This window comes from Ralstonia sp. RRA (assembly GCF_037023145.1).
Classification (GTDB): Bacteria; Pseudomonadota; Gammaproteobacteria; order Burkholderiales; family Burkholderiaceae; genus Ralstonia.
The window spans coordinates 57,672-287,854 of record NZ_CP146093.1; the positions used below are offsets into that span (position 1 = coordinate 57,672).

General features: G+C 61.0%; 219 protein-coding genes, 1 tRNA gene and 11 pseudogenes (2 of these 231 cut by a window edge). 120 read left to right on the plus strand and 111 right to left on the minus strand.

The window, feature by feature from the left end:
* Positions 1-2,730, plus strand: partial view of an efflux RND transporter permease subunit gene (locus V6657_RS27200; RefSeq protein ID WP_004635226.1) — the 3' portion only. It extends 438 nt beyond the left edge of the window; only the last 2,730 of its 3,168 coding nucleotides appear in the window; its start codon lies beyond the left edge, outside the window; it ends in the stop codon at positions 2,728-2,730.
* A complete protein-coding gene (locus tag V6657_RS27205) occupies positions 2,727-3,065 on the plus strand; it encodes a copper-binding protein (RefSeq protein ID WP_004635229.1) in 339 nt (112 codons plus the stop codon). The genes V6657_RS27200 and V6657_RS27205 overlap by 4 nt, the downstream gene beginning before the upstream one ends.
* A 111-nt stretch (positions 3,066-3,176) precedes the next feature.
* Here the strand turns inward: V6657_RS27205 and V6657_RS27210 are convergent.
* A pseudogene (locus V6657_RS27210) lies at positions 3,177-3,722 on the minus strand (phosphatase PAP2 family protein); the annotation flags it as partial.
* Entirely contained in the window at positions 3,719-6,121 is a 2,403-nt protein-coding gene (locus V6657_RS27215) for a heavy metal translocating P-type ATPase (protein ID WP_012435722.1), read from the minus strand. The gene V6657_RS27215 and the pseudogene V6657_RS27210, both read right to left, overlap by 4 nt.
* A gap of 87 nt (positions 6,122-6,208) precedes the next feature.
* Between V6657_RS27215 and cadR (V6657_RS27220) the strand changes: the two genes are divergently transcribed.
* The 3 genes from cadR (V6657_RS27220) (at position 6,209) to V6657_RS27230 (ending at position 9,700) form a co-directional block, all read left to right on the plus strand.
* Entirely contained in the window at positions 6,209-6,640 is a 432-nt protein-coding gene (gene cadR / locus V6657_RS27220; RefSeq protein ID WP_009277754.1) for a Cd(II)/Pb(II)-responsive transcriptional regulator, read from the plus strand.
* A gap of 144 nt (positions 6,641-6,784) precedes the next feature.
* Positions 6,785-8,713 (plus strand): FTR1 family protein, encoded by a 1,929-nt coding sequence (locus tag V6657_RS27225; protein ID WP_012435721.1) that lies wholly within the window; start codon positions 6,785-6,787, stop codon positions 8,711-8,713.
* 24 nt (positions 8,714-8,737) lie between these two features.
* Entirely contained in the window at positions 8,738-9,700 is a 963-nt protein-coding gene (locus tag V6657_RS27230; protein ID WP_012435720.1) for a site-specific integrase, read from the plus strand.
* 99 nt (positions 9,701-9,799) lie between these two features.
* On the opposite strand, the gene V6657_RS27235 is transcribed toward V6657_RS27230, so the two are convergent.
* From V6657_RS27235 to V6657_RS27265, 7 genes are all read right to left on the minus strand, one after another.
* Positions 9,800-12,733, minus strand: coding sequence for a Tn3 family transposase (locus V6657_RS27235; protein ID WP_012435719.1), 2,934 nt, complete (start codon positions 12,731-12,733; stop codon positions 9,800-9,802).
* A gap of 157 nt (positions 12,734-12,890) precedes the next feature.
* The gene (locus V6657_RS27240; protein WP_068768265.1) at positions 12,891-13,103 is read right to left on the minus strand and encodes a hypothetical protein; all 213 of its coding nucleotides are present in this window, start codon (positions 13,101-13,103) and stop codon (positions 12,891-12,893) included.
* A gap of 125 nt (positions 13,104-13,228) precedes the next feature.
* Complete coding sequence (locus V6657_RS27245; RefSeq protein WP_012755750.1) at positions 13,229-15,553, minus strand: AAA family ATPase; 2,325 nt, start codon at positions 15,551-15,553, stop codon at positions 13,229-13,231.
* Positions 15,535-16,047, minus strand: a complete 513-nt coding sequence (locus V6657_RS27250; RefSeq protein ID WP_012435716.1) for a hypothetical protein — start codon at positions 16,045-16,047, stop codon at positions 15,535-15,537. The genes V6657_RS27245 and V6657_RS27250 overlap by 19 nt, the downstream gene beginning before the upstream one ends.
* Positions 16,048-16,191: 144 nt before the next feature.
* The gene (locus V6657_RS27255) at positions 16,192-17,604 is read right to left on the minus strand and encodes a DNA repair exonuclease (protein WP_012435715.1); all 1,413 of its coding nucleotides are present in this window, start codon (positions 17,602-17,604) and stop codon (positions 16,192-16,194) included.
* A 121-nt stretch (positions 17,605-17,725) separates the two neighbouring features.
* Positions 17,726-19,003 (minus strand): hypothetical protein, encoded by a 1,278-nt coding sequence (locus V6657_RS27260; RefSeq protein ID WP_012435714.1) that lies wholly within the window; start codon positions 19,001-19,003, stop codon positions 17,726-17,728.
* A complete protein-coding gene (locus V6657_RS27265; protein ID WP_012435713.1) occupies positions 18,955-19,272 on the minus strand; it encodes a hypothetical protein in 318 nt (105 codons plus the stop codon). The genes V6657_RS27260 and V6657_RS27265 overlap by 49 nt, the downstream gene beginning before the upstream one ends.
* A gap of 640 nt (positions 19,273-19,912) precedes the next feature.
* On the opposite strand from V6657_RS27265, the gene V6657_RS27270 reads away from it, so the two are divergent.
* The 6 genes from V6657_RS27270 (at position 19,913) to V6657_RS27295 (ending at position 23,767) form a co-directional block, all read left to right on the plus strand.
* A complete protein-coding gene (locus tag V6657_RS27270; RefSeq protein WP_012435712.1) occupies positions 19,913-20,500 on the plus strand; it encodes a hypothetical protein in 588 nt (195 codons plus the stop codon).
* Positions 20,501-20,693: 193 nt separating this feature from the next.
* Complete coding sequence (locus V6657_RS27275) at positions 20,694-21,374, plus strand: hypothetical protein (RefSeq protein ID WP_012435711.1); 681 nt, start codon at positions 20,694-20,696, stop codon at positions 21,372-21,374.
* A 10-nt stretch (positions 21,375-21,384) separates the two neighbouring features.
* Complete coding sequence (locus V6657_RS27280; protein WP_012435710.1) at positions 21,385-21,768, plus strand: polymer-forming cytoskeletal protein; 384 nt, start codon at positions 21,385-21,387, stop codon at positions 21,766-21,768.
* 159 nt (positions 21,769-21,927) lie between these two features.
* Positions 21,928-22,659 (plus strand): hypothetical protein, encoded by a 732-nt coding sequence (locus tag V6657_RS27285; RefSeq protein ID WP_012435708.1) that lies wholly within the window; start codon positions 21,928-21,930, stop codon positions 22,657-22,659.
* 10 nt (positions 22,660-22,669) lie between these two features.
* Positions 22,670-23,359 carry a hypothetical protein gene (locus V6657_RS27290; protein WP_012435707.1) on the plus strand — a complete coding sequence of 230 codons (690 nt, stop codon included), beginning with the start codon at positions 22,670-22,672 and terminating at the stop codon, positions 23,357-23,359.
* 120 nt (positions 23,360-23,479) lie between these two features.
* Positions 23,480-23,767: a hypothetical protein gene (locus V6657_RS27295; protein WP_012435706.1), complete on the plus strand. Its 288-nt coding sequence runs from the start codon at positions 23,480-23,482 to the stop codon at positions 23,765-23,767.
* A gap of 174 nt (positions 23,768-23,941) precedes the next feature.
* Here V6657_RS27295 and V6657_RS27300 read toward each other — a convergent pair whose 3' ends face one another.
* The 29 genes from V6657_RS27300 to V6657_RS27440 all read right to left on the minus strand — a co-directional run bounded on the left by V6657_RS27300 (position 23,942) and on the right by V6657_RS27440 (position 47,162).
* Positions 23,942-24,346 carry a hypothetical protein gene (locus tag V6657_RS27300; protein WP_021197377.1) on the minus strand — a complete coding sequence of 135 codons (405 nt, stop codon included), beginning with the start codon at positions 24,344-24,346 and terminating at the stop codon, positions 23,942-23,944.
* Between the two features lie 143 nt (positions 24,347-24,489).
* Positions 24,490-25,707, minus strand: coding sequence for a VWA-like domain-containing protein (locus tag V6657_RS27305; protein WP_012435703.1), 1,218 nt, complete (start codon positions 25,705-25,707; stop codon positions 24,490-24,492).
* Positions 25,708-25,716: 9 nt separating this feature from the next.
* On the minus strand, positions 25,717-26,610 hold the full coding sequence (locus V6657_RS27310) for a hypothetical protein (protein WP_235180685.1): 894 nt from the start codon (positions 26,608-26,610) through the stop codon (positions 25,717-25,719).
* A 106-nt stretch (positions 26,611-26,716) separates the two neighbouring features.
* Positions 26,717-27,781 carry an ATP-binding protein gene (locus tag V6657_RS27315; protein ID WP_012435701.1) on the minus strand — a complete coding sequence of 355 codons (1,065 nt, stop codon included), beginning with the start codon at positions 27,779-27,781 and terminating at the stop codon, positions 26,717-26,719.
* A 280-nt stretch (positions 27,782-28,061) separates the two neighbouring features.
* Positions 28,062-29,600, minus strand: coding sequence for a hypothetical protein (locus V6657_RS27320; RefSeq protein WP_012435700.1), 1,539 nt, complete (start codon positions 29,598-29,600; stop codon positions 28,062-28,064).
* 85 nt (positions 29,601-29,685) lie between these two features.
* Positions 29,686-30,066: a hypothetical protein gene (locus V6657_RS27325; RefSeq protein ID WP_012435699.1), complete on the minus strand. Its 381-nt coding sequence runs from the start codon at positions 30,064-30,066 to the stop codon at positions 29,686-29,688.
* Positions 30,067-30,188: 122 nt separating this feature from the next.
* Positions 30,189-30,620: a hypothetical protein gene (locus V6657_RS27330; RefSeq protein WP_021197375.1), complete on the minus strand. Its 432-nt coding sequence runs from the start codon at positions 30,618-30,620 to the stop codon at positions 30,189-30,191.
* Positions 30,621-30,915: 295 nt separating this feature from the next.
* The gene (locus V6657_RS27335; protein WP_012435696.1) at positions 30,916-31,386 is read right to left on the minus strand and encodes a hypothetical protein; all 471 of its coding nucleotides are present in this window, start codon (positions 31,384-31,386) and stop codon (positions 30,916-30,918) included.
* 12 nt (positions 31,387-31,398) lie between these two features.
* Complete coding sequence (locus V6657_RS27340) at positions 31,399-31,779, minus strand: hypothetical protein (RefSeq protein WP_012435695.1); 381 nt, start codon at positions 31,777-31,779, stop codon at positions 31,399-31,401.
* A 181-nt stretch (positions 31,780-31,960) separates the two neighbouring features.
* Complete coding sequence (locus V6657_RS27345; protein WP_012435694.1) at positions 31,961-32,194, minus strand: hypothetical protein; 234 nt, start codon at positions 32,192-32,194, stop codon at positions 31,961-31,963.
* A gap of 10 nt (positions 32,195-32,204) precedes the next feature.
* Complete coding sequence (locus V6657_RS27350) at positions 32,205-32,441, minus strand: hypothetical protein (RefSeq protein ID WP_012435693.1); 237 nt, start codon at positions 32,439-32,441, stop codon at positions 32,205-32,207.
* A 70-nt stretch (positions 32,442-32,511) separates the two neighbouring features.
* The gene (locus tag V6657_RS27355) at positions 32,512-32,895 is read right to left on the minus strand and encodes a glycine zipper 2TM domain-containing protein (RefSeq protein WP_012435692.1); all 384 of its coding nucleotides are present in this window, start codon (positions 32,893-32,895) and stop codon (positions 32,512-32,514) included.
* Positions 32,896-33,272: 377 nt separating this feature from the next.
* Positions 33,273-33,569 carry a hypothetical protein gene (locus V6657_RS27360; protein WP_012435691.1) on the minus strand — a complete coding sequence of 99 codons (297 nt, stop codon included), beginning with the start codon at positions 33,567-33,569 and terminating at the stop codon, positions 33,273-33,275.
* A gap of 15 nt (positions 33,570-33,584) precedes the next feature.
* Positions 33,585-33,749 (minus strand): hypothetical protein, encoded by a 165-nt coding sequence (locus V6657_RS27365; RefSeq protein ID WP_012435690.1) that lies wholly within the window; start codon positions 33,747-33,749, stop codon positions 33,585-33,587.
* A 252-nt stretch (positions 33,750-34,001) separates the two neighbouring features.
* Positions 34,002-34,427 carry a hypothetical protein gene (locus V6657_RS27370; protein ID WP_012435688.1) on the minus strand — a complete coding sequence of 142 codons (426 nt, stop codon included), beginning with the start codon at positions 34,425-34,427 and terminating at the stop codon, positions 34,002-34,004.
* Between the two features lie 319 nt (positions 34,428-34,746).
* Positions 34,747-35,058, minus strand: a complete 312-nt coding sequence (locus tag V6657_RS27375; protein WP_338755922.1) for a hypothetical protein — start codon at positions 35,056-35,058, stop codon at positions 34,747-34,749.
* A 210-nt stretch (positions 35,059-35,268) separates the two neighbouring features.
* The gene (locus V6657_RS27380; protein WP_225694722.1) at positions 35,269-35,544 is read right to left on the minus strand and encodes a hypothetical protein; all 276 of its coding nucleotides are present in this window, start codon (positions 35,542-35,544) and stop codon (positions 35,269-35,271) included.
* A 120-nt stretch (positions 35,545-35,664) separates the two neighbouring features.
* Entirely contained in the window at positions 35,665-37,740 is a 2,076-nt protein-coding gene (locus V6657_RS27385; protein ID WP_012435685.1) for an SPFH domain-containing protein, read from the minus strand.
* A gap of 372 nt (positions 37,741-38,112) precedes the next feature.
* Complete coding sequence (locus V6657_RS27390) at positions 38,113-38,643, minus strand: hypothetical protein (protein ID WP_021197371.1); 531 nt, start codon at positions 38,641-38,643, stop codon at positions 38,113-38,115.
* 279 nt (positions 38,644-38,922) lie between these two features.
* Positions 38,923-39,714, minus strand: a complete 792-nt coding sequence (locus tag V6657_RS27395; RefSeq protein ID WP_029674028.1) for a PRTRC system ThiF family protein — start codon at positions 39,712-39,714, stop codon at positions 38,923-38,925.
* A gap of 5 nt (positions 39,715-39,719) precedes the next feature.
* Positions 39,720-40,361: a PRTRC system protein A gene (locus V6657_RS27400; RefSeq protein ID WP_012435682.1), complete on the minus strand. Its 642-nt coding sequence runs from the start codon at positions 40,359-40,361 to the stop codon at positions 39,720-39,722.
* 1 nt (position 40,362) lies between these two features.
* Positions 40,363-41,085, minus strand: a complete 723-nt coding sequence (locus V6657_RS27405; protein ID WP_012435681.1) for a PRTRC system protein B — start codon at positions 41,083-41,085, stop codon at positions 40,363-40,365.
* A gap of 8 nt (positions 41,086-41,093) precedes the next feature.
* Positions 41,094-42,230, minus strand: a complete 1,137-nt coding sequence (locus tag V6657_RS27410) for a PRTRC system protein F (RefSeq protein ID WP_012755746.1) — start codon at positions 42,228-42,230, stop codon at positions 41,094-41,096.
* 99 nt (positions 42,231-42,329) lie between these two features.
* Positions 42,330-42,548, minus strand: coding sequence for a PRTRC system protein C (locus V6657_RS27415; protein WP_012435678.1), 219 nt, complete (start codon positions 42,546-42,548; stop codon positions 42,330-42,332).
* Positions 42,549-42,557: 9 nt separating this feature from the next.
* The gene (locus V6657_RS27420; protein ID WP_012435677.1) at positions 42,558-43,043 is read right to left on the minus strand and encodes a PRTRC system protein E; all 486 of its coding nucleotides are present in this window, start codon (positions 43,041-43,043) and stop codon (positions 42,558-42,560) included.
* A 44-nt stretch (positions 43,044-43,087) separates the two neighbouring features.
* A complete protein-coding gene (locus V6657_RS27425; RefSeq protein WP_012435676.1) occupies positions 43,088-44,752 on the minus strand; it encodes a PRTRC system ParB family protein in 1,665 nt (554 codons plus the stop codon).
* Between the two features lie 266 nt (positions 44,753-45,018).
* Positions 45,019-45,951 carry an N-6 DNA methylase gene (locus tag V6657_RS27430; RefSeq protein WP_012435675.1) on the minus strand — a complete coding sequence of 311 codons (933 nt, stop codon included), beginning with the start codon at positions 45,949-45,951 and terminating at the stop codon, positions 45,019-45,021.
* Positions 45,948-46,322: a hypothetical protein gene (locus V6657_RS27435; RefSeq protein ID WP_012435674.1), complete on the minus strand. Its 375-nt coding sequence runs from the start codon at positions 46,320-46,322 to the stop codon at positions 45,948-45,950. The genes V6657_RS27430 and V6657_RS27435 overlap by 4 nt, the downstream gene beginning before the upstream one ends.
* Positions 46,323-46,673: 351 nt before the next feature.
* Entirely contained in the window at positions 46,674-47,162 is a 489-nt protein-coding gene (locus V6657_RS27440; RefSeq protein ID WP_012435671.1) for a hypothetical protein, read from the minus strand.
* A gap of 172 nt (positions 47,163-47,334) precedes the next feature.
* Between V6657_RS27440 and V6657_RS27445 the strand changes: the two genes are divergently transcribed.
* The 14 genes from V6657_RS27445 to gmtX all read left to right on the plus strand — a co-directional run bounded on the left by V6657_RS27445 (position 47,335) and on the right by gmtX (position 63,062).
* On the plus strand, positions 47,335-47,769 hold the full coding sequence (locus V6657_RS27445) for a hypothetical protein (RefSeq protein WP_012435670.1): 435 nt from the start codon (positions 47,335-47,337) through the stop codon (positions 47,767-47,769).
* Between the two features lies 1 nt (position 47,770).
* The gene (locus V6657_RS27450) at positions 47,771-49,231 is read left to right on the plus strand and encodes a 3'-5' exonuclease (RefSeq protein ID WP_012435669.1); all 1,461 of its coding nucleotides are present in this window, start codon (positions 47,771-47,773) and stop codon (positions 49,229-49,231) included.
* Positions 49,232-49,242: 11 nt separating this feature from the next.
* Positions 49,243-50,463 carry a DUF1173 family protein gene (locus V6657_RS27455; RefSeq protein ID WP_012435668.1) on the plus strand — a complete coding sequence of 407 codons (1,221 nt, stop codon included), beginning with the start codon at positions 49,243-49,245 and terminating at the stop codon, positions 50,461-50,463.
* The gene (locus V6657_RS27460; RefSeq protein WP_012755744.1) at positions 50,463-51,830 is read left to right on the plus strand and encodes a hypothetical protein; all 1,368 of its coding nucleotides are present in this window, start codon (positions 50,463-50,465) and stop codon (positions 51,828-51,830) included. Before V6657_RS27455 ends, V6657_RS27460 begins: the two co-directional genes overlap by 1 nt.
* Before the next feature lie 39 nt (positions 51,831-51,869).
* Complete coding sequence (locus V6657_RS27465) at positions 51,870-52,640, plus strand: hypothetical protein (RefSeq protein ID WP_012435666.1); 771 nt, start codon at positions 51,870-51,872, stop codon at positions 52,638-52,640.
* A 179-nt stretch (positions 52,641-52,819) separates the two neighbouring features.
* Positions 52,820-54,649 carry a hypothetical protein gene (locus V6657_RS27470; protein ID WP_021197368.1) on the plus strand — a complete coding sequence of 610 codons (1,830 nt, stop codon included), beginning with the start codon at positions 52,820-52,822 and terminating at the stop codon, positions 54,647-54,649.
* Between the two features lie 38 nt (positions 54,650-54,687).
* Positions 54,688-54,981: a hypothetical protein gene (locus V6657_RS27475; RefSeq protein ID WP_225694719.1), complete on the plus strand. Its 294-nt coding sequence runs from the start codon at positions 54,688-54,690 to the stop codon at positions 54,979-54,981.
* Between the two features lie 34 nt (positions 54,982-55,015).
* A complete protein-coding gene (locus tag V6657_RS27480) occupies positions 55,016-55,828 on the plus strand; it encodes a hypothetical protein (RefSeq protein ID WP_021197367.1) in 813 nt (270 codons plus the stop codon).
* A gap of 310 nt (positions 55,829-56,138) precedes the next feature.
* The gene (locus tag V6657_RS27485) at positions 56,139-56,381 is read left to right on the plus strand and encodes a hypothetical protein (protein WP_012435662.1); all 243 of its coding nucleotides are present in this window, start codon (positions 56,139-56,141) and stop codon (positions 56,379-56,381) included.
* An 80-nt stretch (positions 56,382-56,461) separates the two neighbouring features.
* A complete protein-coding gene (locus tag V6657_RS27490) occupies positions 56,462-57,034 on the plus strand; it encodes a Lar family restriction alleviation protein (protein WP_021197366.1) in 573 nt (190 codons plus the stop codon).
* Positions 57,035-57,275: 241 nt separating this feature from the next.
* Positions 57,276-57,662: a DNA/RNA non-specific endonuclease gene (locus V6657_RS27495; RefSeq protein WP_310735782.1), complete on the plus strand. Its 387-nt coding sequence runs from the start codon at positions 57,276-57,278 to the stop codon at positions 57,660-57,662.
* A 278-nt stretch (positions 57,663-57,940) separates the two neighbouring features.
* On the plus strand, positions 57,941-59,299 hold the full coding sequence (gene gmtY, locus V6657_RS27500; RefSeq protein ID WP_338755925.1) for a gamma-mobile-trio recombinase GmtY: 1,359 nt from the start codon (positions 57,941-57,943) through the stop codon (positions 59,297-59,299).
* Positions 59,296-62,352: an integrase family protein gene (locus tag V6657_RS27505; protein WP_182557854.1), complete on the plus strand. Its 3,057-nt coding sequence runs from the start codon at positions 59,296-59,298 to the stop codon at positions 62,350-62,352. The genes gmtY and V6657_RS27505 overlap by 4 nt, the downstream gene beginning before the upstream one ends.
* Entirely contained in the window at positions 62,349-63,062 is a 714-nt protein-coding gene (gene gmtX / locus V6657_RS27510; protein WP_182557855.1) for a gamma-mobile-trio protein GmtX, read from the plus strand. Before V6657_RS27505 ends, gmtX begins: the two co-directional genes overlap by 4 nt.
* A gap of 402 nt (positions 63,063-63,464) precedes the next feature.
* Here the strand turns inward: gmtX and V6657_RS27515 are convergent.
* Positions 63,465-63,734: pseudogene (locus tag V6657_RS27515) on the minus strand (transposase); the annotation flags it as partial.
* A 690-nt stretch (positions 63,735-64,424) separates the two neighbouring features.
* On the opposite strand from V6657_RS27515, the gene V6657_RS27520 reads away from it, so the two are divergent.
* Entirely contained in the window at positions 64,425-64,895 is a 471-nt protein-coding gene (locus tag V6657_RS27520; RefSeq protein WP_259394428.1) for a MarR family transcriptional regulator, read from the plus strand.
* 6 nt (positions 64,896-64,901) lie between these two features.
* Positions 64,902-66,272, plus strand: coding sequence for an MFS transporter (locus tag V6657_RS27525; protein ID WP_182557857.1), 1,371 nt, complete (start codon positions 64,902-64,904; stop codon positions 66,270-66,272).
* Positions 66,273-66,343: 71 nt separating this feature from the next.
* Here the strand turns inward: V6657_RS27525 and V6657_RS27530 are convergent.
* A pseudogene (locus V6657_RS27530) lies at positions 66,344-66,577 on the minus strand (transposase); the annotation flags it as partial.
* Positions 66,578-66,760: 183 nt separating this feature from the next.
* Entirely contained in the window at positions 66,761-67,258 is a 498-nt protein-coding gene (locus V6657_RS27535; protein ID WP_310735781.1) for an iron-sulfur cluster-binding domain-containing protein, read from the minus strand.
* Between the two features lie 154 nt (positions 67,259-67,412).
* On the opposite strand from V6657_RS27535, the gene V6657_RS27540 reads away from it, so the two are divergent.
* From V6657_RS27540 to V6657_RS27555, 4 genes are all read left to right on the plus strand, one after another.
* Positions 67,413-67,700: a hypothetical protein gene (locus V6657_RS27540; protein WP_012435592.1), complete on the plus strand. Its 288-nt coding sequence runs from the start codon at positions 67,413-67,415 to the stop codon at positions 67,698-67,700.
* A 41-nt stretch (positions 67,701-67,741) separates the two neighbouring features.
* A complete protein-coding gene (gene tnpB, locus V6657_RS27545) occupies positions 67,742-68,032 on the plus strand; it encodes an IS66 family insertion sequence element accessory protein TnpB (protein WP_004633551.1) in 291 nt (96 codons plus the stop codon).
* A 62-nt stretch (positions 68,033-68,094) separates the two neighbouring features.
* On the plus strand, positions 68,095-69,624 hold the full coding sequence (locus tag V6657_RS27550) for an IS66 family transposase (protein ID WP_009238807.1): 1,530 nt from the start codon (positions 68,095-68,097) through the stop codon (positions 69,622-69,624).
* A 1,022-nt stretch (positions 69,625-70,646) separates the two neighbouring features.
* Entirely contained in the window at positions 70,647-71,186 is a 540-nt protein-coding gene (locus V6657_RS27555) for a MarR family transcriptional regulator (RefSeq protein WP_259394439.1), read from the plus strand.
* Between the two features lie 358 nt (positions 71,187-71,544).
* Here the strand turns inward: V6657_RS27555 and prpF are convergent, their stop codons facing one another.
* From prpF to V6657_RS27575, 4 genes are all read right to left on the minus strand, one after another.
* Entirely contained in the window at positions 71,545-72,735 is a 1,191-nt protein-coding gene (gene prpF, locus V6657_RS27560; RefSeq protein ID WP_182557880.1) for a 2-methylaconitate cis-trans isomerase PrpF, read from the minus strand.
* A 150-nt stretch (positions 72,736-72,885) separates the two neighbouring features.
* On the minus strand, positions 72,886-73,878 hold the full coding sequence (locus V6657_RS27565; RefSeq protein ID WP_182557879.1) for an ABC transporter substrate-binding protein: 993 nt from the start codon (positions 73,876-73,878) through the stop codon (positions 72,886-72,888).
* 11 nt (positions 73,879-73,889) lie between these two features.
* Positions 73,890-74,837, minus strand: coding sequence for a PDR/VanB family oxidoreductase (locus tag V6657_RS27570; RefSeq protein ID WP_182557878.1), 948 nt, complete (start codon positions 74,835-74,837; stop codon positions 73,890-73,892).
* A 41-nt stretch (positions 74,838-74,878) separates the two neighbouring features.
* Entirely contained in the window at positions 74,879-76,045 is a 1,167-nt protein-coding gene (locus V6657_RS27575) for a Gfo/Idh/MocA family oxidoreductase (protein ID WP_182557877.1), read from the minus strand.
* A gap of 251 nt (positions 76,046-76,296) precedes the next feature.
* Here V6657_RS27575 and V6657_RS27580 point away from each other — a divergent pair, with 251 nt between their 5' ends.
* From V6657_RS27580 to V6657_RS27610, 7 genes and pseudogenes are all read left to right on the plus strand, one after another.
* The gene (locus tag V6657_RS27580) at positions 76,297-77,583 is read left to right on the plus strand and encodes an aromatic ring-hydroxylating dioxygenase subunit alpha (RefSeq protein WP_182557876.1); all 1,287 of its coding nucleotides are present in this window, start codon (positions 76,297-76,299) and stop codon (positions 77,581-77,583) included.
* Between the two features lie 38 nt (positions 77,584-77,621).
* Positions 77,622-77,770: pseudogene (locus tag V6657_RS27585) on the plus strand (transposase); the annotation flags it as partial.
* Between the two features lie 252 nt (positions 77,771-78,022).
* Entirely contained in the window at positions 78,023-78,733 is a 711-nt protein-coding gene (locus V6657_RS27590) for a class II aldolase/adducin family protein (RefSeq protein ID WP_259394437.1), read from the plus strand.
* 239 nt (positions 78,734-78,972) lie between these two features.
* Entirely contained in the window at positions 78,973-79,428 is a 456-nt protein-coding gene (locus tag V6657_RS27595) for a hemerythrin domain-containing protein (RefSeq protein WP_182557875.1), read from the plus strand.
* A 197-nt stretch (positions 79,429-79,625) separates the two neighbouring features.
* On the plus strand, positions 79,626-80,639 hold the full coding sequence (locus V6657_RS27600) for a porin (RefSeq protein WP_338755947.1): 1,014 nt from the start codon (positions 79,626-79,628) through the stop codon (positions 80,637-80,639).
* Positions 80,640-80,807: 168 nt separating this feature from the next.
* On the plus strand, positions 80,808-81,776 hold the full coding sequence (locus V6657_RS27605; RefSeq protein WP_182557873.1) for a tripartite tricarboxylate transporter substrate binding protein: 969 nt from the start codon (positions 80,808-80,810) through the stop codon (positions 81,774-81,776).
* A gap of 675 nt (positions 81,777-82,451) precedes the next feature.
* Positions 82,452-82,700, plus strand: a pseudogene (locus V6657_RS27610) (LysR family transcriptional regulator); the annotation flags it as partial.
* A 365-nt stretch (positions 82,701-83,065) separates the two neighbouring features.
* Here the strand turns inward: V6657_RS27610 and V6657_RS27615 are convergent.
* The 3 genes and pseudogenes from V6657_RS27615 to V6657_RS27625 all read right to left on the minus strand — a co-directional run.
* A pseudogene (locus V6657_RS27615) lies at positions 83,066-83,765 on the minus strand (transposase); the annotation flags it as partial.
* Positions 83,766-83,944: 179 nt separating this feature from the next.
* The gene (locus V6657_RS27620; RefSeq protein ID WP_182557872.1) at positions 83,945-84,442 is read right to left on the minus strand and encodes a hemerythrin domain-containing protein; all 498 of its coding nucleotides are present in this window, start codon (positions 84,440-84,442) and stop codon (positions 83,945-83,947) included.
* A 191-nt stretch (positions 84,443-84,633) separates the two neighbouring features.
* A complete protein-coding gene (locus V6657_RS27625) occupies positions 84,634-85,596 on the minus strand; it encodes a PDR/VanB family oxidoreductase (protein WP_182557871.1) in 963 nt (320 codons plus the stop codon).
* Between the two features lie 263 nt (positions 85,597-85,859).
* Here V6657_RS27625 and V6657_RS27630 point away from each other — a divergent pair, with 263 nt between their 5' ends.
* From V6657_RS27630 to nadC, 4 genes are all read left to right on the plus strand, one after another.
* Positions 85,860-87,206: an MFS transporter gene (locus V6657_RS27630; protein ID WP_182557870.1), complete on the plus strand. Its 1,347-nt coding sequence runs from the start codon at positions 85,860-85,862 to the stop codon at positions 87,204-87,206.
* Between the two features lie 45 nt (positions 87,207-87,251).
* A complete protein-coding gene (locus V6657_RS27635; protein ID WP_182557869.1) occupies positions 87,252-88,244 on the plus strand; it encodes an ABC transporter substrate-binding protein in 993 nt (330 codons plus the stop codon).
* 264 nt (positions 88,245-88,508) lie between these two features.
* Complete coding sequence (locus tag V6657_RS27640; protein WP_182557868.1) at positions 88,509-89,087, plus strand: MarR family transcriptional regulator; 579 nt, start codon at positions 88,509-88,511, stop codon at positions 89,085-89,087.
* Between the two features lie 142 nt (positions 89,088-89,229).
* Positions 89,230-90,075, plus strand: coding sequence for a carboxylating nicotinate-nucleotide diphosphorylase (gene nadC, locus V6657_RS27645; protein WP_182557867.1), 846 nt, complete (start codon positions 89,230-89,232; stop codon positions 90,073-90,075).
* A gap of 100 nt (positions 90,076-90,175) precedes the next feature.
* Here nadC and V6657_RS27650 read toward each other — a convergent pair whose 3' ends face one another.
* From V6657_RS27650 to V6657_RS27665, 4 genes are all read right to left on the minus strand, one after another.
* Positions 90,176-91,351 carry a Gfo/Idh/MocA family oxidoreductase gene (locus V6657_RS27650; protein WP_182557866.1) on the minus strand — a complete coding sequence of 392 codons (1,176 nt, stop codon included), beginning with the start codon at positions 91,349-91,351 and terminating at the stop codon, positions 90,176-90,178.
* Between the two features lie 15 nt (positions 91,352-91,366).
* On the minus strand, positions 91,367-92,698 hold the full coding sequence (locus V6657_RS27655; RefSeq protein WP_182557865.1) for a Rieske 2Fe-2S domain-containing protein: 1,332 nt from the start codon (positions 92,696-92,698) through the stop codon (positions 91,367-91,369).
* A gap of 573 nt (positions 92,699-93,271) precedes the next feature.
* On the minus strand, positions 93,272-94,273 hold the full coding sequence (locus V6657_RS27660) for a tripartite tricarboxylate transporter substrate binding protein (protein WP_182557864.1): 1,002 nt from the start codon (positions 94,271-94,273) through the stop codon (positions 93,272-93,274).
* Positions 94,274-94,397: 124 nt separating this feature from the next.
* A complete protein-coding gene (locus V6657_RS27665; RefSeq protein ID WP_182557863.1) occupies positions 94,398-94,598 on the minus strand; it encodes a hypothetical protein in 201 nt (66 codons plus the stop codon).
* An 80-nt stretch (positions 94,599-94,678) separates the two neighbouring features.
* Here V6657_RS27665 and V6657_RS27670 point away from each other — a divergent pair, with 80 nt between their 5' ends.
* Positions 94,679-94,966, plus strand: a complete 288-nt coding sequence (locus V6657_RS27670) for a hypothetical protein (RefSeq protein ID WP_182557862.1) — start codon at positions 94,679-94,681, stop codon at positions 94,964-94,966.
* A 55-nt stretch (positions 94,967-95,021) separates the two neighbouring features.
* On the opposite strand, the pseudogene V6657_RS27675 reads toward V6657_RS27670, so the two are convergent.
* The 3 genes and pseudogenes from V6657_RS27675 to V6657_RS27685 form a co-directional block, all read right to left on the minus strand.
* Positions 95,022-95,159: pseudogene (locus V6657_RS27675) on the minus strand (integrase); the annotation flags it as partial.
* A 240-nt stretch (positions 95,160-95,399) separates the two neighbouring features.
* On the minus strand, positions 95,400-95,936 hold the full coding sequence (locus V6657_RS27680; protein ID WP_182557861.1) for a CbrC family protein: 537 nt from the start codon (positions 95,934-95,936) through the stop codon (positions 95,400-95,402).
* A gap of 104 nt (positions 95,937-96,040) precedes the next feature.
* Entirely contained in the window at positions 96,041-96,358 is a 318-nt protein-coding gene (locus V6657_RS27685; RefSeq protein ID WP_182557860.1) for a hypothetical protein, read from the minus strand.
* A gap of 44 nt (positions 96,359-96,402) precedes the next feature.
* On the opposite strand from V6657_RS27685, the gene V6657_RS27690 reads away from it, so the two are divergent.
* Positions 96,403-97,098 carry a DNA/RNA non-specific endonuclease gene (locus V6657_RS27690; protein WP_310735783.1) on the plus strand — a complete coding sequence of 232 codons (696 nt, stop codon included), beginning with the start codon at positions 96,403-96,405 and terminating at the stop codon, positions 97,096-97,098.
* A gap of 25 nt (positions 97,099-97,123) precedes the next feature.
* The gene (locus V6657_RS27695) at positions 97,124-97,246 is read left to right on the plus strand and encodes a hypothetical protein (protein ID WP_012435659.1); all 123 of its coding nucleotides are present in this window, start codon (positions 97,124-97,126) and stop codon (positions 97,244-97,246) included.
* Positions 97,247-97,325: 79 nt separating this feature from the next.
* On the opposite strand, the gene V6657_RS27700 is transcribed toward V6657_RS27695, so the two are convergent.
* Positions 97,326-98,483, minus strand: a complete 1,158-nt coding sequence (locus V6657_RS27700) for a hypothetical protein (RefSeq protein WP_012435658.1) — start codon at positions 98,481-98,483, stop codon at positions 97,326-97,328.
* A 9-nt stretch (positions 98,484-98,492) separates the two neighbouring features.
* Positions 98,493-99,680 carry an integrase domain-containing protein gene (locus V6657_RS27705; protein WP_012435657.1) on the minus strand — a complete coding sequence of 396 codons (1,188 nt, stop codon included), beginning with the start codon at positions 99,678-99,680 and terminating at the stop codon, positions 98,493-98,495.
* Positions 99,681-100,859: 1,179 nt separating this feature from the next.
* Here V6657_RS27705 and V6657_RS27710 point away from each other — a divergent pair.
* The 3 genes from V6657_RS27710 (at position 100,860) to V6657_RS27720 (ending at position 102,519) form a co-directional block, all read left to right on the plus strand.
* Positions 100,860-101,858, plus strand: a complete 999-nt coding sequence (locus V6657_RS27710) for a PRTRC system protein D (protein WP_012435655.1) — start codon at positions 100,860-100,862, stop codon at positions 101,856-101,858.
* 19 nt (positions 101,859-101,877) lie between these two features.
* A complete protein-coding gene (locus tag V6657_RS27715; protein ID WP_012435654.1) occupies positions 101,878-102,264 on the plus strand; it encodes a hypothetical protein in 387 nt (128 codons plus the stop codon).
* Positions 102,265-102,381: 117 nt separating this feature from the next.
* On the plus strand, positions 102,382-102,519 hold the full coding sequence (locus V6657_RS27720) for a hypothetical protein (protein ID WP_012435653.1): 138 nt from the start codon (positions 102,382-102,384) through the stop codon (positions 102,517-102,519).
* 79 nt (positions 102,520-102,598) lie between these two features.
* On the opposite strand, the gene V6657_RS27725 is transcribed toward V6657_RS27720, so the two are convergent.
* The 6 genes from V6657_RS27725 to V6657_RS27750 all read right to left on the minus strand — a co-directional run bounded on the left by V6657_RS27725 (position 102,599) and on the right by V6657_RS27750 (position 106,388).
* Positions 102,599-102,805, minus strand: coding sequence for a hypothetical protein (locus V6657_RS27725; protein ID WP_225694718.1), 207 nt, complete (start codon positions 102,803-102,805; stop codon positions 102,599-102,601).
* A 101-nt stretch (positions 102,806-102,906) separates the two neighbouring features.
* Positions 102,907-103,983 (minus strand): primase-helicase zinc-binding domain-containing protein, encoded by a 1,077-nt coding sequence (locus V6657_RS27730; RefSeq protein WP_012435651.1) that lies wholly within the window; start codon positions 103,981-103,983, stop codon positions 102,907-102,909.
* 237 nt (positions 103,984-104,220) lie between these two features.
* Positions 104,221-104,754 (minus strand): single-stranded DNA-binding protein, encoded by a 534-nt coding sequence (locus tag V6657_RS27735; protein ID WP_012435650.1) that lies wholly within the window; start codon positions 104,752-104,754, stop codon positions 104,221-104,223.
* 17 nt (positions 104,755-104,771) lie between these two features.
* Positions 104,772-105,539 (minus strand): hypothetical protein, encoded by a 768-nt coding sequence (locus V6657_RS27740; protein ID WP_012435649.1) that lies wholly within the window; start codon positions 105,537-105,539, stop codon positions 104,772-104,774.
* 8 nt (positions 105,540-105,547) lie between these two features.
* Positions 105,548-105,976 carry a hypothetical protein gene (locus V6657_RS27745; RefSeq protein WP_012435648.1) on the minus strand — a complete coding sequence of 143 codons (429 nt, stop codon included), beginning with the start codon at positions 105,974-105,976 and terminating at the stop codon, positions 105,548-105,550.
* A 97-nt stretch (positions 105,977-106,073) separates the two neighbouring features.
* Positions 106,074-106,388 (minus strand): hypothetical protein, encoded by a 315-nt coding sequence (locus tag V6657_RS27750; protein ID WP_012435647.1) that lies wholly within the window; start codon positions 106,386-106,388, stop codon positions 106,074-106,076.
* A gap of 830 nt (positions 106,389-107,218) precedes the next feature.
* Here V6657_RS27750 and V6657_RS27755 point away from each other — a divergent pair.
* From V6657_RS27755 to V6657_RS27775, 5 genes are all read left to right on the plus strand, one after another.
* Complete coding sequence (locus V6657_RS27755; RefSeq protein WP_037021979.1) at positions 107,219-108,343, plus strand: hypothetical protein; 1,125 nt, start codon at positions 107,219-107,221, stop codon at positions 108,341-108,343.
* Positions 108,344-108,393: 50 nt separating this feature from the next.
* The gene (locus V6657_RS27760; RefSeq protein WP_012435645.1) at positions 108,394-109,575 is read left to right on the plus strand and encodes a FlhC family transcriptional regulator; all 1,182 of its coding nucleotides are present in this window, start codon (positions 108,394-108,396) and stop codon (positions 109,573-109,575) included.
* A gap of 146 nt (positions 109,576-109,721) precedes the next feature.
* Positions 109,722-110,081: a hypothetical protein gene (locus tag V6657_RS27765; RefSeq protein ID WP_012435644.1), complete on the plus strand. Its 360-nt coding sequence runs from the start codon at positions 109,722-109,724 to the stop codon at positions 110,079-110,081.
* Positions 110,082-110,191: 110 nt separating this feature from the next.
* A complete protein-coding gene (locus V6657_RS27770) occupies positions 110,192-110,635 on the plus strand; it encodes a hypothetical protein (RefSeq protein WP_012435643.1) in 444 nt (147 codons plus the stop codon).
* Between the two features lie 148 nt (positions 110,636-110,783).
* A complete protein-coding gene (locus tag V6657_RS27775; RefSeq protein WP_012435642.1) occupies positions 110,784-111,767 on the plus strand; it encodes a CAP domain-containing protein in 984 nt (327 codons plus the stop codon).
* A 761-nt stretch (positions 111,768-112,528) separates the two neighbouring features.
* Here V6657_RS27775 and pilV read toward each other — a convergent pair.
* The 15 genes from pilV to V6657_RS27850 all read right to left on the minus strand — a co-directional run bounded on the left by pilV (position 112,529) and on the right by V6657_RS27850 (position 127,068).
* On the minus strand, positions 112,529-113,827 hold the full coding sequence (gene pilV / locus V6657_RS27780) for a shufflon system plasmid conjugative transfer pilus tip adhesin PilV (protein ID WP_012435640.1): 1,299 nt from the start codon (positions 113,825-113,827) through the stop codon (positions 112,529-112,531).
* 12 nt (positions 113,828-113,839) lie between these two features.
* Positions 113,840-114,316, minus strand: a complete 477-nt coding sequence (locus tag V6657_RS27785) for a hypothetical protein (protein WP_012435639.1) — start codon at positions 114,314-114,316, stop codon at positions 113,840-113,842.
* 22 nt (positions 114,317-114,338) lie between these two features.
* The gene (locus tag V6657_RS27790) at positions 114,339-114,839 is read right to left on the minus strand and encodes a type 4 pilus major pilin (RefSeq protein ID WP_012755741.1); all 501 of its coding nucleotides are present in this window, start codon (positions 114,837-114,839) and stop codon (positions 114,339-114,341) included.
* A gap of 36 nt (positions 114,840-114,875) precedes the next feature.
* Positions 114,876-115,949: a type II secretion system F family protein gene (locus V6657_RS27795; RefSeq protein WP_012435637.1), complete on the minus strand. Its 1,074-nt coding sequence runs from the start codon at positions 115,947-115,949 to the stop codon at positions 114,876-114,878.
* Positions 115,946-117,532 carry an ATPase, T2SS/T4P/T4SS family gene (locus tag V6657_RS27800; protein ID WP_012435636.1) on the minus strand — a complete coding sequence of 529 codons (1,587 nt, stop codon included), beginning with the start codon at positions 117,530-117,532 and terminating at the stop codon, positions 115,946-115,948. The genes V6657_RS27795 and V6657_RS27800 overlap by 4 nt, the downstream gene beginning before the upstream one ends.
* A 1-nt stretch (position 117,533) precedes the next feature.
* Positions 117,534-118,787, minus strand: a complete 1,254-nt coding sequence (pilO2, locus tag V6657_RS27805) for a type 4b pilus protein PilO2 (protein WP_012435635.1) — start codon at positions 118,785-118,787, stop codon at positions 117,534-117,536.
* 1 nt (position 118,788) lies between these two features.
* On the minus strand, positions 118,789-119,406 hold the full coding sequence (gene pilP, locus V6657_RS27810) for a type IV pilus biogenesis protein PilP (RefSeq protein ID WP_225694717.1): 618 nt from the start codon (positions 119,404-119,406) through the stop codon (positions 118,789-118,791).
* Positions 119,407-119,511: 105 nt separating this feature from the next.
* A complete protein-coding gene (locus V6657_RS27815) occupies positions 119,512-121,098 on the minus strand; it encodes a pilus assembly protein PilN (RefSeq protein ID WP_235180683.1) in 1,587 nt (528 codons plus the stop codon).
* Positions 121,099-121,199: 101 nt separating this feature from the next.
* Positions 121,200-121,724, minus strand: a complete 525-nt coding sequence (locus tag V6657_RS27820) for a toxin co-regulated pilus biosynthesis Q family protein (protein WP_012435632.1) — start codon at positions 121,722-121,724, stop codon at positions 121,200-121,202.
* A 17-nt stretch (positions 121,725-121,741) separates the two neighbouring features.
* Positions 121,742-122,218: a lytic transglycosylase domain-containing protein gene (locus V6657_RS27825; RefSeq protein WP_012435631.1), complete on the minus strand. Its 477-nt coding sequence runs from the start codon at positions 122,216-122,218 to the stop codon at positions 121,742-121,744.
* The gene (locus V6657_RS27830) at positions 122,215-123,465 is read right to left on the minus strand and encodes a hypothetical protein (RefSeq protein ID WP_012435630.1); all 1,251 of its coding nucleotides are present in this window, start codon (positions 123,463-123,465) and stop codon (positions 122,215-122,217) included. The genes V6657_RS27825 and V6657_RS27830 overlap by 4 nt, the downstream gene beginning before the upstream one ends.
* Positions 123,462-124,235, minus strand: coding sequence for a lytic transglycosylase (locus V6657_RS27835; protein ID WP_012435629.1), 774 nt, complete (start codon positions 124,233-124,235; stop codon positions 123,462-123,464). The genes V6657_RS27830 and V6657_RS27835 overlap by 4 nt, the downstream gene beginning before the upstream one ends.
* 19 nt (positions 124,236-124,254) lie before the next feature.
* Entirely contained in the window at positions 124,255-125,466 is a 1,212-nt protein-coding gene (locus V6657_RS27840; RefSeq protein WP_012435628.1) for a TrbI/VirB10 family protein, read from the minus strand.
* Between the two features lie 10 nt (positions 125,467-125,476).
* Positions 125,477-126,358 carry a TrbG/VirB9 family P-type conjugative transfer protein gene (locus tag V6657_RS27845; RefSeq protein WP_012435627.1) on the minus strand — a complete coding sequence of 294 codons (882 nt, stop codon included), beginning with the start codon at positions 126,356-126,358 and terminating at the stop codon, positions 125,477-125,479.
* Complete coding sequence (locus V6657_RS27850) at positions 126,355-127,068, minus strand: type IV secretion system protein (RefSeq protein WP_012435626.1); 714 nt, start codon at positions 127,066-127,068, stop codon at positions 126,355-126,357. Before V6657_RS27850 ends, V6657_RS27845 begins: the two co-directional genes overlap by 4 nt.
* A gap of 421 nt (positions 127,069-127,489) precedes the next feature.
* On the opposite strand from V6657_RS27850, the gene V6657_RS27855 reads away from it, so the two are divergent.
* The 15 genes from V6657_RS27855 to V6657_RS27925 all read left to right on the plus strand — a co-directional run bounded on the left by V6657_RS27855 (position 127,490) and on the right by V6657_RS27925 (position 141,886).
* The gene (locus V6657_RS27855; RefSeq protein WP_012435625.1) at positions 127,490-128,539 is read left to right on the plus strand and encodes an ATPase, T2SS/T4P/T4SS family; all 1,050 of its coding nucleotides are present in this window, start codon (positions 127,490-127,492) and stop codon (positions 128,537-128,539) included.
* A 12-nt stretch (positions 128,540-128,551) separates the two neighbouring features.
* Positions 128,552-128,896 carry a hypothetical protein gene (locus tag V6657_RS27860; RefSeq protein WP_012435624.1) on the plus strand — a complete coding sequence of 115 codons (345 nt, stop codon included), beginning with the start codon at positions 128,552-128,554 and terminating at the stop codon, positions 128,894-128,896.
* Positions 128,897-128,898: 2 nt separating this feature from the next.
* Positions 128,899-129,228: a VirB3 family type IV secretion system protein gene (locus V6657_RS27865; protein WP_012435623.1), complete on the plus strand. Its 330-nt coding sequence runs from the start codon at positions 128,899-128,901 to the stop codon at positions 129,226-129,228.
* Positions 129,222-131,669, plus strand: coding sequence for a VirB4 family type IV secretion system protein (locus V6657_RS27870; RefSeq protein ID WP_012435622.1), 2,448 nt, complete (start codon positions 129,222-129,224; stop codon positions 131,667-131,669). Before V6657_RS27865 ends, V6657_RS27870 begins: the two co-directional genes overlap by 7 nt.
* Positions 131,670-131,725: 56 nt before the next feature.
* Entirely contained in the window at positions 131,726-132,517 is a 792-nt protein-coding gene (locus V6657_RS27875; RefSeq protein ID WP_012435621.1) for a conjugal transfer protein TrbJ, read from the plus strand.
* A gap of 11 nt (positions 132,518-132,528) precedes the next feature.
* Positions 132,529-133,599, plus strand: coding sequence for a type IV secretion system protein (locus tag V6657_RS27880; protein WP_012435620.1), 1,071 nt, complete (start codon positions 132,529-132,531; stop codon positions 133,597-133,599).
* A 4-nt stretch (positions 133,600-133,603) separates the two neighbouring features.
* Positions 133,604-134,866 (plus strand): TraI domain-containing protein, encoded by a 1,263-nt coding sequence (locus V6657_RS27885; RefSeq protein ID WP_012435619.1) that lies wholly within the window; start codon positions 133,604-133,606, stop codon positions 134,864-134,866.
* Positions 134,863-136,719, plus strand: coding sequence for a conjugative transfer system coupling protein TraD (gene traD / locus V6657_RS27890; protein WP_012435618.1), 1,857 nt, complete (start codon positions 134,863-134,865; stop codon positions 136,717-136,719). The genes V6657_RS27885 and traD overlap by 4 nt, the downstream gene beginning before the upstream one ends.
* A gap of 7 nt (positions 136,720-136,726) precedes the next feature.
* Positions 136,727-137,233, plus strand: coding sequence for a hypothetical protein (locus V6657_RS27895; protein WP_012435617.1), 507 nt, complete (start codon positions 136,727-136,729; stop codon positions 137,231-137,233).
* Positions 137,205-137,453, plus strand: a complete 249-nt coding sequence (locus V6657_RS27900) for a hypothetical protein (protein WP_012435616.1) — start codon at positions 137,205-137,207, stop codon at positions 137,451-137,453. Before V6657_RS27895 ends, V6657_RS27900 begins: the two co-directional genes overlap by 29 nt.
* A 56-nt stretch (positions 137,454-137,509) precedes the next feature.
* Positions 137,510-138,070, plus strand: a complete 561-nt coding sequence (locus V6657_RS27905; RefSeq protein WP_225694716.1) for a DUF4400 domain-containing protein — start codon at positions 137,510-137,512, stop codon at positions 138,068-138,070.
* Positions 138,071-138,129: 59 nt separating this feature from the next.
* Positions 138,130-138,996 carry a hypothetical protein gene (locus V6657_RS27910; RefSeq protein ID WP_012435614.1) on the plus strand — a complete coding sequence of 289 codons (867 nt, stop codon included), beginning with the start codon at positions 138,130-138,132 and terminating at the stop codon, positions 138,994-138,996.
* 148 nt (positions 138,997-139,144) lie between these two features.
* A complete protein-coding gene (locus tag V6657_RS27915) occupies positions 139,145-139,447 on the plus strand; it encodes a flagellar transcriptional regulator FlhD (protein ID WP_012755739.1) in 303 nt (100 codons plus the stop codon).
* A 136-nt stretch (positions 139,448-139,583) separates the two neighbouring features.
* A complete protein-coding gene (locus V6657_RS27920; RefSeq protein ID WP_012435612.1) occupies positions 139,584-140,057 on the plus strand; it encodes a hypothetical protein in 474 nt (157 codons plus the stop codon).
* Positions 140,058-140,164: 107 nt separating this feature from the next.
* A complete protein-coding gene (locus V6657_RS27925; RefSeq protein ID WP_012435611.1) occupies positions 140,165-141,886 on the plus strand; it encodes an ATP-dependent helicase in 1,722 nt (573 codons plus the stop codon).
* Positions 141,887-141,890: 4 nt separating this feature from the next.
* Here V6657_RS27925 and V6657_RS27930 read toward each other — a convergent pair whose 3' ends face one another.
* From V6657_RS27930 to V6657_RS27945, 4 genes are all read right to left on the minus strand, one after another.
* Positions 141,891-143,198, minus strand: a complete 1,308-nt coding sequence (locus V6657_RS27930) for a RepB family plasmid replication initiator protein (RefSeq protein ID WP_012435610.1) — start codon at positions 143,196-143,198, stop codon at positions 141,891-141,893.
* Between the two features lie 969 nt (positions 143,199-144,167).
* Positions 144,168-145,244, minus strand: a complete 1,077-nt coding sequence (locus V6657_RS27935; protein WP_012435609.1) for a ParB/RepB/Spo0J family partition protein — start codon at positions 145,242-145,244, stop codon at positions 144,168-144,170.
* Complete coding sequence (locus V6657_RS27940) at positions 145,237-145,935, minus strand: ParA family protein (RefSeq protein ID WP_012435608.1); 699 nt, start codon at positions 145,933-145,935, stop codon at positions 145,237-145,239. The genes V6657_RS27935 and V6657_RS27940 overlap by 8 nt, the downstream gene beginning before the upstream one ends.
* A gap of 718 nt (positions 145,936-146,653) precedes the next feature.
* Entirely contained in the window at positions 146,654-148,768 is a 2,115-nt protein-coding gene (locus V6657_RS27945) for a phage integrase family protein (protein ID WP_012435607.1), read from the minus strand.
* A 196-nt stretch (positions 148,769-148,964) separates the two neighbouring features.
* On the opposite strand from V6657_RS27945, the gene V6657_RS27950 reads away from it, so the two are divergent.
* From V6657_RS27950 to V6657_RS27970, 5 genes are all read left to right on the plus strand, one after another.
* Positions 148,965-149,573 carry a hypothetical protein gene (locus V6657_RS27950; protein WP_225694715.1) on the plus strand — a complete coding sequence of 203 codons (609 nt, stop codon included), beginning with the start codon at positions 148,965-148,967 and terminating at the stop codon, positions 149,571-149,573.
* Complete coding sequence (locus tag V6657_RS27955) at positions 149,570-149,755, plus strand: hypothetical protein (protein ID WP_004635264.1); 186 nt, start codon at positions 149,570-149,572, stop codon at positions 149,753-149,755. The genes V6657_RS27950 and V6657_RS27955 overlap by 4 nt, the downstream gene beginning before the upstream one ends.
* 54 nt (positions 149,756-149,809) lie before the next feature.
* On the plus strand, positions 149,810-150,664 hold the full coding sequence (locus V6657_RS27960) for a DUF5677 domain-containing protein (RefSeq protein ID WP_004635267.1): 855 nt from the start codon (positions 149,810-149,812) through the stop codon (positions 150,662-150,664).
* Between the two features lie 16 nt (positions 150,665-150,680).
* Positions 150,681-153,080, plus strand: a complete 2,400-nt coding sequence (locus V6657_RS27965; RefSeq protein ID WP_004635269.1) for a restriction endonuclease — start codon at positions 150,681-150,683, stop codon at positions 153,078-153,080.
* A gap of 389 nt (positions 153,081-153,469) precedes the next feature.
* Complete coding sequence (locus V6657_RS27970) at positions 153,470-154,195, plus strand: hypothetical protein (protein ID WP_004635270.1); 726 nt, start codon at positions 153,470-153,472, stop codon at positions 154,193-154,195.
* A gap of 144 nt (positions 154,196-154,339) precedes the next feature.
* Here V6657_RS27970 and V6657_RS27975 read toward each other — a convergent pair whose 3' ends face one another.
* The 5 genes from V6657_RS27975 to V6657_RS27995 all read right to left on the minus strand — a co-directional run bounded on the left by V6657_RS27975 (position 154,340) and on the right by V6657_RS27995 (position 158,465).
* Positions 154,340-155,101 carry a hypothetical protein gene (locus tag V6657_RS27975; RefSeq protein WP_004635272.1) on the minus strand — a complete coding sequence of 254 codons (762 nt, stop codon included), beginning with the start codon at positions 155,099-155,101 and terminating at the stop codon, positions 154,340-154,342.
* An 85-nt stretch (positions 155,102-155,186) separates the two neighbouring features.
* Entirely contained in the window at positions 155,187-155,579 is a 393-nt protein-coding gene (locus V6657_RS27980) for an HU family DNA-binding protein (protein ID WP_012435605.1), read from the minus strand.
* Positions 155,580-155,698: 119 nt separating this feature from the next.
* On the minus strand, positions 155,699-156,568 hold the full coding sequence (locus V6657_RS27985) for a hypothetical protein (protein ID WP_021197350.1): 870 nt from the start codon (positions 156,566-156,568) through the stop codon (positions 155,699-155,701).
* A complete protein-coding gene (locus tag V6657_RS27990; protein ID WP_012435603.1) occupies positions 156,565-157,515 on the minus strand; it encodes a TraB/GumN family protein in 951 nt (316 codons plus the stop codon). Before V6657_RS27990 ends, V6657_RS27985 begins: the two co-directional genes overlap by 4 nt.
* A 104-nt stretch (positions 157,516-157,619) precedes the next feature.
* On the minus strand, positions 157,620-158,465 hold the full coding sequence (locus V6657_RS27995; RefSeq protein WP_012435602.1) for a DNA-binding protein: 846 nt from the start codon (positions 158,463-158,465) through the stop codon (positions 157,620-157,622).
* A gap of 613 nt (positions 158,466-159,078) precedes the next feature.
* Between V6657_RS27995 and V6657_RS28000 the strand changes: the two genes are divergently transcribed.
* From V6657_RS28000 to V6657_RS28015, 4 genes are read left to right on the plus strand one after another with little or no spacing between them, the layout of a single operon-like run.
* Positions 159,079-159,507 (plus strand): hypothetical protein, encoded by a 429-nt coding sequence (locus tag V6657_RS28000; RefSeq protein WP_249262879.1) that lies wholly within the window; start codon positions 159,079-159,081, stop codon positions 159,505-159,507.
* A complete protein-coding gene (locus V6657_RS28005; RefSeq protein ID WP_024542519.1) occupies positions 159,504-161,480 on the plus strand; it encodes a DDE-type integrase/transposase/recombinase in 1,977 nt (658 codons plus the stop codon). Before V6657_RS28000 ends, V6657_RS28005 begins: the two co-directional genes overlap by 4 nt.
* 26 nt (positions 161,481-161,506) lie before the next feature.
* On the plus strand, positions 161,507-162,484 hold the full coding sequence (locus V6657_RS28010; protein ID WP_012435599.1) for an ATP-binding protein: 978 nt from the start codon (positions 161,507-161,509) through the stop codon (positions 162,482-162,484).
* Between the two features lie 43 nt (positions 162,485-162,527).
* A complete protein-coding gene (locus V6657_RS28015; RefSeq protein ID WP_225694714.1) occupies positions 162,528-163,100 on the plus strand; it encodes a TniQ family protein in 573 nt (190 codons plus the stop codon).
* Between the two features lie 120 nt (positions 163,101-163,220).
* On the opposite strand, the gene V6657_RS28020 is transcribed toward V6657_RS28015, so the two are convergent.
* Positions 163,221-164,036 carry a LysR substrate-binding domain-containing protein gene (locus V6657_RS28020; RefSeq protein WP_012435597.1) on the minus strand — a complete coding sequence of 272 codons (816 nt, stop codon included), beginning with the start codon at positions 164,034-164,036 and terminating at the stop codon, positions 163,221-163,223.
* Positions 164,037-165,037: 1,001 nt separating this feature from the next.
* Between V6657_RS28020 and V6657_RS28025 the strand changes: the two genes are divergently transcribed.
* The 7 genes from V6657_RS28025 to V6657_RS28055 all read left to right on the plus strand — a co-directional run bounded on the left by V6657_RS28025 (position 165,038) and on the right by V6657_RS28055 (position 169,613).
* Positions 165,038-165,793: a class I SAM-dependent methyltransferase gene (locus tag V6657_RS28025; RefSeq protein ID WP_248694779.1), complete on the plus strand. Its 756-nt coding sequence runs from the start codon at positions 165,038-165,040 to the stop codon at positions 165,791-165,793.
* A gap of 69 nt (positions 165,794-165,862) precedes the next feature.
* Entirely contained in the window at positions 165,863-166,312 is a 450-nt protein-coding gene (locus tag V6657_RS28030) for a GtrA family protein (RefSeq protein ID WP_012435594.1), read from the plus strand.
* Between the two features lie 78 nt (positions 166,313-166,390).
* Positions 166,391-166,798 carry a hypothetical protein gene (locus tag V6657_RS28035; RefSeq protein ID WP_012435593.1) on the plus strand — a complete coding sequence of 136 codons (408 nt, stop codon included), beginning with the start codon at positions 166,391-166,393 and terminating at the stop codon, positions 166,796-166,798.
* A 318-nt stretch (positions 166,799-167,116) separates the two neighbouring features.
* Positions 167,117-167,404, plus strand: a complete 288-nt coding sequence (locus V6657_RS28040; protein WP_012435592.1) for a hypothetical protein — start codon at positions 167,117-167,119, stop codon at positions 167,402-167,404.
* Between the two features lie 41 nt (positions 167,405-167,445).
* Positions 167,446-167,736, plus strand: a complete 291-nt coding sequence (gene tnpB, locus V6657_RS28045) for an IS66 family insertion sequence element accessory protein TnpB (protein ID WP_004633551.1) — start codon at positions 167,446-167,448, stop codon at positions 167,734-167,736.
* Positions 167,737-167,798: 62 nt separating this feature from the next.
* Complete coding sequence (locus V6657_RS28050; protein WP_009238807.1) at positions 167,799-169,328, plus strand: IS66 family transposase; 1,530 nt, start codon at positions 167,799-167,801, stop codon at positions 169,326-169,328.
* Between the two features lie 30 nt (positions 169,329-169,358).
* Positions 169,359-169,613 (plus strand): nicotinamide mononucleotide transporter, encoded by a 255-nt coding sequence (locus V6657_RS28055; protein ID WP_004635277.1) that lies wholly within the window; start codon positions 169,359-169,361, stop codon positions 169,611-169,613.
* Positions 169,614-169,640: 27 nt separating this feature from the next.
* On the opposite strand, the gene V6657_RS28060 is transcribed toward V6657_RS28055, so the two are convergent.
* The 3 genes from V6657_RS28060 to V6657_RS28070 form a co-directional block, all read right to left on the minus strand.
* Entirely contained in the window at positions 169,641-170,054 is a 414-nt protein-coding gene (locus V6657_RS28060) for a CzcE family metal-binding protein (protein WP_004635279.1), read from the minus strand.
* A 173-nt stretch (positions 170,055-170,227) separates the two neighbouring features.
* A complete protein-coding gene (locus V6657_RS28065) occupies positions 170,228-171,148 on the minus strand; it encodes a copper resistance protein B (RefSeq protein ID WP_024542531.1) in 921 nt (306 codons plus the stop codon).
* Between the two features lie 22 nt (positions 171,149-171,170).
* The gene (locus tag V6657_RS28070) at positions 171,171-173,150 is read right to left on the minus strand and encodes a copper resistance system multicopper oxidase (RefSeq protein ID WP_004635283.1); all 1,980 of its coding nucleotides are present in this window, start codon (positions 173,148-173,150) and stop codon (positions 171,171-171,173) included.
* Positions 173,151-173,326: 176 nt separating this feature from the next.
* Between V6657_RS28070 and V6657_RS28075 the strand changes: the two genes are divergently transcribed.
* The 5 genes from V6657_RS28075 to V6657_RS28095 all read left to right on the plus strand — a co-directional run bounded on the left by V6657_RS28075 (position 173,327) and on the right by V6657_RS28095 (position 178,489).
* On the plus strand, positions 173,327-175,615 hold the full coding sequence (locus tag V6657_RS28075; protein WP_012435844.1) for a copper-translocating P-type ATPase: 2,289 nt from the start codon (positions 173,327-173,329) through the stop codon (positions 175,613-175,615).
* A gap of 83 nt (positions 175,616-175,698) precedes the next feature.
* Entirely contained in the window at positions 175,699-176,607 is a 909-nt protein-coding gene (locus tag V6657_RS28080; RefSeq protein ID WP_004635287.1) for a DUF6662 family protein, read from the plus strand.
* Between the two features lie 27 nt (positions 176,608-176,634).
* Positions 176,635-177,156: an FMN-binding protein gene (locus V6657_RS28085; RefSeq protein ID WP_004635288.1), complete on the plus strand. Its 522-nt coding sequence runs from the start codon at positions 176,635-176,637 to the stop codon at positions 177,154-177,156.
* Between the two features lie 77 nt (positions 177,157-177,233).
* Entirely contained in the window at positions 177,234-178,001 is a 768-nt protein-coding gene (locus V6657_RS28090; RefSeq protein ID WP_238500925.1) for an FAD:protein FMN transferase, read from the plus strand.
* The gene (locus V6657_RS28095) at positions 177,998-178,489 is read left to right on the plus strand and encodes a hypothetical protein (RefSeq protein WP_004635293.1); all 492 of its coding nucleotides are present in this window, start codon (positions 177,998-178,000) and stop codon (positions 178,487-178,489) included. Before V6657_RS28090 ends, V6657_RS28095 begins: the two co-directional genes overlap by 4 nt.
* Positions 178,490-178,615: 126 nt before the next feature.
* Here V6657_RS28095 and V6657_RS28100 read toward each other — a convergent pair whose 3' ends face one another.
* From V6657_RS28100 to V6657_RS28115, 4 genes are all read right to left on the minus strand, one after another.
* Positions 178,616-178,849, minus strand: a complete 234-nt coding sequence (locus tag V6657_RS28100; protein ID WP_004635296.1) for a hypothetical protein — start codon at positions 178,847-178,849, stop codon at positions 178,616-178,618.
* Positions 178,850-178,980: 131 nt separating this feature from the next.
* Positions 178,981-179,307 (minus strand): four-helix bundle copper-binding protein, encoded by a 327-nt coding sequence (locus V6657_RS28105; RefSeq protein ID WP_004635299.1) that lies wholly within the window; start codon positions 179,305-179,307, stop codon positions 178,981-178,983.
* Between the two features lie 228 nt (positions 179,308-179,535).
* Entirely contained in the window at positions 179,536-180,906 is a 1,371-nt protein-coding gene (locus V6657_RS28110) for a heavy metal sensor histidine kinase (RefSeq protein ID WP_012435842.1), read from the minus strand.
* Complete coding sequence (locus tag V6657_RS28115; RefSeq protein ID WP_009241638.1) at positions 180,906-181,592, minus strand: heavy metal response regulator transcription factor; 687 nt, start codon at positions 181,590-181,592, stop codon at positions 180,906-180,908. The genes V6657_RS28110 and V6657_RS28115 overlap by 1 nt, the downstream gene beginning before the upstream one ends.
* Before the next feature lie 187 nt (positions 181,593-181,779).
* On the opposite strand from V6657_RS28115, the gene V6657_RS28120 reads away from it, so the two are divergent.
* The 5 genes from V6657_RS28120 to V6657_RS28140 all read left to right on the plus strand — a co-directional run bounded on the left by V6657_RS28120 (position 181,780) and on the right by V6657_RS28140 (position 186,779).
* Positions 181,780-183,594, plus strand: coding sequence for a copper resistance system multicopper oxidase (locus tag V6657_RS28120; RefSeq protein WP_012435841.1), 1,815 nt, complete (start codon positions 181,780-181,782; stop codon positions 183,592-183,594).
* 361 nt (positions 183,595-183,955) lie between these two features.
* Entirely contained in the window at positions 183,956-184,903 is a 948-nt protein-coding gene (locus V6657_RS28125; RefSeq protein ID WP_157042482.1) for a copper resistance protein B, read from the plus strand.
* A gap of 34 nt (positions 184,904-184,937) precedes the next feature.
* On the plus strand, positions 184,938-185,324 hold the full coding sequence (copC, locus tag V6657_RS28130; RefSeq protein WP_012435839.1) for a copper homeostasis periplasmic binding protein CopC: 387 nt from the start codon (positions 184,938-184,940) through the stop codon (positions 185,322-185,324).
* Positions 185,325-185,328: 4 nt separating this feature from the next.
* Positions 185,329-186,258 (plus strand): copper homeostasis membrane protein CopD, encoded by a 930-nt coding sequence (copD, locus tag V6657_RS28135; RefSeq protein ID WP_012435838.1) that lies wholly within the window; start codon positions 185,329-185,331, stop codon positions 186,256-186,258.
* Between the two features lie 32 nt (positions 186,259-186,290).
* Entirely contained in the window at positions 186,291-186,779 is a 489-nt protein-coding gene (locus V6657_RS28140; RefSeq protein WP_012435837.1) for a DUF411 domain-containing protein, read from the plus strand.
* 394 nt (positions 186,780-187,173) lie between these two features.
* Here the strand turns inward: V6657_RS28140 and V6657_RS28145 are convergent.
* Positions 187,174-188,438: pseudogene (locus tag V6657_RS28145) on the minus strand (type II restriction endonuclease).
* A 225-nt stretch (positions 188,439-188,663) separates the two neighbouring features.
* Here V6657_RS28145 and V6657_RS28150 point away from each other — a divergent pair.
* Complete coding sequence (locus V6657_RS28150) at positions 188,664-189,053, plus strand: CzcE family metal-binding protein (protein ID WP_012435835.1); 390 nt, start codon at positions 188,664-188,666, stop codon at positions 189,051-189,053.
* A 148-nt stretch (positions 189,054-189,201) separates the two neighbouring features.
* On the opposite strand, the gene V6657_RS28155 is transcribed toward V6657_RS28150, so the two are convergent.
* Positions 189,202-189,681, minus strand: a complete 480-nt coding sequence (locus V6657_RS28155) for a cupredoxin family protein (protein WP_012435834.1) — start codon at positions 189,679-189,681, stop codon at positions 189,202-189,204.
* Positions 189,682-190,074: 393 nt separating this feature from the next.
* On the opposite strand from V6657_RS28155, the gene V6657_RS28160 reads away from it, so the two are divergent.
* On the plus strand, positions 190,075-190,482 hold the full coding sequence (locus V6657_RS28160) for a hypothetical protein (RefSeq protein WP_012435833.1): 408 nt from the start codon (positions 190,075-190,077) through the stop codon (positions 190,480-190,482).
* 601 nt (positions 190,483-191,083) lie between these two features.
* Here the strand turns inward: V6657_RS28160 and V6657_RS28165 are convergent.
* Positions 191,084-191,425 (minus strand): hypothetical protein, encoded by a 342-nt coding sequence (locus tag V6657_RS28165; RefSeq protein ID WP_012435832.1) that lies wholly within the window; start codon positions 191,423-191,425, stop codon positions 191,084-191,086.
* A 530-nt stretch (positions 191,426-191,955) separates the two neighbouring features.
* Complete coding sequence (locus V6657_RS28170; protein WP_012435831.1) at positions 191,956-192,195, minus strand: hypothetical protein; 240 nt, start codon at positions 192,193-192,195, stop codon at positions 191,956-191,958.
* Between the two features lie 418 nt (positions 192,196-192,613).
* Between V6657_RS28170 and V6657_RS28175 the strand changes: the two genes are divergently transcribed.
* From V6657_RS28175 to arsN2, 9 genes and pseudogenes are all read left to right on the plus strand, one after another.
* Complete coding sequence (locus tag V6657_RS28175) at positions 192,614-193,531, plus strand: hypothetical protein (protein ID WP_012435829.1); 918 nt, start codon at positions 192,614-192,616, stop codon at positions 193,529-193,531.
* 61 nt (positions 193,532-193,592) lie between these two features.
* Positions 193,593-193,676: transfer RNA gene (locus V6657_RS28180), tRNA-Ile, on the plus strand.
* Between the two features lie 645 nt (positions 193,677-194,321).
* Positions 194,322-196,022: a phage integrase family protein gene (locus V6657_RS28185; RefSeq protein ID WP_012435828.1), complete on the plus strand. Its 1,701-nt coding sequence runs from the start codon at positions 194,322-194,324 to the stop codon at positions 196,020-196,022.
* A 601-nt stretch (positions 196,023-196,623) separates the two neighbouring features.
* Positions 196,624-196,713 (plus strand): annotated as a pseudogene (locus V6657_RS28190) (transcriptional regulator); the annotation flags it as partial.
* A 13-nt stretch (positions 196,714-196,726) separates the two neighbouring features.
* The gene (locus V6657_RS28195; protein WP_012435826.1) at positions 196,727-197,209 is read left to right on the plus strand and encodes an ArsI/CadI family heavy metal resistance metalloenzyme; all 483 of its coding nucleotides are present in this window, start codon (positions 196,727-196,729) and stop codon (positions 197,207-197,209) included.
* Positions 197,210-197,219: 10 nt separating this feature from the next.
* Entirely contained in the window at positions 197,220-197,714 is a 495-nt protein-coding gene (locus V6657_RS28200) for an arsenate reductase ArsC (protein WP_012435825.1), read from the plus strand.
* Between the two features lie 12 nt (positions 197,715-197,726).
* On the plus strand, positions 197,727-198,221 hold the full coding sequence (locus V6657_RS28205) for an arsenate reductase ArsC (RefSeq protein ID WP_012435824.1): 495 nt from the start codon (positions 197,727-197,729) through the stop codon (positions 198,219-198,221).
* A gap of 5 nt (positions 198,222-198,226) precedes the next feature.
* The gene (locus V6657_RS28210; RefSeq protein WP_012435823.1) at positions 198,227-198,931 is read left to right on the plus strand and encodes an MIP/aquaporin family protein; all 705 of its coding nucleotides are present in this window, start codon (positions 198,227-198,229) and stop codon (positions 198,929-198,931) included.
* A gap of 8 nt (positions 198,932-198,939) precedes the next feature.
* The gene (gene arsN2 / locus V6657_RS28215; protein WP_012435822.1) at positions 198,940-199,386 is read left to right on the plus strand and encodes an arsenic resistance N-acetyltransferase ArsN2; all 447 of its coding nucleotides are present in this window, start codon (positions 198,940-198,942) and stop codon (positions 199,384-199,386) included.
* A gap of 24 nt (positions 199,387-199,410) precedes the next feature.
* Here the strand turns inward: arsN2 and V6657_RS28220 are convergent, their stop codons facing one another.
* The gene (locus tag V6657_RS28220) at positions 199,411-201,333 is read right to left on the minus strand and encodes a cytochrome c/FTR1 family iron permease (protein WP_012435821.1); all 1,923 of its coding nucleotides are present in this window, start codon (positions 201,331-201,333) and stop codon (positions 199,411-199,413) included.
* Positions 201,334-201,493: 160 nt separating this feature from the next.
* Positions 201,494-201,928, minus strand: a complete 435-nt coding sequence (gene cadR, locus V6657_RS28225; RefSeq protein ID WP_012435820.1) for a Cd(II)/Pb(II)-responsive transcriptional regulator — start codon at positions 201,926-201,928, stop codon at positions 201,494-201,496.
* Positions 201,929-202,013: 85 nt separating this feature from the next.
* On the opposite strand from cadR (V6657_RS28225), the pseudogene V6657_RS28230 reads away from it, so the two are divergent.
* The 3 genes and pseudogenes from V6657_RS28230 to tnpC all read left to right on the plus strand — a co-directional run.
* Positions 202,014-202,628: pseudogene (locus tag V6657_RS28230) on the plus strand (cation transporter); the annotation flags it as partial.
* Between the two features lie 152 nt (positions 202,629-202,780).
* Positions 202,781-205,780, plus strand: a complete 3,000-nt coding sequence (locus tag V6657_RS28235; RefSeq protein ID WP_004637366.1) for a Tn3 family transposase — start codon at positions 202,781-202,783, stop codon at positions 205,778-205,780.
* A complete protein-coding gene (gene tnpC, locus V6657_RS28240; protein ID WP_012430353.1) occupies positions 205,773-206,108 on the plus strand; it encodes a Tn3 family transposase post-transcriptional regulator TnpC in 336 nt (111 codons plus the stop codon). The genes V6657_RS28235 and tnpC overlap by 8 nt, the downstream gene beginning before the upstream one ends.
* Before the next feature lie 165 nt (positions 206,109-206,273).
* Here the strand turns inward: tnpC and V6657_RS28245 are convergent, their stop codons facing one another.
* From V6657_RS28245 to V6657_RS28265, 5 genes are read right to left on the minus strand one after another with little or no spacing between them, the layout of a single operon-like run.
* Complete coding sequence (locus V6657_RS28245; RefSeq protein ID WP_004637351.1) at positions 206,274-207,467, minus strand: tyrosine-type recombinase/integrase; 1,194 nt, start codon at positions 207,465-207,467, stop codon at positions 206,274-206,276.
* A gap of 34 nt (positions 207,468-207,501) precedes the next feature.
* Positions 207,502-208,143 (minus strand): hypothetical protein, encoded by a 642-nt coding sequence (locus V6657_RS28250; RefSeq protein ID WP_004637349.1) that lies wholly within the window; start codon positions 208,141-208,143, stop codon positions 207,502-207,504.
* Between the two features lie 14 nt (positions 208,144-208,157).
* Complete coding sequence (locus tag V6657_RS28255; RefSeq protein ID WP_004637348.1) at positions 208,158-208,433, minus strand: type II toxin-antitoxin system RelE/ParE family toxin; 276 nt, start codon at positions 208,431-208,433, stop codon at positions 208,158-208,160.
* Entirely contained in the window at positions 208,433-208,696 is a 264-nt protein-coding gene (locus V6657_RS28260) for a ribbon-helix-helix domain-containing protein (protein WP_004637345.1), read from the minus strand. The genes V6657_RS28255 and V6657_RS28260 overlap by 1 nt, the downstream gene beginning before the upstream one ends.
* Before the next feature lie 51 nt (positions 208,697-208,747).
* The gene (locus V6657_RS28265; protein WP_338755751.1) at positions 208,748-209,020 is read right to left on the minus strand and encodes a DUF2807 domain-containing protein; all 273 of its coding nucleotides are present in this window, start codon (positions 209,018-209,020) and stop codon (positions 208,748-208,750) included.
* A gap of 6 nt (positions 209,021-209,026) precedes the next feature.
* Here V6657_RS28265 and V6657_RS28270 point away from each other — a divergent pair, with 6 nt between their 5' ends.
* From V6657_RS28270 to V6657_RS28310, 9 genes are all read left to right on the plus strand, one after another.
* Positions 209,027-209,266 carry a hypothetical protein gene (locus V6657_RS28270; RefSeq protein ID WP_338755753.1) on the plus strand — a complete coding sequence of 80 codons (240 nt, stop codon included), beginning with the start codon at positions 209,027-209,029 and terminating at the stop codon, positions 209,264-209,266.
* Positions 209,267-209,691: 425 nt separating this feature from the next.
* Positions 209,692-210,729 (plus strand): DNA-binding protein, encoded by a 1,038-nt coding sequence (locus tag V6657_RS28275; RefSeq protein ID WP_004637342.1) that lies wholly within the window; start codon positions 209,692-209,694, stop codon positions 210,727-210,729.
* A gap of 223 nt (positions 210,730-210,952) precedes the next feature.
* Positions 210,953-211,501 carry a DUF4148 domain-containing protein gene (locus tag V6657_RS28280; protein WP_039016765.1) on the plus strand — a complete coding sequence of 183 codons (549 nt, stop codon included), beginning with the start codon at positions 210,953-210,955 and terminating at the stop codon, positions 211,499-211,501.
* Positions 211,502-211,688: 187 nt separating this feature from the next.
* Positions 211,689-214,397, plus strand: coding sequence for a heavy metal translocating P-type ATPase (locus V6657_RS28285; protein WP_071556409.1), 2,709 nt, complete (start codon positions 211,689-211,691; stop codon positions 214,395-214,397).
* A 111-nt stretch (positions 214,398-214,508) separates the two neighbouring features.
* Positions 214,509-215,816, plus strand: a complete 1,308-nt coding sequence (locus V6657_RS28290; RefSeq protein ID WP_039016767.1) for an efflux RND transporter periplasmic adaptor subunit — start codon at positions 214,509-214,511, stop codon at positions 215,814-215,816.
* Positions 215,813-218,989 carry an efflux RND transporter permease subunit gene (locus tag V6657_RS28295; protein ID WP_012614062.1) on the plus strand — a complete coding sequence of 1,059 codons (3,177 nt, stop codon included), beginning with the start codon at positions 215,813-215,815 and terminating at the stop codon, positions 218,987-218,989. Before V6657_RS28290 ends, V6657_RS28295 begins: the two co-directional genes overlap by 4 nt.
* 20 nt (positions 218,990-219,009) lie before the next feature.
* The gene (locus V6657_RS28300) at positions 219,010-220,515 is read left to right on the plus strand and encodes an efflux transporter outer membrane subunit (protein ID WP_048936108.1); all 1,506 of its coding nucleotides are present in this window, start codon (positions 219,010-219,012) and stop codon (positions 220,513-220,515) included.
* A 49-nt stretch (positions 220,516-220,564) separates the two neighbouring features.
* Complete coding sequence (locus tag V6657_RS28305; RefSeq protein WP_023110694.1) at positions 220,565-220,951, plus strand: MerR family transcriptional regulator; 387 nt, start codon at positions 220,565-220,567, stop codon at positions 220,949-220,951.
* Positions 220,952-221,030: 79 nt separating this feature from the next.
* Positions 221,031-222,212, plus strand: a complete 1,182-nt coding sequence (locus tag V6657_RS28310; RefSeq protein ID WP_049285968.1) for an MFS transporter — start codon at positions 221,031-221,033, stop codon at positions 222,210-222,212.
* 155 nt (positions 222,213-222,367) lie between these two features.
* Here the strand turns inward: V6657_RS28310 and V6657_RS28315 are convergent, their stop codons facing one another.
* Positions 222,368-222,940: a TetR/AcrR family transcriptional regulator gene (locus V6657_RS28315; RefSeq protein WP_017638772.1), complete on the minus strand. Its 573-nt coding sequence runs from the start codon at positions 222,938-222,940 to the stop codon at positions 222,368-222,370.
* A gap of 122 nt (positions 222,941-223,062) precedes the next feature.
* Between V6657_RS28315 and merA the strand changes: the two genes are divergently transcribed.
* Both merA and V6657_RS28325 read left to right on the plus strand, forming a co-directional pair.
* Positions 223,063-224,517 (plus strand): mercury(II) reductase, encoded by a 1,455-nt coding sequence (gene merA / locus V6657_RS28320; protein ID WP_003821139.1) that lies wholly within the window; start codon positions 223,063-223,065, stop codon positions 224,515-224,517.
* A gap of 389 nt (positions 224,518-224,906) precedes the next feature.
* Positions 224,907-225,740, plus strand: a pseudogene (locus tag V6657_RS28325) (MFS transporter); the annotation flags it as partial.
* A 45-nt stretch (positions 225,741-225,785) separates the two neighbouring features.
* Here V6657_RS28325 and V6657_RS28330 read toward each other — a convergent pair.
* The 3 genes from V6657_RS28330 to V6657_RS28340 form a co-directional block, all read right to left on the minus strand.
* Positions 225,786-226,289 (minus strand): ClbS/DfsB family four-helix bundle protein, encoded by a 504-nt coding sequence (locus V6657_RS28330; RefSeq protein ID WP_017515674.1) that lies wholly within the window; start codon positions 226,287-226,289, stop codon positions 225,786-225,788.
* A gap of 245 nt (positions 226,290-226,534) precedes the next feature.
* On the minus strand, positions 226,535-227,077 hold the full coding sequence (locus V6657_RS28335; protein WP_038318172.1) for an ester cyclase: 543 nt from the start codon (positions 227,075-227,077) through the stop codon (positions 226,535-226,537).
* Positions 227,078-227,926: 849 nt separating this feature from the next.
* A complete protein-coding gene (locus V6657_RS28340) occupies positions 227,927-228,319 on the minus strand; it encodes a hypothetical protein (protein WP_126311850.1) in 393 nt (130 codons plus the stop codon).
* Positions 228,320-228,357: 38 nt separating this feature from the next.
* Here V6657_RS28340 and V6657_RS28345 point away from each other — a divergent pair, with 38 nt between their 5' ends.
* Entirely contained in the window at positions 228,358-229,056 is a 699-nt protein-coding gene (locus V6657_RS28345; RefSeq protein ID WP_017512738.1) for a FadR/GntR family transcriptional regulator, read from the plus strand.
* 262 nt (positions 229,057-229,318) lie between these two features.
* Here the strand turns inward: V6657_RS28345 and V6657_RS28350 are convergent, their stop codons facing one another.
* Positions 229,319-230,183 carry the 3' end of a TonB-dependent siderophore receptor gene (locus V6657_RS28350; protein WP_047219614.1) on the minus strand. The gene runs 1,343 nt beyond the window's last position, so the window shows 865 of its 2,208 coding nt (coding positions 1,344-2,208); its start codon lies off the right edge, out of view; the stop codon is at positions 229,319-229,321.

The following is a 230,183-nucleotide window of genomic DNA, read 5'->3' on the forward strand; positions in this document are numbered from 1 at the left end:
AAGACCGGCCGGCACGACTTGGCCCAACTGCGGGCGTTGCAGGACTGGTTCCTGCGCTTCGAGTTGAAGGCCCTGCCGAACGTCGCGGAGGTCGCTTCCGTCGGCGGCATGGTCAAGCAGTTCCAGGTGGTGTTGCAGCCGGACCGGCTGCGTGCGTTCAACCTGACACAGGCCAAGGTGCTGGCAGCGCTCAAGGGTGCCAACCAGGAGACCGGTGGCTCCGTGCTGGAACTGGGCGAAGCCGAGTACATGGTCCGCGCCAGCGGCTACCTGAAGACGCTCGACGACTTCCGGCAGATTCCCCTGATGACGAACGATGCGGGCATCGCCGTGCATTTGGGCGATGTCGCCACCGTCCAACTCGGGCCCGAGATGCGCCGTGGCATCGCGGAACTGAACGGTCAGGGCGAGGTGGCAGGTGGCGTCGTCATCCTGCGTTCAGGCAAGAATGCCCTGGAGACGATCGAAGCCGTCAAGGCCAAGCTCGCCACGCTGCGCACCAGTCTGCCCGAAGGCGTGGAGATCGTTCCTGTCTACGACCGGTCCGGTTTGATCAAGCGCGCGGTGGACAACCTGACGCACAAGCTGATCGAGGAATTCATCGTCGTCGCTGTCGTGTGCCTGGTGTTCCTGTTCCATCTGCGCTCGGCACTGGTGGCAATCGTCTCGCTGCCGCTGGGCGTCCTGGCGGCCTTCCTGGTGATGCGATACCAGGGCGTCAACGCCAACATCATGTCGCTGGGTGGCATCGCCATCGCCGTCGGCGCCATGGTCGACGCGGCCGTGGTGATGATCGAGAACGCGCACAAACATCTGGAGCATTGGCTCGAGGACAACCCCGGCCGCGAACTCACAGGCCACGAGCGCTGGAACGTGATCGGGGAATCGGCGGCAGAAGTGGGGCCGGCGCTGTTCTTCTCGCTGCTGATCATCACGCTGTCGTTCATCCCCGTGTTCACGCTGGAGGCGCAGGAGGGCCGCCTGTTCTCGCCGCTGGCGTTCACCAAGACGTATTCGATGGCGGCAGCGGCTGGGTTGTCGGTCACGCTGGTGCCTGTGCTGATGGGCTACCTGATCCGCGGGCGTATCCCGAGCGAGCAATCGAACCCGCTCAGCCGCTGGCTGATCCGCCTCTACCAGCCAATGCTGTCCAAGGTGCTGGCGTATCCCAAGGCGACGGTCGCTATCGCCATTGTGCTGCTGGGGGCAACGGCCTGGCCGATCCTGCGCACAGGCGGCGAATTCATGCCGCCGCTGGATGAGGGCGATCTGCTGTATATGCCGTCAGCATTGCCTGGGTTGTCGGCCGGCAAGGCGGCTCAGCTCCTGCAGCAGACCGACCGCCTCATCAAGACGGTTCCCGAAGTGGCCAGCGTGTACGGCAAGGCTGGGCGCGCGGACAGCGCAACGGACCCGGCGCCGATCGAGATGTTCGAGACCACCATCCAGTTCAAGCCGCACGACCAGTGGCGCCCCGGTATGACGACCGACAAACTGGTGGAAGAACTCGACCGCGTGGTCAAGGTGCCGGGGCTGTCCAACATCTGGGTGCCACCGATCCGCAACCGCATCGACATGCTCGCCACCGGCATCAAGAGCCCGGTCGGCATCAAGGTGGCGGGCACGGACTTGAAGGAGATCGATCGACTGACCACTCGGATCGAGGAGACCGTCAAAACCGTGCCGGGTGTCACCTCTGCGCTAGCGGAGCGGTTGTCCGGCGGACGATACATCGACGTGGACATCAACCGACAGGCCGCCGGCCGATACGGCCTGAACATCGACGACGTGCAAAGCATCGTGTCATCCGCCATCGGTGGCGATAATGTCGGTGAGGTGGTTGACGGCCTGGCCCGCTTCCCGATCAACCTCCGCTATCCGCGCGATTATCGGGATTCCGTGGAGCAGTTGCGGCGTTTGCCGATTGTCACTGACCGGGGCCAGCAGATTGTGTTGTCCGACGTCGCGGACATCCGCGTCGTGCAGGGCCCGCCGATGCTGCGCAGCGAGAATGCCCGGCTCTCGGGTTGGATCTATGTCGATATCCGGGGGCGCGACCTGCGCTCGGCGGTGAAGGACATGCAGGCAGCAGTGACCAAGGCGGTGCCGATGCCGGCGGGCTACGCGCTGAGCTGGTCAGGGCAGTTCGAGTACCTGGAGCGTGCGAGTGCCAAGCTGCAGGTGGTCGTACCATTCACCTTGCTGATCATCTTCGTGCTGCTGTACCTCGTGTTCGGCCGTATCGACGAGGCGCTGCTCATCATGGGCACGCTGCCGCTCGCACTGATCGGCGGGTTCTGGCTGCTGTATCTGCTCGGCTATAACCTGTCGGTGGCCGGAGTCGTCGGCTTCATTGCGCTCGCCGGGGTGGCGGCCGAATTCGGCGTGATCATGCTGCTCTATCTCAAACACGCTTGGACCGAGCGGCAGGAAAACGGTCAAACTTCTACCCAAGCGCTACTGGAAGCGATTCAGGAAGGCGCCGTGCTGCGTGTACGCCCCAAGGCCATGACGGTGGCCGTCATCCTGGCTGGCCTGCTCCCGATCATGTGGTCGGACGGCACAGGCTCCGAAGTCATGCAGCGCATTGCCGCGCCGATGGTCGGCGGCATGATCACCGCGCCGTTGCTGTCCCTGTTTGTCGTTCCTGCTGTCTACCTGCTGCTGCGCAGGCGTGGCAGCGGGCAATCCATTCCCCAACCACCCTCTCATGACAAGGTCTCACGATGAACTACGTTTCCGCTGTTGTATTCGCCCTGACGCTGGCGTCGACTCCAGCCGCCTTTGCGGCCACGCCGATGGAAGGTATGGACATGAAGCCTGCTGGTCAAACCAAGCAGGCGCCCAAGCCCGTGGCAGCAGAGGTCCGCAAGATCTACCTCGACACCGGCAAGGTCACGCTTAAGCACGGCGCCATCGACAATCTCGGCATGGGCGCCATGACGATGACGTTTGCCGTCAAGGACAAGGCATCACTGCAGCACTTCAAGGAGGGCCAAGCGGTGTGGGCCGTCTTTGATATGGTCGACGGTCAGCCGACCGTCGTCGATTTGCGGAGCAAGTAAACCCTCGGCGGCGCACGGCCCATCGGTCGTGCGCCGCTGCATGCTGCGGAATCAGCCAGAAAGTCCCTTCACGAGGGCGCCTTGTCGTGACATCAATGCTGAGCGCAACAACCCTGCTATAGCGACGCTGCTAGCCCCGAGCATCCAGCCGGCGACCACATCCGCCGGGAAATGCATCCCGGCGGCAACACGCGACCACCCGACCAACGCGGCGTAGAACACCAACGCGAGACGCCCCCGAAAACCCACCAAGGGCCAGAGTGCCCCGACCACAAGCGCTGCGAACGTCGAGTGCCCGCTCGGCAGGCTGTAGTGCAGTTCCGGCTCACCAATGACGTGCACGAGGTGGCCGAGTACCGCCGGTGGCCGTGGGAAATCCAGCCACCACTTCAAGGCGGAAGCGGCCAGCAGGGCAAGCGCGAAGGCCAACCCAAACGTGACGAGGCGTTGCCTGACAGCGCACGCGCGCGCTGGATTCGACGCTGATATCGACCACCGCCAGAGCCCCAGCAGCAAGAGCGGCGCAGTCCAGTAGTTGCCAATCAGGCTAAAGCACCACGCCACCGGGTCCAGGGCGCTTGGCATCCCCGAGTTGATGGCGTGGAATAGCGCGACGTTCCAGCCGCCCCAGTCGTACACGAGGAACTTCCAATTCATTTGCGCAGCAACCTCAGCCCGTTGCCGACCACCAGCAGGCTGGCGCCCATGTCGGCAAACACCGCCATCCACATGGTGGCCTGGCCTGTAAAGGTCAGTGCCAGGAACACGACCTTGATGCCGAGCGCCAGCGCAATGTTCTGCTTCAGCACCCCGGCCGTGGACCGGGATAGTCGTACAAACGCCGGGAGCTTGCGCAGATCGTCGTCCATCAGCGCAACGTCGGCCGTTTCGATCGCCGTGTCCGTCCCGGCCGCGCCCATTGCGAATCCAATATCGGCCCGTGCCAGCGCCGGCGCATCGTTGATGCCATCGCCGACCATGCCGATGGTTCCTTGTGCGGATCGGCGCTCGATTTCGCGCTGCTTGTCTTCCGGCAGCAGATTACCGCGAGCCTCGTCGATACCGACCTGCTGCGCAATCGCCTCTGCGGTGTGCGGATTGTCGCCGCTCAGCATCAAAGTCTTGATGCCCAGTGCGTGCAATTCCTTGATCGCTTGGCGACTGCTGTCCTTGATGGTGTCCGCCACACCGAACAACGCGCGTACGCCGTCCTGGCCGATCAGCATCACGACCGTTTTGCCCTGGGTTTCCAGCACGGCAAGCTGTGCTTCCAATGCCGGCGAACACACGCCCAGTTCCTCGACCAGACGATGATTGCCCAGGTGATAGAGCGCACCGTTGACATGGCCCCGGACGCCGCGTCCGGGCAAGGCCGCAAAATCGGTGACGTCGCGCAGGGCTAGGCCTTGGTCCTGCGCCGCGCGGGCCACGGCCAGGGAGACGGGATGGTCGGAGCGGGCAGCCAGGCTAGCTGCCAGGATCTGGGCGGCGGACGCGTCCGCACCGTTCCAGGCCACGACGTCCGTCTGCGCTGGCTTGCCGTGCGTGATCGTGCCGGTCTTGTCGAGCGCCAACCATTTCAGCTTGCGTCCCTCTTCCAGATAGACGCCGCCCTTGATGAGGATGCCGCGCTTCGCGGCGGCCGCCAGGCCGCTCACAATGCTCACCGGCGTCGAGATCACGAGCGCGCAGGGGCAAGCAATCACGAGAAGAACTAGGGCCTTGTAGATCCAGTCCAGCCAAGTCGCACCGAAGACCAGCGGAGGGACGATGGCCACCGCAAGCGCAACCGCGAACACAATGGGCGTGTACAGCCGGGCGAACTGGTCAACGAAGCGCTGCGTGGGCGCTCGACTGCCTTGCGCGGCCTCGACGGCGTGAATGATCCGTGCCAGTGTGGAGTCGCTTGCCGCTGCGGTGACGCGATATTCGAACGACCCGGATTCGTTGATGGTGCCGGCGAACACGGAGTCGCCCGCTGCCTTCTCGACCGGCAGGCTCTCGCCCGTGATCGGCGCCTGATTGACGGATGACCGCCCCTGCAGAATCGTGCCATCGAGCGCGATGCGCTCGCCCGGCTTGACCCGCACACGGCTGCCAACGGCCACGGTCTTGGCATCGACGTCGGACCAACTGCCGTCGCTGCGCTGTACCGTGGCTGTCTCCGGGGCGAGATCCATCAGCCCCCGGATCGCATCTCGGGCGCGGTCCAGCGAACGGGCTTCGATGACCTCCGCCAAGGCGAAGAGGACCATCACCATCGCCGCTTCCGGCCAATGGCCGATCACCATCGCCCCAGTGACTGCGATCGACATGAGGGCGTTCATGTTCAGGTTGCGGTTCTTGAGCGCGATCCAGCCTTTCTTGTAGGTGGACAGCCCGCCGGTCAGGATCGCGGCCAGCGCCAGGATCACCACCACCCAATGGTTGCCACCGTTGAGCCAATACACCACTTCCGCCAGGACGGCGTTCGCGCCGGCAATGGCAAGCGGCCACCATTTGGTGGGCGCGGCATCTTGTTCGGGAAGCGGTGCTGCGGCAGAGCGGTCGCGCACCTCGGCATCGAAGCCAAGCGACTGAATGGCAGCCAGCACTTGCGGTAGCGCATCGGCAGCGTGTTGAACGGCGAGTGTGCGTTGGACGAGATTGAACTGCATGTCTGACACGCCCGCCATGCCCGCCAGCTTGCCGCGAATCAGCGTTTCTTCGGTCGGGCAGTCCATCTGACGAATGGTCAGGACTGTGCTCTGCCCGGCGGGGCTTTCATCGGCGCGAACCGCTCGCATGCCAACGGCTGCCAAGGCTTGCTCGATCGGCGCCGGGGATGGCAGCCGGTGCTGGACGGCCAGCGAACGCTGCATCAGGTTGAACTCAAGGTTGACCACGCCGGGCAGCGCCGCCAGCTTATTGCGAATGAGCGTTTCTTCCGTCGGGCAGTCCATGTTGTCGATCCGGTAGCGGGATCGTTTCAGGTCAACAGCCGCCGCATCGCCGTCCGCCGGCGTCACCACGTTGGTGGCAGCACAACCGCACCCCTTGGAGCCGCAATCACTCACAGCACCTCCCTTTGTCGCTTGAAATGGATTGGACTCAAGTACACACTCTATAGCTACTATAGAGTCAAGGGACTTCGGCCCGACATCATGAACATTCAGATCGGTGAATTCGCCAAGCGCACGGCCTGCCCGATTCAAACCATCCGGTACTACGAGCGCGAAGGCCTGTTGCCGCCGCCGGACCGCAGCTCGGGCAACTTCCGGCTGTACAGCGAGCGGCACATTGAGCGGCTGCAGTTCATCCTCCACTGCCGGTCATTGGACATGCCGCTGAACGACGTGCGGACACTCCTGCGCTACCGCGAGCGACCGGACGAGGATTGCGGCGCGGTGAACACCCTCCTGGACAAGCACATCGAGGAAGTCGAGCGGCGTATCGAGGCACTGGGGGTGTTAAAGCACCATTTGTGCGCGCTGCGCGAGACCTGTTCCGACGGGCGAGCTGCAGAAGCTTGCGGAATCCTGCAGGGGTTGTCCGAAGGTAGCGGCACGTGCACTGGAGACGGCACGCACCGCTGACACGAAGGGGAATGGCCGAACGGGTTCGCTATGTGACCCCTTCGGCCGCATGTTTTTTGACCAGCGCGACATCTGCGTCACGAAACATGAATTACAATCATTCTCATTTAAAGCCATTTCTCCCGCTTCGCCGGTAGGCTCTTCATGCAACTGCAGCGCGTCGTCACCCTCATCCTGTTCTACCTGCTGACATCGGTTTCAAGCGCGTACGCCGACACGCTGTCCACTCAAGACAAGACCAAGCAGGTCTGGCAATTACTCGACTATCTGGCGGTCGATTACGGTCGCTCCGTCAAGGACGGCCAGGTGGCCAATGCCGATGAGTACGCCGAAATGCAGGAGTTTGCGCATGCGGCGCAGCGCCAGATTGCCGAGTTGCCGGCGGGGCCACAGACGCAAGCCTTGCTCAAGGATGCTGGCGCGTTGCGCACGCTCATCGCCGACAAGGCCGCACCCACCGTCGTCGGTGAACAGGCGCATAAGCTCGCGGACAGCTTGCTGGCCGCCTACCCGGTGCCGATGGCGCCCAGCAAGGTGCCCGACCTGAAGCATGGAGCTACGCTGTATCAAAGCCAGTGCGCGTCCTGCCATGGCAACACCGGACACGCCGATGGTCCGCTGGCCGCCAAGCTGAGCCCGCCCCCCATAGCCCTGGCCGATCATCAGCGCGCCCAGGAGCGCAGCGTCTTCGCCCTCCAGCAGATCATCACGCGCGGTGTCGAGGGCACCTCGATGCCGAGCTTCGCGCAGCTCACTGACGATGATCGCTGGGCACTGGCCTATTTTGCGTCGACCTTGTCCTATTCCGATGCGGACCGGCAAGCCGGCGCCAAATTGTGGGCATCCCGCCCGGAGCTGCATAGCGCGGTGCCGACGCTCGCCAAGCTCAGCCAGACGCCAGAAGCGTTGCTGGCCAAGACGATCAGCCCGGATGCCGCGCGGCAATTGACCGCCTATTTGAGAAGCGCGCCGGATGTGCTGAACGCCTCCAACGCAGACAGTCTCGCAATCGCCAAGGACAAGCTCAAAGAGAGCGTAGCCGCCTTCGACCAGGGCGACAAAGCGACTGCCTCGCGCCTGGCGCTCTCCGCCTACCTCGACGGCTTCGAGCCGGTCGAACCGGCCCTGGCCGCCAAGAACCAGTCGCTGTTCCAGGACATCGAAAAAATGATGGGCCTGTATCGCAACGCGATCACTACCGGTCAGGCCGAGCAGGTACGGGACATCGCGCAGCATCTGCAGACGATGCTGACTGAAGCCCAGGATGCACTGGGTGGCACCAACGACCCGCTGTCGACGTTCCTGGGCGCCTTGACGATCCTGCTGCGCGAGGGCCTGGAGGCACTGCTTGTCGTGGTCGCCATGATGGCCTTCCTGAAGAAGGCCGAACGCACCGACGTGCTGCCATACGTCCATGCCGGCTGGATTGTTGCGCTGGCCGCCGGTGGACTGACGTGGGCCGTCGCTACCTACCTGGTGGATTTGAGCGGTGCCAGCCGCGAGATGACCGAAGGCTTCTCGGCAATCTTTGCGGCCGTGGTCCTGCTCGGCGTGGGCATGTGGATGCACCAGAAGAGCCTGGCCGGTCGCTGGCAGGCCTATGTGAAGCAGAAGCTGTCCTCCGCGCTGAACAAGCGCTCGGCGATCATGCTGTTCGTGCTGTCATTCGTGACGGTGTACCGCGAGGTGTTCGAGACCGTGCTGTTCTACGCCGCGCTGTGGAGCGAAGGGAACGGCATCTACCTGCTGGCCGGCTTGGGCTCCGGGATTGCGATCCTGGCGATCATCGCCGTCGTGCTGCTGCGCTCCTCGGCGCGCCTGCCGATCCGCCAGTTCTTTGCCTTCAGCTCGGCTCTGGTCGCGGTCCTGGCAGTGGTGCTGATCGGCAAGGGCGTTGCGGCGTTGCAGAAGGTTGGTTTTCTGCACATCACGCCGATTTCGATGCCGCGTATTGACGTGCTGGGGATTTACCCGTCCATGCAGACGGTGATCGCACAGGTGGCGATCTTGCTGATCATTGTGCTCAGCTTCGCGTATAACCTCCGATCGCAGAAGGCATCGAGCAAAGCGTAGTCGCTACCTTGATTTGAGAGTTCAATGGCGGATATCGACAGGTATCTGCAGGCAGCGACCCGCGATCACACACGGCGCAGCTATCAGTCCGCCATCCGTCATTTCGAGCAAGAGTGGGGTGGCTTCCTGCCGGCCAGCGCCGACAGCGTTGCACGCTATCTGGCTGAGCACGCACAGACGCTTTCCATCAACACGCTGCGCCAACGGTTGGCTGCGATCGCGCAGTGGCACGTTTCGCAGGGCTTTCCCGACCCCACGCGAGCACCGCACGTCCGCAAGGTGCTCAAGGGCATCCAGGCACTGCACCCCGCGCAGGAGCGGCGCGCCAAGCCATTGCAGCTCGCCCAGTTGGAGCAACTGGTTGCCTCGCTGGATGCGCAGATCGCGACCGCCTCGTCTGAGGGCAACGCCCATCAACTCCAGGTGCATACCCGCAACAAGGCGCTGGTGCTGATCGGCTTCTGGCGGGGCTTCCGGTCGGACGAACTGAGTCGGCTGCAGATCGAGCACATCACGGTGGAGCCCGGCCGGGGCATGACGATTTTCCTGCCGCGCACCAAGACGGACCGCAACCATGTCGGTACGACCCACAAGGCGCCCGCGTTGTCGCGCTTGTGCCCAGTCGCCGCCTACGAGGCCTGGTTGGCGGCGTCCGGCCTGACCGAGGGCCCCGCGTTCCGCAGGATTGACCGCTGGAGCCGAATCGCAGCCGATGGACTGCAGGCCAGCAGCATCGTGCCTTTGTTGCGCGCGCTGCTCCATCGCGCAGGACTGCCGCAATCGGACCGCTACAGCAGCCACTCACTACGACGGGGCTTTGCAACCTGGGCGAACTCGAACCAGTGGGATCTCAAGATGCTGATGGAATACGTCGGCTGGAAGGACGTACGCTCGGCCATGCGCTATATCGACGCGGCCGACCCATTTGCCCAGCATCGGATCGAAACAGCGCTGTCGGTCGCACCCCGGCCGGGCATTGCAGTCTGACAGGTCCGGTCTGGCGGACCTCTGCCATTGCTTTGACGCAGTAACCTTGCATGAACCTCTAATAAACGCGATTGCGGCCGACCCGTGCCAAGCAGGACTTCATGCTTGGCTCGCACGCCGGCGAGGTGCCGCCTCCAACAGGGCATCCTGAAATTGGTGGATCTTGAAGCTCAAAACGCCCCGGAAATTCACATGGGCGAAGTGTGCCGGCCCCATGCGGCGCAGCCAGTCATCGTCGATCCGTTGCCCCTTGCGCTGCCACGTATCCACCGTCGTTTGCATCCGCTCGGTATTCCAGGCAATCACCAGATTGGTCAGCAGCGAGAGCGCCCCGGAAATCGCGATCATCTCGTCCTGGCGGCGACCGCGCTCGTGTTGGACCTTACTCATATAAATCGCCCGCTGGAGATGGTGCACGGATTCACCCCGATTGAGGAGCGTGCGCAACTCGCGACGAAACTCGATGTTGCTGAAAAAGTCGCATAGGAACAGCGTGCGCAGCAGCTTGCCCAGGTGATCCGCTGCCCGGTGGATCGGGTCACCCTGGGCAGCACTGCCGAAGCGTTGCAGCGCAACGATCGCGCTCACGCGCCCCGCGTGAATGGACGCCACCAGGCGTAGCAAGCCATCCCAGCCGTCGCGGATCGCCTTGAGGGAGACCTCGTGCGACACGGCAGCCGACAATCCCTCCGTCACCGACAGGGCACGCGGCAGGTACAGCTTGCGCTCCGACAGGTTGCGCAGCCAGGGACAGAGGTCAAAGCCAAGTAGCTTGGCCACCGCCATCCCCACGTTCGTGTAGCCATGGGTGTCGACGGCGAGCCGCAGCAGCCCACCGTCAGCGCGGGTTTCGTTGTGACGCATGACGCCTTCGATCGCCGCGCCAGTTTGGCGCTCGTTGAGCACCATCGGCTGGTTGTAGACGATCCCATGCTGATCCAGCACGTGCGTATAGACGCCAGCGGCGTGCGTGCGTCGGCGGGGATCAGCGCGCGCGTAGAACAGATGTGGGGACGTGTCCAGGCTCATGGAGTCGCTGGAGGCGAGTTGGCCGGTGCCCCATAGATCGGTGATCGGGTGCGTGCGCTGGAACTCCACCACACGTTCGTTGGCGCGGCGCAGCCGGCCGGGCATTTCCAGGGAGCGCATCGCGGTGGAGACGTGCGCGAGGTCCAACTGCGGGATCATCGCCGCGACGCCCTTGGCATCCAGTTCGGTGCCGTGCGCGATCAGGGCTGCATAAAGGGAGACGAGTTCGTGGGCATCCCGCGCCTTGCGCGCCAACAGCACTTCACTGAAATTGGTGCGCGCATCCATCTCCAGAATCATGTCGGCAAACTGTGCGCTGCCGATGTCCTTGAACAGCAGATCTCGGGTGCGTTGAGGCGTGGTATCCGTGGTCTGCGCTTCCAATGGCGACAAATGCAGGATGCCGTCCGCGTCGATCGTAAAGTGGCCAGCCTCACGGGCCTCGTCCAGCGCAGCGAGACCCGCCTTCAAATGCTCGGTCAGGCGATCAAGATAGAGCCTCGCTTGGCTTGGCAGGCCGAGCGAAGACAGATGCCGGTCGCGGTCGACCTCCCACTGTGCCGGCGGAATCAGCAACTGGTCTCGTTCTCGAAACGACAGGCTATGGTTGATCCACACCGTGCCGCGGCGCAGCCCCTTGCGCAAACTCATTACAGCAGAGGCCTCCAAGGCACGCAGCGCGCGCTGGCGGTCCTCACCGTCGACCAGGTCGCGCCAACTGGCGCTCACTGGCACATTGCAGTCTGGCGGCAACTCCGTCATGCCCCGATCGTGCAAACCGCCAACGAGATCGAGTTGGCGCATGGCAGGATCGTTACCGTGACTGGCGAATTCCAACGCCCGCAAGGGTGTCAGGAGGTTGCGGAGTCGGTGGTGGTCTTCGGTAAGGGTTTCGCGCACGCTTGCGGCGTGACTTGCCGGCGGCCGACTGGACAGACCCTTAAGCAGCTTGCCGATGTCGGCCAGTCGGTCCTCGGCCGAGCGGCGGGTATCGTCCACCAGGGCCTTGATCTCCACCAGTTGCTGCCGGTATTCGATCGCCGAGCGGGCTTGCTTCGTCGTGGTCTTGTTGTACGCCTGCCGGACCAGGTCTGAGATACGGCGCCCGCTTTGGTACACCATGGCGTCAGTCAACTCCAGCAAGGTGACACGCAGGAAGAACACCAGTTCGAGCGTGCGCGTCGACGCTTTGAGTTCGCGGATTTTGGCGGGACGGCGGGCCTGGATACGTTGGCCGTAGGCCCGCTGTTTCTCGATGGGGACCGCGTCAAATGTCCAGGTATGCGCGCCGAGGTCCTTCAAGAAGCTGATCTTGGCCAGCATCTCGGTCATCGTTGACGGGCTGTGGCGCGCGGGTGGGGTCTTGAGCCATTCCAGCACCGTCGTGCCCGATGTGGCGTGCTGGGCAAACACCGCAGCCTCGGCCCGCAGGATCTGCTCGCGCGAGACCACCACGTCGATCATGGCCAGCAGATCCCGCTCGATGCCCGCCCAGATGGAGCGGGCCAGATCCTGCAGCGCACGCGTCGACGGGATCAGAATGCGCCGTTCGTACAACCAGTAGTGCGCGTGCTGAAGCAGTTCCTCAACGGTCAGCGATTCGGCGGCGTCCTGACGCATCCAGGCTTCGAGTCCGGCCCATTGCTCGTCATCGAGGCGTGTCAGGCCCAGATATTGGAGGGCCCAGACCTGATGCTCATACAGCGTCGGGTATCGCTGGTAAATGGTGCGCAGCGAGGCGATCGTTGGTGTCTCGACGGCGAGTTTTTCGCCGATATAGCGCAGCAACTGACGGGGGAGTGTGTTGAGTTGGTCCAGCGTACGGCCGCTGGCGCGCAGAAAGACCAACTGAATGGCGACTCCAGGGCGGCTGGCGCGTCGGAACTTCTGGTTGATCGCGGCGACATCGCTAGCGGTCAACGCGAAGTAATGCTCGACGTCGAACTCCGGCAGACGCGTGGGTAGGGAGTCTCTTCCCACATAGCGAAATTCCAAGCCCGGCATCTTGTGCCCCCGTCAAGGTGGCGCGATCCGAAATCGCGGGCGAATATCGTACTCCCGAAGTCACTGGAGGGCAGCAGACAATTGTCGGCAGAGACCTGGGGCCCTTATGAATAAAGGCTCTGCGGGGAAACCGTAAGAAAATGCACGAAAAGGACAATTACCCCGCAAACTGCGGAAACAACGTGGCCAGCGCCTGCTGATCGGTTTCGACGAACGTGCGCAGGCCATCCATCGCGACGACCAGTTGGTGATCAAACATGTCCGCTTCATCCGACAGATCAACGCGGACCGAGGCCTTGAAGGCTGCGAGCGCCTTCTCGCGCGTCACGTCTGCCCCCATCCAGCCCAGACTGCGAATGAACGTGTGCACTTCTTTTTTTCTGTGGGAGAAGCCGTTCAGCATCGACGGCTGAGATTTGAATCGTAGTCATTTCGATATCTCAAAAAAAAAATGGTCCGCCTCTGGTGAGAGCGGACCAATATGGTTGGTGGAACCTACTGAGTGGCCAGTGCGACCACATCGATGACAGCATCGGCCTCGTCGACCAGATCGGGTGTTTGCGAGATGAAGAACTCCCGCTCATACCCTCCCTGGCGCAACACCTCGCGCTTCATTTTCATGAACTCGCGCTTGCGCTCCGGATCAAGCGGGCCATCCGCCTCGTCCGTGAACAACGTCTGGAAGGCGGTGCCGGCGCCCTGCGCGCGATATAGCGCAATACCACGCGTCAGGCATTCGTTGATCCACACCTTCTGCCCGCCGGACATGACCGCGAACTCCTTCTCGCTGTCAGCCTGAGCGTCGTGGACACGAATCTCAAACCCCTCACGCTTATCGCCGTTGGCCAGCTCCGTTTGCGTGTGGATACCGATTGTGAATCGGGGTCCATAGCACGCCAGGAGCAGGTCGTTGACCTTCTTCGTGATTTCAGGGCCTGCATCGTCGATCGACAGCGCAATCACACCGTCATTGCCCAAGGCCTTGCCGAGCAGCTTCCACGACGAAATCTCGTCGGAGATCCGCTCTGCCTTACGCTGCACAACGGGTAGTGCCTCCAGATCAACCAGGAGGCCCTGCCGCTCGGTGCTGAGCGCAGTCTGAGTCCGGATCAGTGCTTCAATCCGGCCTTCGAACTGGGCAATGCGCTCGCGCGAGCTGGCAACCTGACGATCAAAGTCCGCGATCTTTCCGGTAACGTCGGCACTTTGCAGTGACGTAACCTCCCGGTTGATCGTGGCCAACTGATCGTCCGTCGCAACAACGTCGCGCTGGTATCGCTCCTTTCGGGCGGCAGCTTCGGCGTTCAGCTCGACCAGATCACGCTCGGCCTTCGCCAGCGTCTCTTGGGCGTCGTCAAGCAATGGCTTCTGCGCAGCAAGTTCGGTCAGCCGTTGCAACTCCCGTTGGTCGGCCGCCACCTGCCCCTGCAGTGCTCGAAGTGAAGCACGTTGGCCCGCCAACGGCGCGAGCTGCTCATCGAGCGCCGTCTTGAGCTTGAGCTTGTCCCGGTAGCCGGTTCGAAGCTCTGCCAACGAGATCCGCACTTCCGTGAGATCCGTGCTCGCCCTGCGCGCCTGAGCCAGCAATGGGCACGTCGAGTGCATCGGATTGTCCCGGCACGGAACAGACTCAATGACGTCGGCCTGGCCCTTCAGCGACTTTTCAAGGACAGCCTTCGATTCACCTTGACCGGCCATGTTTTGCAATTCGCCGATGATGCGCGATTGGTCAGGCACAACCTTTTCGAGCTGAGCAATCCCCTCTTGCAGCCGAATTGCCTCCGACTGTCGCTGCGTGACGGTCAATTGCAAAGCATCACGCGAGGTTGCGGCCGCCAGGATGGCGGTGCTGCTGGCCAGGATTGCGCGGCGGCTTGAAATGACGGCCCCCAGTTCCTTGGCTTGCGCCTCGGTACGTTGCACGGCAGCCCGTTCGTCGTTGTCAAGCGTTCGGCGCCTTGCTTCCTGGGCCACCTTCTGTTGGCCAAGCTCACGCATGCGCGCTTCTGCTACGGTGCTGCTCGCCTGCTTGGCTGCAAGCGTCGCACGCTCCTGAACCATCTGCGCATTGGCCTCCAGCTCACGATCACGCGCCTGGCGGGTCTCAACCAACGAGGCCTCCGCCTGCTCGATCTCCAAGGAGAGTCGTGCAACACGATCGCGCCGACCAACCAGGCTGGTGATGTTGTGCTGAACGACATCCAAAGCACGGCCGAGGCACTTCGCCACGTCCATAGCCTTGCCCGACAGCTCACGCATCCGCTCCAGACCAAGCAGCTCAGCAAGCAACTTCTTGATTTCAGAGGTCTGGTAGCCAGCAATCGGCCGTCGGTTCTGGGCAGAGAAGACACTGGTGAAGAACGCCTCCGATGATCCGAGGACCGATTCCACACAGCGGTTGTACGTCTCCGCCTTACCGTCAGACAGCGATCCGTCTGCCAGTTGAACCGGTTGCCATACGCCGTCCGAGCCAAGCACAAACAGGTAGTACTCGGCCTTGCGCGTCTTGCCAGAATTACGAAACGCGAACTGTGACCGGTATTGCTGGCCATCGTGCTCCCATTCCAAATCCTTTTCGGCCCGGGTACCCGTGAGGTGGTCCCAGTACGAAAACGCATCGGCCGACATCTTCGATGCATGGCTAGGCATCAGCGGATACGGATGCAGGTTGTCCATGATCGTCGTTTTGCCGGCACCGTTAGGGCCCATCACGGCGATCAGTCCGGTCGGCAGCTCGCGCAGGTCGACCGTCACACTGTCGCGGTGCATCCCATCCAGGATGCCGCGAAAGCCAGACAGGGTCAGTTTGAGAGGTCGCATGGTGCCCCCTCACCGCTGAAGCCAGTCATGTAGTAGTCGCCGGGGATCTCCAGCACCTCACGCGAGTCGTCATACGTGACGACGACGTCGACTTCCGGCTTGCCGGCTAGTGCGCGCTCGAACGAACGCACGGCCGCGAAAAATTGCGTCCGTGCCAGGTCAAGCACCTCCGGAAAGGTGGTGCATGCGGTCAAGGCCTTGAGTTCAGCCTCACTCCACTGGCTGGTGTAGCCGTTGGAGAGGGACCACAGAAGGTTCTGCACCTGGACCGTGGGCGCCACGGTAAAAACCGTGCGCTCACCGTCCGTTTCGACAGCCATGACGAGCATGTGGCCGCGCGTGGCGATCACCGCGCCACGACCATGACCGAACGGCTGGAACAGCATCGCACGAGTGAATTCGTGCTTGCCCACCAACCGCGCGGCCAACTCGGAGGCCGGCAGATCGGCTTCAAAGCAACGGGTCCACTGGGAACCTGCGGGATAGAGAATCATGATGCACTCCAAAAATTGGGCGAAGCGCATCCCCAACGGGTTGTGCGCCCGTCCGGGTTCAAAGGAATAGGTACTGCTGGTCGATGCGTCGTAGACGCGGGGAAAACCGAGTTTCGACAGCCCCGAAGGCTGTCGGAACGTGGCTCACACGTTCAAGGGTTGGGCGGCATCTGCCGCGAAAAGGTCATCGGTCAGCCAATCCAACGACGATTGGTTCTGAACTTGGTCAGCGTCCTGCCAGGCCGGCTGAACTGTCACCGGCTCAGCCGTGGCGGACGCCACCGTTTCACCGTTGTCGGCAGCAGACCCGCTCTCCAACGAGGCGACCACTCGATCCGCGATGTCTTGCGGCTCCAGTGCCTCCAGGATGGACAGGCGCTCCAGCAACGCGTCCGGCTTCACGTCGGTCAAACCGCACCAACGCTGAACCTTCTCACCGAGAGTCGCCGCGCGGCTGATGCCCTCCGCACGGCTTCTGACGGCAGGCAACACACGCGGATCCAGCTTCAGCTCCGCGGCGCCGGCGAACAGCGTGCGGATGGCCTCGCGGTCGACCAGCTGGCGATGCTCCTCGTCAATGGTCCAGCGAACGCGCACGAACTTGTCCTGCGTTTGCTCGGCGATGTTGGCCAGGCGCTCCATATCCGGCGGGCCGTCGAAATCGACACAGACCGTTTCGCGCGCCGGCGTTTCCACCTGCACCGCTTCGGCCCGGCCCGGCTTGATCTGCCAGCTCAGGTAGCCCTTCTTGCCCTTTTCGCCGTAGTGGAAGCACCCGATGGAACCGGCGTAACCGACCAGCCGGCCTTCGCGTTCCCACAACTGCATCGCATGGATATGTCCCAGCATGAAGGCATCGCACTCGGCTTCGAACAGCGCGCCGAGCGAGAACTCATGGTCGAACCCGGCCATCGGTACGCCGTGCTCGGTGTAGCAGCCATTGACCGTTCCATGCGACACACCGATGGTTCGGATGCCTTTGGACCGCAACAGCCGATTCACCTTGCCGGCGGCACCCAGGAATACCGTCAGATGCTCGCCCACCGCGGTTGCCGCATCCATGGCGCCCACGATGCCCGCCAGCACAGCCTTGTTGACGGTCGGAACGCAGGTGAACACAGCAGAGGGTGTGCCCTCCTGCAGCAGCGTTTCCAGCTCTTCGACGGTGAACAGCGGGCCGGCCGATGGCAGGAACGTCGATCCGACGAGCGCAACCTGGTGAATGCGATCGGCGACGTAGACGGGGTGGCGGCTACCGATCAGCCGGAACAGGTCCAGCGTGCCCGGCGGCTCATGCGAGAAGGTCCCCTGCAGCATGAGGACCGGCATGTGGCCCGACAGCGCATGAATGCGCTCGGCAAGCACCCGCAGTGCCGGCGTGTGCGCGTCGAGCCGATGATCGGTTGCGTCACCGGAAACGATACCCACATGGCAACCACGCGCGACCGCATCTTCCACGGCGAAACCGAAGCATCGGTCCGCTTCCACCAACCGCTCAGTCGAATAGTGCAGGTCGGAAAAATGACCCACGTGAAGGCTTTCGCCATCGTTGGGCATGCTCACCTCCTATGGAATAGCCGCAACCAGAACGGTCACAGCAACAGAAAAGAAAAACGGCGTCGGGGGAACTCTCGACGCCGCACGTTGATGCTACGACCAGGCGCCAAGCCGGCGCAGGTCAAGCTGAGAACAGACTGCCATCGAACTCCGCTTTCACCTTCTCGCGGAAGGCGGGAGGAGACACGAGAGCCACACCCATCTCATCGATCAGCGCTCGCATGTCCTGCTCGCGCTTGGTCCAGCCCTTGCCAAACTTGGAGTGTGCGTACACGCGCAAATGCTCGCGCGTTTCCTGCCCCTCCATGCCCAGCGCCACGATGAGACGTTCAAACTGCTCGGCGATAGAGCCGCCGACAGGCGGCTCGCTCTGCGCTCCTGGCTGACCACCCTCCTCGCCTGACGTTGGCGTGGCAGTGGCGGCCGGCTCGGTCGTGGGGTGCTCCAGCAGGGCAACCGTCTGCGTACCCACCTCGATCGCAGCACCAATATGGTCAGCGCCATCCAGCAGCGCGCCCAGGTCGATTTCGGCATCCAGCGTGGTGAGCCATTGTTTCTGGCGTACCGGCAAGCCGTTATCGTCGATGCGGGAAATCTCCACTTCCTGCTTGGAGAGCCAGAACCTGGTGCCGACCAGACGGCCGCCGCGCGCAATCGCCACAGTCTGCATGGCCGCATGGGCCTTCTGCAGGACGTAGATCGAATTGGTGGGCAACTCAATCAAGCCAAGGCCTCGAATGTCAAGGATCGCAAATAGGAAGCTGGCCGTGAGGTTGCAGTGTCGGTCCTGGTATTGCGGGCAGACCTGCGGGTCGCATACGCCATCGGGAATGGCGTCGTCCTGGCGCAGGATGATGGTGCGGCCGCCGAAGATGCGCTTTGCACGCCTGGCGCGGTCACTGCGCTCGACAGGTGCGTACGTCTTGCATTGACGAAGACCATCCGCCCCGTACTGCGACCAGAACACCTTTCCCGTGCCGTTGAATACCGCCAGCTCGTTGGGGATGTTGCGCAACCAGTCGTCGAACGCAAAGACGACCGGAAAGCGCCAGAGCTTGAGGCCGTCACCGCGATCCTCCCCGTATCGGGTCAGGATCTCTTCCGCGATGGCAGGATTCGTGAAATCACTGCCACGACACGTGAAGTACGGCGTATTGCGGGGGATGAGGGCGTAGCTCAGGCCGGTTTTTCGTTCGATCTCGGAACCGATGTCCTCGAACGAGAGCCCTTGGGCGAGAAGCGCGTCGTGAATCTGGACGGCTTGGGGATTCTCCCTGGCCTTCTTGGTGAGGACCTTGATGCCAGGGCGGATCTTTCCAATGACGGGCGGCCGCAGGGGCCGCTCCTCAATTATGCTGCGCGGGGTCGCGAAGCCTGGGTGGGTTGGGATTGCGTGCATGAAACGCTCCTGTTGTTCAGGTACTGAACGACTTTGGAACGAAGGGTCTCAGCACGGTCCCCAAGATGCAGGGCGGCGTCGGCCCCGCGTTGGGTCGTTACTTCGTTGAGATATGCCGCTCGCGCGGCGTCGGAAAGGCTGGCAACGTGCGCCGCCTCGCAAAAATTTTTCCAGCTGTACGGCTGGTCCTTGTACTTCGGTCGACGGGCGTGGATCAGTTCGGCGATCTGCGCCTTGATCTGGGATTGCAACGTCATTTCGAGTGCCATGGTCAGCTCCTCCGTGTGGGGTCTCTCACTTAAAAGCAAAAAAAGCCCGCTCCGGTAACCGGAAGCGGGCTTCTTGTGAGAAACCTGCTGCCACGCCCCTTTCGGGGGCGTGGCTCACAGGGAGCGTCGTGCCAATGCACTTCGCTCAGGGGGGAGAACGTAAAGTCGTTCTCGTGCAGCATGTTCACGCCGCACAACAACCCATTTAGGACTTTCGTCCACCGCAGGTTCACGGATCAGTCGACGACAACCGTCCTGCACCCGGAGGCGCTGGAGAGAGAGACCACACATTTCCGGGGCTCAGACGGTGTTCACAGGCATGACCTAGGGTCATACACACGGGAACGCGTATTACGGCTGATAGATGGGGAGTGTCTGGCTAAGCACTCATCACAAGGGGGGATTTCCACACCAGTTGCCAACTGGTCGGCGCATGCGCAAGGCACGACTTTTTTAAGGAGATGGACTCGCTAGGGAGTCAGTTCGATGCGTCGATGACGCGAGGAGTGATTGCAGTATGCACCAGACAATCCATTAGGAATCCCGGAAAGCTCGCCAAAATAGCGTGGCTTTTGTAAGCAGCCACCGTGTTCATGTGCCGGAAAATTTCGAGTGAGAGATGAGATACCACACATGAACCATGGTCGCTGCCCAACACCCCCAGGAACTTGAGGCGCCATTAGGCGCGCCACAGCCGAGTACATCCAACTCCGGACTCAAGCCGATCGCGCGGCTGGTCGGAGAAAACAGGATTAAGCGGATCGTCCCCGAGACGGCCGCCAGTGCTCAAGTCACCTATTCCTCTGTGTACGTTCGCGATTTCCTGCGCTCCGCGTACAACTTCTGCTCTTCCAAGTTCTCAGTCGCCAGGTCAGGCAAGACCCGAGCGCTCGACGAAAAATTCCGCGAAGCCGAGCTTTGGTTCGAAAAAGCCATCGCGTGGCACGCGAACAAAAGCCAAACCCCCATCCCCATCGAGACCGATACCGTTGAGGTCCAGGTCACACATCCGCTGTCTGGGCGCCTCATTCGCCTCCTGAACCAGCACGACAGGCTGTTCGCGCTCGCCATCTTCGCCCGCGTCGCCAACTCCATATCGGCGCTCGAATTCGAGGGCACGATGAAAGTGGCCGGCAGCAAGATCGCTTCAATCCACCAGAGCTGCATCCCCGACAACGACCGTTTCGCTGCTGACGGCGCACAAGACGGCGACACCCCTGCGGGATAGCCAACCACACCACCCAACGCACCCATCGGGATGGCAGCCGGCATGGCGCCATATCCGACCTAGCAGCCAACACGGCGCCCGAAACAGTGGCCGGTACGAAGGCCAGAGGGGATTGTCGTCCCGCGCGAAGGCATCGCGGACCGAATAAACGACCTCTCAGGCGCCCCCCTCACCCCAACCGCTGGAGAGAGCCATGGATATTCGCGAAATCTACCGATTGCACCAGCAGTACTCGCACTCCCCTGTCACGATCGACATGGGCACGGCGGAAGATCATGCGGCCGCACCGGCCCTTACCTACGCCGCCGGCGGCAAGCGCCGGTGGGACCAGCACAAGCCTGCCTTGAAGGTTACTGCGATCTGCTGCGCGTTCATCGTGCTGGCCACGATTGCTGGCCTGGGGCTTGGGGACCTGTACGCCAAGAAGGGCCGGGCGGGTTCGGCGGCAGCGGCCGGGCCCGAGCAAGTCACGCACGCAGTACAGACGCAAGCGCCGGCCGCCCCTGCCTCGGCGCCGGAACCTGCAGTCGCCGCAAACCAAGCCACGCCGGCAGCCATCGGAAGCTCGACGCCCTCAGCGCCGGTTGCAGCATCTGTCACGGCCGCGCCCACTGCACCGGTGGCTCAACCACAGCGAGCCGCCCTTTCCGCAGCCGAGGTGGCGCCCCGCGAGCGCGTTCCTGCGCCGGAGAAGGTCGAAACAGCCCCGGCTCAGCCCGCTGCTCGGCGTACCGAGCGCACCGCACCCGATCAAGCCCCTGTTACGCGGCCCGCGCCGGCACCCCAACCAACCGCCACGGCACCGCGCGCCGCTACACCACCGGCACGCACCACGGAAGCGAATCGTCCGTCCGGCGACGTGAAGATGTTCTGAGGAGCAAACCATGAAAGAGCAGATGGAAATCAGCATCATCAACGAGGGCATGGCGATTCACGGCAATGTCGACATGGACCATGGCGGCTCCATCCTGGGTCTCGTCAATGGCAACGTCGTCTCGTCAGGCGGCCTTCTCCACATCGGCCCGGCCGCCGTCATCAAGGGGTCGGTCACCGGGCAGTTCGTATTGATCCAGGGCGCAGTCGAAGGCGACGTCAATGCCCAGGTCTCTCTCAAGGTGGAAGGTGCGGTCAAAGGCGAGATCCGCTACGCCGGCACGATTCGGCTCGGCCCGCACGCCAACCTGGAGGGTCGCATCACGCGCATTCCGCGCCTTTCAGCGGCGGCGCCCGCGCCTCCTGTCGAAGATGCGCTCGAATCGAGTACCTGACGCTGGCCTCTCGCCACAGCATGGCGGCAATGCGAAATCGACACGACGCAAACACCATGAAAATCACCGACGGCGTGATGGATCGACACGAGATGCCGCGCTTCCAGCTCTTTGGCTGTCTGACCAGCCGCACCAACAAACCCAACTGACAGGTCGATCATGCACCTTGCATCCAGATACGCCGCCCTCATTCCGGTCGCCGCACTCTGCCTTGGCTTGGCCGCCTGCAGCGACAAGACAACCGATACAGCCAAGCAGATCAACCGGGAGATCGAGACAACCAAGACCATCTCCGACCCGGTTTCTGCTCTGGCCAAGCTCGATCCGCTGCAGGGTAGTGGTCGAGATGCCCTGACTGGTTGCGAAGTCGTCTGTGGCGATATTGTGCAAGCCATGGCCAACCTGGACGACGCACGCACGGCGCGGATCAAGCAAGCGATGGACCGGCTCACGCCGGCAAAGCTGGCGGAATACTTCGAGGGCGACTCGATGCTGCCCCTACGCGACGACATGGCGCCCCGCATTCTCGCGGCGGCCCAGGCTTCCACGGGTACCGCAGTCAATAGTCGGCTCCTGCGTGTTGCTGGCCAGATCGTGCGCGATGGAAAATACGTGATTCGTAGCTCCGACAAGGCGGCAGAGTTGTTCGCGCGCGCCTGGTTGGCGGGCGACCCGACCGCAGCGGCGAACAACGCGCAGCTCTACGATTCGTTGCATGACCTGAACAACGCCTACCTTTGGGCGTTACGCTGCCGAGCCGAGTGCCATCCTGATGACGGCTACCGCCCGGTCAACGCGGAATCGCTACGCAGCCGCCTATCCACGGCGGCGATCCGGCAGGCCGAACAGGCGGCACTCGACCCCACCGTGCTGTCTCTCGCTGGGCGCTAGGGGAACCACCATGCGCAAGATCTCGACCCTGACCGTTGCCCTCGTGCTTTTGAGCGCGGCACAGGTCGCAGACGCCGGCCGCGGTGGCGCTGGCGGTAGCTCGACAGCAAGTCGTAGTGCCGGAGGCATTTCGCGGTCTGCCGGCGCCAGCAAGCCCGGCACCTACCGACCAGCGACCAACAGCCTTGCGCAGACTAGCACGCCAGGCGCGCGGGCGCGCGGCACACGCCGCAGTCTGCTGGAAGGTGGCGCACAGCCCTCCGCTCATTTGGCGCAGGTTATCCGCGAGCGTGAAAGCAGCGGCCCGGGATGGCTTGGCACCGCGTTCCTGGTGGCGCTGCTCAGCCGCCACGATCTCTCCGACAGTGACCGCCACTGGCTGCAGGCCAAGATCGACGCGCTCGCCGACGACGAGGCTGATGACCAATCTGGTCTCGAACCCCCGCTCGTACCCACTGTCACGTTCCTGTATGCCGGCCTGCAGGGCAATTTCATGACCGGTCGCGGGTCTACGATCCGCGTGACTGCGCACGGGACGCCTGTGAATCCGATTCCGGTGAGTTGCACCATGCCCGAGGCACGCATCAGCACGGAAGGACCCGCTGCGGTGATCGTCTGGGAACCGCGCGCGCCAGCGGCCTATGTGCTCACATGCCAAGCGGGCGGGCAGCGCGATCGACGCCTGCTCAAGGCCGGGTAGCAACCTGGCGCCGGATGGACTCGTCCTACAAGACACACCGTACATCGCTCCGTGCATCGTTTTTTGCTCGGAAAACAGGGCCAGTCGGAATATCGTGTTGAACAAATCATTGGAGACGCCGTGGAACCCGTGAGCACCTTGATCGACTGGATTGATTGTCGTGAACGCAAGCCTTCCCCGCCTGAAACACCCTATAAGGAGTACCTGGTCTGGGTGGTGCAGTTGCTACCGAATGCCGCCGGCGGCATGTACTTGCTGCAATTCAGCCGTGAACGCAACGACTGGATGCCGCTACCGTATGGTCCTGCCGGTGCACCCATGGTCGTCACGCACTACAGTGAAGTTCTTGACGTATTGGGTTCCCCTGACCCCAAACCCTATGGCCCTCGAGGGCGTGAGTACCTTTGAGGCGGGCGCTGCCGCACTTGCTCTTCAGGATAGAAAAAGAAAAAGGGGGCACTTGGCCCCCTTGGTTTGCACCCCCACCATCGGGTGGGTTCTGACACACGCGTTTACCGCGTTCAGGATAAATCCACAGAAAGCCGCTTCGCGCATCAGCCCTTTCGCCATGCCTAGCGCAAATCAGGCCGCTGGTCCGGGCACCAGGATGAGCGTGTGCAACTCTTCAGCCGTGAACAGCCGGCTGATCGAGATCCAGGGCCGGCGCTCTGCGTCGCCATCACCATAGAAGGACACAAACGGTACGTGTCCATCCATGAGGCAGTGGAAGCGCCGCTTCGCGCTGCCGCCCTGCTCGATCTCGAAATCCGCGCCGTGCTGCAGTTCGAAGATCACTGATCCCTGTCGATACTGCACCGGCTGGCCATCGCGGCCACCGGCCGCGCCGATCAGTGCGGATTCGAACCAGTCGTCAAACCCGAGATCCGTACCACCCTCTTCTACAGCCTGTTTCCAGCGGCCAATCCACCCGAGGTCGGCCGCGCGAGGAAGAGACTCGATGTCGATCGGCTCTTCTTTGTCCATCATGATGTTGCTCCTCCGGGCACAGGACTAGATATGTCGAGTGCCACAAAAATTTTGATCGATTTCGGCACGCGGTCAAATTGGGCGGAACACCCACCAACCGATGCCGGAGCAAAGAAATGCCCCGGGATGGCCCGGGGCAATGGTCAGACGATGACCTCGATGCAATCGCCGAATGGCGGGGTATGGATTCTGCGCAACGGTGTGGTTGAGGCCCACAGCACCGGATACTCCGGCGGCACTTCGGGGAACGTGCCATACATGTCCGTCAGATAGGCGAGAAACGCCGGCCGAAAGCCCTGTTCCTCCACCCACTCGAACGGCGGTGCGAAGCAGGTACCGCCGCCGCCTTTCACAGGCGCCAGTTCAAGCGCATCACCGGGCTCGAACACCTGCACCTGCGTGACACGCGCGTCACAGTCGATGACGATCAGCCGCGATGGCTTCACTTCATCGAAAACGCGGTGGATCTCGGATGCGAACTGGCGTTGCGTTTCATCGAACACCGAGCCACTCGAATCGCGCACAAACACGGCGTCCCCCACCCGCCGGCTATGAAGCGCCGGCAAATAGAGACCAAGGTGCGTGAAGCGGCGGTTCGGTATCGACCAGCTGTAGTCGGCTTGGGCCGACTCGCTTGCAAAGCGCGCGAGGGCCGCACGCCAATCGACCGCCGGCGTAACCAGTTGGTCAACCACGGTCTGCAGATCCGCACCGAACTTGCCGCGCATCTTGGCCACCTGCGCAGCCTTCATCGCCGCGACTTTCCACTGCGTCTCCGTCGAGGCCTGGTCATTGCCGCGATCCTTGCGGATGTCGCCGGGCTCATACGTCGGGCTGCCGTCGGCGTTGCCACCTTCGGCAGCGCCCTGCCCTTGTGCCGCATCGGATGCGTTCGGGTCGCGCGATGGCAGCCCAGCGCCCGTACCGCGAGCGCCCTGGGCCTGAGGCTCTTGGGGAGCCTCAGGTGGCCGTTCCTGGCGGAGCACCGCATAAATCTCCTCTGCTGACTTGCCAGTGAAGCGTTCCTCCAGCAGTGCGCCTTTCGGGAGCTTCAAGTTGGCAGCGAGCACAACCGGATTGACCGCATAGTCACAGGCCGCGTTCCACAGCTTCTGATCGCGATTGCCACGCCGCCAGCAATGCCCGCTGGCGGGGTGCAGCACCTCATGAGCGAGACACCCACGCAGTTCAAGATCGTCCAAGGTGGCCACGAACTGCGCGTTGTAGCCAAGCGCCCGGCCGTCAACCCAGAACGTGTGGCACGTGGGGTCTTCGACAGGCTTCAGACGAAGCGCCAGCGCCCCGAAGAAAGGGTGGTTCAGCACCAGTTGACCACGCTGCTTGATGATCCGTTCGAGCATGGCCACACCTCACGAGGCAAGGAGGAAACTGAGCGCAGACGAATCGCCAAGTGCCGGTGCTGCCGGCGTGCTGAGCGCGCCGGTCATGTACACCGCCATCTGCGCCTCGATCTCCATCGCCTTCTCCGCCACCTTCTGGCGAAGATCGGCCGAATCCTTCAATTCGGCGCCCGTGTAGCAAGCCAGGTGATTGCGCGTCTCGTTCAGGATGTCCGTCAATGCCGGATCCTGTGTGAAGTTCAACGTCGGAAGCAGGTCACACAGTTCGCGCACCTTGTCGACAACGCCCAGCCGGACGTTGCGTCCCGCGTACAGACGGTTGGCGAAGTGCTGCACAGCGTCGTAGAGGCGGCCGACGATGTCTTCGTTGGCCGTCTTGACCGCGCTGAACACCCGCTCGTCCATATCCGCCTTGATGCCGTCCAGCACGTTGGCCGGCAAGTTGATGCCGAACTGGCTTGCGTCCGGAAACGGCAAGGGAGACAGGCGTATACCGAACTTGGTCGACAGCGCTTCGAGGGTCGGGTAGTCCGCCTCGGTATAGAGCCCGTTGAGAGCACCCTTGGCCTGCTCCTTCAACGCTGGGTATTCGGCGAGAAAGGCTGACGTGGCTTCACGGAACTCGTCTTGAAACTCGCGCAGCCGGTCAGCGACCTTTAGGTAAACAGCCGTGGGCAGCAAACGCACGCCAAGCTGGTCGTATTCGAGGGTGTGCGCATTGAAGAAGGCACGTGCTTGCGTGGCGATGCTGCACACGCTCTTGTAAGAAATGGCATCGTCGGTCAGGAGCTTCTTGTTGAAGCGCCCGATGTCTTTGGTGGCGTGGTTCTTTTCCACCTCTTCCGTGGCGCGGGTATCGAAGCGACGTGCGCGCCAAACGGAGATGCCAAGGGATGCGAGCATGACACGCTCGTGAACGTTGAGGATGTTCATGGAAATAGCCTCTTGAAATGAAAAGCGGCGAGCCAAAGCTCGCCGCATGGGATGTACTGCTTGAAAGGGAACCGGTTTACCGGCCGTCCATCGCGGCACCGATCCAGCCGGATTGCGCTGCAATGAAAGCCGGCACGGAAACGATAGACTCGTCACGGCGGATCGCGTCGCTGATCATCATCGTTGCGCAGTCACCGTCACCGCCCGCTTGCATGCGGTCGGCGTAGACGAGGACGCGATCGATGTTCGCGACCGTGGTTTGACTCGCAACTGCCGTCGCAATCCCGATGCGCGCCGAGGGCTCCTCCGGGATGGAGGCAGTGTCCGGCGCAAACAGAACGCTTGCCACAGAGGGGAGACTGCGAAAGGTCTCGCGAAACGCCTGGAACTCGGTCGCGGCACCAGCGCCGACAGCACCGGTGAACACGATTGCTTCCAAGCCAGCTGGCACCACGGGCATCTGCTTCCCAACCGCGCCCCAGCCTCGCGGCGACGGCAGGTTCTCGATATCACGCGTGCGCTCCTTCGCCACCAGCAGATCCGGCTTGAAGCGCAGGAACGCGATCAGTTCAGCGGGAAGCTGCGACTTCACAGCCCATGCCGCCCAGGCATCAACGTTTGGCACAAGCTCGACGATGGTCGCAAACCGCGACTTCACCGGATCGAGAATGCCAGACACGCCGGCGTTGTCGGTCCGGCGATTCGTCGCCGCCAAGAACGTCACATGCTCGGGAAGCTTGTGCTCGCCGATGCGGCGCGCGAGCAGCAGTTGCATCTTGGCGGCTTGAACCGCCTGAGACGCTTGACCGAGGTCGTCGAAGAACCAGACCAACGGCTCTTTCGCGTGTAACACCCTCTCCAGATCCCCGAACGGCAGGAACCTGGCGGATTGGCCATCCGCGCCGGGGAACGGCAGGCCCTTGGAGTCTGTCGGGTCCTCGACCACCGGATGCGAGATCAGCAGGTCGTAGCCGGCGCGCTCTGCAGCCGCGGCTGCGATGTCGGATTTCCCGACACCTGGCGCGCCAGTCACGAGCACGGGCAGGTGTGCCGGAATGTAGGCAGCCAACAGGGTCTCCAGTTGCGACGGGGAAACCTGATTGGTGAGGGGCGTAACTTGATCGGTAAGGGTATTGTCCATGGGGTATCACTTGACGAAAACCCACGGAATCCACGCCCACAGGGAGTAGACCCCTGTGGGATGGTTGAAGAAACGGCCGATGCTGCCGGCGTTGGATCGATGCGTCGGAGACGCGAGGAAAAACAGTGTTTGGGTTGGCTCAGGCCAGTCCGAACAGCGCTTTTCAGCAAGGAGAGGTTAGCAGGTTGCGCGGCGCGGCGCCACACGCGCAAGGGGGTAGAAACGGCCGCCCTGCCCCCGTGATGGAGGGGCAGGGACTGGCGCGTGAAAGAGATTGGCGTCAGGCGTACGCCGGCACACGCTCTGCCGGTGTACTCAAGCAAGCGCGTGCATAGTCCAGGGTGCCGTCCTTCACCTTCAGTGGCCTGCCCAGGTCGCGCTTCGGATCGACGAAGAGGTAGCTGACAGCATTGCCGCGCCGCGAAGGAACAATCTGCGAGAAGCCTTCCGCGATGCACAGGTCGACGTACTGCTTGCCGGTCATGACCTGCCCACCGCCGACGGAATAGCGTACCGACTCAGCAGTCTTCTTTGCCTGCTCCATGGCCTCAATGCGGCGCTTCTCCGCCTTGGCCTCGGCCGCATGCTGCTCCCACACGTCCTGCTCCTGCTGGGCGAACCCGCACATGCTGAAGATGGCGCGCCGGCGCGCTGCTCCCGTTACCGTCAGCAGGTTGACCCCGATGACTTCACGAATGGCGCGCTTGCTCGATTTGTTGTTGGGCTGGTCCAGAATCTCGAGCAGCCCAGCGACATTACGCTCCAACAACAGCGAGGCAATCATGTTGCCGTAGTGGTAGTTTCTGCAATTGCGTTGGCGCTCGGCCATCATCATCTGCAGCTCGAAACGGCGCTTCGAAAGGTTACCGTCCTCCCGCTCCTGCCGAAGCCGCGCCACCGTCTTCTCATACACGCTCTCGTTGACGCACTCCGTCACGCGCTTGGCCAACGGCGAAAGCGGCTCTGCGTCAGGCCCCTCTGCGAGCTGAAGTGTCGGCGCCGTGAGTGGGCCGAGGATCTTCGCGTCGTAGAACGCGTCGTCGATGTCGATATAGGAGCTACCGACCGGCAAGGCCCGAACGATGGCGAGCAGCTTCGACACGTTTTGCTCGGTCATCGCCATCTTCTCGCGTCTGAGCACATCACACAGGTCCCGCAGCGTCTCCGCCGGCAGCGCGCCGCGTAGCACTGGGAACTCAATGAGAGCGTTCAGCCATTCCAAGCCGTGAGGGATCGCCGTGCTCGTGTGACGGTAGAAGTTGAGGATGCAATCCTTGACGCGCTCGCCACGTTGTAGCGCGTAGGCGACGTGCCATTCATGCCCCTTGCACGCCCCTCCGCCCGGATAGGCGTGTGGCCCGCCTGTTCCGAAGCCAAACCGGCGAAGTAGCTCGTCCGTGATGAAGCGCTGCGGACTCTCGACTTGGAACTCCGAGAAAAGCGAGCCCTCCTTCAGGCGTTCAGGATCGATCAGGTATTCGCTCTCGTAGGCCAGCGCGCTTGCGGCAAGGACAGCTTCCCAGGATTCAAAGCTGACCTCGTAGGGCCGCAGCAGCTTGCCGTCCGGTTTCAGGATGATCCGCTCGACTTCGGTGATCACGTGCAAGAGGATCTCGTGCACCGTGCCGTCGGGACGCAGCCCGATTCGGCCGCGTGGCAGACCAACGACGGGGATTGGACCATTTTCGACGGTATGTACAGTGAACGAGTCCGCGGTGAATTTGCGCGGAATCGATTTGTCGGCGTTCAGGAGGGCCAAGACGCCGGCCATCGTTGTGCGGGTCTCGGTCTTCGTATGGTTGATGGTGATGATGTACATGAACGTTGCTCCAATAAGGACTGGGGCAACGCGCCCCACCGGGGCGATTGCCCCTGGTGGGATGGAAGGAATTGAAGGCCGCGCGTCAGTGCGACTTGCGGCGCCTCTTTGTCGCGGCAGCAGCGTCGACACGCATCGCGACGACTTGGCCGATCAGTTGCTCGTCGGCAATGCGCCAGATGGGGAACGTCGCATAGCCGCTGCGAATGACGCGCCCGGTATCAGCAAACGCGCCCGTGTGCAGCAGTGCTTGGCACATATCCTGCGGCACCAGCCCCGAAGAAAATGCAAACTCGTCGTCTGCGAGCGGAGCGTGCCGGATGTTGGTGGACAACGAGGCATAGCGCAGACCGTCGTCCGCCGCGTGCAGATGAACTGCGACGTGCATATCCGTGTAGAGCTGCACGGCGATCGTCACGCCCGCTGGGAATGATGCCAAGCCGGCACCGACGACTTGATGGCCCATGGAGAACTCCTTGTTGTACGCGGAGTGCCCCATCGGGGACGCACCCCGCGTGGGTTGTTGGATGAAATGGTGATGCGGCGGCGTCAATGACTGACGACCATCCTGCGACTTGAGGTGGAGATTTAATCGTCAGCCTGGTGCCAATTGCTCTCGCGCTCCTTTGCGACTGCAACAGCCTCTTCAAGCGTCGGCACGGCTTCACCGTAATGCACGTCGCAATCTCCGCCTTGGTACGAGACTTCCAGCCCCGGGAGGTAGCCTGCTGGCGACTGCGCAACGCTCGCGCGTGTTTCGCGCAGACCGTCAAAGTCCATTCGCCACCTGCCAAACCAAACGGTCGGTGGGTGACGCTCGGCGTATTCGTCATCTTCCTTTCCCTGCCGGCGGCCATCGCGAAAGTGCATCTCAAGCGAGCCGCCATCGGCTACAAAGACCGGAATGCGGTCGCTATCGATGGCCTGCATTCCTGCAAGTTCTGCCGCCCATTCGGCACGCTCCTGCAGCTCCCGGCTGCCGATCGGGTCAACCGACGACAAGACGCGCGAGAGCGACATGAGAACGCTTGCCCCGAGGGGGTCAAGCTTACAGTTGTATGCCAACGCCTGGCATTCGGGTGAACGGATTGAAATCATGGTTGAGCCTCCTTAAGAGGGCTTTTGCCGCTTCGGCCAAAGCCGAAACGGCAAAAAAAACGCACCCACGAATGGGTGCGTCATTTGGTGTGGCTGGCTGGGCCAGCGTCGAGCAATCGCTAGTCGTTGTTGAGCTGACGACCACGTCGGTCGGCCCACAGCAGATATGCCGCGATCAATGTCGTGACGACAGCGGCGAACATTCCGAGCGTCATGGTCAGTCTCCTTTGGACAAAACAGCGCCTACTACAAATAGTACAACAGTGACGGCGATCAACGTAGCGACATCGGACACGGCACCCAGCGTCCAAGCGCGACTGCCACTGAAATAGCTGGCAGCACCGATCAGCGCCGCGGCCGACAGCGTATGAGCGAAACGACCGTACTGCTGGCGCTGATCGCGCGTTGGCGCGAGAAGTGCGCTTCGCACCACGCTCCACAACGACTTGCGCGCCCGGCCCTTGCGGTTCAAGCGAAACGTCGCCGCTTCGACGTGCACGAGCGGCATTTCGTAGCCATCCTCGGCAGCAACGAGGACGTACGCCTCGCCTGCGGCCTTGGCCGACTCGATCTGCTGCACCAACCGGTTGGGCAACACGACAACATCGGTGTCAGCCTGGATGGCTGCCCTTCCAGATGTCTCGTCCCCGCTGGTCGAGCGCAGAATGACCTTGATGAGTTTGGACATGGCGGCCTCGCTTTAGCCACGGCGGCCGGCAACGAATCGCAGGTTGGCCAGAAGCTGGCTGTAACCTTCCGGCGATGCCAGCGACTCCAGGCAGACGGCGTTGTTGCGGCCGCCGCCAAGATCGTGACGGCCGGCGCAGGTGCGATAGCGGACCAACACCTTCGGGTCCGCCGGCGCGTGCGAGATTTCGAAGTACAGCGCGTCGGTGTGCAGCGCGAAGACGTCGACCAGGCGGCGACGCTGGCGACGCGTGCGGATCGAATATTCCCGTTGACGCAGCGCCAGGTCATTGGCGACGCGACGCAGAACGCGTGAAGCATCACGTTGCAGGATTGCGCCGGCGGCCGTGTTCGACGGGCAGCGGCTTCGGGTAAAGGATTGAGGAATCTTCATCGTTGGTGTCCTATGAAAGAGTGCGGTACACCAACCCCAGCGGGACGGTGTCCCGCGATGGGTATGGTCTGGGCATGCCAGACAAAGCTCGATGCGTCGGTGACGCGATCAAAAGCGCTTGCCCAACTGTTGGCAGTTGGGCAAGCCCTCTCGGGCTTGCTATGGGATGGAGCGCCGCGGACTAGCGCTGGAGCTGCGGCAGCGGAACACGCGCGGTGACGCGCAACAGCCCCTTGCGTTCGGGCAGAGGTTTCTCCGGGTGTGCGTCATCGAAGAACACCACCACTCGGTGATCCTGATCGACATACCCGAAGCGAAAGCCCGGGACGCAGCTGGAACCCGAGAGAGCGTCGCTCGCCTCGCCGGGATTTGGGTACTTCGAGGAAGTGCAGCGGATGAGATTTTGTTCGCTCATGATGGGTCGGCTAGACGGGCAGTACTGCCGCCTCGCGTTGCAAGAATTGTTGGCCCGCCTCCCGGATCAACTCCGTCGTGATGCCCTGCATGTAGCTGGGAATCAGGAACGGAACGATCGAGGGATGCGAACTGAATTCGAAGAAGAAGACGGTGGAACAGCGGCCACGCGTCAGGTGGCTGAAGACTTCCAGCGTCCGGTGATCCCGACGATAGACAGCCAGATCGTCTGTGGTTGGGGTGGCCATTGAGTGGAGGGGGAGCAGCGTTGGCAGCGCCAACAGGGCGGTGACCGCCTTGCGGCGGCCACCAAGAGGATCAGCGGGTCAGGCGAAAGCCCGCCGCGCTGGAGATCATGTACAGACGCTCCCGAGCCACAAACTGCTGCGTGGCATCCTGGGTAACGACCAACGTTCGCCCAGCATCCGTGCGAACGATGACTTCTACGCCCGGGCGCTTGTTCAGCACCTGGGAGACTTGCTGCGTGATCACACCGCCCACGGCGCCGGAGACTGCGCCGGCGACATAGCGGCCATTGCCGTTACCGATGGAACGGCCACCGAGGAATGCGCTGATGCCTGCCCCGATGAGACCGGGCATGCCGCTTGATGCGGACATGTAGCCATCGTCACCAGTGATCGTGACATTGCGAACGCGAACAACAGTGACCTGCTCGGCATCACCGCGGCGCATGACTTCCATGCCGCGGTAGACGTCGGGCGAGCTCTATTGAAGAGCGCATCCAGATGCTAGAACGCAGAAGGCGACGAGAGCAGCGGAGAAAAAGGACTTGAACATGATGGGCCTCGAAAAAAACGGGCCCATCACACCTACGGGCGTGAGGGCCCGTAAGGGGGGGAGAAGAGATACCAGCCAAAGACTGGTGTGAATCGATGCGCCTAAGACGCGGAAAGCAAGGGCATCGTAGCAGCTTGCTTTGGCGCCGGAAAGGGGCCGTCGACACGCATTTTGAAAAACTCGCAGCATCCCCGAAAAGGCACCGGCCGGCTACCCCCTTTCGGGTCCGACTGTTGCCTTCACAGCGGCAACGATCAGATCAGGCGTCCGAGGCTTTCCCTCTATCGCTCTTGATTCGGGTCCTGTCGAAGCCCTTTCAACGGCTCCATGCCGAAGGCATGGAGAAGCGATCCGTCCACGGCCAAAGCGAGTGGAGTGAGTCCGTACAGCACTGCGACACACGCGATGGCTGCGCACGCGGTCTCGACGTACCTGCCATCATCCAGCAGCGGCAGGATGGTCCGCATCCCGATAATCGCGAAGCCACCAGCCCCGCATATCGCGGCGCCGAGTGCGATCAGCTTGCAGAACAAGCGCACGAACCACTCGCCGAGCTGCATTTCAACGTGCTCACGCATTATCCGTTCTTCCGATCAACCTTCCGCCTTACCGTCTGCCACCATCCAGGCCATGGCAACCAGCAAAGCGATCAGCGTTGAAACCCACCAGTACGAACTAAACGAATAGCGATCAACCTGCATCCACAAAAGACTACCAACCGCATCAACTAACCCCGGCAGCGCATATTTTGCATTCATCGTCGTTGTCCTATTTCGTCAGCCCGCGCGGTGCCGGCGTCTTTCCTTCGCACTTATCACTGGTCCTGTAGGCCGCCACCTTGCGAATGTGCTTGCTCCCGCTGGGGCGATGCCCGGTCTGGTGAGGCAACGGCTCTGTCGGGAAAGGAAGCACTTCGCGGCAATGCTTGCAGCTATAGCCGTTGCCGTGTTCACACAGCGGCGAGAGTGGTTCGTCCCAGTGTGGCGGCCGGCGACTCGGCATGTTTCTTTCTACCGCCCAATGAGAAGGTCACGCAGATGCTGTTCCTGCTCTTGCCGGTCGAGCACGGACTGCGGAAAGTTCTCTTTCAGCCCCAGCCAGATCCGGCCAAGGTCGTCTGCGTAGGAATGGAGTCCTTCGGAACGAACCTGTTCAATGAACATCATCAGGTCCATCATCGACTTTCCAACCTTGGGGCCCTGCGCGACCAGCACCTTGCCTGCCTTCATCGCCTGCACCGCAGACGCCCAGTCCGCACACCCTGCCCGGCGCGCAAATGCATCGCACGGATGCACGATCTTGGCGCCTGGCCCGAACATCGCTTCAACCAAGTCGGTCGGCTTCGACAAATCCACTTTGAACGGTGCTGCGACAGGCTGGCTGGCCAGGTGCCCCAGCAGGTGCTGCGGATCGGTACTGTTGTTCGCAATTGACATGGTCTGTTTCCTTCTACCGGCGCAGCCGGCGTTTTTCCTATCCCGGTATGACGAACGATGCGACTGCCGCCGCAATGCACAGGGCGATCACGCCGAATGAAACCGATCGATTGAATGGTGCAATCACCCCCAGGCTGAAAGCCGACATGAAGAGCACTCCGATGAGTGCCAATCCGATTTGGCCAAGTAGTGTTGTTGGCATAGCCTGCGCCCTTGTTTTATTCACCCTTTCCTTCTACCTGCGTAGCCGACGCGCGAAGCGCACACACGCCGAAAGAAGTTCCTAGCCGGTCTACGTAGTCGCAAACTGTTGGCAGTGTTAGTTTGATTCGCCTTTCACAAGGCGCAGAAGGCGCGCTCGCTCGGTTTCGCGCGGCCCAATAGCAGCGGGCACGCCATATCCAACCGGCGCGGCCTTGGCCCACATGCCCATCAGCCGCTCCCGATCAGCGAGCATGATCGCCCCACGCTCTTTCACCGCATCACGAACGGCTGCGCGGTACACGGGTGAGCCCGCCGTATAGCCGTCCGCCAGGATGCGGTACGTCACGGCATCAACTTCGCGGCGTTGCTCTGCGGGATTCGAGATGACGCCAAATAGCACCAGCACCGCATTCAGTGCGATCGCCACGGCGGCGCATTGCACCATGAGGGCGAGAATCCGCCACCTGAGTGGCTTTTTGGGCTTGGGTTCGGGGTTCATTGTGTGCACCAGACATTCCGAATGGTCGTTCGTACGCTCTCACAACGCAGACGCGCGACTTCGCACGGCAAAGGCCGTGGGCGCACTGGTGGCACGCCCACGACCTCAACTCGACACGGCGCCGCCATCACCGGGAGCTTAAGCACGGCGAGGCTCATCTGCTCGCTTGCGAGGACCGCGCCAGACCTGGAAGACACCCACCGCCCCCAAGCCTGTGGCCACGACAAGAGCCGCAAACATCGACCGCTGCAGCACGCGAATGGTGCTCTCGGCACCGGCGATCGCTCGATAGACCTCCTCCGCGATCGGGCCCGGCGTGCTGGCAAGCAGCGTATTGAAGAGCACCAGCTCCAGTTCGTGCGTGGCCGAAACCAGTTGATCCGCCAACACGAGCGCAACGCTTGGAGCTGACATCAGGGCCGTCAGTAACAGTCGGCCCAATCCCCGCTTCGCGCGCTGACGCAGAAAAGGCGCCCCGGCACCACGCCAATGCTCCGTCCCGATGTTATGTCTCCCCGCGTTCATCGCGCTGGCTTAGGGGGCCGGGAGGGCTTCGGGCTTGACCGCTGACTCGCCATTCAAGGGCAGACCACTTCCCTTGTGCATGCCATCGCGAATCAGATTGGCCAGCAGCACTTCCACGAGAGTACCGCCACCACTACCGCTGCCGCCGGTTGCAACGACATCCGGCACCAGCTTCATCCCGGAGCCGGCAAGCGCCTCCGCGACCTGGACGACGGCGTAGTTGCCGCTCTCCATCGAGTCGATCTTCTGCTTGATGACGCTGGCCTCCGCGGTACCGATGGCCTCGACCTTCGCGGCCTCCGCTTCACCCACCAGCCTGACCACCTTGGCGTCCGCTTCCGCGTTGATCGTCTTAGCTTGCGCTTCACCCTCGGCCTGCTTCACCGCCGCCCGAGCGTTGAACTCCGAGATGGACACCTGACGCTCTGCGTCGACCACCTTCGCCTGGGTATTGGCCAGGGCCGTCGCTTGCTCCAGCTCCTGACGGACGGCTTGGGCTTGCTTCTGGGTTTCGAACGTGACTCTCTCCTGCTCGGCCTGCTTCCGGTCGGTCAGGGTCTGCATCAGCTGCTCGGGTGGCACGATGTCGCCGATCAGCGTGTCAACCGCGCCGACGTTGTACTCAGCCAGCGCGTCACCGATGGCCTTTCGGGCGTCGTCCTGACGCTTCGACCGCTCACGCAGGAAGTCGATGATGTCGGAGGCCTGGGCGCTGTTACGGAAGTAGTTGCCAATGGTCGGTTCAAGGACCTGCGTCACCAGCGCGGACATATCACCGAATCGGGCAATGACCTTCGGAGCATCGTTGCGCGGAATGTGGATGATCTGGCTGACATCGAGGTTGAACTTGAAGCCATCTGCCGAGCGTACCGTGATGGTCGACAGATTGGCGTCGAGCTTGTGGGCCTCCGATTTCCCTGCCGCCCAGTTCAGCACGACGTTTGCGGTCGGCACATTGCGGATCTTGTGGGTGTAGGGATTGATCGGATACTTGCCCGGATCGAGCGGCTCGGCCCATACTCCCTTCTCACCACGCGAGACGAGGTTGGCATGCTTGAAGGAATCGCCGGAAACGTCCCGTCCCTCGTTGCCGACATAGGCGATCACCACGCCGACGTGGGCAATCGGTACCTCGGTCATATCGACGACGTCAACGGTGGCGAAGCGCGGGTTGATGAAGTAGCGGCCGGCGAGGAGCACCTGTTCCTGCAAACCCTTGCAGCCCCCGTTCTGGATGAACGCCTGCGGATTCTGGAACATGTTGTGGTCAGGCACTTCCGGGCCAGCGATTTCGCCCCGCCCCAAGGGCTTGCCTTCGCGCGTAGTCACGATGCCGACTTTGTTGTCGGGAATGTCCACCACTTCGGCCACATTGACATCGAAGAGTACCGGGTTGATGCGATAGGAACCCGGGGCGATGATGCCACTCTGCGGCCCACGCTCACCACCGTTTTCCAGGAACGAAGCGCCATCCTGGTAGGAGTCACACACTACCTGCTTGGCGATTACGCGGCCCGCCGGCAACGGTGAGCCGTCACGGGCTTCCACGACGCCGATCTGGCTGGGCGGGATCGTGATGGTATCCGCGAGCGTGACCTTGAACAGCAGGGGATTGACCCGATACGTGCCCGGCGGAATTACATCGATCTGCGGGCCACGTTGGCCATCTCCCTCGAGGAACTGCCGCGCGTCCTGAAACATGTCGCAGTTGATGCGTTTCGCAAGAATGCGGCCGCTCGGCAGAGGATGGCCGTCACAGGCTTCGACGACCCCAACCTTCCCCACCGGGATCGTCACGAACTTCTTCAGCTCAACTGCGTACTGCCACGGCCAGAGCGCCCAATGGAGGCCCGGGGCGAGCGTGTCCGCCTGGTAACCAGCTTCGCCGGTCAGCGCCAAGATGCGCCCGTCGGGGAGACTGCGGTTTGAGCCGAAGAGAACGAATTTCTTCGTCACGACGCCAATGCTGTCATCGGGGACGATGATGACGCCAAACAGCCAGAGCACTTGGCGGTAGGCTGCTGCGATACTGATCACTGCGATTGCACCCACAATCTGCCAAATATGACCGAGGAGGTAATCCATAGAGAAATCCAGGTTCTTGTGTGTTCTGCACTGCCAGGAACATGTTCCTGGTCAGGAGTTGCAAACCCTTTGGGGGCAACGGCGTTGTGCGCGCAAACCTTGGCACCGCCGCAACACGATTATGTCTGTCGCGCAGAACAGAATGATCGACAAGAGCCCTGTTTTTTCTGCCGCCTTTCTTCGGATTCAATGGCTGGCATCGGGTATGGGCTTGGCCGGCCCACTATCCGAACACTGGCACTGCGAGCACTTCACCGAGGACGCGTCCGGCAGTAGCTGCTCCCCCCAGGCGGCAGGAAGAAGCTCGGTGCGTTCTCGCTCTTCGCCTCTTCGATCATCTCGCGTCCCCGCTTGCTCAAGATTTCGAACGTGTCAGGAGTAGCGCCCGAGACTGTCATCTGTCGAGATAGCCAGCGCTTCGAGCCCCATGGCAGCTGCAGCAGCATCCGAGGCTCTCTGATCCGGAGCGTCATCGCCCCAGTTCCCGGACGTCCCAGCGCCCGAGAATTGTCCATGTGAATCAGTCGGCATGCCATGATGATACGAGTTGAGCGCACTGAGTAGCAGCGTTCTCAGGCTGGTCGGAACATCTGTCGCCATGTACAGCCAGAGATCAAAATCATCGCTGTCGCTGGACAGCTTGTCGCTTCCGACGAACTGCTGTCTGGAAGGCATTGAACTGGTCTGCTGACGACGAGAATTCAATGCTGTCCTCTCGCGAGCAACATCGGCAATCTTCCTGATCTGTGCCTCTGCCTGGGCGGGCAACGGCACCTTCTTGGCTTTCACCTGCCCAAGCAGGGCGAGCAGATCCGCGCTCTGCTCGGCGGAAGCCGTGGACTGGGCAATGTGCGCATCCAGCTCCGCGTTGGTGCGCTCTATCTCGGCGTCAATGCGAGGCAACCCATGCCCGCACCGGGAATGAGTTCCCGGTGGGATGAAAGCCAAGATGCCCCGAAGAACGTGGCAAGGCCTGTTGGTAGCACCGTGTGGCGCGGAATCGATGCGCGAGAAGCGCGAGATAAGAAGGCAGGATATTCGATGCAAAGGAACACGCACCAGAGGCACGTTCTGCGCACTCCTAGGCAACCTCGCGCAGCGGCTGCAGCACAACATCCCGGTCGACTCTCAATGCCGCTCAGAAAGAAAAAAGGCCATCCTTCGGAGGATGGCCATGTTCAATCAAGCAGCAATTCGCGGCGGCTTCTGCGCCTTGCGCATACTCGGCACGTACCCGAATCGCGCCCATGCCTCCGGGTCTACCGGGAGCGGACTCGTGCGCCCCGCTTCGAGATTTACAAACACACCGCTGTACTGCAGCGTCCCGGTGCGGAACAATGTCCAAAGCAAATTGAAGGCTTGCACTGCAATCGCCTGGTTGATGACCAGCGACTGCTTGCGCAGCGCATCCTCCATCGAACAAGACGGCGCCGTGTCCTTTGCATCGCGCTTCGGATCAATCAGCTCAGGAAACAGGTCGCCGACGTGAGGTAGGCGATGTTCAGCCCGGCCGCGAACTTGGCCAAGGATGACTTGACCACGATCGGTCTCATTGCCGCAATCGAGATAGTAGCCGCCCGTGCCGCGTTGCATGGCCTTGAGGATGGCCTTTCGCGCCGCCCTCGTATCCACACATCCAACGACCAAATCACAGCAGAACCGATCATTGGCATTGATACGCTGCACTTCCGCCTGCCAGTTGGTGCCCATGAGCACATTCAACCGATTGACCAGAAGAGCAGCCTTGTGCCGACCGACATCCGCTGGATAGAAGCCCTGGCGGCCGACGTTGCTCTCACTGACCGTGTCATCGTCATAGACGACACAGTCGATACCACCGGGATGGCCAAGTTCGAGCATGGCGTGATGGAGCCGCGCCAGACTTGGGATAACCGCACTCCCCGTTCCGCCGGCGCCTACTACAGCAATGCGCCATGCCCGCTCTGTCATCGCGCGAGGGATGCTATGCGTCATTTTGGTCACACAACCTCCCGAATGCCGAACTTCTGCCTCCAGGCGGCCGGTATGTCGTGGACACGTTCGAAGATGCCCTTGACGCACAACCTTAACGCCATGGACGGGCGAATGCTTGCGCAGTTGCCCAGCACGAACGCAAATTTCACGTCGTGCCTGTCGTCCTGATTGTCGGTTCCCGAGAAGAAGGCTTCAAACGTGCCATGGGAATGGCAGTCCATGACCAAGTGCTCGTTTTCCTGCAGCACCGGCCGGTCGTAACGCAGATGTCCGGAGCCGTGATCCAAGATTGCGACAGGGACGAGCCGGAACTCGCACGAGACGCCATTCCAGACGATCCAAGCACCGGTTTCGTTCGGCATCGACGCACGCGCCATCTCGCCAAACTGGCCAACCAGTTCAGCTGGAAGTTGACCGCATGGCAACTCGGTCTCCTCATTGACAGTCCCGTAGGGGACGGCAGTTTCGACTTCGTAGCTTGCGATCTTGCGAACTACCCGCAGCCACGGGCGAACCACTTCGAGGAACACGCCGTTGGTTCCCACCAGCAGGCGTTCACCACTACCAGACAATGGTGTCAGGCTACCGAATTTCGGCACCATGATCGTCGGGAAAGACGCTTGCAGCGTCATGTCCATCGGATGCATTTCAACCTCCAACTTTGCCGGCGATGAGATCACCGAGCGATTTCTTCAACGGAATGAGCACTTCCTTCGGGTACTCGGCAAAGTTGCCATCGAGCATCTCCTTCCAGAAGGCGTACACACCTCTTTCGAACTTGACGCGTTGGGCGCCGCGGTTTGGATGCGTGAAGGCCGACGAGAAGAAGGCTTCTTCCCAACCGGCAATCGAAGCGACATCGATCTGCTTCGGAACCTGCGCAGAGCCGATGCAAATCCTTCCCACGTCCCACGTATTGAAGTACGGCGGCTCGTGCAGCATGGATTCCGGCGTCGGCCTGACGTCCTCCATCAAGGCAAACACGCTGAACCCGTCATTGGCCGCCTGGAACACCAAGCCCGGGTGCGGCACTACCGCACTGCGCGTACCCAATTCTTTGCATTGAAAGAACACCCGGCGAATCGCCGGCGGGCACCACCACGTTACGGCGCGCGTGCTCACGGACAGTACGTTCGGCGTCAGGAACTCGCCCTTCGGCAACGCTGACAAAGCAACCTGGGTCACAGCGTGAATGAGTGCTCGCCGATTGAGCGGAACACCCGGGCCGATTGCAGGCTTTCGAGTCCCCGCCTCGTGAGTGATGCGGTGTGCCGTCGAGTATGTGAACTGCCCCTCGGCCGGCCCATACAGCAAAATGGCCCCTTGCAGGGCCACGTCATGAGACCGACTGGCGGTCAAGATCTTGGCCATGGGGCCTCCTATCGTGAAATGATGGTCAGTAATTGGTCGAGAGCCTTTACGATCTCGAACATGCGCGACAGGTCCTCATACTGCTTGGGCACCTGTTGCGGGTCGCTCGCCAGCGGAATCAGCACCTGGTACATCGTCGCCTCTCCGCTATTGCTAATGCATTCGAAATGGTCATCCAGCAGTTCGCCGATCCACTCTTCGGAAAACACCGCAATGGAAGCGGCCGAATATGCAGGTTCGGCCCATTGCGAATGTTCGAAGAGCTTCGAGCCCTTGGCGCGCTGCAGTGCATCTTCCAGCTGCAGCATCGCGCGGCATACCCGCTGAATCCAGCGACTTGACGAACGCGCCAGCTCCAGCACCTCCGACCTCTTGAGAACGGACCGCCGAGGGCCTTTCCGGCCCTTGCGCTTGCCGCGCTCGGGGAACATTTCTTCCGGCGCCAGGACCGGACGAACATTGGAAGGCAGGTAGCGCTCGATGTCCTCACTGTCAGCCCCAAGGCGATCAGCAAGACTCTCCCTCGCGTTCTCGTCGGACACACCCTCATCCCAATCCCACCACCACCTGGCGAACATCTCCAGGAAGTAACTCGGTGTGCGCAAGAAGAGCGAGTTGCAGGACGCTTCGTTGATCAGCGCCATCACAGAGCACAAGAGCCCGGGGTGGGCGCGCTGCAGTGGGTGCATCCGTGCGCCAATCTCGAAGATCTGCTCATGAGGCAACTCGATCGCCAAGTACAACGGCGCCGAGAGGTCCGTCTCCCATCCAAACTGATCGACCTGATCGCGTGCTGCCGCCTGGTCGAGCAAAGCGAACCCAAACAGAAGCCGCTTGCACGTCGGTGTGCGTCGCCGCAGCCACGCGAACATCGCCTCTGCGAACATGTCACCAGCATTGCCGCTGGAGCGAGCGTCGCGCGGCGAGAGCGGACCAGCCTCGAAATGCGCCCGTATCAGACCGGTAAGGTCTCCCTCGTCGGTATGCCGAAGGCGTGCAATCGCTGGAACGCATTGTGAAATGGCCGGGAGTGTTAGAAAACCATCGGCAGCTCTATGTCCGGCAGGGGAATCGAATCGACATGCCGCCCCGCCGGTGAGGCTTTCACTGAAGCCTGATAAACCTTGGCAAGAATCGAACAACACGATTCCACCTCCTCATCATGTAGAAAAACCGCCCTATCGGGCGGTTTCTCAGTTCCATTGATGCTGACCGGATCGGCCAACGCATTCATCAGATCGCGCTTACGCATGGTTGCCCTTTGCGCCCGCGGCACGCACGAACTTGTACACAGCGTTTTCCCCCTTGTACTCCGGACCCTCCACGGCTGCCGTGGTGAGTTCGGGATACTGGGCGGTGTACATGTCGCGCACTTGGTCCGGAGTGAACTGCGTTCCCGGATCGGCAAGCGTCATGCCGTTGTAGGAAAACTCGCGCTTGACCGTGTTGATGGTGATAGCCATGGCTTCTCCTTAACCGAGCAGATCAGCGAGGGAGGTGCCAGACGATTTTTTGTCGCCTTGCGCATCTTTAGCTGACGAACTCGTGCTACCGGACGTCGTTTCAGTGACCTCAACATCGACCACACCATCGTCATCGTCGTCGTCCATGCCTTTCGACTTGGGCGCCGGCAACTTCGGATTGGCGCGATTGGATGTCGCGAGGGCCTTGGTCGCCTTGTTCGACTGAGCAGCGGTAGCCGCTTGAATCACCGCCTTCGTGGACTCGACCTGTTCGGCGAGACCCTGGCGGGCCTGCGTCACACCACCGATCGCATTGGCAAACTCAGCATCCAACTCCGCCGGCGTGGCCGTCAGAGCAATCGGCGCAACCAGGGCTGCGTCGTCCGGCTTGCTGACGGTCGGCGCGACGACCACGGTCATCTCGTCACCCTGCATTGAAAGGGTGATAACAACCTTGTCGCTCGCCTTCACGAGCGGCACCAGTTCTTGAAACATAGGGATTTCCTTGAAAATGAATGGGATGGGGAAGCGAGGCGTGGTCAGAACTTCAAGACCTTGGGCACCTTGCCCGTGTAGTCAAACCCGTCTACCTTGAGGAGGGCCTCAATGACTTCGAGCTTCGATTGGTTGAACAGCTTGGAAAAGCGATCGCCGAGCGCGTTGCGCATGCCCAGCTCGTCGGCGAGAGCCTTCAACTCCGATTTGGTCAGGAGTTCCAGAAAATCCTTGGATTTCTGAAGGTTCCAGTGCTTGGTCAGGTCGAGCGCGTGGTACTTGCAGAGCGACGTCAAGACAGGCACATCGATTCCTTCGATCGCGGCAAGCGCGAGCGAGATCGTCAGATTGAGCCGCTTGTCAGTAGCCAGGCCGGCCACAGAGATAAGGTTCTTCGAGAGATCGGTGGGAGAGCTGGTCTCGTCCGCGATCCGTTCAAAGAGCGTCCCCATCTTGTCGCTGGTGATGGTGCGTGCATGACCGGACAGCGAAAGTGCGAGGAGATAGTGGTTGGCCGTTGCTTCGTTGGCCGCCACCTCCCGGCGTAGCGCCTTGCGCCACACCCCTTGTCGGTAGGTCTTCACCTTGTCCGACTCGGCAATCGACGTGGCCGCGTGTTCGGCCTTTCCGCCCTTGTCCGCGCCCTCCTTGGCCGGCGCGGCTTTGGGGCCCTTAACAGTAGACGGCGCTTCAGCGCGCTCGGCCTTGATCCTCGCTGCAACCTTCTTGGCATTGCAGGACGGATCAAAACACTGACCACGGAAGACCTTGCCCAGGCTGTCCGGCAGACCACTCACCGCGGCGCCGAAATTCTGGCAGCCGTGACATGCTTTCGCCTGTTCGGCACCGACTCCCGTCGGTCCCTCCACCTGCAATTGCACGCGCGTGTGGTTGTCGCCAGCGCGGACGATACGGATAACCGGGTATTCGTCCTTCAGGCCGTACGAGATACCTTCCAGCTGCGTCTCGGTCTTGCCCTTGTAGCAGGTCGGGTTGGTACAGCTACCGGAGGAAATCGCCTCGGAAAACATCACCGACTGCAATTCCGAGTTGTGCGCGCATGTCGCACACTCGCTCTTGTCGAAGATCGCGTCCTTCAGGTTGCAGGCAGCTTGTTCGATGGCCTTCTTGAGGTCCGCCACCGTCTTTTTCTCTTGCAGAATGATCGGCAAGAACAGGTCCTGCTTTTCCTTCGTCAGGGTCGCAAGCAGCTCGGCATGCCCAAGCTGGATGGAACGCGTGTTCAGCGCGTCCAGCACCGCAGGACTGCAGTTCATTAGCGCCAGCCGGCGGTCGAGGGTCGATCGCGGCCAGCCGAGTTGGCGGGCAGCTTCATCGCGGTCACCTTTCAGGTCCCCAACGATGTCCGCGGCCGCAACGGCTTCTTCAGACGGCGCCATGTCGGCGCGCTGAACGTTCTCGATGAGCGCCAGCCGGCGCGCTTCCCCTTCCGTCATCTCACGGATGACAACGGGCATGTCGTAATCGTCACCGCAGGCAGCTTTCGCCCCACGGTACCGGCGCTCGCCAGCGACCAGTTCGTAGGTGCCGTCCTCAAGAGGGCGCACCAGTACAGGTTGAATTACGCCATCCTCACGGATGGACTCCGTGATCTCCGCCATTTTCGCGGGATCGAAGTACTTCCGGGGGTTCTTGCCCGGCCGGATTTGGCCGAGTTTGACGGTGACGCTCTGTTGGTTTTCTTGCATTTGTGGGTTCTCCAGGGATGGAAAAGGGGAACCCGTTGCCGCACCGGGAACAGGTTCCCGATGGGATGGAAAATGAAAGCGAGGGCCACCGAACCGCTGGCCCTCGGACAACCGCGAGACGCTGCGCGTCCTGCGATCAGGAGATCGATGCGTCAAAGACGCGGAGTGAGCTTTGAGAATACCGGAAACACGTCTGCGGTGCCAGACAGCGGATCCCCCTCCGCAGATGGGGACCCGCTCTTGCGCGAGGCCGGCCAGTGGCCAACCTAGAACAACGACAATTGCTCACGTTGCCGGGCAATTTCAGCGTGCTGTTGCGGCACCGCTTCAATGATGGCCGGCGCTTGCGGCGGTTCAATCGCCTCCAGAATCGACAGGACCGTACCCATTTCTGCGGGCACGAAATTGCGTTCGGAATCAACGGGCGGGGAGGTTTCCTGGCTACGCTCACGCGCAGCCAGTTTCCGGTTCCACCCGCCAAGCACGTGCGCTGGTGTGTACCAAACCTCGCGCTCCTCAAGCATCAATGAGTTGCCAAGGATGACAACCGCAGGGATATGGAGCAAGGCCAGCTGCACATACGTCATGTGTACGCACCGTGGATCGATATCGATGCACGTTGCATGCATGGCCGTCTGGTAGTTGTGGCCCGCCTGATGCATAGCCTCCGCCATTGCGATCACCATGCCACCAGCGCCGCAGGTTGGCTCCATCACGGTGATGAAGCCATGTTCCGCGACGTCCGGATCATGGTCATTGACCTGCATCGCAGCCATCATGCTGGATACCGAATAGGGCGTGAAAAACTGCCCCGCCCTATCGTTGCCCAGCTCAAGCAGCATGTAGGTGTGACCAAGCACATCGCCAAAGCCACCGGCGACTCTGACCGGCGCCGGCGACCCGGGAAGGACATCAGTCATCCGGCGCTCGTAAGTGAGCACGAGGTGGCCAAGCATCTTCGGGAACTGGTCCACTTCTTCTTTGGTGTACTTCTTGACGATCTCCATGTACCGAGCCTCTCGGCCGTCTCGCTGAGCGAGATCGACCGCATTGCTGAGGCTCAGTGCGGACATCTCAACGAAGTCGGAGAACACATCGCTTGCGCGGTGACGGTACCCGAAGGCCTTGATCAAATCGACCAAGGCCTTTTGGTGTTCGTCGGCGGTCTCCAGGTGCCGGCGTTGTGCTGCCCTGCTCATTGCAGAGCCCCAACTCGCACATTGAAGCGCTGGTTCAGCGATGCGCAAAAGGCATCCATGTCGGGGACCGCGCCAATAGCCAGAGCGGCTTTGATGTCGGCTTCAGCGACCCGGAGTTCCGATTCCACATCGATAGTCGATGCCACACTAGTCGAAGCATTGCTGCGCACAGTCTCCACAACAGCACGTGCAATTCGCACACAGAACAGCTCGAACTCGTGTGTTACCTCAGCTTCTTTCCTGATCCGCGTTGCACGCAACGATGGATCGAGGATTGGCAAGGCCTCCTGTTCGAAACGAGCCACCACCAGGTAGCTTTCGAAGGCTTTGAGCTGTGCTTCTTTGAAACGCTGAATAACGGCGTTGAACATGGAACGTCTCCAGAAAATGGACGAGAGACGTCCCTGCTGGGACGGCTCCCAGCGGGGAAGAAGATGGAACGACCTGACCGACCAGCGCTAACGAATCGGCGTGCGTAGGCACACCGCGACGTAGCGAAGTTCGCTCAGGTGTTCAAGGGAAAGACCGGCCGCAGAATGCGAACGATAGGCCGACACGTGCAGTGTCGGAGATGAAACCGGACCCTACAGCTGTGGGGGAAACAAGATGTAGGCCGCCCAGATGGCGGTCAAAATCGATGCGTCGTAGACGCGGCAAACCGTTTCAGAATATCGCAGTTGCTCTGCATTTTCCAGCAGCTGCGCGCACGCGCGCCCAGCCCGCTACCACCTTCCTGGCATCGGCCGCGTCATTGCAGCGCTCCGCAAGCGATTGACGACGGCCCAGCGATAGTGGTCCTTCTCCTCTGGTTCTTGCATCCCTGAGAAGTCTGGCATCAACCCCGCCAGCAGGCCCGGTGCGTCCTCACGAAGCACGCCGTCAGCGATGAGCTTGTTGCGTAGTAGCTTGGAGACGCTCCAGCCAATCTCCTTGAACGCCACATAGTCCCAACGAGCTGGAATGAGGTCCTCGCTGAACCACGCTTCGCCGCCGTGCCCAACAACCCCCACCACAGTGTGGTGTATGCCTTGCGAATCCGAATGCACGCGCGCCTCGAACCGCAGCACATGCGGCTCCGGGAACCAGAAGACGCGATCCAGCATGCGCGCGAAGGCCTGCGCCTCAATGCTGGCCAGTGCCTGGTCTTCAGCCTCCCCAAACTGGGAGCAGGGTTCGGCCTTTGGGCGGCCGCCTATTTCAACTTCTCGCATGTCGTGTGCTGTGGTGTGGGAATGCGGCGAAAGCCCACGCGAATATCGAGCTTTTGCTTGATTCGATCGTCGTTGCCCGCCCCAAAATCGTACCGGCCAGTTCGCTCAACCGGCGCCATTGACTTCGCAGCCATGCCGGTAACTTGGAACCATATCCCGATGGTTTTCCGACATGCGCTTCACACGTTATCTCCGTTACTACCCGATCGATTTTACCTCGCGCCGCGAGGCCGCTTTCGCTCGCAAGCAGGCCCGCGAGCGTGCGCGCTATCCCCTGTTTCCCGAGCACATAGCCGAGTCACAACGCACCGTCGCTGACGAAATCGCCCTGCGCCAGCGTCGTTCCGACAGTCTGGAGCTGCGTATGCGCGCGCTCCAGGCCAAACACTGGCGCAAAGGTCGCAGCATGTACTTCGCCCAACCGGCGGCCGTTCGTGCCCACATCCAGGAAGCGTGGCGAGCATGGCGTGGCCCCACCACTCCCAACAACTTCATCTATGTAGTTGAGCAGCAAACCGGCGAGGGCGAGCGCCGCCGTGCGGCGATCCGGGAGAGGGATGCGGCGTTTCGCGCGTCTCTCGTTGACACACAACTGACCCTCGCCTGACATGCAGCCTACCGAAGAGCAAACCGCTGTCGTTGATGCGTCCTTGGATGGCGAACCGTTGAAGGTTGACGCTCGTGCGGGCGCCGGCAAGACCTCCACCCTAGGCCTCGTCTCGACCGCCAAAGGGCGGGCTCGTGGTGTCTATTTGGCCTTCAATCGCCTCATTGCGGAGGAGGCCAAGCGCAAGTTCCCTTTGTCCGTGCGGTGCGGAACGGTCAACTCCCAGGCATACAGATCCGTATCGGCCGACATCACCCGGAAGCTCCGTAATCCGTTGGAGCCCAACTACCTCCTCGCAGAGCGATTCGGCCTACAGCCTATCAAGGTCCCGACAACGATCGGGAAGAACCTTGAACTGACCTCCGCCAAGCTTGGCCGGATGGTGCGAGACGGCTTGGCCAGGTTCTGTGGCTCTGCCAAGCCGACGCCGCTCGATTGGCACATCCCGGTCGATCCGCTGATCACCGAGCAAGCGGCTGAAGCGCTACGCCATGCGCTGCTGCCTTCGGTCGTCAAGCTCTGGGAGGAATCACAAAACCCCCAATCCCCGGGCGCTATCTCCCACGACGTGTACGTCAAGCTGTGGCAGTTGAGCCGGCCGACCATCCCTGCCGACTACATCCTATTCGATGAGTCGCAAGACGCAAACGGCCTGATGCTTTCGGTGCTTCGACGCCAATCGGCCCAGGTGATCTATGTCGGCGACCCGTACCAACAGATCTACGAGTGGCGCGGTGCCGTCAACGCGATGGACCACATCAAGGCGCAGAAGCGTGCGCTGACGCTGTCCTTCCGCTTTGGCGAGCCGATCGCTGCGCTGGCGACCCGCATCCTGCGCACGATGGACGAGGAAGTGCCCGTCAGGGGCCAGGCCAGCATTGCATCGCGTATCCACAAGGACATCTCGCCGAGCGAGCTGAAGGTCAACGCCGTGCTTTGCCGCAAGAATGCAACGGTGCTGTCCTATGTCGCCGATGGTCTCCAACGCGGCGAAAAGGTCGCGATCCGCGCCAATATCCGCGACATCATGGCCTTCCTGGACGGCGCCGAACGGCTGATGTGCGGCCAGCGGACCGACTATCCGACCGCGCTATCCCTGTTCGCCAACTGGTCGGAGGTGCAGGACTACGCCGACTCGTTTGCCGGGCGAGACCTGAAGCCGTTCGTCAAGCTGATCGACGATGAAGGCATCCCCTACGTCCGCCAGCTGCTTAGCACTGTCAGCCCAGAGTCCGAAGCCGATTACGTGGTCTCGACCATCCATCAGGTCAAGGGCCTTGAGTACGACTCGGTCCGCATTGCCGGCGACTTCAGGTTCAAGACGGACGACGACGGCAAGTACACGATGGACACGGAAGAGAAGCGCCTCCTCTATGTCGCACTCACGCGCGCCAAGCGCAACCTGGACATCACTGCCATCCAAGTTGACATGCACAGAATGTTCCGGGATGCCGGGGTGTAAAGGGGCACACCATGATCAAGATCCGGATCGGCCCGTCCGACTTCGACCTTGCTGAGGTGCTGGAGAACCCGGGCCGCTACACAACCCAGCTCGAGCGCGCCAAGCGAATTCAAGGGTTCGCCGAGTGCGGCTGCACAGAGCATGCCCCTCGGCCGAAGCTCGTCATCCGGCGCCTCCGGTCGGCGTTCATCCTGGCGCGCTGGCCAGATGCCAACTACAAGCATCGTCAGGGGTGCCCGTTTCAGGAACGCAAAGGCCACGCCACGGCGACGGCAAGAACCAAGGGCCCATTCCAAACCCGGAACGGCAAGCACCTCATTCAGCTTGATCTGTCCTTGGAGGTTACACAGCCCGGCACCGGCCAGCCTGGCCCGCGATCACCCCAGGCCTCCAGTGCGCCGCGAGCGCATCGCCGATCGGCACCTCTCCTCGCATTTCTCGAATACGCCTGGGAGGCGGCTGGATTGCACGCGTGGGCCGATCAGGGATACCGCGGTTGGAATGCATGCTGGTCCATGCTCAGTGCCGAGTTCGCCGACGCGAAAATCAACGGCCGCCCGGCAGCCGATGTGCTGCACATCATGCGCAGGTGGGACCCGGAACATAAGGCCGAGATCCTTGCCGAGTTCGATGCATTCGTCGCGCGGCTGACCACTGCTGGCACCACGACGCACCGGGGGCTGATCATCGGCGAGGTCGGCGAGTTCAAACCGAGCGCTCACGGCGGCATGCTGGTGCTGCGCCAAAGCCACCAGCGGTATTTCATGTCCAATGCGCTGTTTCAGAAGGTCTCACGCTCCTACGCGACTGCGCTGGCCGGTCTCGGCCGCAAGGATTTGCGGAGCGTGGCGGTCCTGGCCGTCGAGAAGACCGCCAATGGCTACTTGCACGTCGCCGACATGGCAGCCATGTTGACCAACTCGTCCTTCCTGCCATGCGACTCGTCGCACGAGGCAGTCATGGCCGACCACCTGATTCGCCTGCAGCGCAGGTTCGAGAAGCCACTGCGCCATGTGGGCGCCGCCGCAGTCCACCCGGACTTCGAGTTAAAGGATGTCGACCAGCGCACCGTTATCGAAGTGCTCGGCATGACCGGCAACCGCGAGTACGACCGGCGGATGCAGGAAAAGCGCGAGTACTACGCGACCAACGGTATCCGGTTGGTCGAATGGAACCCGAACAAACACCCCGTAGCGGACACCCGCCTCCCGCCGACACATCGAGACCGGTGATGAAGACTCCACTGAACCGCTCTGCCGATGGCGCACGCATGCAACCAGGCGCCCCGCTCAGCTCACTCAAGTCGCCGGCGATGACCGGTAACATCGTCAACAAGGAACCCCCCATGCAAGACACGCAATGCTTGGCAATTCGTGATTGGCTGTTTGACCAGCATGACAGGGTGACCGGCACCGCACGCCTGTTCCGTTACGTGGCCGTTGTTCCGAACGACAGCGATGTCAAAAGCGCGACGGTCCACTATGCATTGGCGCGCCCGGTTCCGATTACCGGCACGTTCGCTGCCGAGCCCGACGACATCGTGCGCGAGCTGCTGGCCCAATCGCCTTTCCGGTCCGCCGAATTGCACCTTGCAGAGCACGACGTGCTCAAGGACAGCTGGCCGGTCAAGTGGGGCCTGACTGCCAAGGACAGCCTCTCGAACTGGCCGGTGCTGGTGCTGAGCGAGCGGGACGACAAGAGCGTGTACGGGGTCGTCATGCGCTCGCCCAACCTCGAAAGCAATGCTCTTCGTTTTGCGTCGCTCTATTGCGACCCGGAAGAGGTAGGGCTGATCCTGGATCTCTTGATGCTCATGCAGCCCGACGATGCGTTCCTGGGCTGGTTCAAGGAGTCAGAGATTGCGGCAAGCGACCTCGAACAGGCGCTCGCGGCCACTCCGCAAACGGATGCAGGCCAAAAATTCGTTTTGCTGTATCGCACGGACGAATGGCTGTCCGGCATCTGGAATGCAGATCGGCCCATCGTCGAGCGCATCAACCTGACGAGCCTGGCTGATTTCCACGGCATTCCGGTCTCACTGGCCAAGAAGCGCCGGCGCGCTGACCTCGAGCAGGCCTGCGACAACCAGACGGTCACGGGTGACTATGACGCACTGGTGAAGGCACTCACAGCCGCCGGCGGCGAGATGCCCAGTCGTGGCAGCGACTACGAGGCTGACCCGGCCGTGCGCGTTCTATGCGATTGGTGGAACGGCGCGGCACCCGACGGCATGCGCCACGCCGGCGCGCTTCGCATCTACGTCTGGTCCGACGAGCGGCGCGTTTTCCTCCCAGGCGATCCCGAGGAGCCGGGCCTGCCGGCCGATGTGCTGGCGACTCAACCCACCTATGCACTGTTTCAGGAGCCCGGCAAACCCACCGTGGCAGTCGTCTTTTTGCGTGGGCGCGAGCACAACGTGGCGCTGCCCAACGGGTCGACCCAGATCCAGTTTGCCAACGGCAATCCCTGCTACGTAATTGCGCTTCCGATATCCGTGGCCAATGAGGCCTTCTACTCGGCTCAGGGGTTGCGCGCGGTGCGCCGCTTCATGGTGACACGCGTGCCAGCGCTGGCCGCCGGCGACCTGCAGGTGGCCTGAACGACTGACTCCCGGGCGTACACGACATCGGAGGATGGAATGGCAGAGCAATTGATCGACGCAGCGCAAAGCACGCTGGCCAAGGCGCTGTCGGCACTGAGCCGTCGTGCCGACCGGGTGCACTCACAGCTCTGTGCTGCGCAGCGTATTCGCACGGCCTATCTCGCCGCGCAGGTCGGCATATTGGTGCCGGCCGTCTCTCGGTCGGTTGTTCGTTCGCTTCAGGTCAGGCTCCCCGCATTCATGACCTCCGACGTCATCGCGGAATTCCACCGCGGGCGCAAATTCCTTGCGGTGTTTCCCCGCAAGCAAACCCGTGAGTCGCTGTCGATCCTCCAATACGCGCTTACGGCGTATCTCAGTCAGATCCGCTACCAGGAATTGAAGGAATTCGACGCTGAAATTGCCCACCTGCGGGCCTACCTCACTGACTTGGAACGCGCACGTGAGCAAGCGTCAGACCTTCTGCGGGTGCTCCAGGTGGTGCAGGATCGCGCCGCACCGGTTCCCTCCGAAGCGCAGCCGCTACTGGCTCGGATGGCTGGCGCTGGGGATCGACATTGCCGGCGCTCGAACGCCGGCACCGACGGTCGGCGCCGCGCGGCCAGTGCATTGGATGATCAAGACACGAACCTATGCGCGTTCGTGTTGGCAGAACTTCCCTCTCGTTTGGGGGAGCTTCTGACGCGCGACAAATCGGCGGCCTTCGACGCGTCGACCGAACGCCCTCGCGCTGGGCCGACCACTGGCTCGCCACGTTTGCCTGTTCCGGCACTCGACACGCTTGACGCGCAACTCGCGACGGCATGACCACCGAGCGGCTGGTGCCATCCCTTGACTTTGTACTGGGCTGGCTACGCTGATCTGAATCCATTGCCACCCGAGGCCAGCCGCCTCGCACACAATTGACGATGAACACCTCCGCATCCTCCAGCCCTGCAGTCGCATGCGGTCCCGATGGCCGCGCCCGCGCGAACGCCACGCTCACCATGGCGAAATGGATTCTGCTCAGCAGAGACCGCACCCTCGATCATGCTTGCGTCGAATGCGTGCCAGATGGCGCACTCGTTGTGCCAGGCTTTCGTTGCGGCTACCACTCCGCGCTGAATGCGGTGACCGCCGTAGATGATGCTGACCGACAGGAACCAGCGTACGCGCCGGTGCAAGCGGTGGTCGACCAGTTTGTGTCCGGATACCAGCTACACGGCACGCTGGGGTCCCATGTCCCGACTCCACGGGAACGCGGGCTGATTGCCAACGCAATCGCTGGCCTGCTCGCCGACACGGTCTTCCTTCGAGAGTTCGACAAATGGCGGCGTGCCGACGCCCCGCAAGCCAGCATGCCACCCGCGGCAGCAGTTCCCGCGGACTGTGCCGGTGCCGGTGAACCCTCCACCCTTCGCAACATGTTGGCCGCCATCAGGGTCGTCGGCCAGATTGACGGCCACGATGTGATACGTCGCCTGTCCATGCTGGACCTTGTGGACCGCGAGAGGCGCGCAGCCGAGGAAGAGGCGCCAGCTGGCGCCATCGCCTTGTCCGATGCGCATGCGAAAGGCGTCATGGACGCGCTGCGCGGCGTTCACGAGCTGTTTGTCCATGAGGACGGTTGCGGTGCCTTGCCTCCTGACAGCCCATTTCAGAATGGGGACCAGCCGTTCGGCCGGACCTCAAGAAAACCACAGCGAACAAGCGCAATGCTGAGCGAAAAACATCACAACCCGCATAGGAGCGGCACGGAAGCCTATCTTGCAACCGAGCACCACAACGAAGGCTGGAACGGAGCATTGGCCGCCGTCCGCAAAGTCCTGGGCAGTAGTCTGGCGGCGGCGATCCACTACCCGGGCTGCTGGGACACAGCGGCATATCCGACGATCGAAAGCGCACTGGCCGAGATGGGCGAGGAGTTTCAGTGCACGAACGATGATTGCCCCCACCACTCCGACCTACAGCAGGGCGAGCCGAGGGCGTTCGACGTGGCTGTGAGCGGATACAAAGTATTGCTGGTACGCACGCGCAGTGAAGCAGACGACACCGCGAAGCATTTCCGAGGCCGTGGCTGTGAAGTCGAGGTGTACCCCTTGTACGGTGGCCAGCGGTTCCATACCTTGAAGGCCACCGACTTCTACGAGCTTGATCCGGACCGCAACGGCGAGCCCGGTACCGAGCCGGCACGCAACGTCACGCACCTAATGCCGGAGCCGTGGCCACCGGCGTTGAGTGGCGCCCCTGTCGTTCCGGCGACGCTGGAGGTTGACAATGCCGCGCTGGCTGCCGAGATCGACTGGTGTCTCGACGAAGGCCATTGCGGACCCCGCACCCGCGCTGTGCTGCAGCGAATCCGCGATCATCAAACTGCGGGCATTACACCGGCGCGGCGCCCCATGCTGCTCATCACCCTCCGCCAGGCCGAGAGCCTGCAGCAGTTCTTCGGTGGTCACGACGCAGAGGTCGCCGTTGTGCCCTACAAGGACGGACTGCTCGCCTGGGACGTCGAGTGCCCCGGCGAGGGCTCTCAGTGGCTGGGGCCAACGGCGGTGGATGACGAGCTGGCCGACAAGGGCCGGCCGGACACGTCACGGCCCGCGATCTGGAAAACGACGCATCCCGCTGTGTGCGTGCCCATCACCGACAGCAAGGCGATCGCCGACGACTGGAAGGAGCATGGCTACGACGTGGTCGAGTTCTACCCAGGACCCCAGGAGCTGCGATTGTGCGCTGACGGAGTCGGCACGGCCAACGCTGACGCCGATGGCCACACAGTTTTGCGCGATACGCCCGGTGCTGCGTCGATTGACGCAGACGAGGGCCCACGCTGATGTGGGGGTTCCATATACACCTGGACATCGAGGGCTTCGTGCGGAGCAGCACGTACCCGGACGACTACATTGGCCTCTTCCGTGATGCCACCGGGCGCTCGCTCACGCCAGCCGAGGCGCGCACCAAGCTGACGATCGACAAGGCAAGGGGCCACAAGGTACTCCCGATGAGCAAGGAATGCGGCGCCGCGCTGTGCCCACACGCAACCGATGGTTGCTCCGGCTTCGACTATTCGGGCGGTGGGTGTCCAGGCTACCAACGAGGCAATGGCAAGGCCGCTCCACACAGCACAGCAACGACGACGGAGGTCAACGATGCAGCAGACGAATGAGAACGCTTCCCCGGCAACAACTCAACACGAAGCCATGACGCTGCTTGCCGACCTCGTTCTTTCAGTGCAATGGTGGGCGGGCCAGGAAGACGGCATTCCGGATACCGTCCGCCCCGCCTTTGACCGGGCTCAGAAGGCTCTTGGCTGGCCACAAGGGGAATCGACCACCACGCCGGCGGCAACGGCAATGCCCGAGGCGCCATGTGCGAGTTGCCACGGCTTCGGTAGCGAGCTGACGGTGTACAAAGGCAAGGTTCCCTGCCGGGCATGCCAGAAATCCAACAATGCCGCGCCATGGCTACCTCCCGGCTGGGAAATCAGTGTGGCCGATGACGACGGCTCCACCTGGGTGACACTGCGCCGCTGCACTTCGGATCGCAAGGTGCTCGCCCAGTCGGTCTACGCGCACAAGCGGGGATCTCTGGATTCGCATGTTTGGCATGCACTGCGCCATTCTCTCGACATCACGCGCCCTCAGATCGCAGAGCTCGACCACTGGCGAGCCCGGGCACTGAATGCAGAGCAACTGCTCAACAGCCCCGAGCTGCATGACTTTGCCCGCGGGGTCGTGCAAGAAGCCGCCCACCAGCGCCAGCGTTGGGGAACTGCCAAGGACGCCGACAAGTCGCCAGCGGACTGGGTCTTTCTCGTTGGCCACCTCGAAACCCGCTCCATGATGTACCTGCAGGCCGGCAACGTTGACAAGGCGCTGCATCACACGATCACGACCGCTGCGGCACTCGCCAACTGGCACACGAACATTTCCGGAGCGGATAGCAGCATGTGGCCCAGCCTTCCCGGCCAGCCACATGCCAGCGCCCCGGTGGGCGGCGGCGGCCATGCGTGAGCACGTCAACCTCCGCAGCATCTTCAGTGGTCGCAGCCCGACGACCGGCCTTCCCTTCGCCGAACGCCACAGGTAGAGCGGTAGCGCCTGGGGCAAAGCAGCCTGCGAGCTTCGCTGCCGGATGCTCGACCAGTTGCTCAAACCCGCGGCGCCGTCCACGTCGCCTCGCTGACTTGATCCCGCACAACAGCAACAATCGGCACGCACAATGAACATACATTCTGGTGCCGCCCAGCTATTCTCCGCATTATCTCCAGCCATTCCTCAAAAGCGCAGTGAGGAAGTTGGCCTTTACCAAATAACGTAGTACATGCCCCCAGCAGATCTCTCCTCCGAATTTCCCCACCCTGAAACGATCATCGCCGTGCGCGGCGCCCTGTCCATCGGCCTCCAGCAGGGGCCAGACAGCCCAGGAGGCCACTGGCTGCACGAGTTCTGGGCGTTCGGCCGCGCCCGCGCCGAGGCTGAAGCCATCATCCAAGGCTTCATGGAAAGCGCCGCCATCAGGATTTTGGCGACGTCTCACGCATATTTTGGAGCCGCTGCAACATAAACCCGTCTGCAGTGGTGGTTCAACAAACTCGGCGACAGGCATAATCCGGACTTAAAATCCAATCATCGAGACCCAACGGTATGTTTGACGATCTGATCGGCTGTGGTCACTGCGGCGGACGGGCCAGGTTCTTCGCTGGCCGAAAGGAGGCCGTCATTGTGTGTACACAGTGCGGCATTGGCACGCCGCCCGTGCAAATCGGAACCTCCAAAGAAGCGGCCTACGACGAGCTGGCTTTGATCTGGAACCGACGCGTCGAGTATCGCCCAACCGATCAACACGAGCTGGCCTCGATCGCGCGTCGCCAATTGACGCCGGTGGACATCCCAATGCTGCTGGACGCGATCGCCCGCAATGCCATGGATTGGGAAACCCGCGGACCGATATTCGCGGCAATGGCCGCCCAGCTCAGCAGGCCCGCTTCCCCCGCCGCCGCGGAAGTACCAATGGCCACCGTCCTTGAAGACGCCGGCCGGTATCGCAAGCTCGTGCGATTGGCCAAGGTCATCTACGTCGATGGCCGTCCCTGGATCCGCTTCGAACCACTCGACGCGTTCGACGCCGAACTGGTTGAAGGCGAAGAAAATGCCTTCGCGCGCATGGACGTATTCGTCGCGCGTGCGGTGGATGCCCTGGAGCCTCAGCTCGACTAGCGCCCCTCGCCACCATGATCGCGCGATCGGCGAGGCGCTGACCTTCCAACTGACGATGGCGTCGACGCGCGGTAGATGACCGTGCGGTAACGGCCATGCTTTGGCCGGCCGGATCTCGTTCCGTGCCCAGCACTCCCAAACCCTTCACGCAAATCGGCCCGCAGAAGCTCTCGCTTTCGGGTACTTGACATTGCCCGTTACAAGGCACGATGGATCTAGGTCAACCCGGATCCCAACTGCCGTGCTCAAAAAAACCCTGCTCTTCGTTGCCCTCTCTGCATTCCTCCAGGTCGCCGGCGCCTCTCCCGATCACTGCGGCGCATCGGTCGCGGACGGCGCGCAACCGAAGGTGCTGTCCAGCAAGCACGCTGGCGCCAGCCACCTGCTCTGCTACCGCGCCTACGCGGTGCTCGTGTCCTCGGCGACCCGGACACCGCTGTGGTCAGCCGAACACCTGACCGCGCAGGCGGTGAACCAGGCGCGTGAGCTGCCGCGCGAAAGCGATTTCTTCGAAGAGACGTCTTTGCCGGCAACCGCCCGCGCCACCCTGCAGGACTACCACGGTAGCTCGCACGTCCAGATTGACCGTGGCCACCGTCAATACCCGGCGAAAAGCATACTCATCTAGTCGTGATGCGGCCAAACGTTGAGTATGCCTACTCAACCCGATATACTCGCCGCCCCTTAGGTTCTTCCAAATATCAAATTGCGCAACACCTTAGAGCGTCTGTCAGCACTGACTGTGCTTTCTGACGGCACATCGGATGCTTGTCATTTACTGACGCGGTTCTTTGCCGGGGAGCAACGCCACTACGATCTTGAGTATTCGGTTGCCGCAGACGCTGCCCTGCCACAACTGCGATGGACTCTCATAGCAGAGTGAGGATCTACACCGATACAGTGCTAGTGCGAGACAAGATCCGTGCCGACACCCCAACCATACTTTTAGTCGTAGGCGCCGATCCTCTCGAGCAGTTGTTGGAGTTCTTTAGAGAAAAGTGCTTATCGCTGTCAGCGGAGCGCACCTACGCGCAGGCTACAGGCCGGTTTATCGAATGGCTGTCGGTGCGCGCCATCGAATTCAGCGACGCTACAAAGCGCAGCCTGCTGTTCAACGCATTCGCGCACGACCTGAGATTCGGAACATACAGGGCGGGAGAGGACCTCTATGGCCTTTATTGGCGGCCCACCAGTCACCAGAATATGGGGCGGCTGACTCGTGCCCTACTCCACTTTAGCGACTGGCTTAACAGCCGCCTCGGCACCACCCTGCTGAATCCGATTCACCATCAAGCTTCGCCAGCAGAGCAGCTGATCTTCTGGAGAAGATGGAATAAGCAAAGGCTGGGCTCACTCTTGGCTCACACCAAAGGGCGGTCGGGTGCCGAGGCAGACGTCCATACCAGCCGGAAACTGCGGCTTCCGAGAGACCGGAATTCGGTGCTCCAGGAAGTTAAGGCCTTTCCCGCAGAGCACCTCGAACATTTACTTTGGCGCGGCTTTGCCAATCCTGGTAATGAACAGGATCCTCGCCTCTGGATGAAATACAAGTTACGCGACATTCTCATAACCCTACTCTGCGCGTACGGCGGCTGTCGGGCTTCTGAGCCACTTCACCTATGGGTGGAAGACGTTCTCGTGGATCCTGACGACGCCGAACTGGCATTGGTGCTAGTGCACGAACCCAACGACGGCTTAGCTGAATACACCGACCCGATGACCGGTGTGCGCCGCAGGACAACCCGCGCAGACTTCTTGCAGCGTTTCTGCGGTGGTCGAAAGCCCCTCACTCGCGAAACAGGTCGTCGGCATGCCGGATGGAAAGGAAGCCTTTTGACGCATCGAGAGCGCAGAGCCTTCCAAGTTTTTTGGATTGACAAAAACGCTGGCCGCCTCTTCTTAACTTTATGGCGCCTGTACATCCAACATGTCAGGCCCGTGGTCCCGCAAGTTCCTTGGGCCTTTCTAACAAAAGATGGTCAGCCTCTCGGTGTTGAGGGCTTCGCTGACTCCTTTCAAGCGGCAGTGCGCCGTATTGGGTTGACGCCAGGCAAGTGGGCGGGCACCACCACCCATGGGCTACGCCACCGATATGGCCAATGGCTGAACGACCTTGGACTGGGTGACAAGGAAGGTCAAGTGGCGATGCACCATGTGAATGCACGAAGCCAGGACGTCTATCGGCAAAGAGGAGTCTCTGGCGTGGCAGCTGCGATCGGAAACCTGTCTATCACCTCTCTGCCTCACTTTACGGAAACCGCATGAACCTTGTTTGCCAGCTCGATCGATACACCGCCATTGTGAGCGAGCTAACCGGGCGCACCATCTATGTCAATAATGCTCCGGACCAGTATCTCGTCTCACCGGACGTAGCATGCGAGAGGGTAGCTGAGATAGCGGAAGCGTGGTCGGCCAGTGTCGATGGGGCGCGTCCCGAAACGAGGCCGACGCCTGGACTGCGCAAAGCCGTGCGCGTCTTGGCCAATTGCCGCCGCCGCGAGGAAATCGCGGAAGCACTGCAGACTATTCTGATCACCGAGTTCGAATCAAAGCGTGATACCACTGCCGTGGGCGGTTACCAACGCTTCTTGGTGCCGCTTCTGTTGCAGCTTTGGTCCTGTGGTGCCGTCGCCTGGCCTGTAAAGCAGCAACGTCCCTTCCTAAACCCGTCCTTAAAGCTGAGTAGTCCCGGATTCGCGGAGCAGCCACTGTGCTACTTGTCGCGGATCGGCGCATATCTTAACCGCGGCGGCACGGATGACGCGGCGAATTTTCGCTTCATCGTGGACCACATTCTTGCCCGAGCCGGGATAGCTGAAATCGGCGACATTACACCTAGCACCTTCTATCTGACCGAAGATCGCTCCCGCCTGAGCAAAATGAGGTCGACGGGAATTCAGGCTGTTCTCAGTGTTCTGCGCGAGGACCACCATGACCATGCCATCGGCTGGACGCCGGAAGATTTTGGCTTCTTCAAGGCCAAGATGGGTCACTTAGCACGAGATGACAATTTCGCGTGGCTTGTAGCGAAGGACGCAGCTATGAGCGAATGGGCGCAGTTGGCCATCGCTCACTTGGAGAACACCCCTGCAAACTTCCGCAAACGCAAATCTTCCCTGAATAGCTTTTTGCAGCATTATCTGGAACATCCTGAGTTGCCACGCAACCCAGTGGAGTACTTCGATATCCGTCGGCGTCCGACTGCCTTGTTTGACGCCTCTGGAAATAAGGGTCGGCAAACCATGTCGGTTCTCCATGAGTTCCTGAACGAAGTGCTCTTCAAGGTTTGCGCCCAATCGGATGACAATGAATTACCCATTCTGATGCCCGGCTTCGGCAATCCCCTGCCTAAGCCAAGCTACAGAAACGTGAACATTGGTGAAACTCATCGCGAAGCCATGCCAACGAGGCTCATTAGCCTGGCAGCTCACATCCTGACTGAAAACGACTTCGCCTGGGCAAGAGAGGCGGGACGGATCAAGGATGTCTTCCGCTGGCTAAACCCAGAGACAGGGAGCTTCGAGACTGTGTGGAGTCCTGTCCGAGCTTACGCAATACTGATCAAGCTGCTACTGCCGGCTCGGACATATCAAGTCCGCATGCTCGACAGTGGCGAAGGAGATACCCTCCGTTACGAGGGTAACGGTCAATGGGAGATGAACTCGGGAACCCATCGGCCGACGACTAACAGTAAGCTCGTCGATCGCGGTGTCTTTCGTCGCTACAAGCGCAAGGATGGCGGCGACGGGGCTGTGTTCTATTTCAATACCAACAAGACTGCCGATATCGAAAGCGTCGTCAAGGGCTATGTCATGCCTTGGGAGAAGAAAGACGCCTTGCAATTGTTGCTAACGCTACGGAACTGGCAAGAGAAGTACAACCCGCTCCGCGCGCCTACCGCATGGTCCGATATCGTCGAGCTCAAGAAAGTTAAGCACGCTGACGACTTGGCGAGGATGGGAGCGAACTTCTTCCTCTTTCGGGACCCAGCCAACAAGACGCGCCCTGACCTACCGGTAACCGACGTGCGGATACGAAATCTGTGGCTAAAGCTCATGGACGAGATGGAACGACGGCTGAACCAAGCAGGTGAGACCTTGAGCAATGGCGATCCAATTAAGCTAGTCCTGACCCGAGACCCTAACGGGCAGCCGATATCCGCCACGTTCGATCTCCATAGCCTAAGGGTGTCGATTATCACTGCCATGTACGAAGAAGGCATTCCTCCGGAATACCTGATGAAGATTGTCGGCCACGCCACGGTACTGATGACCCTCTACTACACTAAGATCAGTGCGGAGACGCTGAGCTTAAGAATGGATGAGGCTCTGCTAGAGCGGCAACGCAAATCCCAAGTAGAAATGGCAGGATTCATCAAGCGAGCCAGTCGACAAGAACTGGAGCAGGCGGTGGCAGTCGGACACCCTACGGCCCTAGACGCAGCAGTCAGTGGGACAGGGGTAGGAATGTTAGTGATGGACCACGGTATCTGCGCTGTCTCCGCCAAGCGCTGCCATGAGGGGCTCGCGATAACAGACCCGGCGACCGGTGTCACTCGATACCACGCCGTACCCGGTGGCGCCACCAACTGCTCTCGCTGCAGGTTTTTTATCACCGGTCCAGCGTTCCTTTTCGGACTAGAGGCACATGTCAACGACCTCTCCTATCGACTGAAGAAAGCCTCCTACGCGTTCGAGAAAGCTCAGGAACGCTTCGACGCCCTAGCGGACGCCCATGCCGCATCCTTGGGACAAGGTATGCCCTTTCATCGGCAGCGGGATCTAGAGATTGCCGAAACGGCTTTCGAATCGTCCACTGCCGAGGTGGATGGCATTGCACTGAGCTTGCAAGCCGCCTACGCGCTCACAGAGCAATGCATTCGGATTGCCGGCAAGACCAAAGGCGACGGACTAGCGCTAGTCGCCGCAGGCGGCACCGGGCAGGTGGAGGCCGTGCTGTCCGAGGGGCACGAATTTGAGCAGCTTAACCGTATATGTATGAGCGCGACACTGTTCGACGGGCTCAACATAAGCTGGCAGCAGCCGAACCTTGAACGCGCACGCCTATTTGACCGGATGCTTCGCAATTCGGGCTATGCGCCGCGGTTCTCGCTGCTCGATGACGAACAGGCCCTGCAATCGGCGAACGCAATGTCCCAGTTTCTTTACGCCAGGCTGGAGGCTAACGCAGTACATGCGTTGGTGGACGGACGCACGACCTTGCAGGCAGTGGGGCTAGACAAGGCCTTTGTCACCCAGTTGGAGCAACTTCTACCCAAGGCCTTAGAGTGCGCCCATTACATTCTGGAGCAGACATGACCAGGCAACAAGCCACTACGGCTCCCGACGTTCTCAAAGACGCCCGGCGGCTTTACCTTACATACCGTAGTGCGGCGACTAAGCAATCCAAGATGGAGAACCTAGACAAGGTGTGGGAGGTTCTAAACGCCATCCAAGTTGAAGGGTGCCGAGACTATTCCCTCGCAGAGGTCGGCCGCCGCTTGGAAAGGATTGGCGGGCCAAAGACTCAAAGCCTCCGGAATACTCAGGGTTCTCACTACCGGGAAATCATTTCTGCGTATGCCAACGCCCTCAGCGGCGCGACTCGGTATGTCGCCAAGACCAAATCCAACGTCGATCAGGCGTTGGACTTGGTAACCGACCCAAGCATTCGGGCAGTCATCCGAGTTGCGCTCGATGAAGCAAAGCGGTTAAAGGTGGTCAACGACAACCTACACGCCGCATTCAAGACACTGCGCGTCGGAGCCTCGCTTCTGTCATCGCCCGTGGCAGAAGCGCCGTCATCGCTCCCGGCGTCCATCGTGGCCGAAGAAGTGCTGGATCTCCGGCTGAAAGCAGCGCTCAGCAAGGGCATTGATCGTTCTCGACTGGCTCAACAGGGACTGCGCATCGGAGAAGATGGCAGCATCGAGAATGACTATGGCGACAAGCTTTTCCCGCCAGCCTTCGCCACCGCTATCCAGTCTGTTCTGCGCTCTGGAAACGGCCGAACCGCATTTGACGACTAGGGAACTAACCGTCCGGCAGGCTCCGATTTTAAACGTCGAGTGGTGACAGAGTACTTTACCGTGCTTCATACGTCACACCTGACAAAGTCGCATCCCTCCTCCGTTGATGCGCCTGCCGGTCGCGCACCGGCGCTTGCCGACCCTTCTGCGCCGTTCGTGGCTTCCACAACTCGATGGCGGATATCCGAGTCAAGCGGTCATCCGCCTCCACGGTCGCTTCGGCAGTCGAGTTGGGCTAACCGCACATTACTAGTTGATGGCAGGATCTTCTATTCTCATGCCCTACTCAGGAGGGGATGGCCGCAGAAAATGTGTGGGTATTATCGGGGGCAAGGCTGCGCCTGTGATGCCAGCCCGCTACCGCCCGTGTTTCCACCCCGGCAACGCGGGCTCTATTTTGGTTCAACGAGGAATTCCGGGGAAGGCTGCCCTGATCTTTAGGAAGAAGTACTCCTCGTCACGGTAGCCGTAGGCCCGGCGCTTGATGACCTTGATGGTGTTGTTGATGCCCTCAACGACGCTTGTGTTCAGCGGATGCCGGCATCGAGCGATGATGCCGTGCCAATAGGTCTGCAAGCGCTGCGCGAACAACTCCAGGGCCGGAATCTGGCTTTCCCTTGCCTGGGCGCACCAATGCTCCCAAGCCTTCTGGGCCCACGCCGGGCGGCGGTATCGTCCCGAGTTGGCCAGCAAGCAGTCATTTTGCGAAGATGGCCAACCAATGCCTTCAAATGGCTGCGGATTTGAGACATACAGCATTCCCGAATCCATTGGACTCCAGCGGGCAACCTCCCAGCACCTTCTGCATTGCGCGGGAAAATCCCACCTCGAACACTAACCGACCGCGCTCGTTGACAATTTCGCCGCGGCTGCCTTGCGCGAGCCACGCTCTGCGGCTAGCGCGGGCGGGTGGTGAGGCTCGGTCACGGACCAGCGGCAGCGCACGCAATTTCGGCTTCTGCCGGCAGTGGCCCGTACTTGCGATTCACCTACATGGTGCCCTTGGCAATCATCGGCCCGCCCGTTGTAGCAGCCGCCCACCGAGCCGTTGTCCGCGACTTCACTGGTGTTGCCGCCGAGCAGGCACAGGCCGTGGTGCATGCTCCAGCCTTTTTGGCCTGCTCAAGCAGAGCGCCAATCAAACGAGTCGCTTTTTCTTGATATTGTTAGGCACCTAAGTTAAAATTTCAAGGGACGCCGTATCAGCGAAAAAACGGTAAAGCGCCGCAAAATCCGCGTGTTTCAGCGCGGATAGCTTGCGCTATCGGTGTTTTATATAGATAACCACATGTATTTTGCAATTAGATACCTAACATTATGAGCACGACGAGATCTGTGCGCGGTCAGACTGCAGCGGTGCACATGGATAGTGACGAACGCATCGCACATCTGGTCAAGAATGCATATCGTGGGTTATCGAGTGCGCTGCAAGCGCGCCTGCGGGCGCACGATGTGATGTACGGTCAGTGGACGTTCCTGCGCATCCTGTGGCAGACGGATGGCATCACGCAGCGGCAACTGAGCGCTCGGGCAGGCGTCAGGGAGCCTACGACTTTCTCGGCAGTGCAGTCGATGGAGAAGTTGGGCTACGTCACGCGACAAAAAATGCCGGACAACCGCAAGCAGGTCCGGGTGTTCCTCACGCCGAAAGGCGCATCTTTGCGCGCGTTGCTGATTCCGGCTGCTGAGGAAGTCAACGATATCGCGCTCATTGGCATTCCGGCGACGAATGTTGCGATCACGCGTGAAACGCTGCTCGCGATCAACGAAAACCTCGCGCGCGCCGGGGCATCGGCGCAGAACGATGCGCAAGGCAATGACCGTACTCTGTAGAACGTTATGCATCAGGCCACGACACATCAGGACGGATTGACCGGAAACCGGCTTTACCTTGGCATAATTGCAATCTCGCTCGCTACTGCACTTGGCATGCTTGGCAGCGTGACTGCAAATGTAGCATTGCCAACTATCACGAAAGCGCTGCACACCAGCCCTTCGGATTCGGTGTGGATCGTCAACGCTTACCAACTTTCGGTCCTCATGGCGCTGCTGCCGCTGTCGTCACTCGGTGACCGTGTAGGCTATGCGCGCATCTATACGTGGGGTCTCGCGATCTTTACGTGCTCATCGCTGATGTGCGCAATGTCGCGCTCACTTGATGAGATCATTGTCGCGCGCGTCTTTCAAGGGTTTGGTGCGGCCGGCATCACCAGTGTGAATACCGCGCTCATCAAGACGATTTATCCGTCGCGGCTGCTCGGCCAGGGTGTAGGCATCAGCGCCTCGATTGTTTCGATTTCTACCGCTGCCGGTCCGACGATTGCTGCAGCGATTCTCTCTGTTGCGCCGTGGCCGTGGCTGTTCGCAATCAACGTGCCGCTTGGAATTATCGCATTCCTCGTCAGCTTAATGGCGCTGCCCCGCCTGCCTATCTCTAAAGCGCCCTACGACTACGGCAGTGCGCTGCTGAATGCGGCAACGTTCGGCCTGCTCGTGCTAGGTGTGGATCGACTAGGTCATAGCAACGGCATCAGCGCAAGCGCCGTGCTCCAGTTGGTAGCGTCCGCATTTTGCGCATGGCTGCTTGTGCGTCGCGAGCGGGGGCGCTCACACCCCCTGCTTCCTGTCGACCTGCTGCTTAAGCCCGCATTTCTTTTGGCCGTCCTCACTTCCATTTGCTCATTTAGCGCGCAGATGCTTGCGTTCGTGTCTCTGCCCTTTATGCTACAGGACGCACTCGGGCGCAGTGCGATGGCAACCGGCGCGCTCATGACACCGTGGCCGCTCGCCATTGTTATCGTGGCACCTTTGGCTGGCACGCTGTCGAATCGCTACGAGGCGGGTTTGCTCGGGGGTGTCGGACTTGCGATTCTCGCGCTCGGCTTGGCGTTGCTTGCATTGATGCCCGCGCACCCCACATCGTTCGATATCGGCTGGCGGATGGCCGTGTGTGGCGTAGGCTTCGGACTCTTTCAGACGCCGAACAATCGGGCAATTCTCGCAGCCGCGCCGACGGGCCGCACGGGTAATGCAAGCGGTATGATCGGCACGTCGCGCACCCTCGGGCAGACACTTGGCGCGCTGCTGACTGCGCTTATTCTGATGGTTGCTCCGGATCATGCTGGGCCTGTCGCGCTGACGACTGGCGCGATCTTCGCTGGGGCTGCCGCGGCGCTGAGTCTCACACGCATGTGCAGGCGCGGCGCTTGATGACCTTGATGGTTATGTTGGTTGCGAGGGATGCGGGCACCTGATGGCGTGCCGGCAGCTCATTAGGGTTAGGCGAACAGTTGGAGAGCGGGAAGGCGGCTTTGGCAAACCTGTTCACACCAACTCTCCCAAGCATTCTGAGCCCAGCCGGGCCGGTGGTAGAACCACAGCCAGCTTCTAGAGGTGGTCCCGCAGGCTGTAGGCCGTCCTCAACGGGTGATTTGCTTGCAACACCTCGTCCAGATGCATGGCCTGGGGGGACTCAGATTCTCCCGGTTGCGCAGCAGCAGCCAGCGCGTGGTTTGAGCACCTTCCTCGACCGGCGGTCATTTGATTTGCGATCCGGCTGGCCCGGTAAACGGATCGATATGGGCGATCTGACGCGCGGCAAGAATCGTTCGCTTCAAGAATGCGGTCAGCGTCAATCAGATTGCGCAGCGTTGTCTCGTCACAAGTGAAATCATATCTCCTCCAATTGTGAGGTAGGTCTAGAAGTCAATCACAATCCGCTCGCTTTTCGAACCGGAGCAGCAGATGAGCATCGTTTTTCCGGATTCGCGCTCGCTCGCGCTCAACGCGCTGTCGCGGTGATCAGGGACTCCGAATAACACGTTGACCTGGCATGCTCCGCAAATGCCCTCCTCGCACGAATATGGCGCGCTTACACCGGCTTCGCGCAGCACCTGAAGAATGGCCTTTCCTTGCGGAACAGCGAATTCCTGCCCGGTCTTATTCAGTTGCACGATGTAACCGCCATCGAGCGCGGCCAACTGTTTCGGTGCGAAACATTCTACGTGCACCTGATCAGCCGGTACCGCTGCGGTTGCAGCCTCGAAAGCATTGAGCATAGGCAGCGGCCCGCAGCAGTAGAAATGCGCGTTCTTGGGTGCATTGGAAACGATTGCGCCGATATCGAGGGGTCGACCTACGCAATGCTGATCAACGTGAATGCGCGCCTGCTCCAGATGCTCAATTTCCGTAAGCACCCGGTGAACCCGTCTTGAAGGGGACCCGCGTAGCAAGGAGCATCGTGTCCATCTAGTTCTAGGTGGACACGTGGACACTATCGAAGAGAGCGCGCCAATACGGCGCCGACGTCGGCATAGCGCCGAGTTCAAGGCCAAGGCAGTGCAGGAGTGCATGCAGCCGGGTGTTTCGATCGCGGCGATAGCCCTGCACCATCGCCTCAATGCGAATCTGCTGCGGCGCTGGGTCGCCGAGCAGGAAGCAAAGAATGGCGCGCCTGAGGACCGCGAGTTGATGAGGGTGCCGCAAGGCGAGTTCATCCCGTTGCGGATCGGCGAGCCGACCACTGCCGTGCCGGACATCCAGATCGAAGTCCGCCGTGGCGCGACGACGATCAGTCTTCGCTGGCCGGGATCGGCCGCAGCGCAGTGCGCCCAGTGGCTGCAAGGGTGGTTGCGTTGATTCGGGTGGACGCGATCTGGTTGGCCGTGGAGCCGCTGGACATGCGCGCCGGTACCGAAACGATCCTCGCGCGGGTCGTCAAGGTGTTCGGCGCGGCACGCCCCCACCACGCCTACCTGTTTGCCAATAAGAGTTCGACGCGCATGAAGGTGCTGGTCTACGACGGCTTCGGCATCTGGCTGGCCGCGCGGCGCCTCAACAAGGGGCGCTTCATCTGGACGAACGGCGACCAGGCGATCGCCACGGCGCTCAATCCCGAGCAATTGCGTGCGCTGGTGACGGGGCTGCCTTGGCAGACGCTCACCCACGACCACGCGATCACGGTCGTGTAATACCCCCAAAGCCGTAAACTGGCTTCCTTCCAGAGGACTTGGGGTTCTGGCAGACTCGCCGCATGAACCTACCCACCAACCTCGATGCCCTGAGCCCGGACGAACTGCGCACACTGGCTGCGCAGTTGATGGCCCAGGTCGGCGAGAAGGACCGGGAGTTGCGGTACCGGCAAGCCAAGATCGACCAGCTCACACACGAGCTGGCCATCCACAAGCGCTGGAAGTTCGGCAAGCGCAGCGAGCAACTGACATCTGAACAGGCGAGTCTGCTGGACGAAGCCATTGACGCAGACCTCGAGGCGATTGAGACCGAACTGGAAGCGCTCCTGCCGTCGTCCAAATCTGAAGCCAAGAGCAAGCCCAAGCGCCAGGCATTGCCGCCGCAGTTGCCGCGCACCGACATCCACCACGAGCCGGACGCAGAGACCTGCACCTGTGGGTGTGCGCTCAAGCGCATTGGCGAAGACATCAGCGAGAAGCTGGACTACACGCCGGGCACGTTCACCGTGGAGCGTCACATCCGCGGCAAATGGGTGTGCGATCAGTGTGAGACGCTGGTGCAGACGCCGGTGCCACCCCACGTCATCGACAAAGGCATCCCGACGGCCGGACTGCTGGCACATACGCTGGTGTCCAAGTTCGGCGACCACCTTCCCCTGTATCGGCAGGAGCGCATCTATGCGCGCGCCGGTCTGGCCATCCCGCAATCGACACTGGGCGCGTGGGTGGGCATCTGTGGCGTGCGTCTGCAACCGCTGGTGGACGCCCTGCAAGAAGAGGTTCTGAGCCACGGTGTTCTGCACGCCGACGAAACGCCAGTGCAGATGCTCGCGCCCGGCAATGGCAAGACGCACCGCGCCTACCTGTGGGCCTATGCGCCGAGCGAGTTCGAGAAGATGCGCGCGGTGATTTACCAGTTTGCGCCCAGCCGCAGCGGCGAGCACGCTCGCGCGTTCCTGGGGCAGTGGCAAGGCAAGCTGGTATGTGATGACTTCGCCGGCTACAAGGCCAGCTTCGACGGTGGCGTCACTGAGATCGGTTGCATGGCCCATTCGCGGCGCAAGTTCTTTGAACTGCACGACAAGCACAAGAGCGAATTGGCGGGCCAGGCACTGCGCTACATGGTGAGCTTGTACGAGATCGAGGCGCAAGTGCGGGATGCTGAGCCAGACCAGCGCCTGGCAGCGCGGCAACAAAGGGCTGGCCCGATTCTAGAGCGGCTGCACGCCTGGCTCGAGGAACAGCGACGCCGCGTCCCAGACGGCTCGGCGATCGCGCGGGCCATTGACTACAGCCTCAAGCGGTGGCCGGCTCTCGTGCGTTACCTCGACGACCCGACGGTGCCCATCGACAACAACCACGTCGAGCGACAGATCCGGCCGGTTGCCCTGGGTCGCTCCAATTGGTTGTTTGCAGGCTCACTGCGCGCCGGTCAACGCGCGGCTGCCGTCATGAGCCTGATCCAATCGGCCAAGCTCAACGGGCACGATCCCTACGCCTATCTGAAAGACGTCCTCACGCGACTGCCGACCCACAAGGCGGCCGACATCGCCGAACTGCTCCCGCATCGCTGGACGCCCAGCGCCACCTAGCTGGCAAGACGGGTTCACCGGGTGCTTACCAATTTCCTCAAGGAACGCGGCATCTGCACGAGTTCTACACGCATAGTGCATCTCAAACTCGCGACCAAGCTTTTTGAGGCGCTGTGCCATTGCCCATATTGCCGTCACCCCGATGCCGCCAGCGATCAGCACCGTGTGCGGTGCGCGCTCATTTAACGGAAAGTTGTTGCGCGGCGTGCCAATTTCCAACAACTGACCTACGCGCAGCCTGTCGTGCATGAAGCTCGATCCGCCACGGCTTGTGCGTTCGCGCTTGATCGCGATCGTGTAGACAGAAAGATCGGGACCCGCCGTGACGAGCGAATATTGCCGCACAATGCCGCCGGCCAGATGAACGTCAATATGTGCGCCCGGTTCAGCCGCAGGCAGTGTTGAGTTATCAGGGCGGCGAAGCTCATACACGTTAGTCTCACTGGCCGCGTAACGGATTGCCGCGACACGTAGAGTAAGCGTTGGATTGGGCTGGGTAGTGCTGTCGGACATGCTTCCTCACTCTCGATTGCGCGACATTCGTGCTAATAAATGTGCCACTCTCTCGGCCTCGGCGAGCAATGCGGATCGTAATGGCGACCAGACATCACCGTGCCGTTCGACTGGCGGGGCAGCCCGTCGTACGCCTGGCGCCCTAGATCGAGCCCACCCTGTCCAAGCCTTCCGTTGGTGATATCTAAGCGGCTTTTCAACCGAGATCCGGCCGCGAGACCGCCGCCCACGGCCCTCCTAACGAGCGCCAAGGTTCACTCACTTCATTCCTGCCTATACTTACCAACCTAAGTTACGTTCATACGGCTGCGATTATCGAAGTCATCCACCAATCTAGGTACAACTACGCACTTTTCACGAGCCGTACATGAAGATTTCGTGTGAATAAGTCACCACTACTACTTGGGTGGGGTGAATCCGACCTGCAGCCGTTTTGCGATAATCACTGCTTTCGCAATCTCCGATTGGTAGAGGCACACATGACAAAACAGGAACCAGCCAAAGTCGAAATGGGCACGGCGAAATCCACACCGCGCAAGCAAACTGATGAACGCATAGCACACCTAGTCAAGGAGGCGTATCGAGGCTTGTCGAAGGCGTTACAGATTCGTTTGAAGGAACACGACGTCATGTACGGTCATTGGACGTTCTTGCGCATCCTCTGGCAAACCGACGGAATCACGCAGCGACAGTTGAGCGCACAGGCCGGCGTCATGGAGCCGACCACCTTCGCGGCGCTACAGTCGATGGAAAAGCTCGGCTATGTCAATGTCACGCGCCAGAAGATGCCGGACAGCCGCAAGCAGGTCCGAGTGTTCCTCACGCCGAAGGGCGCCGCGCTGCGCGCCGTCCTGGTGCCAGCCGCCGAGGAAGTTAACGAAATCGCGGTGACCAACATTCCGGCGAATGACGTCACCCTCGTTCGCAAGACGCTTGTCGCCATTATTGAAAACCTCGCGCGCGCGGAAGAACTAGGATCAGATAAGAGTGCCGGACACGAAGAGACCCCGACGACCAAACGGGTACGAAAAAGTGCGGCGCGGAGCTAGTGCTCCGGAGGCAACAACATACTCCGAACGGTAGCCACACAATGCGGATTGACCGGTAAGCGACACTACCCCGGCGTACTCGCGCTACAGCGGCCACCGGCCTCGGGGTGCGAGGTGTTGCCAGGTCCTTATGTAGGCAGCAGCAGTGACTCAGCCCACCTTGGTGCGCGCGGGTCGAACTGGGCTTCGAGCCCGCGACCGCGGCGGGGCGCAGACGGCTCCAGGCGCTGTCATAGGCGAGGGCCGCTCTTGATCTCGTAGCGGGTTGGCGTAGTCGACGATGGCGATCAGCACCGGCATCAGGGCGCTTTGAGGAAGGCATCTAGGTGGTAATGAGCGGCCTCGCGGGGCGCTACGGTCAGAACGCGTCGCCCGGCACGCGCACCCAGCCTTCCATCAGCAGGCGCGCGCTGCGGCTCATGATGACCTTCTTGACCACCCATTCACCATTGACCTGCCGGGCCTCGGCCCCCACGCGCAGCGTGCCGGACGGATGCCCGAAACGCACCGCGTTGCGCTCGCCGCCGCCGGCCACCAGGTTGACCAGCGTGCCGGGGATGGCCGCGGCAGTGCCGGTGGCAACGGCTGCCGTGCCCGGCATGGCGTGGTGCAGCTTGCCCATGGAGAGCGCGCGCACCAGCAGGTCGACGTCGGCGGCGGCCAACTTCTTGCCACTGGATGCAACGTAGTCGACGGGCTTGGCCACGAAGGCGACCTTGGGCGTGTGCTGGCGCTTGGCGGCCTCGTCCACGTCCTTGATCAGCCCCATGCGCAGCGCGCCATAGGTGCGGATGGTCTCGAACATCGCCAGTGCCTTGGGGTCGCCGTTGATGGCGTCCTGCAGCTCGGTGCCGGTATAGCCGATGCTCTCCGCGTTGACGAAGATGGTCGGGATGCCGACGTTGATCATGGTCGCCTTGAGCGTGCCGACGCCCGGCACTTCAAGATTGTCGACCATGTTGCCGGTCGGGAACATCGCGCCGCCCGCGCCTTCTTCCTCGGCGGCTGGGTCCATGAATTCGAGCTGCACTTCGGCGGCCGGGAAGGGCACGCCATCGAGCTCGAAGCCACCGGTCTCCTGGACTTCGCCGTTGGTGATGGGCACGTGGCCGATGATGATCTTGCCGATATTGGCCTGCCAGATGCGCACGATGGCGACACCGTTACGCGGGATGCGGCCGGGTTCGACCAGGCCGGCGCTGATGGCGAAGGGGCCGACCGCAGCGGACAGGTTGCCGCAGTTGCCGCTCCAGTCGACAAAGAGCTGGTCGATGGAGACCTGGCCGAACAGGTAGTCGACATCGTGGTCCGGGCGCGTGCTCTTGGACACGATCACGGTCTTGCTGGTGCTGGAGGTCGCGCCGCCCATGCCGTCGATCTGCTTGCCGTACGGGTCGGGGCTGCCAATCACGCGCATCAGCAGCGCGTCACGGGCATGGCCGGGAACCTGCGCGGTTTCGGGCAGGTCTTGCAGGCGGAAGAACACGCCCTTGCTGGTGCCGCCACGGATATAGGTGGCGGGGATTTTGATCTGGGGTACGTGAGCCATGGGAATCTTGGGTCCTGGTTATTCAGAAATTCTGACGCGCCAAGAATTGTTTGCACAACCGGATAACAGTTCTGCAGACCAGCGTAGGTGTAGTAAAAAAACGCCGGGAAATTTCCGGCGTTCTTCTCTTTTTTTGAAACGTACAACGATTTAAATGCCGAAGCTTTCGAGACTCGCCGGGTGGAACAGGTCCTTCGCATCAAGCGCGCGGATCGACAGACCTTCCTCGTGGTGTCGCTTCAGGAAGCGGTTCACGGTGTTCTCGTTCGCGGCAAAACCGTACGACCAGAAGTCATCGCCCATCAACTGGCGCGCAGCGCGAAGCTGGTTCTCGATAAACGGCAGCGTGACCTTGGTGGCCGACGTGTCGGTCAGACGGTGCAATGCGAGCGCTTTCGATTTCTCAAATGCCTTCATCACCGACATCGGAAGCCACGGGTGCTGTTCAACCAGCGTGCGACGAATGCCAAGCGTGTGCATGATCGGGAACAGCTTCGTGCGACGGTACCAGTCAGCGGCGCTCGCCTGCGGATCATCGAACAGGTACTTCACATTCGGCGAGCCGTGATCGAAACACGACGGTGCACGCGGGCCGATCAGCGCATCGATTTCACCCGCTTCGAGCATGCCGGAGATCGTCTTGCCTTCGGGCGCGTTCTCCAGCTTCACATCCGCAGGCAGGTTCAGTGTGATCTTCTCAACGCGCGTGGGGTCTTCGTAGCCGCCGCGAATCCAGTGAATATCCGAAGCCTTCACGCCGTATTCCTCTTCGAGGAACAGACGCACCCAGACATTCGCGGTCAGTTGATATTCGGGCACGCCAACGCGCTTGCCCTTCAGGTCTTCCGGCTTGTTGATATTGGCGTTTGCGTTGACGTACACGGACGTGTGACGGAACGCGCGCGAGGGAAAGACCGGCACTGCGATATAGGGTGAAGTCCCGTTCGCGGTCTTGACCGAGTAGCTGCTGAGCGACAATTCACAGATGTCGTAGTCTGCGTGACGGAATGCCCGGAAAAAGATTTCTTCCGGTTCCTGTAACATGAACGTCGGATCGACGCCTTCAATCTGCACTTCGCCGTCTACGAGAGGGCGCATACGGTCGTAGGGGCCGACCGCGACCGAAAGCTGCAATTTGCTCACACTGTCTCCCTTTAAAGGTCAAGTACCAGTTCATCTGACTTCGCGCGGGACACGCAAATCATGATGGCGCTGTCTTGTTCGTCGTCATCAAGCACGAAATCGCGGTGATCAGCTTCGCCAGCGCAGAGCACCGTCCGGCAGGCTCCGCAGGTTCCTGCTTCGCAAGAGCTGGGCGTTTCAACGCCAGACTCGCGCAACGCTGCCAGAATGCTTTGCCCAGGCGCGATATTCACGCACTTACCGCTGCGTTTGAGTGTGACGGTAAAGCTACCGGATTCATCGCCTGTAGACGTGCTCGTGCCGAAATCCTCGAAGTGGACCGCCGACGACGGCCAGCCCGATGCGCCATCACGCACGGCCTGCATGAGCGGGCGAGGGCCGCAGCAGTAGAGATGCGTATCGCCTTCGCGCGTTGCAAGCAGCTTGGCGAAATCAAGTGACTGTTCAGGGTTGCCGTGATCGTGGTGAATCTGGACGCGGTGCGATGGCAGCTCGGTAAGCTCTTTGAGAAAGGCAGTCGTTTCAGGCGAACGCGTGCAGTACACGAGCCGGTAGCGTGCGCCGCGCGCCTCAAGCTCGGCCATCATTGCGCGCATAGGTGTGATGCCGATGCCGCCCGCGATCAGCAGGTAATCGGACGCGTCATCGGTGAGCGCGAAATAATTCTCCGGTACCGATACACTCAGGCGCATCCCGACCTTCACGTCATTGATCATGCTGATAGAACCGCCTCGGCTGTTCGGGTCGAGCTTGACAGCCACAACATAACGATCACGCTCGGATGGCGCATTGCACAGGGAATAACGGCGCGCAATGCCGCGCGGCGTTTCGATCAGCACGTGCGCGCCGGCAGTGAATGCGGGCAGCAGCTCGCGATCTGGTGAGCGGAGTTCGAACTGGTAAATGCCGTCCGCAAGCGGAATTTTGCCGGCTACGGCGAGCGTCAGTGTTTTATTCATGATTGTTCAATCCGGTCTTTCCGGCGTCTCCTGAGATTGGGCTAGATGGCCTTCGGCGCGCACTGGTGCTCCAGCGAGATCTCGCAGCCATTTCGCGATGAGTGCAGTGCAGACAGGCAGATTTCGAGGTTTGCAAGTCCCCATTGACCGTCATGCAGCGCGGGGCGGCGTCCGGTGATCGCGTCATAAAATTCGGCCATCACGCGTTCACGCGGTGATGTCTCCGTGCGCAGCTTGAGCGAAGACATACCCTCATCCGTATAGACGAGCAGTCCCTCCGGGGACTGGCGAATTTCCCCGTGCTCGCAACTCACGAGCGTGAGGCCAAAGTGTGGCTGGTAGGGAGCGCGGCCGGGAATGGCGTGTTTCGCACGGGCCTGCTTGGCACGCAACTCATCTTCGGGGGCTATACGAGCGCGCGCAGCAATAGGTGCATTGAAGCCCCATTCGCCAACGCCGCTGACCAGTTCGGTGCTGGAGAAGCGGCCGTAGCCGTTGTAGACAGCCGTTGCAGCAGCACCATTTGCAAATTCGATGAACACGATGTGCGCGCCGGTCGCGCTGCGTTGCGCGTCAAAATCGAACGTCTTCGCGCGCACGGTACGCGCTTCACCGCCGCACAGCAGCCGAATGATGTCGAACTGGTGCGCGCCTTGGCGGATCGTCACGCCACCGCCTTCCTTGTCATTCAGTTCATCCGGGCGGCGCGGGCGATAGATCCAGTCGCTGTAGCACCAGGTGTTCACCATGCGCACCTGACCCAAGTCACCGCTCGCGATCAGGCTGTGCATCATGTGGACCGGTTCATCGTAGCTGTGCGAGTGACCGACCAGCAGCACAACACCTGCTTTCGTTGCGGCTTCCACCATCAACCGCGCGTCACTCAGACTGACCGCCATCGGTTTCTCAACCAGCACGTGCTTGCCTGCTGCACAAGCTAGCTCCACGTGCTCTCGGTGCAACTGCGTAGGCGAGCCAACGTACACGGCATCAAGACCGGAATGCATCAGCATTTCTTCGATCCTGGCGTAGGTCGCGATGCCGAATTCCGCAGCCGCTTCTGTGCGAATTTGCTCGACAGGATCAACGATAGCGACCAGTTCGAATTCCGGGCGCTGCGCGAGGGCAGGCAGGAACGCCCGTGCCGCTATGCCGAATCCGACCATACCAAGGCGCACACGCCCTGTAGGGTTTGAGATTGTGTTCATGAATTCTCCGGGTGCGAATGGCGTAACCTTAGGCAACTAAGTCAATATTGTCAATCATGGGCGATCCCCTACGACTCGCAACCGGTCCATTTCCTTCGAAGAAGGCGATATATCCTTGTTTTAAGCACATTTTTACAGAATTCATCTGGTAGGTGTTTACGAGCATTGCTGCTTAGGTACCTAAGTGTAAGATGAGTGCGAAGTTCAGTTGAGAACGAGCCTTTTCATCGCAACACATTGAGGGAACCCGTATGTTGACCGCAGAGCAGAACGTAGAACTGACGCGCGTAGGGCGCGGCACGCCGATGGGCGAACTGATGCGCCGTTACTGGCAGCCGATCGGTGCATTGTCGGAGCTGGACGGCAAGTGGACGAAGCGCGTGCGCCTGCTGGGCGAAGATCTTGTGCTGTTCCGTGACCGCCAGGGCAAGCTCGGTCTCATCGCGGAGCAATGCCCGCACCGCCGGGCATCGTTTTTCCACGGTATTCCGACTGAGAACGGCATTCGCTGCCCGTACCACGGCTGGGAATACAACGGCGCAGGCGAGTGCCTGAACCAGCCCAACGAGAAGGACAATCCGGAGTTCCGCAAGTCGGTTGGAACGGACTCGTACCCGGTGGAGGAACTGGGGGGCTTACTGTTCGCGTACATGGGGCCGCCCGAACTGAAGCCGCTGCTGCCGAGATTCGATGGCTTCGTCGCTGAAGGCGCGATTCGCATGATGGGCCGTGTGGTGTTGCCGATCAACTGGCTGCAAATCATGGAGAATTCGCTCGACCCGATTCACACCGAGTGGCTGCACGGTCACCATTATGAATTCCTGAAAGAACAGGAAGGCATCAAGGTCGCAATCAGCACGCACCACGAGAAGATCGATTTCAAGGAATTCGAATACGGCATGACCAAGCACCGTCTGCTCGAAGGGCACTCGGAACAGTCGGATGACTGGCAGGTCGGGCACCCCATCGTGTTCCCGAACATGCTGGCGGTCGGCAATGGCTGTGAGGCCACGCGCTACTACTCATTCCAGATTCGCGTGCCGGTTGATGACGAGAACACGCTGCACCTCTGGTACAACGCATATCTTCCACCGAAGGACGCAGAGGTGCCCGAGCACCTGTACGACAAGGTGTACACGTACAACGTGCCGTACAAGGATGCGGACGGCGAATTCATCGTGGACAACGTTGACGGCCAGGACATCATGGCGTGGATCACGCAAGGCACGATTGCCGATCGCACGGCCGAGAACCTTGGTTCTACCGACATCGGCATCGCGATGTACCGCAAGATGCTGCGTCGTGAAATTCGCAACGTACAGGACGGGAAGGACCCGAAGGGCATCGTGCGTGATGCAGCGAAGAACGAATGCATCGTGCTGCCCAACGAGAAGGACAAGCACCACAACAGTGACGGGTTCTCCAGCTTCATGCTTCGCACGCATGCGAAGTATTCGCCCATCGCACTGGACGTCGCGAAGGTGTTCGAGGGCGAAAAGAAGGGCGAAAGGCAAGGTGAATCGACCTTCGTATATTAAGTAACGACAACTTGCGCCCGGTTTCGGCCGGGCGCGCCATCAAGGACTTGCTGATCACCGAGCGTGCCAGGGTGCAGATTCGGCCCCGGATCGAGCATTCGCGTTCCACGTCGTCAAGAATCTGTTCGGTCATCTCAGGGTTCGCTGCAAGGGCGTGGCCAAGAGCGCTGTGCAGTTTTTTAGCCTTTAGGTGCTGGCAACAAAGTCATTGTTGGCGCTGCAGGGGAGCAGTCCGATCGGAGTGCGCAAAGGTGCCAGGAAGGAGGCGAAACGGGCGAAAACCCCGATCTGAATCGGCCTAGCTCACGCACATTTCGAAAGCCGTGATCCGTGGTTTGTGCAACATCAAGACCAAGCTTCATTGATCAGCACGTCCCTCGCGGGGTCAATACTGCCCCCTGATGCTCAGTTGAGAAGATATTCAGTTCATCAATTAAACATGGAATTTATGACTCTCGAAGAAGCACAACAGAAACTCATCGACGCGGGTCTCATCCTCGAAACGAACGGTCAGGGAGACTTCACGCGCGGTCACGTGTCGGTGCGCATGCCGGGCGATCCGTCGAAATTCATCATGAAGCCGCACAGCTACGGTTTCGATGAGATCACGCCCGAGAATATCGTCGTGTGCAACATTGACGGCGAGAAGATCGGAGGCGGTGGTCGCCGTCACAGCGAGGTGTTCATTCACTCGGAAATCTACAAGGCGCGGCCTGATATCACGAGCGTGATCCACACTCACCCCATTCACGCTGTTGCGCTGTCTGCGACGGGGAAATCGCTGAAGATGATCAGTCAGCCTGCCTGCACCTTCGCGGATGGCGTGCCGTACTACACCGACACGGTGAACCTGATCCGCACTCAGGATATGGGTCGCGGTGTCGCTCAGGCTCTCGGCAATTCGAAAGCGGTTCTGATGCGCAACCACGGTGTAGCGGTTGCCGGAGGCACGATCGAGGAAGCGGTGATTCTCGCGCTCGCGCTCGATGAGGCATGCCATATCCAGCTTCTGACGGAAGCGGCAGGCGGTGAGGGCGAGGTGTTCTCGGACGAAGATGTGCAGCGGCTGCATGACCAGGTGACGCGGCCGGAACAGTTCACCATCAACTTCGATTACCTGCGCCGTAAGGTGCAACGCGCTCGGGGCTGATGGCTACAGATTAACCGAGTAGCTACTTGCGGGCGGTACTGCAAATTGGTTCGGCCGAGCGCAGCGCCGCTTTGTCATTGGCAAAACAACACAACGGAGACGACACCATGTCCGTTCATCATGATCTGAAGCGTGCACCGCGCGTGTATTCAACGGGAGCAGCAACCAGGCTAGATGCTGCCCTTCAGGATGGACCCACTGCGCTTGCTCACGATGCTGGGCGGCGTGCAATTTAAAAAATGAACGATATCGATGCTCCGGTGCAGGACAACAGCCTTGTATGGTCTGATGCACGGCTGCTGGGCTTCACGCCGATGGATGAGACGCACATGGAATTCTATGATGTCGCGCTACGGCTCGTGACCTGCACCGACACGAGTGCGCTGGCCGCGATCGAGGAATTCGAGAAGCACGCCGTCAGCCACTTCGAGCAGGAAGAGGAGTGGATGCGCGCGACAAACTTTCCCCCGCGTGAGTGTCACATCAAAGAGCACGATGGCGTGCTGAAATCGGTTCGCGAGGTTAAGAGTGCGATCGAAGATGGGCGGGCCGGTTGCGCGCTCGCTCAGGACATCGGGGTGCGCCTGTTCCAATGGTTTCCCGGACACGCAGACTACATGGATTCGGCGCTTGCCGCATGGATGACGAAACTGACGATGGGCGGAAAGCCCGTTGTATTCAGGAAAAATATTTGAAATCTTTATTATTCGAGATGTAGAAAAACGCCGGTGTCATATCCACGCGCAGGCTGTTTATGGCTGGATGATTTTTACATCGCTGTGATTAAGTAAGAAGACTGCGCCACGAAAGTAGTCTTCATCTAGAAAATAAAGATTGTAGGGGAGACATGAAGAGAAAATTGGCAGTTGTAGGAATAACGACGGCGCTAAGTATGAGCGTTCACGCCCAGTCTTCCGTGACGCTTTATGGTGTTGCGGATGCTGGTATCGAATACCTGAACCACATTCCTAGCCCATCCAAGCAGAGCTCAGATGTATTGAGGATGACATCTGGAAACATTGCAGGCAGTCGCTGGGGCCTGAGGGGGGTAGAAGATCTTGGCGGTGGCTTAAAGGGGGTATTCGTACTCGAAGGGGGAATGTCACTGGATTCGGGGGCCGCTTCACAAGGAGGGCGGTTGTTCGGCCGGCGGGCGTATGTCGGGCTCGACTCTCCTTACGGTCAAGTTACCATGGGTCGTCAGAACAATCTGCTCTACGATTTGATCATCGGCCTCGACCCGATGACCTTGGCCCCCAAGTATTCTGCGTACTCTCACGACACCTGGCTGACCGGCCGTACGGACAATGCGGTCAAATACACAGGAAAGTTCGGCGGCTTTGCGGCTGAGGCTCTCTACAGCTTCGGTGTCGACTCGACGATTGTAAATGGGTCAGAGGTGCCCGGGAACAGTCGCGTGGGTCGTGAGATGAGCGCGGGAGCTACGTACGACATGGGGTGGTTCCGTATCGGCGGCGTGTACGATCAACTGAATGGCACATCTGTCGCCAACGCAGGGAAAACTGAGCGCAGATATGTAGCCTCAATGGCTGGAGTCATTGGCCCCATCACTGCGTACCTTGGGTACCGTAGATTGGTCAGCCAACTGTTGACTACGATGACACGGACAGATCTTTTCTGGGCGGGTGCTAACTGGAGTGTCGGCCAGGCGGTCACGCTGACCGGAGCGGTGTACAAGACGAACGACCGCACCTCTTCCAAGGATCCAATGTCCGTAGTGTTGTCTGCCGACTACCGCTTCTCGAAGCGGACGGATGCGTATGTCAACGCCTCCTATACCCTTAATAAAGGAGGCTCAGCATTGAGTGCAAACGGCTACGACGGATCGGTAATCGCGGGCGCGAACCAGTTGGGTGTCGTACTGGGTCTTCGTCACGCATTTTGATACTTGGAACGGGAGGCGGACTCGGTCGTCGGGTGCGCTGGTCCCGGTGTGTCGGTAGTGCTAACAACATTGATCGCTTAAGTATTGCAGAGTCCCTCGGTGTCGTTTCCATCCACCTCGATCGCGCCTCCTGAGTGCGTTCGAATATGCCATTATGCGCCCCCAACCATGCCTATCCATCGTCGCTTCCTAGTGCTAGCGCTTGCGCTTATCTGTACCCTGCCGACCCTTTCCCACGCCGCCGACCGCTTGGTCCGCGTGATCGTGCCATACGGCCCCGGGGGTGACCAAGACACCCTCGCACGCATCTTCTCGGAGAGGCTGGGCGCGGTACTCAACGAGAACTGGATCGTCGAGAACGTCTCCGGCGGCAACGGCCGTATCGGAACGAATCGCGTGCTGCGGGCCAAGCCGGACGGCACAACGCTGCTCTTCAGTTCCGGCATCCACTACCTCGCCCCGCTCGTCACGAAGAACATGCCTTACGACCCGATCGCCGATTTCGTGCCGATCAGCCCCGTCGTGCGGACGCCGATGGTCATGATGGCGAGCACGGCGCTCGTAAAATCATGTCGGGTGAGCGACATCATCGCAGCTATGAAGGCGACGCCCGACAAATACACGTTTGGCCATCCGGGCCGCGGGGCCTCCGGTCATATTGCCGCGGAAGTCTTCATGGATGCGGCTAAGGTGCGCGGCACGCTCGTGCCCTATAACGGCACCGGTCAGGCTCTGCTCGACGTGATGGGCGGCTCGGTGAACTTCGTCTTCGTGACGCCGCTGCTGGCATCCCACAACGCGAGTTCCGGCAAGCTCAAGCCAGTCGTGACGACGTCACAGGCGCGGCTCGATGGTCCGCTGAAGGACGTCCCGACCAGCACTGAGGTTGGGTTGCCGAGCTTCGTGACGACGAATGTCTATGGCTTCTGGGCACCGAAGGGATTGCCCCCGGAGGAGCTCGCCCGCCTGAGCAACGCCCTGCGCAAGGTTGCGGAACTCCCCGATGTTAAGCAGCGCTTAGAGTCGTTGGGGATGCAGCCGACTTGGGAGGCGCCGGCAACCTTCGCGAAGAAGATCGACGCCGACTTCAAGTACACACGCGAGGTGCTGACGAAGGCGGGAGTCAAGCCCGAATAGCCGACGCGTCGAAGATGGTTGTTTGGCGCCGCGGCCAAGTGGTGCAGTTGCTGCACCACTTGGCCAGGGCAGCCATGCAGCTTGAAGGTAGCCCTCGCCAAAAGGCGGCGGTTGGACGACGAACTGGTCCTCAACGGCAGCCCGGCATCCCATGGGAACAGCTCCCGCAAGAGCTGGGCTTTAGCAGCAGCATGATCTGCTGGCGCAGGCTGCGCGACTAGCAGGCGTCAGCGTCTGGTATCGCCTGTACCAGGTGTTGCCTGCCGACTTACACGGCGCCGGCCAGCTTGCTTTCAGTCGTGCCAGCGTGGATGCGGCCAGCGTGGCTAGGCCCGGGAGGGAGCCGCAAGTGGCCCCCCCTACGGACCGGGCAAACTCGGCACCTCGTCACCAACCGCCAGGGCAGCTCCCTGACCTTTTGCGCGTCACCCGCGGCGCTGACCGGCACGACTCGTGTACTCCCAAGATCAAAGGGAGCCGCGCTGCTTCATTCTAACTTGCGCCGTCCGCTCTTCGCCGAATTCGGAACGCGGATCAAGGCACTCCTGACATCCCAAGGCACTCGTCCCCCAAACCACACTCTTTCCAATATCGCCTTCAGGCTCTGCGAGACCGCCGTGCCTTCTCCGTGGTCGCCATACCTAATTTGAATGATGGCAACGGGACCGCCGAAACCACATCACCCAGCCGGCGGCCACAAAGATCCTGGGGGATATCGAAAACACCCTGCAGGCCAGGTTGTTCGATCGCCTGTCAAGGGATATGCGCCAGACTGAACTGGGCGAGTTCGCGCTGCGCTACGCGTCTACCGCACTGGCGAAACTCGGCAAGTTCATGAGCGAACTGGAAGCACTGCAGGCCGGCGGCCACGGACACCTCACGGTTGGCGCGATTTCGGCTTCTGCCGCGCAGGTAGTGACGTCGGTGCCACTATCAAAGTCGCGGTTGCGGCCATTCCCTTTATGATCTACGGCTGTAGTATTAGTGCGCCATTCCATGGACATGCGTCGTATGGCTTGGCATTCGGCTCAGATGCCGGGGCGGCATCTGGCTGAGGAGAAGCGCCACGCAGAGTAGCGTGCCGATCATCAGCATGCCTTCCAACCGTGCCCGTCCCACAAATCGCAGGCGCGGATCGCGCCCTCCTCGTCCTGTTTTCTCCCGGGTCAGCAATGACAAGACGGTCGCCGGCAGGCAACCCGCTCGCCCAGGCTTCCAAGGCGTGCGTGCCATACAGGCTGAAACGCTGGGTAGATAACTGAACGCTGGCATCGCCCTCGAACCGTTCAGCGGAAGGTGACACCGCGTTCATCGAAGGCGACCAGGCGCTGGTTGGGCCACGCGGTGCGTGTAGCGTGAGAGGTATTCGAGTACGGCGTCCGGTCCGGCAAAGGGACGCTTGGCGTAGACGACCCACTCGCAGGTGTGCAGCGGCGCAAGCCACCGTGCAAAGGTAGCCGCATTGGCAAGCTCCGTGTATTCGCCGAAGAACTGCAACTGGCCACGCCGGTGAGCGGATTCGAGCGCTTCGAGGAAGCGGCGCCGGAACAGACTCGACAGGACGCGCACGGGCAGGAAGAAGCCGGGCCGACACGCGATCCACCGCTCACCATCGGGCGACAGGCCCCCGCCTGGGATGATGCCGTGCACATGCGGATGATGCGTCAGCGCCGAGCCCCAGGTGTGCAGCACGAGCGTGGCGCCAATCTGGGCACCCAGGTGCCTTGGATCCGCGGCGATGGTATGCAGTGTTTCGGCGGCGATGTCGAACAGCAGCCCGTAGATCACCGTCTTGTTGTACCAGGCGATCGCGCCGCGCGGTGCAGGTAGCTTGAACACCACGTGGTAGTACTCGACGGGCAGCAGGTCGGCCTGTCGCGCCTCGAGCCAGCGGTGGGCGGCACTGGTCTGGCACGTCGTGCAATGGCGGTTGCGGCAGGAGTTGAAAGCGACCTCGATGCGCTCGCAGCCTGAACAGCGCAGCGGGATGCTTTCGCGGCGCGCAAGGTCCTACCCGGCGGCGATCACAGGAACTTCGGGCTACCGCCTAGGCGCGAGTTGACACCATTTCTTTCGCAGCGGTGACACTTTTAGTACGGTCTACGAGAGTGGCGTTATGTAGATGTAGTGTATTGCCCTCCAAGTCCCGACGTGGGTGGACGAGCTATTCAGTCAAATTTCCGGCGCAACACGATGGGCTTTCCACCCATGTTCTGTTTGGTCATCCAGGCTGCCAGCGCCGAATCCAGGTAGTCGGCATGACCTGGGAACCAGTCAAAGAGGGCCATTCCGATGTTTCGAACCAGTTCGGCGCCCGCCGTCCCCTGTGCGACGGCTTGCTTGACTTCATCGATCGACTTCAGCACTGCCGCATGCTCGTCGACGTGGCAGTCCCGCGGAGGGAAGTTGGTGGAGCGCATCCATTCGTCTTCCTGCCCGAAATGGCTGATCGCGTGCTGCTCGAATTGTTCGATCGCTTCCGCGGCGCTTGCCTCCGAGCAGGTCACAAGTTTCAGTGCAAGCGTGTAGAACTCCTTATGCACATTGTCCATGGGCGTGAACCCGAGCAGACGCGCATCGGACCAGGCGAGACTGCTGTCGCTAGCCGGTGTCGGCGCACTGGCATCCCGGGTTGACGGGGTACGGGAGGACATCTGGTCGTTCATGTTCAAGGTCTCATGTCGCACCGGGGATGCGATTCAGGAACCGCGGCGCTGACGTGGCCGCGGCTTCGCACGTCGCGGATGTATCCATGAATACATCTGCGACGTGCTCCCATTTTACTGGCTGCGCAAAGGCCGTTGGCTCAGTACCTGGTCGGCAACAGCCGAGCAGAGGCGCTGCCATGGATGTGGGCTCAGAGGTCCAGTACCAGTTCGGCGGATTTAGCGCGCGACACACAAACCATGATCTGCGCTTCTTTCTCATCGTCCCGCAGCACCAGATCCCGATGATCCGCCTCACCCGAGCACAGCCCGGTCCGGCAGGATCCGCAGGTGCCGCTTTCGCATGAGCTCGTAACGTGCAAGTTCGCGGCGCGCAGCACGTCAAGGATCGAACGATCAGCCGGGATCTCCAGGGATGTGCCGGTGCGCTTGAGTTGGACCATAAACGGCGTGTTCACCTGTGCGTTCGCGTTGTTTGCGCCGAAGCTCTCAAAGTGAACCGTGCCAGACGGCCAGTGACCCGTCATGTCGCGCACCGTGTCCATCAGCATCTGCGGGCCGCAGCAGTAGATGTGTGCTGCCTTCGGCCGCTCGAACAGGGTCCAGAAGTCGAATGATTTGGCGGGGTCGCCGAAATCGTGGTGAATCTTCACTGTCGAGCGCCACTCGTCGCTGCTGAGTTCGTCTAGGAACGCCGTACCCTCGGGGTCGCGGGCCAGGTAGTACAGCTTGAAATCCCGCAAGCCTTCCGCCTTCAATTGGCGTGCCATCGACAGCATCGGCGTGATGCCAATGCCACCCGCGACAAGAATGAACGACTTCGCGCGCTCGTCGAGCGGGAATTCGTTTCGCGGCAGGGACACGTCAATCAGATCCCCTGCGGACGTGTTGTCGATCAGGCTCATGGATCCGCCGCGACCGTTGCTGTCGCGCTTGACCGCGATGACATAACGATGACTTTCCTGCGAATCGTTGCAGAGGGAATAGCTGCGGCGCATGCCATTGGGCACCACGACGGTCAAATTCGATCCGGCTTCGAACGGCGGAAGAGGCGCGCCCTGTGGGTCGGTCAGCTCAAAGCGCCAGATGTCGCGTGCAATCTTTTCCTTCTCCGCGATCTTCAGCGGCAGAAAACTGCTTTCCTGGGTAGTCATGTCTGTCTCCCTCTACTTGTCGACCTGATTTGCTTCACTTGATGGGTGGCCTGTATCTTATGACTAGAGATCTAATTATGCAAGAGATGTAATCGGCGCGTAAAACTCTGGGCTCGGTATAAACCCTCACTTGTCACAGACACCAAGGCCTCGTAGTCTGATAACTAGACGTCTAATTAAATGTTTGACAACGAGAGGCCGCCACCGCCCAGTGCGGAGGTCAGACCGATCGAGTCGACAAAACGCCCCCAAGAGACAACGAAATGAGAGATTCCACGTTGAGCTACGTGGATGCGCCCCCGCATCTGAGCTCCGATTCCGTAGCCGTCGAGGCGACCTATCGCAAGATCACACTCAGGCTGATGAGCTTTCTGTTCCTCTGCTGGGTGCTGAACTATCTCGATCGCGTCAATATCAGCTTCGCGCAGTTGCAGTTGAAGCAGGACCTGGGACTGAGCGATGCCGCCTACGGGCTCGGCGTGAGCCTGTTCTTCATCGGCTACATCTTGCTCGAAGTGCCGAGCACGTTGCTGCTCAGGCGCATCGGCGCACGCAAGACCGTGACGCGGATCATGCTGTTGTGGGGCACCATTTCCACCGCCATGGCGTTCATGAACGCGCCCTGGCAGTTCTACCTCGCCCGGACGCTGCTCGGTGCGGCCGAGGCGGGCTTCTGGCCGGGGATCATCCTCTATCTCTCGTTCTGGTATCCGGCGAAGCGTCGCGCCCGTATCACGTCGCGATTCCTGCTGGCGATTGCCGCGGCCGGCATCATCGGCGGCCCGCTCTCGGGCCTGATTCTCCAGAATTTCACGGATGTCTGGGGCTTCCGCAACTGGCAGTGGCTGCTGTTCCTTGAGGGCCTGCCGGCTGTGCTTGCAGGTGTGTTTGCCTGGTTCTACCTGGTCGACAAACCGCAGGATGCGGCGTGGCTGACTGCCGCACAAAAGCGCATTGTCGTGGCCGCCCTGGAGGAAGAACATCGCCAGAAACCGGACAGCGCGCCGAGCCGCCTGATGGTTGCGCTGCGCGACCCGCGCGTCTATGTGATTGCAGCAGGCTGGGCCACGGTACCCATTTGCGGCACGATCCTGAACTATTGGACGCCAACCATCATCAAGCAGACGGGCATCTCCAACATGCTGGAGATCGGCTTCCTGTCGGCATTGCCTTACATCGTTGGCGCCGTTGCCATGCTGCTGATTGCTCGCAGCTCCGATATGCGGCTTGAGCGTCGCTGGCACTTCTTTCTCTCTACAACGGCGGGTGCCGCGGGCGCAACGCTGTTGACCGTGCTGACCCACAACCCGGCCGCTGCGATCGTGTGCCTGAGCCTCGTTTCGGTGAGCTATTTCGCCGCCGCTGCCATCATCTGGACCATTCCGCCGAACTACCTCAAGGGCGAGGCGGCCGCGGGCGGGATCGGCGTCATCAGCAGTCTCGGCCAGGTCGGCGCCTTCTTCGCCCCGATCGTGCTCGGCTGGGTGAAGACCGTGACGGGCAGTTTCTCGGCGGGCATCTTGCTGGTTGCCGTGCTGGTCTTCACTGGTGGGATTGCGGTCCTCTTCGGCGTGCCACGTGAGCAACAGGCGCCGCAATCCGATGCGTGAGAACGCACGCAATGGATCGATTTCGATTGTTAGAAAGGAACATCAATGAGCAAGCTTCAACTTTCCATCGTCGTGGGCAACTATGACCGGATGCGTCCGCTGATCGACGGCGACGTCCAGATCGACGGCGTGGATCCCGTGTTCATGTTGCAGGACCCGGAAGAAATCTTCTTCCGTGCCTTCCGCCACGCAGACTACGACATTTGCGAGCTTTCGCTCAGCAGCTATTCGGTCAAGACGGCCGCCGGCACCTCGCCGTACATCGCCGTGCCGGTGTTCCCGTCGCGAGCGTTCCGGCACAGCTCGATCTACGTGCGTGCCGATCGCGGCATCAACCGGCCGGAAGACCTGAAAGGCAAGCGGATCGGCGTGCCCGAATACCAACTCACGGCCAACGTGTGGGTTCGCATGTTCCTCGAAGAAGAGTATGGCGTGAAGGCGTCGGACATACTGTGGGTGCGCGGCGGTTACGAAGACCCGACGCGTGTGGAGAAGATCTCGCTGAAGCTGCCGGAAGGCGTCATGCTTGAAAACGCCCCGGAAGGGAAGACGATCTCGAATCTGCTGGCCGAGGGCGAGATCGACGGCGTGATCGGGCCGCGTGCACCGTCGTGTTTCGACCGTGGGCACCCGCAGGTCAAGTACCTTTTCGACGACCCGCAAAAGAGCGCCGCGGAATGGTACGAGCGCCACAAGCTGTTCCCGATCATGCACACGCTCGGCATCCGAAAGACACTGGCCGAGCAGCATCCGTGGCTGCCTGGCGCCATCGTGAAAGCCTTCGAGCATTCGAAGGAAGTGGCACTAGCCCGTTTGAGCGACACGTCGGCGACCAAGGTGACGCTTCCGTTCATTGAAGACCAACTGCGCAACGCGCGACGCTTGATGGGCCACGATTTCTGGTCGTACGGATTCGCCAACAATGAGCACGTGATCGACCGCTTCCTCGCTCAGCACCACGCCGAAGGGCTGTCGAGCCGCCGTCTTCAGCCGGCTGAGTTGTTCCACCCAGCCAGCCTGGAAAGCTTCAAGATCTGATTCCGCTGCTGGTCGACTACGCGTTATCCAAGCGCACAGACGCGTATGTGGAAGGTCCTACGTCGCAACCGTTCAACGGCCAACTTCGGCTTTCGCGGTCCGACGTAGACCTGGTGCGGGGCACGGATCAAGCGGGTGTGACGGCCGGTATGCGTCATACCTTCTAAGTTCGTAACGCATCGGTGCGCTGCTGCCAAGCGGCACACGCACCGGCGAACGCGCTATGATGTCAGCCGTTTTGGTTACCGTCACGGCGAGGAAAGCATGGTTGCAACACCCTCTTCCGGCAAAGCAAAGGCTTCCCGAGAGGATCCCATTCTGCGGCACTGGCGCGAGGCCGTGCCGGATGATCGTCTTGCGCACTTGGTCAAGGATGCGGGTCGCGCGATGGTGCGAGGGCTGCAAAGGCGTCTGGCGCAACATGAGGTCTCGTTTGGCCACTGGGCGTTTCTGCGCATCCTGTGGGTTACCGACGGGCTGACGCAGAAAGAACTCAGCGATGAGGCCGGCACCACCACACCGACCACTTTCAGCGCAGTGTCCGCGATGGAGAAACTCGGATACGTCGAACGTCGCTATGCCCCGGGCAATCGCAAGAACACGCACGTGTATCTCACGGCGCGCGGCCGTGCCCTGAAAAACAAGCTCGTTCCACTGGCTGAAGAAGTCAACGAGATCAGCGTCAAGGGCCTGAAGACCACGGAGATCAACCTTGCGCGCAAGGTGCTCCTGACGATCATCGAAAACATGGCGCGCGACGAAGCCGAGACGGATGACCCGGCGCTGCGGATACCGTCCACGCGGGAAATGGGCAGTCTGATCGCCTCGCGCGGCGAGGAGTAAAAAAAAGTACTTGATGCGTGCGGCTCGCATCGGTTGTTGGCAGGTTTCCCTCTTTCACATATTCAATGGGTTGGCGACGGCGCTTCAGCGCGGCCGTCGTCGATCTCATACATTTTTTCCGCTCAATATACGGACCTATCAAATGGATGTAGCAACCCACGCGGCGATGACGCGCAATGTCTGCGAAGCGCTCGCGGAAGATGTTGGCAATATCGACTGGACGTCCCAGCTCGTCGACCCCGCCGCCTCGGCCAAGGCGGTTCTCACGGTGCGCGAAGCTGCGGTGCTGTGCGGCAGGCCGTGGTTTGAAGAAACCCTGCGGCAGTGCGAGCCGGGCATCACGATCGAATGGTTCGTTGGTGAAGGCGAATGGATGCGCGAAGGGCAGGCGGTGTGCCAGATCGGCGGGCCGGCGCGCGGCATTCTGACTGCGGAGCGCACGGCGCTCAATTTCATTCAACTGCTGTCGGGCGTGGCCACGGCGACGCACGCCTTGGTGGAGATCGTCAAGGGCACAAGGGCGCGGATTCTCGACACCAGAAAGACCCTGCCCGGACTGCGTCTGGCGCAAAAGTATGCGGTGCGCATCGGTGGTGGCGAGAACCATCGCCGAGGACTGTATGACGGGATCCTGATCAAGGAGAACCACATCGCAGCGGGTGGTGGGATTGCGCCGACGGTGCGCGCCGTGCAGGAACTTGGTGCGGGCGTGCCGGTGCAGGTCGAGGTCGAGACGCTGGATGAACTGGCGCAAGCGCTCTCTGCAGACGCCGGGGCAATCCTGCTCGATAATTTCTCGCTGGAACAAATGCGGGAGGCGGTGCGCATCAACAACGGGCGCGCGAGCCTGGAGGTGTCAGGCGGCGTGACAACGGAAACGCTGCGTGCTATTGCGGAAACGGGCGTGGACCGCATTTCCGTTGGCGGGCTCACCAAGCATGTCAGGGCGGTGGATTTCTCGCTGCGGGTCGAGGCGCTAGGCGCGTAGTGTTGGCTGGGGCAGTCCTCGTCGGCTGCCCACCGAGCCACGCAAAAACAAGAAGCCCTCGCTATGAACTGCGCGAGGGCTTTCTGTTTTCTGGCGAGGATCAGAGCGACACGTCTTTGCCGGTTTCGCTTGATTCCAGTATGGCGATGCAAATCTCCAGCGTGCCCTTTGCCCACTCACCGTCATGAAGAGGCGCCTGCCCCGCGATGACGGCGTCGTAAAGTTCGTCGATCACTTCACCGCGCGGCACGGTGGGGCGGGAAAGCGGCAGCGTTTCCCGTTGCTGGTCGCCGTACACGATGATGGAATCGGGCAGGGGGCGCAGGTCGGCGTGCTCGCACGCCACGATTACCGGGCCGAAATGCTGATGGCAGCGTGTCGGCTCGTCTGCGGCGGTCGAGGGCGGCTTGTAGGCGGCGCCGCCATACGTGCCGGCAGCCTTGAGCTGCGCTTCATCATTCGAGGAGGCGAGGGTCGCCAGCCGCCTACGAGCGCCACCGTAGGCATCGGGATTTGCATGGTCACCCATCTCGCCGATCCAGCCCATCCACTCGTCGCTGTTGAAGTGGCCATAACCGCTGTACGAGAGGGAGGCATAGGCGCCATTCTCGAACCAGATCAGCGCCGAATACGCGCCTTCGGTCGGACGCTTCGAGTCCCACCGGCCGACACTGGCGCGCAGGTGCGTCGCGCGCGAGCCCGCGAGCATCCGCACGATATCGACCTGGTGCGCGGCCTGGCTGAATACGGCACCGCCACCTTCAGCCGTCAAGAGTTCCTCGGGGCGGCGCGGCCGGTATAGATAGTCGGTGTAGTTGAAGGCCTGGATCATCTTCACCGCACCGAAATCGCCCGAGCGGATCAGTTCGCGCGTGCGCAGGTACGGCGTATCGAAGCTGTGGCAGTGTCCGACGATCAGATGCACGTTTGCAGCCCGGCACGCGGCGATCATGCGATCGCAGTCGGTCGCGTTGAGGGCCATCGGTTTCTCGACCAGCACGTGCTTGCCGTTGGCTGCGGCGATTTCGGTGTGCTGCGCGTGAAACTGATGGGGGCTGGCCACGTAGATAACTTCCACATCGGGGTCGCCGGCCAAGTCGAGCACGTCTGCGTAGGTCCGTGCGCCGAAATCGGCGGCGAACTGCTGCCGGGCTTCCTTGCGCGGGTCACACGCGGCGACGAGTTGAACCCTCGGGTCCTGCAGGAAGGTGGGCAACATCAGCGAAAACGCTCGCCCCAGTCCTGCGACCCCAATGCGCAAACGGCGCTGTTCCATGGCCGGCTGCATGGCTTATTGCCTGACCTGATAGTCGGTGGCGATTGCTGCGGGCTCGTCATCCGGCAGGGCATGTTTCGCGCTGACATAACGGGCGGCGTACGCACGCCAGTCGCTTTCCTTCGGCACCACTGCCTGATACGAACAGACCGTCTGCGGGATCGCCTTTGCGCCGGTACCGATGGCTTCGGCGTCCTGCTCGAACTCTGCGATGGCATCGAGCATGCGGCGACGGAATTCGACAATGGCGAGATCGCTCGCGCCCAGGCGCTCGTCCGAACGATTGGCGATCGGACCCATCGTGACCCACATGGCGATGTCCTGGTTCGGGAAGCCCGTGATGCCGGTGAAATTGCCGGCCTTCATTGCTTGGCGGTCTTGCCAGAAGCGGTTCTCGTGGTTACGTAGCGGACGGTAGCGCTCGTCCAGATCGGGGCCGATCTGTTGACGGAGGAACTTGCGCCAGGTTTCGGTTTCCGGCGTCGTCGCGGGATCGCCCCACGCGATGAAGTAGAACGCCGTATTCGTGTCGTCCATCGGCACGTTGATGTTGGCGACGTTATAGAGGTTGTTGGGTGGGATCAGCACGGTGCCGGGTGCAACGAACACCGTCGAGCGCACGTAGTCGTGCGTGTTGGCGTTGAAGATCGGGCGGCGCAGCGCAGCGTAGCGGAAACCATATTCGGTGCGCTCGACCTGCAGGCGCGGTGCCTTGTCGGTGGACGGGCGCAGCCAGTTCTTCGACGTTGCCTCGGCGCCGCCGACGCGTGCCGGCACGAAGTCTGACGAATGCAGGCTTGAGCTGTGTGCGGAATCGATGGCGCCCTCAAGGACCTGTGCCCAGTTGCACGGCAGCAGCGCCTTTGCGATGCTTACACGGGTGTCGGCGGTCGGTGCCCAGGCGGGTGCGACGAATTCGGGAATGGCGTCCTGCGGACCCATGTAAGCCCAGACCATGCCACCCCATTCCTTCGAAGGATAGGCCTTGTGCTTGACCTTCTCGGTCATGCCGCTGGCGGCCGGCTCGGACACCATTTCCAGCACATTGCCCAGCACGTCGAACTTCCAGCCGTGGTACAGGCAGCGCAGGCCACCGTCTTCGTTGCGACCGTACACCAGCGATGCGCGGCGGTGCGGGCAATACTCGTCCATCACACCGACGCGGCCTTCGTTGTCGCGGAACACGACCAGGTCTTCGCCGAAGACACGGGCCTTGACCGGCGCGCCGTCCGGTTCGCTGACTTCTTCAATCAGGCAAACAGGGGTCCAGTGCTGGCGCATCAGCTTGCCCATCGGGGCATCGCCTTCTACGCGGCACAACAGTTCATTCTCTTCATGGGTCAGCATATTTGTCTCCAGGCGGTCGGTCGCCTTCGTCAACCGGTACCGTTCAATTCTATTAGAGATCTAGTGAAACTGACAAGAAGATTTGATTAGGGTCAACCCGGGGCCGTGTCGCGACCTGTCTCGCGGCCGATGACCGGCAGCCCCAGCGGGCGTGTCTCCCGGGCAGCGGGGTGGGTGGCAGTCCATGGGCGCGGCGGTAGCGTGCCTGTTTGGCGATCAGCTTGTTGGTGGCCGGTCCTAGCCGGGTCTGGTTGCCGAGCTAGGCGGTGACGGTGGCCGGGGCGTCGGCCGCGCCAATCCGCGTGGGCATGGCCGGGGTGCGGTTGATGCCGGCGGCGCCAGACAGTGGAGGTTTCGCGTACAGGCGAGAGATGATCGACCTATCTCACATCGAGCAGGCCAGGAGCGCCGGTCTCTAACTAGCGGCACTCACGGACGCGGCCGCAACAGGCCACGATGCGTCCGCTAGCTCACATATGGGCACCGCTAGCAGAATTAGTGAGCGCCAACAGCAGGCGTGAATCCTGAGCCTGGTCATCAGGCTCAGGAATAGCATCGGATGGACTTTGCTACTTACTCGGCCACGACATGCGCAACCTTGATGGTCTGCGCATAGCGAGCCGTCTCGTCGGCGATGACCTTCGCATAGTCCGCGCTGGATCCTCCCACGGGTTCGATACCGGCAACGTGGAACTGCGAGACCACCTCGGGAATTTTGACTGCCTCGGAAACCGCGTTGGCCATTTTCTTAACCACGGCGTCCGAGGTTCCCTTTGCGGCGAGCAACCCGACCGTCACAGCGAAGTCATATCCTGGCACCACCTCCGAGATCGCCGGAATCTGCGGCGCAAGAGTGGAGCGCTTCAGGGAGTTGCTGCCGAGAATCTTGACCTGGCCCGATTTGACGAAGCCCGACAGCGACGGCAAGGCAGCAAACACCACCTGGACCTGGTCCCCGATCAAAGCCGGAACGGACTGGCCAGAGCCACGAAACGGTACGTGCTTGATATCCAGCTTGAGGGCGGCTTTCAGTGCTTCCATCGACAGGTGATGGGTGCTGCCGATGCCGGAAGATCCATAGTTCAGCGTGCCCGATTTGGATTTCGCCAGCGCGACAAAATCGTTGAGTGAGTTGGCTGGAACGCGGGCATTGACGGCGAGGAAGAGCGGAGACGTGGCGGCAAGCGAGACGGGTACGAAATCGCGCTTGGGTTCATACGCCAGGTTTTTGTAAATCACCGGATTGATGGACATCATCGAGCCGTCGGTCACCAGGAACGTGTAGCCGTCGGCAGGGCTCGTCATGAGCGCCTGGGCGGCGACCACGCCATTGGCGCCGGGCCGGTTGTCAACGACGACCGGCTTGCCCAAGCGTTGGGTGAGTTGCTGGGACAAAACGCGCGCAACGGTGTCAGGCAAGCCTCCGGGCGCGTAGGGAACGATAAAGCGGATGGGCTTGGTGGGCCAGGCATCGGTGCTGGCCATGGCCAATGCGGGAACGAATGCTGCGGTGAGTCCGAGGCCCAGGCTGAGGCAAAGCCTGCGTCGTGCAAGCCGGATTTGGGGGCGGTTCATATGTTGTCTCCACTTTACGATCGTAGTGCACGCGGCGGCCCTTGGCGATGCCGTTCTGACGACGGCAATCGTGGACTCGCTGCGCGGGGGTTATCCAGATGGTGGTCTTGGGCGAGCTATAGGTTCAGGCGACCGGTGATACATCGACCGGATGTGGCGAAGCCATCGCCTGGCGCGTGAGCGTTACGTCCCGATCCTCGCGCGCCGAGGTCAGCATCGCCAGGTAGACCTCAAGCGTGGACGGCGCCAACGCGCCGTCATGGAACGGGTCGCGGCCATGGATGACGGCATCGACCAGCTCGTCGAAGACCTCGAAGCAGGGCACCGCCGGTGCCGGCAGGGGATGTGCTCGCGCTGCGTGTCGGCGTAGACCCAGATGCCGTCCGGCATCGGCTGGATATCGGCATGCTCGCAGCTCACGATGACCGGCCCGAAGTGCTGGTTGGCGAGCGCGCGTTCCGTGCCGGCCGGGGCCTGCCGCGACGCTCGCCCCAGTCCTGCGAGCTCGATGCGCAAAGGGCACTGTTCCATGGCCAGCATCGCTCATTGCCTGACCTGATAGCCGGTCGCGATTGCTGCGGGCTGGTCATCCGGCAAGGCATGTTTCGCGCCCTCTTTATGGGTCAGCATATTTGTCTCCAGGCGGTCGTCGCCTTCTTCGACTGGTGCTTATCAATTCTATTAGAGATCTAGATAAACGGGCAGGAAAATTTGATTGGGGTGAACCCGGGGCCTTGTCGCGACCTGTCTCGCGGCCGATGACCGGCAGCGCCAGCGGGAGTGTCTCCTCGGGCTGCGGCGTGGGTGGTAGTCCGTGGGTGCGGCGGTAGCCTGCCAGTTCGGCGATCAGCTCGTCGGTGGCCGCTGCCAGTTGGGTCTGGTTGCCGAGCCATTTACAACCGCGCAAATGACGACGTCTAGAATCAGCCTGCAGGCTGGTGTCAGTTCCTGCAGCCAACCAGAATCGAACACGAAGGTCCGTTGCTGGGGCTGAACCGACATCTGAATGGCCTAGGAAAGCCGTGGGCCAGTGCCCGGAACTGGCCGGACTCGGCCGCCGGGCTAGCTGGGACGGGGCTCGCCGGCGCCAGCGGCGACTTCCGACCCTTGGCGGACGGTGGGGAGATCAGCACAGATCCCAGCCCAATAGCACCGTCTTACAGTGCCGACAGACAAACTTGTACAGTGCGGACGATCCTCCTGGCTTATATCCGCGCGTAGCGAACTCCCACCCCTCGTCGTCCTGTTTGTACTCACGGATCCAGTGTTGCCTTGTTTCTGGAGATGCGTGGCTAACGTCCTGCACTGTAGCATCCCCATGAAACTCACAGGCGTCATTGCAATGAGCGAGCCATGATTCCTGCTGCCACGCGATGTAACCTGGTGTCCGCAGTTTGATTTCATCCACAATGTCGTCTGCAACACCACCCTGAAGCAGTGGGTAGCCATCAGCAAACGATGCCCCGAGATTGCGCGCCGCTGAGCCATCGAAAATGCACCAAGGACACAGCGACTCATCGAGATCGTTGATGCCGTAAACGGGCCCTACATAAATGTAGCCTCGTGGTCGACCACAGCACGCGCATTTCCTGTCACTGCCTACTACGGCGCCCGTAGCTATGGGATTTGGATGATAGCGAAAGTGAGGAAGTGGATCTGACATGATTTGCAATCAGCGAGAATCGGTCGGAGGAAGCGTTCTGCCTCGATGCGTTTATGGCAGAAGGTCCGCTTTTGGCCGGACCCAGCCTCCCATGGCGCTCGCGATTAATTGGTGACGTTTGCGCGTACTGATTTTGGGTCTTGGGGTTCCCAGTATCCACCGCTGCCGTGATAGGTTTCTGCATGCAACCAGAAGTTCTCGTCACAGTGTAGGCAGCGAAAATGATATTCAGCGTAGTCGTCCCAGGCCGCGCCCTTGGAGAGTTCGCCAAATGAAACAGAGACACACGTGCCGTCGGGAATAACCTCGATGAGTGTTTCATCGGCGATGTTTTCCGCCGCAATTTGTATCGCTTTGCGCAGTTCGCGAGGATGCCTGATTGCATAGCGAACGCATAGGTCCACACATTGATCACAAGGCACAGAATGCTCCGTCTGGATTTTGCTTCTCTTAGGGGCCGATACGAGTGAAGGCGACCAACGAATTGTCGACGATATTGGTGACCATGTCGACCGACCGCTTCTGGCCGACCTCTGCCCTCGGCAGTACTCTCGCTGAACCCGCCACCTTGAGTATATTCTTCCGCCGGGTATTGCACATGTCGCCAAGCGGGGACTTCGGCGACCTGGCATCGCAACAGGAAAGTTTCAGCTTGGCCAACGTCGTCCCGCAGAACTCGGTCAGCAACCGCCGCATGTGGAGCCACCTGGAGACGTCGACCCGCCGCCTGGTACGGCAGACCGGCGAAGCCTACGTGGTGACCGGCCCAGCATTCACGGACGGCAAGGCCCGTTACCTCAACGAACATGTACGGGTACCCGACTATCTGTGGAAAGCGATCTACGTCCCGGGCGTCGGCGCAGCAGCCTACATCGCACCCAACGATGCCACGCCGAAATATGCGGTGGTCAGCATCGCCAAACTCGCACAATTCACCGGCGTCGACCCGTTCCCCCGGCTGCCGGCCGCGACGCGCGATCAGGCGATGGAGTTGCCGCCGCCCACCCCGCATCCGCACGAGAAGGCTGGTCGGCAGACCACCCTCAACGATCTCTTGAGCCGCGCGCCGGCAGCGGAGGTGGAAGATGTCGGACCGACTGCCGTGGCCCGCGTTCCCAACGTATGGCGGCTGGCCCGCGCAATCAGCGCCGCCGTTCGCTAAGATGGAATCTAAATGGAGGCATCCCATGAAAGCCCAACAACCGTACGGATCTCCCCAAACCCTGGGCCGTCGTGTCAGCTTCTGGCTGATCGCTGTGGCCGTCGCGCTGTACCTTTCCTACATCGCCGGGACCAGCCCGCCGTTCTAACCCGCCGACCAATCCCGCAAAAGCCGCCACACCGTTGGCGGCTTTTGCGTTATTTGTCCTGAACGCGTCTAGCGCGCGATCAGTTCTTCGTTGGGTCGGCCGCGCCCGATGAGCACGAACGCCCAAGCATTCCGCAAACCCGGGCGAGCAGCTCTGCGAGTCGCGATCGCACAACCGGGGCCGGGCCGGCACCGGCACCGGCACCGGCATGTGCGTCCATAGCAGCTCTGGCCGAGATCTTGTAGGCGAGTATCTCGCCCGACGTGATCAACCGCTGAGCCTCTCGGTCAGCCTCTTCGGCGCACTCGATGTACCGGAGCTCTCCTGCAGCCCATTCCACTCTCACTTCGTCGCGCTCCCAGCAATTGCCGTGCACCCGACGATGAAAGCGCACCCAAGGGAGGTCGACGTAACCAAGATGCCCATACAGGCGCCGCCACGCAGGTGCGCTGCCCGGCCAACACGCATCGAGTGGCCAGTGCCAGAAGAACTCGGGGTCGCCAAGTTCTGGCCGGTACATCCAGACGTGTGGCGCGTGGCTGAACCGCCCTTCCTTCCACCATTGCTTCAGCAGATCCCACCCGGCACGATTCGTCGGCACACTGAAGTTGAGAGACCACTCCGGCGTAGGCGCCTCCTCGAATGGAATCCCATCTTGGGACGCGCCGTGGATCTGACAGTGGCAGCACCCCGCTGCGGCAAGTGCGTCCCGCATACGCACAACTTCGGCCCCACTGGGGCTGATGCTCCTGCGCTCACCATCCGATGTCCGCAGGCCCCAGCCAATGCTGACAGTCACCCCCTCTAACGAGAGGGAGAGCGGTAGCCGGCCGCCGTCCATCACCGTCCGAATTGCCTGGAGGATGTCCACCCCGAGTTTCGCGGCGTGCGCCCGCCGAAGCCGATCCTCCTCGATCTCGCGAAGCCGCCGAGCTTGGTTGGCCGTGACTTCCGCTGGGCTCAGCGGCCACCGCAGGAAGCGGAGCGCTGCGCGCCATTGCGGCGAGATAGCAGCCCCACGAGCCAGCAGCAAATCGCGGGCCTGCTCGATCAGGTCTTGAGCGTGATCGATGGCCACGTCCGTCAACAGGTCGGTGCCGTCAGTCTCCGCGGTCGCGTTTGGCAGGTTCTCTCGGATGAGTGTGTACAGTTCTTCGTCTGTGCACGCCCGCAGCTCTGGCTCTGGAAACAGGTAGGTATCCCAATCGCCATCGGCCATTGCGTCATCTTCAGTCATCGCACGACCTCATCCCGTGAAGTGCCGATGGCCGGCCGCAGTACCCGCCTCGGCGGGCTTGGCAAGCAGGCGATACAGTGCGGGGCGCGAAATGCCCAGGGCCTCTGCCGCCTTCAGCTTGACCCCATTGGCCGCGGCAACCGCCGCGACGGCCATCTCACGTGTGACGACGGGCCGGCTCCGGGCTGCGATCGCGGAATGCGTCGACAGGTAGGCGTTGGCCTTCTCCTTGCGGCTGTGGCCGGCGGCTTCCACCACCCGCGTCATGGCGTCCTTGTGCGCTTCACGGTCGAGAACGCGTGCGCCCCCCTTGATGGCCGCTTGCTCACCGGTCAGCCGTTGGTACATCTGCTGCAGGAACTGGTGTCGTAGACCGTGGGCGGTGACACCGTCGCCGCGCTTGGTCACGGCGTGCTTTTCCAGCACGGTATAGAAGCGCCTGCGCCACTGCACCTGCGTATAGGTCGCCGGGATCAGGGAGCCCCGTTCGGGATTCGTGCACGCGGCCAACTCAGCCGCCTCCGCAAGCAGGTCGTACTGCCAATCGAACTCGATCAGCACCTGTCGCGGCCGGCCTCCCTTGGTGCCGTCCTGCACGTGCAGATAGCCCGATGGAAGTAGGTCGCGCGCTGGGCGCAGTCGCCAGCTTTCCTTCGCGCGCAACCCGAACGCTGCCTCAAGCTTCAGTTGAATTGCGACGTGGGCATCCGTCTGGGCGATCTCCTCGATCTTGGCTAGCGCGTCGATGTTGTTGCCGTCCCAAGAACGGTCGGTCTCGGCGGCGTAGCTGCGCGTGTAGCCTGCCGGCCTCTCCACGTAGTCATCGATGCCGCCCACCATGTTGGTCTTGCCCATCCACGAGCACAGCGCGCGCAGGTGTGAGAGGCGCAGTTCAACGCTGCCCACCGCGAGGTTTCGTTCTGTCACCCAACGCTGCACCAACCATCGCAGGTGCTTCTCCGCCAGGTTGTAGGGCGACATGATGGTGAAGCCGCCCTCACGCAGCTCCACTGCGAGACTGAGCAACATCTGCGCGCGCTGTTTCTGCGAGATCGACGACAGCGCGCGACCGCTGACGCGGGTCTGGCTGTGCGGCTTGTGCAGGTTCTCGCCCGCCAAGACCGCGAATTCCGACTTGAACCGTTCCGGCAGCGAGTAGTTCGCCAGGATCGGCTTGAGATTGATGCGCGTCTGCACCGTGACTCCGAGTATTGGTTGCGCAGCGCGCACGTCCTCGACGCAGGTTTCCCCGCCGGCAACCGCGCCGCACTCACGGAATCCGCACCCCCGTGCTGGCTTCCCCTTTACCCGACCCACCACGGTCGGCTGCCGGTTCCCCCGGCCAGGCCCAACTTCCCCGCCTTTAGCGATTCCAATCGATCAGCCCGACGCATGGAAGCAATGCGTTCTGACTGTCCGTCCTGCAGCGAGCCTGCGCTTGCGCGCTGACTCACCGCTTCGCGGCCTACACACCGGCCGGCATCTTGCGACGCCTTCCTGCCGACACGAGCAAGGCACGCGACTCCGCGGCCTTCACTCGCCCACAGGCTTTTGCCCTGGTGTGAGATTCTCCTTGCGCATTTCTGGTGCCGGCTGCGCCTACCGGTCGTCACGTTCAGATACGTGCGGTCACCCTTGCTCGGGTCGCTCTCGTATCCCACCCACAAGCCGAACCATCTCCGCCGCTGTGTATCGGGCCTTGTGATTCGTGCCCAGCCCTCTGGCTGAACGGGTGCGTCTTATCGCGTTCCATCCACAAACACTGTTCGGTGTTCGGCTTCGGATTTGTACGCACTGCGGTCTAGCTTCACAGCCAGCGCGCTGATCGTTTTGGTATCGCGGTGTCCGGTGGCCTCACTCTCCGGCCCCATCCACTTGATTTGCTTGAAAAAAATGCCGGATGACTATCCGGCACGAACATTGGTGCCCAACAACCTCTTGGTCGCCGGCTCACCCTGAGTTTCCGCGGTCTTCGCGGAGCTATCGATGCGTCGGGGGACGCGTGTGGTGACTCAAGGATAGGGCAGCCCAGTGAATTGCGCCGCACGAAAGCTACGCAAGATTGACGGGCTTTCTTCCATCAAACAGCCGGCGCAGCCTCGTACAGTCCCAACGTAAGGCGACGTGACACGTACATACCCCGTAAGGGGAAGCTACGTGTCACCGGCGGGCACCGATCGGTTATGCGCTGAACCACGTGACACTCACGTGCACCGCACGGTGCAGCTACGTGTCACTAGCAGAGGCTGACCAATCTCGCCCAGCTCGTCGTGACATCTACGTCTCCCGCAAGGGGGAGCTACGTGTCATGTCGCCCTCACGCGTCATTCCACTGCCCCGGCGGAAGCTGCTCCGCCCCAACACAAGGTCTGCACCATGAAAGCCGCCACCGTTGCCGTCGACGTCGGATACGGAAACACCAAGTTCGCGTTCCCGATGGGCTCCGAGACCAAGCTGAACATGTTCCCGTCCCTCGCGCCGCAAGCCGCGCCACGCGCGCTTGCCAACCACGGGAACGGCTTCTTCAAAGCGCGCGACGTAATCACCATTGCCATTGACGGCGTGGAATACGAAGTCGGCCCCGGTGTGTCGCTCTCCTCGGCATATGGTCAGACCGGCCGCACGCTGTCGGAGGACTTTGTGACCAAAGACGAGTACGCCGCGCTGCTGGGTGGCGCCCTGCGCCTCGCCCAGGTATCGGAGGTGGGCCAACTGATCCTAGGCCTGCCCGTTCACACGACCCAGAAATACGCTTCCTACTTGCGCGATCGCTTCACAGGAACGCTTGATTTCGGGGGCGAACCCGTTGAGATCGGATCGGTCATCTGCTTGCCGCAACCGCTCGGCGCGCTGGTGACGTTTATGCGCCAACAGAACACCAAGTTCGATGCCGACAACGCGCACCTGGTCATCGATGTCGGCTACTTCACCACCGATTGGGTGGTCGCCCAGGGCTTCACGATGGACGACAATCGCAGCGGCGGCGTACCGGGCGGCTCGTCCAAGATCTATCAGCAGATCGCATCGCTGATTGAGCAGGACGAGGGTGAGCCTGTCACCGGCATTGAGCGCATCGACAAGTGCCTGCGCGACAAAAAGCCGATGCTGTTCTTCGACAAGGAGATCGATCTCACGCCGTATCTGGAAAAAGCGCGCAGCGTCTGCCAGCTCGCCGTCAAGGAAATCCAGACCCGCGTCGGCCGAACCGAAGACATCCGCGCGATCATCCTCGCCGGCGGCGGCAGCGCACTCTATGTGCCTGCCATTCGTGCCGCGTTCCCGCGCACCCCCATCCATGCCCTTTCCTCCCCGTGCTTCGCTAATGTGAGCGGCTTCTACGACATTGGTAGCACGCGCCCGGTGAAGCAGAAGTAATCGGGGGCGCCATTCCACCATGGACAAGCTCTCGATCAAGGTCACGCTGACGCCCGTCACCGCGCCGACTCTCTTCCCCTATCTGGCCGGCATCCTGGATTCCAAACAACGCGCGCACGCGCTGCGGCACATGGCAGAACTCGGCTACACCGCGTTCCTGGCTAGGCAAGCGGTGCAGACAAATCTGGTGCCGGCACAGGCCATTGCACCGGCTGTCGCCACACTCGTGTCTGCAGCACCAGCGCCGTTCGCTCTCGCGGAGTCTGTGGCACGGCCAAATCCTTCGCCCGCCCCCGCTTTCGATCCGGCCGCCTTGTCCGAGTCCGACTCGCCTTCGCCTGATGGACTGCCAACGGCGATGGCCGAGCACCTCGGTGAAGCCATGGCGCGATTCTTTCCAAACTAACCCTGCAGCGTAGCGGCGCCAAAGGTTGACATGGCGACAGCCCGGGTATCCTGAAGACATCAAGCGGTCAAAGGCAACCGCGTTCGTGTAACCTCACACCCTTCAGGAGGCATTGAAATGGCTGACTTCTTCGCTCACCTCAACTACGTCAATACCGCCAAATTCTGGTTGATCGCCGGCACCGGCATGGCAATTCTGGAAGCCGCGCGCGTCGTGCTCGGCCGGTTTGCCCAGCGGCCCGTCGGCCACGAGTAACGGCCCGGCGAATCACGAATCGAAGGCGAAAAAACGCCCGGCAGTGCCGGGCGTTTTTCGTTAGGGTTGGGTACTTCAATCAGTGCAGCGATGCACGTTGCAGACAGAACGTCTCGACGAAATCGAGATCGCTGTCCTTGCCAACGAACTCCATGCTGCCGCCGTCGCTGCGGCGAAAGACGTGGTAGCACTGCGCATCAGACTTGCCCGCTGGAACCTCCAGCGAATCGACAATGCGCATCGCGTGGATCTGCAGTTTTCCGACCACTTGAATGAATCCCTTCATGGGCATAGCGAACTCCAGAATGCGCCCAGGGAATTCGCCCTGTGGGACGAACCCACAGGGCAGAAGTAAAGAGAAAATGCCACCCGAAGGCGGCAACGAACTTAGGCGGCAACCGCCTCGTGATGCACAGCGCGCGACTGATATTCAGCACACCACTCGTCACAGAAATCTGTACCGCGCAGCTTCGGCCGATGGATGACAACCGTGAAGCCTTCCGCACGCAAGCGCTTGGCGAGCGTCAAGGCATCGGACATTCCCGGCGACTTTCCCGTCTTTGGATCCACTGCATCAAAGTCGGCAAAGATGTGCACGGTGTGGATGCCAAGACCTTCTGGCACAACGAACTGGCTGACCAGCACGCGATTGAGGCAATACCACATCGGCACACCGAAGAGCATGTAGGCAGCGTAGGAAGTCTCCAGCCCTTCCGCGATCCCGATCTCACCGTTACGAGGCGTCATCAGCCGCACCGCGCCGCCGGCGAGCGGCAACGCCGACACGTCATTGCGCTTGGCGGGCAATACCTCCCCGTCCTTGCTGATGATGGTCGCCTTCATCGGCTTGACGGGGTCCAACGAGGTTCGATGCACGGTCGCCATCTGGCCATCGGGCAAGGTGAATTTGGCGATGATGGTTAGATAACGGCCGATCACCTCGTCCTCAAACAGGTAGTCCTGCATCGCAACCCGCAACGATTGCGGACGCGGCGCCCGGAGCCCCGGAACCCGTGCGGCCAAGTAGTGCATCACGTGGTCGCCTGGCGTGAGAGACACTGCTTCATCCCACTGCTTATGGATGCGGCGCTTCTTCCAGACGGGATCGGCTGACTTCTTTTGCCGACAGGCGACCGGCCGATTGACCAAGGGACCGATTGGATGAACGGGTTCGCCGTTCAATCTGCAGGTCAATTCGTGATACGACATACCAGTCGCGCGACACACGAGCTCAATGCCGTCTCCGGCTTTGGGGCTACCAGCGTTGCATTTGCGGCAGACCCAATCGCCGCGACCACGTTTGTTGTCGTAGGTAAATCGATCGTGCCCACCACAGATCGGGCACGGGCCAGGCCTACCCTTCCAGAAGCTCTCCGTGAGGAAAGCCGCCGGCAGGTATTGGTTCACCAGAGCATCCCATTGAGTGGGCGTCCAGTTTTGCACTATTTCACTCAGTTTCTTCATGGGATGACTCCAGGTGGAGTGTTGGTCGATGCCTGAGACAGGCGAGGGAACGCTTGCTCAAAGGACGGCCCGCACGGGCAGACCGTCTTTTCAGCACGACGTCTTGGGGGTGAGATTCGAAGGGGGATGCGCCAAGCGACCGCCGGCGCAGGAGAGGAAGTTGCCCCTCCAGGTTCCACTTTCGTGGAAGCCCAGAGGCGCTTGAGAAGAACTACAAATGAGCCCTGTCGATCAGGACTAGAACGGGATGTCCGGGTCGTCAAAATCCTCGAAGCCGTTGGACGGCGCGGGTTGACGACGTGCACTACTGCCCTGGCCACTGCCGCCTGCGCTGCGGCTCATTCCTCCAGCCTGGCTGCGGCTACCGCCATGGCCACCGCTAGTATCATCGCCACCGCGCGAGTAACCACCACCGCCTTCACTTTCACCACCGGCGCCCTGTCGGCCGCCAAGCATCTGCATCTGCTCCGCGACAATCTCGGTGCTGTATTGCTTCTGGCCGTCTTTCTCCCATTGACGGGTTTTCAGACGACCCTCGATGTAGACCGACGATCCCTTCTTCAGATACTCGCCAGCGATTTCCGCCAAGCGACCGAAGAACGCGATGCGATGCCATTCGGTGGCTTCGCGCATCTCACCGCTACCCTTGTCCTTAAAGCGATCGGTGGTTGCCACGCGGATGTTGGTGACCGCGTCGCCACTGGGCATGTAACGTGTTTCCGGATCAGCACCGAGGTTGCCCACGATGATGACCTTGTTGACTGAAGCCATACGGAATTACCTTTTGGTTAATGGGCTACGGAGATGGACCACAGCCACTTGTCATGAACCTTTTGGTTGCCGTTCTCATCGAGAACGGGGTCACCACTCTTTTCATCGAAGGCCGGGACCTTGATCTTGCGAAGGCGTTTGACCTCAACTGCGTCGCCGAGCTTGCAGCCCGCCTCCGAGATTGCGTCCTTCAGGCCTTCGCCCTGCAGCGTCTCCATGCCTGAGGCCATTTCGAGCTTCAACGCAAAATTCTTGTAGGACTTACCGGGACGTTTGCGATCAGGGAACCGCTCTTCGCCCCACGACTTGATGCGACCGTGATAGGTGGCACGCGAGCGCGCTTCAGGGGCACGTGCGCGGCGGGCCTGCGCATCGGCCTCAACCGGTGCTTCCTCCGTCGTTTCGGGCACTGCCCGTCTAGGGGCAGCCGCACTGCGAGTCGGCTCCTGCTTGACTGAGGAAGGCTGGACGCCGCCCTGAATGACCTGTGCCACCACCTCCGTCACCTTCAAGCCCTCGTGGACTGCTTTGAGAGACCAATGGGGGATTAAGGCAGGCAGCAGCTTGGGACCGAACGGGGTCTCGGTGAGACGGCTCTCGAAGAGCGCAACGAAATGCGCGACTCGATCACCTTCATCGCGAAACAGGTGCGGCTCACCGCTGATGGTCATCTGTGTTTCGTTGTTGCCGCCAGCACCAACCTTGATGGGTTCGGCGTCTGCGTGACGCTGAGGGTTGTCGGCTTTGGGAAGGAGCACCTTCACGAGCGATTCGAGGAACGTCATGCGGCCTCCTACAACAGCGTGCCGCAGAACGAATGCCTCAGTTCGTCGAGATCCTTCTTCAGCCTAGGCTGGTTCAGGATGACGTCCTGCAGGACTTCGGGGTTCACCCCGGTCACTGCGCACACGTACAGGTACGGCAGCGCACCGTCCCAGTAGTGAAAGATCCAGCCGAGCGTCATGCGGTAATCCTCCAAGTCATAGAGGGTTCCGCGCATCCGCGCGCGAAGCATGTCGGCGCAGTCGATAAGGGACTCGGGCATGTTGTCGCCTCGGCGGCTGTCGCATGCGAGGCTGATGAGAGCGTCGACCATCTTCTCCTTGACCGAGTCGGACCAGTAGGCCGGATCCGGGAGAGGGTCTTGCTTGTGTTGCGTGGGGGTTACGGCAGCAGCATCCCCGAAGAAATCGAGTTGCCACGCGACTGCATTGGTATTCATGGTGACTTCTCCATGGGGCAGCCTCCCCCCACCTGCTGGCGGGAGAAGACTCCCACCAACAGGGGGTTAAAGGCGCCTTCCAAGGGAAGGCCTGAGGTCAAGGGCGCGTGGCGGCCTTGGGGCGAAGCATGGGCGTGACAACCGCGGACTTCGCATAGCGTGCCGTGTTGGCAGCCGGGCGCACCGCGGGAGCGGCCTTGTCCGCCTCGGCTTGTGCAGGCTTCGGCGGGATGATGACGGGTGCAGCAGGGATCGGTGCAGCCTTCTCGCTCTTCAGGCTATGCCAGATGACCGAGAGGAACACGATGCCTACGACAACGGCGATGGCATGCGAATGCGCGGCCATGTACAGCACCAGCATCGTGCAGAACAGACGAAAGGGGGTATTGACGAACTTGAGCAGGGATTCCATGGTTCTCTCTCCAGAAAACGCGGCAAGGGATTTCCTGGCGGCTGCCAGGCGATCATTCGATGCTCGGATGAGCAAGGAATCCCGCAAGCAACAACGTGCTTGCCTCACGCGCGAGCGTCAGGCAAACAAGCTGAGCCGGGACAAATCAGAAAGGGAGAATGGCGCTGAGCGGCTGTGAAGCCAGATGGAGTTGCTCCATCAAGCGCAAGTTCGATGCGTCAACGACGCGGAGATGTCACGAACTTTAGCGGATGCAGTGGATCCGCGCAAGCTCGCACGCGCGAGCCTATCCGCTGCAAGGCAGTGGATGACGCGACGCTCATGCCATCGGATGCCCCCCTTTTGTGGGGCATTTGAAGATGCATTCAGAAAATCTTAATTCGCTTTGACGACTGATATTAGCTTCATTTAATTCACGCACCCCTCCAAATACTGCACCCACACCCCACCTCATTGGGGTTAAGTATTGCGATTCGGCGAACGATACAACGATAGAGTCGCGTCTTCCTTTAGCAATTCGTAATAGGCCGTTCGTATGTAGCCGCTTTCCGACCCGCCCCAACCGATGACCTTCGATTTTGCTCTCGCACATCGCAGGCCACGCGTTCACTTGACTTCTCCCTGACCGCCTTACGATGGCTCGAAGAGGAGGTGCATTCGCGGTAACCATCCGCATCGCACCGCCCGTTTGGCGCCTGAGCACATCTGGCTCCGGTCACGAGAACACTCCACTGGCTTACATCGACATGACTCATACGGACTTCCAGCTTGCGCAAACGATCACGGACGACGGTTCTGTCTCCGCCATGACATTCGCGAGGACCCAGTTCATGGACCTGGACGAATCGTCGATTGGCCGAATCGCACAGGCGACCGAGGAAATCTGGCAGTCGCAAAACCGTGTCGTGGCCGAGTTCATCGCAATTGGGGCACGGCTGGTCCACATTGACGGCATCATCATGGGGAGCCTCACGCGCACCCTCGGTGATGAGACCGTGGCCAGGAAGCGCGGGAGTGCCATGCTGTCCAGCTACGCAAGCACCGTCCTTCGGATGACCGATTCACGCGTGGCTCTCTACATCAACATCTACAGGAAGTTTGCGAACAACAGCCGGGCCATCACCAACCTGACCTTGGGTGAGATGAAGATCTTGGCCCGCAAGGACATCACCGATGACGAAGTCGACAAGGTCATCGAGCACAAGTTGAAGACGGATAGCTTTAAACGCGACGACATCCGGCCGATCATCGAGAAGCTTCGGAAGACAGAAGAGGATCTGACCAATACCGGCCTGCAGCTCCAAGTCACGCAGGAAGAGCTGAACGAAAACCTGAACAACAACCGCGATCTTGAAGCACAGATTCGAACTCTGGCTGCCCAACTCACGGTGTCCCAGGAGGAGGTGGCCAATCGGCAGCGTGCCATGGACGAAGCACAACTCCAGGTCACCCGCAGCTCTTCGACCGTCAGCACGCTACAGCAAGAGATCGACCGTCTCACGCGCGAACGCAACGCGCTAGCAGCAAGGGCAGAGAGCGGCCAACCGGCGGCTGTGAAAGAGACAGTCGAAGTGCACGTTCTGCCGCCAGGACTCCAGACCCTGGACGATGCGCTCCAAGAAGCCAACCGTCGCCTCGAAGCGGCCAATGAGGACGTTAAGCGCAAGCAGGACGAGCTTGATCGACTCAACCTGGAAATCGCACAACAGCAGGACGACATCAACTCGTCTGCTGACGCCAGAGCGAAGATGATCACGCTGGTTGCCGACATCGAATCCGTCGCACACAAATACCAGTCTGCGCAACTCACGGCCATCTTTGCCAACGCATCGGCCGAATGCCGTCCCATTCTCGAAGGCCTCGCTGGCGTCCTGACCAAATTCCTCGGTGAAGTGAACGCTGCGCTCGCGACCACCGAGACCACAAACCGCGTGTCCCGCCGGACACGCACGTAAACCGCCTGATTCAAGCGCCGGTCCCAAAAACAACAACTGACTCTCTCGCCATGACTCGTTCGACTGCTCTTTCTGCCAAAGACTCGCTCATCCTTCCCGACCGGATTACCGACCGGATCCGTTCCATCAACTACCAGCTTGCGGATTTCATGGGCACCTGCATGCTTCGGCACCGGGAAGTGGCGCCAGTATTTGGAGTGCGGCCGGAAGAGCTGGCCATGCTCGCGCAGAACGCTGCAGGGCAGCGGCAGTTGATGGGAACACCGTTCCTGGTCGTGACACCGATGTTCAAGAACGTCGAAGATTGGCGCAGCCTCATCAAGAAGACGACACCAACCCTGGCCATTGACAAGGTGAAGGCGGAATTCGGCAACCTTGATCCCAGCCTGAAGATGAGCTTGTTCCACCAGAACAAGGATTACGTCTGGATGGTAGTCGACCTACTCCACTCCACGCCCGTTGCCGCTCAACTGCTGGGCATGCCGCAAGACCTGGCTGACTATCTCGTGACCGTGTCTCAGCACGAGCTGGAGCTTGCCATCTTCGGCGCCAACTTCCCGATGTTCCGTTGGCGTTTTGAGAATCCGATGTTCTGGCTTGAGTATTCGGCCAACCTCATCTCGGAAGAGACGATCTGCCACCACGTGATGAACGCCGGCGACTCACGTGCCCCGCGGCCCCTGCAACGTGAACGCTGGGGAAATTTCCGCGTCGGCCGCGCGCAGATGGAACGCTATACCGAGGCGCTCATTGGCCTGCGTTGCCGCGCATCCAGCGTGGCCTCGATGTTCCCTGGCACCGCGGCTACGGCGCGCGCTCTCTATCGACAAATCCACGGCGAATCGTCTCCCTGCGGCCTGATGCCCTCCTCGTCATCCTGGTACGTGGAGTCGGTGTCGAGCCGCATTCAGTCGACGACGCTGATTTGGCTGTACTGGAGCGCCCTTGCCGCACGTGCGAACGAGCCAGAGGCGTTCATCACCGCACTCGACACCGTCGGGCGTCTGTTCGGCGATGCCGCGCGGCTGACCCCGGACCGGGCGTTCCATTTGGCCCGATCAGTGTCCACCGGCAGCGATTTGTCCATGTCCAGTTGCCGCACCTGTTCCACGCACTATCTGACGTGCAATACCACGCCAAAAATCGAACTGGCGGCGTCCTTCTATTGCCCGTCATGCACAGGTGCGTTGACGGCGCCACGCAAGGGCAAACCGCGCAAACAACTCGCATAGCTGGATCGGGCCCCGAATGGTGGATGGGCTGGCGATGCCGCCCGAGCTTGACTCTGATTCTCTCGGCGTACGCTCAAGACGTAGAAGCCTCTGCCGCGGCGTCACGACTGGCGGCGGGTGCCTCCCCATCCACAAAGGACAACGATATGCGCCATCTTGCTTCCCGCTTCGTTTCTGGTACCGCATCGCTGTTTGGTACCGCACTGACTGGCGCGTCCCTAGTCGGGAAATCGCACGCCGGCACCGCTCCTGCGCTGGTCCTCGGTCTCGCGCTCATGATCTTCTTCGCACCGCGCTGGTACCGGCTCTACCGGTTTCGAACACATACGTTTTTCTGGTATCGAAAGAAGCATCCGGGGTTGGTATCTGACGCTGGCACGATCACGTGTGATCGCTGCTCGTCCAAGCATCTCAGCGTGCACGCGCTTCGACGTGCGCCCGGCACACGCGCCCATTTTTGCAAGACCTGCGGCAAGACGCTCTATTTCTCGGCAGAGGGGTGCTAGGAGCGCGCAACTCTTCGGCACCGGCAAGCGAGAAAGCGCGCTTACCCATAATGCATTCACCACGATCAGCACGACGGCCCCAGCCGACACAACTCACAGCCCACAATCACATGACCACATTCTGCAAGTTCGACATCCCGGCGTTTACCGCAACCGTGCGCAAGAAGGCAAAGCTCCTGCTGGCCATCGCCGCCACCGCCATCATCACGGCATGTGGCTCGTCGACGAGCGACATCGTCGGCGAATACTCCGTCCAGGGAAAGAACGGGCTCGAGCCAACGCTTCGGATCGAGAAGGCAGACGGCAAACTCGCCGTTCAGGAGTTCCACAACGGCAATTGGCGAGCCATCCAGGGCCCGGTCAATGATCTGACCAAAGAGCAAGCTCAAGCGCTCTTCGGCCGCGCCGTTAGTGAATCAGTCAGCGGGATATCCACGAAGGACTTTGCGCTCGTCCATGTCCCTTCGAACTGGAGCAACAAGGACTTCCCAACGACGACGGGGTATCTGCTCGTTTCGATGCTCGGGCCCGTGGAACTGCACAAGGTCAAGTAGCAACGCGTTGCTGCCGACCGCCCCCGCACACGTTGAGCGCGGCATCTGAAGTACCTGGAGTGCATCCTTGACTTCTTGAGCCGCACGCTACGATTAAATCAAGTGGTCGCATATCGATCACCGACCTCAAAATCACCGGAGAAAATCAATGACGAACAAACTCTCTCTCCTCGCAATTGCTGCTGCATCGACTCTCGCACTGACCGCATGCGGCGGTGGCGGTGACGGTGGCACGTCCACGACTGGCGGTTCGACCGGCGGCACTACGACTCCGCCGGCACAGACTGTCACCGGCACCCAGACGACACCGCAGTACGGCAGCACGAGCGCACAACTGGCAGCGTTCAACACGCTGAACCAGTACCGTACGCAGTGTGGCTTTCCGGCACTGTCCGAAAACACTGTGCTGGACACTGCCGCCCAAGCACACGCTGCCTACATGAGCACGAATGGCGTAGTTGCGGATAGCGAGACGGCGGGCAAAACTGGCTTCACCGGTGTCACCTATCAGGATCGCGCGGTGGCGGCTGGCTTCCCCAATCAGTACGTCGGCGGCGTGAGCGGGGGCTACTACACCAATGCGACATTGACCGACGCCCAATACGGTCAGCAACACATTATCGGCTGGCTGTCCGGCGTCTACCACATCGCTGCGGGCGTGTGGCCGTCGAGCATTGTTGGCATCGGCGTCTCCAAGACGCTGTTCAACGGTTTCCCCGACGTGCGCGCCTCGATGAGCTTCGATGCGCCTAAGACGATGCCGGGCAACATGCCCTTGACCTTCCCGTGCCAAGGCACCACCGGTGTGGCCTACTCGTCGAACGGTGAAACGCCGGCGCCGCCGAACACCAGCGGTTCGTGGGGCATTCCTGTCGCGGTTGCGGCCAACCCGAGCGACACCGTTGTGCTGACTTCCGGCACGATGACCGACAACGCCTCGCACACGGTGACGTTGCAACTGCTCAACTCGTCAACTGATCCGAACAAGTTGGTCCCCGCGTTCGAAGCCGTCGCCTACCCGACCGCACCGCTGCAACCGAACACGCCGTACACGGTGAACCTGTCCGGTACGATCAACGGCACGCCGTTCACGCGCAGCTTCACATTCACGACCGGCAACGTGGTGGGCTAAACAGTCTAGCCATCAAAAAGAAAGCCCCACAGTCACCGTGGGGCTTTTTCTTTGTGTCGCCGATCTCTCAATAACTTGCCTGCGGTCAGGACAAACGCCATTTTGCTTTAGCCAACACCGCCGCCGCATGCCCACGGGTTGTAGACAAAGAACACTCGCGACAAATATTGTGTAGCCGTCGCTGGGTCCGAAGGCTGGGAGATGTAAGCTGGAGCAATGTAACGAGCATAGTTCGAGTTCATATACGCTACCCCGTTGTAATACATCTGGTCCCAAGTACCAGAGAAAGTCTGCCCTCCCCAATCGGAGTTGCTGGCGTCATACGTTCCGTCTGCGTATCCATTAAAGGGCCCAAGGTTGCCACAGCTGTTGGTTGTATACGTTGCCACCAACACGTGACCTGCAGGCGGCGGCGGGGGCGGAGGTGCCGTCGGCTGACAGTTCAGGCCTACCCAGCTCGATCCATTCCAAGAAGGGCCACTGGCAGCGTAGTAGCCCGAAGGACACGAAGGCGGTGGCTGATAGTTGCAGCCAGGCGCACTCCAATAGGAACCCTTCCAAACGGGACTTGAAGTCGTCGTCCATCCAGCGCCAGACGAACACTGCGGTGCCGGGACTGGGCCCCTTGCGATAGGGCTCGGGCAAGTCGAGTCTTGGTATCCCGGTGAACAAAGCACAGGGTTCGCCATTGCAAGTCTGGATCCCGCCAGAAGCACAATCACCGACAAGACCCTAAGTAGCATCCTCATTTCACGACTCCATTAGTATCCGCAATAGGTCCCAACAGTGGCAGTCGCGCCACCGATGCCGGCATTTGATCCATCCATGATGTAGACAGTCCACGGGCCTGATCCCCACGCTCCATAGTTGACGACCGTCGTCGGATCGACCGCAAAGTTCGCCGGGGTCACAACGATCATCGGGGTTCCGCCCGCCGGACAAGTCGGCCTCGGAATTCCAGAACCATGTTGCGCGGTGTAATACCCGAAGCGCTGCAAGCTCCCGCCAATTGGTTTCCACACGTTGTACAGACAAACTAATTGCTGGCCAGAGCCATCAGCATTGCCTGCCTGTGTTCCGTTTTGGGCACACGCCGTGTTGGGCGAAGCAACGTTACCCAGCCTCTGCGTTCCCGCCGCGACCACATCGCCGGACTGGTCGACCGAGAATATGGACTGTGTCCAAGGGTTGTTGACGATACGGAACGTGCCATTCAAGCTCTCAAGGTAGATCGATGTACCGTTCGATCCTTTCAGGCCTAGCACACCGCCCTCGCCCACCTGCTCCCAAGTGACTACTTTGCCGTTTGCGGTCGTGATCGATGGCACGGCAAGCGAACCACCGGAAAGAGCCTGCAAGCTTTGTGAGCTGATCTGCTGTGCGCCACTGATGTTGTGCAGCGCCCCCCCTTGATCGGTCATACCAAGGTCGGTCTGCATGTTGTTCAGCTCGGGATGGCCAGGAACCTGAACGCGGTACAGATAGCTGTTGTTCGCACTCACGCCTGTGAACGCAAGCAGTGACACCAGGTGACCGCTGCCTGGATTGGTGAAATTGGTCAACGGAAGCTTCCATGCCCCGTATGCGCCGTAAGCATTTGCGGGGGTCATGGTTGCGTCACCATTCTGGCCGGCATAGGGGACGAATCCGCCCTGCGCCCCTGCTTGGGCGGCAATCTGAACAAGCTGGACAGTGTCCGCGATTGCCCTCCCGCCAACCGATTGCACGACCGACTGCAACGTCCCCGCGGTGGGCTGCAGGACCTGAAGTTGCCATGTCTGTCCGAAAACATTCGTGGTCGAAAAGCCGTTCGGCAAGTAACCGCTGCTGATCAGCATTGCGGTGGTGATGGTCACCGGCACGGTAGGCGTTGCAATCGCCGCGATCGATGTCCCGTTGTCTTGAACGTACTGAGCCGCGGCCTTGTTGTAGATCACCTGCTGGCTTGCCGCGGCCGCAGTCTGCACGTTTGTCATGCCCGACGCCTGCCACTGGTAGAACTGCCCCACGCTCAGCAACGACAGGGCGATGGCGATCATGTAACCGAGAATTGCATCCATTGCGCGTCGCCTTCAGGAAGACGTCTGAACCCAATTGAGGAGTGAGCTAACGGGGATGGTCGTGGGTACTGACATGGTGTTTCCGCCCGCCAAACTCACCGCCACACCTGCGGCCCGGATGACGAACCAATTGTTGCCGCCCTGCGCATCGGCGAGTAACTTTCCCGCTGCACCAGGTGCCGCTGGCAGGTACCCGTAGACGTTGCGACCGCTACCATTCGCCGTCGTCATACAAACAGCACCAGCAGGCAGCAACACACCTGCCGGTAGCGTCACGGTCATGTTTGGACTGATTGCGCCACGCTGCGCGATCGCTGTGCTAACACATGCGGTCCCAAACATCGCAGCTTGCTGAGATGACACCACCGAGCGCGTCTCCATCTGGCCTGCGGGGCCGGCACCAGGAACACTGTCGGCGAGCTGGAACGCTTGAATGCCAAGCCCGAACAGCAGCATGACTGCGGCGAGCGGAAGGAGTGCGAATGCCATCGAAACGCTGACTCGCTGGGGCTCAGTGGAACGTCACGACAATCGTTGCGGTCGCGGAGCAAACAGCGCCGGCCTGCGACGTGTCAGGCATGTTGCTGCGTGTAAAACTCTGACCGCCAACCGTCAACAAGTCGTAGCCTGACAGACTCGTCACGGTGGACGTGCATTCGTCAGTTGTTTGCGACCCGCCACCCCCAAAAGAGATCACCCCGCTCGTGCCACTATTTGCCGAACTCAAAGTAATGGGATTGCCCCACTTGTCGAAAATGCCTCCGCTCTTGACCATGGTCGGAGGGAAGGTGCCTCCGTTAATAAGCCCGCCCAGGTTCGCGTTCGAAAAATTGGCAAAGCCGGTATTGCTCTGCGCGAACCCTGCTCGGGCCTTTGTCATGACGTAGCCAATATCCGTCGCCGCGCCACCACTCTTCTGATCCGACTTCGCCTGCCCGCTGTTGCTGAGCGTGTTGCCCACTGCGAGGATTGCCAGCGCGATCGCCACGAGCGCCCCAATGATCCGTTCCATATCACCCTCTCCTAAAGTAAAACCACGTCCAACGATTTACATCTGCCTCATCGACGACGTGAGAGCCGACGAAAGCGCGTTTGAGCCAAACTGCATGACAAACATGGCTGCGTACACAAGAAGACTCAGGGTCAACGCCATGCCACCGCCGATCGCAAGCACCTTTCGCTCGACATAGGCCGCGTTCTCTCGCGCCACGTTCGCCAGCTTTTCCGACGAGTCGGCTTTGCCCATGTACTCGCCGATCTCATCGATCAGATCCACGGAAGGGAAGTCGTGCCCAGTCCGCATCATGGAAGTTGCAAGATCAAAGCCATTGCGTGTGCCGGATGAAATGGCGAGCAGCCGCGACGCCAACCATGGCGATGCCGTGCGCACCTGTGCGGCCAGCGATTCCACTTCAGGGATGCCCGCCCGCTGCAGAGCAAGAAACGACAGCAACCAAGAGAACCCTGCGATCTCCCGATAGAGTGGGAACGGAAAAACCCATCGATCAAAGAACGCCCTCCCACGGCCAGCCCAGTTCGGTAACGCCCATGCGCACCAGAGCGCATAGGTAAGCAGCCCGTACGTCGCCAAAGGCATTGCCGCGCTTTGTGCAAACACGCCCATCAGGTAGAGGACGCGTGCCCATCCGGTCCACTTCTCGGCCGGCAAGATTCCTGCGAACTCGGGCACTACGTCGGCACCGATAAAGCCGAGTACCTTGTAGAGCGCGTAGACATAGACAAGCGCCGGCGCGAAGCCGAGGATCAGCTTCCAAAAGATGCGATCCACCAGTTCGCGCACCTCGATGACGAGCTTCATTGCCTCGGGAAGCTTGCCCGCTCGATCACCAGCGTCGAGCACGGTTCGCTCAAGATTGGTGAGCGACGAGTCCATTGCCGCCGCCAGCGTCTGGCCGTTGCGGACGCCTTGTGTCACGGCATCGATTGCAGCAGCAGCGCGACGTTTTCGCCGTCGTAGCAAGCCGGCCCCGAACCGGGTAAGCACGCGCTCTAGCGTTACGTCGTTCGCCAGATGCGTTGACGCACGTTCATAGAGGCGTTTTCGGAGCTTCCATGGCAGAGGATTGCCCTTCAGCCACTGCAGAGCTTTCTGGAGATTCATACGCCCTCGCGATACGCCTCAATGGGCACGTTCTTCTGCGCGTCGCGCGGATCGATCCTGCCGGCCAACACACGTTCCATGACATTGCCGAGCATGGATTTGTCGGAGCCCTCACGCAGGCGGTGATTTCGACGTGCCAACGACGTCCCCCTGAGGAAGTCTTCCATCAGCTCTTCGGTGCTAAGGACAACCTCTGCAACTGCCTCACGCCCGCGGATTTGCCGGCCGAAGCAGTGCGGACATCCCTTTCCCCGCACATGGACCTGTTCGATGTTTCCCCAGGTTTTGATGCGGTCGAGCAGAATTCCCGGCATTGCGTCGAGATGTTTGGCCAATGGCTCCCGACACTCCGTGCACAGCACGGGAACCATCCGCTGCCCCATGAAACCCGCGATGATTTTGTGGTTGCACATCAACTCCTTGGAAAGCAGCGTGTGGTCGAGCATTTGCAGGCGACCAATCAGTTCGAACGGATCAAGAACGTGGAGCGAGCCGAAGACCAAGTGCCCGGTCTGCGCTGCCTGAACTGCTGCAACACCTTCATTGCCTGTGCGGATCTCGCCGATGTCGATGATGTCCGGGTCCATCCGGAGCATGCGTTCGACGAGGTATGAGGAGTTCTGCCCCGTCGAAAGCAGTTGCACTGCCCATTCACGCGGGTACTCGACCGGATGCTCACGGGTGATCTGCCGCAGCTCGGGCGAAATCTGCCCCTTGTAGCGCAGCATTTCGTAGCCGGTCGTGGTCTTGCCACTTCCCGTCGGCCCCGTCTGAATAAACAGACCATCCGGCATCAGGACGACCTGCTCGAACATCGCGAGCTGCAGCGTCGTGAATCCCATCCGCTCAAAGTCGACTTTGCCGGCCGGCGCCTCCGGTCTCACCAGTCGCAGACGACTCGCCGGCGTCTCGCGTCGCTGAAGTGTGGCCGTGTGCCTGCGCGGTTGCAGGCGATTAACCATGACGCCACCACCGGCCTCGATCGGATAGGCTGGGCCGCGCGTAATGCGAACACTTTCAATATCGGTCTCAGGCAGCTTGTTGCCGCTGATCTGCGCTTCCTGGAACTCGAGCGGATTGAATGTCGGCTCTTTGACGGTTGCGAGGCCGACGCAAGTTGCTCGCACAAAAGCTTCCCCCTGCGCAGCGTTCAGTTCCCACTCGGGCACCGTCCATAGCTCGCCGTCAATGCGCAACTGAAATTCAGCATGGTCTTCTCGCTGCAGAACGTGAAGGTCGGACGCCCCCAGTTCGGCAGCCTCGACGTGCCGCCGGCGCGACATTTCCAGAAACTCAAGGTATGCGTCGCCCGATTGCCCGTCCGACGTGCTTTCGCGCGCTTGCGCCAGCTCCTGCGGGGCAAGAGATTCAACAACCGGCTCCAGACCATGGCGTTTGAGGTCAGCCAACCATGTGAGAAAGGCCGAACCACCTGCATAGCGGCCATCGACCTGAATCTTCTCGCCGACCCCCGCCCACACGACGTGTTGCATCAGCGTGGCAGGAACAGGCGGGAGCCGCATTGGCTCGACATGCGCGTCAACGCGCGAGAATGCCCTGAACCGCTCAACCAAAGCCACCATGTCAGCTCCCCACCTTGAGGGCAGCAGTCGCCCCAGGAAAACGGTTAACGTAGAGCGTCCCTTTCGCATGCCACTGGCCATCTCGCAGGTCGACGCTGACCTCGGTCAGCCGCAAACCTGGGACTTGATCGAATGCAGAAGCACCGCTGAACCATGGAGCCATCGCAAGCGTGAAATCGGCCGCATTCCCAATCCACGGGGCCGGTTCAGGTGCATCGGGGCCATTCGCGCCAGGAAGCGCGGCGGGCTGCGTCGCCGCCAGCTTCAACTGGAAAGCTTTGCGGTGCGACACGCTCCAAACGATGCGCTTCGCAACCTCAAAATCATCAATACCTGTTGGTTGGATCGTGAACGTATAGGGCTTAACTTCCGTCGAGCGAGAGTGGTTTCCATCGTCGAGGAGCGTGCCGGGCGCGTCCTCAGCCACACCCCCGTCGCGCTCCCATTGAGCGGCAACGTTGACCGTGACGGGACTACCGAACTGGCAGCTCCAGCCGGTCAGCAACCAACCTTTCGTGGCGAGTGCCCTGCCGTGCCAAGCCGAACGACATGCGTCGACAACAGCAGACGGCACAGGTTGAAGTGTCCATGGCGGAATTTGTTGCTTGGCTTGCTTTGCCGCGTGCATCGCCTGTGCAGCACGTTGTCGCGCGAGATCCGCAGCGCGCTGTGCCTCAGCCTGCCGTTGCTGATACCACCACGTGCCGACGCCGGCCAATGCCGCCACTGTCAGCACCCCGGCCACCGGTAGCACGTAGCGTCGCGGCCCCGGCTCCAGATCGGTCAGCCCCTTCACCGATCGCGAAGTGCGAACGATGTCTGCGAGTTCGGCTTCGGTCCCGCGGACTACGTTCCAGTCACCGGACGCTTTGTGCAACGCATGGAGTTGCTCCAATTCTTCGAGCGTGCCAGTCCGGTCCCCGTCCGGTAAAACCTCCTGGCCGTCGCGCACCGCGATGTACCAATACAGGTCAGCGCTGATCCGATAGAAGCCGCACCAAGGCTGAGGATGTGAGTCAGCGACAAGGGCTGCAAGCGGCTTGGTTCGCCAGTTGGAGGCAGCGCCCTCGAGGCCCGCACAAAAGCCGGCCTGTACGTGCCCTGTGCGCGTCTGATGGACGACACTCCACCGTGCTTGCAGATCACGAGCCTTCTTGCGCAGTGCCGCGCGGCTTGGCCTGGCATCCTCATGCCGCCAAGTCAGGCCGACGGCATAGGTGCCCTTGATCCCTGGAAGGTTGAGGACTTGAGCCATGTCACACCGCGAGCTTCAGAACTTGCTTGCCGCGACCCACTCTGACTTGTTTCGCATCGACGCCGATGACTTGCCAGCCATCGCCGAGCTGAGTGCCAGCCACTGCATCCGAAATCGTGATGCCGTTGATTTCGATGAGAGCCGAGTAGACGCCGTCAGCTCCCCCGATGTGAACCAGACGCGGTTTCCCATGTTTGGCCGCAGGTAGCGGAATCGGTGGCTTCGTAACGTTGCCGGGAACGACCAGCGACGGAACAACTCCCGGTTCCCCTGCCTGCCCAGGCGTCACGCTCGTTGCAGCCTGCATCGCGCGCGACTCCGAGCTTTTGATGTCCGCCTGGTACTTCGCAATTTCAGCCTTGACCTTCAGGACTGCCGCTTGCCGTTGCAGGATGCTGAGTTCGTCGGCCTCAGCACCTGCCTGAGCGGCTTCGGTCTTCGGCGAAGGCGCAGCCGCAACAGGAATCGACGCCTGGGGTGATGGAGCAGCCTGGGTTGGCCGTACAGACGTTTCTGCAACTTGCGCGGTACGAGCCGCAGGTGTTGTCGTTGGCGGAGTTGTTGTTGCCGAAGGCTGCGCATCACGAATGGATTGAGCGGCCTGCATCGCCTTCTCCATGCGAGGCGCCGAGGCACCCTGCGCAATTGCAAATCCTGCACCGGCGCTCAGCGCAAGTCCAACCGCTGCAGACAAGAAATGTCGATTCATCATGAACCCCAGGTATCAAAGAAGCCGTGCGGTGATAACGACGGCAATCATCGTTTCGCGCTTTGCGGCATCCACCCCACCGCCCGTCACTGGGACGTAGGGCGAGCCAACGCCGTTGTTCGTGGTACTGGTCGTTTGATCGCGCAAGCCGGTAAGTACCAGCGACTCGCCCGGCTTCAGGCCGACGGTCTGCTGGAAACGTGCCAGTGGCTTGGTTCGCAGCTGCACCTTGGACAAGGAGGCCCCGCTGCCCTGGGTCTGTTCTTGTAGCGGGTTCAGATTCGACAGGGTCATGTCGAACATGATCAAGATGCGGCCGTTGACAACCTTTGGCGTGAACGTGCTTGTGAAGCCGGAGATGTCAGGGGCGGTTTGCATGGAAGACGTGGAACCCACGTTCGACGCCAACGTGGTCTGCGAGCTCGGGATGTAGTCCTGCAAAGTTGCAGACTGCATTGCCATGACCTTGCCGTTTTGGGTAACTCCCGAACGCGACACAACCTGCGTAACGTTGCCCAGCGTCGACAGCGCTTGCACTGCCACCTTGGTACCGTCCAGCTTGCCGCCGACAATCGTCGCGCCGACGGACATGGGTGTCGCGTTGCTCGACACCGTTGGCGGCGCCACCCCGGTGAACGTGGCACCGGTGTGCCCATTTCCGCTCTTGTACCCGAGCGAGAGATTCAAGCCGTAGTTGTCCTCTTGATTGAGCCGGACTTCGTAGATGCGCACGTCGATGGCGACCTGCTTACCGAACATGGCATCAAGAGTACGGACCCAGTCCTCAACACGATCACACTGTGGCGGCGTCCCGGTGACAGTGACAGTCCCCAGATTCGGGTCGGCGATGACCTCCGCACCATTCCCCGCAATTTGCTTGGCGATCTCCTCCAAGCGTTTCCACGGTTTCACTTCCAACGACTGGCTGGCTGTTTGTCCGCCGGTGCCCGAACCGCTTGAACCGCCAGATGTGGAGCTAGTGGTAGAAGCCGACGTGCCGCCCGAGCTGGAAGACAGGTTGCCGTCACTGGAGATCGTCCCGCTCATGGAAGCGAAGGCTCCCATGTCAGGCAACGTGAAGTTCCGGGTCTCGACTCGGAAGAACGTGAGGGTGCCGTCGCGAAAGCGCGAGTAGACGTTGTAGCGCTGCTCGTTCGTCCGCATAAAACCCTTGAAATCGCCAACGTAGTGCAGCGGTGACTGCGTCGGCATCGCTGCGGCCCCAGACTGCATGCCACCTGGGGCGGCCAACGTTGCGTTGGGCGCGCCTGCAAGACTCGTGGCGAGCCCTGCGGGTAGTTGCGGCCCCTTGACTGCGCCGGTTGCGCCGGTGGTCACAATGGACTGCGCCGAGGGGAACGGTGCATTCACCGAGGGATCGATGACCACCCGTACGTTGTAAGTGCGAGCAATCCAGTCGGCAACGTCGGCAAGCGTACTGATGCGGTCCCGTGCGTCGTTGTACGACACGGGCTTGTTGAAGAGTTCCGGTTGCGGCTTGGTCGCCTTGACCTTCTCGCCAAGAAGCCATGCCCCCTCATGGATCTGGAAGACCGGGCGGCTGCTCGGGGCAGCGTCGAGCTGCGCGCGCGTGTCGCGCATCGCGTCTTTCTGGATGCCGCGCACCTCCGCGATACCGCATCCCGACAGACTCAAGACCGTTGCCACAGCACCGGCGATCAGCTTCGGTTGATAGAAGATCCTCATTGCTCAGCTGCTCCGTTCTGGGTGATAACGATCGTGTGGTTGCCGCGCCAGCTGTCGCCGAGCACGTCTGTTCCGTTGGCTGCCAAGTCTTCCGTGACGCGCTTCACAGCAGATTCAAAGTCATCGCCATAGGATTTATTGCCCGGCACTACCCATGCGTCCTGCACCCTCCACAAGACCTTCCAACCCGCGCGCCTCGCCCACTCAAGCAATTGCTGCTCTACTGACTCGTCGGCGATGAGTTCGAACGGCCTATTTGAGGGAACGGACGTGACTGACACTGCTGGTTCAGGTGAGGTACTCGCCAACGCGGAAGCCGCGGCGACGAGCGTGTTGGGATCGGAGGCTCCGTTGCGATTGGCTTGGCCAGCGACGCTTGCTTTGCGAACACTGCTGCCAAGCGGCTGCCAACCATCGCCGTCAACGCTCTGGGTACGGGTCCCCGCGTGGACGGAGGAAACGAAGGTGCATGCAGCCATCGCGATGACGGCCATGCGCTTGTGGGAAAGAAGGCTTCTCATAACGGTCTCGCAATGTGTCAATGACTGGCACCAGCGCGCTGCAATGCCTGCCAGCGCGCGTAGATTTGGTTGGCGTAGCGCAACTGCTTGTCCGGTGAAGTGGCGTTGTATGCGCCGACGGCTTTCCAGTTCGGCCCCAGGCGCGCGATGTTCGAGCTCAGAATCCACGCCCCGACGTAGGCGTTAACACAGGGATTCCACAAGTGCTCAGGGGCAATGCCCACACGCGCCAGCGTCGGAAACCAGGAGGAGTTGATCTGCATGAGGCCAACGTCAACACTGCCGTTAGAGTTGCGATTGACAGCAAGCGGCCGCATGCCGGACTCGTGCCACGCGATGGCGCGAACGAGCGTCGGATCGAGCCGGTAGTAATTGGCCGCGTCGTCGAGACAATCCGCCCGCGCTAAACTGGCAAGAGCCAGCAGAAGTGCGAAAAAAGCGAACAGCCTTTTCGCACCGCTCACGTCTCGCACTCGGAGTCGTGATCCGCTCATTCCACCCTCGCCTTGCGCTCGTAGAAGCGCACTTCAGGGACACGTTCCACGATCACTGAGCGGCCGTCGGCCACCACAGTCAAGCGCTCAGCGATTCCGTTGAACTTGAAGTAGCGGTCCTTCAGTTCGCCCGAGCCCTCGCCGTTGTCGTTGCGTGCGCTCACATTGGCCTTTGAAGTTCGGAATACGAGGTAGGTCGCGTTGTCCTTCTCGAAGACCGATTCGAGGCCCGCTGCGTTGTCGGCCGCGAAGTCATAGCGAATCTCAGCAGCTCGCCGAACTTCGACAGCCTTACCCGCGGCAGAGACGGTGAAACGATCCACGGTATCGAACGCGACCACGCGATCACCGTCCAGCCACGTCAGGCCCTGCTTGCTGCCCTCGCTGTTCCTGATCTGGAGACCCTCAGGCTTCGTCGCAAAGCGAATTTGAATCGTCCCGGCCTTTGTGTCGCGGATGGCCTGCGCGTCAAACGCCTCGGCCAATAGCGAGCTGGCCACGCCACCGTCACCACTGCCTTGATCGTTTGGGACCGTTGCTGGCGCACCTGTGTTGCCGACATTCGCGCCGTTGCTGGCATCGGACGAAGCCACCGCGACGCCCACGGCGATCGACTTGGGCGGCTCAACACGCAGCGCGATGTTGCGACGGCCGAAGTCGACCTCCGCGTAGAGACCCTTCTGGTCCAGCAACCGCCCGAGCGCCTGAAGCCAGTTCTCGGCATCCCGCGTGACGAACGTCGTCTCCTCCGTCAGCGCAATGGTCTTTTGGGCGGTCCCCGTCCAACCGCTGGGAGCTATCGCCTTGACGATTTGCGCCAGCGGCTGCGTGACGCTCCCGGGACGCACGAGTTGCAGATTGCCGTGCTCGCCGACCATCGCGATGCGGCCGGAGAAGCCAGTGAACCCATGGGGCAAGTCCCCCGACGGATTCGCCGGCTCGCGCGTGATCGCGTTGGAGCGTTTCCAGCGCGCCGTCACCATTTGCCCGTTCGCAGTGAAGTGCAGAACGTCGGGGACACCATCAACCATGATGTACGGACCGGATGATTGCCCGTTGTCGGCCACGATGGTCTGCCCGGCACGCGGCTGAATGTACGTGCTCGACCCGTCGTTGAAGATCATCGCGGGGCGAGCCGTGGATGGCGCCACCACCTGGTAATCGAAATCCAGCGGATCGGTGTCTGCGGCGAAGGCCTGCACGGACAGAACGGGCAGCAGCAAAGCGAGGTGTCGGAACTTCGTCATGGGCTATTGGCGGAGTCCAGCCGCTTCAGGTGGTTCAGGAATCGGGCGAAGTAGGGCCCTCCACGCGCGGGGTCAGCGCTGTGATACCAAGCGACCGCCTTCATCGGAGAGCCGCTGCGTTGCCGGTTTTCGAGCAGGATGGTTTCCGCGACACGGATGTTCGATGCAGGCGACAGGGCATCCCAGGGCGATGCGAAGCGCTGGCCGTGGTAGCACCAGTTCACCTGCATGATTCCGACATCGAAATCGCACCGCTTCGCCTCGATCAGGCGGCGGATGGCACCATAGGCATCGTCTCGGGTGGCGAAGTAGTAGCCACGCCCCGCGACGTTCAACGTCCACGGCCATGGTCGCCCCTGATACGACGATTCGTTCAGCGCAATGCCGGCCAGGATGGTCGGATCGACGCGATCACTGAATTCCGCAAAGGGGGCGGCTTTCGGTGCGCAGGCCCAACCGCCCTTGCGCTCGACGATGGCGGCTTGACCCGCGTCATCCAACGAGGCGGGACGCAGCCACCCGGCACCGGCAACAACGCTGACAAGCGTCTCGGCATGAGTCACTCCGTCGGGCTGTCGCGCGGACCCGATCTGGAACTCCTGGCCGACCAAACGCTGAGCCCAGGTTTCGAAGGCGCCCAGGCCGCAGTACAAGACCGGCTTGCCCGGAAGCGTCTGCAGCCGAACCTGTCCACCGTCGCGCACGACGTAGGCCGTCGGTGAAATCACCGCATCGACCACCACGGCGTGCGCGGACACACAGGCCGCCATCAGGAGAAGCCCAATCGCCCTATTCACGGTACGGCTCCAGGACGATGTCTTGCTTGACCTGTACCAACAGCTTCTGGGCAGGTTCCGTGGTGATGGTCGGCCGAATGTTCTGGTTGCGGTTCAGGATGGTCTGCGCCGTCTGTGTGGCGACCTGGCCCGCCGCGTTGCCGTAAGTAGTCAGGCCGTTCGAATTGGAGGTCGTCGCCGTCTGCTGATTGTTGAAGCGTTGCTCCAGCACGGCGATGACAACCGCGCCATAGAAGATCTTGAAGAAATGGTTGTTGACGTCCCCGCTCACACCGGAATAGCCATTGGTGTCGGCACCCTGCATCGAGCCGAGAGGAACCCACTTCTTATTGGGGAGCTGCAGACGGGTGAACGCCACGAGAAGGCGCTCCTGCCCGATGCTGATGTCGCTGCTGTAAGTCCCAACCAGCATCGAACCTGCCGGAATCGCGAGGCAGGTGCCATCCACCGTGTCCCATACGTTCTGCGACACCATCGCGCGAAACTCGCCCGGCTTATCCGAGTTGTTGCCGCCGACAAACGTCGCTGGAATCACAAAGCCCTGGGATACGGTGCAACTCGGCAAACGGCCCGCAATACCTGTGCGCTCGTACTTCGTTGCTGCTGTCTGTTTCAGAAACTGTTGATCGCTGTTGACGGGCGCAGCATCAGCAGGCGGTGCGCCGGTTGCGTTGGCAGCCGCTGCGGCAGCCTGCTGCATCGCCCGCATGGACGCAGGGTCCAGCGTACCTTGAAGGTCGACTTTCGGGCGTGCGTTGTCACGCACCTTGTTCATGCCTGCCTTGTAGAGCGGCGCAGTAAAGATGCTGTCCTCTTCATTCTTCTTCCCCATCACCTCGGTGCCCTGACGGCCCGTCGTGAAGTCTTTCGCCGACATGACCGGTGCGCGCTGACCGGAGTCGGCTCTTACCGCAGAGGCCTCTTGGCGGGACGCCTCATCCTTGGCGGCCTGCTGCTGGGCACGGATCTGCTGGCCGAGGTTCTGCGACGCCTCACCCGCCGTCGCCCGCGATTTCATCTTCTCCGCGCGCTGCTCCTCCGACGCCTCTTTCACTTCGGCGTCGGTTTTGCTCTGGTAGTAGAAGGCAAGCGTGCCGATCAGCACCGCAGCAATGCCTGCTGCGACGTAGATAATCCCTTTGGGGATCTTCCCCTTGGAGACTCGCTCGCGAGCGTCGGTCACGTCCTCAACCTGCTTAGCCACGGCCGATCCTTTAGAAGAGACCCAAGAAGCGACCGCGGCCGCGGCGCACGATCACCTCCGTGCTACCCGACCGAAGCGCCACGGTCTCTGCCAGGCGCTGCAGCACGAGGTAGTCGCCTCGGCGAATGAAGTTCGCTACGACGAAATCACTTCCGTCCTTCACCAGCGCGACGGGCCACTCGCTGGCAGTCGCGGGCATGCGCATCCAGATGAGCTTGCCGTCATCAAAGACAGCGTCGGGCTTGAAGTCCGCGCTTCCCGACGTCGAATAGTCGAAGTTGAGCTTGTCCGGCGAAACGCCGACGGTGTTCGCCGGACGCTCTCCCTGCTCGCGTGCCTCGCCATCTGCCCGCGCCTTGATCTTGGCCATCACGGTCTCAGGGATGCGGAAGCGAACCTTCTGGTAGAAGATCCCGCCCAGGGGGGACGACACCAGCGTGAACTCGTAGGAGCGCTTGTTTGTGGTCACCGACAGGGTGTTGACCAGACCGGCAGCGTGCGGCTTGAGATAGAGATGATTGCCGTTGTCCGTTGACGATTCCCAGCGCACGCTGTCACCCCACGCCGGCTCCGACACGATCTGCTCATCGTCCGGGAACTCAATGGTGGTTCCCTTCAGTGGCGCGGTCAGGACGCGATAAATCTGATCCTTGCTGTACGTAAAGACGACGAGGCGGGAATCGCCCGGCATAGCCAGCGGTTCCGCTCCACCGTTGAACGGATTCATGGGGTTCATGGCATCCGCCATTGATCCCAAGTTCAGCGGGGGGATAACAGGTTCGGCGCGCTTCGCGGGGCGCTCGGCAGCAGCCCACGCGCCTCCGACAACAGCCAGCGCGAGACAAGCGCATGCGAGCGCCGAGGAAGTTGTGCGCAATAGGGACATGGTCATGCCGGGGTCTTCTGGAGGGTGAAGAAGACTGGGTAGATCCCGAACGGATTCGGACCCAGCGCCTCCGCATCACTTTGGGGAGGCTTGATTTCGTAGCGGAACGTGATCGCGTACCGCATGCGCTTGGGCTTCTGGCCTTCTTCGTTCGTCGTCGCGATGAATTCGACGGCGACGGTGTTGTCAGGCAGCGGCGCGATGTTCTTGATTTCGGGTTCGCGGGTGAGCGTCGGGCTGGACGTCACGGCCCGGAACGGTGCGTCCTCGTCAAACCATTGATCGAACTGCTTGCGTGCAGTCCCAACCATCTGCTCCTTCGCGGACTTGATGCTCTTGTACATCCGCGCATCCTCGACCACCGGCGTCAGCATCGGTTCGATCGTGAACCAGCGCGTGATGAGGTCCTTGAACCCGACCGTCAGGTCACGTCCTTTCGGCTCGTAGGGCTGCAGCACTCTGACCAGGGGCTGGCCGTTGGCGTCGGAGCTGACGCCATAGGACTTCACCACGGAAGGTGCCGGCTCGCGCGTCGCCACGGCAACCAGGGCCGTCAAGCTCGCAATCAAGAAGGCGATCTTCCAATGGTTGCGGTCGACCTTGACCGCGGTCGTTTGATCGAAGACGGCCTGGGCAATGCTTTTCTCCGCATACATGCCGGGATGCGGTGAAAGCACCTTCGCTTGTTCGGATTTCTTGCTTTTGAAAAGACCCATTCCGGCACCCAATTAGATGCCGACAATTGAATCAGGAATGAATGCGGACGCTTGATTCAAAAGCCCCGCGATATTTGCGAGCTTTTCACCGATGTCATGTCAGTCGGTGAGCCACCTGACTAGCGCGTTCACGGAGTGAAGTTTGGGTGCCAAAAAGCGCGCGTTGGTTTACCGCGTTCGGGATAAATCCCCGGAAAGCGCCCATCCGCATAGAGGCTTTCCGCACTTTGGTCCATCGCGGGTATCCGCCCCGGATTGTCGTTCTACGTCCTGCGCGACAAGCAAGACGGTCTTAGCGCAGTTGAGCACCCCAGCTCTTCGAGCCTTGCATCGTCGCCAATGCATTCATTCCGCGAAAGCTGAAAAAAATGACCCCGCTTTCGCCGCGAGGGCCTGATCCGTTTTCCAAAAGAATAGCGCCATGACCGCGAATCATGACCCCTATTCCAATCAGCTCACGCCGCTCGAAGAAAGCGCCGTGAAGATGTTCTTTGAATCGCTCAAGCCGATTCAACCGGTGCTTGAAGAGGCGACCGTGGCCGAAGTCATGATCAATCACCACAACAGCGTGTGGGTTGAACGCAAGGGCCGATTGGAGCGTCTCGATCTCATGCTGGAGCCCAAGAAGCTTGAAGGCGCAATCCGCGCGCTGGCTTCGTCGGTTGAGAAATCGGCGGTCAAAGGCACCGATCAAGGGATCATCAACGCCGGCCATAAGGGGCTGCGGATCGCCGCAGTCATGCGCCCGACCGCAATCGACGGGCACGCCCTCAGCATTCGCCGTCACCGTGAAAAGAACCTGACGCTCTCCGACTACACGGCGATGGGCGCGTTCTCTTCTTCCGTCGCGCGCAACCCTGACGACGATCAGATCATCTTCCCGCCCGACGTCTCCGACGACGGGCTCGCGCACGCGCTGTCGACCATGGTGCGGCAGCGCAAGAACGTGCTCGTCGCCGGTGGCACATCGTCCGGCAAAACCACCTTTCTCAACGCGCTCGTTGGCGAGATTCCACACGAAGAGCGAATCATCTCCATCGAGGACACCCAGGAACTGAAGCTAAGCGTCCCGAACTGCGTTCGTCTTCTTTCGAATCCCGACAAGAAGGTCACGACCCAGCAATTGGTCGCGCTGAGCCTGCGTTTTCGTCCCGACCGTGTGCTGGTTGGCGAGGTGCGTGGCGGCGAGGCCTTCGACTTCATTCAAGCCCTCAATACCGGCCACGACGGCGGGATGGGCTCCCTGCACGCCAACAACGGCCGCACTGCGCTCTCCCGCCTGGAGAGCCTCGCCATGCTCGGCATCCCGCTCGGCTCGCGATGGGATCTGAGCGACATGCGCAAGCTCATCGCCGACTGCTTCCACTACGTCGTGCACATGCGGCGCACGGGCGAGATGCGGCACGTCTCCGAGATTCTGGAGATCCAGGGCTACGCAAACAACGACTACGTCATCAAACGTGTTTTCTAAGGGGGTTTCATCATGATCCAAGCAGTCCAGCGCCTGCTCAAACGCGCAACCACCTGGCGCGGCACGGTGGCACAAGCCGTTGCCATCACCACCCTGCTCTATGGGGCGGAGGCCCGCGCCGACGAATTGGCCTCTCTGTCCGGTTTCGTTTGCATGATCGCGAACTTCGTCAAGAGCGGCTACCTGCTCGCGGGCGGCGTGATTGTGATCGTGATCGGTGCAATCGCCATCGCGCAGTCCGAATCCACCATCGTCAAATTCGTCTCGACGATTGGTATCGGTATCGGCATTGCAGCGGCTTGTATCCCGCTGCTGCAGAAGTTCGGCATCTCCGCCACGTACTGCACGTTCGTCTAACCATGCGCCAGCACAAGGTTAGTCGCTCGCTGTCACTGCCTCGCATGATCGGTGGTGTCGTGCGTGGCTTCGCCATTGCCAACGGCACGCTCACCGCAGTGCTGGTCTACATCACCTACCGGGCGGGTTGGCAGTTTATCTGTGGATTCCTCGCGCTCGGCATGGTGGTTCACATGGCGCTGCGTTGGCTGACCAACAAGGACCCGTGGTGGAACCAAATCCTGATGGTCTATGACCGCTATGGCGACTTGTACGAGCCAGGCCCCTGGCACGGCAAGCTCGGCGCGCGCTTTCGCCGGCCCTACGGGTTCGACAGTGATCTGCCATGCTGAAGAAAAAACGGCCCATCCAGGAAATCGCTCCCTGGCTCACCTTTATCACGCCCTCGCTGGTGCTCGGCAAGGATGGCAGTTTGCTGGCCACCTACGGGCTGGGGGGCGTTGACGCGGACCACCCCAACAAGAGTGAGATCACATCCGCTCGGGATCAGCTCGATCAGGCCTGCCGCAGCCTGGACGGTCGCATCACTGCGTGGTGGCGCATCAAGCACCGCCGCGCACACGACTACATCGCCGGCGAGTTCGCCAGTGCTCATGACGCCAAGATCGACGAGCTCAATCGGGCCAACATGTCATCGGGCAAGTTCTACCAGAACACGCACTCGCTCGCGCTCAGCTACACGCCCGCATCCGGCCTGGACAAGATCTTCGAAAAGATCAGCTACCACGTCACGGTGGGCGGCAAGGGGCTGGTCGCGGCGTTATTCGAGTCGCTAAAGGACACGTTCCTCGCGCGCAACGCGTTCGCATTCGATCTTGCCAAGACGCAGGCCGATGCCAAGCGCTTCGAAGGCATGCTCGATGCGTTTGTTGGCGGCAACACCAAGATCGGGCTCAAACGGCAGATGCTGCAGGAGTCCATGGCACTTCTGCATCAAGCGGCGAACCCATCGGTGCCGCCACGCAGGATTCGCTTCCCGATGACGCTGCTGGACACCCACCTCACCGAGTCGATCGTGACGCCGGGTGCCGAGCAACTGCTCTTTGAGTCGGCGCATGGAATGCGCTACGCGGCCGTGGTCGCCGTCAAGGAATGGCTCGGCTTCCAAGAAGCGGCGCTGGACGTCCTGACGAAGCTCGATGTTGAGCTGGACGTCTGCGTCCTCTACCGCTTCTTGGACAACTCCAAGGCCAACGTCTACATCGAGAAGATCCGCAGCTTCTACAAGATGGCGAGCTTCAACCTGTGGAAGATTCTGAAGCAGTTCGCTGCCAAGGAAGAACAGGAGAACGATGAGGGCCGGGAACAGCTCGCCGACGAGGCGGGTCAGGCACTTCGCCGGCTGACCGCGGATGGTCAGCAGCATGGCTTCGCCAACATCTCCGTCATCGTCTACGGCAACACCGAAGAGGAATGCTCGGACGCGGTCAGTCTGGTCGTTGGCGCCATCAGTAACGCGGGGTTCGGCACGATTCGTGAAGGTACGAACCTGATGCCCGCCTGGAACTGCACGCTGCCCGGTCGTTGGGACAACCAGCGGCGCCTGCAATTTGTCGAAACACCGGCCGTGTCGGACGTCGCCCCGATTTGTACGATCAATCCGGGGCCGACCCGCAACGACTGGCTCTCGGACAAGGCCGGCAAGGAGATGCCACCACTCACCTGCTTGCCGACACGCCACCTGACTGCCCAGCGCGTCGACATGCACGAGCCCGGGGGCAATGGCCACCTCTTCGTGATCGGCCCGATCGGTGCCGGTAAGTCGGTATTCCTGAATTTCCTCATGTCACAGTCGGGGCGCCATAACCCCCGGCGCATCCGGTTTGATAAGGACCGGTCGACACGCATCACCACGCAACTCGGTGGTGGTCAATTCATCGATGTCACCGGTAAGTTTGCGACCGCCACACGCTGCAACCCGCTGTCCCTGCTCGGCGAGGCGGAGAACCACGCCTACGTGACGGAATGGCTGATCTTGGCCATCGAGGACGAAGACGGATTCAGGCTCACCCCCACACAGAAGACGGACATCTTCGACGCGGTTCAGATTCTGGCCGGCTATAGCCGCGAGCAATGGACCCTGTCCTTCTTCGCCACACTGATCCACGCCGATCTGCGCGAGCGGCTGCAGCTCTGGATGAAGGGTGGTCAGTACGGTGACTTCTTCGACAACGTCGACGACGCGTTCCAAATCAGCGATGACCTGACCATCGAGATGGGTGAGCTGCTCATCAACTACGAGCGCGCGGCGGTTCTATTCCTAGACTACGCCTTCTTCCGGATCAGCAAGAGCATGGATGGTCAGCGATTCACGCTGATCGAGATTGAAGAGGCGGGCTTCTTCTTCAAGTACGAACGCTTCTACAGGCGCTTGGAAACGTGGCTGACCACCATCCGCAAGCTCAACGGTGCCGTGTGGATGGCAACACAGTCGCTGCGCCAGATCGCGCGGATTACCGACTTCGAGGTGCTGAAGGAAACCATCGCGAACTTCATCTACCTGCCCAACAGCCTCGCCAATACCAGCAAGAACCTGTACTGCGACACGTTCGGCCTGACCGTCGACCAGGTGCAAATGATCAACGACGCCGTGCCGAACCGCGACTACCTGTGGGTCACCCGGACCACGTCGCGCATGCTCCAGACGGACTTCAAGCCTGAGATGGTTGCCCGGCTGCGCTCCGACGGCAAGGCGCAAGCGGTTTTCGACAAGCACTACATGCAGGGCGATGGCTGGGAGGACCGCTACGTGCGTGAACTTCTGGCCGCCTAAGCCGAAGTCGTACCACGGCGCTGCGTTGCGCCATCTCTCAATCGAAGGAGCCACCCATGCTCAAGACCACATTCTCTGCAACTTTGCGAAAGATGCGCGGCACATTCGTCGTGGCCGCATCCGCCGTCGTGCTGTCGAGCCCCGCCCATGCCTCCGGCTGGCCGGTGTTCGATGCCGCTAACTTCCTCAAGAACACCATCAGCGCGGCGCAAGCGTTGAAGACCGAGGTGTACGAGAACACCAACATCATCTACCAGTACAAGATGATGCTGAACCAGCTCCAGCAGGCTGTGGGCCTTGATGACATCAAGAACCAAGCGCAGATCGACTCGATCCTGGCGGACGTGAAGCGCTACTCGGACTACGGCCAAGTGCTCCAGCAGCTTTACGGGGCAGTCTCCAGCGATGCGAGCTTCTTGGACAAGGTGAACGGCCTGGTGGTGGTGTCCGGCAAGTCGCCCGCGCAATGGTTCGAGGACCAACGCACGCTCCTGACCTCTGGGAATAAGACGGCGCAAGCCTTGTTCGATGCCGGCACCGACGTCGCCAAGAACATCGCGCATCTGGCCCAACGTCGTCAGGACCTGCAGTCACAGATGACGCTGAGCCCGACGGCGCAGGCCACCGCCCAGACCACCAATCAATACCTGGACCTGCTCTCCAGCCAGAACGCCGACCTCATCAAGCTGATTGGCACCAAGGTGCAGGCTGACGCCGTGAAAGACCGGAAGGAGAACGCCGACACGGAAGAAAAAACGGCGGCCATGCAGAGCGTGATCTCCAGCCAGGACGCTCAGCTCCAGAAGCTGCGCCAGTCCGTGTACACGCGCAGCAGCACCGCCCAGTGAGAGTGGCACAGATGAGCTTTCCTCGACTGATGGGCCTGATGCGCATAGCGTTGCTGGTCTGCCTCGCGGCGTTGTCGACAGGTGCAACGGCGCAGGCAGACGCGACCTTCCCTGTCACGACACCCTCGACGCCGTCTCCCACCGGCTCTGCGGGGTCAGGCGCGGATAACCAATCCGGTCCCAACCTCGCCGGGCCGAAAGGCGCGGTCGGGGAAGCCATCTCTAGCGCGCTCAAGAAGTTCACCGATTCGACGGCGCAGGTCATCAATGCCGCGGTCGGTATCAGTCACACGATTACCCCAGAAGCCGCCAAGTTCGCGGCGGCGCTGGGCATCATCACCATTGTCCTGGCGGCAATGCGCTTCGCTGGCGCTCACCACCCCGTCACCGCGTGGACGAACTTCCTGGAAGAGATGGCGACGCTCGGGATATTCGCCGCGATCTATGTGGGATACGAGCGGTTCGCGCCAGGCATCTACCAGTACTTCAACACCATGGCCACGTCCATCGCCGGCGGCGACCTTTCGCCCGGTGCGACGTTGGCCACGACGGCCGGCAATTTGTGGGACTCCTACGGCAATGCCCTGAATGCCGCGACCTGGTACCAGAAGATTGGGGTGGCCCTGGCCCTGATCCCCCTGCTGCTTGCCTTCGCCGTGACGGTGGCGACATCGGTGATCTACAACTTCTACATCTCGCTCGGTCAAATTCAGGTGGCCATCGGCATCGTCGTCGGCCAGCTCGCGGTCGCCCTGGGTTTTTCCGAATTCACGCGCAAATACTTCCTCGCCTGGTTTGACTACATGGTGTCCGGCTCTCTGTATGCAGTGGTCGCGGCAATCATGTCGAAGCTGGTGACCGCGTCGTTCGCATCTTCACTCGGTGACGTGAACTCGATCGGTACCGACACGATGGCGGGCGCCTGTTATGCGCTCGTGCTGAGCATCTTCCTGCTGTTCATTTCGTTCGAGATTCCGAGCATTGCAGGCAAGCTGTTTGGCAATGGTGCCGGCATCAGCGGCGGGGCCGTAAAGGGCGGCATCAAGGCGGCGTGGGGCCTTGGCAAGCGCATGGCGGGCTGACGATATGAACCACACGCCAATGCCCATCGCTGCATTGACCGCCACGCTCGGTTCGCGGCTGGACCTCGTTCGGCAGTACGCGAACGAGTCGTCGAGCGCGGATTTCGAGCGCAAGTGGTTGTCCGTGCTCGAAACCTGCGCCGACTGGTATTCGTCGATGCCGCTGCGCCCCGAACAGCATCCGGAACCCGGTGGCGCGTTTCGCGCCACGGTCGAGACCGTCTACTACGCCCTGCGGCTATCCGGGGGACAGAAGTTCGGCGCCGACCAGCCCTCGGAGCGTCGGCGCAAGCTCGAACCACAATACCTGTATGCCGTGTTCCTCGCGGCGTGCTGCACCTGGCTGGACGAACCGTTCCGCCATTTCCAGTTCTACCGACTGAGAGACCAGGCCGAGTGGAGCCCTGCCGCGCATGGCGCCTTCTCGGCTTGGCTGGAAGGTGGCGAATACCGTGTGCAACGCCGAGAGGCGCCATTGCCCATCGAGCGGATGCGTACCGCCCTGCTCGCACGTTCCATCCTCGGCAACACTCGGCTGGAGCTGCTCGAGAGCATGGTGCAAACCGACCTCTTCGGTGCGATCAATCCGGAGAGCCGCCCGGCCGGTACCGAGTCGCTGCTGCACAAGGTCCTGCGTCAAGCCGTGGCGGTGACCTGCGACACCGAGGACAAAGCACGGCGCGCGCGCTTTGCCCCCGATACCACGCCGATTCCTCCCGCGAAGACGTTGGAGGACGGATTTGCCGCTCACGCTCAACCGGCCCCGGCGGCCGAGAAACGTCCATCGCAGCCCAAAGCCAAGGCGGCAAAGAGCGAGCCGTCGGCAGCGGATAGCGTCTCGGCGCTGTTCGAGCAGGCCAAGGCCACGCCGACGTCAACCGCTTCAGCTTCGCCTGAGACGCCAGCGCCGACATCGGAGAAGCCCAACACCCAAAGCTCACTGTTCGACTTGGACTCGATGCAGGTGCCCAAAGAGCCAACGGTCAAACAGGAAGACCCGTTTGCCGAAATCCTGAGTTCTGCGAGCACGCTCATGCGCGAGTTCTTCCGCGCACTCGTGCAGGACGTCGAGTCGGGCAAGGTGGCCGTGCACTGGGCCGAAAAGGGGCTGGTGCTGCAAAAGCGGATTCTCGGCAGCTACGGCATCGCCAGCGAAACGCTGGTGGACAACCTGCGCAAGCTCAACCTCCTCGCCAGCTCGCAGGGCGCTGACATCGTGCTGGTCGAGCGCATTGGCTCGCTGATCCTCGCCCGTCCGCAGCAATGAACTACGTGAGCCACTTTCGCCCGATCTTCGAGGCCCGCGCGGCCGTCGGTTGGCTGATCGGTTTGATCTTGCTCCCCCTGTCCGGCATGCCCCACGCATGGGCGTTCGCGGTCATTTGTGCTCTGTTCCTCGTGGCGCGCGCCTACCAGGTGCGCAAGGCGCTGGCCTTTCGCATGTCGATTTCGACGCGTTGGCTCACCCTCATTCAGATCGACGTGCTGCTGCGCACGAGTGCCCGCATGCGAGCCGACCTTGACGCGATGTACTTCGGTAACGGCTTCGAATGGACGCAGCGCCATTGCCAGATCGCGCACGACATCTTGCGCATGCCGTCCACCGAAATTCCGGGTCTTCCGAAGTGGCTCCCGCCGAAAGTCGCCAAGCGAATCGAGACCGCGTTTGCGCCGCCCAACAGCGTCCCCGACACGGCCCCGCAGGGCAAGTCCTGGATCCACGGGATGGAACCCAACAAGATCGAAGTGCCCCTGCACTATAAGGCGCTCGGCGGTCACACGGCCGTGAGCGGCACCACGGGTGCCGGGAAAACCAAGACCTACGAGCTGATTGCGACACAGGTCATTCACAGCCCCAACAAAGACGTCCTCATTATTGTCGACCCGAAGAACGACAAGGACTTCAAGAAGCGCGTCGAGCGTGAATGCAAGCGTGCCGGTCGCAAGTTCCTGTACTGGAAGCAGGCTGCGCCGTCCGAATCGATTCGGATGAATCCGGTTGAGAATTGGTCGCAGCCGTCGGAAATCGCCAGCCGCGTCTCCCAACTGATGGAAGAAGGCCCTTTCCGCGACTTTGCCTTCCTCTTCATCGACCGCGCAGTCAAGGGTGAGCTGTACGTCGGCGACAAGCCGAACCTCCGCTCGATCCTGAATTACGCACAGTCCGGCATCAATGGTCTGCTCGATCGATGCCTGCGCCGATTCTTTCCGGAAGCGGGCATGCTCGACTGGGAAGACGAGGCCAGAGGCTTTCTGCAGCGCATCGCCCAGAAGGGCGGGGTGGATCCTCTGCAGGGGATGGTTCAGCTCTACGTCGACAACTTCGCAAAGAAGGGCCTCGGCCACGAGACGATCGACGGCCTGGTGGCCACCTTCGTGCACGATCGCGAGCACTACATGCGGATCATCGCCTCGGCGCTGCCGCTGCTGCAGATGCTGGCTACCGGCGAAACCGGTCTCATGCTCGCGCCGAAGGCCGACGATTTCACGGATGACCGTGAGATCTGGGATATCGAGCGCGTGATCAAGCAGAAGGCCGTCCTGTACGTTGGCCTGGATTCGATGTCCAACAGCATCGTCGCCAAGGCGATCGCTTCCATGCTGCTGGCCGACGTGGCTTCTGTCGCGGGCGCCATCTACAACTTCTACGAGACGCCACCCGACATCGTCTTGCTGGTCGATGAGGTGGCCGAAGCCATCAACGAGCAGGTGATCCAGATTCTCAACAAAGGCCGTGGCGCCGGCTTCCGGTCGTTCGTGGCGTTCCAAAGCCGCTCCGACCTGGAAGCCAAGCTTGGCAGTGCTGCAAAGATGCTGCAGGTGCTCGGCAACCTGAACAACCAGATCATCCTGCGCCTTGAGGATACCGACACCGCGCAATGGTTCTCCGACAAGGTGGGCGAGACAGCCATTCGCAACATCGTGGTGTCGAGCAGCGCAAGCACAGGTTCCGAGTCGCACGTCGGGGAATTCAGCGGCTCCGTATCTCGCTCGACGCAGTTGGAGAAGGCGCCGCTGATTCCGCCACGCCTCATCACCGAACTGCCGAACCTCCAGTACTTCATGCGCATCTCCGGTGGCTCGGTCTACCAAGGTCGCATTCCCATCATCCAAGGATAACTGCAGCATGCCCAGTCTGTTTCGACAAGTCGTGAACCAGTACAAGCTTTCGTCGAAGCTCGCGCCCGTCTTCATCGCCTTCCCGGAGCTGGATGACTCCTGCAAGCGCGTCGTCGATTTTCTCGGCGTCAATTTTCGCGTGCGCGAAGAACCCCTCGTGGCCGAGATGCTGATGGATGCGTTGTCGGCTTACCGCCAGGCGCGCAAGGAGGGCGACGCGAATATTGCTTTCGTGCGCGGCCTCTTCACCCGCTCGCACGAGATCTTTTCCATGCGCTACGCCGCGTTCAAGGGCGAGAAGTACCACGTCTGGGCACCACTGCAGGAACCCATCCCGGACTTCGAGGCACGCCAAAGCGCCGGCTACCAGTGCCGCATGGTCGATGAGCCCTGCCCTGACGACGTGACGCCGCGCAGCGCTGCCATGCAAATGGCTGCGCGGGTGCTCAGTGGGCACGTCTTCTGCCGCTATTTCGAGGAATACGATGTCGCTGAAGAATTCGCTCATCGCTAAGGTGTCCCGGCTCGATCTCGATACGGTCGGCCGTATCGAACTCGCCGCCCGAGGCTACCTGCAGGAACTGGCCGAGATTCCGCCCGAGTACGCCCGCGGCCGCGAAGCACTGTGCTTCGCGCTGCAGAGCGTCGCACTTCGCCGACCGGCGCTGTTCTGGTTTGGGTTGGCTTCCGTCATCGTGACGCCGGCGTTGCTGATCCTGCGCGTGGTGCTCTGATGGCTGACAGTCGCTTCGCCTCGCACCTTCGCCTGTGGACGCTTGTTGCCCCGATCATGCTCGCGGTCGGCTGTCCCTTCCTCGAAGGCGATACCACATTCGAGATTTCCGACGCCGAACTGGCGTCGGTTGAACTGAACCTGGGAGACACCGCGGCGACGCGGGCTGCGGATCGGACCAACACGCAGTTTCGGCACTGGTTCGTCGAGTCTGGCGCCATGAAGGCGTGGACGTCCACGCTGCCGAACAGCACCGATATCTCCGACGCTGGCGCGACGGACATGAGCAACGCTTGGCTGCGGCACTTCTGGATGTCCATCTACCGAGGCATCTTCCGCGCGAACGTCGCTCTCTCGTGGGCATTCGGTGCCTTCGTCTTCGGCATGGCCATGATGAACGACGGTGCCGTCTCGCGCCGAATCAAAGCAGCTGCTGCCGGGTTCGCAAGCCCCGTTGCTTTTCACGTGGCGGCACACGCCACGGTCATCACCCTGGGATTGGGCACGTCCGCCCTCCTGTTTCCATTTTCCTTGAACACGATGTGGTGGTCAGTCGGCGCGCTGGTGTTGGGCGTGCTCGGCTGGCGGATGGCTGCATCGTTTCACGTAGGCCGATAGCCGCGTTTCATTCCGTCCCACTGGCGCCCATTTTGGGAGCAAATTTTAAGGAGCACACCATGCAGAACACGATCGATAAGGTTGCAGGCGCCGACAACTCCGACGTTGCCGTGACGACGAACGGGGATACCCTTCCCAACGATGAAGTTGAATCCAGCGCCGCAGCGAATACGGCAGGCGCAACAACACCGTCCGACGTTGAACAAGAACTCAACGAGATGGAGAGCGCGGTCGATGCGCTGCAGCGCGACAGTCTGATCTCGGCGGCCGACGCGGACAGCCAGAAGGGCGAGGTTGCGCGCACCCGCAAAATGTTCCGCGAAATGTCGCCGGATGATCGCGCCAAGATCGTGTCCCGCCGGCGCGAACTGGGGCGCCAGATCCTGACCCGTCAGCTCGCGGGTGCGTCTGTTGTCGAGACTATGGTCAAACTCAACCACACGCGCCTCAAGCCCCTGTTCGAGCAGTGGTGGCCGTTCATGAACCGGATGACCATCAACCTGACCCGCTTCGGACACAGCACGTTCACCGCGTCGGAGCTGTCGACCATCACAAAGCACTTCGAGACACAAATGGCCAATCTGGAAGCCTACGTCGATGAGCAGCTGCGCGTCGCCGAGGGCTATCGCGCAGCACGCGAGAAGGACATGGAATCCAGCGGCGCAATGATCTGGAAGCCGTCGGTCACAAAGCCGTCGATGGAGATGGTGGTCGAAGCATACTCGCCCTTCTCGATGCGGGCTCTGGGCGTGCTGAACAAGTTCGACCGGGCCATGGATCACTTCGACTTCATGGTGTGGAACGCCATCCGCGATCAGTCGGACGTGAACGAGGAAGTGAATCGCTTCCTGCGCAAGTTCCAACCGCTGGCCATTCGTTGCTACACGACGCACCTGCGTCTGATGACCACCGTGCGCAACATCTGATCTGAGCGCGCTCGTGCCCTGCCGGACGACCTCCGCCGTATCTTCACCTGTTGGTGGCGGTACGGCGTACGCATCGGCACAGAGGGTTCCGCCGGCGGCGGGCCACATGCGCTCGGCATTTCCTGAATCGCCTGCAAACGACATCACCATGGAAGCGACATCGCTGCTGAGCGAGATTCGATCTCTCAATATCGCGTATCTGCGCCTTGCTCGCAGGCTGCTAGCCACCGATCAAGCCCTGGCGACAACTGCGCTGGGTATCTCTCAATCGATGGGCGAGGCATTGCTGACCCTCGACGAAGAGGCATGCGTGCGCATGGCACAGACCAATCTGTTTTTGTGCCGCATCCACTTTGATGATCGGGTGCTCGCTGCGCTGTTGGCTGGACCTCGCCTGGAGCTGTTGGAAAGCCCTGCCTCGGCGGGCAAGGCGGCCCCCGCGATTGCGTGACGCCCCGGGTTCGGCGCGCAGCGGTCTACTCCACCGACATTTTTTGAAGCCGATTGCCGGTTTTTGCGAGTCACTGCCATTTATGGAGTGGCGACGCACTCGATCGCTAACCGCTTACACATCCATTGGGAACACCATGAACTCACAGGCCACACTGACAAAGCTGTCCGTCGCATGGACGCTGGTCCGCCACATCGCATTCTGGGGTGGTTGGGCTTTCCGCTTGCTGGTTGTCGTGCCGAGCGTCGCGTTCTGCCTACTGCTTGCGATCCATAGTGACTTCTCATTCTCCGCGATCCCGCGCGAGCTGCTCCAGTCCGTCGCTGATAGAGCCAAGTATCCGGCGGCTCCGGCTGGCTATATCACGATGCAGACATGCAAGGACACCACGTCTGCCGTCAAAGGCTTGCCCCCGCCGCAGGCCCTGTGCAAGACGTTTGGCTTCGAACAGCAGTCGATCGACGCTTCGGCGCGCGAAGCGGGGATGAATCTGGCGCTGATGTACAGCATCTTCGCGCTTCTGGGCTGGGGTTGGTACTTGTTCTCTGGGTCCTTCAACGACAGCCTGCGCGCATTCCGCTCGTCGCTTCAGAAGGTCCGTCGAGCCTAAGTCCCGGGTGCCTGCGAGTTTCCAGAAGCTTCACCCGGCTCGCAGGCCACTTGCCGACCCCATCGGCCATCGCAGGCTCGGGGTTGGCCACCGTATTGGTTTCTCAGATGCCCACGTCAATCCTAGACGAACTGAACCCGTCACAGCGCGAAGTGGCAGACCTACGCCTGCACTGTGTCGCCGTTGCCTGCCCGGGCGCCGGAAAGACAAAGACAATTGCGACCAAGGCAGCCATTCTTCTCGCCGATCCCGCATGCAGGGTCGGTGCTGTGACCTTCAACAAGGAGGCGGCCACGGAACTGCAGGAGCGCATTCGCGCGCTGGCCGGGCCGGCATCGAAGGCTCGCCTGTTGGCAGGGACCTTTCACGGGCTGGCGTTCAAGCAGCTCACACCAAAGGGATGCAAGCAGCAGGACATCGCCAACGAGGGGGACCAGTTGGCGCTGGTTGCACAAGCCCTGAAGGAAGCCGACCTTGATTGGAAGGAAGAAGCCGCTTTGGCCGCCATCGAGGCAATCAAAATGGACTTCGGCAGGGTTCCGCCTGGCAGCGTTGAGGAGCGCCTGTATTCGGCATACCAACAAGCGCTGGCGCGGAACGGGAAGCTCGACTTCCAGGACATGCTCTGTATGGCCATCGAGGGCATGGAGCGCGGAACCATCTCGCCCTACCCTTTCACGCACCTGCTGGTCGATGAGTTCCAGGACACCGATCCGCTGCAATACCAGTGGGTCGCGCAGCACGCGCGCAGTGGCTCGATCGTGACCGTAGTCGGTGACGATGACCAAAGCATCTACGGCTTCAGGGCCGCGCTCGGATTCCGAGGCATGGAGTCGTTCATCAAGGAGTTCGACGCGCGTCCCGTGATTCTGGGGGAGAACTATCGCTGCAAGTCAGAAATCCTCGCCGCTGCCGACAACGTCATTCGGAACAACAAGGAGCGCATCCGCAAAGATCTGGTCGCCGCGCGTGGCCCCGGCGGCCACATCTCGTTTCGGCGCTTCGATGACGAATATGCCGAGGCCGTGAACGCAGTGGAGGCCCTCGCAGCGTCGATGCGCGCCAGCAAATCGGCAGCGATCCTGGCAAGAACGAACCGTATCCTCGACCCAGTTGAGGCCGTCTGCCGCTCCCATGGCGTGAAGTATTTCCGAGCGTCCGGCAAATCAATCCTGAGCCGGGCCGAGGCCGCGCTAATGTGCAACCTGCTCGAACTCATCCAGAAAACGAAGACCAACGGCCTCGATGCCGTGCTGGCGTTCGCTGGCGTCGGAGCGCAAGACCTCAAGACGTTGCACAGCCGGATCGGTCCCAGTCTTGAGCAGCGGCCGCGCAAGGAGCTGGTCGAGATGGGCCTGGCCGAGAGCACCGCGGACACGTACCGGGAGCTGATGAAGCGGCTTGCCGAATGGCGCGGTCTCTGCGATCGGAAGTTCTATCCGCTCGTGCTGGAAGGTGTCTACGAGTGGATGGCTCAACGTGCCAAAGCAGACACCGCCAAGCGTGCGGTCACCACGACCTACGACGTGCTGAGCCGCCTCAACGGTCCATTCTCGGATCGTATCGCCTTCCTGCGGCGCGAGAACAACGTACCGGCGGCCGACGCGCTGATTCTCACGACCATGCACAACTCAAAGGGCTTGGAGTGGGATCACGTATGCATCATCAGGGCTGAAGAAACCGTGGTGCCGAACGAGAAGAGCACAGAGTCCGAGGAGCGTCGCTTGTTCTACGTGGCCATGACCCGTGCGCGCGACCGTCTTGAGATGAGCACGGCGAAGAAGAATCCAACCTCTCGATTCGTTCTTGAAGCCGGTGTGTCGAAATAATCAGCTAGACTTTTCCCGACAGCACGAAGTTCAGAATTTCGCCGGCATTGGGTTCGCCCCAAGTTTCGTGTGCCACCCATTCGAAAAAATTCGATTCCGCTGCCTTGGAGGGCTTCTTGCCTGCGACGACCTTCAACTCCTTCACAGAACACTGATCGTTGTAACGCGAGAGCATCGCCGACTGATCGTCAGCGGATAGTTCCCCAAAGTAGCCCTGCGCATGCGGAATGCGAGCTGCGAGGTATTGCGCCCGCGCATCCTCTTCATTCTTTGGGCTTCGTGCCAACGGCTTCTGCTGCTGTTGACCAGCTCCGGCAGACTCAGCCTTGCCCGCGCCCTTGCCCCAATCCTCCGTAAGCGACTTGCGAAAGTACGCCGGGATGTTATCCAACGGCGGAACACCCTTCTTCGCTTGTCGAGCGCGCGTGTAGCTGATTGCCTCCAGGATGCGTTCGGCTCCGAACGTGCGAACGAGGCGCTTGGCCTCGGAATGCGGGACACCGAACTTGACCACTGTGTTGACTAGGTCTTGGTGAGGCTCCTCCTCCAGTGCGCTCACTTTGCGACTGATCTTGAATTGAATCTCACCGACGGTTCGGCCGACCTTGTGCTCGATCAACTCGATCTCATGGTCTGATACATCATTGATTTCGGCAATACTCGGCGTCAACACCGCTCGCTTGAAGATCTTGTATTCCTTGTATTTGGTCTCGCTCTCTTCGCGTCCGAGTATGAGATTGCGAAAGGTGGCCAGTGGGATACGTGCGGTCAGGCCTATCCGTTCGAACCGTACAGTGTTCTCCCACAACGCAAGCGAATAGGACCGCCGGAACAGCTTGGCGATCCGCATGTCGATCATTGCGTACCGTTGGGGATCCAGTAGCTCCTCACTGATCTGCGGAGCGAACGAATACGACAAGACGGAGCCCACAATCTTGGCGCCGGCAATGAGTGTTGAACCCGTCCATGTCGACGTGCCGTCGCTATTGAGCTGATCCCAATCCACGACAGTGCGCATCAACGATTTTGCGGTCTCTTTGATGTATGCGTTGTCCTTCGTGGTGAGGTCGAGCGCTGCCATCATCTGAGGGATAGAGACCTGAAACGTGTTGTTTGTTTCTCGGCCTGCCAGGCGTTGCTCGATGGCGTTCTTGATCAGTGCATTGAAGATGCGGCGCTGCTGGAGCGACAGCGCACTACCTACCGGTGAAACGTGGATCGCTTGAACCGCCTTCTTGAACGGCTCAGGAGCCTCCTGTTGTTGAAACAGGGCGATCTGGGAACCCTTCTTTGCTTCGGGTACGCGTGCCATGACCTAGTGGGTGGGTTCGCTATAGGTGAAAAACTAGGGGTAGATTTTTCACCTATAGCGCTCGTTTGGCAATCTTACGTTGCCAGGAAGGGACAGCGCTCGCTGCCTGAGTGTTCGACTCTTGATCTCGCTCTCCCCAAAAACGTTCACCTTTTACGCGGGCTTTCGGCCCCGCATTCCTCGAAAGGTGAACGGATTTGGGGGGCTTTCCGCAGTTGCCCGTCCATCTATTGTGCTCCATAGCGCTCATTTGCCCATTTCGTAAGCATTGGAAGGGGCGACAGACTCTTGAAGTCGTCTCGGGTGCGCTTTCGGAGCCAATTGCCCCAAATCCTTTCACCCTTCCCCTCCCCAAATCCTTTCACCTATGCCCGGGAGCCTGGGGCTGGATGGAAGTGGGTACTCACGGGGTTACCCCAAATTCGTTCACCTATGGAATCCCCAAATCCTTTCACCTATGTTTGCAGGCATGGATTTGTGCGGGAGTGCCTGCTCGCATGCGCCCCAAATCCTTTCACCTTTCATCTCCCCAAATCCGTTCACCAAGCGGGTCCAACCTACGGTCTCGTGTGTCGCACCTGGGCTGTACTCTAGGGTGGCTCTCCCCAAATCTGTTCACCCTCGCCATCCCCAAATCCTTTCACCTTTAGGGTTCGCTGGCGGCGCCCCAAATCCGTTCACCAAAGCCCCAAATCCACAACCCCTTGGCCCCAATGGCTTTCACCGTAGCCCCAAATCCACAACCGGCGTTCCCCAATGGTGTTCACCCAATCCACAAATCTATGCACCATATGACCGGCAAAGCCTTACTGGGCTTGGGTTTCCGGAGCCTAAATGTTGTTTAAAGGTTTAAAGTGTTTACGTAAACAAAGTAAACGCTGCGTCTCTTTCAGAGAGCGTCAAAAAAAGACAAAGACCCAGGTACACCTGGGCCTCGTCGTTGAAAAACCTGCATACAGCGTGCTGTTGCTAGCCCGCTGATGGCTCTACCAACTCTTGGTCAACCAGTGCCTTCAGCTTCTCAGCCAGCGCCTCTTGTTTATCAGCCGGAATTTCCTTCAGCTCCAAGCTAATTCGGCCGTCAGGAAATGTCTTAAGTTGGCCGCGCTGCACACCATCAGCTTTGAAATCGAAAAGCTGGTGGTAGCGAGTGCGACTTCGCTTCGCGGTAGCGCCCGGGCCTTGCAGGTTGCGCAAGATGAGCTCCAATTCGCGCACCGTTCTCTTGCCTTCGATAACTGCCGTCAGATGACGATCAGCGCCTTCCTCCCCGACACGGTCGAAGATCAACTTGAGGCAGTAGGCCGCCTGCAACCCCACACGATCAGCACTTTCTGCCATGCGCTCTAGAATGGCTCTCGGCAGTGCGTTCAGCGAAAGAACCTTGCTGACGTATGCCTTGTCTTTGGTGACCTTCTCAGCCAGCGAATTTTGATCCGCGACCACCTGTTGCTCGATCAATTGCTGCCACGCAATCGCGTCATCGAAGATTGACTGCCGCTCGTGGTCGTTGTTCGCTCGGTAAGCCGTGGTGTAGAGGTCGATGGGCAGTACGTCATGACGTTCTTCGGCATCGATGTGCGTCTCGCCCAGCGATCTCTTCGCACGCAGCCGACGCTCGCCGTCGATGATCACATACTTGCCAGGGAACTGAGGTAGGCGCGTGAACTTGATGGCCTCAATTTGGCCTTCCCTTTGAAGGGTTAGGGCCAACTCTTGGATTTTCGCCTCTGGATAGAAGACGCGAGGGTTGTACGGGTTCGAGACGCAATCGGCAATTGCGATGCTCTTGCGCCCACCAACTGCGGACGCAGTTGGGCCGGCAGCAGGTTCCACCGTGTTGGCGGTTGTCTCGGTAACGGGTTGAGATTCTTGCTCCTGAGGGGAAGCCGGAGGCGGTTCCTGCTCTCGCTCGCGAGTCTGAATGGCCTGCTGCTCGTTCTTGAACCCCTTAATCAGCCCGCTCGCGAGGGTGAGCTTTGGGATGGGCTGCCCCTTTGTTGTCGAGGCGCCTTGCACTTTAGTGTCCTTAGTATTCTTAGACATTTTCCACCTTTTGCGAACGCGATTGAGTGATGTGCTGCGTCAACTCAAGGACCAGCGACTCGATTTCAGCGCGTGCTTCCTTCAACCCCTTCATGTATCGCCCGCACTCATGTGCGGTAGTCCCAAGAGCAAACAGCTGCCGATAGATTTCACGTTGGGCAATTTGACTCTGGAGCAGATGCGTACCAACGTCTTGCTGGTTCAGCAGCGAAAGGATTTCTTCTCGCATGCGTGTACGGCCATTGATGTTGTTCAGCATCAGTGCGGAAGCTAATTCCGGATTGATGCGCCGTTTGATGTTCTTGATTTCGTTAATCATTGCCAGAGTGCTGAACAAGTCAGCCGGCGATGGCCCCATTGGGATCAGGCAGAAATCTGCGATGCCGAGCACCTCGGGCGTTCGCGGGTCCTCAAGGTTACCAGGGCAGTCCACAACGACAAGATCGTATTTGCCTTGCAATTTTTGGATTTCGTTTCCGATCTTAGAACCTGCGGGAGCGAGACTCGCCACCGAAATCTTGAGAGGCTCCTCACCGCTTGTTGCCCATCGCAATGAGGTGTTCTGAGGATCTGCGTCGACTAGAGCGACGTCCGTGCCTCCAGATTGGAAGGCAGATGCGAGATTGAGACTCAGCGTTGTCTTACCTACGCCACCTTTTTGGTTTGCGATTGCAATCGTAAATGCGCTCATAGGTTCTCCAAGGTTTTTGTGATTTTAGCGAGACTTGCTGTGAACTCAAGGAATTTCTTATCTCTCTTAGTGTTTTTCTCATCAGCCGTTGTAAATGAGTTGCCACGTGGAAACTATCCTCGTCATGCACTGTGGACTGAACTTTGCGACCAGTTTCCACGTGACAACCCGTCACATCTTTCCTGACGCTGGAGTGCAGTTGTCACGTGGAAACTCGTGCCAAGCATACGTTGCATGTGCGGTTCGGGCGAACGGGCTTCGTGGCTGACGGGAACACTTGGAGCTATTAGCCGAATCGGCGATCGCAATGACGCGAAGTCTGGGCGAAACTTTTACGGATCTACCGAACCCCATTGGTAGCTGCCACCTGGAAACGCGATGGGCCCCTTTGCTGGCGTCACTATCCAGCATCTATGTGATGCAATAGAAGGTTCAGAAGTACGGTCTCTGGCGGCAGTCGGCGACAACATGTCGCATGATTCTGCGTGCGCATGACACTCGTCTGATAAGTTGTCACGTGGAAACTGCAGCAATGCAGCTGGGGATGCTTGCGGGGCGAGTTTCCACGTGACAACTCATTGAGGGGTTCACGGGGGCTCGCTATATACTGAAAGTTAGCCCAATGAAGGACGGGCTTCGTTTGATCTTGGCGCCAGCTTAAGGACAGTGCCGGCTAAGCCTGCAAAGACGGGGAAGTTGCGGCCCCCGCATTCGAAAATCACGAACGCTTCCAAAACCCCCGCAGCTCCTTCATCCGAATGGCCTCTTCCGACGTCACGTAGACCGTCGTGGTGTCGAGCGACTTGTGCCCCAGGTTCTGCTGCATGATCTCGACCGGCGTGCCGGCGGCAATGGCATGTGATGCGTGTGAGTGTCGCAGCCAGTGCGTGCTGGCTTCGTTCAGCCGTGCTGCTCCCTGCGGATCGGTTGCCTCCAACTCGGTTGCGCAGGCCTGGAAGAAGCGCTTGATCTGCCGGTAGAGCACACCCGGCGTCAGCGGAGCGGCAGGGCTCGCCGTGTCCCGCTTTGCCCACGGCGCACGCTCAGCCTGATCGGTCGCGTGGCCGAGCAGGGCCACCGGCTCACGAATCTGGGCGGGGTCGCTGGGGAAGCCGCGGGAGTCCAGGTACGCGCCCAGCGCGTGCACGACCTCATCGGGCACTGGCACCTCACGTACACGCGACCCCTTGCCGACCACGGTCAGCCACCAGCCGTCCATGCGTTCGCCGGAGCGGGGGAGGGCGAGACTGCGCCATGCCAGGTCGGCCGTTGTCGCTCCCACGATCTCCGCGAGACGCAAGCCCGTGGCGTAGAGCAAGGGCAAGGCGACCTGCAGCCGCAGGTTCGATGACGTGCGCTCCAGCAGGAACAGGCGCTCCACCACAAACGCCCATTGGTCCTCGGTCAGACTGCGCCCAACGTCCAGCTGTGGTTTGCCACCATTCGTCGCCCGCACGCCGCCCCACGGATTGCCGCTCAGATAGTTCTTGTCGTTGAGGTACCGGTACAGGTTCTGCAGCACGGTCAGGGCATAGGCCTGCGACTCGGGCGACAGCTTGCCCTCGAACGGTTTCCAGCTCGGCGTCCACCGTTCCCGAGAGCGTGGCGCACACCAGTCGTCGGGCACGTCGGCCAGGAAATCGCGGTAGGCGACGCAGTCCTCAGTCGTCATCGACGAGAGCGGCTTGCGCCGAATCCAGATGGCCCACAGCAGAAAGCGTTCTGCCTCCTTGCGATAACTGCGCTGGGTGTTGGACAGGTAGTGCAGCCAATCCAGCGGGCCGGGCTCGGTGATGACATCGCGCCGGCCGGTGCGCCGCCGGGCGATCTCGGCAGGCGGCAGCCCCGGTTTCGAGCGCAGCCAGGTGAGTACCGCCTCGTAGTCGTTCTGGGCGTCCAGCAGGCACTCGACCGGGGGCCGCCGGAAACGGCCGTTACTGCCGTCGAGCGCGGCCGGCACAACGATCTTTTCCAGGGGCAGGAGGCCAGTGCCGGATGCCACCACGCGGTCACGCTCGTGCGCGGTGAGTTGCCGGCGCGGGATCCGGGCGTGTTCGCCCAGTTTGCGCGCCAGCGTGTCGGCGTTCGCGCGCAGGAAGCGCTCGATGGCGTGGGCTTTCTTCTCGCCGACCCCGCGCAGCGCGCGGAACCAGCCGCCGCCCAGGCTGTTGATACGGTCGATCAGGGTGCCGATGGTGGCTACGCCGGCGGCCTCCAGCCGATCCGCGACGCCCGCGGCCAGCCACGCGTGGCAGTGGTCGTCGACCCGCACCGGCTCCGCCAGCACCTGTTCCAGGTCGGCCAGCAGGCGCAGCTGCCGCTCCATCAGCTTGGTCCGGCGCTCGGCCCGCTGCACCGCGTCTCCGAAGCGCTCCCGATAGGCTTCGAGCTGCTCCTCGATGCTGAAGTCATCCAGCCCGTTCTCCAGCGCGAACTCCTCCAGCGCTGGCAACGCGGGTCCGCGCTGCGCAAGGCCGGAGAGGTCGATGCGGATCAGGCGCACCTTGCCGTAGTGGCCGGCGCGGCGCACGGCCGCCGCCAGTTCAGCGCGCAGCCAGGCGGTCATGCGCCGTACCTTCGGGTGCGCGACGAAGGTCTCCTGCGTCAGCTCGGCCTGCGCCTCCAGTTCGCCATCGATGGCCAGGTAGCGCGCCCACATCGGCCGGGCATCCAGCCCCTGGACGACCGCGCGCAGGAACGCGAAATGGCCACGGTGGAGGTGGCGTCGAACGACAACGCGGCGGCGGGTGGGTCGAGTGCGCTTTATTTCACTTTGCAGCGTCTCGAGGCTGGGGGGTGGTTCAGGGTTGTGGTCGGGGTCGAGCGGGTCCATGGGCGGCGAAGCGTTGTCGGGCTTGGGTTTCCGGGCCTGTTGGAAAACGCGAAAAAGTGACGTTCTCGAAAGCGTACATTAATTTCACAGTACATGATAAGAATACTTATCAACCACAGTAAAAAGCGCACTTCACTCGATGGAGTGCGCTTTTAGGCATGTTAGAATCAGCCCAATAGCCTCCATCCAGACCGAAATGTCGTCGCCGACCTCAAAAATGGCGGCCCAGCGCCAAGACTGGGACACTGCCGAAAGCCGCTGCGCTGAGCGTCGCGAGCTGGCAGGCGCGGCGGCCAGCGCGGCCGTCGCGGTAGAAGAGGGGGTAACGGTGCGCTTCCGGCCGATCGGACGGACGGACGTCGATGCTGCAGATCGCTGGACCTTCGGAGGCTATGCCCCAGGCTGGCTATGGTCCCGCGAGTTGACACGGGCTCGCCGTCGGCCGCGCCGCGTGGAGGCCGCCGTTTATGCGGAGTTGCCGGATCACACGCATGTCTTGTGTGGCTTGATCCTGGGGCGGATCAGTAATCGACACGTGGTCGCGTCGATCCACCTGCTCAGCCGTGCGCCGGCACCTAACCCGCTGCAGGGCCGCTTTGCCAAGATCGCAGTGCGCTACCTGGAATTCTGTGCGGCGGCGTTTGACTGCACGACGGCCTCATTGCAGCGGCCCATTCCCGAGTTGGTAGATTTCTACAAAAGCCTGGGCTACTCACGGGTCGTGGAGAAAAAGGGTAAGATTGAGAGACTTGAGCGCGATCTGGGGGCAGTCCTGTCCGCAATGCGCAAGGGAGATCAACCATGAAGCCGACAGCACGCAAAATTCGACGCCAAGCGCTCCTGGCCGAAAAGCCGGAACAGGTCGCCGCGCGCCTCGCCGTGTTCGCCAAATTGACGCGCGAACAGGCGGTCGCGCGCCGGTCGGTAGTGGAGCCCAAAGTAGCAGGATCGGTGTTGGCAGGCCGGCGCGTAAGGGTTGCAGGCTGAGGCCACACTCGCACGTTACAGGAGCCGCCTTCGGGCGGCTTTTTCATATCTGCAATGACTGCATCAGTGCTGAACCATGATCTTTCGGGGGACTTTGAGCGCCTGCTCACGTTGGTGATGCAGCTCGTTGAGTCCCAGGCCGGGCAGCAGATCCCGGTGGACCAGCTTTGGATGAACGATGCGCAAGTGCTGGGCAAAAAATTCTGTTACCACGTAGCCTCGCTGCGCCTGATAGCCCAACCGGTCCAAATCGATATTGCCGGGTATGGCGCAGATCTTCACATCGACCACAGTTCCGTGATGATTCTTGCGCGCGCGGCTCTGGAGACCTACCTCACGTTCGCCTACATCTACGGCAGCAAAGATGTGGAGGTCCGACAATTCCGCCATATGATCTGGCGTCGTGCCGGCCTACTGGACCGACAGGCGTATCCGGCACGTGCGCCAGAGCACCAACAGAAGTTGGCCGACGAGAAGACAAGGATCGATCAACTCCAGATCGAGATCGAAGCCCACGGCGTCTGGCAGCAGTATTCCGAACCGATGCGTAAAAAGGTTCTGAAGGGCGAATGGCGCGCCGGCCAGTCTTGGATCGACACTGGCATCGCCGCCGGTTTCCACCCCGTCTATATCCGCCAAATCTACAGCTTCCTCTGCGGCTACGCGCACTCGAGCTGGCTCAGCATTCTGCAGATTCGCGATGCACAAGCGCTTTGCGACCAGGAGGCGATGGCCGCTAGGTTCGTAAGCGTGGCCCTCGTTTTCATGAGCTTCTTTGCAACGAGCTACGTTGCCTTGTTTCCGCAGGCTGAGGCGGTCCTGGCCAGCAACACCGAAGCGGCCAACCTTGCCCAGCGGTGGCATCTGACCGCTGATCGCCAGTCTGCCCTGTATGGCACAACGAACTGAGCTTGCCGATTCGCCTATGCCCGCCGACCAAAACCCACCTGCTAAGCAATTCCCCCGGAACGAACGAGTGCCGGTGGCGCGCGCGGTTGCCACGACGATAGAACATGCCACGGCCGCCCAAGTCAAAGCGCTGGCGGAGCCGTTCAAGGGAACCTCGGTGGGTCAACGGTTCTTCGGACCTGGCTGGATCGGTGAAGATGGCGTTGCTTGCATAGTGTTCATCGCCCAGGACCGTGACACCATCCAACGGCTACGTCGACAGCGGACGTGCGTCGCAATTGGTTGGCGTTGGAACAACACCCCCTCCATGGTGTTTTCCTTTACGTTGATGACAGAGGGAAAGAATCCCCATCCCCACACACGGTGGATGCGGCCGAGCGCTGATCCAGTGGTTGCGGCGATTCGCCAGCGCGGTCGCTTTCGCATGATCGCCGTTTCGCCGGAGGGGTACCAAACTGTTTGGTTTGAGGCGCAGTTGCATTCGGGTTTTGGGGAAACCGCTCCCTCACTCCAAGGCATGGAGCAGCAATGGCAACATCCGGTGCCTGGACTGCAGGGGTCACGCGAGGGTCAGCGATTCGATCCATTCGAGCGCGAACGAAAGGCTGACACAACCGATGCCGCTCCTGCGATCCCGCTTTGGGCGGAACCCGCGTCAGACGTCTGGTCGGAGCTGAACTATGACGGGCCCTGGGCAGGCGACCTAAATGCAACAGACAAGGCTCGCGTCGCATGGGGCAGGCAGGTGTATCGGAATCGCCGCCTCGCCGCTGGCTTCGTGCGCGGAATTGCAGAGCGACAGGCATATGACCGCGTACCACCGGTCGTCACGGAAGAGGGCAACTGGCTCGGTGAGGGCATTATTGCCGAGCAGGGCAGGGTGCTAGTGGCGCGTGCGCCATTGATCGGACGTTGGCTGGCAGCATTGGCGGGTCCAGCCCCCGATGCGGAAGCTGCGTATCGGGCGTGTGTTGAGGTGCTGCATGACACGTACGCGCTGTTCTGTTTGCTCGACAAGCTGATTCCGCTGCTCAACGATGCGGGCGACCAAATGTTGTCCGAAGCCGCACGTTGGACGTTCGAGGCTGCTCTGTTGGATGACAAGATCACGCAGGGCGGCACCCACCGGCCCTGGTTCGCCAACACTGGGCAACACGGTTTGGAATTGCGTAGTGCGCCGTTCAACCTCGAAGCGTCGCTGTCCGACATCGAGGAGATGTGGCGCAGCGGTCTGGACATGCTGGACCTCATTGACGCGGGCCAGCGCCTCGGGCCAAACGATTTTCCGGTCCCGTTGTCGGATGTCTGTGAAGCCATGCGCGGCGTCGCGCTCGATGGCACCGAAGACGAAGCTGAAGCGACGATTCAGGCGATGCTGCGCGAAGCACAGGAAGCTCGGCAATGGACTATCCCGTGGGGCGCACGAGTAGAAGTGGCGTTCGGCCCATTCGTGGCGGTGCGGATCTTTGAGAACCAAGGCGAGTTCGCGTGCCAATTTCTCGACGCAGCGCAGCGCTACCACCATGTCGCGATTGGCATTGCCAGCGATCCGCCGCGCGCAACAGGTGGCCGCTTGATCCGCCCGCGCGATGATGATGGCGAAGTGACGTGGAACACGGACGCCGAGTTGAGCTTGCAGTTGATCGCAGCTGCGATCATCCGGGACTTTCTTGTGGTGGAGGAGCGAGAGTCGCTGTTTGGTACGCGAACGACAACGCGCCGCAGCCGTGGCCGTGACTTGACGACGGTGGTGTACCTGCCGCGCGTACGCTATAGCCGGCCCAATCTACGGCAGGCGACACAACACGCGCACGAATCTGGTCGTGCCCCACACGCTGTCACTCAACACCTGCGCCGGGCGGCAACAACATCGGCGACTCAGCGTTTTCTCGCACAGCGGTATGGAATGCACCTTCCAGAAGGGTTCACATTCGTGCGCCCACACACTCGCGGGGCAATGGCGGAGGCTGAGCGGGTGCGTGTCTACCGCAGCCGCTCGGCATCGCGCATGATCTACGAAGAGGTATCAACCGCGCCAGAAGGTGCGCGGCCGGCATGGTTTGAGTTCGAGCGGGATTGTATGCAACTGCTCAGGGAACGAGGGCTGCGCGTGATTCACCAGGCCGCCAGTCGGGATGGCGATGGTGGCGTCGATCTATACGCGGTTGACGAGAGCGGCCAATCTTGGATCGTACAATGCAAATGCTGGGCGGCGCATCGCAGTGTCGGCCCGGAAATCGTGCGTGAACTGCATGGGGCCATTGCCTTTGCTGATCGCGGCAGCAGCGGCACCAGCAAAGGGATCGTCATTACCACAAGCCGCTTTACTTCGGGGGCCGCCGAGGTCGGGCGCGAGTTTGGCTTCGAACTAATCGACGGCCAGCAATTTGCTCAGTGGCGCCAAAATCGGCATTGAAGTTGGTTCACTGTATGAGCGAGCACCTTGCCTTGCGAACGTGCGCGCTATCATCGAACGGGCCAAAACCCTCGAAGCACTCCCATGAGATCCCACACACGATGGCTCGCCTGCAACAGTTGTGGCGTCCTGCGTGACCACGTTCCCGAAAATGCCGGCGTAACATCGTTCGACGCGGCACACCGGGTGCAGCTTTGGATCTGCACGATTTGCGGCGCTGCCCACCCGGTCGCACCGGAGCATAGTGATCAGGCCGACCGCGAGCGATTGGAGCGCCTAGGACAGTTGCGACTAATTGAATGAAGAAAGCTTGTCGGCACCCGTTTGACACCGCATTCGGTCAATCGCGTTGCTGAACTATCAACACACACAACGATGAAGGAACGCGGATGAAGTTCTACCATTTCACGTCCGTCTCGTACGCCGAAACGATCCTCTCGATGGGGATTTCGCGTGGCCACGTGAAGCATGGTGACGGAAGCATTCGCAACTCAGTGGTCTGGCTGACGACGGATCCCGATGCTGATGGTCACGGCCTGACGACAGGCGACAAAACGTTGACCGCGAGAGACATGGAGTATCTGACCCGCGTCGATGGGGTCGCACCCAAGAATGGCATCGTCATGAACAAAACCCGAGTGCGCCTGACGGTGGAGATGTCGGCCGACACAGCCACTCTGATGCCCTTTGTCGAGTACTACGCGCGTCGTGGCGAAAAGCCCGATGAAGCCAAGCTTATGGGCCTTTCCGCATACGTCGAAAATCCTTGGCGTCTGCCTCTCACGAGACGGCGGCATTTATTGAAATCGACCACAACCAAAGAAGGCACGTGGTGGCTCTCGTTTGCGCCGATCACCGCCTCCGAGATTACGCGGGTCGAATACAACAGCCCGGCTGGGTTCGTAGACTACGACTTTGAAGCGCATGGCCGGCAGCACTTCCATGACGCAGGCTTTGTGGTGCCCAGCGCCGCCACGCTACAGTCGCTGCACCCCCTGGTGCCCTGCGACTATCCCTTCGAGAAGGCGAAGGCGTTCGCTTTCTGCTTGGACACGAAGCGCGTTCGACGTGGCGACTGGTGCGCCGGCGTTCGGAATGAGCCACCCGAACGCTGAGGCCTTGGCCAAGCGGGTACGCGACCACTCGGACGAGTTGCTCGACTGCTGGGCCCGCGCTGTTGACGTGTACTACAGCTACTACCCGAAAACAGGGATGCCTCGCCCCCCAGTTCGGTTGAACCCGTAACTACGGGTGCGGGCCTAGCGATCCTGCGCTGTCGAGGGGGCCGCCGCCGCTTCGCTGGCGCGGCCTGTCTTTGATGTAGTCGTCGACTCTTTCGCTGCGGTGGATGTTGAGTGGAAAGCGGCACCAAACTTGTCGCTGAAGTCGTGCCAGCCGGTCACGACCGTCACGAGGGCACTAAACGCGACGAAGGCAGCAACAGGCCACCAGGCAAGGAACGCGCCGACGGCCCTTGCTACCAGGCTTGGCCGAGTCGTCATCGCCTTCTCCGCCGATTGGTAACGGTCTCGGCGCCGCAGCATTCCGATGCGCCAACGATCCCACCGCGAACCACCGTCGAGCACACTGGATACGCGCCAGTATCGGAACGCGTCGGCCACGGCTGCGTCGATGACGCTTTGTGTGACATCGTTCGGGCCCACGAACACTCGCCAAACGATGAGCTTTTCGGGCTGCCGCATGAATTCAGACTCGTACGGATAGAGCAGCACGGCGACATTGCCGGTTTTGGCTTGAGAGAACACAAGTGCGGCTCCGTGCTCCGCCGCTGTCGAGCCCTGTTTTCTCAGCGAAGCGCCCACCGGATGCTGGCCTGGGAATAGGGTGACAGTTCGGTGCTCGCGTTCGACGCGCACGTATAGCCGTTCGAGGTAGCCTGCTTGCTCGGCTGCAGTGATGACCTTCTCAAATTTCTCTTGCAGAGCCGGCTTCAGTACGACGTTCCAATTGATGAACTTGTAGCGGCGCACGTCCGCGCTACGCTGGGGAAAGAGAGACAAGACATCCTCATGGGTTGCGTTGGGCACACGCGCCAATGAAAACGGGAGGCTTGGCCTCCCGTTGGCACGAATGGCAGCGGAGGACTTACTGAGCGGCGTCCTTCACCTTCTTCAGCGGGCGCACCTTGACACGCACGCTGGCCGGCTTGGCCTCGAACCATTGCTCTTGGCCCGTGAAAGGGTTTTTGCCGAAGCGACGCTTGGTGGCCGGTACCTTCACGGATACCACCTTGAAGAGACCAGGCAGCGTGAACTCGCCGGCGCCTTTCTTGTGCAGCGCACTCAGGATGGTGTTCTCCAGATGCAGGAGCACGGACTTCACGGCCTTGGCCTCAAGTTCTGTCTGCTCGGCCAAGTGACTCACCAGGCTGGCTTTGGTGAAGGTGTCCTTCAGCGGCTTGATGGTCGGGGCCGCGGCGGCGGCGGTCTTCTTTGCCGGTGCGGCTTTCTTTGCTGCGGTCTTGGATTTCGTCGCCATGGAGTGCGTAGATTTCAAGGTGGTTGACCATCGCGAGATGGCGAATTGTGCGCGCTACTGCGTGCGAGGGAAGAATAGCAAGGCCAGTCGTGCTGGACAACGGGACTCACCGTCTTCATTTAGTCAAGAGGGGCCTCGTAGCGGGGCGCGCGGATCTGCGCGTCGATCCAAGCATCCTTTACCACCGTATCGAGAACGGTCGGGGGAATATCGAACCACTCCGACACGAAATGTACGGCGTCGGCCTCTAGGCCCGCCCATGCTCGTGCTTTTGCCACCCAGCGCGGTCCGACCTGAATTGGAGTGCAGCGTCCGGGCGTGACGTGGAAATAGCTGACGCGGTGCGCGGTGGTTGATTCGATGAACCACATACGGCGGATGCCGGCGTCGTCTCTGGCGCAGCCGAGACGCAATCGGGCGCCTTGCTGCTCGAGCGCGCGCAACGCACTGACCAACGAGGCATCGGTCGGCCGGTACCAGACCGAGACCTTGCGCAGCACGGCGTGTTCACCTTGCGTGGCGCCCAACCAGTTCACGGCCGCGACCAGGCGGTGGACGCCGTTGGTGCACGTCACAGCCCCGCCGTAGGCGGCCAGCTTCAGTTCGTACGCTGCCTCAGGGGCGGGAAATGATTGGTGGCCGATTTCCGATTCGCAGTAGTCAATGACGCGCTCGTCCCAGCCAAAACCGTGCAGGTCCTGCAGCATGCCGCGCCACGTCAAGGCCTTGCTGAAATTCCGATGCGTTAAGCCAACCACGGCGGCGATGGGCACGTCGACGTAGACCCGCTGGGTTGATCCTTCAGTCGTGAGGAGATCAAGGACCGGGCCCAGCTCAGTGCGCTTCCAGACCGACTGGTCCAATACCGTGCAACTGGAGTCAGATGCTGCCGCGCGGATGCGCGCAAGGCCCGGTGCCTTTCGCATCTGCGCGGCTTGGTCTTGGCCATAGACGACATCTTGAGCGCGATGCATTGCATCATCCATCATGGTGCTTGCATCTCCATTGCTGTGTCATTCGGCAGCAGAATGTCGTTGACTTGGTAGCCGTCCGCTCGCAAGAGTGCGATGAGTCCGTCGGACCCTGGCAGGTGAGCAGCACCAACCGCGACCACCGCGCCGCCGGCGTCGAGGGCTTGGCGCAAGCGCGGCATCCAGGACAAATTGCGGTCGTGGACCATCAGGCGGTGATAGATCGCCGCATCCTCTGGAGATTCGTTACCCAGACTCGCGAGAGCGGCGATCCTCTCATAGTCGCCGCGATTGAATGCGATAACAGCTTGACGGAAATCCTCTCGCTGGCGGGCGATGTTCAAGCCGCCCATCAGCAGGCGCCAATAGATCCGATCCGGGACCGCGCGTCGCCGGTTTTCCAAGTCGGTCTGATCTTCGAGAGGCACTATCGCTACGTTGTAGCGCAGTGCCGCTATCGCGAATATCGCGTCTCTGGACAGGTTGCTCAATTCTGTGCAGGGAATCCAAGCGTACGCGGCGGCCATACGCGGACTCTTGTGCTGCAGCATTTCGATGGCCAGGTCGGGACGTTGAGGTGCTGCGCATTTCGCGCGCAGCTGAAGAAATTCAACCTGTGTATCGGTCAATGACCGGGCCCATGGTGCACGAGAGGCCCGACCAGCAAACACCTCGGGGTCCAGTAGATCGGCGCCCTGGAGTTCGACAGGCTGTGGACCTTGGGCCCTCGAACTTTCAATGACAAAACTTGTGGCGCCCTGGAGCACCGACATCGCCGGCTGGCGCATGCCCTGATAGGGGACGTGGAGAGTGGCGACCAGCACGCTTTTGGCCCCGTTCGGCGCGGTGATTGCGAGTGCGGGTACGCCATCCTGTGCAATAGCCGGTGTGGAGGCGAGGGTGGCGGCACAAACGAATGCCGCCAGTGTGCGAAATTGGTCAACCAGGCCAAACGACCGCAGCATGCGATGACTCCGGATGTGAAGAGGGCTAGGGGAAGGACTGTATGGCGGGCAGGGCGCAATGCAGAGGGGGGCCGTGCCGCCCAGTGGGTAGGTAAGCGGCGTTGCTACGCCCCCTTGCGCCGTGAGTTTGGTTTGCTCGGCGGTTGACCGGTCTGCTGATCTGGTGCCGACTCTGGTGTCGGCTTCGCGGCCTCAATTTGCTCGCGCAGCATTCGCAACTCGGCCTGGGCACCGGCCTCAAGACCGACGACCTCGGTTAGTTTCTCGCGGGTGCGCTCATGCGCGGCCTGCGCTTCAGCCAGTTGGGCACGCACCTGGTGCTCGCGCGATTCGGCGTTGGCCAAGCGCTCGTTGGCCTGGATTCGGGCGATGTCAGCAGCTTCACGCTGCGCATCGGCGACGGCGGCTGTGCGATCGGCAGCGACCCGGGCGGCCTGTTCCGCCGCCAGTTGGGCGCGCAGTTCGCTCAGTTCGCGCTCCAAGTGTGGCAGCGCTTCCAGGCGCAACTCCACTTGCGCGAGCGCCCGACGAACGGCGGCGAGTTCGCCGCGCTCCCGCTCCGACTCTGCATTCAAGCGTTCGATCTCTGCTGCCTGCTCGGCCGCCTTGCCGGCAAGCTTGTCGCGCTCTGTCGCAACCTGCTGCAGCTCCTGCGTCAGGGCGTCGCGTTCAGCTTCCAGAGCCTCGCCAGTGCTGGCCAGCACCGCGTTTTCACTCATGACCTGCGCCAGTGCGGCCTCGGCGTCGGCCGCGGCGTCCTCGGCCACCCGCGAAAACTCGGTGCCCAGTGCGGCCAGCAGGCGGGGGTTCGGATCGCCAATCTTGCGCGCGGCAGGCTTTTGTTGACCCTGCCAAGTAACCAGATGGCGGTGGATGGTGTTCATGCTGCCAGTGCCCAGCCGCTCGCGCACTGCGCTTAGCGTCGGCTTGATTTGCTCGGCGTAGAACAAAATAAAAATGTCACTACGGTTTGGCGAAACTGAGCCAACGCGGGCTCTGTAGTGACAATTTTAATTACGTTGAAAGCGAGGCAATAGCGTCAATAGGCGTAAGCCCGCATTAAATTTGTCAATTGGCATCCTAGACTTCCACTCCCTTCGTAAGGCCTTGATCTTATGGGGAAAAGTCAGTCCTTCGATAGCCCGGTCCCGATCCCGCGACCTCGCGGAGCGCATCGGCGTAGAACAAAATAAAAATGTCACTACGGTTTGGCGAAACTGAGCCAACGCGGGCTCTGTAGTGACAATTTTAATTACGTTGAAAGCGAGGCAATAGCGTCAATAGGCGTAAGCCCGCATTAAATTTGTCAATTGGCATCCTAGACTTCCACTCCCTTCGTAAGGCCTTGATCTTATGGGGAAAAGTCAGTCCTTCGATAGCCCGATCCCGATCCCGCGACCTCGCGGAGCGCATCGGCTCGAGGCCTTCAGCCTCAAATTGGGGCGCCGGGTGTCGTTCTATCGGTGTGCGGCTCTCGATCAATGGCTGAGGCTGGAGGCCGATCCCGACGTTCAGCGTTTTTGCGAAAGGCCTGGGTTCATCCTAGTGGGCGGACAGCGACACTTGGCCGAGTTCTGGGTCCGTTATGAAACTCGGGACGAGTTGGTGTTGCTCTCAGAGTCAGACGACGAGGGCATGGTCGTCGACAAAGGGCGCCAACTGGACGACTCAGAGATCGATATTCGTGTGGTGCCGCCGGCAGAACTCGCTGCATCCCGAGTCTGGATCGACAACTGGCAACGGATGTTACCCACGATCGTGGCCAATCGCGGCTTGCCAGCGGCGAGTCTGCTGACAGCGATCCGGCGCTTTGCGACAGCTGAGCCGAGGCAACTCCTGACCATTGAGCGCGAGTACGCCACAGGCGATCCCGTTCTGGTTCGCACCGCGGTGTATGAGTTATTGCGCACGGGCAAGCTCTCGGCACCGACCTTGCATACGGAAGCGTTGTCGCTGCTCACACTGTTCTCGGCACCGGGAGGACAGTCCTGATGCGCCGCAAACCGGAGCTCCAGCATCTCGACCTCGCGTCCTGGCCGTCAGTTGCATGGACGGAGCTCACGGAGGGGCGTCAGCAGCGGGTACGCATGGCGACTGCCGCCATCGAGCGCTATGCACGAGGCGACGCTATCGACGAAATTGAACTGTCCACCGGTATCGATCGTCGCCAACTATATCGGTGGTTGTATCGTGCGTTGCAGACACACCCCGATGGACGGATCTGGGGCTTTCGCGCCGTCATTCCCAATGTGCGGATTGCCGAATACGCGCGCGTTGCCCCTATCGTCGTCCAGGGGCAGACCGGCAGTCGCGGTACGGCCGGGGCGATATCGCAAATCTTCGAGAGCCATCCCGCCTTGGTGACGTGGCTTCGGGCTCAGATTCGGCAACGCAAGGTCGTGCTGCATCAGGTCAGCACGGATGGCAAGCTCAAGACGCGCCTGCGCGGCCTGAAAGCCCTGCATGAGGAGTTCCTGAAGCAATGTCGGTCGCTCGGTCTGAAGGCGACGGACTACCCGCTCTGTATGGACTATTTGGCAATCCGCTCGTTGTCCAACCGGCTCAAGGCGGAAATGCTGCGCTCCTTCGGCCAAGCTGCGCGCGCGGCGGGCGCCTCTCACCTCAAAGGCTTGCCCCTGCAGGACGGACATGCCGTATCGCCCGCGGCCGTGCGCCCCTATCAGGTCGTGGAATTCGACGGGCACCGTCTGGATGTTCGGCTCAAGGTGGTGGTACGTGACCCTTTGGGTTTTGAGCACGAGTTCGAAATGGAGCGCATCTGGCTGCTGGTCATCATCGACGTTTGCACTCGCGCGATCCTGGGTTATCACGTCGTGCTCGCGCGCGAGTACAGCCGTCATGACGTGATCAAGACGATGGAGAAGGCACTGGAGCCTCATCGCCCCATGACCTTCACCCTTCCCAATCTCGCGTACTCCAAGCACGATGGCCTGCCGTCGCAAAAACTGCCCGAGCTCGCCTACGCTTGCTGGGAGTGGATCAAGCTCGACAACGCCAAAGCAAATCTTGCCAACGACACGCTCAGTGCCTTGTGCGAGTTCGTGGGTTGCATTGTCGATGCGGGCCCTTATCACCACCCGGACGAGCGCCCCTACATTGAGCGTTTCTTTGCGACCATTGCGCAAGAGATGTCGTCGCGTCTGCCTGGCTACACCGGATCGCATCCGCGTGACCTTCGGCGTGCGCTGTCCGATCCGAAGGGCAATCTCCGCTTGTACCTGTCCTCCGATGAGCTGACGGAACTCGTCGAATATGCCATCGCCAGTTACAACGGTACACCGCACAGCGGGCTGAACAACATCACGCCTCTGGAGGCCATGGAGCGGTTGATCCGTGTCAAGCAGAGCATGCTCTCCTGGTTGGCCGAGCATCGGCGTCGCACGCTGTGCCTGATGCAAACCGCGTCGAGGCACACGGTGCGTGCCTACTTGCACCAAGGTGTGCGTCCTCACATCAACCTGCACGGTGTGCGCTACACCAGCACAACCCTGGCAGCGGCGACGCATCTGATCGGTACGAAGCTGCTTGTCTATTCCAACGTCGAAGACCTGCGCGGCGTACGGGCGTTTCTCGCGGATGGAGCCGAGTTGGGGCCATTGCAGGCGCAGGGCGCGTGGGGCCTGGTGCCCCACGATTTGCGGCTGCGCAAAGAGATCCTGAAATGGCGTAAGAAGCGCGGCATGCGCAAAGGGATGGAAGGCAACGTGATCGAGGCGTTCGTCCAAGAGAAGCTGGCGCACGCCAAACACACACGCAAAGCCGCCACGGATCTCGCGCACGTCATCCGTGTTTTGTCGACTGCGCCGACGATCTACACGCCTTTGCGACCCACCGTACCCATTTCTGCGCCGCTTTCCAATGCCGTCGCTGACGATTCACCATCGCCGCCGCCAGCGCCCGGTGTACCACGCCGCCTCACGATTGGTACGGGACTGATTTCCTAGGCGGGCCGCCCGCAAGGAGGACCACCATGTCTGTCGAACGCCCCCGCCCGGTTGATCCGGCTACGCACCCTCTGGTCACTGGCAATTACCGGATCGCCACGGCAGCGATCCAGGATTTTTATGAACTGGTGACACGGTGCCTGCGGTACCGTGTTCCTGGGGCGCTGATCTACGGACCCTCACGCATTGGCAAGACCCGGGCGATCGAATACATACGGCTCCTGCTCGCCCGCAACTACCCCAAAATCTCCACCTTCCACGCGCAGTGCGAGCACAAGCCCAAGCATGCGGAGGGCCCCTTTCTGTCGAACCTGCTGGAGGCCGTCGGCTATCCCGAGCCGCAGACGGGAACCAACACGGCCAAGCGGTTCCGGCTGACCCATAAGCTGCGGGAGGCGGCGGCCCGAGCGGGCAGCGGAACGATTCTCCTGTTTTGCGATGAGGCACAGCGCTACAACGTCAATGAGTACGAGTGGCTGCGCGACATTCACGATACGCTCGATCGGCAGCAGATCAGGCTGTACACCTTCCTGGTCGGCCAGGAGGAGTTGCTGGCCAAGAAGGAATCGCTGCAGGCGGCAGGGGCCACGCAGATCATCGCGCGCCTCATGGTCGAAGAGTTGCCGTTCTATGGGATACGCGATGCTGATGATGTCGCGACTTGCTTGCTCGGCTATGACGAAACCTGTTACCCGGAGGCGAGCGCTTGGACCTTCACGCGGTTTTACGTCCCCGAGGCATTCGACACCAACTACCGGCTTGTCAACGACGCGACCGTGCTCTGGGAGGCCTTCAGCGCGGCGCATCACAAGGCGAGCCTCCCCTACAAGATGGAAATCCCGATGGAATATTTCGTGCGCGCTGTTGAGATTGTCCTGAAAGATAGCGAGACCCGGGACGCACCGGGTTACAGCCCAGCGCCAGCATTGTGGGCATACGCCGTGCAACAGTGTGGTTACGTCCAATCGCGCCATGCGACCGGGCATATCATCGCCGCTGCGTAGCTCCCGGAAGAATCGATTCCCGATTCTATCGTTTGACGAGAGCGTGCTTTCGCCCGCGCTAGGCTACACCTTCGACCCGAAATGGGTCGACCCGTGCGAGTCGCTGATTTCCATTCTTTGGAAATTCGCGCAGGCCAATCAGCTTTCGGGGCATGTTGTGGTGCGTCATGCCGCCTTGTCCTTGCACGCCGATCCCTATTCCGGCGTTTTACCGGTGCACGATGCGATCAATATCGCCGCCTTGCGCAAGACCTTGCACCTGCCGGCCAAGATACTTCTCGGATCGGTCCTCGATGCTTTTCCTTACCGCCAGTACGACGAGCGTTTTCGATTTTGCCGCAAGTGTTTGGGGCGTGGATACCACAGTCCCCTCCATCAGTTGCAGAGCGAGTCCACATGCCCGGCGCATCAGACGCCACTCGAGATCGGTTGCCGACGCTGCGGCTACGAGCCGCTCTGCTTGCTCAAAGCTCGTTTTCTGGAAACCCCGTTTCGATGCGACTACTGTGGTGCCCCCTACAGTTACAAGACGTATTCGACACTACGATCGGAGAAGATGTGCAAAGATGACAGAGTTGCAATGCGTCGGCGATACTTTGAAAGGACATACGGCTAGACTGGGCGCATTTGGATCACGGCGGCGTCACTCGCGTGATTGCCGTGGAGTCGAAAAATTGCTCCATCACGCTGGAAATACTGAGTCCCGGCCCCCGGTTGGGCGTCGGGCGAGGCGCGCTCATGCGTGAAGTTCAGCGACGATGCGCTCGGCGAGAAAATCGCAGGGTGGTCGGTTTGACGTGACGCTTCGGGCGAGGACGATTTCAAGCGTGCCAATCTCAGGCAGGCCGTGTGCGGGCCCGAGCAGCGTAAAGTCAGATGGCACAGCACACCGCGCGAGCGGGGTGATGGCGAGGCCAGTTCGGGCCATCGTCAGCAGGCCAAGCAGACTCGGGCTCTCATAGGAAGTTCGATACACGATTTTTGCGCGCTCGAGACTGTGGATCGCCTTCTCGCGTGCGACGCTTCCCGGTAGGAACACGGCAATTGGTAGCGGCCGCTCACGCCAGATGTCAGTGGCGCCGGGCGCTGCGGCCCACACCATCGGCTCGTGCCGCAAGAACTCGCCGGTCAGCCCTTTCACCCGCGTCGCGCAGACGAGATCCACCGTGCCGTCGCGCAACATCGGGGCGAGCGCGACGCTGGGCAGGCCGGTCACCTGGATCTCGACCTTCGGATAGGTGGCCGAGAACTTCTTGAGAATCGGCGGAAACAGCGACGACGCGTAATCGTCCGGTACGCCGATCACCACGCGGCCAGTCACGTCCGGCCGGACGACCGCCGCCCATGCCTCATCGCGCAGCGCAATGATCCGGCGCGCGTGTGCCAGCAGCACCTCGCCGTCCTGCGTCGGCACCACGCTGCGCGGCTTGCGCACGAACAGCGCTTTGCCAAGGGCCGATTCCAGCGTCTTGATCTGCATGCTCACCGCCGATTGCGAGCGGTGCACGAGATCTGCCGCCCGGCTGATCGTGCCCGTAAAGGACAAGGACATTTGTTGAGAGGGCTGCACCCCAACCCTCAGCGTGCTGCCGGCAAAAACATCGCCGCAAGAACTGGCAGGAGACACTGCGCATATTTTTCTGATGCAGTGGGATTCCACCGAGTGCCGCGCATGCTCTGCATGCGTTGAGAGGCCAAGTTTTGGCGCGCCAGACCATGAGTTGATCGCATGCTTGCGCCTTCAGTATGCGCAAGGTGATTCGAGGTGGTAAGCATGCGGAGAGCAAGCACCATTCTCCGGCTGCATTCTTGTAATCCACCCGTAACTCTACGGTCAGGTTGACTTTCCTAGACTGCGGCTCCGTGATCGTCCATTGATGGTGCCCGTGAAGTTGCTGCGCGTTTTTTCGCTCTGGCTGGTACTAGTTGCGCTGCCCTCACAGGGCATGGGCGCCGGTATTCCTGCCGACTGCGAACGCGCGCATGCTGTAATCAAGAAATCGCGGAGCATTCAGCATAAGCGCCTCTCCGTGGCTACACGTACCAGCCATAAGCATTGCCACGACCACCATGGCAAAGCAGGACCTGCTCGTTATGACGACCGGTGCAAGCTATGTCCGTCTTGCGAGGAGGCTCCGCAGTATGCAGTGCCCGCGCGACTGACCATGTCCAGTTGTCGGCCGACAGCGCGAACACATTCGTCGTCTAGCGCCCAATTTCTTAGTTTCATCCCAGAGCTCCTCCTACGGCCTCCGCGCCTGGTTTCCTGACACGCATCACTGCTGACGTCTGACAGCCTTCGCTTTTGTAAGGGAGGCACGCGGCCACAGCGGTAAGACCCGTGAGCGTGTCCCGGCACGCAACCAGGGAAATTGAGTGTTCCGTCAGCGAGCAATCAAGGCGCGGTGAATAGCGCTGTTGTTCGCTGCGTAGGAGTTTGCCGTGCATATCTGTGTAAATTGCCATGCGCCTCTGAGGCCTTTTGCTTGGTCGTGCAATGCCTGCGGCTGGAGAGCCGCCGTCCATGACGGAGTCGCTTGCTTGGCGCCCGAAATGCTTCAGGACAACGACGGCTTCCACGAGCCGCTGTTCGACGAATACCAAAAGCTTCAAGCCGAGCACTTTTGGTTCGTGTATCGCCGAAAGTTAATCGTGTGGGCGCTGCAACGTTATTTCCCGCGGCTTCAGTCCTTCTTGGAGATTGGCTGCGGCACAGCAGAGAATCTCGCTGCGATTGCAGACCGGTTCCCACATGCTGAGGTATGCGGTGGGGAGCCTTCGCTGCATGCGCTGCAAATGGCGCGCCGCCATTGCACAGCGAAGTTCTTGCAAATGGACGCGCGCGCGATCCCTTTTGTCGAAGCATTCGACGTGGTCAGCGCCTTTGATGTGATCGAGCATATCGATGATGACCGACTCGCCCTGCGCGAGATGTACAAGGCGTGCCGGCGCGGAGGTGGGCTGATCTTGACGGTGCCTCAGCATCCTTCTCTCTGGAGTCGCGTGGACGACGCGGCCAAACACAAGCGTCGTTATACGCGTAAGGATCTCGTGGAGAAGCTGCGGGCCACCGGGTTCCGTCCGCTCTACGTCAATTCCTTCATGTCGCTGCTGTTACCCGTCATGGTTATTTCGCGCGTGCACCAGAAGATTGCGCGGACCGATCTGGAGGTTGACGAGGGTTTCCGCATCGGAAAGACACTCAATCGGCTGTTTTCGACCGTCTGCGACGTTGAATATCGCTTGTTGACCCGCAGCTTGCCATTTCCCGCCGGTGGTTCGCTGCTCGCTGTCGCGGTCAAGGAGTGATATGGCCATTCAAGGCACTGAAACCAGTCATTCGCACCTGCGCTGATGCGCCTTGGAGAAAAGGCCGGCATGACCGATCGACGAATCTTCTACAGATATCTGCTGAGTGGCGGTGCTTCCACCGCCACTCACTATCTGGCGCTGTACATTTTGGTCCACTCCGGTACCACCCCCGTGGTGGGATCGACCCTAGGTGCGATCTTCGGGCTCGTGCTCAATTTCACGGTTAGTCGGCGATGGGTGTTCGGCGCCCCCGCCAAGGTCGGTGCGACACTCTCGCGCTTCCTCCTTGTGTGGGTGCTGGCATTGCTGTTCAACGCCTGGATGCTGGCGGTCCTGTTCGCTGCGGGCCTGCACTATTTGGTTGCACAGGTGATCTCAACCGGGATCTTGGTTCTGATCAATTTCAATCTGCATCGCAGGTGGACATTTTCCGTTGCACAAGCAGCACCTGCAGTTGTGGACGCCTCAAACTGCAAGGCTGGTGCTTGGCGTACACAGCAAAAACCTGATAGCTAACCCTCTTTCACGCCAACTCAGGCATTTGGCTGTGCGGGTACGACGCGCTCAAGGTCCCGCCCACTAGGAGACTATTGCATGAAAAAAAACGCTTTGATATCGGTGTTGGCCGTGGCTGCCAGCTTTCCGACGGTGGCCAAAGGCTTCGTCCTGCATCTTGAGCACGGATTCGACGCCCACAACCCCGTCGTAATCTTGGGGGGTACACAACCCTTTCCCACAAATGCGGAGGAGTTTGACGTATCTGCGCCGCGTGGCGTCATTCTGACCAAAGTACTTTCCTATCAGCAACGCTACATCATGCGGCTGGTCAACCGGGGAAGTGCTTCTGTAGCCCTACGTCTGGACGTCAAGGATGCTAGCAGCGTTAAGACCCTGCCGGGAACGCAACCGATCAATTTGGTCTTGGATGCAGGCGAAACAAGGGAGCTGGCGATGGAAGCGTGGACGCCGATGACTGTGGTGGTAAGCGCGGCAGCGCAGTAAGTATCTCGCCCGCTGGTACGCCAGCCAAGCTGGCGTCATTTGCTGCCCAAAAGCCAGAAAAGGGGCATGCAATCTGCCATTGTTCAGCAGAATGCGTGTCGGCTTCCTCAAGCAATCTAGCGAGCCTGACCGCAACGACCGGATTTACCGTGAACGGTAAGCACCCGGTGAACCCGTCTTGAAGGGGACCCGCGTAGCAAGGAGCATCGTGTCCATCTAGTTCTAGGTGGACACGTGGACACTATCGAAGAGAGCGCGCCAATACGGCGCCGACGTCGGCATAGCGCCGAGTTCAAGGCCAAGGCAGTGCAGGAGTGCATGCAGCCGGGTGTTTCGATCGCGGCGATAGCCCTGCACCATCGCCTCAATGCGAATCTGCTGCGGCGCTGGGTCGCCGAGCAGGAAGCAAAGAATGGCGCGCCTGAGGACCGCGAGTTGATGAGGGTGCCGCAAGGCGAGTTCATCCCGTTGCGGATCGGCGAGCCGACCACTGCCGTGCCGGACATCCAGATCGAAGTCCGCCGTGGCGCGACGACGATCAGTCTTCGCTGGCCGGGATCGGCCGCAGCGCAGTGCGCCCAGTGGCTGCAAGGGTGGTTGCGTTGATTCGGGTGGACGCGATCTGGTTGGCCGTGGAGCCGCTGGACATGCGCGCCGGTACCGAAACGATCCTCGCGCGGGTCGTCAAGGTGTTCGGCGCGGCACGCCCCCACCACGCCTACCTGTTTGCCAATAAGAGTTCGACGCGCATGAAGGTGCTGGTCTACGACGGCTTCGGCATCTGGCTGGCCGCGCGGCGCCTCAACAAGGGGCGCTTCATCTGGACGAACGGCGACCAGGCGATCGCCACGGCGCTCAATCCCGAGCAATTGCGTGCGCTGGTGACGGGGCTGCCTTGGCAGACGCTCACCCACGACCACGCGATCACGGTCGTGTAATACCCCCAAAGCCGTAAACTGGCTTCCTTCCAGAGGACTTGGGGTTCTGGCAGACTCGCCGCATGAACCTACCCACCAACCTCGATGCCCTGAGCCCGGACGAACTGCGCACACTGGCTGCGCAGTTGATGGCCCAGGTCGGCGAGAAGGACCGGGAGTTGCGGTACCGGCAAGCCAAGATCGACCAGCTCACACACGAGCTGGCCATCCACAAGCGCTGGAAGTTCGGCAAGCGCAGCGAGCAACTGACATCTGAACAGGCGAGTCTGCTGGACGAAGCCATTGACGCAGACCTCGAGGCGATTGAGACCGAACTGGAAGCGCTCCTGCCGTCGTCCAAATCTGAAGCCAAGAGCAAGCCCAAGCGCCAGGCATTGCCGCCGCAGTTGCCGCGCACCGACATCCACCACGAGCCGGACGCAGAGACCTGCACCTGTGGGTGTGCGCTCAAGCGCATTGGCGAAGACATCAGCGAGAAGCTGGACTACACGCCGGGCACGTTCACCGTGGAGCGTCACATCCGCGGCAAATGGGTGTGCGATCAGTGTGAGACGCTGGTGCAGACGCCGGTGCCACCCCACGTCATCGACAAAGGCATCCCGACGGCCGGACTGCTGGCACATACGCTGGTGTCCAAGTTCGGCGACCACCTTCCCCTGTATCGGCAGGAGCGCATCTATGCGCGCGCCGGTCTGGCCATCCCGCAATCGACACTGGGCGCGTGGGTGGGCATCTGTGGCGTGCGTCTGCAACCGCTGGTGGACGCCCTGCAAGAAGAGGTTCTGAGCCACGGTGTTCTGCACGCCGACGAAACGCCAGTGCAGATGCTCGCGCCCGGCAATGGCAAGACGCACCGCGCCTACCTGTGGGCCTATGCGCCGAGCGAGTTCGAGAAGATGCGCGCGGTGATTTACCAGTTTGCGCCCAGCCGCAGCGGCGAGCACGCTCGCGCGTTCCTGGGGCAGTGGCAAGGCAAGCTGGTATGTGATGACTTCGCCGGCTACAAGGCCAGCTTCGACGGTGGCGTCACTGAGATCGGTTGCATGGCCCATTCGCGGCGCAAGTTCTTTGAACTGCACGACAAGCACAAGAGCGAATTGGCGGGCCAGGCACTGCGCTACATGGTGAGCTTGTACGAGATCGAGGCGCAAGTGCGGGATGCTGAGCCAGACCAGCGCCTGGCAGCGCGGCAACAAAGGGCTGGCCCGATTCTAGAGCGGCTGCACGCCTGGCTCGAGGAACAGCGACGCCGCGTCCCAGACGGCTCGGCGATCGCGCGGGCCATTGACTACAGCCTCAAGCGGTGGCCGGCTCTCGTGCGTTACCTCGACGACCCGACGGTGCCCATCGACAACAACCACGTCGAGCGACAGATCCGGCCGGTTGCCCTGGGTCGCTCCAATTGGTTGTTTGCAGGCTCACTGCGCGCCGGTCAACGCGCGGCTGCCGTCATGAGCCTGATCCAATCGGCCAAGCTCAACGGGCACGATCCCTACGCCTATCTGAAAGACGTCCTCACGCGACTGCCGACCCACAAGGCGGCCGACATCGCCGAACTGCTCCCGCATCGCTGGACGCCCAGCGCCACCTAGCTGGCAAGACGGGTTCACCGGGTGCTTACCGTGAACGCACTGCAACTCTTCGTCATCCTGGCCGGCTTGACCGGTCAGCTCCTTATTGCGAGGAAGGATCCGCGCGGCTATCTCGCTTGGATCGCCGGTAACATCGGACTGGTGTTCGTCTACTTGGAGACCAAGCAATTTGCCTTGATTGCACTGCAATTCATCAATACAGCAATCCAGGTTGCCGCCCTGATCGCTTGGGGACGGGGGAGGCGGCGCAGCGACACCAGCCCCGCACGACCGAGTGAGTCGTAACGGGACCGAAGTGAACGAACGAAAGTCCTAACTGCCTGTGAGCCACTTGCTGCGCGCAATGATGACGCGCACACCCTTAGCGTCGGGCACATCCGGCAGCAGAACGCCCAAATCGACCGAAGTACTCTGCATTGCTTCGATGAACGTCCATGCTTGCGTCCCAGTCCCCGCCGAAAAAGCGACGGTTTCACCGGATTCGACGTTGATGTATTTCATTCCTGGCTTAACTGTCAAAGTGCGTGCAGCCAGCGACACTGGCGCGGGCGAGCCGAAGAGCAACGCCGTCCTGTTCACATCCGGTTGAGTTGCTGACGGGCTTTGCCGCACATGTTCGATCCAATTGTCCCCGCCGTCGCCACGGAATTTGTCTGAGGCCCATGCCGCCGAACTGCCTGCGAAGAGGACTGCGAGCATGAGCGGAACAAGTCGATTGCGATTCATCGTTTTCTCCTGGAACGTGACTGATGTCAAGCATTCTAGAGAGGCAATCCTCTCGCTTCGATGACCCGCAAATTACGTCTTGGTAAGACGTTCATGCCGACGGCGCGATCGGGAAACCGCGATGCTGAGCTATATAGCAAAGCGCCCAGAGCGCAGCCTGACAGGCTCCTGGTTCAAAACCACCATCGTATTCCAGCCACGATCTGCTTGTTTACGGCGTCTTGCCCCGCCGCTCGCGCAAACTCTGCGCTCCTTCCCAGTTTCCTGCTCCAAACCACGCCAATGTACGGAGCGAAGTCGCGCCGAAGTTCGTATCGCAGTCGCAAGCCGAGGCGAACATCGGCCAGCCCGCGGCCAATCTCGCGCGCCTGGTCGGTCTTCGAGTAGACGTTGGCTTCGATTTCGGGAGTGAGGGCACTTCGCTGCGAGAGGCGGACATCGTAGGTAGCACGCACACGGGCCGCAAGACGCCCGCCATTACTGACGTACAGGGTCGCTTCGACATCGAACGAGTATGGCGCGAGCCCTTGCACTCCAAAGGCAGCCCACGTACGTGTTGGTCCACCACCGAAGTCGCGGCGAACGCCTGCCTGCCAATCCCAAAATGTGGCAAATGCATGACCCCACAACGCTTCAACTTTGGCGTCTGCGGTTTGACCGAACAGTCGCTCGCCCTCGGTCTTCAACCATAGTCGGTCAAGATCCTTACCGAACCAGCCTTGCATGTCCCATGCCCATCCCGTCGCGTCGCGAGTGCGTACCGTCTCGAGCCGATCGAGCAGAAACTGATGATAGACATCGTTGTCGACCATGGTGTCGCCCGGCACGGCGATGCCTCGGCTGGGATTCTGCATTGGCACGCGGGGTTCGTCACTGGGGGTGATCACATTGACGCCTTCCTCTTGGGAAGGTAAGTCGGGCTTTTGTGTTGCAAGTACCTGCGCTTCTTGCCCATGGGCCTGAGACGGTGTGCCGTGTGGCGTCTGCGGCATGCCTGGCGTGGGCGCCTCAGACGTGTGGGCGCCTGCAAGCCGCACGGTGAGCAATAAGGCTGCGGCAACCAAACGCAGCCGTCCCTTCACTCCTGGCAACATGACGCGCTCCTTTGTCCAAGGGTCAGGCCACAACCACCTTGCGGAACATACCGGCTTCCATGTGGTACAGCAGATGACAATGAAATGCCCACTGGCCCGGGGCATCCGCAGTTACGAGGAAACTGATCTGCTTGGATGGTTGAACGTTGATGGTGTGCTTACGGACGAGCGCTTGACGCTCCGTGTTTTCAAGCTCGCTGAACATCCCGTGCAGGTGCATAGGGTGATTCATCATGGTGTCATTAACGAGAGTGATCCGCAGCCGTTCGCCGTAGTACAGACGGATCGGCTCGGCCTCCGAGAACCTTTTGCCATCGAATCCCCAGATGAACCGTCGCATGTTGCCGGTCAGATGCAACACGATCTCGCGGCCCGGAGGCCGATCGTCATAGGGCTGGCCCAGCGTTCGCAAGTCTGCGTAGGTCAAAACCCTCCGGCCATTTTGGCGCAATCTCGGCCCAGGGTCTGCGAGCGACTTGGAAGGGTTCATCGACCGCATGTCGACTTCGGGGCCGCCGTGCATACCCAGCATCGTCATTGGGTGGGAATGCTCGGGCTTACCATCGTGGGACATCGACATGGAGGGTTTCATGCCGGCCATGCCTTCATCGCCGGACTGCAGTCGCATGCCTGGCATGGCGTCGGCCGCGGTTTCGCCCCCCGCCTGCATAGAGTGGCCGAGGGGGGAATGGATGCCGTTGTCCTGAGTTTCCATCGTTTCATTGGGTGGCCCGCTGGTCATAGACATTCCGTTCATGTTCATGTCCATGCCCATGTCAGCCATGGTCAGCCAGGTTTTGGGGTCCATAATAGGAATCGCGGCCCGCATGCCGTGCTTCGGCGCGAGGGTGGCACGTGCATATCCGCTGCGGTCCATCGCCTGTGCAAATATGGTGTATGCCTCATTCCGGGGCATCTGCACCAACACATCGTAGGTCTCCGCTACACCAATCCGAAACTCGTCGACGTTCACGGGTTCGACATCTTGTCCGTCCGCCGCACAAACTCGCATGGTCAGGCCCGGGATGCGAACATCAAACGTTGTGGTGGCCGATCCATTGATGAAGCGCAAACGTACGTATTCGCCTGCCTCCGCGATAGCTGTCCAGTTAGTGAAGGGTGTGGCGCCATTGACCAAGTAGCAGTAGGTTGCAGCAGAGACATCGGCGAGGTCCGTGGGATTCATGCGCATCTGGTTCCACATACGCCGTCGAGCCAGTGCTTTTGAGAGGCCCGCCGCCCTGACGTCGGCCACAAAATCAGTGACCGTCGGTAATTGGAAATTGTAAAAATCACTCGACTGCTTCAAGTGAAGGAAGACGTTTTCAGGATCTTCGTCAGTCCAATCACTCAGCATAACGACGTAGTCCCTGTCGCTAGGTATGGGGGCCGGCCTTTGTGGCTCGATCACCAATGGGCCATAGAGGCCGAGTTGCTCCTGAAAGCGGGTGTGGCTGTGGTACCAGTATGTACCGGCCTGTCGGACCTTGAATTTGTAGACGAAGGTCTGGTGAGCAGGAATGCCGGGAAAGGACACGCCAGGCACGCCATCCATGGCAAACGGAACGAGGATGCCATGCCAGTGGATCGAAGTTTGCGTGGCCAGTGTGTTGGTGACCCGCAGCGTTACCTCGGAACCTTGTTTCCAACGCAGGATGGGCGCAGGAATTGATCCGTTTACCGTAAGCGCGTACCGTAAATGCCCCGTGAAATTGACGGGTGTGCGCCCAATTGTCAGAGCGAATTCGGTTCCGGACAGGTCAGTTGAACGATCCTGGCTTTGCAGCCCCGAAGCAGGCGTGCCGATACCGGCCCCCGTTGCCGCCAAGCCCGCCCCAGCCATTTGGCGTAGAAATTTGCGCCGCAGCGCCAAGTCGATTGAAGTGTTGTCGCCCACGATCCTTGCTCCCGTTGGAAGGTTGTGCCCCTGCGTCACGAACGCGAGGAGGACCTCCATAGCAATCCCCGGGGAGTCGTTCAGCATGAGACAGTCGTTCAGCATGAGACGTGCCCGGAATTCGCATGGACCTGCACCGCAGACCAAGCTCGTGGCCACAGAAGCACGTCCCTTGTGAATCCATTGATACCGTCATTGCGGACCGTTGTCCTCGGGGTGGTTGATCGCTATGCTGACCACGACACTGCCACGTGCCAGTTTTTTCCAACAGGATGCCGAGCATGAGCCGCCAGCACAGCCACAGAGAAGCCGCCTCCCCGCGACAAAGCGCCGATACGGCGCACGACCACAATGAGCCCACGCAACCCCACGCACACCACTGCAATGTGCATGGTCACCATGCTCACTCGGCAGGCGCGCCGCGGGCTGTCCCGGGCGACGAGGCAAGTGTTTCACCACCGGCATCCGCGTCCACGATTTACACCTGTCCAATGCATCCTGAGATCCGCCAGGATCATCCCGGCACGTGTCCTAAATGCGGCATGACGCTGGAGCCGATCATGCCGGCGGGGGAGGAGGAAGAGAATGCGGAGCTCATGGATTTCCGGCGACGCTTCTGGATAAGCTTGCCATTGACCGCGATGGTCTTTGTGCTGGCCATGGCTGGATATCGTCTCATTCCCCTAAATCCAGCATGGAAGAACTGGCTCGAGTTGGTGCTTGCCACGCCGGCCGTGCTTTGGGCTGGCTTGCCATTCTTCGAGCGCTGTGTGCAATCCTTCTTGCACCGCAGCCCGAACATGTGGACGCTTATCGGGCTGGGGACGAGCGCGGCCTATCTCTATAGCGTAGTCGCGACAGTCGCACCGGACGTATTCCCCTCGACCTTCGCGGCGAGCGGCCGGGTGGAAGTGTATTTTGAAGCGGCAGCCGTAATCATTTCGCTGACCCTGCTGGGGCAAATGCTCGAGCTGAAGGCCCGCTCACAGACATCGGCCGCCATCAAGTCCCTACTGGGCCTTGCCCCCAAAACAGCCAGGCGCATCGACGCGGACGGCAGTGAAGAAGATGTTCCGATTGCCCATGTCCATGTGGGCGATTTGCTGCGTGTGCGGCCCGGTGAAAAGGTGCCCGTGGATGGTGTCGTGGTCGAGGGCGCGAGCGCGCTCGACGAGTCGATGATCACCGGTGAGCCGATTCCAGTCTCCAAACGCGCGGGTGACCACGTCATCGGTGCAACCCTGAACACCTCGGGTGCGCTTGTGGTCCGGTCCGAGAAAGTGGGCGCGCAGACCGTTTTGTCGCAGATCGTGCAAATGGTCGCGCAAGCGCAGCGCTCCAAGGCGCCGATGCAGCGAATGGCGGACAAGGTGGCAGGCGTCTTCGTCATCGGCGTGGTCGCCATCGCTGTCATGACGCTCGTCGCCTGGGGGATCTGGGGCCCCCAGCCAAGCTGGGCCCACGGCTTGATCAACGCGGTTGCTGTGCTGATCATCGCGTGCCCGTGCGCGCTCGGGCTGGCCACACCCATGTCCATCATGGTGGCCAGCGGCAAAGGGGCCGAACACGGCATTCTTTTTCGGGATGCCGCAGCAATCGAGAACCTGCGCAAGGTCGACACGCTTATTGTGGACAAGACAGGCACGTTGACCGAAGGGCGCCCCTCATTCGATCGGGCCATTGGCCTCAATGGATTTTCCGACATGGACGTCTTGCGCTTGGCGGCCAGTCTGGACCAAGGTAGTGAGCACCCCTTGGCCGCTGCGATCGTGGCGCAAGCGCGCGAACAGGGGCTCGCGCTCGAGCGGCCGGAAGATTTTGAATCCGCGTCAGGGATCGGCGTGAGAGGACACGTCGCTGGGCGAAGCCTGGCGCTCGGCAACACCTCGCTGATGCAGGCGCACGCGGTTGCTGTCGATGCCGCCTCCACCGAGGCAGACGCCATGCGAGCCCGAGGCGCCAGTGTGATGTACCTGGCGGTCGATGGGGTCCTTGCTGGCCTGCTGTCGGTTTCCGATCGCGTGAAGACGACAACACCGCAGGCCCTGACCCAACTCAGAGCCGATGGGCTTCGGATCGTGATGGCTACCGGCGACGGAAACGTGACCGCCCAATCCGTCGCAAAACAACTTGGCATTGTTGAGTTTCGCGGCGAGGTCAAGCCTGCGGATAAGCTGGCGTTGGTCGCCACACTTCAAGAACGAGGCTTGGTTGTAGCGATGGCAGGCGACGGCATCAATGATGCACCGGCGCTCGCCAAAGCCGACGTGGGTATTGCGATGGGTACCGGTACCGATGTCGCGATGAACAGCGCCCAGGTTACCCTCGTGAAAGGCGACCTGCGGGGCATTGCCCGTGCCCGCGCCTTATCCGAGGCAACGATTGCCAACATGAAGCAAAACCTCGGCTTCGCCTTCCTTTACAACGCACTGGGTGTGCCATTGGCTGCCGGCGTGCTCTATCCTTTTACCGGACTTCTGTTATCACCCATGATTGCCGCATTGGCGATGAGCTTGAGTTCGGCATCGGTGGTCGCCAATGCGCTGCGACTCCGTGCGACCCGACTCTGATCCCAGCATTCGCCGCTTCACGAGGCTATTGCGAACAATTCTCATTCTCCCTTACAATCTCCTTATTTCGGAAGGGGAGTCAAATGCAAGGTGCTACAAAAAGCACGCATTGGGGGAAGGTTTGGCTTGCTGGGGCGCTTGCCTGGCTGTGTTCCACAACTGCGCTTGCCGGCGAATCGCCGTTCGGGTGGATTTACACGGCCGACGTTATGCCCAAAGGCCGCTTCGAATTCGAGCACCAGTCTTTCCTGCAGCGGGGCCAGTCCCAAGGATCCTATAGCGGATTGCTCAACCGCGAAGAAGTCGAGTACGGCGTGACGGACAAATTCCAATTGGCCGGCTATTTCAACTGGAGCTACGTGAACGCCAATCGGAATGGTCTTGATGGCACCACGCGTGGGCCGCTGACAGATCTCGGTCCCAATGACGATCCGACTGGGCGTTACCGCAAGACTCGCTTCGAGACTGTTTCACTCGAAGCGATCTACCAACTCATGAACCCAGTGACTGATCCGATCGGCTTGGCACTGTACATCGAGCCAGAACTGGGGCCCCGTGAGCGCGATCTCGAATGGCGCATCATCTTGCAGAAGAACTGGTTGGATGATCGGCTCATTTTTGCCGCCAATATTCTCGGTGCCCATGAGCGCGACAAAACCGCCATGGGTGATATTGAGCGTGCTTCCATGCTTGATCTGACCGCCGGCGTGTCCTATCGCTTGACCGACAACCTGAGCCTGGGCATGGAGGCGCGCAACCATCGTGAATTCCAGGGGTATCGCTATAACCGTCGTGATCACTCCGCGTGGTTTCTTGGCCCCAATTTGCACTACGCCACCAAACACTGGTGGGTAACGGCCGCGTGGCGCCACCAATTGCCCGTAGTCAAAACCTACAACGAGGACCAGGCGGACGTAGTGGCAGGCAACCGTATCTTCGGTGACGAGCATGCGCGCAACGAGTTCATGGTCAAGGTGGGGTTCCCATTTTGAAGCGCGTCCATTGATACGGAGACAGACATGAAGTGGACTCCCATGGCGGCAGTGCCGCTTGCGGTGCTGGTCGTGCCCGTCCAAGCGACGGAATACCTGACAGTTCAACAGGCTCAGGCGCAGATGTTTCCTGGCGCGAGTTTTCAGGCCGTGCCTCTCCAGATTACGGACCAGATTCGCGAAACATTGAACGAGCGCTCCGGGGTACACGAGCCATTCAATGACAAGGGGGTCTGGAAAGTGTCGACTGGCGGCTGGTTCATCGTGGATCGCGTGGTGGGCAAGCATGAAAAAATCACGTATGCCGTGGCGCTCGACGCCAAGGGAGCCGTGCGCGCCGTCGATATCCTGACGTACCAGGAAACGTATGGCTATGAGGTGCGCAATGCCGACTGGCGTGCCCAGTTTGTTGGTAAGACCGCGCAGGATGCTGTGCAGCTTGGTAAAGACATCCGTAACATCAGTGGCGCGACGCTCTCATGCAAACACATCACCCAGGGAGTCAAGCGGGTGCTGGCTGTGTATGACCTCTTACTAGCCAAGATGTGATTCGTCGCTCCAAACCGCTATTGGGGACTTTCGTTGAAGTTCGCATTGACGATGTGTATCCCCAGGACTGCGCTCACTTGGCAGAAACCGCCATCGCAGCGGCGTTCTCCGTAATCGAGCAAGCCGAGGCGTTGATGAGCTTCCAGCGCTCGGATAGCGACTTGTCACGTCTGCATGCGGCGTCGGTAGGCGAAGCGGTCCGCGTTCACCCTTGGACCATGCGTGTGCTGCGCGAGGCCCAGCGCATGCACGAGCGTACCGGCGGCGTGTTCGACCCCACCGTGGCCCGCATGTTGGTGGCACACAAAATTTTGCCCCGCCCAGCGGGGCCGACGGCGGAAGTCGACGTGCGGTTTGCGGATGTAGTGATGCTCGATGAAAATCGCATTAGTAAGCGGCGCGCACTATGGTTGGATCTCGGTGGCATCGCCAAAGGCTTTGCCGTGGACATGGCTATCCTAAGTCTGCGGCGCCACAACGTTCGCAGTGGCGCCGTTTCGGCCGGAGGGGACCTGCGCGTCTTTGGCAAGCATGCACAGCCCATCCACGTACGCAGTGCCAACGCGCCCGGTCGGCTAGAACTACTCGGTCGGCTCACCAACGGGGCCGTGGCCACCAGCGGTCACTATTTCGCAGAAAGCTTCGGACTGCCCCCTGGTACAGCATCCATCCGGTCGCAACAAGCGCCGATGGAAGCGCCTTGCGCAGAGCGAACGGTCACCGTCATTGCCCCCCGCTGTATCTGGGCGGACGCACTGACCAAGGTCGCCATGCTTGCCGGTACGACGGCGCCCGCCACGGTCCGCGCGCTATCAAGCTATCACGCACACGTTGTTGCATCATGACGCAATCCTCGCATCGACATCCCCTGAAAGGGACAGGCATTCGTCTGCATCCGTATCACTATTGGGTTGCTCTCGCCGTATTGCTAGCGGTAGCGGTGTCTGGGCTGATATGGACGGTTTTGCACGATTTGCTTCAATGGGAGGACGCACCGATCGTCCGCCAGATTCTGCAGTTGCATGGCGCCTTTGCGTTCTGCAGCCTGATTCTCTTGGGTTCCATGCTGCCGCAACACATTCGCTTCGCGTGGGTTGCGCGCCGAAACCTCGTGACCGGTACGTTGACGGGAATCGTGTTCTTGTTGCTGACCATCACCGCTTATGGGCTGTATTACGGGCCCGAAGATTGGAGTGGTCTTACGAAGACTGTGCACCTTGTTCTGGGCATTGCTGCTGTTGCGGCCGTGCCCCTCCACATGTTCATTGGACGGAAGCGACACAACGGCTACCGTGCCCCCGCGAGCAAGAATGTACGGCACGAAAAAACCTGAAGCGAATCGACGAGGCAATCGTACAAGCCTGCGCAGCAAACCGCTCGGCGCGCGGGAAAGAGCCCCGGGGAGTAACCCCCGGGGAGGGGGAAGCCCGGAAAGGGGGGGCCGGGATTGAGCTTTGGTTTATTGGTGGCCACCATCCGTGTAAGGGTCACGGGTGCCCATCGAATGCGCGCCATCGGTGTAGATGTCACGCGCTGCGCGCCCACCATCGGTGTAGGGATCGCGCTTGCCCATCGCGTTAGCGCCATCGGTATATGGGTCGCGCGCGCCAGTAGCGGTCGCCGCGTTGGCGACGTTGACACCGAGGGCCAGCAACGCTGCCCCCACCAATGCGGATTTTTTCAGGATGTTCATCGCGTTTTCCTTCTTCAAGTTGAAACAAGACACTGCTATGCCAATGCAGTGTAGAAGGCTGGGGCTGACAGAAACGTGACCCTCGTATTACAAGTGCGACAGATCAGCGAGATTGATCCGGTATGCCACCTTCAATGCACGGCACGACAGGCGTCGGCGCATGTCTCGCAGGCACGCGCGCACTGCTGACAGTGCTCGTGGGAGTGCTTGGCACACTCGGCGGCGCAGGCTTGACAGATTTTCGCGCACAGCTCGCATATTGCAGTGGCTTGGGCGCTGCCTCGCGCCATCACGCCCACGGCGGCTTCGCAGATCTCAGCGCAATCGAGATCCAGCCGAATACAGGTGCTCAATGTCAGAACGTCCTTCTCGGTCAAGCAGGCGGTGGCGCAGTGCAGGCACGCCACGCGACACGCGGCGCATTCGTCGATGCAGGCTTGGAAGTGTTGGTGAGGCATTTGGGTTCTCCTTGATTGCCGACGTGCCGGAATGGCACGCTGCATGTACAGCAAGGAAAAAGCCTGGGCCTGGCCCCTGACGGGGAAGCGTTATCGCCATGTTGTGATGCACGCACAACCTTTCAAAGGCGTCATGCTCACGCAAGACTTCGGGCAGCTTGCACGACACATTGGCCGCCATAGGGGCCGACCTGACGGATGATGTCAGCGAGCGTGCCCCCCCAAAGTTCAGCAGCGGATCGGCAGCCGGACGGTGAATCGAGTGCGATCGTGCACGCGTGTGGCAGAAATGGTTCCCCCATGGGCGAGAACGATTGCTTTGGTGATAGCCAAGCCAAGGCCTGCTCCGTCCGATTCTGGGCGCGCACGCGACTTGTCTGCGCGAAAGAAGCGCTCGAAGATGAACGGCAGCACGTCGGGAGCAATCGCCTCGCCGTCGTTGTCGATCGTCACGGCGAGGCCCTCCTCGGTTGGCGTGATGGAAACGATCACACGGCCGCGCCTGGGTGTGTGCCGTATCGCATTCGACAACAGATTGCTGAAGGCGCGTCTGAGCATGAGCCGATCGCCACGCAGTTGCGCTTGTCCTTCCACTTGCAACTGCACGGCTTTGTCCTCCGCGAACGCGTCGTAAAACTCAAAGAGTGCGCGCACCTCGCCGGCAAGCTCGATCATCTCGGCACTGGGCAGCGTCAGGTTGTGCTCCATCTTGGCCAGGTAGAGCATGTCCGACACCATCCGAGCCAAACGCTGCAGCTCTTCTACGTTTGAAGCAAGGACGTCTCTGTACTTTGCAGGTTCGCGAATTTGTGAGAGAGCCACTTCGGTTTGCGTCAGCAGGTTGGTGATCGGTGTGCGTAGCTCGTGTGCGATATCGGTCGAGAAGTCGGTGAGTCGCTGGAAATCGCCCTGCAAGCGCGCGAGCATGCCGTTCAACGTCACGCCAAGATCGGCAACCTCGACCGGTACCATATCGACCGGCATCCGTTCGTCCAGGCGGTCCGCCGTCACAGACTTCGCCCGCGAAGCCATCGCGCGCAGCGGCAACAGCCCCCGCCGGGCCGCCCACCATCCAAATAGGCCGCTCGCCAGGGCGGCCAATGCGATGTAGAGCGTCAACGTCTTCCGAAACGCGCGTAGGAAATGCGCATGGATCTCAGTATTGATGCCCACCAATACATCCAGCGCACCGTCGTCGCGCAGCGGCACTTGCATATGCACCCCCCGGTATTGCTTGTCGCCCTGCTGCCAAACAAGGGCCCCGGAATGACGGCCTGCCTTGCGTAGCACGGCCAACACCTCCGCAAAGTCAAAGTCGGGGGTGGCAAACAAGGCCTGACCCTGTGGCGCCTGGACTCGCACAATCAGATCCGTGCGGTGCTGTAGCACGTCGTTGAGCCGACTAGAGACCTCGGGTGCAGAGCTACTCTCAACCACCCGGCGAATAACGTTCACGTTCTCGCCCAACGCCGTAAAGTCTTCCACTGCAAAATGCTCCTCCATGGCCAGGGCGATCAGAATGCCGAGGCCCAACAACATGGCCGCTGATGACAAGGAGAAATACGCGGTCAGCCGCGCCGTTAGTGAATGGCGCCTCATTACTCCCCGTCCTCCGGACCTTCGAGGACATAGCCCATGCCACGGACGGTATGGATCAATTTAGGTTCGAAGTTATCGTCGATTTTGGCGCGCAGGCGTCGAATGGCGACGTCGATCACGTTAGTGTCGCTGTCGAAATTCATGTCCCAGACTTGGGAGGCGATCAGGGACCGGGGCAACACCTCGCCATGACGGCGGGCTAGCAGTTCCAGCAGCGAGAACTCCTTACTGGTCAACGTGATTCGCTGACCGCCACGGGAAGCACGACGGCGAGTCAGATCCAGCACCAGGTCGGCCACCTGGATGCGTTCTGCAAGCGATGGCGCACTGCCTCGTCGAAGCAGAGTTCGAACACGCGCGAGCAATTCCGCAAATGCAAATGGTTTGACCATGTAGTCATCCGCGCCCAGCTCCAAGCCCTTGACCCGATCAGCGACGCTATCGCGCGCGGTCAGAAACAGCACCGGCACAGCCAGTTCAGTTGAGCGCAGTGCGTGCAGGATCTGCCACCCTTCGAGATCGGGCAACATCACGTCAAGAATCAAGAGGTCATAGTCGCCCGTCATTGCAAGATGTCGGCCGTCCAAGCCATTGCGGGCAAGGTCCACAACAAAGCCGGCTTCCGACAACCCCTGCTGCAAATATTCGCCGGTCTTGGATTCGTCTTCGACAACAAGGAGCTTCATGTCTGTCTCTTTATTACTTATGGCGCACGAAAAGTGCGACCGGTATCGTGTAGCGTACATGGAGCGGCATGGTTGCTGACCAACCTGACCAATATGTAATGTTTCGGTCAGGTTAAGGTAGCCTTGGAGTGATTAGGCTGCTCCTGCCGTACAAATCTCATCAGGGACTTACGCAAGGAATAAAGAGATGCGCAGCAATCGTGCAATGGGCGTGGTGCTTCCGAACCTTCCGCGGAGGCGATTTGTGCAAGGCTTGGCCGCCGGAGGGGTGATCGCTGGCCTGGGCTTGGGCGGGATGCCCGCGCGGGCGTCGCAGGCCCAGGGCACAGCCTTTGGCACCGCGCCCGTGCTGCGGGGCACCGAATTCGATCTGGTGATCGCTGAGACCCCAGTGAACTTTACCGGCAAGCCAGGCATGGCGACTACCATCAATGGCATGCTGCCTGGCCCAACGTTGCGGTGGCGTGAAGGTGACACGGTCACCATCCGGGTGACCAACCGTCTGCCGGAGCCCACGTCAATTCATTGGCACGGCATCATTCTGCCGTTCCAGATGGACGGCGTACCCGGGATCAGCTTTTCCGGCATCGCCCCGGGCGAGACATTCACGTATCGTTTCAAGGTCCAGCAGAGTGGCAGTTACTGGTACCACTCGCACTCCGGCTTCCAGGAAATGACAGGACTATATGGCGGTATCGTTATCGATCCCGCTGGCGAGGACCGCGTGCGGGCCGATCGCGATTACACCGTCTTGCTTTCCGACTGGACGGACGAGGATCCGATGCGCGTCCTCACCAAGCTTAAGATCCAAGGCGACTACTACAACTATAACCAGCCGACTGTGGTCGATTTCTTTCGCGATGTCTCCCGTGAGGGATGGACATCTGCCATGAACAAACGGCAGATGTGGAACCAGATGCGCATGAATCCGACCGATTTGGCGGATCTCTCCGGCGCGACGCTGACCTACCTCATGAATGGCGTGACGCCAGCGGGGAATTGGACCGGTCTATTTTCTCCAGGCCAGACGGTACGGTTGCGCTTCATCAACGGCGCCGGCAACACGTTCTATGACGTTCGCGTTCCGGGCTTGAAGATGAAGGTAGTGCAGGTTGACGGACAGGATATCGAACCGGTGTCGGTCGATGAGTTCCGCTTTGGCCCTGGCGAGACCTGCGACGTAGTGGTCTCTCCGACGGATGAGGCCCACACAGTGTTCGCGCAGACGATGGACCGGACCGGATATGCCCGGGGCACTCTGGCCGTGCGCCAGGGCGTGCAAGCCCCTGTGCCAGCGGTCGACAAGGCTGAATGGCTGACGATGGCGGATATGATGGGCGACATGGGAGGCATGTCTGGCATGTCTGGCATGTCTGGCATGTCTGGCATGTCTGGCATGGACCATGGCGGCATGGCAATGGCTCACAGCCAGCATGGAGCGATGCCGGGCAATGCCGCAAACTCCTTGAAGGTGCCGAGCAAGAAAGCCCGTCATGCGCGTACAGAGTACGGTCCCAGCACCGACATGCATGTCGATATGGCGCGGACCAACCTCGACGATCCCGGCATAGGGCTGCGCAACAATGGGCGACGTGTGCTGGTCCTGCAGGACATGCATACGATCGGCGGCCCTATGGACGCCCGCAGCCCTCAGCGCGAGGTGGAGTTACATCTGACCGGCAATATGGAGCGCTACGCGTGGTCGCTCGACGGAGTGGAGTTCGGCAAATCGACCCCCGTTCATTTTCGCTATGGGGAACGTCTTCGCGTCATTCTTCACAACGATACGATGATGACGCACCCGATGCACATGCATGGGATGTGGAGCGAACTTGAGGCGCCGGACGGCACATTCTTGGCGCGCCGACACACGATTCCGGTGCAGCCCGCGCAGCGCATTAGCTTCCTTGTCACGGCTGACGCTCTTGGCCGATGGGCTTGGCACTGCCATCTCATGCTTCATATGGATGCAGGTATGTTCCGTGAAGTGATCGTCGCCTAAGCCCGGATCGACAAGTCAAATGACCACGCATAAGCACGTTAAGACAGCACTGGCAGTTGCCTTGGCCCTTGTCAGCATCAGCGCCGCATCTGCACAGGAATCTACAGCGACCTACGACACCATGGCGCCAAGCTCGGGCGCCGACACTCAGCCAGCAGCCCGCGGCTCGATGCAGGGCATGGACCACGGCTCGATGCAGGGCATGGATCAGGGCTCGATGCAGGGCATGGATCAGGGCTCGATGCAGGGCATGGATCAGGGCTCGATGCAGGGCATGGACCACGGCTCGATGCAGGGCATGGATCAGGGCTCGATGCAGGGCATGGACCACGGCTCGATGCAGGGCATGGATCAGGGCTCGATGCAGGGCATGGATCAGGGCTCGATGCAGGGCATGGATCAGGGCTCGATGCAGGGCATGGACCACGGCTCGATGCAGGGCATGGACCACGGCTCGATGCAGGGCATGGACCACGGCTCGATGCAGGGCATGGATCAGGGCTCGATGCAGGGCATGGACCACGGCTCGATGCAGGGCATGGACCATGGCTCGATGCAAATGCAAGGCGGCTCGGCGCCACCTGATGCACGGGATCCGAATGCATACTCGGGTGGATATCAACTGGGTGTTGGCAAGTACGCGCTGAGCAACACCCGCCAACTCATGATGGCCGATGAACACAATTTCGGATCGTTCTTAATTGATCGCCTGGAGTGGGTGCGGGGGCCCAACTCCAATGCCGCGTCTTATGAGGCCCAAGCGTGGTACGGAAGCACTTACAACAAGGTCGTACTGAAGGCGGAAGGCGATGTGAAAAAAGGTCGACTCGAGGAGGCGCGCACCGAGTTGCTATGGGGACATGCGATCACGACGTTCTGGGACACCCAGCTTGGGATCCGGAACGACGTCGGATCGGGACGTCCGGCGCGGAACTGGGCGGCTTTCGGCGTGCAAGGCCTAGCGCCATATTGGTTCAACATCCAGGCCACCGCATACGTCGGTAATAGCGGTCGCACCGCGCTGCGACTGTCCACGGAGTATGAATTGCTGCTGAGCCAGCGTCTCATTCTACAACCACGCGTGGAAGCCAACTTCTATGGGAAAAATGATCCGGCTCTGGAGATAGGCAGCGGTCTGTCCAGCGCTAGCGTCGGCCTGCGTTTGCGTTACGAATTCAGCCGGCAGTTCGCGCCTTACATCGGCGTCGAGCGGTACCAGACTTTTGGCAACACCGCCAACATGATTCGGGCCGATGGCGGCCGAAGCGGTGAGACCCGATTTGTGGCGGGCCTGCGCGTTTGGTACTAACCGTTCTCTTTTTACATCACCAGGAGGTATTGACATGTTGAACAATCGTTACATCGCAAGCATTGCGGTCGCGGCATCGGCCATTTTCGCCAGCACGGCCGCATTCGCCCATCCTAAGCTGCTGTCTTCGACGCCTGCCGACAAAGCGGAGGTCGCCGCGCCGGCAAAGATCGAACTCAAGTTCTCGGAAAATCTCTCGACGCAATTCTCGGGAGCAAATCTCGTTATGACTGAGATGCCTGGCATGTCCGGTCATGACGCCATGAAAGTCGCCGCGAAAGTCGCTGCCGGCGATGACCCCAAGACGATGGTGATCACGCCCGCACAGCCGCTGATGACGGGTACGTACAAGGTCGAATGGCGTGCTGTCTCGTCGGATACGCACCCGATGTCGGGGAACTTCTCGTTCAAGGTGAAGTAAGGTTATGGCAGACGATTGGCTCAATATCGCCCTGCGCTTTGCGCTATACGTGGATCTGACGATCCTGTTTGGAGTCTCGTTATTCGGTGCCTACGCTCTGCGCCCCGACCATCGAAGCTCGGCGATTGCGCGCCGGTATGTCTGCGCTATTGGTGTCGCCGCAGCTTCCGGCATCGTGCTGTCGCTTTGGAGTATCGTAGTGACGGCCAAAGCGATGACGGGAGCCGCCAAATATGCGGAGTTGACCAGCCACGTCTTCGGCATGATGCTGAGTAGCACCGCGGTTGGCATTGGGTGGATGGTGCGCATCGCGGCGCTGGCTGCTTGTTTAATCATCGCCATGTGTGTGCGTAGGCGACAGACTCTGCCTTTTAGTATTTTTGCCGTATTAGGGGCGGTAGCGCTGGCAACAGTGGCCTGGGCGGGGCATGGCGCGATGGACGATGGTTCGCGTGGATACGTTCACATCACCGCCGACATCGCCCACTTGTTAGCTGCGGGCGCATGGGTTGGATCGCTGACAGCGTTTGTGTTGCTTGCGCGGACACCACAGGCGGCTTCATTGGAGTCGGTGGAAATCCTCAACCATACGTCCAACGGCTTCGCCCGTCTTGGGACGTTGATTGTTGCCACGCTGCTTGCAACAGGCGTCGTCAACTATCTGTTGATTGTGGGCCCGACAATCGACGGATTGGCAACTTCGGCATACGGCGTCCTGTTGTTGGCCAAGTTGGCAATGTTCGGGCTCATGCTCGGGCTGGCGTCGGCGAATCGTTATCTGTTGAGTCCTCAACTTGAAATCGCTATGCGCAGCGGCGATCACGCTGGCGCGGTCATGACATTGCGCCGGAGTCTGATCACGGAGGCCAGCCTTGCCGTGATAATACTGGCTCTGGTTGCTTGGCTGGGTGTGCTTTCTCCGCCCGGGACCTAATTCCGGCATTTTTGTGTAGCCTTACACGCGTCATGACAACACCGTTGAGCTCGCAACCTATATCCACGTCTAGGCGATCCCTGGTCGTCGGCCTGGCTCTCTTGCCTGCCATAGCTTTGGCGCAGAAGTCTGAACCTAAGCCTACAGTCCAGGTTTGGAAGACGCCGGGTTGTGGATGCTGCAAGGATTGGTTGTCCCACCTGCGGGACAACGGATTCGATGTAGTCGCACATGACGTCGAGGACACCGTCGAGGCACGGCGCACCGCAGGCATTCCCGATCGCTATGCTTCGTGCCATACGGCCGCCGTGCAGGGCTACGCCTTGGAAGGCCATGTGCCCGCGCGCGAAGTCAGGCGCCTGCTGCGGGAGCGCCCTAAGGCAATCGGGCTGGCGGTCCCCAGCATGCCCATCGGCGCACCTGGCATGGACGGTCCGGCGTACGGTAATCGACGTATGCCGCACAGCGTGTTGCTGATCGGTTTGGATGGAACATCCACCGTGTTCCAAGCGTACAGTTGAACCAACAGAAGAAGACGTTGGCCGTGAAAGCGACGGGTTCACCAGGTATGTCGCCAACGAATCTGGCGATACGCTGGCGTAATAGCTGGTTGGCTCAGCGAAAGTGATCGTGAGGAACATGTCGGTGGCCGACTTGCCCGCAGGCGTGCGGACAGCAATGGCTCTCGTTTTCGTCACATGGATTGTTCTTCTGGCGGGTTTCGCCTGGTATCTGCGCCGCAAACATGGCGAAAAACGGCTCGCAAATGCGCGTGCCGCTATTTGTGGCTGCCGTAATAAGAAATCACGTCGAAGCGCTTAGCGGCGAAGCTGTAGGAAACCCAAGAGTTGCCGTGGCTCCCAGGTTGCCTCGCGTCATGCACAGCCCTGCATTCGCGGTGTCTCTCGCTGCTGACTACAGCGTTCGAGCGATGGCTTCGATCGGCTTGATCCCCACACCAAAACGAGCAATGCTATCTCGGTGTTCGGAGAGGCCTGTGTAGGGAACATAACGAATGCCGAGTTCTGCAACCTGTCGGAAAGCGGGACGTGCCAGTTGGGTACGCACGTCTGCCTCTCTGGAATCTGGGGCCACCAGGAATAGGTGTTTTCTTGTCGCTTGCTCCGTGCCCAACGCCAAGTCCAACAGTCGTACTATGCCCGAGTAGATGGACGTGCTATGTTCGACCTCGAAGGCAGCCTCCACCTCCAGCGAGACAGCGTTCAGCCAGACGACATCGATGAGAGGTACGGTGTCAGCGCCTGAAACCAAAAGTGAATTCGGCAATGTCGTCAAGCAGCCATCGCTAAGCATGCCGCCACTGTAGGGGCGGCTGCGGTCGTTGGTCGCCACCCAAACCGCGAAGCCCAACGCCCTGCCAAGATCGCGCAACCAGCCTTGCACCTCTGTATGGGATGCATCGTCGGTTCGGCCTGCCTGAAGTTGCTTGGCGAAAGAGGCAGCTTCCTCGCGGGCCTTGGTCAGATCCTTCTCCCACGCAGCGATCACGGCGGCGCCCCCCTCTCGCGGCGGAGCCGAATAGCGCTCCATGCCGATATCGAACAGCAGTCCGGCAATCGCACCCAGATCATTGGAAAGCAGGTCGCGGTAGCGTCCATTCAGGGACCGCACGCCCTCGCGCATGGCCAGGTAGTGGTCCCATTTGCCGAGCTTGACACGAGAACCAGTCAGCGCGTTGTATCCGTTGACGATCGCAGTGTTGAAGGGAACCGCCAAAGTTGGGTGGATGAAGTACAGCAGGTTGGCAGCGGCCGGGCCCAGCCCCTTGATGCCGTGCTGGTTCAACTGCTGAACCGCATGAACTAGCTCGGCTCGGTGTTGCAGCAATTGCAGGTATGCAGCATCCTGGCGAACGCTCGCTGATGATCTGGATTCTCGTAGATGTCCGGAATACGCAGCTTGGGTTTCCAGAGGAATGCGTGGTCCGCCCCCTTGAAGATTTGGCGCTGCTCGGCAATCGCAGAGACCACGGTTTCGAGAGAAGATCCGCGATAGGTGTTGCCAAATGTTCCGGTCTGGATCTCGCTGACCACCTTACCAATGCCACGCCGAATGGAGCGAAAGTTCTTGAGGCGCTCGGGCCAGAGAAACCACGTCTGGTAAGTCCCGTCTCTGTCATGCTTCCATCGCTCAATGAGCGCTCTTGTTAAATCGGTCATGCAAAACCCACTGTTGTTGTCGTGGCACTGGTCGATCGGGGCAGTGCATGCGCGCATTTCCGATGCTGTTTCAATGTTGATTCGACCGAGTTAAAGCGGCCGAGTCACCGCTAATCTCCGCGTGCCACCCCCGAAAAAACGGGTAACCACATTGCGTTGAACTCGGTACTTGTTAACAAAACTGTAATCGCGGCGACAGGGCGTTGTCGTCGTCTGCAGTGTAAAATGCAACAGCATGGACGCATTTTCGGCGTTTGTGCGAAGCGCATCATGAACCTAAAGCGGGCTCTCCAAAGTGCCCTCATGCTCTTGTTGCTAGGTTTTGCGTCTGGGTGCACATCCGTCGCTACGACGACAGCCCAGTTTGGGCACCCAGCCGCAATTGCACATGCGAGCCGGACAATTACTTTGACTCCACGCATCAGATACGTACATGTGTACGTTGGTGAAACTGTTGCTTTCCAGATTGGGGAAAAGAAAATTGGCTGGATGTTCACGGCACCAACGATCGGAGGTGGACAGCCAATCGATATGAGCTCAATCTTTCCTGATATTCCTGAGGCCAAGGGCATCGTGATTTTTATTGAGCGGAGCAATCTTTACAGGGCAGGATGATCGGGCGTGATGGGGATACGAAGTGCCGCAGTACGGCGCGCGACCACAACCTCCGCTTCACGTGGATCCCATTCATGGGATGATCACCGATCGTAGCTTGACGACAGCGAGACCTCGATTGACGAATATCGAAGGTTGTGGCCTTCTCCTATTTGACCACAATCTTTCCGATCATTCCGGCTTCGTAATGCCCCGGTACCAGGCAAGCAAAGTCAATAATGCCGGGTTCACCGAATCGCCAGATGATTGCTCCCTGCTGGCCAGGCTCGAGCGAGAGATGTTTTCCAGTAGTGTGGTCCATCTCCGGCATCTTGCGCATCATCTCGACATGCTCTTTTAAGTCGGCGGCGGTGCCGATCACCATTTCATGGTGTACCTTGCCAAGGTTCTTGACAACGAAACGCACGGTCTCGCCCACTTTGACGGTGAGCGTGATCGGTTGGAAACGCATGTCATCGCTCATGGTCACACTGATGGTACGCGTCACCTTTCGAGGATCTCCGGGTTGGCCCGCTTTGGGTGCGGGCCCGCCGGAATTGGCGTCTAGGCCGGCGAGGTGATTCGCCGCACCCAAGGCGACTAAAGGCACAAAAATCAGTGCTGGGATGAAACGAGTGAAATTGTTCATAAGCCCCTCACTTTGGAAAACGATCCAGAAACGTGCCACGGCTCAACACCGCCGCCCAAGCGCGGGAGCCGTATGTCAAGGCAACGCCGTGCATCTGTCCGATAGCGCCGGCTACGCGACAAAGGCTCGGCCGATGGCATCAATAATAGATCGTGGAGACCTGATCCGTCGATCGAGGGCTATCCCATCAGAATCGCGTGCCCCCTTGGCAGCATCAGTCACATTGAGACGCGTGGTGAAGCGACGCTCGCCAATTGCGTTCTCGAGGCAATCCGCTCGAGAAAGTGAAAGGTGCACAACGAAGACCGAGCATTTTTTTGGGCGGGGCAGCTAGGCGTGCAGATCCCGATCTTCAAGCTTGACCGTCGGCGGTGGACTGAAACGGAGCGAGTAATGCCAAGCAGCTCTGACGTAACTCTTAAAAGTGGGTATGCCTTGCGGGCGTGCAGCGCGCTGGCGCTGGCGGCCGTGGTCAGTGGTTGCACCACCGCTTATGAAGGCAAGTATGACTACGCCAAAGGTTGGCGGCCAGGTGTAATCATAAAAATCGGCACACCAACCGACCTGGCACCTTTGGAGGCAATGTGCTCGCTTGCGGAAATGAGTAGCACGGCACGCTTTGCTTATGTGCAGTTCATCTTTGGGCCGACCCATGGCAAGTTTTTCTACAGCGGCCCACAACAACGTCATGTCATCGTGCCGCTGCCGCAAGGTGGTGGGCTGCACGAAGGTGCGCGCGTCTACATAAATCTCCAGGATTGCGACCAAACAGCTGTTCCCGCATCCACCACTACTCGGTAGGCTGCGCACTCAATGGATAGCGTTGTCAGAACGAGTTGGGCCGGGTGAGCGGAATTTTTAGAGGCACAGCGAAATCTGGAGTATTAGGTCTGGGCTGCGTTCGTGCGCCCCCCTTCCATCCGGTACTAGCCGCAAGCCGCCGCGGCCAGTTGAACCGTCAGGCGGACCAGCAGGAGGCTGCCAGCGAAGGATGGATGCCGGCGGGTCATATGACGCAAGGGCTCCTCGAAGGTAAGCGCCCGGCGAACCCGTCTTGCCAGTTAGGTGACGCTGGGGTTCCAGCGATGCGGGGGCAGTTCGGCGATGTCGGACGCTTTGCCCACGACGATCCGCTCCGTGGAGCTGGAACACTTGCTTGGCCAGATCAATGCCGAGGACTTCGATTCCCATGACGGACCTCCCTCAAAACGAACGATCGAGCCCGTCAGTTTCCTCCGCGGGCGGCGTCGGGTCCATCTCGGTATTTTCTTACGGTTTCACGACGCTGACCCGTTGGGCCCGGCTGGAGCCGGCGGCATATTTACTGCGCAGTGAATATGCCGTTTGCGTCGAACTTTGGCGCTGGCAGCGCCTCCCGCGCTGACGCGCAGCGAGTCGCCCGTTACGCTGCCGGGCCGGCCATGCCGAGCTGCTTCCGGTAGTCGGTCAGCATGACTTGCTGCGCCTCGAGCGGCGCGGAGAGCTTGGCCAACTCTCCAATGGAGTTCTCGCGTTCCGTTCGCGCCGCCGCCAGTTCATCCGCTTGCGCCTGGACAGTGGCGGGCAGGGCATCACGCTCAGCTTCCATTCGGGTTCGATCAGAGCGCGTCTGGTCGAGTTCGAGTTGGGCTAATTCGCCGCGCGTCTCCAGCTCGCGAACGCGCTTTGTCGCGACCCCGGCTTCGGCGACCAGCCTCGCGCCATCCTTGTTCAACTGCGTGATCTCTCCCTGCTTGACGATCAACGACTGGTTGACCTCCCGGATTGCTTGCCCGTCGCCTGCATCACCCGCTGGGCCAGTTCCGCCAGTGTCTTGTCTCCCATAAGCTCCGCCAGCGCGCCCTTCGTCTTAAAGGCTGCCCAGTGCGTTGGCTCGCTTCGTTTCTTCGTCTTCTGGAGCCCATCTGCCGGTCATTGTGGCTGGCTCAGGCCCCAGCTTCTCCACTGATCCGACTGTCCAAAGCTAGTGCCAAACTTGTAGGCCTGCCACAAAGCGGGTCTCGCCGCTTCGGTCACCATCCGTCGCAGCGTGAAGTGGCGGAGCTACGCCAGCACTGTGTCGCCGTAGCCTGCCCAGGCGCAGGCAAGACAAAGACGATTGCGACCAAGGCGGCAATTCTTCTGGCCGATCCCGCCTGTCGGGTAGAGGCCACCGTATCCCAGCGCCCCAGGATTTCCAGTGCCCGCGCCTCTAGCGACTGATCGGCGCAAACCATTCGCACCGCCTCTTGATGCATGAGCAAGTTTTGCAGATCTTGCTTATTCACTGAGTTTTCACCGTTTGGAGAGCCCTGTTGGTCCAGGGCGGTTGTACCACTGGTCGCGGACCCAGGCATCCCAATCGTGGGCATGCGGGGTGATGCACGTCTCGCCTTGGACCACGATGAACGCGCTGCCTATCATCGCCTCAGCAAATTGCTGTCGCCATGGCTCAGGCACATCGTCCATGCGCACGTACAAACGGCCCTGGGACTCCCGGATCGGCACCGCTGCAATCAGCTCATCGCGGGTCATGCTTCGTCCTCCCCAAACGACTGTTCGATGTGCTCAGCGTCACACACGTTGACCGGCCCCGAAGGTGCGAATCGGCACTAGGCTCGGCCAAGCCGAGCCGGTACAGGTGATGCATGCGGCCCGACGGATCGTAAAGCGTCAAGCACTGCAGCTTGCGCTCACGGCGCAGGGGCGGCTCGAACAGTTCATACAACGACCGAGCCGAGTCATCGTCACGCGGGGTGTCCATTGCATCCTCCAAGCCAGGAGCGACCGAGAACAGGCCTTATGCCCAATTGTGCATGCGATCCAGGCCTGTCAGTTTACGAAGCCGTGTGTTTTTCTCCTCCGGCATCGGCGCGGCAGTGGACTTATGCGGATTTACGCACCTAGAGTATGCGGGTGTGCGCAAACGCTCATTGAAAAAAGAGGGGACGTCATGTGGGGGCTCGAGGGAAAGCGGTTCTGGTTGGTACTTATGGCCTTTGCCGCCGGTCTAGTAGCGGTCATTTTCTACCGTGGTCTGCCAGACGCCGTCTATGGTGCGCTCGTGGCCTTGGGTGGCGTGATTCTTACGACTTTGCACAGCGGAGCAATGCGCCAGGCGGACCTCAATAGCACCGTCCTTCAGAAGAGGATCGAACGGGAGATGGGGCTCCGGCGGGACGTATTTCTTCCGGCGTTTGAAGGTGCGACTCGCGCGATTAATGCCCTCAGCATGGTTTTGGAAAGCGGGAAGCCGCGAGACGAAATTGCGGCGGACTTTGCTGCCGGCCATTCGAGTCTCACCAAGGCAATGCTAGTTGCTACCCCGCCAACCATAGCGGGCATCCAGCGACTCGTAGGCGCCTTGAGCCTAGCGTGGAGCGAAAGCATTGGGCACAGGGTTGTACTTGGCCAAATTCAGGATCGCTGCAAGGCGATTGAGCGAGAGCGGGAGCTTGAATTCGAGTTGCGACAGACGATGATCAAGCACCTGCAAACTGTCCACGTGCAACCCAATGTGAACGCTGTGGCAAGCCAGAGAGCAGTTGAAGTGATCCAGGCTCACGATCAGCGGATAGCTGGCATGAACGCCAAGCTGGATGTAGTCATGACCGAGCGCAGCACCTACTATCTGAATGCGCTAAAACCACTGGTTAAACGCCTTGCTGAGATCAGGCCGTTGTTTCCACCCGTTCTTGCAGAACTGCGGAAGGAGATGGAGCTGCCGTTTGATGAGGCGACTTTTGCCAAGGACCAAGAGTCAATAGCAGGTGAGATACGTTGTGCGCTTGAGCGGCGGATTGCTGAGGCAGAACAGTACCTATCGGCGAGAAGGGCGCAGCAGAACTCAGCAGCATCTCAAGCTACGTGAAGGTCTCAGGCCGCTGTTCGCCCTTGAAATATGATCTGTCGACTCGACCTTAGGAAGGTTCGGGAGTGTGACGAAGCGGAAGACGTGGCGGCCTGATAAGCCGTTGCTTTATAGCATCGCGGGTTCGATTTCTGCCCTCCCACCAAATCTCTTTGTCGTTGCCGCCCTCCGAGGCGTGTACCCATTGACCGCTTTGGATCGAACTAGGGCGGTCCATCATGCTGTGCGCTCGTGTCGCCGGCTCCTCGATATTGCGCTGCAAGATCCAGCGGAGCGTCAACCCGGAAATGCGGATGTCCCGTTGGTTCAGCGCCAGGCTTCAGCATCTGGGTCCCGTTGACCCCGGGCGCCTTCTGGCAACGCGAGGTTGGCGATGACGGGGCCGAAGAAGCGCCGTAGCCCCTCTTGCAGATCAGCGAAAATGGTGGCTGAAGGGTCGGCGGGCTCCGGCGCAGGAAAGGTGCGGTACTTCGGTAGCGGGTAAGTCAACAACCCCATAAGGGAGAGGGGCGCCAGGGAGTTCCGACGGAGCCGAAGGACTCATGACCACTGGTTGACCAGCGGGAAGCAAAAATGGACAAGTCTTCGCCAATGTTCGAGTAACAAGAGAGAAGTCGCCAGATTTAGATAGCGAACGTTGCCAAATTTGCTTCCGTCGGCCACTCGACTGACGAATCAACGACGCCGGAAATCTCTACTTCTGGAAGGTGTTAATTCTGGTGCAGAATCCGGTGCAACGTGATAATCCTTCTTATCGCAATAGCTTTATGGAAGAACTAAACTGCCTTCCATGAAAACGCGTCTGCTTCCCGTTGATTCTGCGATTGTCGCGCCACTTGGCTTGCCCGATGCCGCCGAACTGGCTGTGCTGCGCGCCTGGCATGCGGGCTTATCGGCGCGCAAGGCTGTCGAACGCTATCTCGGTGAGCGGCGGGCGCTCGGACAATCTTCGCGCGGCATTCTCGGCCGCATCCGGCGCCAGCTAGCAGCGTTTGCGCGCCAGCGTCAGCGCGAAGACCTGGTGGTGCTGTTCGAGATGCCAGCGGCCGACCGTGCAAAACAGGGCAGGGCAGCCGACCAAGCAATCGAACTGCTTCGCACGCTACCGCTGCCAGCCCCGCTCATCAGCGATGACGTCGGACTGTGGCTGGATGCACGCGCCGTCGCCGCGCTACGGGCCGCGGGCATCGACACCCTTGCGGACCTGACCGTGCGCGTGCCGCGTCGACGCCGCTGGTGGGTGGTCATTCCCGGGCTGGGCCAGGCCAGCGCGCGGCGCATCGAGGCTTTCTTCGCTGACCACCCGCGTCTGACAGAGCGCGCTCGGACGCTCATCGCCGAGCAAGCTCGCGGAGTGGTGGTGCCCTGGGAGCAACTGCGCTTACCACACGAGGTCGATGGCTCGCGAGGGCAATTCCGGGCGCCACGAGAGACCTGCGTCCTCTCAGCCGACGACGATTACGAGGCTGTGCAGGCATGGCTTTCCCTGCATGAATCGCCAGCGACGCAGCGCGCCTACCGGAAGGAAGCGGAACGTCTCATCTTGTGGGCGATCATCGAGCGTGGCAAACCTCTGTCCTCGCTGACTACCGAGGATGCGGTTGCATATCGAAGCTTCCTGCGGCGACCAGCGCCACGTGAACGCTGGGTTGGGCCCGCACGGCCACGCACTTCGGTCGAGTGGCGGCCCTTGACGGATGGATTGTCGGCGCACTCGATCGCGTATGCGCTGTCAGTGTTGGGCGCCATGTTTCGCTGGCTGATCCAGCAGCGCTATGTGTTGGCCAATCCGTTTGCAGGTCTGAAGGTCCGGGGTGCAATACGCTCACCCGAGTTGGCCACTTCTCACGCATTCTCGGAAGGGGAGTGGGTGCTGGTCCGCACCATCGCTGACGGGCTGGAGTGGTCCTATGGCTGGGCTGTACCTGCTGGGCAGCGTCTGCGCTTCGTGCTCGATTTCTCCTATGCTACCGGGCTGCGCGCGAGCGAACTCGTCACGTCGAAGCTGGGGGACCTGGAAGTGGATGCGGCCGGCGACCACTGGCTGAACCTCGTGGGCAAAGGCCGCCGTGCGGGCAAAGTCGCGGTGCCACCGCTGGCACGCAGCGCGCTGGATCGGCACCTTGTGGAGCGAAGCTTGCCGGTCAGCGTCGCACGGTGGAATCCTCAAGTGCGGCTCATTGGTGCTGTGGTAGGGGAGTCAGAAACCGGCATCACGACGGCGCGCCTATGGGCCGTGGTGCGGCGCTTCTTTTGGACGGCCGCCGAGATTATCGAACCCGATCATCCGGCGCTTGCGCAGAAACTGCGCCAGGCGAGCCCGCATTGGATGCGGCATACCCACGCGACGCACGCGTTGGCCCGTGGCGCGGAGCTCACGACCGTACGGGACAATCTGCGGCACGCCTCGATCTCGACCACCTCGATCTATCTGCATGGCGACGACGTAAAGAGAGCGCGGCAACTTACGGCTGCGTTTGGGCGACGCTGAGCGTCGTCGTCGGCAGGTGCGATGGACTGCTGCTCAAGCGAGTTCTTGAATATTCGCTGAATTGCCCATTTTTACTGCGCAGTGAATATGATGCATGGAAGTCATGCGTCTGCTGCGGGCGCCCGGAGCGCGTTTGACCAAGCGGAACGAGTGACTTTATGATCGTTCGCGCAAAGCCCGGATCAGGTCGGCGGTCATGTGCGAATGACGGACCTCGGGCTTTTTTCTTGGGGCCGGTGCTTCGGCCGACTTGGCTCGCGGAGGATGCGATGGCGACGAGCGCGCGTAAAGCGGTACGACCGACGGTGGTTGCCATGCAAGTGAAGAGCATGGAGGTTATCCTCCGTCACGCAGAAACTACTCGCGTCCAGCCGGCGCAGCGCGGTGAGCCCGCGCCTGTGGTGCTTCGGACGAAGATGCGGGTTGCCAGCAAAGAATCCAATTCGGCGGGCAAGTGACAATTGCCCCAGCTACGTTCCAGTGACGCTCACCCAATACCACACCGCTTTCTAGCCAAGATTCAGACAAGCGTCGCGTCACACTTCCTCGTGAATTGACATTTTTATTTGCGAAGTAGTGACGAATTTATTTCCGTCTACGCCACATGGATGCCCTTTTGGGCTTCCTCACTGCCAACTGCTGCCAGGGCGAAGCCTGCCTGGAAACCAGCACCACCGCATGCAAATGCTGACCGGAGATTCCCCATGAAGCGATTCCACGTACACGTCCACGTTGATGACCTGAGCAAGAGCATCGTCTTCTATTCCAAGTTGTTCGCCGCCGAGCCGACCCGCGTGGAGAGCGACTACGCGAAATGGATGCTGGACGATCCGCGCATCAACTTCGCCATTTCCACTCGGGGCAGCGCTGTCGGCGTGGACCACCTCGGCTTCCAGGTCGATGACGCCGCCGAGCTGGTCGAGCTGAAGGCACGCGCCGAAGCCGCGGACATGGCAATGCTGGACGAGGGCGAGACTACCTGCTGCTACGCCCGTAGCGACAAGCACTGGATCACCGATCCCCAAGGCATCGCGTGGGAACAGTTCCATTCGCTCGGCAACATCCCGGTGTTCAGTGAGGGCAAGCCGGAGGAGGCTGCGACCGAAGGCTCCGCCTGCTGCGCCCCACGCGCGCCGGGCGGAAAGCCGACCGGCATTGCGGTGAAGTCCGGTTCGTCCTGCTGCTAGGAGGGCCGTGATGGCCGACAAGACCTACAACGTGCTATTCATCTGCACTGGCAACTCCGCGCGCTCGATCTTGGCTGAGGGCCTGCTGAACCATCTCGGTGGCAACCGCTTCAAGGCGTTCTCCGCAGGCAGTCATCCGGCCGGGACGGTGAACCCGTTTGCCCTGCGCGCGTTGCAGCAGTTCGGCGTTGCGACCGACGGCTTCCGCAGCAAGAGCTGGGATGAGTTCTCGCAAGACGGTGCGCCCGAGTTGGACTTCGTTTTCACCGTCTGCGACAAGGCGGCCGGCGAGGCGTGTCCGGTGTGGCCCGGCCAGCCGATGACCGCCCATTGGGGTGTGGCTGATCCCGCAGCGGTGGAAGGCTCAAACGAGCGCAAGCAGCAGGCCATCCGCGATGCGGCGATTACCCTGAAGCGCCGCATAGAGTTGTTCCTCTCGTTGCCAATCCCGAAGCTCGATACCGTGGCCCTGCAAAAGGCTGTGCACGACATCGGCCAGCAATAACCTCTCTCTCCCATGACCACTAACGTACTGATCCTCTGCACCCACAATTCCGCGCGCAGCGTGCTGAGCGAAGGCATGCTCAACCACTGGGCGCAAGAGCTGGGCAAGGACGTGCGCGCCTACAGCGCCGGCAGCGCACCCAGCGGCCGTCTCAACCCGTTCGCGCTGGAAGCGCTCACCAACTCCGACATCGACATCACCGGCTACCGCAGCAAGAGCTGGGATGAGTTCGTCGTGGACGGTGCGCCGCAGATGCGCATCGTGATCACCGTGTGCGACAGCGCCGCCGCCGAGCAATGTCCCTATTGGCCGGGCAGCCCGGTCAAGGTGCACTGGGGCTACGCTGATCCGTCCAACGCGCCGGGTGGAGATGACGGCAAACGCCAAGCCTTCGAGCTGACGCGCCAGGCGATCGGCTACCGCATGCTGCAACTGCTGGCGTTGCCGCTCGACACCCTGAACAACGCCGAGCTGCAAGCGCAGCTCGAACACATCTCGCAAGACTGAACGCCATGGTCGATCTGCGCAGCCGGCTTGCCGCCGAAGCACTGGGCACGGCGCTACTGCTCGCCATTGTCATCGGGTCCGGCATCATGGCCGAACGCCTGGCCGGCGGCAACGTCGCGGTGGCGCTGCTGGCCAACACGGCGGCCACGGTCGGCGGCCTCTACGTCCTGATCGAGGTCTTCGGGCCGATCAGCGGCGCGCACTTCAATCCGGCCGTCAGCGCGATCATGGTGGCGCGAGGAGAGCTGCCCGGTTCGGCTCTGGCCCCCTACATTGCTGCACAGCTTGTGGGGGCGCTACTGGGCGCATGGCTGGCGCATGCCATGTTCGACATGACGATCCTGCAGTTCTCGACCAAGGTGCGTAGCGGACCGGGGCAATGGATTGCCGAAGCGGTGGCAACCGCGGGGCTGCTTCTGGTGATTTTGCGTGCGCCGAACGGTCGCGCCTCTTCCATGGTGGCGGCCTACATCGGCGCGGCCTACTGGTTCACGGCCTCCACGTCGTTTGCCAATCCGGCGGCGGCGTTCGGGCGGATGTTCAGCAACAGTTTCGCCGGCATTGCGCCGGGCAGCGTGCCGGGTTACGTGCTGGCCGAGTGCACCGGTGCGGCGCTCGGGTTCGCGCTGCACCGGATGCTGGAGCCGCGCCTGGCGCGTCACGGACATCCCAATATCATCGAGTCCTCTGGCGAACACCCGGCGGATTGACTCCACCAATGAGCACACCTGACTTTCGACCGGCACGCCCCGAGGACTATTCGGGCATCCGAGCGTTGCTCATCAAGGAAGGACTGCCAAGCGAAGATATTGCGGTTGGGCAAGCCAGCCGTTTTCATCTGGTCGTGCAGGATGGAGAGCTTCTGGCCTGTGCAGGGTTGGAGCCATACGGATCGGATGCGTTGCTTCGGTCGGTCGCCGTCGCCAAGCAAGCTCGTCGCAATGGGCTAGGCCGCGCCCTCGTGGGAATCGCCGAGCGCGATGCCGCCGCGATGGGCGTACGCCGTCTCTTTCTGTTGACGACGACTGCAGCGGACTACTTCACCGTGCTCGGGTACGAGCTCATCGACAGGGATCAGGCACCTGGCCCGCTGCAAGCAAGTTCGCAATTCCGCTTGCTGTGCCCGGCATCCGCCATCTGCATGGCGAAATACCTCTCCCCGTAGGAGTTGATCCCCACGACGGCGACGCTACGCTTTGCTCGACGCCGATCGAAGGTTGTACGCAACGGTGGCAGCAATGATCAGCAAGATGACCACCTGAGCAATCACAGTCTGCACAGAGGGGTAAATGCCGAGCACGTCGATGCGAGGCATCGAAATCGGCGTGATATGCAGGAAGCCGACCTTCTGCAGCGCCGCAACCCCTTTACCGATCAGCACCACGGCAAGCACAGCAACCAAGGCCGAGCTGAAGGCAAAGAATTGGCGGATCGGCAAGCGCGCGGAGGAGCGCAGCAGAACGGCGGCGATGACCGCCAAGATCGCAATCCCCGAACCCAACCCGGCCAGCAGGTAGATGCCATTCCCTTCGCTCCACAGCGCGGCGTAGAACAGCACGGTCTCAAACACCTCGCGATACACCGTCACGAACGACAGCACGAACAGCATGATCGCTGAGCGCTTGTTCAGCGCGGAGGACAGCTTCTGCTTCACGTAAGCCTGCCAGCGACCAGCCAGGCTTTTCTGGTGCATCCACATTCCGACGCCGAGCAGGACCACGGCCGCAAAGATCGCCGAGAAACCTTCGGTCATCTCACGGCTGGCACCGCTCAAGTCCACGAGGTAGGTGGCGACGGCCCACGTCAGCCCACCAGCGGCCAGCGCAGCAATCCAGCCCGCATGGACGTACGGAAGCACGTCGGTGCGCTCGGCCTTCTTCAAGAACGCCATCATGGCGACCACGACGAGCAGCGCCTCAAGGCCTTCGCGCAGCAGGATCGTCAAAGCGCCCAGGAACGTCGACAGCGGATCGTTGGTGCCGCCCAGCGCATCCTGGGCGTCGGTCAGCATGGTCTGCAGACGCTGGGCGATTTCCCGTACCTGCTCAGCCTGGCCGGTTGTGATCGCGTTGCGGTATAGGCCCATCGTTTTTTCGATGTCCTGGAACAGCGTCTCGTTCTTGGCGGCCAAGGCCGGCTCAACCGGCTCAAAGCCGTCGAGGTAGGCAGAAAGCGCAAGGCGCGAGGCCGTCGCTTTGTCACCCTTATCGAAGGCGGCCACGCTTTCTTTCAGCTTGTCCTTGGCGATCGCGAGACTATCCGCGTTGGAGGCGCTTAGCACGTCTGGGGCGCTTCTCAGGTAAGCGGTCAGTTGGCGCGCAGCATCCGGGCTGATCGACTTGGCCAGCGAGGCTTCTGACGTCTGACTGAGCTTGGCGAACGTGGGCACCGCGTTGTGCAGTTCGGGGCGGGACGCCCACAACTTGGCGCCGGCTTGCCGATCCGCATTGGTATATGACAGGGTCGAAGCGAAATAAGCCAGCGCCCAGCGATCGTCATCGGTGAGCTGCGCGAAGCTGGGCATCGAGGTGCCTTCGACACCGCGCGTGATGATTTGCTGGAGGGCGAAGACACTGCGCTCCTGGGCACGTTGATGGTCGGCCAGGGCAATGGGCGGCGGGCTCAGTTTGGCGGCCAGCGGGCCATCTGCGTGCCCGGAAGCGCCGTGGCAGGACGCGCACTGGCTTTGATACAGCGTGGCCCCACGCTTGAGGTCGGGCACTTTGCTGGGCGCCATGGGCACCGGATAGGCCGCCAGCAAGTCGTCTGCGAGCTTGTGGGCCTGTTCGCCAACGGCGGTGGGTGCAGCTTTGTCGCCGATGAGCGCGCGCAATGTGCCGGCATCCTTGAGCAAGATTTGCGTCTGCGGCCCGGCCGGCAGCTCGGCAATCTGACGTTCCGCCGCATGCGCAAACTCCTGCATCTCGGCGTACTCGTCGGGATTGGCCACTTGGCCATCCTTGACGGAGCGGCCATAGTCAACCGCTAAATAGTCCAGCAATTGCCAGACTTGCTTGGTCTTGTCTTCGGTAGACAACGTGTCGGCATACGCGCCTGAGACCGATGTCAGCAGGTAGAACAGTATGAGGGAAACGATGCGCTGCAGTTGCATGAAGAGCCTACCGGAAAAGCGGGAGAAATGGCTTTAAATGAGAATGATTGTAATTCATGTTTCGCAACAAGGACATCGGCATCTCCCCGCAAGCGCGAAGGCAACCTGTTTCACGTCGGATCAGTGCGCGAAATCGAGATGACGCCCGATCGGCCACGCGTCAGCCCTGATGAGGGGCGTCGGCGTCGCACGCGCAGCCAGCTTCGGACAACCCTTGCAGGATTCCGCAGGCCTCAGCGGCTCGCCCGGCCGAACAGGTTTCGCGCAGAGCGCACAAGTGATGCTTTAACACCGCCAGCGCTTCGATGCGCCGCTCGACCTCATGGATGTGCTTGTCCAGGAGGGTGTTGACCCCACCGCAATCCTCGGCCGGTTGTTCGCGGTAGCGCAGCAGGACACGGACGTCATCAAGCGGCATATCCAGCGACCGGCAGTGGAGGATGAACTGCAGCCGTTCAATGTGCCGCTCACCGTACAGCCGAAAGTTGCCCGAACTGCGATCTGGCGAGGGCAAGAGACCCTCGCGCTCGTAGTAGCGGATGGTTTGAATCGGACAGGCTGTGCGCTTGGCCAATTCACCGATCTGAATGCTCATGATGTCGGGCAAAGGTCTCTTGACTCTATAGTAGCTATAGAGTGTGTACTTGAGTCCAGTCCATTTCAAGCGATTAGGAGGTGCTGTGAGCGAGTGCGGCTCCAAGGGATGCGGCTGTGCTGCCCCTAGCGTGGTGACGCCGGCGGACGTCGATACGGCCAGTGTCGACCTGAAGCGATCCCGCTATCAGATCGACAACATGGACTGCCCGACCGAAGAAGCGCTCATTCGCAATAAGCTTGCGGCGCTGCCCGGCGTGGTGAAGCTTGAGTTCAACCTGATGCAGCGCTCGCTGGCCGTACACCACCAGTTGCCATCTCCGGCGCCGATCGAGCAGGCGTTGTCAGCGATTGGCATGCGAGCGATTCGCTCGGACGAAACCTCTGCCGGGCAGAGCACGGTCCTGACCATCCGCCAGATGGACTGCCCGACCGAGGAGACGCTGATTCGCGGCAAGCTCGCAGGACTGCCTGGTGTGACCGGCCTTGATTTCAACCTCGTCCAGCGCACGCTCGCGGTCCATCACGCCGCGGGCTCGTTGCCGCAAGTGCTGGCCGCCATTCAATCGCTCGGCTTTGAGGCCGAGGTCCGCGACACGTCTGCCGCTGCACCCGCTTCCGCCCAGGATGCCACGCCCACCAAATGGTGGCCGCTTGCCATTGCGGGCACCAGCGCCGTGTTGGCGGAAGTGGTCTATTGGGGTCATGCCAAGATAAGGCCAATTCGCTATCATAAGCCCGCCAGTTATGTAGAAGTTTGCATGCATGCCTCTTGGTTATAAAGAGCCTCTGGATTTCCGCCTTTGCCGTCGGCTAGACTGGCCGGCCCTTCAGCGATTGTGGAGATCCCTGTATGGCCACCGTCGAGCGCACTGCCTACCCGCGTTTCCCAAAGGTCTTCTCCACGAAAGAGCTGCAGGCCTGCTACACGCCGACCGCTGAGGAGTTGGACTGGGCAACCCGCTCGACCCGCGGCCAGAGTCCGCGCCTAGGTCTCTTGGTGCTGCTCAAGATCTTCCAGCAACTGCACTATTTCCCCTATCTTGATGCGATTCCCACCGCCGTAGTCGATCACGTGCGAGTTTGCGCGGGGTTGGACCCCGATACGCCGTTCGGTTACGACCGCAAAGTCTCTCCCACGCTGTTCCGGCATTACGTCGTCGTGCGGCAATTCCTCGGCGTGCAACCCTACATTGGCACCGACGCCAATGAGGTCACCATCCGCGCTGCACGTGAAGCGGCCGAGACGATGGATCAGCCGGTGGACATTATCAACGCGACTATTGATGCGCTGATCTTGCAGCAGGTTGAACTGCCTGCGTTCTCAACGCTCGACACCATCGTCGAGCAAATCCATGCCCGCACCCAAAACGCAATGTTCAGGCGGGTCGCACGCCGGCTCTCTGAAGAGGATCGGCAGCGCCTGGACAAGCTTCTCACGCGCGAATTCGCCAACCGGCAGACCGCCTACAACAACATCAAGCGACATGCCCGGCGGCCCTCGCGCAAACACCTGAACCTGCTGATCGAGCATCTGGAGTGGTTGGATTCTTTTGGCGACCTATCCGGCGTCCTGGAAGGCGTGCCTGCCACCAAGCTACGTTCGCTGGCCAACCAGGCCATGGGCCTGGACGCAGCCAACCTCAAGGAAACGCTGCCTGAGAAGCGCTATACGTTGATCGTGGCCTTGCTTGCTCACATGCGCGTGCGCAGTCGCGACGATCTCGCCGAAATGTTTATCCGGCGTATGGGCGCGATCCACAAGCGGGCCCAGGACGAACTGGAATACATCCAGTCTCGCCAGCGCGCCAAGCTCGAAGGCCTTGTCACCGTGCTGGACGGTGTCGTCGATATCGTCGCCGATGGCGGTGACGATGCCCGAATCGGCGCGCAGGTGCGCAAGCTGTTGGCTCCCAATGGCGACCTGGAGCCCCTGCGCGAGCGCTGCGCCGAAGTGCGGGCTTTCAGCGGCAACAACTATCTGCCGCTGTTGTGGCGGCACTTCCGCGCCCACCGTTCGGTGATGTTGCGCCTCGCCCGCGTGTTGGAGTGGGAGTCGACCAGCCAATCACGCACGTTGTTAGCCGGGCTGGAGGTCGCGCTGGAAAACGAATCACTGCACCGGGAGTGGATCGCTGCTGAAGTCGATCTCAGTTTTGCCTCCGAGCGCTGGCGCAAGCTGGTCCGGCGAGCGCACCACGAGGGTCCGCCCACCAACCGGCGCTACTTGGAGTTGTGCGTGCTGTCCCACATGGTCAACGAGTTGCGCTCGGGTGATCTGTGCGTGGTGGGGTCAGACGCCTTTGCCGACTACCGGGGCCACCTGTTGCCGTGGCGCGAGTGCGAGCGGCGCTTGCCAGAGTACTGCGCCAAGCTGGATCTGCCGGCCAACGCGCAGGAGTTCGTCGCGCACCTCAAGCAGTGGCTGGCCGACGCCGCGCAGACGCTGGACAAAAGTTTTCCGGACAAGCGCCAGCACGTCACCATCAGCGCTGACGGCGAACCCTTACTCAAGCGCACCGCTGCGCGCGAAACTCCGCCCTCGGCCGTTGCCTTGCAGCAGGCGCTGATCCGCCGCATGCCGACGCGCAACCTGCTCGACGTGCTGGCCAATATCGAGCACTGGACCCAGTTCACCCGGCACTTCGGGCCGCTCTCCGGCAACGATCCTAAGATCCGCAACGCCGCCGAACGCTATCTGCTGACGATCTTCGCGATGGGTTGCAATCTCGGACCCACTCAAGCTGCGCGCCATATGGGCGATCGCGTCACCCCCCATATGATGTCGTTCGTCAACCGGCGGCACATGAGCCTGGAGAAGCTGGAGACCGCGCAGCGCGAGCTGATCGAGCTGTACCTGCGCCTGGATTTGCCTAAACACTGGGGCGACGGCAAAACGGTGGCCGCCGACGGTACCCAATACGACTTCTACGACAACAATCTGCTGGCCGGCTATCATTTTCGTTACCACAAGATGGGCGCCGTGGCTTACCGGCATGTGGCCGACAATTACATCGCGGTGTTTCGGCACTTCATCCCGCCTGGTGTGTGGGAAGCCATCTATGTCATCGAAGGGCTGCTCAAGGCCAACCTGAGCGTCGAGGCCGACACCGTGCACGCCGACACGCAGGGGCAGTCGGCGGCGGTCTTCGCTTTCACCCACTTGCTTGGCATCAATCTGATGCCCCGCATTCGCAACTGGAAGGAACTGGATCTGTACAAGCCCGATGCCGGCGTCAAATACAAGCACATCGATTCGTTGTTCTCGGCGGTGGTCGACTGGGATCTGATCGCTTTTCACTGGCAGGACCTGATGCAGGTGGCGCTGTCGATCCAGGCCGGCACCATCTCTTCGCCGCTGCTGCTGCGCAGATTGGGCTCGGAGAGCCGCAAGAACCGCCTCTACCTGGCCGCGCGAGAACTGGGCAACGTCGTGCGCACCGTGTACCTGCTCGAATGGGTCGGCAGTCGCGAGCTGCGCCAGGAAGTGACCGCCACCACCAACAAGATCGAGTCGTACAACGGCTTTGCGAAGTGGTTCTCGTTCGGTGGTGACGTGATCGCGGAAAACGAGCCCGAGGAGCAGCAGAAACGCCTGCGCTACAACGACCTGATCGCCTCGGCCGTGATCCTCCAGAACACCGCAGACCTGATGCAGGCCCTACGCACGATGGTCAGCGAGGGCATCAAAGTGAACGTCGCCGACATCGAATTCCTGAGTCCTTATCTGACCCACAACATCAAGCGCTTTGGTGACTACAAGCTGCACCTAGAGCGCGTACCGGAGGCCTGGATTCGCGATGGGTTGTTCGCGGGACCCGCCCGCGCTGTCCGCAGGGCTCGCCATGCCTGAGACCAAGACCCCCTACGGGGATGTCGACAGCGAAGCATTGCAGGGGCTCCGGCAGTCGTTCGATACCCGCACCATTCTGCATGCGGTGGAGTTGCTCGATGGGATTCGAGCACGATGCGCGCCGGACGGGTTGCGCGACGATCTGCTGCGCCTGCACGGCATGGCTCATACCGTGATTAACGACGCGAGCCTAGCCTACAGCACGGATGGACCGACACTGGTTGAACAAGTCGACGCGGTGCTGATGGAGCTTGGCGACTGGCTCGCGGCACTGGAGCGGATGCGCCAATCATTGGAGCCACTGGAACACCTGAGCCCAGCCGACTAGCCGAGCCATTCGGCCCGAAAGCCAACGTAGAAGGCGTCGCCACGCTTCGTTGGCCAGCTCATGGTGGCGCCTTCGATGCGCTGGCTGCCATGGCGATTTGCCCGTTTTCGTGGGTGATGCCGGCAGCCGCCGCGCGTGGAGCATGCCATCGAGAATTGGGTACGCTCAGTTCCAGCCAAGCCGGTGGCTGGCTTGCGTTGCCTGGTGGCGTGCGTCATCTTCCGCGTGGAGGTAGACACTCGTCGTGGCGAGCGACGCATGGCCGAAGTTGTCACGCACGAAGCGCAGGTCCACCTGTTGGTCGGACATGTGCGAGCCGGCCGTGTGGCGCAGCCAGTGGGACGATGCGCTGGCGAGCACGTCAGCCTGCGCGCCAAACTCGGGACCCTGTGCACGCACGCGGTCGGCCGCGAGCTTGAACACCTCCTTGACGATCAGGTGAATCGCCGCGCGCGATAACGGCTTTTCCGGGCCGATCACGGGCAGCAGCAAAGGGCGTGTTTCGCCGATCTGCGGTGACGGCGGCAGGCCGCAGATGCGCCGATAGCGCGCCAGCTCCGCGATCAGTTCATCGGTGGCGGGCACCAGGCGCGTCTTGCCGCCTTTGCCGTGCACCTCGATCCACCAGCGCTCGACGCCCGCCGCGTCCCGGCGAGAGAACACGGCGCCCATGCGCGTGGAGGCGATTTCCGCTAAGCGCAGGCCGGCCAAATACAGCACGGAGAACAACCACCGGCAACGGGCCGCGTGCAGCCGGTCGCGTTCCGTCGCGACGGGCAGGGTTTCGATCGTGGCTTTGACGATGTCCCAATGCGCATGCGTGAGGTAGCGCGTCACGCGCGGGGCTGTCTTGGCGCTGCGACGGCGCGCGAGCGAGAGCGGATTCCCGGCGAGGTATCCGGCTTGCACCAGCCAGGCGAAGAGCGCGTTGAGGATCGTCATCGCATGCCGCACGCTCGTGGGCGACAGTGGACCGGCGAAGGGGCGCCAGTCGGGCGAGCTTCTCGCCAGCTTCTTGCGTGAGGCCATCACCCAACGCCAAGCTGGCTGCGGGTCGGCCAGGAAGCGCTCGTAGAGCAGCAGGTCCTCGTGGGTGAGTGAAGACAGCGGCTTGCCGTGCTGGAGAATCGCCCACAGTATCAGGCGTTCGGCTTCCTTGCGGTAGGTGGCGACCGTGCCGGGCACGCCGGCATAGCGGGCGAGCCACGCAGCCACGGCGGCCAGGTCGTCATCCGCCGTGATTTGGCGGCTCGCTTCGCGTGCGCGGTTGGCGCCGTGAAGGCCCGAGAGCGCTGGCGGGATGCGCAACTGCTCGATGGCCACCGCGGGACCGTTGAACGATGGAACGGGATGGGTCATCGATGCAGGGCCGCCGTCCTAGCGTGCGGGCGTTTCACCACTCGAAGTCCGGCCAGTCTTCGTCGCTGTCGACGAAGGCGGTGGGTGGGATGACATCGGGGCGCAACGTGATATCCGACTTGGCCAAGATCCCGTACATCGGGTCGAACGTCGCCATCACCTTGGGCAGCATCTTGAGGCGCTGTTTGGGCGGCAGTGCAATGAAGTACCGGCAGCGGCTATCGAGCACGCTGTCTAGGTGGACATAGGTGGCGCTCGCAGCGGACCGCGTGCGGTGGATGACTTCATCGGCCAACACCGGCGTGGCGGCGCGCACCGCCGATTCGACCACGTGCTCCAGCTCGAACATGATCGACTGGTCCAGCTTGTTGGTCGGGATGAAGGCCATGGCCTGGCGCAGCACCCCGACTTGCGTCAGGAGTACGGGCCACAGGACTTCGACGCCGTAGATACGGCAACGGTCGTCCTTGGTATCGCCGCGTTGGTCCACGCTGCGCTGCCCCGAATAGGCTTTGCGCACGTCGTACGCCAAGCCGAGCACGAAGCCTTCCTTGTCCTCGATGTAGACGCTTTCCTGCACGACGTAGTGGATGAAGCCGTGCAGGCGCTCCAGCGCCGCGAAATCCCACCACAATGCGACGCCGGCATGGTTCGGCGTCAGTCGGTACTCCAGCATGGTCTTGCTCCCTGTTATCGGTCTTCGCGGGTGTGCCACAGCCGCAGCAGGTAAATGCTCTCGCCCCGGATCTCGTAGCGCATTTCATACTGGCCGACGAGCATGCGCCGCACTTCGCGCGGTTCGAACTGGAACAGTTGCTCGCCCACGCGCGGGTTGGTCAGCAGGATTTCTGGCGCCTTGACCAAAGCCTGCACCGCGCGCGCGGCGGCCGGCCTGTTCACCGGCGCGAGAAACTCATACAGGCGCGTGAGGTCTTCCTGCGCCTTGCTGGTCCACTGCAGTTCCATCAGCGCGGCACCGGCTCACCGGCACCCAGGCTGTCCGCCCAGGCCTGCACGGCCTGGTGGCCAATGACGCGGCCGGCGTCCACGTCGGCCAGCGCCTCGCGGGTGAGGCGGTCGCGCTCCTCTTCCTGGGCGATCCAGGCCGACAGTGCCTGTTTCATGATCCAGCCGCGCGAGCGTTCGAGGCGGTCGGCCAACTGGTCCACCTTCTCGGCCAGCGGCACTGGGACATGTGCGGTCAATACGCGGGTTTCGGCTTTGGACATGGCGTCCTCCTGAAATCGGGTCAATGCAGCGGAGTGCTGGGCCTGCCGCCGTCAACGAAACTTGATCGTGCCGGAGCCAGCCACGTGGTCGTCCCAGCGCAGCGGGTTGCCCCGCACGACGATGTCACCCGAGCCGGCCACGCGGGCGCGCACCTCGGTCCGCACGAAGGCGTCAATGTCGCCGGAACCCGCCACCGACAGGTCGGCCGACTCGGCGATCAGCGCACTGGCATCGACATCGCCAGAGCCCACGACCTGCACGTGCAAGCGGGCGACGTGGCCGCTGGCGGTGATATCGCCCGAACCCGGGATTTCCAGGTCCAAGGCGTCTTGCTGCAGATCGAGCAAGGTGACATCGCCGCTGCCCTTGATCTTGATCGCCGGGAACTCGGGCAGCGCGATGCCGACCACCGCGCGCGGCTGGTGCAGGAAATGGCCGGCCCGGTGGGCTTGCCGTTCACGATGTCGCCCAAGACCACCGAGCCGACCGTGCCGTGGAAGGTCATGTGGCTGCTGCCGAAGCGGATCGACACGCCTTCGCGCTCGATCACCAGTTTGTCGCCTTTGTAGGCGGTCCGGACCGAGGTCACCGCATCCGCCGTTTCGCCGGCAACGACCAGCGTTGGCGTGTCCGCGCGCCGGAACACCATGTCGACCGAGCCTTTGACGACGATCTTGCGGATCGGCTGCAGGGGACGCTCCTCCTTGAAGGCGGCTTCAAGGCGATCCCAGCCGGTACCGGTGGAGGGCATATCGGAGAGATTCATGAGGTTCGGCGTCATCCAATCATGTCGATTAGAAACCAATCATAGTGATTCAACGTAGGACAATCAACCGCCTGCGAGGTCACCTCGGGCGAGGCGTATTGTGCGGGGCCAGTGCGCAGTATAGTCTAGACAGAAGCGTACTTATGTCTCAAGTTTGTACTTGAAATTATGAAATCACGCGGTTTACGGCATATTATTGACTCATTCGAACTGAAATCCAGGCCCGTCATGACGCTTGACCCCGCATCCACCGCCGAAGACCAAGCGCTGCAGGCCGATATCGCGGCGCTGCGCGGCCGTTTCACCGAGACGCGGGAGCTGTACCGCGAAGTCTGCGCGCTGCTGTTTTTCCGCTATGGCGTCACACCGACGGCCAACAAGCTCTACAGTCTGGTGCGCAAGGGCAGCATGAGCACACCTTCCCACGTGCTGAACCGGTTCTGGCAGGACCTGCGCGACAAAACACGGGTGACGATCGACCACCCAGATCTCCCCGAGGCCTTGAAGCAGGTTGCCGCCGAGGCAGTGTTGGCCATCTGGCAAGCGGCCTCGTCCGCGGCGGCCACCGAACTGGCCGCACTGCGGGCCGAAGCGCGCCACCAGGCGCACGCCGCCGAAGCCGCGCGCGACCAAGCCACTGCGGAAAGCGAAACCGCGCGACAAGCGACCGCGGTCATTCAGGCACAGCTGGACTCGGTGCGCGGGCAGCTTGCCGCGCTTCAAGAAATGCTGTCTGCTGAGCGCCAGGGCCACGCAGCAACCGAAGCGCGTCTGCAGGAGACCCGCCGGCAGTTGGACGAGGCGGCACAGCAGCTCACACAGGCTCGGGTTGAATTTGGCGCGCAGCTCGATCGTGAGCGGGCCCGCGCGGATGCAGCAGAAGAGCGTGCCGCCAGCCACGAGAAACGTGCGTTGCGCGAGATCGACCAGGAGCGCACCGCCCGTCAGAAAAGCGACAAGCTGGCCGATGAGCTACGTGCGCAGGTTGTGGCCGCGCGTACCGCGATGCAAGAAAGCGCCGTGACACATGCCAATGCGATCGGCACGTTGCGCATGGAACTGGGCGCAGTGCGGCAGCAGGCGGAGGGAGCCGCCACGCGGCAGCGTGAAACGGCCGAAGAACTGGTGCAGACCCAGTCGTTGCTGGAGGAGGCGCTACGGCGGGCTGAGCGCGCCGAAACCGAAGCGGAAACAACGCGCCGGCTGGTGAGCGAGTTGAAGAAGGCAACACCAGGACGCGTTGGCCAGCGGACGAAAGCGCCGTGATCCTTAATTACTGAAACGTATGATTCGCGCCGCCTTCATTACTTGAAGGCTTATGATAGCGAACTGGCCTCATCTTGGCATGACCCCTAGAAGACCCCACAAGCAAAAAGCACTCTAAAAATAAACACTTGAACATATCTTCATGTGTGTTATTATTTGTCTACGGGGTATCCGAAAGGCGTAAGGACCACGCCATTATTTTTAACGTCAAGGAGTATTGACCATGTCCAAGAAAATTCGCTTTGCTGTTCTGCTTTCCGCACTTTTTGCTGCTGGAGCAAACGCTCAACCGTTCGCCGCAGATATGACACGGCAACAGGTCCAAGAAAATCTGACTGCTTGGAGGCAATCTGGGCTGGAAGCGTTGTCTCGCGGCGAAAGCGGCCCGGATACGTCCAGCCCTCAATACCAGGCTGCCTTTCAGCGCTACTTGCAATTGACCCAAGGTGATATGTATCAGGCGCCCTCAGCAGGAAAGACTCGTGCTGAAGTGATGGCTGATTTGGAACTGTGGAAAATCTCCGGCATGCACGCGCTCACCTCGCGCGGAATCACCACCGCTTCGCACACCCAAGCCTACCAACAAGCCTACGAGAGCTACCTCCAGCTCAAGCTGGGTGCGGCTTACAAGGCTCCGGTGGCATTGACTCGTGCTCAAGTAAAGAGTGATTTGGCAGATTGGCAGGTTGCGGGAATGGCTGGATTCTGGGCTGGTGAGCAGACGCCTGATACCTATAGTGATGCCTACCGCACCGCATTTGAAACCTACTAGATGCTGCGCAACAAAAAATGACTTAATGGCAGCAGCATAAAGCAGCGGTCGGATGGTTCAGCCAGAAAGAGATTCTTTCTTTTTTTTGAATAAACATACAAACAAGTGTTCATTTGTTTGTATAACATTCCGATCGCTGATTTGTGCGTCCTGCCACGGCGATTACTCAGAGAACCAGGAGATTGATATGTCTTTGGAAACAAAGGACGGCACAGGAGCGCAGGACGAACAACTGGGCTTTCGGGTCGAAGGTATGGATTGCGCCAGTTGCGTCGGCAAGATTGAAACAGCGCTTGGTCGAATTGATGGCGTATCAAATGTACAGGTTAATTTTACAAATGAGACGCTGACGTTGACGCGCAGCACAAGTAGCCGAAATACTGCACGCGACATTGCCAAGAAAATCCGGTCCCTGGGCTTCGACGTGCAGGCACTGCCCGCGTCCGAAATGTCCGCAGCACCTGCACCGCGCCATGCGGCCCACGCGCATGACCACGCCGGCTGCGGCGGCCACCATGACCATGGGCATGCCCACGACCACGGGCACGATCATTCGCACGGCAAAGCGTGCGGTGATGACCATGGGCATGCCCATGGTCACGGCCATGCCCATGACCACGGTCACGATCACGGGGCCTGCAGTGGGCATGACCATGCGCCGGCCTCTGCCTCCCGTGGAGCACCCAGCACGCCCCCCAACGTGTCCATGCGCGTCGAGGGCATGGACTGCGCCAGTTGCGTCGGCAAGATCGAAACGGCCCTCGCTCGCATGGATGGCGTGTCCGATGCCCGCATCAACTTCACCGCAGAAACGCTGGAATTGACGCTCGCGTCTGGCGGCCCCACGCAGCTCGGCCACATCGAGAAGACCATCAAGAGCCTGGGCTTCGGCGTCTCCGACGTGCGCCGCCATGATGGCTCAGCACCCGCGGCCCCAGCAGCAGCATCGACGGCGCGCCATCAGCGCTGGTGGCAGACGAAGAAAGGCAGGCACGTGCTGGGCCTGGGCGGCCTGATGGGCTCGGCCTACGCGATCGCGCAGTTCGTTCCTGGCTACGCTGAATGGATCTTCGCCGCTGCGGTGATCGCGGGCGTGCTGCCGTTCGCTCGCAAAGCCTTCGCGCTGGCTGTGTCAGGCTCGCCGTTCTCTATCGAAACGCTGATGGTCGTCGCCTCGCTGGGCGCGCTCGTGATAGGCGAGGCCGAGGAAGCTGCTGCCGTGGTGTTCCTGTTCGCGATCGGCGAGCTGCTGGAAAGCGTGGCCGCCGGCCGCGCGCGCGCCGGCATCAAGGCGCTGGCCTCCCTGGTGCCTAAGACGGCGGTACTGCTCGATGCCGCGGGCGGGCAGCGCGAAGTGCCCGCCGCTTCCCTGCGCGTGAGCGACCGCGTGCTGGTGCGCCCTGGTGACCGGGTGCCTGCGGACGGCAAGATCCTCCGCGGTGAAAGCAGCCTGGACGAGTCGCCTATCACCGGCGAGTCCGTACCGCGTCAAAAGGCTATCGGTGCCGACGTGTTCGCCGGCTCCATCAACGTCGATGGCGTGCTCGAAGTACAAGTCGAGAAGACGGCATCGGACAACACCATTTCTCGCATCATCCAACTGGTGGAGCAGGCGCAGTCCTCCAAGGCGCCCACGGCTCGCTTCATCGAAAAGTTCAGCCGCTACTACACCCCTGCCGTCATGGCCATCGCGGCGTTGATCGTGGTGGTTCCGCCACTTGCCATGGGTGGCGACTGGGGTACCTGGCTGTACCGCGGCCTCGCACTGCTGTTGATTGCCTGCCCATGTGCGCTGGTGCTCTCCACACCGGCGGCCATCGCCTCGGGCCTTGCGGTGGCCACACGACGGGGCCTGCTGATCAAGGGTGGCAACGCGTTGGAAACCATCGGCCGCGTGCGCGCAATTGCCTTCGACAAGACTGGCACGCTGACCGAGGGCAAGCCGCGCATCACCGAGGTCCTGCCCTTCGGGCTGTTCAAGCATCAACAGGTCCTTGCGCTTGCCGCCGCTGTCGAGTCCGGCTCAAACCATCCCTTGGCGAAGGCCATTGTCGCCCATGCCAAGAGCCTGGACGTGGCGATTCCCCAGGCCACGGGCGCATCGGCCATTGCCGGCAAGGCGGTGCGCGCCACCGTGAACGGCAGTGCGCTCGCTGTCGGATCGCCCGCCCATGCGGAACAGACGGCCACGCTGACAGCCGCGCACCGCAGGGAAATCGACAAGCTGGAGGATGGCGGCAAGACCGTGGTGGTCCTGTTCGACGAAGCCAGCAAGAACGTTCTGGGCCTGCTGGCCCTGCGCGACGAGCCCCGCCGCGACGCGCGCGAAGGCGTGGCCCAGCTCAACGCCATGGGCGTGCGCTCGGTCATGCTGACCGGCGACAACCGCCGCACCGCGCAGGCGATCGCCGGCAAGCTGGGCATCGAGTGGGAGGCCGAGCTGCTGCCGCAGGACAAGCTGCGCTTGGTCAACGAGATGAAGCGTGATGCCAAGGTGGCGATGGTCGGCGACGGCATCAACGACGCGCCGGCCTTGGCGACCGCCGACGTGGGTATCGCCATGGGCGGCGGCACGGACGTGGCGCTGGAAACCGCCGATGCCGCGCTGCTCAAGAGCCGCGTCACGGACGTGGCCCACCTGGTGGCCCTGTCGCGGGCGACGATGGCCAACATCCACCAAAACGTCGTATTCGCCATTGGCCTCAAGGGCTTGTTCCTGGTCACCACCGTGTTGGGTATCACCGGCTTGTGGGTTGCCGTGCTGGCCGACACCGGCGCCACGGCCCTGGTCACGCTGAACGCACTGCGCCTGCTGCGCTTCAAGGGCGCGCCGGAGGCCAACCACGGCGACGACGCCGGGCGTCCCACCACCTTGCCCGTGCCGTCTGCCCGCTGAGGCAACAAGAGGGCTTGACCTTGCCGTCGTTGTAACGCCTAGCCTCCACACAAATGTCTGTAGAGCGCTTCGGAAGGGCCGGAGTCCTGCATCCAAGAAAGGGTCACTTCCATGCGTAAAAAAATCAGAATCATTGTGGTGGCAGGCGTCATCGCAGCCGTCGGGGGGATAGCGATCGCTGCCCGCGACGCCAAGGACGAGGGCAAGGCCGCGGCGCCCCCGGCGGGCGCGCCGATGGCGCCGCAGGTGCCCGTGGCCGAGGTCATTACCCGCACGGTCGCGCCATCGGCCGAGTACACCGGCTTCCTGGCCGCGCCCAAGACCGTCGAGCTGCGCTCGCGGGTCGGCGGCGCCGTCGATGCGGTGAGCGTTCCCGAAGGTAGCCTCGTGCGCAAGGGCCAACTGCTGTTCCAGATCGACCCGAGGCCGTTCCAGGTTGCGCTCGACACGGCCGTGGCGCAACTGCGTCAGGCCGAGGTGCTGGCCAGCCAGGCCCAGGCCGACTTTGACCGCGCCGAGCGCCTGGTGGCGACCGGCGCCGTCGCGCGCAAGACCTATGACGATGCCGCCTCCGCACGCAACGCGCGCCAGGCTCAGGTGCAGGCGGCTAAGGCCGCCGTTGCTGCGGCTCAGCTGGACCTGTCCTACGCCCGCGTCACTGCGCCCATCGCCGGGCGCGTCGACCGCGTGCTCGTGACCGAGGGCAACTTGGTCAGCGGTGGCGGCGCCGGCGCGGCCACGCTGCTGACCACGATCGTATCCATCGACCCGTTGCACGTGTACTTCGACATTGATGAGGCCACCTATCTCAACGTCGTCAGCCGCTCGCGGCCCGCTGCGGGCGCCGGTAGCAAGGCTTCGCTGCCCGTGCAGGTCGGGCTGACCACGGACAAGGGTTTCCCGCACAAGGGCGCGCTTGACTTCGTCGGCAACACCATTGACCGAAGCACCGGCACGATCCGCGCGCGCGCCGTTGTGCCCAACCCGGATGGGCGCATGGCACCCGGCATGTTCGCCCGGGCCAAGCTGTCCACCGGCGCGGCGCGCGAGGCCGTCCTGATCGACGATCAGGCCGTGGGCACCGACCAAGGGCGCAACTACGTGCTGGTTGTGGGCGAGAACAACCAGGCCCAGTACCGGCCCATCGAACTGGGGCCGGTGGTGGACGGGCTGCGCGTCATCAACGGCGGCCTGCAGGCCGGTGAGAAGATCATCATCAAGGGCCTCGTGCGCCCCGGCATGGCGGTCACGCCGCGCATGGTGCCCATGCAGGCGCCCGCGGCACCGGCCGCCGGCGCGGCCGGCGCGACCAAGGCTGCGGCAAACGCTCCGGCTCCCGCTGCGGCGCCTGCCAAGGCCGGTGGCGCGGACCCCGCCAAGGCTGACGGCGCGGCCGGCTCGGCGGAGGCCCGCAAATGAATTTCCCCCGCTTCTTCATCAACCGGCCGATCTTCGCCATCGTCCTGTCGGTGCTGATGCTGATCGCAGGCGCGATCAGCTACTTCCAGCTGCCGCTGAGCGAATACCCGCAGGTCACGCCGCCGACGGTGCAGGTCACCGCCAGCTATCCCGGCGCCAACCCGCAGGTGATCGCCGACACCGTGGCATCGCCGCTGGAGCAGGCGGTCAACGGCGTGGAAGGCATGATGTACATGCAGTCCCAGATGTCCACGGACGGGCGGATGGTGCTGACCATCTCGTTCGAGCAGCACATCGACCCCGACGTCGCGCAGATCCAGGTGCAGAACCGCGTCTCACGCGCGCTGCCCCGGTTGCCGCCCGAGGTCCAGCGCATCGGCGTGGTCACCGACAAGACCGCGCCCGATATTCTCATGGTGGTGCATATGCTCTCGCCGGGGGACCGCTACGACCCGCTGTACGTGTCCAACTACGCGATGCTCAACGTGCGCGACGAACTGGCGCGCCTGCCGGGCATCGCCAACGTGATCATCGGCGGTGAAGGCGAGTACGCAATGCGCGTCTGGCTCGACCCCGAGAAGGTCGCATCGCGGGGCATGACCGCCAGCGATGTGGTCGCCGCCATCCGCGAGCAGAACGTGCAGGTCGCAGCCGGCTCGATCGGCCAGCAGCCGAATGCGTCGGCCGCCTTCCAGGTCAGCGTCAATGCGCTGGGGCGCCTGACCACCGAAGAGCAGTTCGGCGACATCGTGATCAAGGCCGGCGCCAACGGCCAGGTGACCCGCCTGCGCGACGTCGCACGCCTGGAACTGGGCTCGGACAACTACACCATGCGCGGCCAGCTCGACGGCGAGAACGCGGTCGGCCTGCAAATCCTGATGACGCCCGGCTCCAATGCCCTGGACACGTCCAGCGCGGTGCGCGCGACGATGGAGCGGCTGCAGGCCAAGTTCCCCGAAGGCATCGAGTACAAGATCGCCTACGACCCCACAGTCTTCGTGCGCGCCTCGCTCCAGTCCGTCGCCGTCACGCTGCTGGAGGCCATCCTCCTGGTGGTGATCGTGGTGGTGCTGTTCCTGCAATCTTGGCGCGCGTCGATCATTCCACTGATCGCCGTGCCGGTCTCGCTGGTCGGCACGTTCGCGGTGATGCACATGTTCGGCTTCTCGCTGAACACGCTGTCGCTGTTTGGCCTCGTGCTCTCCATCGGCATCGTGGTGGATGACGCCATCGTGGTGGTGGAGAACGTGGAGCGCCACATGGCGCTGGGCGAATCGCCCAAGGATGCGGCGCGCAAGGCGATGGATGAAGTGACTGGCCCGATCCTGGCCATCACCTCGGTGCTGGCAGCGGTCTTCATCCCCTCGGCGTTCCTGTCGGGGCTGCAGGGCGAGTTCTATCGCCAGTTCGCGCTGACCATCGCGTTCTCGACCATCCTGTCGGCGATCAACTCGCTTACGCTGTCGCCAGCGCTGGCCGCCATCCTGCTCAAGCCGCACCACGGCGCGGCCAAGCCCGATCGTCTCACGCGCATCATCGACGGCGTGTTCGGCGGCTTCTTCCGCCGCTTCAACCGCTTCTTCGATCGCGCCTCGAATTCCTACGTCGGGGGCGTGCGCCGCGCGGTGCGCGGCAGCGCCATCGTGCTGCTGCTCTACGTCGGCTTCCTGGGCCTGACCTGGCTGGGCTTCCACAAGGTGCCTGCGGGCTTCGTGCCGGCCCAGGACAAGTACTATCTCGTGGGCATCGCCCAGCTTCCGACCGGCGCCTCGCTGGATCGCACCGAGGCGGTCGTCAAGGAGATGACCAAGATCGCACTGGCTGAGCCGGGCGTCGAGAGCGTGGTGGCCTTCCCGGGCCTGTCGGTCAATGGACCGGTGAACCAGCCGAACACCGCGCTGATGTTCGCCATGCTCAAGCCCTTCGATGAGCGCAAGGACCCGTCGCTGTCGGCCTTCGCCATCCAGGGCAAGCTCATGGGCAAGTTCAGCCAGATCCCGGACGGCTTCGTTGGCATCTTCCCGCCGCCGCCGGTGCCGGGCCTGGGTTCGATGGGCGGCTTCAAGCTGCAGATCGAGGACCGGGCGGGCCTGGGTCCCGAGGCGCTTGCGCAGGCACAGGGCCAGATCATGGGCAAGGCCATGCAGGCGCCCGAGCTGGCGAACATGCTCGCCAGCTTCCAGACCAATGCGCCGCAGTTGCAGGTGGACATCGACCGGGTGAAGGCCAAGTCGCAGGGCGTATCGCTGACCGAGGTGTTCGACACCCTGCAGGTCAACCTTGGCTCGCTCTACGTCAACGACTTCAACCGCTTCGGTCGCACCTACCGGGTCATGGCCCAGGCCGATGCGCAGTTCCGCATGCAGGCTGAGGACATAGGCATGCTCAAGGTGCGCAATGCAGCGGGCGACATGATCCCGCTGAGCGCGATCGCGACCATCGAGCGCAGTTCCGGCCCCGACCGGGTGATGCATTACAACGGCTTTCCCTCGGCCGACATCAGCGGCGGGCCAGCGCCGGGCTACTCGTCCGGCCAGGCCACCGCCGCGATTGAGAAGATCGTGAGCGAATCGCTGCCGGACGGTATGACCTACGAATGGACGGACCTGACTTTCCAGGAAAAACGGGTTGGCAACACGGCGATCTACATCTTCGCGCTGGCGGTGCTGCTCGCCTTCCTGTTCCTGGCGGCCCAGTACAACAGTTGGTCGCTGCCGTTCGCTGTGCTGCTGATTGCACCCATGGCGCTGCTCTCGGCGATCGCCGGCGTCTGGCTCTCTGGGGGCGACAACAACATCTTCACGCAGATCGGTTTCGTGGTGCTGGTCGGCCTGGCTGCCAAGAACGCGATCCTGATCGTGGAGTTCGCCCGCGCGAAGGAAAGCGAAGGGGCCGATCCGCTGGCAGCCGTGCTCGAAGCCGCGCGCTTGCGGCTGCGCCCGATCTTGATGACGTCGTTCGCCTTCATCGCTGGCGTGGTGCCGCTGGTGCTGGCCAGCGGTGCGGGCGCCGAGATGCGCCACGCCATGGGCATCGCGGTGTTCGCCGGCATGCTGGGCGTGACGGTATTCGGCCTGGTGCTGACGCCGGTGTTCTACGTTGTGGTGCGCAAGCTGGCGCTGCGCCGCGAAGCGCGCCATGCCCGTGGCGGCATGACCGACCAGCACGCATGACGGCCAGGAGGACATACGACATGAAAACATCTTTCGCATTCACACGACCCGCCAGGACGCTGGCGCCGCTCGCCCTCGCGGCGGCGCTGGCTGGCTGCTCCATGGCACCGAAGTATGACCGGCCCGCAGCGCCGATCGACACGGCCTATCCCTCGGGCGCGGCCTATGTGGAACTGGCGGCCGCGACGCCCGACGACGCGATCACGGCCGAGATCGGTTGGCGGGACTTCTTCCGCGACCCGCTGCTGCAGCAGTTGATCGGCATTTCGCTGGAGAACAACCGCGACATGCACAAAGCCGCGCTCAACGTGGAGGCGGCTCAGGCGCTGTACCGTATCCAGCGTGCCGAGATGCTGCCGAACCTGGGCGTTTCCGCCCGCGGCGCGTCAGAGCGCGTACCGGCCGACCTCAGTACCACGGGGCAAAGCGACGTGCTCCGGCGCTACGACGTGGCCGGGGTGACGGCCGCCTGGGAGCTGGACCTGTGGGGCCGCATCCGCAGCCTCAACGACCGGGCGCTGGCGTCCTACCTGGCCCTCGACGAGACCCGCATCGCCACGCAGATGAGCCTGGTGTCCGAGGTGGCCAGCGCCTACCTCACGCTGCGCGCCGACCAGGAACTGCTGCGCCTGACGAGCGACACCCTCGCCACACAGAAGCGCTCCTATGACCTGACCACCCAACTGGTGGAAGCGGGAAATTCCACGCAGCTCGACCTGCGCCGCGCGGAGATCGCGCTGCGCACCGCCGAGGCCAACCGCGCCGCCTACACGCGGCAGGCGGCCAAGGACCGCAACGCGCTGGTGCTGCTGCTGGGCCAGCCGCTGACGCCGGAGCTGTCCCGGCAGCTTGACGAGGCCGTGGCGCTGCCGGACGACATCGTGCCGACCGACCTGCCGAGCGGCCTGCCGTCCGAACTGCTCGCGCGTCGGCCGGACATCCGCGCCGCCGAGCAGATGCTGATCGGCGCCAACGCCAACATCGGCGCGGCGCGGGCCGCGTTCTTCCCGACGATTAGCCTCACGGGCTCGGCGGGCACGGCCAGCGCTTCGCTGGACGGCCTGTTCGATTCGGGCTCGCGGGCCTGGAGCTTCCTGCCGCAGATCACGCTGCCCATCTTCCGCGGCGGCGCGTTGCGAGCCAATCTGGACGTGGCACAGGTACAAAAGAGGATCGAAATCGCCAACTACGAGAAGTCTATCCAGGCGGCCTTTGCTGAGGTGGCTGACGGCTTGGCGGGCAAGCGCACGCTTGATGAGCAGATCCGCTCGGAGCAGCTCCTGGTAGCGGCTAGCCAGAAAGCCTACCAACTAGCCGAGCAACGCTTCCAGGAAGGCGTGGACGACAACCTCACCTTGCTCGATGCGCAACGCACACAGTACGGTGCGCAGCAGACCCTGGTGCGCACGCGCCTGACGCGGCTGAACAACCTCATCCACCTCTACAAGGCGCTGGGTGGCGGCTGGACTGAGCACATGGTGCAATCGGGCGCCACCGGGCAACCATCCGCCCGGTCGCCGGGATAAGGGCTATGCGCAACGGCGGCGTTCCCCATCGTTGCGCACGGAGAACCGGATGAGGATCGGTGAACTTGCGCGCTTGACGGGCACCCCCCCGGAGAACATTCGGTTCTACGAGCGGGAGGGCCTGTTGCAAGCCCCGGAGCGGTCACGCAACAACTATCGGCGCTATGGCCCGGCCCATGTCGAACGGCTTCACCTGATTCGCAACTACCGTGCCTCGGGAATCGGCCTGGATGACGTGCGCCGCCTACTGGGTTGGGCACATGAGGGGGTCCTGGAACCTGAGCTGCTAAGGCAGGCTGTCCAAGGCCATCTCGCCTGTGTTGAGGAACGCATGGAGCAACTGATCCAGGTGAAAGAGCACCTGCTCGCATTGGCCCTGCACGGTGCTGCTTCCGCCGGGGCTTCCGAGGATGGACCGGCTCGCGATGGTTCGTGAGCATCGCATGTCCATATAACTGAATATATATTCATGCGTGTAATATTTCCGGCCAGACAAACGAATAAGAAAGACGCCCATGACCGACCAGAGCATCACGCGCCGAAACATCGGCGTTCTCACCGCCGCGCAGGCGCTCGGCGGCGCCAGCGCGCCCATCGTGATGTCGCTGGGTGGGCTGGTCGGCCAGCAGCTTGCCAAGAATTCGGCCTGGATCACCTTGCCCGTGAGTCTGTTCGGCCTGGGTCTTGCCATCGGCACCTTGCCTGCCGCCTTCATCATGCGGCGCCATGGCCGCCGCAACGGATACGTGGTGGGGGTCGGCTTCGGCGTGGCCTCGGGCCTGATCGCCGCGTTGGGCATCATGCTGGCCTCGTTCTGGATCTTCTGCGCCGGCACCTTCCTGGCGGGCTTCTACGGCGCGTATGTGCAGAGCTACCGCTTCGCAGCCGCCGACACCGCCGAGGACGCGCTTAAGGCCAAGGCCATTTCCTGGGTCATGGTGGGCGGTCTCGCGGGCGCCATCATCGGGCCGCAGTTGGTGATCTTCACGCGCGATGCGGTAGCGGGCACGCCCTACGTTGGCAGCTTCCTCAGCCAGGCGCTGCTGCCGCTGATCGCCTTGCCGATCCTGCTGATGCTGCGCACGCCGAGCCAGACCCAGGCCGAAGCAGTCGCCGATAGCGGTCGGACGGTGCTGCAGCTCTTGGCGATGCCGCGCTATCTGCTGGCCGTGGCTGCGGGCGTGGTGTCCTATGGGGTGATGGCGTTCGTGATGACGGCCGCGCCGGTGGCGATGGTCAACCACGGGCATTCGGTGGACAACGCCGCCCTAGGAATACAGTGGCACCTGCTGGCGATGTTCGGGCCGAGCTTTTTCACAGGACGACTGATGGTGCGCTACGGCAAGGAGCGCGTGACCGCCGTCGGCATGGTGCTGCTCGCCGCCTCCGGGGTGGTGGCCCTGGGCGGGCTCGGCCTGTCCCACTTCTGGGGCTCGCTGGCGCTGCTGGGCATCGGCTGGAATTTGAGTTTCATCGGCGCCACGGCGATGGTCACCGACTGCCACACCCCGGCCGAGCGGGGCAAGGCGCAGGGCATGAACGACTTCTTCGTCTTCGCCGCCACGGCGGCCGTGTCGTTCCTCGCGGGGTCGATCCTGCACAGCTCGGGCTGGCAAGCGGTCAACTGGATGATCTTCCCGGCCTTGGCGCTGATCTTGGTGCCGCTGCTGTGGCAGGGGCGGTACGGTTGCAACTGACTTGACTTGGGGCATTGATCGAGGACTGGAAGCCGATAAGTGGCCCGTTCCGGCACTACACGACTTGTCTCCACTGCTGAAACTTCGGAAAGCTACTTTGCCGTTCCACCTTTATTGATGGTCAAAGAGTTGTATGGACAGATGAATTTAGTTAGTTAGTTAGATTTATCAAGAAGCAGTTTAACCACGGCTTTGGCTTTGCGAGCAGCGTGCAGATCTCCAAGAACGTGAGCCTGAATAATCGCCCCTTCAAGCAACATAGCAATTGTTTCAGAGATTTGAACTATCGATTCTCTGGACGTTATGACAAGTGAAGTGTGGTGTGTGATCCATCGCAGCATAGCCTCTTTGTTTCGGGCGCAAAGCTTATGTATATCATGATCCGGATTGCTGAATTCGGCGCTGACATTAATGAAATAACAACCCAAGAAAAGTGGCTTGGATTGATCGAGACCCTGAAACAGATCGTCAAAAGCATCAAGCATGGCATACAAGGCGTCCCTACCTGGCGTCGCTTCGTGCAAACGCAAATCGAGCCAAGAGAAATACTGCTGATCACAATATTCGACGGTCGCAGCAATTAGATCTTCCTTGCTGGAGAAATGGTTATATAGCGTTTTCTTGGCAATGCCGGACTCTTCAAGTACCCGATTGATGCCAACAGCATGAATGCCGTACTTATAAAAAAGGTTAAAGGCAGTTGCGACTAACTGTTCTTTTTTGTCCATGATGTTATTCATCGTTGTGAGGATTCATACGCGACATGTTGACACAAGGAGACAGGGTTGTCTACAATCCCTCAAGGAGACCGATCTGTCTCTTTCTTTGCAATTTCCTTGAGGCTTCTTTTATGAACACGACAACAGCGGCTTCCGCACAACAGCCCTCCGTCATCTATGATCTAGTCACGATAGGTTCCGGTTCGGCGGCTAGAGCCGCAGCGAACGAAGCACGTAGGCTCGACAAAACAGTCGCCATGATCGAACAGGGGTTGGCAGGAGGGACCTGTCTCAATGTAGGATGCGTTCCTTCAAAGACGTTGCTTGCGGCGGCTTCTGCTCGCATGTCTGCTGCGCATGGGAAGTTCCCAGGTATAGCGACCTCGGCCGGGCCTGTCGACTTGTCTTTGCTTGTCAGAGATAAAGATCAAATGATCGGGCACTTCCGGCAGTCTTTCCATGTACAAGCACCCAAGGATGCAGGTATTGCGGTATTTCGCGGCAAGGCGACCTTTGTAGCGTCAGATGAGCCAGATATCGTAGCGCTCGTCGTCGCGGACTCAGACGGAAACACAAACCTGGTGTACGCCAAGCAGGTACTGATCGCCAGTGGGGCAGCGCCATTCATTCCTTCCATTCCTGGCCTCAGTGAGGTGGACTTTCTCACTTCCGGCTCGGCCATGTCCCTTGAGCAGGTGCCTGAGTCCATGCTGGTCGTCGGCGGCAATGCGATCGGTCTGGAGCAAGGTCAATTGTTCGCTCGACTGGGCAGCAAGGTTGAAGTGGTCGAGATAGCTCCTCGAATTGCACCGTTCGAGGATCCCGCGATTTCTGCGGCACTGGAGCAGGCGCTGTCAGCGGAGGGCATCATGTTCCATACTGGCGCCAATCTGACAAACGTCGTACCACACGAGAGCGGGGTGCTTGCAACTGTCGTCGCCGAAGGACGTACTCAGCAAATTTTCGCCCATAAGATTCTCATAGCGACGGGGCGCCGTCCGGCAACTGAAGGACTCAACTTGGATGCTGTCAATGTGTCCAGGGGCGATCGAGGCGAAATAATTGTGGACGAACATCTGCGAACCTCAAATCCTCGCATCTGGGCAGCGGGCGATGTCACTGGTATGGCTCAATTAGTGTATGTCGCTAGTGCACAGGGGACCGTGGCCGCGAGCAATGCTCTGGGCAACGAGCCTCGGTCCCTAGACTACACCGCCTTGCCCCGCGTCATTTTCACGTCGCCCGAGATGGCTGCTGTCGGCATGACTCCTATGCAGGCTGAGGCGGCCCAAATTGCCTATGATGTTCGTGAAATTCCGGTTTCCTTTGTTCTACGTGCTATTGTAAGTCGTCACGACAAAGGGATAATCAAGATGATATCCGAGCGTGAGACAGGAAGGATTCTGGGTATTCATATGGTAGGCGAATCTGCTGGAGAGGTTATTGCAGCTGCAACCTATATTATCTCCGCAGGACTTACGGTTGACCAACTTGCAAAACAGTGGTCTCCGTACTTCACTATGGCGGAGTCGCTTAAAAACGTAGCAAGCAGTGCACCAACTTTGGAAGATTCGGCTAATGGCTAAATCTTATTATTACTATGCGCTTAAATTTCAAGGGATCGTTTCAGGGTAAAGTTTCCTGATGTGAGCATGTTTGAGTTTTTTGCTATGGCGGGATCGCTCAATGGGCTTCCCGCCTTTTTTGTGGTGAATCATTAAAGAATTTGCCGATCTTGAATATATGCATAAAAACTCAGGGGGTGCCGTTCAGTCTGTTGACGAGAAAGATAGGATTCTTTTACTGAGAAATTCCCGTCAGAACTTCAATTTATCTTCTCTAAATTTGAAAGGTTGTCAGGCAATTCATGCGCGATGAGTAGACACGCTGGCCTGCTTCAGTGCCCCCGAGTACTGCGACCAGAAGGAAAGGGGTTATTCGTTTCATAGTTCGATTTCCTGCTGTGGGCTACTGCTTCGCAGCCGCCGTCACCGCCGAGGACGCGCTTAAGGCCAAGGCCATTTCCTGGGTCATGGTGGGCGGTCTCGCGGGCGCCATCATCGGGCCGCAGTTGGTGATCTTCACGCGCGATGCGGTAGCGGGCACGCCCTACGTTGGCAGCTTCCTCAGCCAGGCGCTGCTGCCGCTGATCGCCTTGCCGATCCTGCTGATGCTGCGCACGCCGAGCCAGACCCAGGCCGAAGCAGTCGCCGATAGCGGTCGGACGGTGCTGCAGCTCTTGGCGATGCCGCGCTATCTGCTGGCCGTGGCTGCGGGCGTGGTGTCCTATGGGGTGATGGCGTTCGTGATGACGGCCGCGCCGGTGGCGATGGTCAACCACGGGCATTCGGTGGACAACGCCGCCCTAGGAATACAGTGGCACCTGCTGGCGATGTTCGGGCCGAGCTTTTTCACAGGACGACTGATGGTGCGCTACGGCAAGGAGCGCGTGACCGCCGTCGGCATGGTGCTGCTCGCCGCCTCCGGGGTGGTGGCCCTGGGCGGGCTCGGCCTGTCCCACTTCTGGGGCTCGCTGGCGCTGCTGGGCATCGGCTGGAATTTGAGTTTCATCGGCGCCACGGCGATGGTCACCGACTGCCACACCCCGGCCGAGCGGGGCAAGGCGCAGGGCATGAACGACTTCTTCGTCTTCGCCGCCACGGCGGCCGTGTCGTTCCTCGCGGGGTCGATCCTGCACAGCTCGGGCTGGCAAGCGGTCAACTGGATGATCTTCCCGGCTTTGGCGCTGATCCTGGTGCCGCTGCTGTGGCAGGCAGCGCGAAAGCCGCTGCGATCAGATCCAAGATGATCGAGCCGATGCGGGAGGCGTACCGTCTAGCGGGCGCCCCAGTCGTTACATCACCTGCTTCCACTGCCGCATCTTCGACAGTGCGTCGTCGTAGGCCGTAGCGGTGAAGAACTGAATCCTGCGTCCGAGGGTTTGCATCGGGCTCGTCGTGGGATCGAAAAGCCTAACGTCCGAATGGTGCGCCACGATGTCGAGCACCCGGTTCTGGCCCTCTGCAAGCATGGTTTCCAGCTCGCAAAGGTCCCTGTTTGCGAAACGGCGTTGGAACATCCCTGAAAGACCTTCGGCGCGCTTAATCATTGTGTCCGCTGAGAAGAACGAAGCCGAAGGTCCAGGTGTCTGATCGTGTGCGAGCTGCAGAATCATCGTATTCCAGAGGATCACGTCCACCAGAATCATTGCAGCGCTGGTGTGATGGCGCTGTTCTTGCCAGATCATGGCGATGCGCCTGTAGTGGTCCGCGGGGACCGTGGCGGTTACCTCCTCCAGCTTTCGGTGGCTGGTGCGAACCTTATCTAGGAGTTCTTGTTTTGTAGTCGGTAGCTTCATTCGGAATCCTTAATCCATTGAGAATGCGTGTGTTTGTTGGTCGGAATGCGCTTCCCTATTCGAGTGTTGAGATGACGCATGCGTAACACTGAGTATTCCGACGTGGCTAGTTGCGCTCCCTGCGACGAATAAGCCACTGATGGCACTATGGGGCATGCCATCGTTGTAACGTCAAGCGGGTGATGCGCGACTGCTCGGCGAGGTCAGCTGTTCATGGACCGCCGAATGCAAGGGTCCGACTTGCGCTACGGCTGAAGCTGCTTCTGCATGGTGTTGTGGTTGTAGTAATCGCTGGCGTAGACAATTTTTCCGTTCAAAACGCGAAAAAAACTCGCACCGAAATAACTGATATTCGTGCTGGAGGGTGACGTCTCGCCACTGTTTCTCTTGGTGGCGGTGAATTCCCATTCAATCGCTACGCCATCGTCGGATGAAATCGGTTGCGAGCGGAGTTTCATTTTTCGATCAGGCAAAATTTGCTTCAGAAACTGCGAGACTTCGGTGATGGATTCCGGCCCGGTGCGGGATGCTTCATTACTAGTATTGAAATAGACGACGTTGGAGTCGAGAACTTTTTTCATATCATTGGTTTTCCCGCTATTCCAAGCTTCAAGGTATTGTCGAACCACTTTCACATTCTCTGGCTCTTGTGCTTCCTGCGAGGTGGCGCTATAGGCGAACGGGGCCAGGATAAGAAACATGGCTCCCAACGCCTGCACTGAGCGATGGCGCAGGCCCTTTGAAGATTGAAATGAATGGGATGCCCAAGTGTGCTGCATGTGTTTCATAGTCGAGATTTTCTAAAGTCTGTTGAAATGAAGCCTGATTCAAAAAAATCGGTAGGTAATTTCTCTGCCATTAAGCTAATAAGGTTATGTTGTGATTGACTCCGAGTTGCTGTAACGGGACAGCGGATTTCTATATGTACTTCGGTGAGGAATATCGGTTAATAGCGTTGCTGAGATGGTGTATCCCCGTGTTGGTAATTGGCTCGAGACTCAGGCAAGCCAATCGTTAGGAGTTGTTGAGCAATAAGAATGATTGCTACTATTGTTATTTAAACATACTAACATCCTATGTTTAAAGAAGGAGGTGACAGCCTAGGAAGGGGGGGGGCATGGCGAGATCGCCACACGTGTAGCGCTGCGTGTGGGGACGGCCTTAACAGCTGAGGCGCTCGAACGTTTGCGGTCCCGGACGCTGTATGAAAACCCGTTCTCAACTTGAAGGTCCGTCCGGTAAAGTTTGCGGACGTATTGAACGCAGAGGTCAACATGCCCAGATTCATCGAGGGTCAAGACAGGCAGCAGGTCATGCTGCTGCCGGAGTGTCTGGGCGACTCATGGACGAGTTGGGGTTGCGGCCTTGGAGTTCAGCGGCATACAGCCCCCCTCTAACGCCCCTCTGCACTGTTGAAGCTCTACCATGCGGTTAGGGATTGTTCGCCGTGCGCGTCCAACTGCACAACCGTTTAAGTGCAGCGCCGGATGCCAAAACCCTGCAGAGATTCCGTCGAGGGTAGCTGGGCTTGAGAAAGGTTGGATCCGCCCGTATTCACCTTGAGCCTGGGGCGTAGTGAAATGCCGGCACGGCGCAGTTCTACACCACACTCCAGAAACACGCCGGCCAAGGAGGTGTTAGATCCTGCATCGGGCGACAAGTAATTGCTCCGAAGGTGAAGGACTTCCCCCTGCGTGGACAAGACAAATCTCGTCGAACGAGTCAACGATAAAGCCTGAACCAGTGTTGTAAACCCTGGGTACAAGTGCGATGCTGGCAAGCAAGTCGTCAAAGTACTTAAAGGCGACAACGCCCTCTTGCGGGACGGCCAGGCGCTCCAAGTCGTGATGGAACTTCGGCGCATCGCGAGCTGGTTCATTTATCCCTCTGATGACCATGATCAGCCTCCGTTCGACCAGGCTATAGTGCTGATAAAAAGGCCGCGTGGCTCGTGGCCAAATAATTGACGCGACCGCCGAACCAATAGGTGCGTCACCAGATGCGTATGCGCTATCATTGGGTGAATCCATGTTGGATGATCCTATCTTTAGAGTATTCCCCAATCGCGATGACTGATGGCACCACACTTCCGCACGCGCCGAGGCGCTCCCTGGTCGACACGACGATTGAGCTGATCCGCCGTCAGATCGAGAATGGCGTCTGGCCAGTGGGTGAGAAGATTCCGAAAGAGCAGGAACTGGCTGACATGTTGAATGTAGCTCGCAACACCGTGCGGGAAGCTATTCGCGTGCTGTCGCATGGGCAGGTGCTTGAAGTTCGGCAAGGAGATGGCACCTATGTGCGCACCAATGTCGATCCTGTCGAGGTCATGCGTCGTATTGGCCGTTCGAGCCTGCGCGAGCACCTTGCGCTACGCAGCATGCTCGAAACCGAAGCCGCGCGACTGGCCGCTATCAACCGCTCCAAGGCGGACTTGGCGATGTTGCGCCGTCTCCTGAAGGCGCGCGGGGAACAAAGCGATCATGAATCGTGCGCCTTGTTCGTGGACGCCGACACGGCCTTTCACTGTGCCATTGCGCGGGTATGCGGCAATAATGCGCTGTCTGAGTTGTACCGCTACTTTTCGAACTCCGTTCGAATGAACACTCTGGCCGTGCTGGAGGATGAAGACTTGCCTGAGCCTGGCCTGGATGCCCATGAGGCGATCGTCGATGCGATCGAATGCCAAGACCCAGACGGAGCCGCAGAGGCTGTGCGTAATGTCGTAGCGCCGCTGGTCACCGCGCTGAATCATCGTTCGGCGTAAGCCGAACTGCCCCCGTTTCACCCCAATACGGAGCCTTGCCGATCCTTCGCCGCCGACACGCCGGGTGCTCAGGTTAGTCGTGCCTTTAAGCAGCTCCGTTCTGAGCGATCCAGAAGACCACATCCAGCTTGTTGTGGGGCGGGAAGCACCATCACGAGACTCCTATCGGGCGATTGGATTCACCGCAGCTTGCACATTTCTCGCTCCATCGTCAGGCTATCTTGTTGCCTGAAGCGATTGAAGCGAGTGATAGATCGTGCAGTCAGAGCTTGTAGTTCAGCGTCAGCACAATGTTGCGGGGTGCGCCATAGACGACTTGGTTGTAGAACCCGCTCATAAGCGTGTAGCGCCGATCGGTTAGGTTGTTGACGGTCAGCATCAGGTCTATGTTGCGTGTTGCCCGATACTTGGCCATCAGGGAGGCTAGTGCGTAAGATTTCTGTTCCACATTGACGCTGGCACCTTGTGGGTTTGTTGCGCTCTGGTAAGTGCCGCTTTGCCAGGTCACCCCCCCGCCAACGGTCAACTTAGACCAATCGCCGGGAAGCCGATAGGTGGTGAATAGACGCGCAGTTGTGCGCGGAAGGTACGCACTTAGCCGCTCGCCCGTAGCGTCGGTGGAATTGAAGTGGGCAACGCCCCCATAGATGTTCCAGTCATCGGCCAGTTCCCCCTGGAGGTCGAATTCGACACCTCTCGACTTTGTCCCATTCACTGTGTGATACGCCCACGTACCATTTGGTAGCGCGTAGTTTTCCGCCTGCGCCAAGTTATCGAGCCGCGTTTCAAACAAGGCGATCGAAGCATTCAGGCGCCCGTCTAAATATTCACCCTTCAACCCGACTTCGGTGTTTTTTCCATTGGTTGGCGGGAGCACCTGGTTGTTGACATTCCGGTAAGACGACTGCGGATTGAAAATTTCCGTGTAACTCGCATAGGCTGAGTAAGTGTCGTTGATGTCGTACACGACACCTGCATATGGGGTGAACTTGGCAGTCTTTTTGTAATGCGTAGGTGTGCTACCGTCGAATTCGTCGAGTTTATAGTTGTTGAATCGCCCGCCTAGAATAGCTTTCATGGAATCCGTTAGGGAAAGGCGCACGGCGCCATAGATGCCGCTTTGTTCG

Bases quoted from the DNA above. Each gene is read 5' to 3' on its own strand.
- V6657_RS27205 (WP_004635229.1), top strand. From the start codon at position 2,727: ATGAACTACGTTTCCGCTGTTGTATTCGCCCTGACGCTGGCGTCGACT.
- cadR (WP_009277754.1), top strand. From the start codon at position 6,209: ATGAACATTCAGATCGGTGAATTCGCCAAGCGCACGGCCTGCCCGATT.
- V6657_RS27225 (WP_012435721.1), top strand. From the start codon at position 6,785: ATGCAACTGCAGCGCGTCGTCACCCTCATCCTGTTCTACCTGCTGACA.
- V6657_RS27230 (WP_012435720.1), top strand. From the start codon at position 8,738: ATGGCGGATATCGACAGGTATCTGCAGGCAGCGACCCGCGATCACACA.
- V6657_RS27235 (WP_012435719.1), bottom strand. From the start codon at position 12,733: ATGCCGGGCTTGGAATTTCGCTATGTGGGAAGAGACTCCCTACCCACG.
- V6657_RS27245 (WP_012755750.1), bottom strand. From the start codon at position 15,553: ATGCGACCTCTCAAACTGACCCTGTCTGGCTTTCGCGGCATCCTGGAT.
- V6657_RS27250 (WP_012435716.1), bottom strand. From the start codon at position 16,047: ATGATTCTCTATCCCGCAGGTTCCCAGTGGACCCGTTGCTTTGAAGCC.
- V6657_RS27255 (WP_012435715.1), bottom strand. From the start codon at position 17,604: ATGCCCAACGATGGCGAAAGCCTTCACGTGGGTCATTTTTCCGACCTG.
- V6657_RS27260 (WP_012435714.1), bottom strand. From the start codon at position 19,003: ATGCACGCAATCCCAACCCACCCAGGCTTCGCGACCCCGCGCAGCATA.
- V6657_RS27265 (WP_012435713.1), bottom strand. From the start codon at position 19,272: ATGGCACTCGAAATGACGTTGCAATCCCAGATCAAGGCGCAGATCGCC.
- V6657_RS27270 (WP_012435712.1), top strand. From the start codon at position 19,913: ATGGTCGCTGCCCAACACCCCCAGGAACTTGAGGCGCCATTAGGCGCG.
- V6657_RS27275 (WP_012435711.1), top strand. From the start codon at position 20,694: ATGGATATTCGCGAAATCTACCGATTGCACCAGCAGTACTCGCACTCC.
- V6657_RS27280 (WP_012435710.1), top strand. From the start codon at position 21,385: ATGAAAGAGCAGATGGAAATCAGCATCATCAACGAGGGCATGGCGATT.
- V6657_RS27285 (WP_012435708.1), top strand. From the start codon at position 21,928: ATGCACCTTGCATCCAGATACGCCGCCCTCATTCCGGTCGCCGCACTC.
- V6657_RS27290 (WP_012435707.1), top strand. From the start codon at position 22,670: ATGCGCAAGATCTCGACCCTGACCGTTGCCCTCGTGCTTTTGAGCGCG.
- V6657_RS27300 (WP_021197377.1), bottom strand. From the start codon at position 24,346: ATGATGGACAAAGAAGAGCCGATCGACATCGAGTCTCTTCCTCGCGCG.
- V6657_RS27305 (WP_012435703.1), bottom strand. From the start codon at position 25,707: ATGCTCGAACGGATCATCAAGCAGCGTGGTCAACTGGTGCTGAACCAC.
- V6657_RS27310 (WP_235180685.1), bottom strand. From the start codon at position 26,610: ATGCTCGCATCCCTTGGCATCTCCGTTTGGCGCGCACGTCGCTTCGAT.
- V6657_RS27315 (WP_012435701.1), bottom strand. From the start codon at position 27,781: ATGGACAATACCCTTACCGATCAAGTTACGCCCCTCACCAATCAGGTT.
- V6657_RS27320 (WP_012435700.1), bottom strand. From the start codon at position 29,600: ATGTACATCATCACCATCAACCATACGAAGACCGAGACCCGCACAACG.
- V6657_RS27325 (WP_012435699.1), bottom strand. From the start codon at position 30,066: ATGGGCCATCAAGTCGTCGGTGCCGGCTTGGCATCATTCCCAGCGGGC.
- V6657_RS27330 (WP_021197375.1), bottom strand. From the start codon at position 30,620: ATGTCGCTCTCGCGCGTCTTGTCGTCGGTTGACCCGATCGGCAGCCGG.
- V6657_RS27335 (WP_012435696.1), bottom strand. From the start codon at position 31,386: ATGTCCAAACTCATCAAGGTCATTCTGCGCTCGACCAGCGGGGACGAG.
- V6657_RS27340 (WP_012435695.1), bottom strand. From the start codon at position 31,779: ATGAAGATTCCTCAATCCTTTACCCGAAGCCGCTGCCCGTCGAACACG.
- V6657_RS27345 (WP_012435694.1), bottom strand. From the start codon at position 32,194: ATGAGCGAACAAAATCTCATCCGCTGCACTTCCTCGAAGTACCCAAAT.
- V6657_RS27350 (WP_012435693.1), bottom strand. From the start codon at position 32,441: ATGGCCACCCCAACCACAGACGATCTGGCTGTCTATCGTCGGGATCAC.
- V6657_RS27355 (WP_012435692.1), bottom strand. From the start codon at position 32,895: ATGGAAGTCATGCGCCGCGGTGATGCCGAGCAGGTCACTGTTGTTCGC.
- V6657_RS27360 (WP_012435691.1), bottom strand. From the start codon at position 33,569: ATGCGTGAGCACGTTGAAATGCAGCTCGGCGAGTGGTTCGTGCGCTTG.
- V6657_RS27365 (WP_012435690.1), bottom strand. From the start codon at position 33,749: ATGAATGCAAAATATGCGCTGCCGGGGTTAGTTGATGCGGTTGGTAGT.
- V6657_RS27370 (WP_012435688.1), bottom strand. From the start codon at position 34,427: ATGTCAATTGCGAACAACAGTACCGATCCGCAGCACCTGCTGGGGCAC.
- V6657_RS27380 (WP_225694722.1), bottom strand. From the start codon at position 35,544: ATGTCAGCTCCAAGCGTTGCGCTCGTGTTGGCGGATCAACTGGTTTCG.
- V6657_RS27385 (WP_012435685.1), bottom strand. From the start codon at position 37,740: ATGGATTACCTCCTCGGTCATATTTGGCAGATTGTGGGTGCAATCGCA.
- V6657_RS27395 (WP_029674028.1), bottom strand. From the start codon at position 39,714: ATGACGCATAGCATCCCTCGCGCGATGACAGAGCGGGCATGGCGCATT.
- V6657_RS27400 (WP_012435682.1), bottom strand. From the start codon at position 40,361: ATGCATCCGATGGACATGACGCTGCAAGCGTCTTTCCCGACGATCATG.
- V6657_RS27405 (WP_012435681.1), bottom strand. From the start codon at position 41,085: ATGGCCAAGATCTTGACCGCCAGTCGGTCTCATGACGTGGCCCTGCAA.
- V6657_RS27415 (WP_012435678.1), bottom strand. From the start codon at position 42,548: ATGGCTATCACCATCAACACGGTCAAGCGCGAGTTTTCCTACAACGGC.
- V6657_RS27420 (WP_012435677.1), bottom strand. From the start codon at position 43,043: ATGTTTCAAGAACTGGTGCCGCTCGTGAAGGCGAGCGACAAGGTTGTT.
- V6657_RS27425 (WP_012435676.1), bottom strand. From the start codon at position 44,752: ATGCAAGAAAACCAACAGAGCGTCACCGTCAAACTCGGCCAAATCCGG.
- V6657_RS27430 (WP_012435675.1), bottom strand. From the start codon at position 45,951: ATGAGCAGGGCAGCACAACGCCGGCACCTGGAGACCGCCGACGAACAC.
- V6657_RS27435 (WP_012435674.1), bottom strand. From the start codon at position 46,322: ATGTTCAACGCCGTTATTCAGCGTTTCAAAGAAGCACAGCTCAAAGCC.
- V6657_RS27440 (WP_012435671.1), bottom strand. From the start codon at position 47,162: ATGCGAGAAGTTGAAATAGGCGGCCGCCCAAAGGCCGAACCCTGCTCC.
- V6657_RS27445 (WP_012435670.1), top strand. From the start codon at position 47,335: ATGCGCTTCACACGTTATCTCCGTTACTACCCGATCGATTTTACCTCG.
- V6657_RS27450 (WP_012435669.1), top strand. From the start codon at position 47,771: ATGCAGCCTACCGAAGAGCAAACCGCTGTCGTTGATGCGTCCTTGGAT.
- V6657_RS27455 (WP_012435668.1), top strand. From the start codon at position 49,243: ATGATCAAGATCCGGATCGGCCCGTCCGACTTCGACCTTGCTGAGGTG.
- V6657_RS27460 (WP_012755744.1), top strand. From the start codon at position 50,463: ATGAAGACTCCACTGAACCGCTCTGCCGATGGCGCACGCATGCAACCA.
- V6657_RS27465 (WP_012435666.1), top strand. From the start codon at position 51,870: ATGGCAGAGCAATTGATCGACGCAGCGCAAAGCACGCTGGCCAAGGCG.
- V6657_RS27470 (WP_021197368.1), top strand. From the start codon at position 52,820: ATGGCGAAATGGATTCTGCTCAGCAGAGACCGCACCCTCGATCATGCT.
- V6657_RS27480 (WP_021197367.1), top strand. From the start codon at position 55,016: ATGACGCTGCTTGCCGACCTCGTTCTTTCAGTGCAATGGTGGGCGGGC.
- V6657_RS27485 (WP_012435662.1), top strand. From the start codon at position 56,139: ATGCCCCCAGCAGATCTCTCCTCCGAATTTCCCCACCCTGAAACGATC.
- V6657_RS27490 (WP_021197366.1), top strand. From the start codon at position 56,462: ATGTTTGACGATCTGATCGGCTGTGGTCACTGCGGCGGACGGGCCAGG.
- V6657_RS27505 (WP_182557854.1), top strand. From the start codon at position 59,296: ATGAACCTTGTTTGCCAGCTCGATCGATACACCGCCATTGTGAGCGAG.
- gmtX (WP_182557855.1), top strand. From the start codon at position 62,349: ATGACCAGGCAACAAGCCACTACGGCTCCCGACGTTCTCAAAGACGCC.
- V6657_RS27520 (WP_259394428.1), top strand. From the start codon at position 64,425: ATGGATAGTGACGAACGCATCGCACATCTGGTCAAGAATGCATATCGT.
- V6657_RS27525 (WP_182557857.1), top strand. From the start codon at position 64,902: ATGCATCAGGCCACGACACATCAGGACGGATTGACCGGAAACCGGCTT.
- V6657_RS27540 (WP_012435592.1), top strand. From the start codon at position 67,413: ATGCAGCCGGGTGTTTCGATCGCGGCGATAGCCCTGCACCATCGCCTC.
- tnpB (WP_004633551.1), top strand. From the start codon at position 67,742: ATGCGCGCCGGTACCGAAACGATCCTCGCGCGGGTCGTCAAGGTGTTC.
- V6657_RS27550 (WP_009238807.1), top strand. From the start codon at position 68,095: ATGAACCTACCCACCAACCTCGATGCCCTGAGCCCGGACGAACTGCGC.
- V6657_RS27555 (WP_259394439.1), top strand. From the start codon at position 70,647: ATGGGCACGGCGAAATCCACACCGCGCAAGCAAACTGATGAACGCATA.
- prpF (WP_182557880.1), bottom strand. From the start codon at position 72,735: ATGGCTCACGTACCCCAGATCAAAATCCCCGCCACCTATATCCGTGGC.
- V6657_RS27570 (WP_182557878.1), bottom strand. From the start codon at position 74,837: ATGAATAAAACACTGACGCTCGCCGTAGCCGGCAAAATTCCGCTTGCG.
- V6657_RS27575 (WP_182557877.1), bottom strand. From the start codon at position 76,045: ATGAACACAATCTCAAACCCTACAGGGCGTGTGCGCCTTGGTATGGTC.
- V6657_RS27580 (WP_182557876.1), top strand. From the start codon at position 76,297: ATGTTGACCGCAGAGCAGAACGTAGAACTGACGCGCGTAGGGCGCGGC.
- V6657_RS27590 (WP_259394437.1), top strand. From the start codon at position 78,023: ATGGAATTTATGACTCTCGAAGAAGCACAACAGAAACTCATCGACGCG.
- V6657_RS27595 (WP_182557875.1), top strand. From the start codon at position 78,973: ATGAACGATATCGATGCTCCGGTGCAGGACAACAGCCTTGTATGGTCT.
- V6657_RS27600 (WP_338755947.1), top strand. From the start codon at position 79,626: ATGAGCGTTCACGCCCAGTCTTCCGTGACGCTTTATGGTGTTGCGGAT.
- V6657_RS27605 (WP_182557873.1), top strand. From the start codon at position 80,808: ATGCCTATCCATCGTCGCTTCCTAGTGCTAGCGCTTGCGCTTATCTGT.
- V6657_RS27620 (WP_182557872.1), bottom strand. From the start codon at position 84,442: ATGAACGACCAGATGTCCTCCCGTACCCCGTCAACCCGGGATGCCAGT.
- V6657_RS27625 (WP_182557871.1), bottom strand. From the start codon at position 85,596: ATGACTACCCAGGAAAGCAGTTTTCTGCCGCTGAAGATCGCGGAGAAG.
- V6657_RS27630 (WP_182557870.1), top strand. From the start codon at position 85,860: ATGAGAGATTCCACGTTGAGCTACGTGGATGCGCCCCCGCATCTGAGC.
- V6657_RS27635 (WP_182557869.1), top strand. From the start codon at position 87,252: ATGAGCAAGCTTCAACTTTCCATCGTCGTGGGCAACTATGACCGGATG.
- V6657_RS27640 (WP_182557868.1), top strand. From the start codon at position 88,509: ATGGTTGCAACACCCTCTTCCGGCAAAGCAAAGGCTTCCCGAGAGGAT.
- nadC (WP_182557867.1), top strand. From the start codon at position 89,230: ATGGATGTAGCAACCCACGCGGCGATGACGCGCAATGTCTGCGAAGCG.
- V6657_RS27650 (WP_182557866.1), bottom strand. From the start codon at position 91,351: ATGGAACAGCGCCGTTTGCGCATTGGGGTCGCAGGACTGGGGCGAGCG.
- V6657_RS27655 (WP_182557865.1), bottom strand. From the start codon at position 92,698: ATGCTGACCCATGAAGAGAATGAACTGTTGTGCCGCGTAGAAGGCGAT.
- V6657_RS27660 (WP_182557864.1), bottom strand. From the start codon at position 94,273: ATGAACCGCCCCCAAATCCGGCTTGCACGACGCAGGCTTTGCCTCAGC.
- V6657_RS27670 (WP_182557862.1), top strand. From the start codon at position 94,679: ATGCTCGCAGCTCACGATGACCGGCCCGAAGTGCTGGTTGGCGAGCGC.
- V6657_RS27680 (WP_182557861.1), bottom strand. From the start codon at position 95,936: ATGTCAGATCCACTTCCTCACTTTCGCTATCATCCAAATCCCATAGCT.
- V6657_RS27695 (WP_012435659.1), top strand. From the start codon at position 97,124: ATGAAAGCCCAACAACCGTACGGATCTCCCCAAACCCTGGGCCGTCGT.
- V6657_RS27700 (WP_012435658.1), bottom strand. From the start codon at position 98,483: ATGACTGAAGATGACGCAATGGCCGATGGCGATTGGGATACCTACCTG.
- V6657_RS27710 (WP_012435655.1), top strand. From the start codon at position 100,860: ATGAAAGCCGCCACCGTTGCCGTCGACGTCGGATACGGAAACACCAAG.
- V6657_RS27715 (WP_012435654.1), top strand. From the start codon at position 101,878: ATGGACAAGCTCTCGATCAAGGTCACGCTGACGCCCGTCACCGCGCCG.
- V6657_RS27720 (WP_012435653.1), top strand. From the start codon at position 102,382: ATGGCTGACTTCTTCGCTCACCTCAACTACGTCAATACCGCCAAATTC.
- V6657_RS27725 (WP_225694718.1), bottom strand. From the start codon at position 102,805: ATGAAGGGATTCATTCAAGTGGTCGGAAAACTGCAGATCCACGCGATG.
- V6657_RS27730 (WP_012435651.1), bottom strand. From the start codon at position 103,983: ATGAAGAAACTGAGTGAAATAGTGCAAAACTGGACGCCCACTCAATGG.
- V6657_RS27735 (WP_012435650.1), bottom strand. From the start codon at position 104,754: ATGGCTTCAGTCAACAAGGTCATCATCGTGGGCAACCTCGGTGCTGAT.
- V6657_RS27740 (WP_012435649.1), bottom strand. From the start codon at position 105,539: ATGACGTTCCTCGAATCGCTCGTGAAGGTGCTCCTTCCCAAAGCCGAC.
- V6657_RS27745 (WP_012435648.1), bottom strand. From the start codon at position 105,976: ATGAATACCAATGCAGTCGCGTGGCAACTCGATTTCTTCGGGGATGCT.
- V6657_RS27750 (WP_012435647.1), bottom strand. From the start codon at position 106,388: ATGGAATCCCTGCTCAAGTTCGTCAATACCCCCTTTCGTCTGTTCTGC.
- V6657_RS27755 (WP_037021979.1), top strand. From the start codon at position 107,219: ATGGACCTGGACGAATCGTCGATTGGCCGAATCGCACAGGCGACCGAG.
- V6657_RS27760 (WP_012435645.1), top strand. From the start codon at position 108,394: ATGACTCGTTCGACTGCTCTTTCTGCCAAAGACTCGCTCATCCTTCCC.
- V6657_RS27765 (WP_012435644.1), top strand. From the start codon at position 109,722: ATGCGCCATCTTGCTTCCCGCTTCGTTTCTGGTACCGCATCGCTGTTT.
- V6657_RS27770 (WP_012435643.1), top strand. From the start codon at position 110,192: ATGACCACATTCTGCAAGTTCGACATCCCGGCGTTTACCGCAACCGTG.
- V6657_RS27775 (WP_012435642.1), top strand. From the start codon at position 110,784: ATGACGAACAAACTCTCTCTCCTCGCAATTGCTGCTGCATCGACTCTC.
- pilV (WP_012435640.1), bottom strand. From the start codon at position 113,827: ATGGATGCAATTCTCGGTTACATGATCGCCATCGCCCTGTCGTTGCTG.
- V6657_RS27785 (WP_012435639.1), bottom strand. From the start codon at position 114,316: ATGGCATTCGCACTCCTTCCGCTCGCCGCAGTCATGCTGCTGTTCGGG.
- V6657_RS27790 (WP_012755741.1), bottom strand. From the start codon at position 114,839: ATGGAACGGATCATTGGGGCGCTCGTGGCGATCGCGCTGGCAATCCTC.
- V6657_RS27795 (WP_012435637.1), bottom strand. From the start codon at position 115,949: ATGAATCTCCAGAAAGCTCTGCAGTGGCTGAAGGGCAATCCTCTGCCA.
- V6657_RS27800 (WP_012435636.1), bottom strand. From the start codon at position 117,532: ATGGTGGCTTTGGTTGAGCGGTTCAGGGCATTCTCGCGCGTTGACGCG.
- pilO2 (WP_012435635.1), bottom strand. From the start codon at position 118,787: ATGGCTCAAGTCCTCAACCTTCCAGGGATCAAGGGCACCTATGCCGTC.
- pilP (WP_225694717.1), bottom strand. From the start codon at position 119,406: ATGGAGAAGGCGATGCAGGCCGCTCAATCCATTCGTGATGCGCAGCCT.
- V6657_RS27815 (WP_235180683.1), bottom strand. From the start codon at position 121,098: ATGCGCGACACGCGCGCGCAGCTCGACGCTGCCCCGAGCAGCCGCCCG.
- V6657_RS27820 (WP_012435632.1), bottom strand. From the start codon at position 121,724: ATGAGAAGCCTTCTTTCCCACAAGCGCATGGCCGTCATCGCGATGGCT.
- V6657_RS27825 (WP_012435631.1), bottom strand. From the start codon at position 122,218: ATGAGCGGATCACGACTCCGAGTGCGAGACGTGAGCGGTGCGAAAAGG.
- V6657_RS27830 (WP_012435630.1), bottom strand. From the start codon at position 123,465: ATGACGAAGTTCCGACACCTCGCTTTGCTGCTGCCCGTTCTGTCCGTG.
- V6657_RS27835 (WP_012435629.1), bottom strand. From the start codon at position 124,235: ATGGCGGCCTGTGTGTCCGCGCACGCCGTGGTGGTCGATGCGGTGATT.
- V6657_RS27845 (WP_012435627.1), bottom strand. From the start codon at position 126,358: ATGACCATGTCCCTATTGCGCACAACTTCCTCGGCGCTCGCATGCGCT.
- V6657_RS27850 (WP_012435626.1), bottom strand. From the start codon at position 127,068: ATGGGTCTTTTCAAAAGCAAGAAATCCGAACAAGCGAAGGTGCTTTCA.
- V6657_RS27855 (WP_012435625.1), top strand. From the start codon at position 127,490: ATGACCGCGAATCATGACCCCTATTCCAATCAGCTCACGCCGCTCGAA.
- V6657_RS27860 (WP_012435624.1), top strand. From the start codon at position 128,552: ATGATCCAAGCAGTCCAGCGCCTGCTCAAACGCGCAACCACCTGGCGC.
- V6657_RS27865 (WP_012435623.1), top strand. From the start codon at position 128,899: ATGCGCCAGCACAAGGTTAGTCGCTCGCTGTCACTGCCTCGCATGATC.
- V6657_RS27870 (WP_012435622.1), top strand. From the start codon at position 129,222: ATGCTGAAGAAAAAACGGCCCATCCAGGAAATCGCTCCCTGGCTCACC.
- V6657_RS27875 (WP_012435621.1), top strand. From the start codon at position 131,726: ATGCTCAAGACCACATTCTCTGCAACTTTGCGAAAGATGCGCGGCACA.
- V6657_RS27880 (WP_012435620.1), top strand. From the start codon at position 132,529: ATGAGCTTTCCTCGACTGATGGGCCTGATGCGCATAGCGTTGCTGGTC.
- V6657_RS27885 (WP_012435619.1), top strand. From the start codon at position 133,604: ATGAACCACACGCCAATGCCCATCGCTGCATTGACCGCCACGCTCGGT.
- traD (WP_012435618.1), top strand. From the start codon at position 134,863: ATGAACTACGTGAGCCACTTTCGCCCGATCTTCGAGGCCCGCGCGGCC.
- V6657_RS27895 (WP_012435617.1), top strand. From the start codon at position 136,727: ATGCCCAGTCTGTTTCGACAAGTCGTGAACCAGTACAAGCTTTCGTCG.
- V6657_RS27900 (WP_012435616.1), top strand. From the start codon at position 137,205: ATGTCGCTGAAGAATTCGCTCATCGCTAAGGTGTCCCGGCTCGATCTC.
- V6657_RS27905 (WP_225694716.1), top strand. From the start codon at position 137,510: ATGCTCGCGGTCGGCTGTCCCTTCCTCGAAGGCGATACCACATTCGAG.
- V6657_RS27910 (WP_012435614.1), top strand. From the start codon at position 138,130: ATGCAGAACACGATCGATAAGGTTGCAGGCGCCGACAACTCCGACGTT.
- V6657_RS27915 (WP_012755739.1), top strand. From the start codon at position 139,145: ATGGAAGCGACATCGCTGCTGAGCGAGATTCGATCTCTCAATATCGCG.
- V6657_RS27920 (WP_012435612.1), top strand. From the start codon at position 139,584: ATGAACTCACAGGCCACACTGACAAAGCTGTCCGTCGCATGGACGCTG.
- V6657_RS27925 (WP_012435611.1), top strand. From the start codon at position 140,165: ATGCCCACGTCAATCCTAGACGAACTGAACCCGTCACAGCGCGAAGTG.
- V6657_RS27930 (WP_012435610.1), bottom strand. From the start codon at position 143,198: ATGGCACGCGTACCCGAAGCAAAGAAGGGTTCCCAGATCGCCCTGTTT.
- V6657_RS27935 (WP_012435609.1), bottom strand. From the start codon at position 145,244: ATGTCTAAGAATACTAAGGACACTAAAGTGCAAGGCGCCTCGACAACA.
- V6657_RS27940 (WP_012435608.1), bottom strand. From the start codon at position 145,935: ATGAGCGCATTTACGATTGCAATCGCAAACCAAAAAGGTGGCGTAGGT.
- V6657_RS27945 (WP_012435607.1), bottom strand. From the start codon at position 148,768: ATGGACCCGCTCGACCCCGACCACAACCCTGAACCACCCCCCAGCCTC.
- V6657_RS27950 (WP_225694715.1), top strand. From the start codon at position 148,965: ATGTCGTCGCCGACCTCAAAAATGGCGGCCCAGCGCCAAGACTGGGAC.
- V6657_RS27955 (WP_004635264.1), top strand. From the start codon at position 149,570: ATGAAGCCGACAGCACGCAAAATTCGACGCCAAGCGCTCCTGGCCGAA.
- V6657_RS27960 (WP_004635267.1), top strand. From the start codon at position 149,810: ATGACTGCATCAGTGCTGAACCATGATCTTTCGGGGGACTTTGAGCGC.
- V6657_RS27965 (WP_004635269.1), top strand. From the start codon at position 150,681: ATGCCCGCCGACCAAAACCCACCTGCTAAGCAATTCCCCCGGAACGAA.
- V6657_RS27970 (WP_004635270.1), top strand. From the start codon at position 153,470: ATGAAGTTCTACCATTTCACGTCCGTCTCGTACGCCGAAACGATCCTC.
- V6657_RS27980 (WP_012435605.1), bottom strand. From the start codon at position 155,579: ATGGCGACGAAATCCAAGACCGCAGCAAAGAAAGCCGCACCGGCAAAG.
- V6657_RS27985 (WP_021197350.1), bottom strand. From the start codon at position 156,568: ATGATGGATGATGCAATGCATCGCGCTCAAGATGTCGTCTATGGCCAA.
- V6657_RS27990 (WP_012435603.1), bottom strand. From the start codon at position 157,515: ATGCTGCGGTCGTTTGGCCTGGTTGACCAATTTCGCACACTGGCGGCA.
- V6657_RS28010 (WP_012435599.1), top strand. From the start codon at position 161,507: ATGTCTGTCGAACGCCCCCGCCCGGTTGATCCGGCTACGCACCCTCTG.
- V6657_RS28020 (WP_012435597.1), bottom strand. From the start codon at position 164,036: ATGTCCTTGTCCTTTACGGGCACGATCAGCCGGGCGGCAGATCTCGTG.
- V6657_RS28025 (WP_248694779.1), top strand. From the start codon at position 165,038: ATGCTTCAGGACAACGACGGCTTCCACGAGCCGCTGTTCGACGAATAC.
- V6657_RS28030 (WP_012435594.1), top strand. From the start codon at position 165,863: ATGACCGATCGACGAATCTTCTACAGATATCTGCTGAGTGGCGGTGCT.
- V6657_RS28035 (WP_012435593.1), top strand. From the start codon at position 166,391: ATGAAAAAAAACGCTTTGATATCGGTGTTGGCCGTGGCTGCCAGCTTT.
- V6657_RS28040 (WP_012435592.1), top strand. From the start codon at position 167,117: ATGCAGCCGGGTGTTTCGATCGCGGCGATAGCCCTGCACCATCGCCTC.
- tnpB (WP_004633551.1), top strand. From the start codon at position 167,446: ATGCGCGCCGGTACCGAAACGATCCTCGCGCGGGTCGTCAAGGTGTTC.
- V6657_RS28050 (WP_009238807.1), top strand. From the start codon at position 167,799: ATGAACCTACCCACCAACCTCGATGCCCTGAGCCCGGACGAACTGCGC.
- V6657_RS28060 (WP_004635279.1), bottom strand. From the start codon at position 170,054: ATGAATCGCAATCGACTTGTTCCGCTCATGCTCGCAGTCCTCTTCGCA.
- V6657_RS28065 (WP_024542531.1), bottom strand. From the start codon at position 171,148: ATGTTGCCAGGAGTGAAGGGACGGCTGCGTTTGGTTGCCGCAGCCTTA.
- V6657_RS28070 (WP_004635283.1), bottom strand. From the start codon at position 173,150: ATGCTGAACGACTGTCTCATGCTGAACGACTCCCCGGGGATTGCTATG.
- V6657_RS28075 (WP_012435844.1), top strand. From the start codon at position 173,327: ATGAGCCGCCAGCACAGCCACAGAGAAGCCGCCTCCCCGCGACAAAGC.
- V6657_RS28080 (WP_004635287.1), top strand. From the start codon at position 175,699: ATGCAAGGTGCTACAAAAAGCACGCATTGGGGGAAGGTTTGGCTTGCT.
- V6657_RS28085 (WP_004635288.1), top strand. From the start codon at position 176,635: ATGAAGTGGACTCCCATGGCGGCAGTGCCGCTTGCGGTGCTGGTCGTG.
- V6657_RS28095 (WP_004635293.1), top strand. From the start codon at position 177,998: ATGACGCAATCCTCGCATCGACATCCCCTGAAAGGGACAGGCATTCGT.
- V6657_RS28100 (WP_004635296.1), bottom strand. From the start codon at position 178,849: ATGAACATCCTGAAAAAATCCGCATTGGTGGGGGCAGCGTTGCTGGCC.
- V6657_RS28105 (WP_004635299.1), bottom strand. From the start codon at position 179,307: ATGCCTCACCAACACTTCCAAGCCTGCATCGACGAATGCGCCGCGTGT.
- V6657_RS28110 (WP_012435842.1), bottom strand. From the start codon at position 180,906: ATGAGGCGCCATTCACTAACGGCGCGGCTGACCGCGTATTTCTCCTTG.
- V6657_RS28115 (WP_009241638.1), bottom strand. From the start codon at position 181,592: ATGAAGCTCCTTGTTGTCGAAGACGAATCCAAGACCGGCGAATATTTG.
- V6657_RS28120 (WP_012435841.1), top strand. From the start codon at position 181,780: ATGCGCAGCAATCGTGCAATGGGCGTGGTGCTTCCGAACCTTCCGCGG.
- V6657_RS28125 (WP_157042482.1), top strand. From the start codon at position 183,956: ATGCAGGGCATGGATCAGGGCTCGATGCAGGGCATGGATCAGGGCTCG.
- copC (WP_012435839.1), top strand. From the start codon at position 184,938: ATGTTGAACAATCGTTACATCGCAAGCATTGCGGTCGCGGCATCGGCC.
- copD (WP_012435838.1), top strand. From the start codon at position 185,329: ATGGCAGACGATTGGCTCAATATCGCCCTGCGCTTTGCGCTATACGTG.
- V6657_RS28140 (WP_012435837.1), top strand. From the start codon at position 186,291: ATGACAACACCGTTGAGCTCGCAACCTATATCCACGTCTAGGCGATCC.
- V6657_RS28150 (WP_012435835.1), top strand. From the start codon at position 188,664: ATGCAACAGCATGGACGCATTTTCGGCGTTTGTGCGAAGCGCATCATG.
- V6657_RS28155 (WP_012435834.1), bottom strand. From the start codon at position 189,681: ATGAACAATTTCACTCGTTTCATCCCAGCACTGATTTTTGTGCCTTTA.
- V6657_RS28160 (WP_012435833.1), top strand. From the start codon at position 190,075: ATGCCAAGCAGCTCTGACGTAACTCTTAAAAGTGGGTATGCCTTGCGG.
- V6657_RS28170 (WP_012435831.1), bottom strand. From the start codon at position 192,195: ATGACCCGCGATGAGCTGATTGCAGCGGTGCCGATCCGGGAGTCCCAG.
- V6657_RS28175 (WP_012435829.1), top strand. From the start codon at position 192,614: ATGTGGGGGCTCGAGGGAAAGCGGTTCTGGTTGGTACTTATGGCCTTT.
- V6657_RS28185 (WP_012435828.1), top strand. From the start codon at position 194,322: ATGAAAACGCGTCTGCTTCCCGTTGATTCTGCGATTGTCGCGCCACTT.
- V6657_RS28195 (WP_012435826.1), top strand. From the start codon at position 196,727: ATGAAGCGATTCCACGTACACGTCCACGTTGATGACCTGAGCAAGAGC.
- V6657_RS28200 (WP_012435825.1), top strand. From the start codon at position 197,220: ATGGCCGACAAGACCTACAACGTGCTATTCATCTGCACTGGCAACTCC.
- V6657_RS28205 (WP_012435824.1), top strand. From the start codon at position 197,727: ATGACCACTAACGTACTGATCCTCTGCACCCACAATTCCGCGCGCAGC.
- V6657_RS28210 (WP_012435823.1), top strand. From the start codon at position 198,227: ATGGTCGATCTGCGCAGCCGGCTTGCCGCCGAAGCACTGGGCACGGCG.
- arsN2 (WP_012435822.1), top strand. From the start codon at position 198,940: ATGAGCACACCTGACTTTCGACCGGCACGCCCCGAGGACTATTCGGGC.
- V6657_RS28220 (WP_012435821.1), bottom strand. From the start codon at position 201,333: ATGCAACTGCAGCGCATCGTTTCCCTCATACTGTTCTACCTGCTGACA.
- cadR (WP_012435820.1), bottom strand. From the start codon at position 201,928: ATGAGCATTCAGATCGGTGAATTGGCCAAGCGCACAGCCTGTCCGATT.
- V6657_RS28235 (WP_004637366.1), top strand. From the start codon at position 202,781: ATGGCCACCGTCGAGCGCACTGCCTACCCGCGTTTCCCAAAGGTCTTC.
- tnpC (WP_012430353.1), top strand. From the start codon at position 205,773: ATGCCTGAGACCAAGACCCCCTACGGGGATGTCGACAGCGAAGCATTG.
- V6657_RS28245 (WP_004637351.1), bottom strand. From the start codon at position 207,467: ATGACCCATCCCGTTCCATCGTTCAACGGTCCCGCGGTGGCCATCGAG.
- V6657_RS28250 (WP_004637349.1), bottom strand. From the start codon at position 208,143: ATGCTGGAGTACCGACTGACGCCGAACCATGCCGGCGTCGCATTGTGG.
- V6657_RS28255 (WP_004637348.1), bottom strand. From the start codon at position 208,433: ATGGAACTGCAGTGGACCAGCAAGGCGCAGGAAGACCTCACGCGCCTG.
- V6657_RS28260 (WP_004637345.1), bottom strand. From the start codon at position 208,696: ATGTCCAAAGCCGAAACCCGCGTATTGACCGCACATGTCCCAGTGCCG.
- V6657_RS28275 (WP_004637342.1), top strand. From the start codon at position 209,692: ATGACGCTTGACCCCGCATCCACCGCCGAAGACCAAGCGCTGCAGGCC.
- V6657_RS28280 (WP_039016765.1), top strand. From the start codon at position 210,953: ATGTCCAAGAAAATTCGCTTTGCTGTTCTGCTTTCCGCACTTTTTGCT.
- V6657_RS28285 (WP_071556409.1), top strand. From the start codon at position 211,689: ATGTCTTTGGAAACAAAGGACGGCACAGGAGCGCAGGACGAACAACTG.
- V6657_RS28290 (WP_039016767.1), top strand. From the start codon at position 214,509: ATGCGTAAAAAAATCAGAATCATTGTGGTGGCAGGCGTCATCGCAGCC.
- V6657_RS28295 (WP_012614062.1), top strand. From the start codon at position 215,813: ATGAATTTCCCCCGCTTCTTCATCAACCGGCCGATCTTCGCCATCGTC.
- V6657_RS28300 (WP_048936108.1), top strand. From the start codon at position 219,010: ATGAAAACATCTTTCGCATTCACACGACCCGCCAGGACGCTGGCGCCG.
- V6657_RS28305 (WP_023110694.1), top strand. From the start codon at position 220,565: ATGAGGATCGGTGAACTTGCGCGCTTGACGGGCACCCCCCCGGAGAAC.
- V6657_RS28310 (WP_049285968.1), top strand. From the start codon at position 221,031: ATGACCGACCAGAGCATCACGCGCCGAAACATCGGCGTTCTCACCGCC.
- V6657_RS28315 (WP_017638772.1), bottom strand. From the start codon at position 222,940: ATGGACAAAAAAGAACAGTTAGTCGCAACTGCCTTTAACCTTTTTTAT.
- merA (WP_003821139.1), top strand. From the start codon at position 223,063: ATGAACACGACAACAGCGGCTTCCGCACAACAGCCCTCCGTCATCTAT.
- V6657_RS28330 (WP_017515674.1), bottom strand. From the start codon at position 226,289: ATGAAGCTACCGACTACAAAACAAGAACTCCTAGATAAGGTTCGCACC.
- V6657_RS28335 (WP_038318172.1), bottom strand. From the start codon at position 227,077: ATGAAACACATGCAGCACACTTGGGCATCCCATTCATTTCAATCTTCA.
- V6657_RS28340 (WP_126311850.1), bottom strand. From the start codon at position 228,319: ATGGATTCACCCAATGATAGCGCATACGCATCTGGTGACGCACCTATT.
- V6657_RS28345 (WP_017512738.1), top strand. From the start codon at position 228,358: ATGACTGATGGCACCACACTTCCGCACGCGCCGAGGCGCTCCCTGGTC.